156 protein-coding genes and 1 other RNA gene (1 of these 157 only partly in view) are annotated in these 192,776 nt (G+C 39.5%); 88 read left to right on the top strand and 69 right to left on the bottom strand.

Annotated features, from left to right (window positions below; genetic code table 11):
• From AWW67_RS14470 to AWW67_RS14440, 7 genes are all read right to left on the bottom strand, one after another.
• A partial coding sequence (locus AWW67_RS14470; RefSeq protein ID WP_141655467.1) for a PKD domain-containing protein occupies positions 1-3,073 on the bottom strand: 3,073 nt, incomplete at its 3' end.
• A 93-nt stretch (positions 3,074-3,166) separates the two neighbouring features.
• A complete protein-coding gene (locus AWW67_RS14465) occupies positions 3,167-6,229 on the bottom strand; it encodes a sensor histidine kinase (protein WP_062302609.1) in 3,063 nt (1,020 codons plus the stop codon).
• Positions 6,196-6,831, bottom strand: coding sequence for a response regulator transcription factor (locus AWW67_RS14460; RefSeq protein ID WP_053222087.1), 636 nt, complete (start codon positions 6,829-6,831; stop codon positions 6,196-6,198). The genes AWW67_RS14465 and AWW67_RS14460 overlap by 34 nt, the downstream gene beginning before the upstream one ends.
• Before the next feature lie 116 nt (positions 6,832-6,947).
• On the bottom strand, positions 6,948-9,587 hold the full coding sequence (locus AWW67_RS14455; protein WP_062302608.1) for an ABC transporter permease: 2,640 nt from the start codon (positions 9,585-9,587) through the stop codon (positions 6,948-6,950).
• Positions 9,574-9,921, bottom strand: coding sequence for a helix-turn-helix transcriptional regulator (locus AWW67_RS14450; protein WP_053222099.1), 348 nt, complete (start codon positions 9,919-9,921; stop codon positions 9,574-9,576). The genes AWW67_RS14455 and AWW67_RS14450 overlap by 14 nt, the downstream gene beginning before the upstream one ends.
• Before the next feature lie 184 nt (positions 9,922-10,105).
• A complete protein-coding gene (locus AWW67_RS14445; RefSeq protein WP_062302606.1) occupies positions 10,106-11,041 on the bottom strand; it encodes a 2-hydroxyacid dehydrogenase in 936 nt (311 codons plus the stop codon).
• Complete coding sequence (locus AWW67_RS14440; RefSeq protein WP_062302605.1) at positions 11,023-11,619, bottom strand: DNA-3-methyladenine glycosylase; 597 nt, start codon at positions 11,617-11,619, stop codon at positions 11,023-11,025. The genes AWW67_RS14445 and AWW67_RS14440 overlap by 19 nt, the downstream gene beginning before the upstream one ends.
• A gap of 136 nt (positions 11,620-11,755) precedes the next feature.
• On the opposite strand from AWW67_RS14440, the gene AWW67_RS14435 reads away from it, so the two are divergent.
• The 4 genes from AWW67_RS14435 to groL all read left to right on the top strand — a co-directional run bounded on the left by AWW67_RS14435 (position 11,756) and on the right by groL (position 15,526).
• Positions 11,756-12,295 (top strand): DUF2911 domain-containing protein, encoded by a 540-nt coding sequence (locus tag AWW67_RS14435; protein WP_062302603.1) that lies wholly within the window; start codon positions 11,756-11,758, stop codon positions 12,293-12,295.
• Between the two features lie 145 nt (positions 12,296-12,440).
• Complete coding sequence (locus AWW67_RS14430; protein WP_062302602.1) at positions 12,441-13,286, top strand: DUF2911 domain-containing protein; 846 nt, start codon at positions 12,441-12,443, stop codon at positions 13,284-13,286.
• Positions 13,287-13,585: 299 nt separating this feature from the next.
• Positions 13,586-13,864, top strand: coding sequence for a co-chaperone GroES (locus AWW67_RS14425; RefSeq protein ID WP_053222081.1), 279 nt, complete (start codon positions 13,586-13,588; stop codon positions 13,862-13,864).
• Between the two features lie 30 nt (positions 13,865-13,894).
• A complete protein-coding gene (groL, locus tag AWW67_RS14420) occupies positions 13,895-15,526 on the top strand; it encodes a chaperonin GroEL (RefSeq protein WP_053222080.1) in 1,632 nt (543 codons plus the stop codon).
• A gap of 468 nt (positions 15,527-15,994) precedes the next feature.
• Here groL and AWW67_RS14415 read toward each other — a convergent pair whose 3' ends face one another.
• Entirely contained in the window at positions 15,995-19,561 is a 3,567-nt protein-coding gene (locus AWW67_RS14415) for an ABC transporter permease/M1 family aminopeptidase (RefSeq protein ID WP_071387148.1), read from the bottom strand.
• Between the two features lie 7 nt (positions 19,562-19,568).
• On the bottom strand, positions 19,569-20,456 hold the full coding sequence (locus AWW67_RS14410; RefSeq protein ID WP_062302599.1) for an ABC transporter ATP-binding protein: 888 nt from the start codon (positions 20,454-20,456) through the stop codon (positions 19,569-19,571).
• Between the two features lie 211 nt (positions 20,457-20,667).
• Between AWW67_RS14410 and AWW67_RS14405 the strand changes: the two genes are divergently transcribed.
• The 4 genes from AWW67_RS14405 to mnmA all read left to right on the top strand — a co-directional run bounded on the left by AWW67_RS14405 (position 20,668) and on the right by mnmA (position 24,463).
• Positions 20,668-21,795 (top strand): sensor histidine kinase, encoded by a 1,128-nt coding sequence (locus AWW67_RS14405; RefSeq protein WP_062302598.1) that lies wholly within the window; start codon positions 20,668-20,670, stop codon positions 21,793-21,795.
• A complete protein-coding gene (locus AWW67_RS14400) occupies positions 21,792-22,484 on the top strand; it encodes a LytR/AlgR family response regulator transcription factor (protein ID WP_062302596.1) in 693 nt (230 codons plus the stop codon). The genes AWW67_RS14405 and AWW67_RS14400 overlap by 4 nt, the downstream gene beginning before the upstream one ends.
• Positions 22,485-22,636: 152 nt before the next feature.
• The gene (locus AWW67_RS14395) at positions 22,637-23,146 is read left to right on the top strand and encodes a hypothetical protein (protein ID WP_062302595.1); all 510 of its coding nucleotides are present in this window, start codon (positions 22,637-22,639) and stop codon (positions 23,144-23,146) included.
• Positions 23,147-23,260: 114 nt separating this feature from the next.
• Complete coding sequence (gene mnmA, locus AWW67_RS14390) at positions 23,261-24,463, top strand: tRNA 2-thiouridine(34) synthase MnmA (protein ID WP_062302593.1); 1,203 nt, start codon at positions 23,261-23,263, stop codon at positions 24,461-24,463.
• A 141-nt stretch (positions 24,464-24,604) separates the two neighbouring features.
• On the opposite strand, the gene gyrB is transcribed toward mnmA, so the two are convergent.
• Both gyrB and AWW67_RS14380 read right to left on the bottom strand, forming a co-directional pair.
• A complete protein-coding gene (gene gyrB / locus AWW67_RS14385) occupies positions 24,605-26,560 on the bottom strand; it encodes a DNA topoisomerase (ATP-hydrolyzing) subunit B (RefSeq protein ID WP_062302592.1) in 1,956 nt (651 codons plus the stop codon).
• A gap of 104 nt (positions 26,561-26,664) precedes the next feature.
• Entirely contained in the window at positions 26,665-27,030 is a 366-nt protein-coding gene (locus AWW67_RS14380) for a CoA-binding protein (protein ID WP_062302590.1), read from the bottom strand.
• 100 nt (positions 27,031-27,130) lie between these two features.
• Here AWW67_RS14380 and AWW67_RS14375 point away from each other — a divergent pair, with 100 nt between their 5' ends.
• Both AWW67_RS14375 and AWW67_RS14370 read left to right on the top strand, forming a co-directional pair.
• Complete coding sequence (locus tag AWW67_RS14375) at positions 27,131-28,339, top strand: thioredoxin fold domain-containing protein (RefSeq protein ID WP_062302589.1); 1,209 nt, start codon at positions 27,131-27,133, stop codon at positions 28,337-28,339.
• A 96-nt stretch (positions 28,340-28,435) separates the two neighbouring features.
• Positions 28,436-29,134, top strand: coding sequence for an aspartate/glutamate racemase family protein (locus AWW67_RS14370; RefSeq protein ID WP_062302588.1), 699 nt, complete (start codon positions 28,436-28,438; stop codon positions 29,132-29,134).
• A gap of 204 nt (positions 29,135-29,338) precedes the next feature.
• Here AWW67_RS14370 and AWW67_RS14365 read toward each other — a convergent pair whose 3' ends face one another.
• Positions 29,339-30,916, bottom strand: a complete 1,578-nt coding sequence (locus tag AWW67_RS14365; RefSeq protein WP_062302586.1) for an NAD(P)/FAD-dependent oxidoreductase — start codon at positions 30,914-30,916, stop codon at positions 29,339-29,341.
• A 146-nt stretch (positions 30,917-31,062) separates the two neighbouring features.
• Between AWW67_RS14365 and AWW67_RS14360 the strand changes: the two genes are divergently transcribed.
• Positions 31,063-32,259, top strand: coding sequence for a DUF4934 domain-containing protein (locus tag AWW67_RS14360; RefSeq protein ID WP_062302585.1), 1,197 nt, complete (start codon positions 31,063-31,065; stop codon positions 32,257-32,259).
• A gap of 3 nt (positions 32,260-32,262) precedes the next feature.
• On the opposite strand, the gene ppk2 (AWW67_RS14355) is transcribed toward AWW67_RS14360, so the two are convergent.
• Together ppk2 (AWW67_RS14355) and ppk2 (AWW67_RS14350) are read right to left on the bottom strand one after the other, a co-directional pair.
• Positions 32,263-33,045, bottom strand: coding sequence for a polyphosphate kinase 2 (ppk2, locus tag AWW67_RS14355; protein ID WP_053222063.1), 783 nt, complete (start codon positions 33,043-33,045; stop codon positions 32,263-32,265).
• Complete coding sequence (gene ppk2 / locus AWW67_RS14350) at positions 33,045-33,944, bottom strand: polyphosphate kinase 2 (protein ID WP_245620767.1); 900 nt, start codon at positions 33,942-33,944, stop codon at positions 33,045-33,047. The genes ppk2 (AWW67_RS14355) and ppk2 (AWW67_RS14350) overlap by 1 nt, the downstream gene beginning before the upstream one ends.
• A 121-nt stretch (positions 33,945-34,065) precedes the next feature.
• On the opposite strand from ppk2 (AWW67_RS14350), the gene AWW67_RS14345 reads away from it, so the two are divergent.
• The gene (locus AWW67_RS14345; protein WP_062302583.1) at positions 34,066-34,851 is read left to right on the top strand and encodes a hypothetical protein; all 786 of its coding nucleotides are present in this window, start codon (positions 34,066-34,068) and stop codon (positions 34,849-34,851) included.
• A gap of 5 nt (positions 34,852-34,856) precedes the next feature.
• On the opposite strand, the gene AWW67_RS14340 is transcribed toward AWW67_RS14345, so the two are convergent.
• Positions 34,857-35,891: a DUF1573 domain-containing protein gene (locus AWW67_RS14340; RefSeq protein ID WP_062302582.1), complete on the bottom strand. Its 1,035-nt coding sequence runs from the start codon at positions 35,889-35,891 to the stop codon at positions 34,857-34,859.
• A gap of 110 nt (positions 35,892-36,001) precedes the next feature.
• Between AWW67_RS14340 and trpS the strand changes: the two genes are divergently transcribed.
• On the top strand, positions 36,002-36,970 hold the full coding sequence (trpS, locus tag AWW67_RS14335; protein WP_062302580.1) for a tryptophan--tRNA ligase: 969 nt from the start codon (positions 36,002-36,004) through the stop codon (positions 36,968-36,970).
• 81 nt (positions 36,971-37,051) lie between these two features.
• A complete protein-coding gene (locus AWW67_RS14330; protein ID WP_062302579.1) occupies positions 37,052-37,594 on the top strand; it encodes a hypothetical protein in 543 nt (180 codons plus the stop codon).
• Positions 37,595-37,609: 15 nt separating this feature from the next.
• Here AWW67_RS14330 and AWW67_RS14325 read toward each other — a convergent pair whose 3' ends face one another.
• Together AWW67_RS14325 and AWW67_RS14320 are read right to left on the bottom strand one after the other, a co-directional pair.
• Positions 37,610-41,482: a T9SS type A sorting domain-containing protein gene (locus AWW67_RS14325; RefSeq protein WP_062302578.1), complete on the bottom strand. Its 3,873-nt coding sequence runs from the start codon at positions 41,480-41,482 to the stop codon at positions 37,610-37,612.
• Between the two features lie 207 nt (positions 41,483-41,689).
• Entirely contained in the window at positions 41,690-44,833 is a 3,144-nt protein-coding gene (locus tag AWW67_RS14320) for a T9SS type A sorting domain-containing protein (protein ID WP_062302576.1), read from the bottom strand.
• A gap of 403 nt (positions 44,834-45,236) precedes the next feature.
• On the opposite strand from AWW67_RS14320, the gene AWW67_RS14315 reads away from it, so the two are divergent.
• The 4 genes from AWW67_RS14315 (at position 45,237) to AWW67_RS14300 (ending at position 49,984) form a co-directional block, all read left to right on the top strand.
• Positions 45,237-47,270 carry a M3 family metallopeptidase gene (locus tag AWW67_RS14315; protein ID WP_062302624.1) on the top strand — a complete coding sequence of 678 codons (2,034 nt, stop codon included), beginning with the start codon at positions 45,237-45,239 and terminating at the stop codon, positions 47,268-47,270.
• Between the two features lie 123 nt (positions 47,271-47,393).
• A complete protein-coding gene (locus AWW67_RS14310) occupies positions 47,394-48,188 on the top strand; it encodes a TlpA family protein disulfide reductase (protein ID WP_141655466.1) in 795 nt (264 codons plus the stop codon).
• A gap of 61 nt (positions 48,189-48,249) precedes the next feature.
• On the top strand, positions 48,250-49,437 hold the full coding sequence (locus AWW67_RS14305; protein WP_062302573.1) for an MFS transporter: 1,188 nt from the start codon (positions 48,250-48,252) through the stop codon (positions 49,435-49,437).
• Between the two features lie 43 nt (positions 49,438-49,480).
• Positions 49,481-49,984 carry an SRPBCC family protein gene (locus AWW67_RS14300; RefSeq protein ID WP_062302572.1) on the top strand — a complete coding sequence of 168 codons (504 nt, stop codon included), beginning with the start codon at positions 49,481-49,483 and terminating at the stop codon, positions 49,982-49,984.
• 96 nt (positions 49,985-50,080) lie between these two features.
• Here AWW67_RS14300 and AWW67_RS14295 read toward each other — a convergent pair whose 3' ends face one another.
• On the bottom strand, positions 50,081-50,668 hold the full coding sequence (locus tag AWW67_RS14295; RefSeq protein WP_062302622.1) for a peptidylprolyl isomerase: 588 nt from the start codon (positions 50,666-50,668) through the stop codon (positions 50,081-50,083).
• Positions 50,669-50,818: 150 nt separating this feature from the next.
• On the opposite strand from AWW67_RS14295, the gene AWW67_RS14290 reads away from it, so the two are divergent.
• Positions 50,819-51,652, top strand: a complete 834-nt coding sequence (locus tag AWW67_RS14290) for a hypothetical protein (RefSeq protein WP_062302571.1) — start codon at positions 50,819-50,821, stop codon at positions 51,650-51,652.
• Position 51,653: 1 nt separating this feature from the next.
• Here AWW67_RS14290 and AWW67_RS14285 read toward each other — a convergent pair whose 3' ends face one another.
• Positions 51,654-52,766 (bottom strand): DEAD/DEAH box helicase, encoded by a 1,113-nt coding sequence (locus AWW67_RS14285; RefSeq protein ID WP_221404842.1) that lies wholly within the window; start codon positions 52,764-52,766, stop codon positions 51,654-51,656.
• A 102-nt stretch (positions 52,767-52,868) separates the two neighbouring features.
• Between AWW67_RS14285 and mog the strand changes: the two genes are divergently transcribed.
• The 11 genes from mog to hsdR all read left to right on the top strand — a co-directional run bounded on the left by mog (position 52,869) and on the right by hsdR (position 66,172).
• Positions 52,869-53,396, top strand: a complete 528-nt coding sequence (gene mog, locus AWW67_RS14280; protein ID WP_062302569.1) for a molybdopterin adenylyltransferase — start codon at positions 52,869-52,871, stop codon at positions 53,394-53,396.
• A 179-nt stretch (positions 53,397-53,575) separates the two neighbouring features.
• Entirely contained in the window at positions 53,576-54,268 is a 693-nt protein-coding gene (folE, locus tag AWW67_RS14275) for a GTP cyclohydrolase I FolE (protein ID WP_062302568.1), read from the top strand.
• Positions 54,265-55,776, top strand: coding sequence for a cysteine--tRNA ligase (gene cysS, locus AWW67_RS14270; protein ID WP_062302566.1), 1,512 nt, complete (start codon positions 54,265-54,267; stop codon positions 55,774-55,776). Before folE ends, cysS begins: the two co-directional genes overlap by 4 nt.
• Positions 55,777-55,780: 4 nt before the next feature.
• The gene (gene dcd, locus AWW67_RS14265) at positions 55,781-56,308 is read left to right on the top strand and encodes a dCTP deaminase (protein WP_053222049.1); all 528 of its coding nucleotides are present in this window, start codon (positions 55,781-55,783) and stop codon (positions 56,306-56,308) included.
• Positions 56,309-56,588: 280 nt separating this feature from the next.
• Complete coding sequence (locus AWW67_RS14260) at positions 56,589-57,638, top strand: sensor histidine kinase (protein WP_062302564.1); 1,050 nt, start codon at positions 56,589-56,591, stop codon at positions 57,636-57,638.
• A gap of 4 nt (positions 57,639-57,642) precedes the next feature.
• A complete protein-coding gene (locus AWW67_RS14255) occupies positions 57,643-58,050 on the top strand; it encodes a response regulator (RefSeq protein WP_053222047.1) in 408 nt (135 codons plus the stop codon).
• A gap of 188 nt (positions 58,051-58,238) precedes the next feature.
• Positions 58,239-58,973 (top strand): YoaK family protein, encoded by a 735-nt coding sequence (locus AWW67_RS14250; protein WP_062302563.1) that lies wholly within the window; start codon positions 58,239-58,241, stop codon positions 58,971-58,973.
• Between the two features lie 511 nt (positions 58,974-59,484).
• Entirely contained in the window at positions 59,485-60,936 is a 1,452-nt protein-coding gene (locus AWW67_RS14245) for a class I SAM-dependent DNA methyltransferase (protein WP_062302562.1), read from the top strand.
• Entirely contained in the window at positions 60,933-62,300 is a 1,368-nt protein-coding gene (locus AWW67_RS14240) for a restriction endonuclease subunit S (RefSeq protein WP_062302560.1), read from the top strand. Before AWW67_RS14245 ends, AWW67_RS14240 begins: the two co-directional genes overlap by 4 nt.
• The gene (locus tag AWW67_RS14235) at positions 62,297-63,742 is read left to right on the top strand and encodes an ATP-binding protein (RefSeq protein ID WP_062302559.1); all 1,446 of its coding nucleotides are present in this window, start codon (positions 62,297-62,299) and stop codon (positions 63,740-63,742) included. Before AWW67_RS14240 ends, AWW67_RS14235 begins: the two co-directional genes overlap by 4 nt.
• 102 nt (positions 63,743-63,844) lie before the next feature.
• Positions 63,845-66,172 carry an EcoAI/FtnUII family type I restriction enzme subunit R gene (gene hsdR, locus AWW67_RS14230; protein ID WP_062302557.1) on the top strand — a complete coding sequence of 776 codons (2,328 nt, stop codon included), beginning with the start codon at positions 63,845-63,847 and terminating at the stop codon, positions 66,170-66,172.
• A gap of 366 nt (positions 66,173-66,538) precedes the next feature.
• Here hsdR and AWW67_RS14225 read toward each other — a convergent pair whose 3' ends face one another.
• Positions 66,539-67,846, bottom strand: a complete 1,308-nt coding sequence (locus AWW67_RS14225) for a M28 family metallopeptidase (protein ID WP_062302621.1) — start codon at positions 67,844-67,846, stop codon at positions 66,539-66,541.
• Between the two features lie 158 nt (positions 67,847-68,004).
• Between AWW67_RS14225 and hrpB the strand changes: the two genes are divergently transcribed.
• From hrpB to AWW67_RS14200, 5 genes are all read left to right on the top strand, one after another.
• Complete coding sequence (gene hrpB / locus AWW67_RS14220) at positions 68,005-70,488, top strand: ATP-dependent helicase HrpB (protein ID WP_062302556.1); 2,484 nt, start codon at positions 68,005-68,007, stop codon at positions 70,486-70,488.
• Between the two features lie 136 nt (positions 70,489-70,624).
• Positions 70,625-71,914: an alginate export family protein gene (locus AWW67_RS14215; protein WP_062302555.1), complete on the top strand. Its 1,290-nt coding sequence runs from the start codon at positions 70,625-70,627 to the stop codon at positions 71,912-71,914.
• A 166-nt stretch (positions 71,915-72,080) separates the two neighbouring features.
• Positions 72,081-73,547 carry a copper-containing nitrite reductase gene (gene nirK, locus AWW67_RS14210; RefSeq protein ID WP_053222042.1) on the top strand — a complete coding sequence of 489 codons (1,467 nt, stop codon included), beginning with the start codon at positions 72,081-72,083 and terminating at the stop codon, positions 73,545-73,547.
• Positions 73,548-73,559: 12 nt separating this feature from the next.
• Positions 73,560-74,345 carry a formylglycine-generating enzyme family protein gene (locus AWW67_RS14205; protein ID WP_245620766.1) on the top strand — a complete coding sequence of 262 codons (786 nt, stop codon included), beginning with the start codon at positions 73,560-73,562 and terminating at the stop codon, positions 74,343-74,345.
• Positions 74,346-74,389: 44 nt separating this feature from the next.
• Positions 74,390-74,980: an SCO family protein gene (locus tag AWW67_RS14200; protein ID WP_062302553.1), complete on the top strand. Its 591-nt coding sequence runs from the start codon at positions 74,390-74,392 to the stop codon at positions 74,978-74,980.
• A gap of 21 nt (positions 74,981-75,001) precedes the next feature.
• Here the strand turns inward: AWW67_RS14200 and AWW67_RS14195 are convergent, their stop codons facing one another.
• Positions 75,002-76,054, bottom strand: a complete 1,053-nt coding sequence (locus AWW67_RS14195) for an AI-2E family transporter (protein WP_062302552.1) — start codon at positions 76,052-76,054, stop codon at positions 75,002-75,004.
• 303 nt (positions 76,055-76,357) lie between these two features.
• Between AWW67_RS14195 and typA the strand changes: the two genes are divergently transcribed.
• The 5 genes from typA (at position 76,358) to AWW67_RS14165 (ending at position 83,455) form a co-directional block, all read left to right on the top strand.
• Positions 76,358-78,160 (top strand): translational GTPase TypA, encoded by a 1,803-nt coding sequence (gene typA, locus AWW67_RS14190; protein WP_053222039.1) that lies wholly within the window; start codon positions 76,358-76,360, stop codon positions 78,158-78,160.
• Positions 78,161-78,365: 205 nt separating this feature from the next.
• Entirely contained in the window at positions 78,366-79,460 is a 1,095-nt protein-coding gene (locus tag AWW67_RS14180; RefSeq protein ID WP_062302551.1) for a 6-phosphofructokinase, read from the top strand.
• 117 nt (positions 79,461-79,577) lie between these two features.
• Positions 79,578-80,855, top strand: coding sequence for a serine hydrolase domain-containing protein (locus AWW67_RS14175; RefSeq protein WP_062302549.1), 1,278 nt, complete (start codon positions 79,578-79,580; stop codon positions 80,853-80,855).
• 100 nt (positions 80,856-80,955) lie between these two features.
• Complete coding sequence (kefF, locus tag AWW67_RS14170; protein WP_062302548.1) at positions 80,956-81,567, top strand: glutathione-regulated potassium-efflux system oxidoreductase KefF; 612 nt, start codon at positions 80,956-80,958, stop codon at positions 81,565-81,567.
• Positions 81,557-83,455: a monovalent cation:proton antiporter-2 (CPA2) family protein gene (locus AWW67_RS14165; protein WP_062302546.1), complete on the top strand. Its 1,899-nt coding sequence runs from the start codon at positions 81,557-81,559 to the stop codon at positions 83,453-83,455. Before kefF ends, AWW67_RS14165 begins: the two co-directional genes overlap by 11 nt.
• A 115-nt stretch (positions 83,456-83,570) precedes the next feature.
• On the opposite strand, the gene mdh is transcribed toward AWW67_RS14165, so the two are convergent.
• The 3 genes from mdh to tilS all read right to left on the bottom strand — a co-directional run bounded on the left by mdh (position 83,571) and on the right by tilS (position 86,438).
• Positions 83,571-84,500, bottom strand: coding sequence for a malate dehydrogenase (gene mdh, locus AWW67_RS14160; protein WP_053222033.1), 930 nt, complete (start codon positions 84,498-84,500; stop codon positions 83,571-83,573).
• Between the two features lie 69 nt (positions 84,501-84,569).
• Positions 84,570-85,118, bottom strand: a complete 549-nt coding sequence (locus tag AWW67_RS14155; RefSeq protein WP_053222032.1) for a Crp/Fnr family transcriptional regulator — start codon at positions 85,116-85,118, stop codon at positions 84,570-84,572.
• Between the two features lie 3 nt (positions 85,119-85,121).
• Positions 85,122-86,438 (bottom strand): tRNA lysidine(34) synthetase TilS, encoded by a 1,317-nt coding sequence (gene tilS, locus AWW67_RS14150; protein ID WP_062302545.1) that lies wholly within the window; start codon positions 86,436-86,438, stop codon positions 85,122-85,124.
• Positions 86,439-86,482: 44 nt separating this feature from the next.
• On the opposite strand from tilS, the gene AWW67_RS14145 reads away from it, so the two are divergent.
• From AWW67_RS14145 to recN, 6 genes are all read left to right on the top strand, one after another.
• Entirely contained in the window at positions 86,483-88,012 is a 1,530-nt protein-coding gene (locus AWW67_RS14145; RefSeq protein ID WP_062302544.1) for an OstA-like protein, read from the top strand.
• A gap of 107 nt (positions 88,013-88,119) precedes the next feature.
• Positions 88,120-88,950 (top strand): outer membrane protein assembly factor BamD, encoded by an 831-nt coding sequence (locus tag AWW67_RS14140; RefSeq protein ID WP_071387146.1) that lies wholly within the window; start codon positions 88,120-88,122, stop codon positions 88,948-88,950.
• A gap of 2 nt (positions 88,951-88,952) precedes the next feature.
• The gene (locus tag AWW67_RS14135) at positions 88,953-89,276 is read left to right on the top strand and encodes a DNA-directed RNA polymerase subunit omega (protein WP_053222029.1); all 324 of its coding nucleotides are present in this window, start codon (positions 88,953-88,955) and stop codon (positions 89,274-89,276) included.
• 7 nt (positions 89,277-89,283) lie between these two features.
• On the top strand, positions 89,284-90,489 hold the full coding sequence (gene coaBC / locus AWW67_RS14130) for a bifunctional phosphopantothenoylcysteine decarboxylase/phosphopantothenate--cysteine ligase CoaBC (RefSeq protein ID WP_062302620.1): 1,206 nt from the start codon (positions 89,284-89,286) through the stop codon (positions 90,487-90,489).
• On the top strand, positions 90,461-91,378 hold the full coding sequence (gene porD / locus AWW67_RS14125; RefSeq protein WP_082794060.1) for a type IX secretion system protein PorD: 918 nt from the start codon (positions 90,461-90,463) through the stop codon (positions 91,376-91,378). Before coaBC ends, porD begins: the two co-directional genes overlap by 29 nt.
• Positions 91,379-91,415: 37 nt before the next feature.
• Positions 91,416-93,065 carry a DNA repair protein RecN gene (gene recN, locus AWW67_RS14120; protein WP_062302541.1) on the top strand — a complete coding sequence of 550 codons (1,650 nt, stop codon included), beginning with the start codon at positions 91,416-91,418 and terminating at the stop codon, positions 93,063-93,065.
• A 76-nt stretch (positions 93,066-93,141) separates the two neighbouring features.
• Here recN and AWW67_RS14115 read toward each other — a convergent pair whose 3' ends face one another.
• From AWW67_RS14115 to holA, 8 genes are all read right to left on the bottom strand, one after another.
• Positions 93,142-94,563, bottom strand: coding sequence for an alanine/glycine:cation symporter family protein (locus AWW67_RS14115; protein WP_062302540.1), 1,422 nt, complete (start codon positions 94,561-94,563; stop codon positions 93,142-93,144).
• Positions 94,564-94,762: 199 nt separating this feature from the next.
• The gene (locus AWW67_RS14110; protein WP_062302538.1) at positions 94,763-95,737 is read right to left on the bottom strand and encodes a hypothetical protein; all 975 of its coding nucleotides are present in this window, start codon (positions 95,735-95,737) and stop codon (positions 94,763-94,765) included.
• 2 nt (positions 95,738-95,739) lie between these two features.
• The gene (locus AWW67_RS14105; protein ID WP_062302537.1) at positions 95,740-96,129 is read right to left on the bottom strand and encodes an ExbD/TolR family protein; all 390 of its coding nucleotides are present in this window, start codon (positions 96,127-96,129) and stop codon (positions 95,740-95,742) included.
• Positions 96,129-96,809: a MotA/TolQ/ExbB proton channel family protein gene (locus AWW67_RS14100; RefSeq protein WP_053222023.1), complete on the bottom strand. Its 681-nt coding sequence runs from the start codon at positions 96,807-96,809 to the stop codon at positions 96,129-96,131. The genes AWW67_RS14105 and AWW67_RS14100 overlap by 1 nt, the downstream gene beginning before the upstream one ends.
• Position 96,810: 1 nt before the next feature.
• Positions 96,811-97,626, bottom strand: a complete 816-nt coding sequence (locus AWW67_RS14095; protein WP_062302535.1) for an SPOR domain-containing protein — start codon at positions 97,624-97,626, stop codon at positions 96,811-96,813.
• An 85-nt stretch (positions 97,627-97,711) separates the two neighbouring features.
• The gene (locus tag AWW67_RS14090) at positions 97,712-99,400 is read right to left on the bottom strand and encodes a TonB-dependent receptor (RefSeq protein WP_062302534.1); all 1,689 of its coding nucleotides are present in this window, start codon (positions 99,398-99,400) and stop codon (positions 97,712-97,714) included.
• The gene (locus AWW67_RS14085; RefSeq protein ID WP_082794059.1) at positions 99,369-102,431 is read right to left on the bottom strand and encodes a tetratricopeptide repeat protein; all 3,063 of its coding nucleotides are present in this window, start codon (positions 102,429-102,431) and stop codon (positions 99,369-99,371) included. The genes AWW67_RS14090 and AWW67_RS14085 overlap by 32 nt, the downstream gene beginning before the upstream one ends.
• Positions 102,432-102,527: 96 nt before the next feature.
• Positions 102,528-103,550: a DNA polymerase III subunit delta gene (gene holA, locus AWW67_RS14080; RefSeq protein WP_053222019.1), complete on the bottom strand. Its 1,023-nt coding sequence runs from the start codon at positions 103,548-103,550 to the stop codon at positions 102,528-102,530.
• Between the two features lie 225 nt (positions 103,551-103,775).
• Between holA and AWW67_RS14075 the strand changes: the two genes are divergently transcribed.
• The 4 genes from AWW67_RS14075 to AWW67_RS14060 all read left to right on the top strand — a co-directional run bounded on the left by AWW67_RS14075 (position 103,776) and on the right by AWW67_RS14060 (position 105,759).
• A complete protein-coding gene (locus AWW67_RS14075) occupies positions 103,776-104,462 on the top strand; it encodes a tetratricopeptide repeat protein (RefSeq protein ID WP_062302531.1) in 687 nt (228 codons plus the stop codon).
• 236 nt (positions 104,463-104,698) lie between these two features.
• Positions 104,699-105,064 carry a DUF2200 domain-containing protein gene (locus AWW67_RS14070; RefSeq protein ID WP_062302530.1) on the top strand — a complete coding sequence of 122 codons (366 nt, stop codon included), beginning with the start codon at positions 104,699-104,701 and terminating at the stop codon, positions 105,062-105,064.
• A gap of 184 nt (positions 105,065-105,248) precedes the next feature.
• A complete protein-coding gene (locus AWW67_RS14065; protein WP_062302528.1) occupies positions 105,249-105,482 on the top strand; it encodes a hypothetical protein in 234 nt (77 codons plus the stop codon).
• Entirely contained in the window at positions 105,472-105,759 is a 288-nt protein-coding gene (locus AWW67_RS14060; RefSeq protein ID WP_071387145.1) for a type II toxin-antitoxin system RelE/ParE family toxin, read from the top strand. The genes AWW67_RS14065 and AWW67_RS14060 overlap by 11 nt, the downstream gene beginning before the upstream one ends.
• A gap of 163 nt (positions 105,760-105,922) precedes the next feature.
• Here the strand turns inward: AWW67_RS14060 and katG are convergent, their stop codons facing one another.
• Together katG and AWW67_RS14050 are read right to left on the bottom strand one after the other, a co-directional pair.
• A complete protein-coding gene (gene katG / locus AWW67_RS14055) occupies positions 105,923-108,136 on the bottom strand; it encodes a catalase/peroxidase HPI (protein WP_062302527.1) in 2,214 nt (737 codons plus the stop codon).
• 426 nt (positions 108,137-108,562) lie between these two features.
• On the bottom strand, positions 108,563-109,525 hold the full coding sequence (locus tag AWW67_RS14050) for a tryptophan 2,3-dioxygenase family protein (protein WP_062302525.1): 963 nt from the start codon (positions 109,523-109,525) through the stop codon (positions 108,563-108,565).
• A gap of 63 nt (positions 109,526-109,588) precedes the next feature.
• Here AWW67_RS14050 and AWW67_RS14045 point away from each other — a divergent pair, with 63 nt between their 5' ends.
• Entirely contained in the window at positions 109,589-110,803 is a 1,215-nt protein-coding gene (locus tag AWW67_RS14045) for an acyl-CoA dehydrogenase family protein (RefSeq protein WP_062302524.1), read from the top strand.
• A gap of 37 nt (positions 110,804-110,840) precedes the next feature.
• The gene (locus AWW67_RS14040; protein ID WP_062302522.1) at positions 110,841-111,149 is read left to right on the top strand and encodes a hypothetical protein; all 309 of its coding nucleotides are present in this window, start codon (positions 110,841-110,843) and stop codon (positions 111,147-111,149) included.
• Positions 111,150-111,238: 89 nt separating this feature from the next.
• Here AWW67_RS14040 and AWW67_RS14035 read toward each other — a convergent pair whose 3' ends face one another.
• The 7 genes from AWW67_RS14035 to AWW67_RS14005 all read right to left on the bottom strand — a co-directional run bounded on the left by AWW67_RS14035 (position 111,239) and on the right by AWW67_RS14005 (position 119,503).
• Positions 111,239-111,847 carry an RDD family protein gene (locus AWW67_RS14035; protein ID WP_082794058.1) on the bottom strand — a complete coding sequence of 203 codons (609 nt, stop codon included), beginning with the start codon at positions 111,845-111,847 and terminating at the stop codon, positions 111,239-111,241.
• Positions 111,848-112,124: 277 nt separating this feature from the next.
• Positions 112,125-113,201 carry a ketol-acid reductoisomerase gene (gene ilvC, locus AWW67_RS14030; RefSeq protein ID WP_062302519.1) on the bottom strand — a complete coding sequence of 359 codons (1,077 nt, stop codon included), beginning with the start codon at positions 113,199-113,201 and terminating at the stop codon, positions 112,125-112,127.
• A gap of 253 nt (positions 113,202-113,454) precedes the next feature.
• Positions 113,455-113,958 carry an acetolactate synthase small subunit gene (gene ilvN / locus AWW67_RS14025; RefSeq protein ID WP_062302518.1) on the bottom strand — a complete coding sequence of 168 codons (504 nt, stop codon included), beginning with the start codon at positions 113,956-113,958 and terminating at the stop codon, positions 113,455-113,457.
• A 1-nt stretch (position 113,959) separates the two neighbouring features.
• On the bottom strand, positions 113,960-115,687 hold the full coding sequence (gene ilvB / locus AWW67_RS14020; RefSeq protein WP_260311466.1) for a biosynthetic-type acetolactate synthase large subunit: 1,728 nt from the start codon (positions 115,685-115,687) through the stop codon (positions 113,960-113,962).
• Position 115,688: 1 nt separating this feature from the next.
• The gene (gene ilvD, locus AWW67_RS14015) at positions 115,689-117,362 is read right to left on the bottom strand and encodes a dihydroxy-acid dehydratase (RefSeq protein WP_062302516.1); all 1,674 of its coding nucleotides are present in this window, start codon (positions 117,360-117,362) and stop codon (positions 115,689-115,691) included.
• Positions 117,362-118,255, bottom strand: coding sequence for a branched-chain amino acid transaminase (locus AWW67_RS14010; RefSeq protein WP_260311465.1), 894 nt, complete (start codon positions 118,253-118,255; stop codon positions 117,362-117,364). Before AWW67_RS14010 ends, ilvD begins: the two co-directional genes overlap by 1 nt.
• A 534-nt stretch (positions 118,256-118,789) precedes the next feature.
• On the bottom strand, positions 118,790-119,503 hold the full coding sequence (locus AWW67_RS14005; RefSeq protein WP_176700060.1) for a YciI family protein: 714 nt from the start codon (positions 119,501-119,503) through the stop codon (positions 118,790-118,792).
• 734 nt (positions 119,504-120,237) lie between these two features.
• Here AWW67_RS14005 and AWW67_RS14000 point away from each other — a divergent pair.
• From AWW67_RS14000 to AWW67_RS13965, 8 genes are all read left to right on the top strand, one after another.
• On the top strand, positions 120,238-123,420 hold the full coding sequence (locus AWW67_RS14000) for a WD40/YVTN/BNR-like repeat-containing protein (protein WP_062302512.1): 3,183 nt from the start codon (positions 120,238-120,240) through the stop codon (positions 123,418-123,420).
• A gap of 55 nt (positions 123,421-123,475) precedes the next feature.
• A complete protein-coding gene (locus AWW67_RS13995) occupies positions 123,476-123,991 on the top strand; it encodes a hypothetical protein (protein ID WP_062302511.1) in 516 nt (171 codons plus the stop codon).
• Between the two features lie 19 nt (positions 123,992-124,010).
• Positions 124,011-124,478 (top strand): hypothetical protein, encoded by a 468-nt coding sequence (locus AWW67_RS13990; RefSeq protein ID WP_062302509.1) that lies wholly within the window; start codon positions 124,011-124,013, stop codon positions 124,476-124,478.
• A 129-nt stretch (positions 124,479-124,607) separates the two neighbouring features.
• Positions 124,608-125,147 (top strand): hypothetical protein, encoded by a 540-nt coding sequence (locus tag AWW67_RS13985; protein WP_062302508.1) that lies wholly within the window; start codon positions 124,608-124,610, stop codon positions 125,145-125,147.
• A 310-nt stretch (positions 125,148-125,457) separates the two neighbouring features.
• Positions 125,458-126,309: a DUF5694 domain-containing protein gene (locus AWW67_RS13980; protein ID WP_062302506.1), complete on the top strand. Its 852-nt coding sequence runs from the start codon at positions 125,458-125,460 to the stop codon at positions 126,307-126,309.
• A gap of 222 nt (positions 126,310-126,531) precedes the next feature.
• Positions 126,532-128,598: a M48 family metalloprotease gene (locus AWW67_RS13975; protein ID WP_062302505.1), complete on the top strand. Its 2,067-nt coding sequence runs from the start codon at positions 126,532-126,534 to the stop codon at positions 128,596-128,598.
• A 35-nt stretch (positions 128,599-128,633) separates the two neighbouring features.
• Entirely contained in the window at positions 128,634-129,731 is a 1,098-nt protein-coding gene (locus AWW67_RS13970) for an MBL fold metallo-hydrolase (RefSeq protein ID WP_062302504.1), read from the top strand.
• Positions 129,732-129,805: 74 nt separating this feature from the next.
• Entirely contained in the window at positions 129,806-130,681 is an 876-nt protein-coding gene (locus AWW67_RS13965) for a DUF2279 domain-containing protein (protein WP_062302502.1), read from the top strand.
• On the opposite strand, the gene AWW67_RS13960 is transcribed toward AWW67_RS13965, so the two are convergent.
• Genes AWW67_RS13960 through AWW67_RS13945 form a run of 4 tightly spaced genes read right to left on the bottom strand, consistent with a single transcriptional unit; the run spans position 130,641 to position 133,440 of the window.
• Positions 130,641-131,501 (bottom strand): hypothetical protein, encoded by an 861-nt coding sequence (locus tag AWW67_RS13960; RefSeq protein WP_062302501.1) that lies wholly within the window; start codon positions 131,499-131,501, stop codon positions 130,641-130,643. The genes AWW67_RS13965 and AWW67_RS13960 overlap by 41 nt on opposite strands.
• Positions 131,502-131,503: 2 nt before the next feature.
• The gene (locus AWW67_RS13955) at positions 131,504-131,863 is read right to left on the bottom strand and encodes a GntR family transcriptional regulator (RefSeq protein WP_062302499.1); all 360 of its coding nucleotides are present in this window, start codon (positions 131,861-131,863) and stop codon (positions 131,504-131,506) included.
• Position 131,864: 1 nt separating this feature from the next.
• Positions 131,865-132,611: a hypothetical protein gene (locus tag AWW67_RS13950; protein ID WP_141655465.1), complete on the bottom strand. Its 747-nt coding sequence runs from the start codon at positions 132,609-132,611 to the stop codon at positions 131,865-131,867.
• The gene (locus AWW67_RS13945; RefSeq protein ID WP_062302496.1) at positions 132,604-133,440 is read right to left on the bottom strand and encodes an ABC transporter ATP-binding protein; all 837 of its coding nucleotides are present in this window, start codon (positions 133,438-133,440) and stop codon (positions 132,604-132,606) included. Before AWW67_RS13945 ends, AWW67_RS13950 begins: the two co-directional genes overlap by 8 nt.
• Before the next feature lie 224 nt (positions 133,441-133,664).
• Here AWW67_RS13945 and AWW67_RS13940 point away from each other — a divergent pair, with 224 nt between their 5' ends.
• The 3 genes from AWW67_RS13940 to AWW67_RS13930 all read left to right on the top strand — a co-directional run bounded on the left by AWW67_RS13940 (position 133,665) and on the right by AWW67_RS13930 (position 136,186).
• Positions 133,665-134,531, top strand: a complete 867-nt coding sequence (locus AWW67_RS13940; RefSeq protein WP_062302495.1) for a hypothetical protein — start codon at positions 133,665-133,667, stop codon at positions 134,529-134,531.
• A 36-nt stretch (positions 134,532-134,567) separates the two neighbouring features.
• Positions 134,568-134,902: RNase P RNA component class A (gene rnpB / locus AWW67_RS13935), an RNA gene on the top strand.
• A 129-nt stretch (positions 134,903-135,031) separates the two neighbouring features.
• Positions 135,032-136,186, top strand: coding sequence for a sigma-54-dependent transcriptional regulator (locus AWW67_RS13930; protein WP_062302494.1), 1,155 nt, complete (start codon positions 135,032-135,034; stop codon positions 136,184-136,186).
• Between the two features lie 232 nt (positions 136,187-136,418).
• Here the strand turns inward: AWW67_RS13930 and AWW67_RS13925 are convergent, their stop codons facing one another.
• Positions 136,419-137,408 (bottom strand): LuxE/PaaK family acyltransferase, encoded by a 990-nt coding sequence (locus AWW67_RS13925; RefSeq protein WP_062302492.1) that lies wholly within the window; start codon positions 137,406-137,408, stop codon positions 136,419-136,421.
• A 71-nt stretch (positions 137,409-137,479) separates the two neighbouring features.
• On the opposite strand from AWW67_RS13925, the gene AWW67_RS13920 reads away from it, so the two are divergent.
• Positions 137,480-138,256 (top strand): hypothetical protein, encoded by a 777-nt coding sequence (locus AWW67_RS13920; protein ID WP_062302491.1) that lies wholly within the window; start codon positions 137,480-137,482, stop codon positions 138,254-138,256.
• A gap of 22 nt (positions 138,257-138,278) precedes the next feature.
• Here the strand turns inward: AWW67_RS13920 and AWW67_RS13915 are convergent, their stop codons facing one another.
• Together AWW67_RS13915 and AWW67_RS13910 are read right to left on the bottom strand one after the other, a co-directional pair.
• Complete coding sequence (locus AWW67_RS13915) at positions 138,279-139,361, bottom strand: Vgb family protein (protein ID WP_141655464.1); 1,083 nt, start codon at positions 139,359-139,361, stop codon at positions 138,279-138,281.
• A 150-nt stretch (positions 139,362-139,511) separates the two neighbouring features.
• Positions 139,512-140,384 carry a helix-turn-helix domain-containing protein gene (locus AWW67_RS13910; protein ID WP_062302488.1) on the bottom strand — a complete coding sequence of 291 codons (873 nt, stop codon included), beginning with the start codon at positions 140,382-140,384 and terminating at the stop codon, positions 139,512-139,514.
• 103 nt (positions 140,385-140,487) lie between these two features.
• Here AWW67_RS13910 and AWW67_RS13905 point away from each other — a divergent pair, with 103 nt between their 5' ends.
• A complete protein-coding gene (locus AWW67_RS13905) occupies positions 140,488-140,883 on the top strand; it encodes a DUF983 domain-containing protein (RefSeq protein ID WP_053221986.1) in 396 nt (131 codons plus the stop codon).
• Between the two features lie 74 nt (positions 140,884-140,957).
• Entirely contained in the window at positions 140,958-141,677 is a 720-nt protein-coding gene (locus AWW67_RS13900) for a pseudouridine synthase (RefSeq protein WP_062302487.1), read from the top strand.
• 367 nt (positions 141,678-142,044) lie between these two features.
• Here AWW67_RS13900 and AWW67_RS18900 read toward each other — a convergent pair whose 3' ends face one another.
• Positions 142,045-142,233 (bottom strand): hypothetical protein, encoded by a 189-nt coding sequence (locus tag AWW67_RS18900; RefSeq protein ID WP_141655463.1) that lies wholly within the window; start codon positions 142,231-142,233, stop codon positions 142,045-142,047.
• A gap of 6 nt (positions 142,234-142,239) precedes the next feature.
• A complete protein-coding gene (locus AWW67_RS13895; RefSeq protein ID WP_062302486.1) occupies positions 142,240-144,441 on the bottom strand; it encodes a B12-binding domain-containing radical SAM protein in 2,202 nt (733 codons plus the stop codon).
• Positions 144,442-144,676: 235 nt separating this feature from the next.
• Here AWW67_RS13895 and AWW67_RS13890 point away from each other — a divergent pair, with 235 nt between their 5' ends.
• From AWW67_RS13890 to arsB, 5 genes are all read left to right on the top strand, one after another.
• A complete protein-coding gene (locus AWW67_RS13890) occupies positions 144,677-145,684 on the top strand; it encodes an NAD-dependent epimerase/dehydratase family protein (protein WP_062302484.1) in 1,008 nt (335 codons plus the stop codon).
• A 93-nt stretch (positions 145,685-145,777) separates the two neighbouring features.
• Positions 145,778-146,110 (top strand): ArsR/SmtB family transcription factor, encoded by a 333-nt coding sequence (locus AWW67_RS13885; RefSeq protein ID WP_053221981.1) that lies wholly within the window; start codon positions 145,778-145,780, stop codon positions 146,108-146,110.
• Positions 146,111-146,152: 42 nt separating this feature from the next.
• Positions 146,153-146,620 carry a DUF6428 family protein gene (locus tag AWW67_RS13880; RefSeq protein ID WP_053221980.1) on the top strand — a complete coding sequence of 156 codons (468 nt, stop codon included), beginning with the start codon at positions 146,153-146,155 and terminating at the stop codon, positions 146,618-146,620.
• Between the two features lie 19 nt (positions 146,621-146,639).
• Positions 146,640-147,272, top strand: coding sequence for a low molecular weight phosphatase family protein (locus AWW67_RS13875; RefSeq protein ID WP_260311463.1), 633 nt, complete (start codon positions 146,640-146,642; stop codon positions 147,270-147,272).
• Positions 147,269-148,318 carry an ACR3 family arsenite efflux transporter gene (gene arsB / locus AWW67_RS13870; RefSeq protein ID WP_062302483.1) on the top strand — a complete coding sequence of 350 codons (1,050 nt, stop codon included), beginning with the start codon at positions 147,269-147,271 and terminating at the stop codon, positions 148,316-148,318. The genes AWW67_RS13875 and arsB overlap by 4 nt, the downstream gene beginning before the upstream one ends.
• A 95-nt stretch (positions 148,319-148,413) precedes the next feature.
• Here the strand turns inward: arsB and AWW67_RS13865 are convergent, their stop codons facing one another.
• The 17 genes from AWW67_RS13865 to AWW67_RS13785 form a co-directional block, all read right to left on the bottom strand.
• Positions 148,414-148,842 carry a hypothetical protein gene (locus tag AWW67_RS13865; protein ID WP_141655462.1) on the bottom strand — a complete coding sequence of 143 codons (429 nt, stop codon included), beginning with the start codon at positions 148,840-148,842 and terminating at the stop codon, positions 148,414-148,416.
• A 7-nt stretch (positions 148,843-148,849) separates the two neighbouring features.
• On the bottom strand, positions 148,850-155,749 hold the full coding sequence (locus tag AWW67_RS13860) for an Ig-like domain-containing protein (protein ID WP_062302480.1): 6,900 nt from the start codon (positions 155,747-155,749) through the stop codon (positions 148,850-148,852).
• A 244-nt stretch (positions 155,750-155,993) separates the two neighbouring features.
• Positions 155,994-156,770, bottom strand: coding sequence for a LytR/AlgR family response regulator transcription factor (locus tag AWW67_RS13855; RefSeq protein WP_062302479.1), 777 nt, complete (start codon positions 156,768-156,770; stop codon positions 155,994-155,996).
• Complete coding sequence (locus AWW67_RS13850; RefSeq protein ID WP_062302477.1) at positions 156,770-158,707, bottom strand: histidine kinase dimerization/phosphoacceptor domain -containing protein; 1,938 nt, start codon at positions 158,705-158,707, stop codon at positions 156,770-156,772. The genes AWW67_RS13855 and AWW67_RS13850 overlap by 1 nt, the downstream gene beginning before the upstream one ends.
• 372 nt (positions 158,708-159,079) lie before the next feature.
• Positions 159,080-159,556 (bottom strand): Dps family protein, encoded by a 477-nt coding sequence (locus AWW67_RS13845; protein ID WP_062302476.1) that lies wholly within the window; start codon positions 159,554-159,556, stop codon positions 159,080-159,082.
• An 18-nt stretch (positions 159,557-159,574) separates the two neighbouring features.
• Entirely contained in the window at positions 159,575-159,892 is a 318-nt protein-coding gene (locus tag AWW67_RS13840; RefSeq protein WP_053221977.1) for a rhodanese-like domain-containing protein, read from the bottom strand.
• A gap of 5 nt (positions 159,893-159,897) precedes the next feature.
• Positions 159,898-160,182: a rhodanese-like domain-containing protein gene (locus AWW67_RS13835; RefSeq protein ID WP_062302475.1), complete on the bottom strand. Its 285-nt coding sequence runs from the start codon at positions 160,180-160,182 to the stop codon at positions 159,898-159,900.
• A gap of 105 nt (positions 160,183-160,287) precedes the next feature.
• Positions 160,288-160,539: a hypothetical protein gene (locus AWW67_RS13830; RefSeq protein ID WP_062302473.1), complete on the bottom strand. Its 252-nt coding sequence runs from the start codon at positions 160,537-160,539 to the stop codon at positions 160,288-160,290.
• A 14-nt stretch (positions 160,540-160,553) separates the two neighbouring features.
• Positions 160,554-161,282, bottom strand: a complete 729-nt coding sequence (locus AWW67_RS13825; RefSeq protein WP_260311461.1) for a Crp/Fnr family transcriptional regulator — start codon at positions 161,280-161,282, stop codon at positions 160,554-160,556.
• 12 nt (positions 161,283-161,294) lie between these two features.
• Positions 161,295-161,498, bottom strand: a complete 204-nt coding sequence (locus AWW67_RS13820) for a YgaP family membrane protein (RefSeq protein WP_053221974.1) — start codon at positions 161,496-161,498, stop codon at positions 161,295-161,297.
• Between the two features lie 10 nt (positions 161,499-161,508).
• Entirely contained in the window at positions 161,509-161,820 is a 312-nt protein-coding gene (locus tag AWW67_RS13815; RefSeq protein WP_062302471.1) for a hypothetical protein, read from the bottom strand.
• A gap of 10 nt (positions 161,821-161,830) precedes the next feature.
• Positions 161,831-165,037, bottom strand: a complete 3,207-nt coding sequence (locus AWW67_RS13810; RefSeq protein ID WP_062302470.1) for an efflux RND transporter permease subunit — start codon at positions 165,035-165,037, stop codon at positions 161,831-161,833.
• A 40-nt stretch (positions 165,038-165,077) separates the two neighbouring features.
• Entirely contained in the window at positions 165,078-166,151 is a 1,074-nt protein-coding gene (locus AWW67_RS13805) for an efflux RND transporter periplasmic adaptor subunit (RefSeq protein ID WP_062302468.1), read from the bottom strand.
• 3 nt (positions 166,152-166,154) lie between these two features.
• Entirely contained in the window at positions 166,155-167,468 is a 1,314-nt protein-coding gene (locus tag AWW67_RS13800; protein WP_062302467.1) for a TolC family protein, read from the bottom strand.
• Positions 167,469-167,617: 149 nt separating this feature from the next.
• Positions 167,618-168,214 (bottom strand): hypothetical protein, encoded by a 597-nt coding sequence (locus tag AWW67_RS13795; protein ID WP_062302465.1) that lies wholly within the window; start codon positions 168,212-168,214, stop codon positions 167,618-167,620.
• Between the two features lie 2 nt (positions 168,215-168,216).
• Positions 168,217-169,326, bottom strand: a complete 1,110-nt coding sequence (locus AWW67_RS13790) for a serine hydrolase domain-containing protein (protein WP_082794057.1) — start codon at positions 169,324-169,326, stop codon at positions 168,217-168,219.
• A 3-nt stretch (positions 169,327-169,329) separates the two neighbouring features.
• Positions 169,330-170,904: an N-acyl-D-amino-acid deacylase family protein gene (locus AWW67_RS13785; protein WP_062302462.1), complete on the bottom strand. Its 1,575-nt coding sequence runs from the start codon at positions 170,902-170,904 to the stop codon at positions 169,330-169,332.
• A gap of 328 nt (positions 170,905-171,232) precedes the next feature.
• Here AWW67_RS13785 and AWW67_RS13780 point away from each other — a divergent pair, with 328 nt between their 5' ends.
• The 17 genes from AWW67_RS13780 to AWW67_RS13700 all read left to right on the top strand — a co-directional run bounded on the left by AWW67_RS13780 (position 171,233) and on the right by AWW67_RS13700 (position 190,745).
• Positions 171,233-171,634, top strand: coding sequence for a response regulator (locus tag AWW67_RS13780; protein ID WP_062302461.1), 402 nt, complete (start codon positions 171,233-171,235; stop codon positions 171,632-171,634).
• A 381-nt stretch (positions 171,635-172,015) separates the two neighbouring features.
• Positions 172,016-172,411 carry a response regulator gene (locus AWW67_RS13775; RefSeq protein ID WP_053221964.1) on the top strand — a complete coding sequence of 132 codons (396 nt, stop codon included), beginning with the start codon at positions 172,016-172,018 and terminating at the stop codon, positions 172,409-172,411.
• 11 nt (positions 172,412-172,422) lie between these two features.
• A complete protein-coding gene (locus AWW67_RS13770; protein ID WP_071387143.1) occupies positions 172,423-174,474 on the top strand; it encodes an LruC domain-containing protein in 2,052 nt (683 codons plus the stop codon).
• Positions 174,475-174,708: 234 nt separating this feature from the next.
• A complete protein-coding gene (locus AWW67_RS13765) occupies positions 174,709-175,599 on the top strand; it encodes a hypothetical protein (protein WP_062302458.1) in 891 nt (296 codons plus the stop codon).
• 37 nt (positions 175,600-175,636) lie between these two features.
• Positions 175,637-176,008: a VOC family protein gene (locus AWW67_RS13760; RefSeq protein ID WP_062302457.1), complete on the top strand. Its 372-nt coding sequence runs from the start codon at positions 175,637-175,639 to the stop codon at positions 176,006-176,008.
• 231 nt (positions 176,009-176,239) lie between these two features.
• On the top strand, positions 176,240-177,001 hold the full coding sequence (locus AWW67_RS13755) for a sugar transferase (protein ID WP_082338032.1): 762 nt from the start codon (positions 176,240-176,242) through the stop codon (positions 176,999-177,001).
• Between the two features lie 3 nt (positions 177,002-177,004).
• On the top strand, positions 177,005-178,174 hold the full coding sequence (locus AWW67_RS13750) for an acyltransferase family protein (protein WP_062302455.1): 1,170 nt from the start codon (positions 177,005-177,007) through the stop codon (positions 178,172-178,174).
• Between the two features lie 5 nt (positions 178,175-178,179).
• A complete protein-coding gene (locus tag AWW67_RS13745; RefSeq protein WP_062302454.1) occupies positions 178,180-178,881 on the top strand; it encodes a TolC family protein in 702 nt (233 codons plus the stop codon).
• A gap of 3 nt (positions 178,882-178,884) precedes the next feature.
• Complete coding sequence (locus AWW67_RS13740) at positions 178,885-180,921, top strand: GumC family protein (RefSeq protein WP_062302452.1); 2,037 nt, start codon at positions 178,885-178,887, stop codon at positions 180,919-180,921.
• A 69-nt stretch (positions 180,922-180,990) separates the two neighbouring features.
• Complete coding sequence (locus AWW67_RS13735) at positions 180,991-182,118, top strand: glycosyltransferase (RefSeq protein WP_082794056.1); 1,128 nt, start codon at positions 180,991-180,993, stop codon at positions 182,116-182,118.
• A 177-nt stretch (positions 182,119-182,295) separates the two neighbouring features.
• A complete protein-coding gene (locus tag AWW67_RS13730; RefSeq protein ID WP_062302449.1) occupies positions 182,296-183,738 on the top strand; it encodes an O-antigen ligase family protein in 1,443 nt (480 codons plus the stop codon).
• A 1-nt stretch (position 183,739) separates the two neighbouring features.
• Entirely contained in the window at positions 183,740-184,918 is a 1,179-nt protein-coding gene (locus AWW67_RS13725) for a glycosyltransferase family 2 protein (RefSeq protein WP_062302448.1), read from the top strand.
• Positions 184,919-185,057: 139 nt separating this feature from the next.
• Positions 185,058-186,224: a glycosyltransferase family 4 protein gene (locus AWW67_RS13720; protein WP_082794055.1), complete on the top strand. Its 1,167-nt coding sequence runs from the start codon at positions 185,058-185,060 to the stop codon at positions 186,222-186,224.
• The gene (locus AWW67_RS13715; RefSeq protein ID WP_062302445.1) at positions 186,224-187,525 is read left to right on the top strand and encodes an oligosaccharide flippase family protein; all 1,302 of its coding nucleotides are present in this window, start codon (positions 186,224-186,226) and stop codon (positions 187,523-187,525) included. Before AWW67_RS13720 ends, AWW67_RS13715 begins: the two co-directional genes overlap by 1 nt.
• A gap of 7 nt (positions 187,526-187,532) precedes the next feature.
• A complete protein-coding gene (locus AWW67_RS13710) occupies positions 187,533-188,333 on the top strand; it encodes an SAM-dependent methyltransferase (protein WP_062302444.1) in 801 nt (266 codons plus the stop codon).
• Between the two features lie 3 nt (positions 188,334-188,336).
• Positions 188,337-189,221: a glycosyltransferase family 2 protein gene (locus AWW67_RS13705; RefSeq protein WP_062302443.1), complete on the top strand. Its 885-nt coding sequence runs from the start codon at positions 188,337-188,339 to the stop codon at positions 189,219-189,221.
• A 324-nt stretch (positions 189,222-189,545) separates the two neighbouring features.
• Positions 189,546-190,745, top strand: a complete 1,200-nt coding sequence (locus AWW67_RS13700) for a glycosyltransferase family 2 protein (protein WP_062302441.1) — start codon at positions 189,546-189,548, stop codon at positions 190,743-190,745.
• A 48-nt stretch (positions 190,746-190,793) separates the two neighbouring features.
• On the opposite strand, the gene AWW67_RS13695 is transcribed toward AWW67_RS13700, so the two are convergent.
• Entirely contained in the window at positions 190,794-191,522 is a 729-nt protein-coding gene (locus AWW67_RS13695; RefSeq protein WP_053221948.1) for a LytR/AlgR family response regulator transcription factor, read from the bottom strand.
• Positions 191,523-191,580: 58 nt separating this feature from the next.
• Positions 191,581-192,776: the 3' end of a PAS domain S-box protein gene (locus tag AWW67_RS13690; RefSeq protein ID WP_141655461.1), read on the bottom strand. Its footprint extends 2,026 nt past the window's final position; 1,196 of the gene's 3,222 nt are visible here — the last part of the coding sequence; its start codon lies beyond the right edge, outside the window; its stop codon occupies positions 191,581-191,583.

Genomic DNA, 192,776 nt, shown 5'->3' with positions numbered 1-192,776 from the left:
CAGTGACTGCTTCGCTAAAGGCAAAGGCAGCAGTGAATGCTCCGTTGATCGGGTCAGCCGCAGTGCTTGAAATAAGTACTGTTGGAGCCGTTAAATCAGCAATAAGGCTAAACTGAGTGGCAGCGGTATTTCCATTCGTAGCGGCATCTTGGGCTACATTAGCAGCAACATCAATGGTTACAGCACCATCAGTTGTTGGGGTAATTAAAGCGGTATAAACAGAAGTACTTGTGGCTGTAAAGTTAGAAGCTGTCGCGTTTCCTAAAGTAATATCTCCCACTGCAAATCCAGTGACTGCTTCGCTAAAGGTAAGGGTAACCGTAAATGCTCCGTTGATCGGGTCAGCCGCAGTGCTTGAAATAAGTACTGTTGGAGCCGTTAGATCAGCAGTAATACTAAGCTGAGTGGCAGCGGTATTTCCATTCGTAGCGGCATCTTGGGCTACATTGGCAGCAACATCAATGGTCACTGTACCATCAGTAGTTGGGGTAATATCTGCGGTATAAACAGAAGTACTTGTGGCAGTGAAGTTAGAAGCTGTCGCGTTTCCTAAAGTAATATCGCCCACCGCAAAACCTGTAACATCCTCACTAAATGTGAAAGTAGCTGTAAAGGCTCCATTGGTTGGATTAGCTACAGCACTTGTAATGGTAATGATTGGAGCGGTTACGTCTGCAGTAATACTAAACTGAGTGGCAGCTGTATTGTCTACGCCTCCAGCATCTTGAGCACTTGCCACTGCTACATCAACGGTCACTGTGCCATCAGTTGTCGGAGTGATCAGGGCAGTATAAACAGAAGTACTTGTGGCATTGAAATTAGAGGCAGTTCCATTACCAACGGTGATATCTCCTATTGCAAAACCTGTAACTGCTTCGCTAAAAGTAATCGTTATATCAAAACCATTAGTTGGCGGTGTTTCCCCACTTGAAATAACTACTGTTGGTGCCACTGGACTTGAAATCACGGTAGTATTGGCGTCTATGTCATTTCGTTGTCCATCACTCACTTGAATAGTAAAAGTTGTTTTCTCAGTACTTCCTGAGGAAACCCTATTATCCGTAGGGTTAAAGACCAAAGCTCTTAAAGAAGCTTGCAAACTGGCAGCATCCGTGCTTGCTAAGGTATATGGCCCCGAACCCGTAAGACCTGTTCCTGACAAGACTCCTTTGGCATTGTCGTCTAAGGTTATGGTAGCTGAAACATTGTCCCCATTAGGGTCGGCTACGGTAATTGCAGAAAATGGACTAATTGTAGCATTATCGTTTACCGCTTGATTGGCCACGGCACCAGTAATGACTGGCGCTGCCAAAGAATAAACATTTATATCTGCACCAGTAAGTCCTGTTACAAACATGATAGTACCCTCATTATTAAATGCAAGTGAAAATGGCCTATTTTCCTGCGCAACCACCGAAAAACGCTCTGCATCACCCGCATAAACGGCTGTAGAAACATCAAAAGCCACAGCCAAATTATATTCATTGATATCATCCCCAGACTCTCCTATCACAAACATTCTAGTGCCATAAGGCTCAAACATCAAGGAGCGAGAGCTCATTTCTTGCCCAGCTATAGAAAAACGCTCTGCATTCCCGGCATAAACAGCCGTGGAAACATCAAAAGCTACAGCCAAGTTATATTCATTGATATCATTCCCAGAATTTCCTAACACAAACATTTTTGTACCATCATTATTAAAAGCAAGTGAAATGGGGGCATCTTCTTGCGCTGCTACTGAAAAACGTTCTGCGTCTCCTGCATACACAGCTGTAGAAACATCAAAGTTCGTAGTTAGCGTATATTCATTGATATCATCTCCAAACTCCCCTAAAACAAACATTTTACTCCCGTCAATATTAAAGGCAAGCGAGTTAGGATACACTTCTTGCGTATTTACTGCAAAACGCTCTGCATTCCCGGCATAAACAGCCGTAGAAACATCAAAACCGATAGTCAGGTTATATTCATTAATATCTCTTCCATTTCCTCCCATAATGAACATCTTGGTACCATCGCCATTAAAAGCGAGTGACTTAGGGTACAGTTCCTGCGCAGCCACAGAAAAACGTTCATGGTCTCCAGTAAAAACTGCTTTAGAAACATCAAAAGCACCTGAAATGGTATTTACATAATTCGTTTTTGTGAGTGTTCTGGAGCAACCGTCAAAATCACGAACAGTCAGGCTTACATTGAAAGTACCAGATGTAGTATAAGTATGTGTAGGGTTTTGTAAGTTAGAAGTTGAACCATCTCCGAAGTTCCAAGTCCACTTATCAATAGGAGCACTTGAAGTAGTTTGGCTTTGAAAAGTTACTGCGCCAGGGCCACCCAATAGTGTGGTACTAGTGGCACTAAATTTAACATCAGGCCCCAGAACCTGAACGTAATTGGTTCTGGTTTTTTCATGAGTACAGCCACCAGAATCTGTAATCCTTAGTTTTACGGTGTAGTTTCCAGGTTTATCATAAACATGTGTAGGGTTTTGGTCTGTGGAAGTCTGTCCATCGCCAAAATCCCAAGCCCAACCCACAATGGTATTAGTGCCTGAAATAGACGAAGCATCTGTGAAATTTACCGTCAAAGGGCCACAGCCAAAAAGGGATGAACCATTAAAATCCGCAGTAGGCACCGAAATGGAAATTGTTTGTGTGAAAGTATCGGTGTAACCGAAAATAGTATCTTGAACTGTCAGTGTAACGGTAAAGTCTCCTGTGGTAGTGAAGGTGCGAATTGGGTTCTTTGCGGTTGATGTGCCTCCATCACCAAAGTTCCACAGCCAAGTGTCTGGATTAACTGACTGGTCAGTAAAAAATACGGTGTGTGGAGTTGAACAACCTGAAGCCGGATTGGCATTGAACTTGGCATCGAAGGTTTGTGCTCCAGCATTAAAGATATAAGCAAAAAAGAGCAACGCGACTAACAGTTTTCCTTTTAACGAGCATGGAAAGCTTAGTTTAAACACTACAATATTTCTTAGGGAGTTATTTATCAAACACCATTGACGAAAGGTATTCATACGATGGTGTGAAGCTGTACTGAACGAAATTGATTTAGTTGATTTAGCTTTCATAATGGGTTAGGCGATACAAAGCTAAACCCGAGAAGCAAGCCAAAACATACGTAGCGATACGTATTTAATAAGCGCAAATGTGATAAACAGCTTTTATTTAGGGATTATCAGTGAGATGATTGTTCCGGTTTCACTAGAAACAATATTGACTTTTCCATTTAGCATAGCAATTCTTTCTTGTAGTGTTTTGAGTCCTAAAGAAGTACCTGATTGTTGTTCCTGTTCTACAACAAAACCTCGACCGTTGTCTTGAATATTGATCAGGATTTTACCTTTGGCGTGTTCAATGGAAAGTCTAGCTGATGCTGCATTGGCATGCTTCACTATGTTATTCAATGCCTCCTGAATGATTCTGTAAAGGTTGAGTTCTTCGTCTTCCTTAAAAATACCATCGATATTTTCCAGTTCGGTAGAAAAGAATACTTCGGTATTTTCATCGAGTTTGCGGATCAATTCTTCCAGTGCTGCAGTGAGTCCGAGCCTACTGAGCACAACGGGATGCAGGTTTTTGGTTATGCTACGCACCTCATCTAGTGTTGCACTTACGTTTTTAATTATTTCTTCATTTTTAGAAGCATTCGCCTGATTCTTCAGCAAAATCAACTGCTGCCCCACACTATCATGCAAATCACGAGAAATTCTCATGCGCTCCTCTTCCTGTACCTTTAAAAGTGTTCGAGAATAGTGTTGCTCAAGCCTTTTGGCCTTGTTGGCCTGAAAAACGAAATAGTAACTTATCACTCCAACCAAAAGCACACAAAGTATTATGAACCAAATAGTACGATAAAAAAACTCCTGGGCATGAATTCTCAGTTCAAGCTCTTCTCCAAAGGCTAGCCCTTCAGAGTCTACCATTCTAACAGCCAACCGATATTTCCCAGCCGCCAAGTTATCAAACTGAATTTCACCCGGTTGCTTAATTGGCAGCCATTCGCCATTGTTCAATTTAAACTCCATATTGACCTTTACTGGCTGGGTAAGCCCATTTGGTGCCAGCTGTATTTTCAAAAACTTGTTTTCAGCGGGTAACGATATATTTTTGACCTGAGCCAAATTTCCAAGAGCTGTAATATTCGTATTAGCATTTGTCTTAATATCAAAATAAGTAAGACTGGTAAGTACCACTCTCCCCCCTTTCTCGATCTTTCTTACTTCTGTTGGGTAGAAAAAATTCAGCCCTCTAATGGCTCCTAAAAAAACTCCTCCATCAGCAGTTTGCAACATGCTGTAACGGTTAAACTCATTATTGCTAAATCCATCGTCCTCTACATACCTTCCCGAGGTTTGTGTTTGTGGGTTATATTTTATTAAGCCTGAAAATGTAGCAAACCAAAAATTAGATTGTTCATCTTTAAAAACTGAAGCAATAGGACTGGCGGTTGGGTCGGTATAAAGCAAAACGGGTTCTTTGTTTTCATTACTCATCTGATAAACACGGCCATCGCTAGTGGTAATCATCAAGCCGTATTCATCAATAACATCCAACATCATCAGTTTATCGGGCTCCACTGGAATATCGATAAAAGCCTCATTCCCATCTTTAAAAGTAAAAAGCCCATTTTTTGTTGTTGCATAGAAGCTACCACCAAACTTTGCTAAGTCCATAATAACCAGCGAATCGTTTACCGATAAAGGTCTATTGACTTTATTTACTTTATCGAATTCCATTAGGGGAAAAGTAGCTGCACCGTATACAATCCTATCTCCATCATCAACCATTGCTGAAATAGGGTAATGCCTAAACCTTTCTACCTCGTGCGTTGCAAGGTCTATTAGTAAAACTCCTTCATTGTAGTTGGTCCAAATATTATTTTCACTAATAAACAATCCCCTAACTTCCGAAGCGGAGAAAGGTTGACCGTTCATAAATATAGGAAATGGTTCTTCTGTTTTATCGTCAACATCTATCAGGTATAAACCACCTACCTCGGTACCCACTAAGTATTTACTCTCTTTATAATGGGTAATACTTCTTACACTAAAACCCTCTAAAAAATTATGTACCCCCGTATTTTTAAAAACTATATGAACTAACCTACCCAATTGGGCTAAATACAATTCCTTTTTCAGGTTTTGGCTAGCCATATTGGTTATATTATTCACCTTTACTATGGTATTACTTTTTTGGTTTACTTGGTTTATAAATTCTCTTTTGATTAAAACCTGATCACCTGTGGCATCCAACAATGCGATATTTCCAAAGCTATCGTTTATGGCGTTTAGTTTTTGATAAAGATTATTTTTGATAACCCCAGTCTTGCCAGGTTTGGTAAGATTGCTCTTAGACCAAGTCATATTTTGATCATTGTATCGATAAATTTCTTTCTCGCTTTTTAAAACAAACTCGAATGCCTCCTCGAACCAAAAGCAATCAGCAAGAGCTAAAACTTCTTGATTGTCTGTTTTTTCAAGACTGAAGTCTTCATAATCAAACTCCTTTATTATTTCACCATTAAGTGCATAGGCTATAATCCCCGTTCTAGCTTCAGAAACGAGAAAATGATCCTCAAAAGAAATTACTTGGTACAAATAAGACTCCCCGCCTTCTGTTCTTAACCTGAATAACCTCTTGAGGGATAAATCTTCATTTAACAGATATAGATAAGTTTCTCCTGCGGTATCTAGTGCAATAAAGGTAGTGTTACCTTGAACAAACAGATTAGAAATTTTAACATCAATACCTTTATTTGAAATGGGTATTTGCTGGAACTCAAAACTAGACGGGTTGAACAAATAAAGGTAATCAGAGGTACGTGCTGAAGAAAATCGTAAATAAAAAAGGCCATCAGCCCTCTTTTTTAAGATAAAAATATTTGGTGAAATGTCTTCAGGAATGGGTAACGATACGGAATGAAAATTATAACCATCGAACCATTGCAGTTTGGGTATATTTTGAAGAAAGGCGCTTGCGCCCAAGTCAGATTCTAATCCGCTAATCCACAGCCAACCATTATTATCATAGACCAAAGAGTGAATATCACCAACTTCTAAACCATCCTTTGCATCATAAGAATTGAATGCTAAAATACCTTGATCTTGTTTATTTTGCCCCAGTAGGCTTGATGTAGCCAAAAGTAACCAAATACACAAAAATGGTTTAAAAGGGGTGCGCAAATACAACCCTAATGCAACAAATGTTTGTTGTGCAATACCCATGTTGTTAATCCATTAGGCTTCCCTTCTAAATCCAACTTCTGAATAATATTGCTGCGATGTTTTTCAACTGTTCGCTCAGATATAAAAAGCTTATCAGCTATTTCTCGAGTTGACTGGTTAGCGGCTATAAAATTAAGGATTTTCCGTTCTGATGGTGTAAGCGCCTCTATCATTTCCAGCGTTGTTTGTGCTGATGCAATATCTTTTAAATGAAAAGCCTTGCTAAAATATTTCCCTCCATTGGCCACTTCATTAATACAAGCTTCAATCTCTTCCAGTGCATCTTCTTTCAATAGATAACCTGAAACATTAAGACTTTTCGCTCGTGCAATAAACTCTGTTTCTTTATGATATGAGAGAATTATGAATTTGGTATCGTAGTTATGCTCCATGCAATGTTTGGCCACCGAAAGCCCATTCATTTCAGGCATTTCAATATCCAAAATGGCAATTTCTGGGTTGAACTCTGTAATTAGCTTTAATACAGCTCTTCCGTCACTAGCTGTGCCCAAAACATTAAAGCCTTTAGAGATTAGAGTAGACTCTAACCCCTGTAATAATAACGGATGATCATCAGCTAAAACAAGAGTTACTTTATTCATTTAAAAATTGAGTATTTGGAACGTGAAGATAACCCTAATGCATAACAACTAACAATACGTAGGGCTACGTATTGTTAGTTGTTACATACTTTCAAATTGATTTTATAGCGACTATATCACTCGCTCCTCAGTGCTTTAACAGGGTTACTTGTAGCGGTTTTTACCGATTGAAAACCTACGGTGAGCCAAGCAATAACGGTAACGAGAATAACGGGGATTAAAAACAGCAAGGGATTATTAATGTTAATTTGATAGGCAAATGTGGCCAACCAATCTTGCATAATCCAGTAGCCAGTTGGAATGGCAATTAAGGAGCCAATAGCTACTAGTTTAGTGAAATCTGATACCACAAGCATGGTTAAGCTTTTAACGGATGCTCCAATTACTTTTCTTACCGCTATCTCTTTTCTTCTTCTTTCTAAGGTAAATGCTGCCAAAGCGAAAAGTCCTAAACAGGCAATGGCAATGGCCAAGCCAGACGAAACAGTAAATAGCTTTCCAAATCTTCGTTCTTCTTCATAAAGTGAATTGAAAGAGTCATCAAGGAAAACAAAATCAAAGGGTTCATCTTGTACCATGGCATTCCATTCAGACTCCACTTGTTTCACGGTTTCCCCGAAATTACCTGTTACTTTAAGCGATAAGTAATTGCCTCCGTACCAGTCAGCTTCCATCCTTCCGTCTTCAAACATTCTTCTCAAGATTAAAGGCTCAATAGATCGTTTTAAACTCTCATAATTAAAATCTTTCACTACACCTATAATCGTATAATCTTCACCATCGCCCCTAGAAACCTTTTTGCCTATCACATTTTCAAAGCCCAACTCCTTTTTTGCACTTTCATTAATTACTGCCACAGCGGAATCGGATGCCAATTCATTGGAATAGAAACGGCCCTCTACCAGTTGTAAGCCCATGGTTTCCAAAAAATCATCGGTGGTAAACATATTCATCAGGTTGAAATGTCGAGGATTGTCTTCCATTGTTGAATACCCCCAGTCTGCTATACTGCTCGAAACATATTGATTGGTAAGTGTAAGCGATTCGATATTTGGTTTTTGAAGTAGCTGATTTTTAAAAGCAGATAGCTTTTCTCTTAAGAGGCCTGTATTTTTAACTACCATAATTTGCTCAGGCTGAAAACCTAGCTTCTGCTGCCCCATAAACCTAAGCTGAGAAAAAACAATCATAGTGCTAATGATTAAGAAAATAGAAATAGCAAACTGAAATGCTACCAATCCCTTTCTCAAAAACACATTACCACCACCTGCTTTGTTTTCTCCTTTTAATGCCCTAAGTGGGTTAAAGCCAGAAAGGTAAAATGCTGGATAACTGCCTGCTAAAAGTCCAACTACGAGTACTAAACTAAACAATAAAAGCAGCGTACTTGGTGCTAATAAATCCGTATAACTAAAATTTCGATTTGCCAATTCATTAAAACCACCTAGAACTATGCTAGCCAGCCCCATGGAGAGAATCATGGCTAAAACACTAATCATCATAGACTCTACCAAAAATTGATAGACCAACTGATTGCGCCTAGAACCCAATACCTTACGCATGCCAACCTCTTTGGAACGGGCAGCGGAGCGTGCTGTAGAAAGATTCATAAAATTGATGCTGGCAATTAACAGAATGAAAACGGCCACGGCAGAAAATATGTAGACATTGTTAATATTCCCTTGCGAACCTAAAGCCATATGCGGGTAATACAAGTGAAGGTCTTTCATGGGTTTTAAAGTGAAAGTTCCTTGTCTACCACCTTCAGCCAAATACTCTTCATAGTTTGTGTGCCCTGTGTATTTCACCAAATCCGGACCAACATATTTGGCAACGAAATCAGGATACTTGGCTTCTACGGATTCGGGTGTAGCACCCGCTACCAGTTTGGCATAGGTAAAGAAGTTATTTCCCGTCCAGTTGCCTACCGTAATCCAGCTTTCGTGCGGGAATGATTCAATAAAGTTATAATGGAAATGAGTGTTCTTTGGTGGATCGGCCACCACCCCTGTAACCTTAAGCGAATTACCGTTAACAGTAACCAACTGTCCATAGGCCTCTTGTTTAGGGAAAAGCTTGCTAGCTAAGCCTTCAGTCAATACTATTGAATTTGGCTCAGTCAATGCTTTATCGGGGTTTCCTTCTACAAATTTTACAGTGAAAATTTTATGAAAAGTAGAATCGGCTGAAAAGCCTTCTTGTTCTTTAAATATCTGATTATTGACTTTAAAAGTCTGATCGTATGGGCCTGACAAACGAACAACCTCTTCGATTTCAGGGAAATCCATTTTGGATTGAGCACCAAGTCGAGCTGGTGTGTACTGACCGCTCTGATTATTGGCAATTCGGTAAACACGGTCTACATCTTTATGAAAATTATCGTAGCTAAGCTCGTTAGTAATGTAGAGCATAATGAGCAAGCAGGCCGCTAAACCTAGTGAAAGCCCTGAAATGTTGATTATGGAAAAAAACTTTTGGCGGACCAAACTCCTGACCGAGATTTTAAAATAGTTTTTGAACATGGCAATGTTGTTTAATGAGTTAATATCTTCTAGACCTTTGATATATTTTGGACGGAAGAACCGAAGTACATCCCATCCGAATTTGCGTTTTGCTACCTTTAAACCGTCTGTTTCGACCCTTTTATAAAACAGTTCATAGGCATCCCCTTCAATGATTTCCCTCACACGTGGCTTACAATACAATTGAAGAAACCAAAGCGCCCAGCGTGGTGGATGGTGATCAAATTGAGGCATATTGATTCAGACCAAAATCTATATTTGGTATTTGTTCGTGCAGTCGGTTGCGCTGTTCGCGCACAAAATTGAGGGCCTTATTTCCTGCAACGGTCACTGTAAAAAATCGCTTTCTCCTACCTCCTCTTTCATTGGTGGCTCCTCCAACTTCAGACTTCAAAAAACCTTTACTTTCCAATCTATCTAAAGCCGAATGCACAGCACTGATATTGATCTTACGCTCAGTTTGCACCTCAATTTCTTCCATCACACTAATGCCATAGGCATTGTCGTTCAGAATGGCTACAATAAGTAAAACCAGTTCTTCGAACTCCCCTAGGTTAATTCTCTGCATCTGTTTTTTATTAGTTTCACAATAGTAAATGAAATACATATGTTTCACTATTGCAAATGAAATAAAAACAGAGTTTACTGAAACGGAATATTTGTGTAGTGAATTGGGCGTTTGATATCAGTCAACAGTCGATTGACTATTGACTATTGACTATTGACTATTGACTATTGACTAAATTTAAAATTCAGTATCCCCTATTCAGATCGACTTGGTGCAGTAATGGTGTTTCGTTAACTAACCTTTCGATGTTTTCTTTTAGAAGGTTTAAAGCCGATTCTGGTGAGGTTACGCTGGCCACATGAGGGGTAACCGTTATCTTATTGTGTGCCCAAAATGGATGGTCATTTGGAAGTGGTTCTTGGTGAAAAACATCTAACATAGCACCAGAAAGGCGATTTTCATCAATAAGTTTTATTAGGTCATTATCTACTAAATGATTACCTCGGGCTACATTAATCAAGTAACAACCTTTTGGCGTTTTGCTGAGCAGTTCATAGTTCAAAATACCAACCGTTTTGGGAGTGATGGGCAGTAAATTGACCAAAACATCTAGTTCAGAAAGGAATGTATCGAGCTGATTTTCATCATAACACTTCACTCCTTCAATCTGCTTTTGAGTTCTAGAATAGCCTGAAACCTCAAAACCAGCCGCATAAAGTTGTTTAGCCAAATGTCCACCAAGTTCTCCAAGCCCCATTACCCCTACTCGGAGTTTATTGTAGGTAATGCGTTCCCAGTGAGACTTTTGTTGGTTCTGCTGAAGCAATCTGAAATTTCTTTGATGCATGATTACGCTCATCATCACATAATTGGTCATGTCGGTAGTTAAGTTCGGATCTACAATTCGGGTGATGGGAATATTTCTTGGAATTTGAGGGTCCGTCATTAAATGATCTACCCCTGCCCCGAGCGAGCTGATCCATTTTAAGTTGGGCAGTTTTTCAATTACTCCTTCAGCCAAAGGCTTCCAAACAAAAAGTGCTTGTACATTACTCAAATCTTCTTCCGTAGGCCAAACATGAATTTTACCTACCAATTCCGACTGGCTTAATCCTTCAATCCACGCTTTTGGATCCCATACTGAAGTTGAAAGTAGAATGTCTATTTTTTGCTTACCCATTTTGAATCTTTAATGTAAAATCGCCAAGGTTTCAATGCGTCTTCTTCGGCATAATCCACCCCTATTCGTGTAGTTGAAATTATTTGCTCTTCGGAAACTTCGGCTTGGTCTTCAATCCATATTTCATTTTCCAAAAGGCTAAGTCCATTATGCGTTTTAGTATCTAAACCCAAAGCCTTACCTACATTTCCTGGGCCCGAAGTTAATGCTTTGGTCAACTTATCAAACCCTCTTCTTTCAAGCATTGTATCAATTCCTTCGATCGGTTCAAACGCCCTAATCAAAACTGCATCGCCCTGCCCTTCTACATTCGTTACAACATTAATCATATGATGAATTCCATAACAGAGATAGACATAAGCATGGCCTCCAGCTCCATACATCACTTCAGTTCGAGCAGTACGCAGTCCGTTATTTGCATGGCAGGCTTTATCGTTTCTGCCAGAGTACGCTTCAACTTCGGTGATAAAACCAGCAGTAATCACGCTATTAAAGTTGGTAACAAGCTTTTTGCCCAAAAGCTTCTTAGCTAAAACATCTACATTATTCCTTTCGTAAAAGCTCCGAGTTAATTGCATTAAATGAAATATTACTGACCAAACACTACCGAAATCCTTTGCATCGAACTTATTATACTGAACCTAAAACAAGAAATTCAGTTTAGAGTAATGAATCAAAATTCGATTTTAAAAATTTACCACTAAATTTATACCTATGAAAAGAACACTGACCTTAATTGTAATGCTTGGCCTTTTTGTTTTTACTCAAAATGCCTTTGCTCAAAGAGTTGCTGCTAGCCCATTGGTTACAGTAAAACAAATGATTGGAACTACCGAAATGGAATTGGTGTATAGCCGCCCTAGCCTTGATGGAAGAGATGTAAACGAATTGGTAAATAAATTAAACAATGGTGTGTGGCGTACTGGAGCCGACATGAATACTATTATTGGTTTTGATAAAGACGTAATGATTAACGGTAAACCGATTAAAGCTGGACGCTACTCATTATGGACTGTGCCTGGTGACACTACTTGGAAAATTATTATTAGCAGCATTACTGATAAATGGGGAACGGCTTATGACAACTCTGGTGATGTATTAAGCTTCTTTGTTCCGGTAACTAAAACTTCTAACAACGTTGAGACTTTTGTGATCAACCTTACTGATTTCGATAAAAACTCTAAAGACAAAGGAAATATCGAATTAGCTTGGGGAAATCTTTCTGTGAAATTCCCGATAAAAGTGAACAACTAATTCGCACAGAAAAAAGTATAAGATAAGGTCGACCAAAATGGTTCGACCTTTTTTTATACCCAATTGAACTTAATTAAGGGAAAACGGATTGCTGAACTGTTACAGAGTAATCCTTTATATTTGAACCGCACAAACACAAAACAACATGAGAAAATATTCATTTGTACTAACTGCACTATTAATTAGTGTAATGGCCATAGCCCAAATTAAAATGCCTCCTGCCAGCCCAACTTTTGAGCTGAAAGGCACCGTAGGTTTGGCAGAAGTAAAAGTAGTCTATTCTAGACCCAGCGCCCGTGGCCGACAAGTGGCAGGTGCATTGATTCCTTACAATGAAGTATGGAGAACAGGTGCTAATGCTTCAACAAAAATTACTTTTAGTGAAAACGTAAAATTAAATGGCAACCCTGTGCCTGCTGGCACCTATGCTCTTTATACAATATTTACAGAAGAAGTAGCTACTATTATTTTGAGCAAAAACCTTACTTGGTGGGGCGCTATTGGTTATGACAAAAAGGACGATCTTTTAAGATTTGATGTGCCCGTAAAACACCCAAGCAGCATGTACGAAACCTTTACTATTAGCTTTTCAGACTTTACGATGAACTCTGCCAACTTTAACATGAAGTGGGAACATACTAAAGCAATGTTCACGATCGAATCAGATGTGGACAGCAAAGTAATGGCAGATATAAAAGCCCAAGTAATCGACAAAAAACCTTCTGATGCTGGTGTATACTTTCAAGCTGCTGGTTATTATTATGACACAAATCGTGATCCTCAATTGGCTTTAGAGTGGGTAAACAAGGCCATAGCAGGTAGCGCAGATGAGCAATATTGGGTAATTCACCTCAAAGCCAAATTACAAGCCAGATTAGGAATGAATAAAGAAGCCATTGCTTCGGCTCAAAAATCAATGGCACTGGCCAAAACTGGTGGAAACCCTGATTATGTTAGGTTGAACGAGAAGTTGATTGCTTCGTTAAAGTAAGATTACTATAGCTGAAAAATACAGAAAGAGGTTGCCAAAACGGCACCCTCTTTTTTCTTTTTATGGGCTTGAATTGAAATAAGAAATCAGTCAAAATATTCTGCACCTGACAGTAAGGCTTACCTTTCAGTCCACTAAACAAAAAGTCTGACAAAAACATATCCTTGTCATTGCCTGAATACCTTATTCTAGATAAACAACTGACAAAAACCTGACAAAACTTCACGTTTAGCGATTGGCACATTTAATGCAAATGGGCTCCTCGACAAATTGTTTTAACACTTAACTATTTATAGAAAATGTCAAAAGTAAACATCACTCCATTAGCCGACAGAGTTCTAGTAGAACCTGCCGCTGCTGAAGAAAAAACTGCTTCTGGTTTAATCATTCCTGACACTGCGAAAGAAAAACCACAAAAAGGTATTGTAGTAGCAGCTGGAGCTGGAAAAAAAGATGAGCCTTTAACTGTAAAAGTTGGCGACACTGTATTGTACGGTAAATATGCTGGCACTGAGATTTCAGTAGAAGGTAAAGACTACTTAATCATGAGAGAGTCTGACATTTTTGCAATTGTTTAATCAAATCAGAAATTAAAAATCTAAAATAAAATGGCTAAAGAATTATTCTTTCGTAATGACGCTAGAGATCAGCTGAAAAAAGGTGTTGACACCTTGGCAGATGCTGTAAAAGTAACATTGGGTCCAAAAGGTAGAAACGTAATCATCGACAAAAAATTCGGTGCCCCTACTGTAACTAAGGATGGTGTTTCTGTAGCAAAAGAAATCGAGCTAAAAGAGCCAATCGAAAATATGGGTGCTCAGTTGGTTAAAGAAGTTGCTTCTAAAACTGCTGATAGCGCTGGTGACGGTACTACTACTGCCACTGTTCTTGCTCAATCAATCTTCAACATTGGTATTAAAAATGTTGCCGCTGGTGCAAACCCAATGGACTTGAAAAGAGGTATCGACAAAGCAGTTTCTGCAGTAGTTGCTAACCTTCAAAGTCAATCAAAATCAATCCAGAACTCTAACGAAATCAAGCAAGTAGCTACCATTTCTGCCAATAACGATGAGGAAATCGGGCAAATGATTGCTGATGCGATGGACAAAGTTGGTAAAGACGGTGTAATTACTGTTGAAGAAGCCAGAGGTACTGAAACTGAAGTAAAAACTGTAGAAGGTATGCAGTTTGACAGAGGTTACCTTTCTCCATACTTCGCAACCAACACAGAGAAAATGGAAGTAGAGATGGATAATCCATACATCTTGATCTACGACAAAAAAATCTCTTCAATGAAGGAGTTACTTCCAATCCTTGAGCCAGTAGCTCAGAGCGGAAAGCCTTTATTGATTATTTCTGAAGATGTAGATGGCGAAGCCCTTGCAACTTTAGTTGTAAACAAAATCAGAGGTTCTCTAAAAATTGCTGCGGTTAAAGCTCCTGGCTTTGGCGACAGAAGAAAAGCAATGTTGGAAGACCTTGCCATCTTAACTGGTGGAACTTTAATTTCTGAAGAAAGAGGTTATAAGTTAGAAAACGCTACCATGGAGTACCTAGGTACTGCTGAAAAAGTAAATATCGACAAAGACAACACTACCATTGTAAATGGTGCAGGTTCTGAAGCCGATATCAAAGCTAGAGTAGCGCAAATCCAACAGCAAATTGAAAACACTACTTCTGATTATGACAAAGAGAAATTGCAAGAAAGACTTGCGAAACTTTCTGGCGGTGTAGCCATCCTTTACATTGGAGCTGCTACTGAAGTAGAAATGAAAGAGAAAAAAGACAGAGTTGACGATGCATTGCACGCAACCAGAGCAGCCGTACAAGAAGGTGTAGTTGCTGGTGGTGGTGTAGCGCTTATCAGAGCAGCTGCTGCTTTAGATAGCGTAGAAACCGACAACGAAGACCAAGCTACTGGTGTTAACATCATCAGAATAGCAATTGAATCTCCGTTAAGAACAATTGTTGCCAACTGTGGTGGTGAAGGTTCTGTGGTAGTAAACGAAGTGAAAAACGGTAAAGCGGATTACGGTTACAACGCTCGTACTGAAAAGTATGAAAACCTAATTGCTGCGGGTGTAATTGACCCAACTAAAGTAACTCGTTTAGCACTTGAAAATGCTGCTTCTATTGCTGCACTTCTATTGACTACTGAATGCGTAATTGCAGAAGAAGTTGAAGAAGGTGGCGGAATGCCAATGCCTCCAATGGGCGGTGGAATGGGCGGCATGATGTAATCGCGAAGCGATTAGTATTAAGTCCTTAGTACCTAGTACTTAGAAATATGGAGAGCCTGATTCGAAAGAGTCAGGCTCTTTTGTGTTTAGGCCTACACTCATATGCTATTCTATTGCTTACAATGGATGGATTGATACCACTGTCGCAGGTTCTCCGAACCTGTGACCATCAATTGATAAAGGACTCTGTCCTTAAAGTGTATTGAAAGTAATATAGTTTTTTAGACCCTTCGTAACCTCAGGGAAAGAAAATCAGCTGCGCACGATTAATTACATTCCGCATAAGAGAATCACGACCTCTGTATTACTGAAAAAGATCCCTACGGGGATGACTGGAGAGCAAACGTAGCTGCTAAAGCTAAGTCAGTGGCACAAACTCTACTAATCTTCGTTTGCAACGAAGATTTAATGCAAAGCCCTTAAAGCAAAGCCACTGTCGTAGCTTTCTAAACCTGTGACTAACTATTACTACTTTAATAAGCGAATTGTATTATCAAATAAATTCTCATCTGATCGAGTGCCGAATGGATCGATAGAAACATGTGTTGGCAGTTGGTCGACAATCAACTTGAATTGCTTTTGCGTTTGATTGACCTGATGAGGTGCCAAATAAATAATCGACTCTTCATTACTAACATTTTCAGGTGATGCTGTAAAAAGGCCTATTGAAATAGGTTCGTCCATGGTTATTTGTTCTGAAGCACCATTTTCTTGAGTATGAAAACGTTTAGCGTTTATGGTTAACGAAACCTCATACTTACCAGATTCCAGTTGTTGATATTCCGCCTCTTCCACAGATAAATCGTAGGTGATTACTTTCTTGAACCAATCGTCAATCAGCGCATGATATTGATTAGGAGTTACTTTGTACAGTTCATCCAGCAAAACCAAGGTATTTACTGAATAATCATAATCAGCTCTTTGCCGATCAGTAATCGTTTTTAGCACCTGATTTACAGCCTCCTCTCCTATTAAATCTATCAAGGCCAACATCACCGTTAAATTCTTCCCGTAGCCAATATAACTCTCTCCCAATTGTTTATAAATAGGCGGTTCAGGCTCACTAGCAAAAGACCTTCCTTGAAAATAGCGTCTGTTAGCGTTTTCAGCCAAGTTCCAAACCGAACCTTTTCCGTAGCGTTTCTCCATTATTATAGCCTCGGTGTATTTGGCTAAGCCTTCTACGAAAAAACTTGCTCCCTCTCCTCTATTGGGCGATAATATATGTCCCCACCATTGATGCGCCACTTCGTGAATGGTTCGTTTTGCTACAATATCGAAGCCATTTGGATCACGAATATCAGCTAGGTAAAGCCTATCTTCCACCATACTGATAAGGCCAGGGTGAGCGTAGCCTCCAAAACTCCAATGGGCAGGCACTTCTGCAATGCGGATGTAGTCAAACGGATATGCACCAAAATTTTCGATGCAGTAATCTAGCGTTAACTCAGTGCTTTCAGTAATGCGATCAATATTATAGCTATGGCTAGGGTGATAGTATTGTTCGATGGAAACACCATTGTGTTCGTCCTTCTTTATGGCAAAGTCAGCAGAGAAATAACCTATAGCTGGCAAAATTGCTAAAGTGGCTTTATAGTGAAAATAGTTTCTATTGTCAGCAGTCCACTGATTGATTAAGTTGCCAGAAGAAACAGCGGTTTGGTTGGCTTCTGTTGAAATCACAGTTTCAAAAGTGGCCCTGTCTAATTTGTTGCCATAAACTTCTAAGTGATCTTCAATTGATGCCTCTCGCTCCTTTTTTGGTAAACCTCTCTTTTCACGCTCAAAATTATTAGCAATTTCACTACCAACATTATAACCAAAACTAGGGTAAAAGGCATTGAAGGAAAGGTATGTACCATTCTTTACTACCGAATTATTTACTTCATAGCCTTTTATTCGCTTATTAATTTCATAAGTCATCTCTACCTCTTCTTCAGGCTGAATTGGCTGTTTAAATTCAAAAAGATAAGTTCCAGTCAGGCTATCATACTCCACCAAATTTGCACCTTCAATTTGAATATTAGCCATTTGTTCTTTCTCTTGAACAAGCATTTCAGAAATAGATTTTGAGCTTTCATTCTTCAAAATCTCATTTGCTCTTAGGTCATAACTTTGTTCATTCGGATACAAGTCCAATTCCGTTTTCAGTGCTATCCGGTTTAATGTTGCTAAGCCGTGAAATTGCTTGAATTTACGCTCATAGCGTTCTTGTGTATTAAGGTAGTCGTCTATACTTCTGTACTCCGACAGCACATTAGTGTTATAATAAATAAGGCTTCCTGAACTCAAAAATAAAACGCCAAAGACACTTACCGCAGTAAGCTGACTTTTCCTCCAACTACTAGTAAATTTTTGAACTTGAGATCTAAAATCTAAATTCGCTCCTCTTTTCAGAATCTTGAACGAAATAAGAGCCAAAATTCCACCCAACGAAAACCAATACATGGTAAGGTGATAAAAAGCCTTTGTGTTCTGAGCAAAGCCATTCATCTCGGTATAACTGGGTAATGGAATAAAACCTAAACGCAACAACGGATGCTGAATACCAATGGAAGGGCCTGCAAAATTGAGCAGGGCAATAGCGAGCACCGTCAGCCCCATGCCCAAGTATTTATTAGGAATTATAGATTGGAGAAATAGTGCAAATAAGCTGTAAAGCACAAAGGGTGCTCCATTATAGTAATACAAAGAAGCATACAATGGCCAATTGAATTCATAGAATCCTGTTGAGATTTGAAAAACCACTGACATTAATATGGCCGAAGAAATCAGAATAATGGGCAGCAGTAGTAAGCTTACCCATTTGGACAAGAATAAGGCAATATTTGAAACCGGTGTAACATCTAGAATTCCTTCGAATTTGTAATCCCTGCTTCTATTGGCTAGTTCGCCACTATAAAAAACAATGAGAAGTAGAGCAAAAATTTCGAGCGGCTGTAAAAAATTGTTAATCAAAATGTTCGAGGTAGCATAAAGGCTATCGTGGTATTCACCGCCTCCTTGAATTCTTGAAACAAATTCTGAAATTACAATAAAAAGCCAAGCTAAAATGATGACCCAAAAAGGGAGACTTTTAAAAGTAGCCCTCATATCTGATTCTATTAATGAAGTAAATGCCAACCGTCTTCCCTTAGCATTAAGGTTAATATCAATAGGGCGATAAGTTGTTTTACACACCTTAGTCCTTACTGCCTTCTTTTCCTTCTTCAGCCTTTGATTGACCATTTTGAACGAGAAGAATTTATAGCTAAGCGCTAATATGCCAAAACCAAAAAGCACCCAAATCAATCTATTCTGTAATAAAAATCCTGAAAGCGATAGTAATTCGGTGTTCTTTTCAAAAGGAGTCCAAAACTGAGTTTGTTGAAAAAATGCAGCAATTCCGAATGGATCAAGCAAAGCAGCTATCATCATTCCACTTTCTGTGGGTGGAATAGATTGTGCAATCAAAGGTGAGTTGAGCACAATAGAACAGACAATATAGAGTACGTAAATGCTAGTGGCACCTAAATAGGTGGCTATGTTATTCTTGGTTAATAGTGCCACCGAAAAAAGGATTGCCGAAACGATAAAAGTATTCGGCAAAATAAAGATAACCCAAGGCCACAAATAGGCCATGAGATTGAAGTCTGATAAACGATCTGGATCAAGACCAGGAGACTGCGTACCAATTAAAAAGCCAATAAAGAATGGGGAAAATGTCAATAGTCCAAATAGAAAAACTCCAAAAAATCGACTTACAAAAAACTGAAATTTGGTGATGGAAGTAGTGAATATAATACTGTCCATTTTATACCTTAAATCACGTAATAGTCCGCTAATGGCGAAAAACATGATAATGAATACCGTGCCCAGCGACATAAATGAAGTATAGTAACTAATTTGATGTGCCGAGTTAAAGTTAACGTTGGCTGGAGCAAAATTCTGCTTGCCTATCATAAGGCCATACAACAAGAAAATAATAGAAAGGCCAATAAGTGCTCGTTGTTTTCGCTGATAAAAGACCTCGAATTTCAATAAATCAATAATCATAGCAATATCAGTTTGAGGCGTTTTTTGCTTTTTGGATAGATGCGAAATAGACATCTTCTAAATCAGGGATCTGTTGCTCAAAACCGACTGCAGGGCAAGAATCAGCCAAAACGCGTATCTGGGTTTGTCCAGAAACCAATTTAGTAGAGATCACATTGTACTGCGTTTTGTATTCAGAAAGCTCGGTTCTAGGAATAGATTTCGTCCAGATTTTATTGTTCAATTCAGCGACCAGTTTCATTGGGCTGCCTTCTTTTACAATTGCCCCTTCTGAAAGAATGGCCATTTTGGGGCAGAGGTCATATACATCTTCAACAATGTGGGTAGACAGAATAACGATTACGTTCTCTCCTATTTCGCTAAGCAAATTTAAGAAGCGATTTCGCTCTTCAGGGTCAAGACCAGCGGTAGGTTCATCCACAATAATCAACTGAGGATTTCCAAGTAATGCCTGTGCAATGCCAAATCGTTGACGCATTCCCCCAGAATAAGTATGTACCGATTTTTTTCTGTGCTGATATAAATTGGTTTGTTGTAAAAGCGCTGTTACCTGCTCCTTCCTTTCCGCCTTGTTTGATAGCCCTTTCAATACCGCAATATGATTGATCAATTGCTCGGCAGAGACTTTTGGGTACACTCCAAACTCTTGTGGTAAATAACCCAGCTTACTCCTCACCTCTTCAGGTTGAGCAATAATATCAACATCATTAAACTTAATAATGCCTGCCGAAGGCTCTTGCAACGAAGCGATGGTTCGCATTAAAGATGATTTACCTGCTCCGTTTGAGCCAAGCAAACCAAACATTCCGTTGGTGATAGTGAGCGATACATTGTTTAAGGCTTTAACACCGTTTGAGTAAGTTTTAGAAAGCTGTTGTATGCTAAGCGTGTTCATAGTCGGTACGAGTTAATTTTTCAATTTCTCGAACCTAATTGCAATGAAAAAACTGTACAATTAAAGATGACGATCGCATCTAATTCCATGTCAAACCCTTACCAGCTATGATCAATTACGGTTGGACATAAAAAACACAGCGTTCATATGGCTTTTGTTAGTGTATGTCCAAATTGCTTGTTGCATATTGAGGGAATGGTATTTTTGAACAATGATGGCTTTTCTTAAAAAATACAGCGGCTTTCTTATTGGCTTGGCAATCTTATTGGTGCTGACCCAAATACTTTCTAGTCTTAAGTTAATTTTGATTGATCCCGATGAATGGTTAACCAATACACTGTTCTTTGTTTTTTGGTGGCTAGTCTTTTCTTTCCCCATTTATAAATACAAATACATTCTTCAACATAAGTTGGTGGCCTATAAAGTACTAGGGCTTTCTGTTTGCCTTATTTTAATGGTAGTCATCGACAGCTATTTCAATATTCCAGATAACCCTGGAACCATCTTCTTGTTAGTTACTTTATGGCTTGGTTTGTTTTACCTGTTTATACCCAAGTTTTTTACTAAATATCAGCGTTATATTATTGGAGCGTACGCTATTATTTTGGTCTATTTCTTTTACGTGCGTCTGTCGGCAATCAGTTTTGAAGATTATGTGAGCAATGACAAAGAAACAGCCTTTGCTCTCTTCTTTTTGCCAATTCCTTTCTTGATTTTAGTATGGGTTTATGATCAGTGGAAATGGTTGAAAACACTCAAGGCCGATAAGTCAAAAGCGGAATTGGAGTTGCTCAAAACCCAAATCAACCCACATTTTTTCTTCAATACACTGAATAATCTCTATTCCCTTACGGTGAAACATTCGGATAAAGCACCTGAGGTAATTCTGAAGCTTTCGGATATGATGCGCTATACCATTTATGAAGGGAAAAAGGAATTTGTGCCGCTTCGCGAAGAAGTGACTTATTTGGAAAACTACATTGAACTACACAAAATCAGGTACCAGAAAAAGGTCAATATTGAGTTCAGTCATAGTATTGAGCAAGAAGTTAAGGTAGCTCCCCTTTTGTTTATTATTCTGTTAGAAAACGCTCTCAAACATGGTGTTGAATCCTTGGCTGATTCGGCTTATGTGAGAATGGATTTGAGCAGTTCCAACAACAATATCCATTTCAAAATCGAAAATAATTACGAACCGATGGAAATCAACGAAGCTGAAGGCATTGGATTAGAGAACCTAAAGCGTAGATTAGAATTGATTTATCCCAAAACCCACGAACTGAACATCCATAAAACAGCCAGCACCTTTGCTGTAGATTTAAAAATAAGCCTCCAATGATAAAATACATTATTGTTGACGATGAACCATTAGCGCACGAACTAATTGAAGAGTTTTGTGATATGCTACCCCATTTAAAACTGGAAAAGAACTGCTACAACGCCATGGAAGCCATTCAGTTTTTAAACAGCAAATCTGTAGACCTTATTTTTCTAGACTTGAACATGCCCAAACTAAAAGGCTTTGATTTTCTACGAACACTTAGCGACCCACCAGCCGTAATTGTCACTACAGCCTACAAAGAATTTGCCTTAGAAGGTTATGAGCTTAATATAGCCGATTACTTACTCAAGCCTTTCAGTTTCGACCGATTAGTAAAGGCGGTAAATAAGGCCATTGGCACAAAAACACCTTCTAAACAGTCAGAATCAACACCGACCAATCGCGGTCGTTTCTTTATCAAAGGAGACAAAAAGTATCATCAAATCTCGTCTGAGGATATCTTGTTTGTGGAAGCCTATGGCAATTACAGCAAACTGTATTTTGAAAAAGAAGTGATTATTAGTCACGAAAACATTTCGTATTACGAAGAGCTGCTTGACGAAAATGAATTTCTACGCGTACATAAATCCTTTATTGTGGCTTTAGACAAAATCAACCTGATTGAAGGCAACAGAATCAAGATTGGCCAGAAAGAAGTGCCTATTGGGCAAACGTATAAGAGTGCAGTTGGAAAACTTTATAAATAGTTTAAAAAATGGCAATACTCCTTTTTCGGTACAAGCCCTAAACCCTCTTTAGTAGTAGGCATTTGTGTAAGTATTGGCTCATATTTGAATAGACAAATCACTATCCGATTTTAAATTTTATTTAAATCACTTTTCACCAAATTTTTCAAACCATGTCATTAGTCATAAACACAATCGTAGCAATCCCAAATAACAAAACAGTTGCTATTCAATATATTGCCATTGGAGACAAAGTAGAAACCTTTAATTATTCTACACAAAGCGGTCTTTCTAAAGGCAATCCATTAATAGTCAAAATGTCTAATGGCACTGGTAACACTCCCATTTCTCAGAATATGATAAATATTAGATTCGGGAATAACTCAAGCCTTATTTGCTCTCCAGATCAGAAAATATTAACAGAAAATGGAAAGCTGAAAATGGCAAAACACTTCATGCCCAATGACAACATATTTTTAGCAGATGGATCAACCACAAAAATAGAGATGGTAGTGATGGGTAATTATCAAGAAGGCATTCATATGATTTCCACCTCATTGAATCCAACTACTTCACTGAAACATGGTAATCTATTCTGCGCCAATGGCATTATTGTAGCAGACTATGCTTTAAACCTAGGAGAACCAGATAATGATGAACTTACAGGCTTGAATCCCGAGTAGAGAATCACCCTATATAAAACCCTTTAACCAACCCCTCAAACCAACATTACTTTTTAATTTTCAAATCAACTATTTTTGCAGAATTGGTGTTAGCCTAATTCAGAATTCAAATTAATGGCGAAAAGAGTAGTGGTAGGCCTTTCGGGCGGTGTAGATTCAAGCGTTACAGCACATCTGTTGATAGAGCAAGGTTATGAGGTAATCGGCATGTTTATGCGCAATTGGGTAGACGATTCGGTGATTATTTCAGAAGAATGCCCTTGGGTAGAAGACAGTAATGATGCTTTGGCCGTAGCCGAAAAGCTCGGAATTCCTTTCCATGTAATCGATTTGAGTGAGCAATACAAAGAACGTATCGTAGATTATATGTTTGCTGAATACGAAAAAGGCCGCACTCCCAACCCAGACATTCTTTGCAACCGCGAAGTGAAATTCGACATTTTCTTAAAAGCTGCCATGAAGCTTAAGGCAGATTTTGTAGCTACCGGACATTACTGTCAAAAGGAAACTATTGTTGAAAATGGAAAAGAAATTCATCGCCTATTAGCTGGCGCAGATGCTAATAAAGATCAGTCGTATTTCTTATGTCAACTGAACCAAGATCAGTTGGCCAAGGCGCTCTTCCCTATTGGGCATTTACAAAAACCCCAAGTGAGGGCTATTGCCAAAGAGGCAGACTTAATTACAGCCGACAAAAAAGATTCACAAGGTCTTTGCTTTATTGGCAAGGTAAGATTACCTGATTTTCTACAGCAACAACTGGCTCCTAAAAAAGGGGAAATACGCGAATTAGAAGCAGATGCGGTTAATTTCAGTTCCTTTCTTGAAAAAGACGTGTTTCATTTTGACACAAAACTAGAAGAGCTCAAACACCACACAAAACCTTACGAATATACTCCAACAGACGGAAAAAAAATTGGCGAACACAATGGAGCGCATTATTTTACTATTGGTCAGCGTAAGGGTTTGGCTGTTGGCGGAACGCCAGAGCCACTCTTTGTAATTCATAAAGACACCAAGCAAAATGTTATCTATACTGGTCAAGGAGAAAACCATCCTGGATTATTAAGAAAGGGGTTATTTGTTCCAGCCAATGCAGTGCATTGGGTACGTCCAGACATGGCATTAAAAACAGGTGAATCGAAAGTTTACGATGCTAGAATTCGATATAGACAACCCTTAGAAAAGGCAGAGTTGTTTATGGAGGCTGATGGCCTTTATATCATTTTTGAGGAATATCAGAAAGGAATTGCATCAGGTCAGTTTGTAGCTTGGTATGACAAGAATGAGTTAATAGGCTCTGGCGAGATTCAGTAGTTTTATGTTAGATTCTAGACACTAGATATTAGATATTAAAAGATAAACACTAAACTGCTAAGGGTTAAGATATAATTGGCCAAAATAAAACCCCATTCAACTTTCGTTCAATGGGGTTTTGTATTTCTAGCTTAAGAAGCCTTAAACGTCAACCTTAGCGTATTTCGCATTCTTTTCAATAAAGTCTCTACGAGGTGGTACTTCATCGCCCATAAGCATTGAAAACAAGTGATCGGCCTCAACTGCCGATTCAACCGTTACACGTTTCATACTTCTAGTTTCTGGATCCATCGTAGTTTCCCAAAGTTGCTCTGGGTTCATCTCTCCCAAACCTTTATAACGCTGAATACTTACAGAATCTTCTTTTCCTGATTCTCCAGCCATTTCCTTGGTAATCTGAGCTCGCTGTTGCTCATCCCAGCAATAACGCTGATCTTTCCCTTTTTTGAGTAAGTACAAAGGAGGAAGCGCAATATACAAGTACCCAGCATCAATCAATGGTCTCATATATCTAAAGAAGAAAGTCAGAATCAAGGTACGAATGTGGCTACCATCAATATCCGCATCCGTCATGATTACGATTTTGTGGTAACGCAATTTCGATAAGTTTAACGCCTTATCATCTTCTTCTGTACCAAAAGAAACACCTAATGCCGTTATTATATTCTTAATCTCGTCATTATCATAAATCTTATGTTCTTGTGCTTTCTCTACATTAAGAATTTTACCTCTCAATGGAAGAATAGCCTGAAAGTTTCTATCTCTACCTTGTTTGGCCGAACCACCCGCAGAATCTCCCTCAACAAGGTATAATTCGCAAAGTGCAGGATCTTTCTCAGAGCAATCGGCAAGTTTACCAGGCAAACCAGTACCAGAAAGTACATTCTTTCTTTGTACCATTTCACGGGCTTTTCTGGCTGCATGACGTGCTTGCGCAGCCAGGATTACCTTTTGAACAATGGTTTTAGCCGCTTTAGGGTTTTCTTCTAAGTAATATTGAAGGGTTTCGCCCACAGCAGACTCAACAGCCCCCATTACATCATTATTACCAAGCTTAGTCTTAGTTTGGCCCTCAAACTGAGGTTCTGCCACTTTTACAGAAATAATTGCCGTAAGACCTTCTCTAAAGTCATCTCCGGTAATGTCTATTTTAATTTTATCAAGCAGACCAGATTTATCTGCGTAAGATTTCAATGTTCGTGTTAATGCTCTTCTAAATCCAGAAACGTGAGTTCCACCTTCAATGGTGTTAATATTGTTTACATAAGAAACTACATTTTCAGCATAAGATGAGTTATAACTCATGGCTACCTGAACAGGTACTTCACCCCTAATATTTTCGATATAAATTGGCTCTTCAATCAGTTTTTCACGGGTAGCGTCTAAATACTCCACAAACTCTTTCAAACCACCTTCTGAATGAAATACTTCGCCAAGGAAGTTACCATCATCATCTTTTTCTCTCTTATCGGTTAGAGTAATTGTAATGCCCGCATTTAGGAAAGAGAGTTCTCTCAACCTTCCTGCTACAGTTTCATACTTATATTCTAGAACTGTAAAAATATCACCATCTGGCTTAAAGTGAACAGTAGTACCGGTTCTATCCGATTTACCAATCTCTTTAACAGGGTACTTAGGAATCCCTATTGAATATTCTTGTTGAAATTTTGATCCACCGCGCTCAACCGTCACAAGCATCATAGATGAAAGTGCGTTTACGCAGGATACACCCACACCGTGAAGACCTCCAGACACTTTGTAAGTATCCTTATCGAACTTACCACCAGCGTGAAGTACCGTCATTACTACTTCTAGTGCCGACCTTCCTTCTTTTTCGTGCATATCGGTCGGAATTCCCCTACCGTTATCTGTTACAACTACTGAATTGTCTTCTTCGATGGTTACTGTAATGGTATCGCAATGGCCTGCTAAGGCTTCATCGATAGAGTTATCTACTACTTCCCAAATCATATGGTGAAGTCCTTTAACCCCAATATCTCCAATATACATGGCTGGCCGCTTTCTAACCGCCTCTAAACCCTCTAAAACCTGAATGTTAACCGCTGAATATTCTTGATTCTTTTTCTCTTCGCTCATTGTGAATAAAAACTGTTAAAAAAGGAGGTTACGGTCGGTTTCAGAATTAAATCCAAAGGACAATAGACCGCCCTCATACAACGTACGAAGATACGTAAAATAACTTAGAAATTGCCCACAGAAAGCATCACTAAAGTACAGGCTTCTTCACAAATTATACCTTGGGCTTCGGCCAGCTTTTTAAGTTCCTGATTTTCAGTTCCGGGATTGAAAATTATGCGTTTTGGCTTTAATGAAAGGATATAGTTGTACCACTCAATTTGGCGTTGCGGATTGATGTAGAGTGTAATGGTATCTACCTCATCTATTTGAGGTTGATCACGAATATTCAAAATTGATTTACCCAAAACTTGCCCTTCGCTAATACCTATAGGAATAAATTCATGGCCGTAGTTTTTAAGTCTTTCTGCTGCCATAAATGCGTAATTGTTCGTTTTTGGATTACTTCCAATGATTACTGTTTTTTTCACTTAACTATAATTAACGATTGACATGAAACTAAATGAATAACTTTGCGATTGCAATGTGAGTATAGCATACTCGTTTAGGCTTCGAACATCCAAAAGATTTATGAGAGTTCCATTAGTAGTAATATCAATATTTATTTCCACCCTCACTTTCGCTAGTGATTCACTTTTGTTCAACGAAATTAAGAATGAAAAAGATTGGCAAAAGGTAGTTGAATTGGCGAAAGCGCAGAACAAACTTTTGTTTGTAGATGCCTATGCCGACTGGTGTGCATACTGTCATCAATTAGATGAAGAAGTATACACTAATAATCAGGTAATCAAATACTTTAACAACAATTTTATTAATGTAAAATTTGATACGGAATCTGAATATGGTGCTCAATTAGCCAATATTTTTGGCGTATCAAGCTTGCCTACGTTATTCTTTATTACCGAAGATCAAGAAATCTTTGACACCATTTTAGGTTTTATTCCTGCCCCCGCCCTTATGGCCTATGGGCAAAGGGCTGTAGATGATTTCGCTCAACTTCCCATTCTAGAAAAGAAATATGACGACTTAATTGCTACCAATGAAGAAAAGCTTGAATTGATCCGAATTCTTGAAAATAAAGACTTTGAGCGTGCTGCCGAGATAGCAAAAGACTACATCAGTCAATTGAAGCTTGTAGACTACCTAGAGAATGTAGAAAACCTATGGTTGGTATCTAGATTTGAAAACCACTTAAGCTCTGCCCCCTATGGCTACATGACAACCCATAAGAGCGAGATTATTGAAGCGCATGGTATAGACGAATATGAAGACTACTTTAAAACAATCTACAACGACAACCTTCAGCTTGCTATAAAATATGGTGACGAAAACCTGCTGTATCAGTTGATTCGCGAAGTATTGCCTGAATTTCTTCCAGAAGTAGAAATTCCTGAAGCAGCCTTTATTACTAAAAAACTATACTTTGGACAGCGTAGAAATTATCAAAAATATCAGTTTGAAGTAAACAGCTATATGAATAATCATGTGGCTGCAGATTCAAAAGTTGATTTTCTATTTAGTAATGGGCTCGAAATTATCGAAGACCAAGAAGATGTTGCCATGCTTCAATTTGCGGCCAATTTACTTACCCAAGCCACAGCAATAAACCCAACTCACTTTGAAGCCGCTGCCCTATTGGGTTACGCTAAAGGTTTATTGGGCGATTATGATGTAGCCATTGCGCAAATTGAAAAAGCCAAAACCATTGCGCAAAATGATGAACAAAGAGAAATGGCAGATAGCCTAATTCTTGCCGTACAGCAGATGAAGGGAAGTTAGGATAACCCATTACCCTGCTACTTTAATCCGGTAGCCTCGCTTACAGAACGTCTCTATCGTGTATTTTTTCCACCATTGAATTCACCAATAATAAAAATGAAAACACTAGGCTTAATCGGGGGAACTTCTTGGCATTCCACAGTAGAGTATTATCGAGATATTAATCAGGCGGTGAACGAGCACTTTGGCGATAATACCAACCCTCCTTTAGTGCTTTACAATCTGAATCAATCTTTAATTCACCAATACCAACGAGAAGGTAATTGGGCAGCAATTGCTGATATGATTATTGATGCAGGTAAACGACTTCAACTTGCAGGAGCAGAAGCGCTTATGTGCTGCGCAAATACACCTCATAAAGTATTCGATACAGTAAACGAAACTCTTGAAGTCGCAATGCTGCATATTGCTGATGCCACAGCCCAAGCCATCAAAAGAAAAGGCATTAACAAAGTCTGTTTTATTGGAACGAAGTTCACCATGGAAGAGGATTTTATTACCGGTAGAATTGGACAGTCTGGTATTGAAGTACTCGTTCCTGAAATGCCAGAAGTGATTGAAGAACTGCATTGGATTATCCAGAAAGAACTGACTTTTGGTCGGATCGAAGAATCATCTAAGCAATATGTATTGGACACCATCAATAAAATGATTTCGCAGGGTGCTGAAGGTGTTATTCTAGGTTGTACAGAATTCCCTTTAATGATTTCTGAAAGTGATCTAAACGTTCCCATTTTTAATACTACCCATATCCATTCTCAGGCAGCAGTAGATTTTATTTTAGGAAAAGATTGATCATAGCTCTATTTAATTAGCCAACCCTCCAAAAGTTCTCATTCATAGTTCAGGGGGTAATTAATTACTGATGAAATAGAATCTTCAACTTTTGGAGGGTTATACCAACTAATATTCGTTTCAAACGAAGATTTAAGTAAACCCCTCTAATCCTCGATTACAACGAGGATTTTAGTCAATCTTACATTTACCCCTACTGATTCTTTACTTTCTTTTCAAACTAGCAATTAGGCTTTCAGCACATTTCTCACCATCCATGGCGGCTGAAACAATTCCACCAGCAAAACCTGCTCCTTCCCCACAAGGAAATAAGCCTTTGATTTCCACATGTTCTAAGCTGTCTTTATCTCTTGGAATTCTAACAGGTGAAGAAGTTCGGCTCTCTACTCCAACTATTTGCGCTTCGTTAGTATAATAGCCCTTCATTTTCTTGGAGTAGCCTTTGAAAGCGTCTCTCAATCTCAAATGAATCGACTCTGGCAATACTTCACGCATATCTACAGACAGTAAGCCCGGTTGATAGGAAGTGTCATTCAAAGAAGATGAAACTCTGCCGTTAACGAAATCCGTCATGCGCTGAGCAGGTGCAGCTTGAGTGCCTCCAGCAATCTGGCAAGCACGTTGTTCTATTTCTCTCTGAAACTCCATTCCAGCCAAAGCCCCAAATTTGGAATACGCGGTAAGGTCTTCCAATTCAACTGCCGAAACAATACCCGAATTAGCGAAGGCTGAATCCCTTCTTGAAGGGCTCATTCCGTTTACAACCACTTCGCCTGGAGCTGTAGCCGCAGGCACAATAAAACCTCCCGGACACATGCAGAAGCTAAATACACCTCTTTGTTTGCCTTCATGATAAGTCTGATGAACGAGTGCGTAAGAGGATGCTGGCAAAAACTCGCCCCTATCAGTATCGCAATGGTATTGAATCTTGTCGATCAGTGATTGCGGATGCTCAATTCTTACACCCAAAGCGAAAGGTTTCGCTTCAATCAATACCTCATTCTTCTGTAGTAAATGGAAAATATCTCTTGCTGAATGGCCAGTTGCTAAAATTACACCCAAGCCTTCTACTTTAGAGCCGTCTGCCAAAACCACTCCCGTCATTCTTTTTTCCTTGATAATGAAGTCAGCCACTTTGGTATCGAAATGAATTTCTCCACCTGCATTTAAAATACTCTGTCTGATTTCTTGTACCACTTTGGGTAATTTGTTGGTGCCAATGTGCGGATGTGCATCTACTAAAATATCTTCAGTAGCACCATGGGCAACTAAAATCTCTAAGGTTCTGAGAATGTCACCACGTTTTTTTGAACGGGTATAAAGCTTACCGTCAGAAAAAGTACCTGCTCCTCCTTCTCCAAAACAATAGTTGGATTCAGGATTCACAACATGATCTTTGTTGATGGCAGCAAGATCGCGTCTCCTTTTTTGCACATCACTGCCTCGTTCAATAACAATGGGTTTGTAACCCAATTCGATTAAACGCAATGCGGCAAACATTCCAGCAGGCCCAAAACCGACAATAATGACTGGTTCGCCATTGGTGACTACTGGATAATCTCTTTTGTAGGAAATTACAGGCGGAAGCTCTTCGTTAATGAAGACTTGCGCTTCAATATTCACCTTTACATTTCGAGAACGTGCATCGATGGAGCGTTTTAAAGCCCGCACCTGAACACTTTTAGGGTTGGTAATATTGGCCCTTTTCAGGATGATGGCCTCAAATAATTCTGGAGTGAAGGCTTCTTCGGGGCGAAGCGTAGTTTTTATAGTCTTTTGCATGGCGTAGAGTATTTATCTCTAAAGTGAATGTTCTTTTATTTCCTGCAAATTTAGATTCAAAACATCAACAAACCTATTGCCCCACAACATGGCTAGAGGTACGTATTTGGGTAGAACACAAAAATATATTTGCTAAGTTTATATTTATGAAATCAACCAAAGAAGCACTTCTAATTTCAGGATTAATCATTACAGTTATTTTTCTCACATCATCCTGTGGGTCTAATTCTGAAAACCAGAACTCTGATTCTAGTTTAGAAGACGTTGATGTGATTTCTATTGCAGAAATTACACCAAGCAAATTGTCGGATGTAGTTGATGACATTGGCTATACTGCGTTGAAATATCATCCAGAACATCGTGCCTACCGAATTGACAAGGTTTTAATTGAGGACGGATTGATTTATATCTTTGATTACTACTCCGGTCGATCGCTCTCTGTTTATGATTTAAAAGGTAACTTTCAATTTGCCATTACCAAACCCGGGCAAGGCCCCGACCAATACCTAGAAGTACAGGATTTTTTAATAGATAAGAGTAATATTGAAGTGCTAGATGCCAGAGGAAGATTAATAATTTATAATGAAAATGGTATTTTTGAAAGAAGTGAGAAGCTACCTTTTGTGGCTCAAGCATTTAGCAAAGTTGAGGGTAATTATTTATTCCAAACGGGTAAAATACCAAACGAACTAGGTGAGAATGGAAAGTCTTGCGAAGTGGTTCAATATAATTTGGAAACCAAAAAGGCAGACTGTCAGCTAGAAATTCATAATGGCAAAAACCCGCACTCTTTCAAGGAAAGAAATATTTTGAAAAACATAGGAGGCATAACTTATTATAGCACATATTTTAATGACACCATCTATAGAAAACAAGGGGACAAATTCACTCCACGGTTTATAATGAACTTCTCTTCCAACGCTTTACCTGATGATACTTTTGACCCCAAAAAATCTAATCGAGACCTTATTGGAACTCCTAACGATAATAAAGACAAAGCTTATCACACCCCAAACTTACAAGGAAACACGGACTTACTCCTTACTGAATTTCGTAATAATGGAATTTACCGTTTGATTTATGACACTAAAAATGAACTTAAAACTGTATTAAAAACCACTTCAGAAAATAATGTTGATGGAGGTTTACCACTTTACTGGTCTCATACAGTTAGTAATCGCGATATCATTATGATCATTGACTCCGATTATGCCCTGGAAAGGGCCAGCAAATTGAAGGAAGAGAAAAGCCAGTTCAATGAAAAAGAACAGGCCTTTTTGGATTTCGCTAGTAGCCTAAGTATTGAAGCCCCTTTGGTGATGATTGCATACCACCTCAAGTAAGGGCTATTTATATGGCACTTTCTCTAAAATATGTCTAATAACCTGAATTCTTGCTGAAGTCTTTTTATTCGCTTTCAACACAATCCAAGGGTTATTTTTCGTGTTTGTTTCTGCAAACATTCTCACTCTATACTCTGTATAAGAATCCCATAGTTCTTGCGCCATTTCATCTACTGGCGACATCTTCCAGCGCTTTAGTGGGTTTTCCAGAATAGCCTTAAACCTAGCTGCTTGCTCTTTCTTTGTAATCGAGAAATAGAACTTCAACAGAATGATACCATCGTTGGTCAACATAGTTTCAAAGTTATTGACCTCGCGCATAAATCGTTCATATTCTTCATTAGTGCAGAAACCATTTACAGGTTCTACCACGGCCCTGTTATACCAACTTCTGTCAAAAAACACGATTTCTCCTGGATTTGGTAAACGGGAAATATAACGTTGGAAATACCACTGTCCACGCTCTTCTTCAGTAGGCTTTGGCAAGGCTACTACACGGTAATTTCTTGGGTTCAAATGGTGAGTTACCCTTCTAATCGCTCCACCCTTTCCTGCTGAATCTCTTCCTTCAAACAGCAAACAAATTCGCTTTCCTTCATTAATGGCCCATTGCTGAAGTTTGATAAGTTCTACCTGAAACTCCTCAAGGCGCTTTTCATATTTCACATAGCGCAAAACCTTTTCGGGATTGATGTTATTCTTGTCTTTTAGCAATAGCTTAATCGCCTTATTGCTATTCAAGAGCTTCAGTTCCTTATCTGTAAAGTTGTATTTTAATTCAGACATTATATCAAATGATAAATTGATCGGTGGAAACGCATTACAATGTTCGGGTCGGGCAATACCACAACATCTGCCTCTTTTTTACCAGGGTACTCAAACTTAGAAAGTACATGGCGGATGCTTTCTAAACGGGCTTGTTTTTTAGTGTTAGTTTTTATGATAACCCAAGGGCTGAAACTGTTATGCGTTTGGGCAAACATTTGCTCTTTGTAATAGGTATATCTTTCCCACATTTCTTGTCCCTTTTCATCCACAGGACTTAGTTTCCATTGTTTCAAGGGATTGGCTCGTCTATCATTAAAGCGTTTGACTTGCTCATCTTTACCTATTGAAAACCAAAATTTTATTATATGAACACCATCTTCAAAAAGCATATGCTCAAACTCTGGAACCTGACGCATAAAACGCTGATACTGATCTTCGTCACAAAACCCCATAACAGGCTCTACCACAGCCCTGTTATACCAACTACGATCGAAAAAAACCATTTCACCAGCATAAGGAAGTTCCTTAATGTATCTTCTAAAATACCATTGCCCCTTTTCTAAATCTGTAGGCTTATTCAGCGCTACTACGCGCATAGATCGCGGGTTTAGGTGCTCGGTAAATCGCTTAATGGTTCCACCCTTTCCTGCTGCATCGCGCCCTTCAAAAATTACAGCGACTCTTTGTTTAGTTTCAGCAATCCAGTGCTGAAGTTTAACCAATTCTATCTGGAGCTTTTCAAGCTGTCTTTCATATTCGAGGTTATACAAAGCTTTCGAGTAATCTCTACCCTTTTCTTGAAGTAAACGCTCTAAATCGGCTCCATTCTTAATATTCGAGAAATCTCGATTATCAAGCATTTGGTCTTTGGTTAACTTATTTTGAACAGAATCATCTGTTATTAAAAATTCGCTCATAATTCGAATTGATTTCTGGCGTTAAAATAATCAAAATGGTTACACCCTTTGCATTAAGCAGCATCAATTCTGTGGAATTAAAAAAAAATATGCCCTACCTTCGCAAACACAATAAATCTATATGAAACGCTACTTATCAATTTTCACACTGTTACTTCTTTCATTTTCAGTTGTTGGCCAAGACATTCTTACAAAACATACAGGCGAAACCTTAACTGGCGATGTTCAATTATTATCTAATTCTGATGGAATGCCTTACGCTGTTGTAAAAAATGGTAAGGACAAGGAGACCATTAAGCTTTTCGACATCCAGAACATTTCAATGGAAGAGTTTGGGCTAATTAAACCTATGAAAATTGGTGAGCAATATCATTTCGGATTACTTGTTTCTGAAGACTACTTAAGCGTTTACAAATATTCTAATTCTAATAGAATGGATGATTTTGGTATGGTGGCTTTACAGAAATTTGGCGCACCAGCATTTGCACTACCCGGCATAATGGGTTTCAGAAAGCTAATGGCAGATTACCTTTCAGACTGTGAAGAAGTATCTGATAAAATTGAGGAAAAAGAATTTACCAGAAAGGATATAGATCAAATTGTTGCAGATTATAATGGCTGTATTGCGCTAAAAAACTCAATCAAAGAACAACCCGCTTCTTACTACCAGTCTGCTGCTCCTAAAATAGCCCCCTCTATACAAAGCATGTTAAAAGACTTTGAAACACTGCTTAAGTATTCTGAAAAAGTGGAAAATAAAGAAAGTGCCACAGAGATGTTTTCGGATTTGAGCTCTAAACTCAAAAAAGGAGAAAAAGTACCTGATTACCTGATTAATGCATTAAAAGGTGCCATCAAAAATGACAACAAACTTGTTGAGCTGCTAAACAAAATTATTGAGGAATAGCAGTATTATTTCACATGTGCTCTAAAAGTAATGACCGCAGTAGGTTTTCTGGGGTCGTTACTAAAAATAGCTAGTGTTTTTCTTTCGAAGCCTAATCTGTCAGTCGCATCAAAGGTAACCTGCATTTCTACAGATTCGCCAGGTGCTATAGCAGCCCTTTTCACATCATACAACAAGCATGAGCAATTGCTTTCTATCTTTATAAGCTCCAATGGCTCATTTCCTCGATTTGAAAGTGTAATATTTACCGACTTTTTAGTGTTTGGCGCCATTACTTTAAAGTCATGGTCTAAATCACTTATTGCCAAATATGGCGAGTCGGCAGTATAGTCCGAAGGTTTCTGTTCAAGGGTAAACTGCACTGGAATTGAAAATACCAGCGAATCATTTTTATCCTTTACTTGAACAATCTCTTTTGTAAAGCCTGGTACTAATAAAGAATCTGTTTTTAAAACAATATTCATCTTAGTGAAGCTATTGTGAGGCACTTCATTAGGTTGAAAACTTACATCGTAATAAGATGAAATGCTGGTTGCTCTCAAATCCAATGGTTCACCTCCGAAATTGTACAGGATCATTTCCGCGCTTAAATCATCTCCAATAAAGCCCGACCTGAAATTAACTACCTGATATTTAGACCGAAATGGCCAAAATACATTACGATAAGCTTTAAATACATCTATAACTGGAGTTAAAATTCGTCCTTGAAAAACATATTCTTTTATAATAATTTCTGATGAGTCTAAAACTCTCACCCCTATTTCGAAACCTCCTACATAGCCTTCTGTAAGGATGGTATAAGGAATATCTACGGCTTCTCTTGGATGCACTTTAAAGTTCTCCTTTTCTAGTTTTAACCTTTCCGCGCCAGACCAAAACCCGATCATTACTGTATCTTCAGAGGTGTTTTCCCAAGAAAAATTTCCATAAAAAGTCCCTACTTCTCCATCAATCACTCCTACATTAATCACTTCAGGGTTTTGAGCAAAACCGTAAGAAGTAATACAAATCAAAAAAAGAAAGCATAAGAATTTGGTCATAAGGTATTGACGACAGGAATGTGTTTTTAATATGTTCACAAGCAAAAATAACAAGGCAATGCTTGAATCGACCAGTCAATAATCATTTATTTGTGACAAATATTAAATCCATGGCAAGAATCTTAACTGGAATACAAAGTTCAGGCAAACCACACTTGGGAAATTTATTAGGCGCAATTATTCCAGCAATCGAATTATCAAAGGATCCTAAAAACGATTCGTTCTTCTTTATTGCTGATTTACATTCACTTACCACCATTAAAGACCCACAAACAAGAATAGACAACACCAATGCTGTGGCAGCCGCGTGGTTGGCTTTTGGTTTCGATACTGACAAAAACACCTTTTACCGTCAATCAAGAGTGCCAGAAGTTTGCGAACTCACATGGTACTTAAGCTGCATGACGCCCTACCCTATGCTGGCCAATGCACATTCATTTAAAGATAAATCCGACAGACTTTCAGATGTAAACGCTGGGCTTTTCACTTATCCTGTATTAATGGCCTGCGATATTTTACTTTACGATGCGGCCTATGTTCCTGTAGGAAAAGACCAAAGACAGCACTTGGAAATGGCACGTGATATGGCCAATACTTTCAATAATCAATACGGAGAAATATTTAAAATTCCGGAAGCCAAGATTAACGAAAAAGTAATGACTATTCCTGGTACGGATGGCCAAAAAATGAGTAAATCTTATGGAAACACCATTGATATTTTTCAGCCCGACAAGGCCCTTAAGAAGAATATTATGCAAATCGTTACCGATAGTGCTCCGCTTGAGGCTCCTAAAAACCCCGACACTGACAACACATTTGCCATCTATTCATTAATAGCTTCTGAAGCTCAAACCCAAGAAATGAGAGCAAATTATGAAGGCGGAAATTATGGCTATGGACATGCTAAAATTGCGCTTTATGAGCTAATTTTAGAAAAATACGCCAAGGAAAGAGAAATCTTCAATTACTACATGAATAACCTTGACGAACTGAACAAGAAATTAGAAGCCGGTGAAGAAAAAGCCAGAGTAGTAGCTAGAGAAGTTCTTGCTAGGGCCAAGAAAGCCATTGGTTTTTGAACCAAATGATAAAATTCTTGCTTAATTAAAGACCAAAGTCAGTCACATGTCGTTTAGTTAATTGGTTAAAAAATAAGGATTATGAAAAAGGCATTTCTAAGTAGTTTGATTTTATCCACTCTTCTATTCGTTAGCTCGTGTAACGATTCTGGAAATGAGCTTTCTGAATTTACGGGTAACCAAATGGAAATGGCCTTAATCCCTGGTTCCGTTGAAGGAAATACAACTTCAGGTACTTTATCAATAAGAGAACGGAATGATGGAAAAGCTCAAATAGAGATTACTCTGAACGATGTGATTTCAGGTGCTGAACATCCAGTTCATCTCCATTTTGGGAGCTTAAGTGATAATGGAGATGTAGCCACTTATCTTACCACTTTAAAAGAGGTGAACGGAATTGGTAAAAGTGTTACCATTTTGGAGTCGTTGGATAACAACACTACCATTGACTATAATGACCTTTTGGACTTCAATGGCAGTATTAAAATCCACTTTGAAGCTTCAGGACCGTTGGAAAACGAAATTTTGGGCTCAACGAACATTGGACTGAATGTAGATCAAAATCAGGCCTATTTAAACGGAACTAAAAGTATAACCGTTTGTAATTCTAACTTCGGAAACTAACCCACCGCGATTCGTTTATCGAACAATAAACTTCTTTGTTTCTACCCTGCCTAAATGGCTAACTGTTAAGAAATAAATTCCAGCCGATAGTAAACTAGTCTCTTCTACTTCTCCCTGTTCTGGTGAAAGTGTTTTGTTTAAAAGCATTTCTCCTTTAATATCTCTAATCATTAGTTTAGGAAGCTCTAAGGCATTCTGAGACCAAACTCTAAGTTTTTCACCTGTAGTAATTACGTTTCCTTTCAGGCCAAAACTGAAAGTATTAACTCCTTCATAAACCACACTGATTACTTCTGAATACTCAAATTGTCCGTTAAAATCAGTTTGCCTAAGCCTATAGTATGACCTGCCCAAAACCGGATTCATATCTGATATGCTGTATGACCTTGTAGCGGTGGTTGTACCTGCTCCTTCTACAAATAAAACTGGCGTAAATTCTTTAGCGTCTGCAGATCGCTCAATGGTGAAAAGTTGATTGTTTTCTTCAATGGCGGTTACCCATTTCAAATTGACAAAGCCCTTTGCTGGAAACGCATTGAAAGAAAGCAATACAATTGGCAAACGTTCGGTGGTATTATCCATAGCATATAAATCGCCAAAGCCCTGTACATCGCTCACCGTTACCGTATTGTTGGTTGGGTTTACAGTTCCGCCTACAAACCAATCTAAAGTACCTCCTGCAATTGTTCGGTAGGCTACCCCAACCATATTACTCTCTGTGGATTGGGTAAAGTCTGATGCATCGTAAATAAAACTAGCATTGTATACCGGGTTGGTAATGTTATTGCCTAAAACTGTCCAATACAATTCTATATAGTCTGTTGCCGCAGTACCATCATCATCACCTGCTGGTGAATCGCCAGTATTATCTCTATCACGGTTAGGGTGCGCTGAATCTGTTATACTAAAATCAATTGAAGCACTACCACCTATTGTAGCAGATGTTAGTACAAGGGTTATCGGAGAATACTGATCGCCTCCAATTGGAACGAAAAATGTCCCCAAAGCTGAAAGGCCATACCTAAGCACTCCTCCTGCATTATCTTGAATATAACTGATTGAATTTCCTCCAGTAATTGTTGCTCCTGGAGACATAATTATATTTTGACCTCCCATAATAATATCTCCTGCTGTCATGGTCAATTGATTATCTATAGTGATGTCTGCAGTAGTTGTAACATCCTGTCCATCAGCCTTATTTATAACCAAATTGTAATAATTATTTCCTGCGTCTGTGGTTTGTTGAATTTCCTGATTGCTCACAGTACGATTGTAGGTAACCGTATTGCCCACAGCCGAAGCAGTAAAAGAGCTTATGGTAAAGTTTGCATTTGAACCACCATAAAGCATCGATCCATTCGCTCCATTGATAAATGCCCCAGTTCCACCTAGTGCATCAGATATATCTACTCCGCCAGAGTTTGTGTTGGTATAGCTTGCAGCTGCGTCAATTAAAAAGTCAGACATAGTATTCATTGCTCCTGTTCCGGAAATAGTTCCTGTAGCACTGGTCAGTGTATATACACAACCTGCTCCGTTACAGCCTGTAAAAGTGCCGTCATTAGATAAATTACCCGAGATAGTTGGTGAATAAGGGGCTGTAACCAACCAAGATCCATTTGAGTTTACATCAATATTATTGAAGTTGTAAGATCCTGCCGCTCCATCAATAGTAAAACTACCATTGTCAACAGTAATTGTGCCCGTAGAAGTAATAGAAGTATTGGCCAAAGTCATTGCTCCACCTGTAGCAATATCCATATTTACGAAAGTCAAAGTACCTGTATTGGAGTCAACAGTCCCTCCATTAACCTCAAAGTCTCCAGCAATACTGACGGTTGTGCCAAGTTGATTAAATGCACCACTATTTACAGTTAATCCTCCAGCAGCATTTGTAAGTGTTAAGGTTCCTGCTCTTAAGTCAACAGTGCCTGTAGCTAAGGTCATATCGGTAGCATCTATGGTTGAAGCTGTTGTTTCATTCAAATCCATAGCTCCACCTGTAATCGTTATATCACCAGAAATATTCATATCCCCATCGTTATGGTCATATTCACCTGATGACATAAGTAAATCGCCTGAAATATTAATTGTAGCTGTGTTATCATTAAATAACAATTCACCACCAGCAATAGTCAAGTCATTGGTTACATTCAACGTATTAGCTCCGTTCATTACAAGCCTTCCTGAATTGACACTTATTCCACCCGTAGCATTTGTAACATTCATTGTACCAGCCCTTAACTGAACATCTCCTGTAGCGATAGCCATGTCTGTGGCATCCAAAGTCCCTCCATCTAAAAAAGCCGAACCATTGGTTAAATTGAAATCTCCTGACACGTTTACGTCACCATCATTTTGATCATAAATACCAGTTGCTGAAGTGGTTATATTACCAGTAACATCTAATACAACGGTCGCATCATTTGGTCTAAAAATCCCTCCAGAAATCGCTATTGAACCAGCCGAAACATCGGCTCCAGAATTAAGAATTGTAGTACCACTTTGTACGTCAATTTGACCTGCAACATCTAATGTGCTCAATATAGCCACGTTGTTCACATCACTATCTATGGTCAATCCGCCAGCAGCGTTAGAAATAGTCATTGTACCACTGCTAAGTGTTACTGCAGCATCAGTAATGGTCATATCTGTGGCATCTAATGTAGAAGTTCCAGATTCAGAAATAATCATTGCTCCACCCGTCAGAATAATGTCTCCTGTTACATTTACATCCCCTTCATTTTGGTCGTAGTTACCATCTGACATCAAGAGGTTTCCTCCAATATTTACAGTATTATTGGTTGAGAAAGGCGAGAATTCAGCATTAGCACCAGCAATACTTAAATTACCTGTAACGGCCAAGGTTCTATTATCTCGCACCCTCATTTCTCCGGAATTTATGGTCAGGTTATTCTCAACCGACACATCGTTATTTAGTACTTGAAGCAAAACGCCATTATCCATGTTGACTACTAAATCATAAAATGGAAAAGTAATATCAAGTGTTTCATTGGTGGTTCCTTGGTAGGTGAAAGAGCTTCCTGGATTATTTAGATCCCAGTTATCCAATGTGAAATTTGCACCACCGGCATGGGTATTTACTGTAATAGAGCCGTCATTATTCAAAGTACCTGAGCCTACTATGTCGTCAGTCATCACCAAAGTACCATCGTTTGTTATGGTTACTGGATCATTAATTACAAGTCTAGTCAATGTATTTGTGCCCGTACCACCAATACTCTCTCCATCTCCATTAAGAATATAATTACAACCATCCACGGTTGAGCATGGTGTCATAGCATTTCCGCTATTATTTAAAATAGAACCGGTAAATGTAAAGTTTTGGGTAGAGTTATTGGTCCAAGTACCGCTTCCGTTAATAGTTAAATCAGTATAAACATTATTTGAAGCTTGGGCCGTGGTGAACTCGAGTAAGCCGCTGAGTACCGTTGGGCCATTTGCTGTAATTCTGACGGCAATTACTTCGAGGTGACTAGAAGCATTTACTGTAGAACTGCCAGTTATTACGATACGATGATTATTGGAAGAACCAGACAATCTAGCACGAGTGCCAACCGTTGAATTGGCCACAAAATCACCTCGTACATTTAACCTTCCTGTACCTGCCGTATATGCTAACGTACCTCTATCAATAGTGAGATTGTTACAGTTTTGGGGGGTGGTGGTAGCAATGTTTATGGTGTGCCCAGTTTGAATGGTAACATTGTCGTTACTATCAGGAATACCATCAGCGTCTGATCCACTGACTAAAAGCCAACTTCCAGGGGCAGTCCAGTTGCCTGAAGCAACATTGCTCTGAAAATTCGCTTGAGCACTACAAATAACAGTACACACAAAAAATGTGAATGTAAAAATAAACTTCACAGCAGTTTCGGTATTTAATCTAAATGGTTAATTCAGCACTAGTGCTAGGAAATAATAGTCGTCTAATAAGCTCAAAAGTGAGTAGTGCGGTGAAAGACGCATTGAGTTTACTAAGACAATCGAGGTTCTCAGCGTAAAAGAACAAAAAATATTCGGACTTTCTAAACAGAGAATTACCAAAAAAGTTAGTCTAGAGGTCTTTGTTAACTACTTAATTAACACCTTCAGCGACTCTGTAAAGCTTCCGTTTACCACTTTCAAAATATAGACGCCTGATTTTAAAGTATTTGGAGTTTGAAACTTTATATACCCATCTTCTCCCTTTTTAGTAATCTCTAGAATTTCAGAAGAGTTAAGAGATATCAAGGTCAAAATAACAATCTCATTGCCAATTTGTGCATGTTGAATATTAAGGTCATTTCCTCGATAAACAGCATTAGGGTACACTCTTAATTCAGAACTTTTTTCAAAGACAGTGGCATTCATTACACTAACCACCTCTGAATATTCAAAAGCCCCATTAAAATCTGTCTGTTTTAATCGATAGTAATTTCTACCAGTAATAGGTAAATCATCAAATGCGGTATAAGTGTTGGTTTTTTCACTTGTTCCTTTACCCGAAATAAATAGGATAGGCTCAAAATCAAGTCCATTTTGAGAACGCTCTATGGTAAAGAAATCATTGTTCAATTCTGACGCGGTAGACCATGACAATTGAACCTTAGCTTTTTTAACTTCGGCAGTAAATGATAACAATACAATTGGCAAACGACTATCGGTATTGTCCATCGCATACATATCGCCAAATCCATCGCCACTGTTTAACGATACCGTATTAGTTGTAGGATTAACTGTTCCGGCTTCTGTCCAATCTAAAACTGGCCCCATTCCACCAGTTCTAGTTCGTCTGAGTGCAGCCACCATATCCGATTCTGTACCTGTTACGTCTGCATCTACATATTGATAGGTAGCGCTAAAGGATGGGTTTGCAATGTCATTGCCAGTCACAGTCCAGTATCTACTCAAATAGGCTACTGCTGTGGTTCCGTCATCGTCTCCTCCAGAAGCAGTATTGTCTGTGTTTCTATTTGGATGGTTGGCATCTGTGACGCTAAAATTTACATAAGGGTTAGCACCAAGAGTACCTCCATTTAAGGTGAAATTAGTAATAGGTGAGAAATCGTTATCGTCTCCCATTGGAAGATATACCGATTGACCCGTTGCCGAAAAATACTTTCGAATTACGCCCGAGCTATTTTGTCTAATATATTCTGTGGCATTTCCTCCAGTAACGCTTGCTCCAGCAGCTAATTCTAGGTTGTAAGTATTCAACACCGGATCGCCCGCAATGATATTTAAAGTGCCATTTACACGTACATTATTTACCAACTGAAGTCGCTGATAGTCTCCCGTTCCAGTAAAATCTAAAGTCACATTATAGTAATCATTATTAGCGCTGCTTGTTGCCCTCCATCTCTGACTCGATGAAGCAGCACCATATACTACTGTATTTCCAGTAGCTGAGGCCGTAAAATTTGAAATAGTGAAATTTGAACCAGCACTATTATCACCCTGATACCTTAAAGTGGCTCCTGCCCCATTAATAAATGTTCCAGAACCGTTTAAAGTACCCCCTACCGTTAAATCCGTATTGTTTGTATAACTGGCCGGACTGTTAATAAGAATATCTCGAAGTGAAAGGTTTCCAGAACCGTTCAAACTACCCGAAGTACTTGACAATGTGTAAATACTACTTCCATAACTAGGACTAGTGAAAGACCCATTGTTGGTTATATTTCCTGAAACTGTAAAGTTATTGGGTTGAGTAACCGCCCAAGAACCACCAGAATTCACCAAAATTGAATTAAAACTCTTAGAGCTACCAGATGAATTAAAAGTTATTGTGCCGTTTATCGTGGTTGTTCCTGTTACAGTAGTTGTAATATTTCCTAGTACAAGCTCTTTGCCTGCTGCTACGTTAATTGACCCTGCTGAAAAATTACCTCGGCTAAGGTTTGTTGTGCCACTCACCAAAGAAAACTCACCTCCAACAGATAGTGTAGCTGCTGCATTATTGACAATTAAGTTACTTGTTCCGTTCAGGGTGTAATTTCCTGTTGTAGTAATAGTACCACTACTAAAAGTAATGGCTGCATTATTCATGGTGAAAGAGCCTGCATCTAAGGTAGAAGAGGCACCACTAAACAAAAACTCTGTACCAGAAATATCTACGTTACCCGTAACATTCACATCTCCATTGTTGTGATCGTATTGACCACCAGTGCCAACAAAGTCTCCTCCAATATTCACAATTGCAGATGCATTGTCTGGTGTAAATTCCCCATCTTCAATTATTAAATCATTCCCTATGGTTAGTGTAACCGCATTTACTTGAAGAATACCATCTTGAATAGTAAGGTCATTCAAAACAGACAAGCTACTACCAAAGCTTAAGCTACCACTAGACTTATTAAGAACGAGGTTATAATAGTTACCAGAGAACGATGTGGGACTTCCATAACCTGTATACGTTATAGTATTGCCAGTGGCAGAAGCGTTGAATGTGCTTACTGTAAAAGGCCCTCCGTTCTGTAACTCAAGGTTTCCGCCAGCTCCGTTGGTAAAGCTACCCGTGCCCGACATGTCATTCCTAACCACCAAATTTCCATTATTTGTATAATTGGCTGGAGAGTTAAAAACCACCTTATACATACTCATTGGGTTTGCTCCTCCAATCGTGCCTGTGGCACTTACAAATCGAAACTCGGTTTGATCGTTGGCGGTAAAGGTTCCATTATTTGTCACATTACCGCTAAAAGTATAGAGGTCTTGACCACTTACTGTCATCGTAGCACCACTATTAATAATAAGGTTTCCAAAGTTTCGCGGTTTAGCGCTATAACCAGTAATAGCTAAGGTTCCGTTAACCGTAGTTGTGCCTTGAATCTCAAATTTAACGGCTCCAACTGAAAGCGTATTACCACTACTTACAGTTAAGTTACCCAAAACATTAAATACATGTGAGTTACTATAGCCTGTAATAGACGAACTGGCCGTCATAGTTACATTTCCATTAAGCGTAAGTGTTCTATTACTATTAAAGGCAATGGTTCCTCCATTAAAAACGAGATTATTTCCAGCTTCATTACCGGAAATAGTAATAGTATGCCCAGATTGAATAATAACATTATCATCATCATCAGGTACTTCATTAGCATCAGAACCACTGACTAAAGTCCATGTAGATTTGGATTTCCACTCTCCAGAACTATTGGAAACAAAGTTTCCTTGTGCGGCCAGATAAAAAGGGAATAAGAAAAGAAGGTAAAAGGCGAAAGTAAAAAACCTCATTAAAGATTATTGGTTAGCGTTTTCAAGATTACACATACGGCTTAATCAGTAAGACTGGATTCAGTTTAATTGAAAATAATTTTTCCGTGTGAAACGCATTTTTTTGTGTTTGAAAAACTGAATTACTCCCATATTAGTTCGCACCCTACCTGTTATTAATTATTTATTTTTATTTTGTTTTTCAACATGAAAACACCTTCAAAAAAACACACTCACAATAGCACGATATAATTCAACTCAGCAGTAAAATACAGACAGTATTCATTATAAAAACACTCAACCACTTGTTAAAATACAACTCCTCAACTAAGTCGATTCTCTTAAAACTTTTTAGAGAATAAGAAACCGCTTCTATTTTGAGTTGGTTAATATTGCAGTGTTCAAACAGATAAAAAGAATTCAGATGAATCCCCTTATTGAAAATAATAACAACCCATTTCAGACACCATATTTTTCGCGAATCAAAAACGAACATTATCAGCCAGCAATTGAAGCCTTGATTAATCAAGCAAAGATTGAAGTTGAGAATATCAATAAGCTCGGTGAAACGCCTAATTTTAAAAATACGGTAGAAACCCTAGAGTTTTCGGGAAAGCAGCTGGATAGAGCTTCTTCTATCTTTTTCAACTTGAATTCAGCTGAAACCAATGAAGAAATGCAGGCAATTGCCAGAGAAATCTCTCCGCTGCTTACTGAGTTCTCTAACGACATCCTTTTAAATGAGGAGCTCTTCAATAAAGTAAAGTTTGTTTATGAGAATGAAGACAGAACAAAACTTACTGCGGAACAAAACACCTTGCTTGATAAAACTTATAAAGGGTTTGTAAGAAACGGAGCCTTATTGAATGATGATCAAAAACAAAAACTCCGCAATATTGATGTTGAACTTTCTAAACTTTCCTTACAGTTTGGCGACCATGTATTGGCCGAAACCAATAAATATGCATTGGTAATTGATAACGAGGACGACCTTAAAGGTTTACCAGATTACGCCATTGAGCAAGCCGCTCAAGATGCGATTGACAAGGGGCATGAAGGCAAATGGGTGATTACGCTTGATTACCCAAGTTATGTTCCTTTTATGACTTACGCTGCAAACCGAGCACTGCGAAAAGAGTTAAGCATAGCTTTTTCATCAAAAGCCTTTAAAGGCGATGAGCTAGATAACCAAGAAACCGTAAAGGCAATTGTAAAACTCAGAAACGAACGCGCTAAACTACTTGGTTATAAAACTCATGCCGATTTTGTTTTGGAAGAGCGCATGGCTGAGTCGCCTAAAAAAGTGCTCGATTTCTTAGATGAAATTCAGAAACATGGAATTGAAGCAGCTAAAAATGATGTGAAAGAAGTAGAAGACTTTGCCAAGAAACTAGATGGCATAGATAAATTAGAACGATGGGATTTCGGTTACTATTCCGAAAAGCTCAAAATGGAAAAATACAGCATTGATGATGAAATGCTAAAACCGTACTTTAAGCTTGAAAACGTAGTTGATGGAGTTTTCCAAACTGCGCAAAAGCTCTATGGCTTGACATTCAAGAAGAATGATGAAATTGAAGTATACCACCCTGATGTTACAGCCTATGAAGTAAAAAACGAAAAAGGTGAGCACATGGCAATTTTCTATGCCGATTTCTTTCCACGACCAGGCAAACGCGCTGGCGCTTGGATGACACTTTTCGCTGGGCAATACAAAGATGAAAAAGGCGATCACCGCCCCTTGGTTTCAAACGTTTGCAACTTTACTAAGCCAGGAAAAAGTAAACCTTCCCTCCTCACTTTTAACGAAGTAACTACGCTTTTTCATGAATTTGGTCATGCGTTGCATGGAATGCTTTCCAATGTTCAATATGAAAGCCTGTCGGGGCCAAGTGTTTACTGGGACTTCGTTGAACTTCCTTCTCAAATTCTAGAAAACTGGTGTTATGAAAAGGAATGCTTAGACCTTTTCGCGAAGCATTACGAAACAGGAGAAACCATTCCTGAGTCACTAGTTGAAAAAATTAAGGAAAGCGCCAATTTCTTGGAAGGATACCAAACCATGCGTCAGTTAGGTTTTGGTAAACTAGATATGGCTTGGCACGGGCAAGACAATTCAAGCGTTACTAGCGTATCTGATTTTGAAAGAGATATTTTAAAAAATACCGAGGTGCTCGCTCCCATTGACGGAACTAATATGAGCTGCTCGTTCTCTCATATTTTCCAAGGCGGGTATTCGGCTGGCTATTACAGTTATAAATGGGCCGAAGTATTAGACGCAGATGCTTTTGAGTATTTCAAAGAGAATGGAATTTTCAATAAAGAAATAGCCAACAAGTTTAAGGACAACATTTTATCTAAGGGAGGTTCGGAGCACCCAATGACTCTGTACAAAAGATTCAGAGGCCAAGAGCCAGATGTTAAGGCCCTATTAAGAAGAGCTGGTTTACTTAAATAAGACACTTTTCTCACTTATTGATGAAGAAAAATAGGCATCTGAAAATACAGATGCTTATTTTTTTATAGCCACTTTGAATTAGGTAATCGATTTTCTATAAATTAGTTGTTTAAATCACCAATTATGAAACGCCTAATCACAACACTACTTTTCCTAACACTGACATATACTTATGTAGATGCTCAAGTCAATTTTACAATGAGAAGAGCCGATAATGACGAAACAGTAGAGCTTGTCAGCCTGATATCAGACGGAGAAGGTGGTGCAAATCCAACCTTTCTAATCACTTGGAGCGGTAAATGGTGTACACCATGTATGGATGTGATAAAATCTTTAGGCGCAGCAGCAAAATCGGGTAAAGTTCAGGTTTTGGCACTCAATGTTGATGAGGATTGGAAAGCCATGAAAGCCAATAATTACCATAACAACTACTGGAGTAATGTTACTAACCTTTACCTAGACACTGATTTAAACAATTCATTCGATACGTACTTCACTACTTCTTCAGCTCCGGTAATTCTATTTTTTGATGAGCTAGGCCATATTCAATACATGGATGCGAGTTATAGCTTGAGGTCATACATGTTCGTAGATTTTTTTGGAAAAGAGTTTATTTGGGAAGATTCGGAAGGCCTTAATTCTTACGCTTGGAACTACTATTTAGAACACGAAGATGAAAGTAATGTAATTCCAGAAACAGATGAAGAAATGGCCAAGGCCTTAGAATTTGTGAAACGATCTATCAGCTTAAACGCCAACTACAATAATACCGACACATACGCTGCCCTTCTATATCTATCGGGTCAATATACCGAAGCACTAAAAAAAGCCAAAGAAGCAATTGATCTTGCCAAAGAAAGTGAAACGGATTACGAAACTACAAATGAGTTAATTCAGAAGATTATCGAGAAGATGTAACCTGTATTTTAGTAACCCAATGTTTACTAAGTAACTTTACACCAACCGAACTCCATTTATTTTGACTTTAAGCGTTCCTAAAAGGGTATTACCCAGTATTGTGTTTGCTCAATTTGCGGGAACCTCTCTTTGGTTTGCAGGAAATGCCATTCTAAAAGAGCTTCAATTAGAATGGAATTTGCCTGAAGATGCCTTGGCCGCTGTAACTTCATCGGTGCAACTGGGCTTTATCTTCGGTACATTTATTTTCGCCCTGCTATCCATTGCTGATAGGTTTAAACCCTCAAGGGTTTTTCTGCTCTGCGCACTTGCAGGTAGTGCTCTAAATGTTTCATTGATTTTCTTGCCTTCTAGCTACTTTGTATTGCTTTCTGCACGCTTTTTAACAGGGGTTTTTATTGCTGGAATTTATCCTGTCGGAATGAAAATAGCCTCTGATTGGTTTGAGGGCAAACTGGGTAAAGCATTAGGCTATTTAGTGGCTGCTTTGGTTTTAGGTTCTGCTTTCCCTCATTTATTGAACTATACCGGCAGCAGTCTTTCTTGGAAATTCGTTTTGATTGGCACTTCCATTTTAGCAGTTCTAGGTGGCTTAGCCATGATTCTCTTTGTCGGAGAAGGTCCACACCGCAAAAAGGGTTCTAAATTCAACCCTGCTAAGGTTTTTGAAGTGTTTAAAGTTAAAGAGTTCAGGTCTGCGGCCTTTGGCTATTTTGGGCATATGTGGGAGTTATACACCTTTTGGGCTTTTCTGCCCGTAGTGCTAGTGTATTATAATGAAACACATGGAACAGCGCTTCACCCAAGCCTTTACACCTTTATTATCATGGCAATTGGTGCTATTGGTTGTGTTTTGGGGGGCTTTATCTCAGTAAAAAAAGGCAGTGCAAAAGTGGCGTATACCTTCCTGATGATTTCTGGAATACTCTGTTTGATTTCACCTCTTATTTTCAATCTAAACGAAACATTTTTCATTGCCTCGCTCCTAGTTTGGGGCTTTGCTGTTATTGGAGATTCAGCTCAGTTTTCTTCACTAACTGCAAAAACAGCACCCAAAGAATCGGTTGGTACGGCCATTACAATTGTAGTAAGTATCGGCTTTTTATTGACCATTCCAAGCATTCAGCTTTTAGGATACTTAGCCACAGTAATCGATACCAAATGGCTAATGTTTAGCTTGTTTATAGGACCTTTATTTGGTTTAGTGCATACCAAAAAGTTGATCAAAGAAAATATTACGAAAGCTTAAAACACTTCACTCACAAAAACAGTTGATAACCAAATTTGAAACAATGGTATCACTGAAAAGTCATTCTGGTATTTACACCCTCAAAACTGTACAAGAGCTTCCAATAGACATTAAAACAGCTTGGGCTTTCTTTTCTTCTCCTAAGAATTTAGAGAAAATAACACCGAAGCATATGGGTTTTAAAATCACTTCTGAAGAAGCCAAAACCATGTATGCAGGCCAAATCATCACTTATAAGGTTTCGCCCTTCCCCGGTATAAAATCTAACTGGGTAACGGAAATAACTCATGTAAATCACCTCAATTCATTCGTAGATGAGCAACGGTTTGGCCCCTATGCCATGTGGCACCACGAACACATTTTCGAAACTTCTTTGACTGGAGTTAGAATGATCGACAAGGTATCATATAAACTTCCTTTTGGCATTTTAGGACGTATGGTTCACCCAATTTTAGTAAGAGGAAAGCTGTTGCAAATTTTCACTCACCGTTACAAAGTGTTAGAAGATATGTTTCCAGCTAAACTGAAAAATCCTTCTAAAAGTTGATGCAATAATATCAGCTGTGTTAAATCACTCTATTTAAAATCAGAATGAAAAACTTTGAAGGTTCTACCTACTCAAAAAGTCAAGCCTAAGTAAGTATTACAAGCCTTTGGCTGGCATTGTATACCCTTCTGCTTCAATTTGAGCGGCCGTCATTTGTATAACACTGACATCTAACTTAATAGGAACCAAAGGCGCATTAGTTGAATCCGTTTCTACCTTAACAATTTGATCAACTACATCCATGCCTTTGAACACCTGTCCATAAATCGTATAATCCCCATCTAAACGCGGTAAACCCTTTTTATTCTGAACAATATAGAATTGACAGGCGGCCGAAATTTTACCTGGGTTATCATCTCGTCCAGCACCAAAAGCACCATACACATGTTTGGCAATGGGGTCAAATTCAGGCTCTAAAAGGTGGGTTGAGTAAGCAAAACCTTCGGGCGTATCTGGGCAACCGCCTTGGGCTACAAAATTTTCAATCACTCGGTTAAATGTATAGTCGTTCCAATATCCCTCTTCGGCCAATTCAATAAAGGCCTCTTTATGTTTTGGAGTTTCATCATAAAGCCAAATCAGAATATCGCCCTTATCGGTTTTAATTTGCCCTACAGGGTAAGTAGTTTCTGGTTTGCAACTTGAAATCAGACCAATTACAAGTAACAGAAATAGATTTTTCATACTCTCTTTTTTTCTTGAAAGTATAAAAAATGAACGTGTGATCATAATGGTATATTAGTAGTTATCTCGACAAAATAGGGCTCACAATTTTTCAATTATTTTTCGTAGTTTGTAAAGACCAACTGTCAATCATATTTAACTTTCTGAACCATGATTATCAATAAATTCCCTGGAACACACATCACGGCAGAATTACTCAACCCAAAGCATTCTAATTTCTGTGAAGTGTTTTATGAAAGCCCACCGCTTCAGCCCGAAGTAGTAATGGGATCAGTAAACGCTGGCACTTCTTACACAGGATCTTTATTTGAAATGGGTCAAGAAGGTATGACAGGCGCTTTTTATGGCATTCTCAGTGTACAGCAAAACTTTGTAGGAAAACATCCTTATCAGAAAATTCATAAAACACTTCATCGCCTAGCAGAAAACAAAGAAACCGCCCATATCGATAATTTTGACAGTGATTTTGGAGTGCAGTTTGCGCTGGTACAAAAACCTCCATTAGATACGGCTTGTATTGATTTTGACGGAACTGTTTTCGTTGATATTTTCAAAGATCATTTGCGTCCTTACCAAATTGACGCCAATTATGCCATGATTTACGTAGTGCCTCCCCTAGCGGATTTATACAGCACACCAAACGATTTTCTGAACGCGATTGAAGACACTGCCGAAAACATTATCAGGGCCGTAATGTACTACAACAAAAATTTCACCTTAGAGAAAAGCCCCAACAGCCTAAACCTAAAACCTATCAATACCATTCGGGTGTGTTTATTTAGCACTGGTTATTTCAACACTTTCCAGATGTCGCACGACCAAATTGCATCATACATTTACCACGGAATAGCCAGTCAACTGCATAGCGCAGAAACATATATCACCAATGTTCAATTCGAAAACAATTACCATGAGGTAATGGCTACCGGTTTGAAATCAGAAACTCAGGACTTCAATATTTTAAGGAAATTGATGGCAGAATAAACTAGCTCAATACCTTAATTTTAATTTTCAGCTCCTTTTCCATTTCGAAAATCTTAGATTTTTCTTTTTCAGAGATGAATAAGATCGAAGTTCCTTTTAAGCCCGCACGGCCTGTTCTGCCACTTCGGTGAGTATAGTACTCAATTTGCTGCGGAAGTTGATAATGCAACACAAAGCTCAAACCTTTTACATCGATACCACGGGCTGCAATATCGGTAGCTACCAAAAGATCAATTTTCTCGCTCTTAAACATTCGCATTACCTTATCGCGGTCGCGTTGGCCCATATCGCCTTCAATTACATCTACAGCAATATTCTTAGCCAATAGCTGTTTGGTTAGAATACGAGCCGCATTTTTGGTTTGGCAGAAAATCATTCCGCGCTCGTCTTTATGATACGACAAGAAATGATTGATTTCCTGCACTTTATCTTTTGATTGACAGACTACATATTCGTGGCTAATATTGGCATTTACGCCCGCACTTCTACCTACTTCTATTTTCTGAGCATTATTTCTCAAGAATTTCGAAATGATCTCTCTAATTCCATCAGGCATGGTAGCCGAAAACAACCAAATGGTACGTTCAGCAGGAACAAAGTCCAGAATACTGTGCATATCCTGTTTAAAGCCCATGCTTAACATTTCGTCCGCTTCATCTAAAACCACATACTTCACTTGAGAAATATCAATCACTTCTCTTTTAATCAAATCCATTAAACGGCCAGGAGTAGCCACTACAATATGAGTAGGCCGCTGTAAACGCTGAATTTGAACTTGCATATCAGCACCACCATATACCGCTTCAATAAAAATCTTATCGGTGTATTTGGTGAATTTAAATAGCTGCTTCGCGATTTGCTGGCATAATTCGCGTGTAGGTGCCAAAATCAAACCTTGAATCGCCTGTTTCTTTGCATCAATTTTCTGAAGCAAAGGCAAGCCAAAAGCTGCGGTTTTACCAGTTCCTGTTTGCGCCTGACCGATAAAATCGGTGTTTTGTTGAAGAAGAATTGGAATGGAAAGCGATTGAACCTCAGAAGGTTCTAGAATATTCATTTCGCTTAAGCCTTTGATTAAATCTTTGGATATGCCGAGTTCGGAAAATGTAGTCACTGTTTGTTTTATTTTATTCAGCTACAAAGGTAGAACGAATACTTCGCATTAAAGCATTGGATTCTTCTTTCAACCTGACTTATTTGCATCAAAATAAGGAACATGGAAGTTAAAATAGGAATAATTACAGTATCAGATCGAGCCAGTAAAGGAACCTACGAAGATCTTTCTGGCCCTGCCATTATCGACACCCTTAACGAGTACCTCGTTTCTAAGTGGGAAACTGTGTATCATGTTATTCCAGATGAACAACATTTAATAGAGAGTACAATTAAACAAATGGCAGATAAAGAACGCTGTTGTTTAATCGTTACCACAGGCGGAACAGGCCCTGCTCCACGCGATGTAACCCCTGAAGCCACTGAATCAGTTTGCCAGAAAATGCTACCTGGTTTTGGCGAGCTAATGCGTCAAGAAAGTTTAAAATACGTACCTACCGCCATACTATCAAGACAAACAGCAGGAATTAGAGGAAAGTCACTCATAGTGAATTTACCAGGCAAACCTAAGTCGATAAGAGAATGCCTAGATGCCGTATTCCCTGCCATCCCCTATTGTATCGATTTAATTGGTGGGCCATTTATCGAAACCAAGCCCGAAATCATGAAGGTTTTCAGGCCAAAACAGTAGTTAGTAAGGGGTAGTGAACGGTTTTTGAACTACCTAGGGCAATGCCGTGTTTAAGGGCTGCATTGGGCATTAATCATTTTTGAAATCACGTTTCAAAAGCCAGCCAATTAATTGTACTTTTGCACAACTTTTCTGCTTATGGGCAGTATAAACGATTCATTGTTTTAGGTAACCAATAAATGAAAAACAAAAACGGTAAAAGTTCAGAGGATTTGTTGAAGCAAATTGAAGAGATGGGTGACGATCACGTGATGTCCTCTATTGAGACACCGATGCGCGAAGGTGCTTTTGACTTATCAGACGAAGAGAAAATTGCTATTATTCAAGGCCACTTCGAAAAAATCATGCACACCTTAGGCTTAGACTTGACTGATGATAGTTTGAGCGGAACACCAAAAAGAGTAGCCAAGCTATATGTAAAAGAGCTTTTTAAAGGCCTAAAGCCAGAAAACAAACCTTCGCTTTCTACCTTCCAAAACAAGTATGAATACAGCGAAATGCTTGTTGAAAAGAACATTACACTTTACTCCAACTGTGAGCATCACTTCCTACCTATCGTGGGTAAAGCGCACGTGGCTTACATTCCTAACGGAAACGTAATTGGCCTTTCTAAAATCAATAGAATTGTAGATTATTACTCAAGAAGACCGCAAGTGCAAGAGCGCTTGGCTTTACAGATTCTTGATGAAATGAAACGTGCTTTGAACACCGAAGATGTAGCGGTATATATTGATGCTGAACACATGTGTGTAAGCTCTAGAGGTGTATCAGACCAATCTTCTTCTACGGTTACGGTAGAATACAGTGGTAAATTCAAAGAAGAAGAAACCAAAAGAGAATTTTTAACCTACGTGAACGACAAGCTTAAATGAGCCTGATTGAACAATACCCAATTTCAGTATACAACTCTCTCACAAAACAAAAAGAGGTTTTTAAGCCCCTTGTAAAAGACCGAGTGGGCATGTATGTCTGTGGACCTACCGTGTATAGCGATATCCATTTGGGTAATGTTCGTACCTTTCTTTCTTTCGATATTGTTTTTAGGTACCTCAAGTTTTTGGGCTATAAAGTACGCTATGTGCGCAACATCACTGATGTAGGTCACCTTGTAGGCGATGCTGATGAAGGAGAAGATAAAATTGCTAAAAAGGCTCGTTTAGAAGAAATCGAACCTATGGAAGTGGTGCAGAAATACACCAATGGTTTCCATGATGTAATGCAAATTTTTAATATTCAAGCGCCTTCTATTGAACCTACCGCTACTGGCCATTTAATAGAACAAATTGAATTTATTAAGAAGATCATTGAAAATGGTTTTGCCTATGAAAAGGATGGCTCTGTCTATTTCAATGTAAGAAAATACAACGAAGCGTACGAATACGGAGAGCTTTCGGGCAGAAACGTAGACGATATGCTTTCGAACACTCGTGCTTTGGCCGGCCAAGACCAAAAAGCCGATCCATTGGATTTCGCTTTATGGAAAAAAGCCGAAGCAGGACACTTAATGCACTGGCCATCGCCTTGGAGCGAAGGTTTCCCTGGTTGGCATTTGGAATGCTCTGCCATGAGCACAAAATACTTGGGCCAGTCTTTCGATATTCACGGAGGAGGAATGGATTTAAAATTCCCTCACCACGAAGCCGAGATTGCCCAAAATAAAGGCTGCCACCACACCGGAGGCGCCAATTATTGGATTCATGCCAACATGCTTACCGTAAACGGTCGCAAAATGGCAAAAAGTGAAGGCAATGGTTTTACACCAGAAGAACTGATTACGGGAAATCATAAGCTTTTGGAGCGTGGTTATAGCCCTATGACGGTGCGCTTTTTCATGCTTCAAAGCCATTATGCAAGTACGCTAGACTTCAGCAACGAAGCCTTGCAGGCCGCAGAAAAAGGCTTTAAGCGTTTAATAGCCAGCGTTCAATTGATCGATAAATTGCCTGCTGCAGGAACTGGAAAGGTTTCTAAAGAGAAATCTGAAGAGCTGAAAGGTTTTATAGACCAAGCCATGCAAAACTTGAGCGATGACTTTAATACAGCAAAAGCGATTGCTTCTTTGTTTCAAGTCAGTTCTAAAGTTAACACCTACTATCAAAACCATTCGGAACTGGCGGAAATTAATGCAGAAGCTTTTCACTTTGTTACAACTAAGTTCAAGGCCATTATTAACGATGTGTTAGGCCTAGTTTCTGAAACCGAAAATGCCGCTCAAAACAATGTTTTAGAGGGGGCAATGGAGGTTTTGATCAACCTAAGAAAAGAAGCCAAGTTTTCTAAAAACTATGCGCTATCCGATAAAATTAGGGATGACCTCAAAAATGTAGGCATTCAATTAAAAGACGAAAAAGGAGGCGAAACCTCTTTTACCATAGACTAATCATATGATTCTTTCAGGAAGGGAAATTCAAAGAGAAATGGGCAAAGGCATCAATATAGAGCCTTTTAATCCATCTCAACTTAACCCAAATAGCTATAACCTAAAGTTACATCACGAGCTGCTCACCTATTCCAACAACGAGTTGGACATGAAGCAACCCAACCCAACAGAAAAACTGATTATTCCTGAAGAAGGATTGCTTTTAGAAACCAACAAGCTTTACTTGGGCCGTACTGTGGAGCACACCGAAACTTCTAAGTTTGTACCTATGTTGGAAGGTCGCTCCTCTATCGGACGATTAGGCTTATTTATACATGTTACTGCTGGTTTTGGCGATGTGGGTTTCAATGGTTTCTGGACCTTAGAAATATTCTGCGTACAGCCCATCCGAATTTATGCGGGTGTTGAAATTTGTCAGATTTTCTATCATACCATTGAAGGCGATTACGACACGTACAAAGAAGGCAAATACCAGAACAACCAAGGCATTCAGCCGAGTTTACTCTATAAGGATTTCGAAAGAAAACAATAAATTATTTTTTAAGTCAGCATCTGAAATCCTGAGACCGTTCAAGGTATCACATAACTACTATTGTTTCACGTAGCTGAGACGATCCCCCCAATTATGTCAATTCGCTAGTATCGGCAAGCCATACTTTCGATTGAAAATCTAGAAATAAGATTTATTCCCGTTTTTCACCAATTCGGGATGCTTCACCGTGGTTCTCCACTCAAAAAGTATATTGCAAATACTTTCTAATTTCAATATTATATATTTATATTTAAATACAAGTCAATCTAAATAGTAACTAATGACAGATGTAAGTCTTGAGGTATTAGAGTTACTTCCCGATGGAATTATAGTAGCCGATCGCAGTGGATTGATTCAGTTCGTAAATCCACCTGCGCTTAGCATGTTTGGTTATGAGAAAGATGAGTTACTTAATCAAAAAATTGAGGTATTAATTCCCAGTAAATACCGAAAAAACCACGCCTTACACCGAAAGGAGTATGCCGAAAACCCTAGCCCAAGATTAATGAGTAATAGGGAGGAATTATTTGGAATCCATAAAGATGGAACAAAAATTCCTGTGGAAATTAGCCTTGGCCCCATATCCACGCAAAACGGCATGCTTATTATTGCTATTATTAGAGACACCCGCCCTAGAAAATATGTAGAAATATTAGAGCGGAAAAATAAAGAGCTTGAACAGTTTACTTATGTAGCCTCTCACGATTTGCAAGAGCCATTACGTACCATCAATGGTTTTTCTGAAATGCTTAATCAAAAATATAAAGGTGGAGAAGATAAGGAAACTGAGAAATATACACGATTCATTCTGGAGGCGTCTTCTAGAATGGGCATACTTGTCAAAAGCTTGTTAGACCACAGCCTTATTGGAAGAAAAAAAGAACTAGGGTCAATCGATTGCAACGAGGTGCTAAAATCAACATTGGAGGACTTAGACGCAAGTATAAAGGAATCAAATGCTTACATTAAAATTGATAAACTTCCAAAAATTAGAGGCTATGAAGTTGAGTTTAGAGTACTGTGTCAGAATCTAATCGCGAATGCCATCAAATTCAAACAAAAAGACATCGACCCTTTGATTGAAGTTTCCGCAAAAGAAGAACAGAACCAGTGGTTGTTTTCATTCAAAGACAACGGCATAGGCATTAATGAAAGCTACAAAGATAGAGTCTTTGTTATTTTTCAACGATTAAACCGTAAAACGGACTACGCAGGCACAGGAATTGGGTTAGCTCATTGTAAAAAAATCATTGAATTACATGGCGGAAGAATTTGGGTAGAATCCACCCTAGGAAAAGGAAGTACTTTTTATTTCACTATACCTTTTTAAACTTATGAAAAAACTCAATTGTATTTTATTGATAGATGATGATGAAGCGACTAATTATTACAATCAGATCATTATAGGGAAATTAAACTGCACTAATAAAATTGTAGTGAAAGAAAGTGGTTTTGAAGCCCTCGAATATCTTAAGTCGAAAGAAGATGACGGAAACTATCCTTGTCCTGACCTTATTTTTTTAGATATAAATATGCCCGCAATGAATGGCTGGGAGTTTTTAGAACAATACAAAAAACTTGAAGCAACGCAACGAGGCCGTATCGTAGTAGTAATGCTCACCACCTCCTTAAACCCTGCCGATCAGGAAATGGCTTCTCGACTAAACGAAATTCAAGATTTTGTAAATAAGCCACTGGGAATAGAACTAGTTCAGAATATTTTGTCTAAACATTTCAAATGAGAAATCGTCATTGCTCTTCCATTAAGCTTACTACCTACCCTACTTCTCACTAAAATATTAACTCCTTAGTCACCACTAAAGAGTTAATATTTTCATCAATTTTGTAATAAATATTGAGGCTACTCATAATTCACCCACAATTAAAAAAAGTATAGAATTTATTAACCTAGCGACTGGCGCCAAAGCAAATGTTCAGACATCAGGGTAAAAGAAGAACGTTTAAAAACAACTTACGAATCGCCATCGTGCTTTCTTTTGTGGCCGGAATTGTAAACCTAGCTGGTTTTTTGGCTATACATCAGCTTACCACTAACGTTACTGGGCATTTTGCCTTATTTATTAACGACATTTTAGAATTCGAATTCTCAAATGGCTTGGCCTACTTTCTCTATATCCTTTCTTTTCTTTTAGGGTCTTTCACCTCAAGTTTGCTTATAGAATGGACGATGAGGACTAAAAAACTCAATATTTTTATTTTACCCACATTACTTGAATCTGCCATTCTACTGCTGGTTGTTATACTAACAGATTTATCTACCCTTCAATCGCCAAATACAATTGCCTGCCTGCTGCTTTTTGCTATGGGCGTGCAAAACTCATTCGTGACTAAAATATCGAATGCGGTGGTAAGAACAACCCACCTCACAGGGCTTTTTACTGATTTAGGCATCGAACTGTCACAGCTATTTTTTCTTAAAAAAGAAACCAATGGCAAAAGCATCATTTCAACTATTAAGTTGAGAATCTATATCATTACCTTTTTCTTTTTAGGGGGAATATTTGGAGGCTTTCTTTACATGAAAATCCAGTTGAATGTACTGATTATAGCAGCCTTGATTCTATTAACGGGGCTGATTTACGATGATATGAGACACAGATTCTTATTGGCCAAACGGAAGTACCGCCACAAAAAAATGGCCTGATACAGACTTGATTCTAATTCGTATTAAGTGCATAAGAAAATAGGTGCTCGCCTCAGGCCTGCTTACCGCTAGGCAGGCAAGCATCTGTTACCACAGTGGGTAAGTGAGCGCCAAGGTGGAGCAAATAAGTTTATAACAGAGAAGCGTTAAGGTATAATCATAACAGCCATAAATTTCAATTTCTTTAAAATTATATTTTGAAAAGACATTAGGTGAAAATAGAATTAGTATTTTGTTGAGCGTTTGAGGGAAGCCCAAACACTTCTCTCGCTGCCAAGGGATTTAATCAAATCGTTAGTCCCTTAGACAAGTTAGATACATAAAAAATATACGCAACTAGTTGCGAATACAGACACGCTGTGTTTCATGCGAAAAAAGAGCCAACGCACAAATAGCACATTTGGTCTTTGCCAACACACAGGCAAACGCTGATAAACCAAAAGAGCTATTTTTTGCCAACCCTCGACCGATAATGAATGAGAAAACGAAAGAATTGAAATAAAGAAAACGAATGTTTGAACAGACTTTTAAAAATATAGATGACATACTCCACAAAGACGCAGGTTGTGGTAGTGAATTGGATTATGTCGAACAGACCTCTTGGGTTTTGTTCTTGAAATACTTGGACGACTTGGAGCGTGACCGAACTACTTCTGCCGAACTCACAGGAAAAACCTACACGCCCATTATTGACCAAGACTACCAATGGAGCGTTTGGGCGGCTCCAAAATTAGCGGACGGTAAAATTGACCACAACGCCCTGACAGGTGACGACCTCTTGGATTTTGTAAATGGCAAGCTTTTCCCCTACCTCAAAAAATTCAAACTGTCTGCCGATAATGCCGACACCATTGAATACAAGATTGGCGAGATTTTTAGCGAATTGAAAAACCGCATCCAAAGCGGCTACAATTTGCGGGAAGTGATTAACCGCATTGACGAGTTGCGTTTCCGTACCCATGCAGAGAAGCACGAAATGAGCCATCTGTATGAAGACAAAATCAAAAACATGGGCAATGCAGGGCGAAACGGTGGCGAATACTATACGCCCCGACCGCTCATTACCACCATTGTAAAAGTTGTTGACCCAAAAATTGGTGACACAATTTATGACGGTGCTTGTGGTTCTGCGGGCTTCTTGTGTGAAGCATTTGACTACCTGAAATCAGGAAAAGAACTCAGCACCAGGGAATGGGAAACCTTGCAAAAGCGAACCTTTTACGGCAAGGAGAAAAAATCATTGGCCTACATCATTGGGATTATGAACATGATCTTGCACGGTGTGGAAGCCCCCAACATTATACACACCAATACACTTGCCGAAAACTTAGCAGACATACAGGAAAAAGACCGTTATGATGTTGTACTTGCCAATCCGCCTTTTGGCGGCAAGGAACGTGCCGAAGTGCAACAGAACTTCCCTATTAAAACAGGCGAAACGGCTTCCCTCTTTTTGCAGCACTTCATTAAAATTTTGAAAGCAGGCGGTAAGGCAGGTGTGGTCATTAAAAACACCTTTTTGAGTAATACTGACAACGCGAATACTGCGCTTCGCAAAGAATTACTTCAAAACTGCAACCTGCACACCGTTTTGGATTTGCCAGGCGGAACATTCACAGGCGCAGGCGTAAAAACCGTAGTGTTGTTTTTTGAAAAAGGCAAAGCCACTCAAAAGGTTTGGTTTTACTCATTGAATCTTGACCGCAACTTGGGCAAGACCAATCCATTAAATGAGAAAGACCTTGCGGACTTTGTCCGCCTTAGTGAAACGAAGGCGGATAGCGAAAACTCTTGGACAGTTAATATCAAAGATGTTGATCAGAGTACTTTTGACCTGAGCGTAAAAAACCCCAACACACCAGAAGCTGCCCCATTGCGCCAACCGCAGGAGATTTTAGAAGAAATAAAGACTTTAGATGATGATAGTGCTGAAATTTTAAATTCAATTTCAGACTTGTTATGAAAAAAGAATATTCCGATACACAGTCTTCTAGTTTCACCTTATTTGAAAAACTAAAATCAGCAAAAAAGGATCTGATATCCAATAAATTGATATTGGACAAAAAGGATAGTCATAGTTATCCTATCAAAGCAATTCCTTTCAATATCCCAAACCATTGGAAATGGTGTTTTCTGTCTGATATTTCTATAATTCAAGAAGGCCCAGGTATAAGGAAACACCAATATCAAGATAACGGAATTCAGTTTTTAACTGTTACCAATATCTTAGAAGGGTCAGTTGATTTAGAAAAGTCACAGAAATACATTTCTTCAGATGAGTACAACGAAAAATACAAGCACTATAAAATTAATAGTGGTGACATTGTAACGGCATGTTCAGGTGCTTCTTGGGGTAAATCAGCTATTTATGAAGGTGACGAAATCCTAATGCTTAATACAAGCACATTAAGACTTAGATTTTTTAATGATTTAGGTGACAATCGTTATCTATACTATTTAACCAAGTCTGACTATTTCAAAGCTAATCTAGCTTCTCACTCAACGGGGCAGCAACCAAACTATGGTTACTCACATTATTCAAAGATTCCAATCCCACTACCTCCACTTAATGAACAACAACGTATTGTTTCCATTTTAGACCAAGCCTTTGCCGCCATAGACAAGGCCAAAGCCAATGCCGCACAAAACCTCCAAAACGCCAAAGAACTTTTTGAGAGCTATTTGCAGGGGGTGTTTGAGAAAAAGGGAGATGGTTGGGAAGAGAAGAAGTTGGGGGAAATAGCTAAAATCAATTATGGCTACACCGAAAAAGCTTCAACTGAAGAGGTCGGGCCTAAATTCCTTAGAATTACTGACATTCAGGAATACGGAGTTGATTGGGACACTGTTCCTTATTGTAAGTGTAATGACAAGGATTTACCAAAATACAAACTTGAAACAGGTGATATTGTATTTGCAAGAACAGGAGCAACAACAGGCAAAAGTTACTTAGTAAAAAGTCCTCCTAATGCAGTCTTTGCCTCTTACTTGATAAGGTTGCAAATGAATTCAATTGATGAGTTCATTCCAGAGTTCATTTCATACTTCTTTCAGACAAAAACTTATTGGAATAAAATCAATGCGGGGATTTCGGGCTCTGCGCAAGGTGGTTTTAATGCAACTAAGCTTGGTGAATTAGAATTTGATTTTCCAAAATCTAAGGATAAACAACTAGTAATCGTCCACCAATTAGATGCCCTGCGAGCCGAAACGCAAAAGTTGGAAGCTGTGTATCAAAAGAAAATGGATGATTTGGAAGAACTGAAAAAATCCATTTTGCAAAAGGCATTTACAGGGGAATTGACTGAGAAGGAGGTCGCAGTATGAATGAAAAGCAACTTATAGACCTGGTAAACGAGCTTGTAAAACAGCCACATGAAAGTGAATGGGTTGAGTTCAAGCTCAATTTTCATTCACCCGAAGAAATTGGAGAGCGCATTTCTGCTTTAGCCAATGGTGCCGCGATTCAAAATCAAGATTTTGGTTATTTGGTTTTTGGCGTTGAAGACAAAACACACCTCATTAAGGGAACCATCTTTAAACCAAAAACACATAAAAAAGGTAATGAGGAGTTAGAACATTGGCTAGCCCAGCGCCTTGATCCAAGAATTGACTTTCGTATTTATGAATTTGCATACGATGACAGTCGTCATATGGCAGTTTTCGTAATACCTGCTGCTCAAAATCGTCCTGTAGATTTCTTGCACAATGCTTACATCAGGGTGGGAAGTATTACAAGGAAACTTTCAGAATTTCCAGAAAAGGAAGCTAAAATTTGGCGTAAAAAAGTTAAACCTTATGAGCAAGAGATTGCCAGAGATAATCTTAACGCCAGCGATGTAATCCGATTACTGAGTACTGAGACTTATTTTGATTTAATGAAGCTTCCTTATCCTTCGAATCAAGAAGGAGTTATTCAGAAATTCATTGACGAAAAGTTGATAGTTAAATCTCGTAGGTATGCTGTTACTAATCTTGGGGCAATATTATTTGCTAAAAGTTTATCCGAATTTGAATCAGTAGAACGAAAATCGGTTCGGGTAATCGTTTATAAGGGTAATAACAAAGTAGAAACCGTTCGTGAACAGATTGGAGCAAAGGGCTATGCATTAGGCTTTCTCGGTTTGGTAGATTGGGTTAATAGTCAACTACCAGCCAATGAAGAAATAGGGAAAGCACTTAGAAAAGAGTCTCGAATGTATCCGGAAATAGCCATCAGAGAATTGGTTGCAAATGCTTTAATTCATCAAGATTTATCGGTGAAAGGATTTCCAATGATTGAAGTTTTTTCAGACAGAATTGAAATTTCCAATCCAGGCAATCCATTGATTACTCCTGAACGTTTCATCGATTCATACATTTCGAGAAACGAAAAATTGGCCGATTTAATGAGAAGAATGGGTTTTTGTGAAGAAAAAGGTAGCGGATTAGATAAGGTTATTTTCTACAATGAGCTTTACCAACTCCCACCCATAAATGTAATAACTGATGAAAACAGAACCCGAGTAACTATTTTCAGTTACAAGAAACTTAATGATTTGGATAAAAGAGAGAAAATACGAGCATGCTATCAACACTCGTGTTTGAAATGGGTGTCTAATGAGAAAATGACCAATCAAAGTTTAAGAGAACGGTTTTCGATTGATGATAAGAATGCAGCGATAGCATCACGTATTATTAAAGACACGTTTGAAGCAGATATGATTAAAGAAGATGACCCTAATAACAAATCACGTAAACACAGAAGCTATGTACCGTTTTGGGCTTGAATTCTTATTTGATGGTTATTTGACAAATCTTGTTGAAAACTACCCTAAATTGTTGAAAACCAAGGGGAGCTTATTTGATAGTCATTTGATAAAACATACAAGATGAACGAAGCAGAAACAAGAGCAGAACTAATTGACCCCAAACTAAAGGCTTGCGGTTGGGGCGTGGTAGAAGGCTCTAAGGTGCTGCGTGAATACCGCATTACTGAAGGCAAAATCCAATCAGGTGGCGGTCGTGGCAGGAAGATTATTGCGGATTATATTTTAGTGCATAAAGGCATCAAGTTGGCCGTGATAGAAGCCAAAAGTGATGAATTGGAAGTAGGTGAAGGCGTGATGCAAGCCAAGCAATATGCCGAGAAGCTTCAATTAGAAACCACCTACAGCAGCAACGGCAAAGCCATTTACCAAATCTGCATGAAAACAGGCGAAGAAGGTTTGGTAGCGAACTTTCTAAGCCCAGAAGAACTTTGGAACAAGACCTTTGCAGAACAAAACGAATGGAGAGAGAAATTTGCCAATGTTCCATTTGAAGATAAGAGCGGGACCTGGCAATTGCGTTATTATCAAGAAATAGCTGTTCAACGTGCTCTTGAAGTCATAGCAAGCGGCAAAGACAAATTATTACTCACTCTTGCGACAGGAACAGGAAAAACGGCCATTGCTTTTCAAATCACTTGGAAGTTGTTTCAAACACGTTGGACTTTGCAACGAGACGGCAGCCGCAGACCGAGAATTTTGTTTTTAGCAGACAGAAATATTTTAGCCAATCAGGCTTTCAATTCCTTTTCAGCATTTCCCGAAGATGCATTGGTTCGGATAAAGCCCAGCGAGATCAAAAAGAAAGGAAGAGTACCAACCAACGGCAGCATTTTCTTTACCATTTTCCAAACCTTCATGAGCGGAACAGACGAAGAAGGAAAACCTGCTCCCTATTTTGGAGAATATCCCAAAGACTATTTTGATTTCATCATCATTGACGAGTGCCACCGTGGTGGAGCAAATAATGAAAGCAATTGGCGTGGCATTTTAGAGTATTTCAGTCCAGCCGTTCAATTGGGTTTAACCGCTACACCCAAACGAGACGATAATGTGGACACCTACAAATACTTTGGTGAGCCTGTTTACATCTATTCGCTGAAAGAAGGTATCAATGATGGTTTCTTAACGCCTTTCAAAGTAAAACGCATCAAAACCACTTTAGACGATTACCGCTACACTTCGGACGATACCATTGTGGAAGGCGAAATTGAAGAAGGCAAACTCTATGAAGAAAAAGACTTTAACCGAAGCATTGAAATTGTAGAGCGTGAAGCCAAGCGGGTAAACATCTTTTTGGAAGAAGCCAACCAAAATGAAAAGGCCATCATCTTTGGAGCCAATCAAGCTCATGCAGCGTTGCTTAGAGATTTGGTAAACCAATATGCCAAGAGTAAAGACCCATTCTATTGCGTTCGCGTAACTGCCAATGATGGAGAAGAAGGCGAAAGACTGTTACGGGAATTTCAGGACAATGAAAAGACTTTGCCAACCATTCTAACCACTTCACAAAAGCTTTCAACAGGAGTAGATGCAAGAAATATTCGGAATATCGTTTTGCTTCGCCCTGTTAACTCCATGATTGAGTTTAAACAAATTGTTGGTCGTGGCACACGCTTATTTGACGACAAAGAGTTTTTTACCATTTACGACTTTGTAGATGCCTACAAACATTTCAGCGACCCTGAATGGGATGGCGAACCATTAGAACCTGAACCGAGAGAACCAAAACCCTATCCAACACCTGATCCTAAAGACAAGCCAGATGTCGAAGATCCTGACGAGCCAAGACCCAAAAAGAAAAGAGTTAAGGTCAAACTTCGAGACGGTAAAGAAAGAACCATTCAGCATACCGTTCAAACCTCCTTTTGGAGTGCAGATGGCAAACCGATTTCGGCAGAAGAATTTTTGAATAATCTGTTTGGTGAATTACCCAAACTTTTCAAAGATGAAGAAGAACTGCAGAAACTATGGAGCAATCCACTGACCCGAAAAACTTTACTCGAAAACTTAGATGCAGCAGGTTTTCCAAAAGAAGACTTACTGACTTTACAAAAGTTGGTAAATATGGAAAAAAGTGACTTGTATGACGTATTGGAATATGTTTTCAATGGAGACTATATCGCCATGACCAGAGAAGCGAGAGCCAAAGCAGCCGAAGCAACAATCTTTGCCTTACTGAATGACAAACAAAGAGAATTTATCGCCTTCGTATTGAGCAAATACGTTGATACAGGCGTTGATGAACTCGACCAGGAGAAATTGCCAATCCTACTGACAAACAAGTATCAATCATTGGAAGATGCAAAAGAAATATTGGGAGACGTAGCAAACATCAGCCGACTGTTTATTGAATTTCAGGAACATCTATATAATCAGAAAGTGGCGTAATGACAGGAACAATACAACATAAAGCCCACGCTTCACAGCCACATACATTGCTAAGCCGCGCAAGCCACCGCTCAATCCAAAGCTTGTCAAAGAGTGTGTCTGTCCAACCGCACGACCAAAACGACCGACAAACAGACGGACGAAAAAGAACACCGAAGCGATAATCGAGTAGACGGCCTCAACAGTTGTAACTGACGAGGTGCGCCTCTCGATACTTCGGAACACCACCTACCAACTCCTACCCGATAGTATCACAAAGGAACTACAAATCGGTTTCCAACCGATAGTTCCTCACCTATATGCATAGAACCAAAAAAGGCTCATCCGCAAATGCGAATGAGCCTTTTTAATAAATTTTCTTTCGGTTTATCTTAAACCAGTTGGGTCAACCCTTGTTGGTGTTTGTTCACCAGAGATCATTCCTTCTGCAGCTTTCGCAATGGCCTTGATGGTATTGGTCATATGCGCCATATCCAAAGTACTTACTTCATCAGAAGCTTTGTGGTAATCCTGATCAATGTCGATTTGCGTAGTACTGATAGAGTGTGCAGGAACGCCCAATCTCGCCAATGTAGCATTGTCAGATCTGTAGAATAAGTTCTGAGTTGGATAAGGATCTGGATAGAAAGTATATTCCGTTCCTTCCACCGCATCTTGTAATAATTTACCAAAGCTAGACTTTTCAAAACCTGTAATCCAAGCCGTGTTTGGCCCTTCTTTCGCTCCTTTTCCAATCATTTCAATATTAAACATGGCTACAATTTCGTCTGGATTCAATTGTTCAGAGAAATGTCTTGAGCCATATCCCCCACTTTCTTCAGCCGTAAAGGCTACAAAAACAATTGTTCTTTCTGGCTTCTTGCCCGATGCGGCAAAGTATTTCGCCAATTCAATTACTGCTGTAGTACCAGAAGCATCGTCATTAGCCCCGTTGAAAAGGTTATCGCCTTCCATACCTTCACGAATACCCAAGTGATCGTAATGCGCTCCAAAAAGAACAATTTCGTTGGCTCTGTTACCTGAAATTTTTCCTGTTACGTTAGAAAGGCTTTGTGTGGTTACCGTGTTTTGCACTTCAATATCAACAGACGATACTGCGGTCAAATCAGAAATTACCATCACAGTAGCATTGTCAGGGTCTAAAGCAACCACTCTGCTTCCACGTGATGAAAAGCCTTTGTAACGATTGAATATATCTTTGTGCGCAGGATTTACCAATACCAAATTCTTGCCTGTTCCTCTTCTAATTTCATTGTAAGTGCTCTGAAAATTATCATCAGCACCAATCGTTCTTACGTTTAAGTCGGCAACATTCGTCCAATCAAAACCTTCAGAATTCGACATGGCCATCATATCTGCCGCGTCAATCGCTTTTCCATTCAATGTAGCTGCCATGCTTTCTGGAGCAATCGAATAAATATTAAACTGCTGATTGTAGCTGTCCATTCCTTCCAAATACTCTAAACCTGCCTTTTTAAACTCTTCCTGAATAAACTGAGAGGCCTTTTCAATTCCTGGAGTAAAAATCATTCGACCTTCCATTTCATCGGAAGCCAAGGTGGAAACAACTCTTGTCACTTCATCCTGAGTGATCTCATAAGGCGTTTGGCAACTCGTAAAGCTTAGCGAGGAAACGATAAAAAATGTAATAAGCGATAAAATGGGCTTTTTCATGGTGTAATAATCAATTTGTGTACGGGGTGAATTTAGGATAATTTTCATCAATCCTTGCTACCGCTAGTGTCATTCAAAGCTTTTGCCCCAAAGGGTTTTTAAGCTAAATAAAAGCAGCTTAATTTTGCTTACTCATCTAATCTAAATTTAATCAAGCTTTGTCATTCGATCCGCATTCCGTTCAGCTTCCCGTTACCGAAATTATTGACGATGTGCGCCAGCACCTTAGCCAAGGAAATACGCTGATCGTAAATGCACCTCCAGGAGCTGGTAAAAGCACGCTTCTTCCTCTTGCTTTGCTGAGCGAGCCGTGGTTAGAAGGAAAGAAGATATTGATGCTAGAACCACGAAGATTGGCCGCCAGAACCATTGCCGAACGCCTCTCCTACTTTTTGGAAGAACCTGTGGGCCAAACAGTCGGTTTTCGGATTCGGTTTGAAAACAGAACTTCTGAACACACTAAAATAGAAGTACTTACCGAAGGAATTCTGACTCGAATGATCCAAAACGATAATGCTTTGGAGAATGTGGGTTTGGTTATTTTTGATGAATTCCACGAACGCAGTATCCATGCCGATGTGGCCTTGGCGCTCTGCCGCGAAGCCCAACAAGTTTTACGCAGCGATTTGCGCATTATGGTTATGTCGGCCACACTGAACATGCCGCAATTAACTTCACTGTTGAAGGCGCCTGCCATAGTCAGTAAAGGCAAGCAATATCCAGTTGAAGTGCGTTACGAAAACGATATTGATGAATTTTCAATGGCCGAGCTTTGTGCCAGAACCGTGATGAAAGCCGCAAAAGCCCATGAAGGTGACATTCTGGTTTTCTTGCCTGGACAGCGGGAAATCCATACCGCCAACGAAATTTTAAGGAGAGAACTACGTGGGTTTTCCATCCATATGCTCTACGGTTCGCTGCCCCAAAGGCAACAAGCTGCAGCCATTTTACCAGATAGAAATGGAAATCGAAAAGTAGTTTTAGCCACTTCCATTGCCGAAACCAGTTTAACCATTGAAGGCATTAAAGTAGTGGTGGATAGTGGTTTTGGACGCACCTCTAAATTCGATCCCAACTCTGGTTTGTCTCGACTAGAAACGGTTCGTATTTCAAGAGATTCAGCCGACCAACGGGCAGGAAGGGCTGGCCGATTAAGTTCAGGCGTTTGTTATCGCATGTGGTCTGCAGTAACCCAACAACGATTAACAGAACACATTACCCCAGAAATTCTTGAAGCAGATTTGGCTTCACTAGTCCTCGACATGTCGCAATGGGGCATAACGGATGTGCAACAAATGACTTGGCTTACGCCTCCTCCGAAAGGCCCTTTAGCGCAAGCCACTGATTTATTGCATCAGTTAGAAGCATTAGAAAACGGTAGAATCACAGCACATGGTAAGAAGATGCTTCGTTTGCCTTGTCATCCACGAATTGCGCATATGCTGCTGATGGCTAAAGAAGATGATCAATTGGAATTGGCCACTGATATTGCCGCTTTATTAGAAGAAAGAGATCCGCTGGGCCGAGAAGCAGGCATTGACATCAACGCCCGAATTGAGGCGCTCAGAGTCCATAGGCGAGAAAACCGCGACAACCGCAAAATGGGCCGTATCGAGAAAATTGCAGAGCAGTATCGTAGTCTTTTCAATATCGAACCCGACAATAACAGTGTTGATCCTTTTGAAACAGGCGTGCTAATTACCCGTGCTTACCCCGAAAGAATTGCCTTTGCGCGTCCCGGCAACAATGCCCAATTCCAACTTTCTAACGGTCGATACGCTATGGCAGGCCACCGAGAAGACTTGGCCGATGAGCCTTGGTTGGCCATTTGCCATATTGACGCCCGTGAAGGAATGGGCAAAATTTTTATGGCTTCGCCTTTGAACCCTCGCGATTTAGCACCTTTGGTAAAAGAAACGGAAGTCATTACTTGGGATACCAGTGAAGGTGGATTGATTGCCACAAAGGATTTACGCATTGGTAGCATCGTATTGCAAAGCAAGCCCCTGCCCTCGCCAGATGAAAGTCATAAGGTGGCTGCCATTTCTGAAGCATTAAAAAAGGAAGGTGAACAACTTCTAGATTTTAACGAAGAGGTTCAGCAATGGCAAAATAGAATTCTCAGTTTGAGAAAGTGGAACCCGCAAGAACAATGGCCAGAAGTAAGCACCTCTAGCCTTTTACAAACCAATGCTGAATGGCTGAGTCCGTATTTAGCCAACGTCAAACGGCCTGAAGATTTAAAGAAAATCAACCTAAAAGAAGTGCTGCAACACAGCCTCACTTTTGAGCAGCAACAACAATTAGACAAACAGGCTCCAACGCATTTGACCGTACCGAGTGGGTCCAAAATTAAGCTGATGTACCGCGACAATGCCGAACCGCCTGTATTGGCCGTTCGCATTCAGGAAGTATTTGGTTTGGCCGAAACGCCAAAGGTGAATGAAGGCAAGCAATCCGTTTTGCTGCACCTGCTCTCCCCTGGTTTTAAACCAGTACAAATCACTTCGGATCTAAAGAGCTTTTGGTCAGATGCTTATTTTGAAGTGAAGAAAGAACTGAAAAGACGCTACCCTAAACACGTTTGGCCCGATGATCCTTGGAACGAACCTGCGATTAAGGGAGTAAAGAAAAAGTATTAGCTTAAGGACGCTTTGATTCAATAAATTCAAAACCTTTTTATTTCTACCAATCTATATCATCTAATTGGGTGATTAAAATCATAGACTAGCCTAGCATTTCATACAACTTTTGTATTCGACATAAAACCAATGTGTTATGGGAATACAAAAGGGAATATTCGTAGTGCTGTTTTTAACCATTTTTTCAAACCTCCATGCGCAGATCAGTGTAGATGCTCAGCTGAGAAGTCGCTTTGAATACCGGCATGGCTACAAAACCTTATTTCCAGACAATACCGATCCAGCAGCATTCATTGGACAGAGAACTCGCCTAAATATTGATTACAAGACCGAAAATCTTGATGTATTGCTGAGTTTTCAAAATATCAGTGTTTGGGGCGATGTCCCCCAATTAAATACAGCCGATAGAAACGGCCTCATGATTTATCAGGCTTGGGCAAAGGTTTATTTGTCTGAATCATTCGCAATTAAGGCTGGCCGTCAAGAAATCATTTATGACGACAGTCGAATTTTTGGAAATGTGGATTGGGCCACCCAAGGGAGAAGTCATGACGCCTTGCAATTGAAATGGCAAAATGAGGGCTTCAAACTAGATGTTGGTTTGGCTTACAATCAGACGAACGAGCAACTCACAGGAAACGACTATAACATTTTAGGTACCTATAAAACCTTTCAATACATGTGGCTTCACAAGGATTGGACTAATTTTTCAGGTAGTTTTCTATTTTTGAACAATGGTTTGCAGCACATTGACAATACCAACAATCAGAACAATGAAGTAAGGTATAGCCAAACTGTTGGAATCCACTCCAACTACAAAAAGGACAAGCTTGGGTTATCCTCTAACATTTATTACCAAGGTGGGAAAGACATCATCAACAGTAGCCTAAACGCCTACCTCCTCGCTTTCTCTGCTGACTATCAAGTTTCGGAAAAATCGAAAGTTGTATTTGGTGCAGAAATAATCAGTGGAAACGATAATGGAGCGCCTAATAACCAAAAGAATAAAGCCTTTAACCCATTGTATGGCACCAATCATAAGTTCAATGGTTTGATGGACTATTTCTATGTGGGCAACCATTACCCCAACGTAGGCTTGACCGATATTTACCTTACCAACACCACTAAGTTAAATGCTAAAAGCAGCTTATCTGTAACCTTACACAACTTCTCAGCAGCTTCAGATTTAGCAGGTAGCAGCAAAAAGCGATTGGGTAACGAAGTAGACTTGGTGTTTTCTCACGCAGTACGAAAGAGTATCTCCTTAAAGGTAGGCTATTCACAGCTTTTCGCATCTGAAGGCATGGCGATTTTAAAAGGAAACTCCGACAATAATACGAACAATTGGGTTTGGATAATGCTTGATATTACTCCTAACCTGTTCAAAAGTACCAAAACCGAAAAACAGTTACTAAGCCGCAATTAGTAGCCTCATCAAAACAACACATACATAACCATTAATCAGTTGATTACACCGATAATACATAGTTTAAATCATGCTAAAACATGACCTAGATCATATAGTCCAGCATGTTTATAATTTACTTTTATATAGACAAATAAGTCGATTCCACACAGCTAAATTCAGCACTATGAAAAACACTGCCAACCACTCATTTTGGGACATTAAAAAAGCCATGGTTTTGGCGCTTTTTATAGCCATTCTACCTTCCTGTTCGAATGACAAGCCCACGATTAGAAACCCAAAAGACATGCCTATAACAGGCCAAGTCATTGCAGACCTAACTTCTCCACCAAACGTTCCAGTTCCCATTGGCGATAGAAAAGCCAAAAAGGTGATTGTAAACATGGAAATCCTTGAACAAGAAGGAACCATGACCGATGGAGTAAAGTACATCTATTGGACTTTCGGGGGTTCAGTACCAGGAAGTTTCATCAGAACTCGTGTAGGTGACGAAGTAGAATTTACATTATCAAATCACCCAGACAACAAGTTACCTCACAATATTGATTTACATGCTGTAACTGGTCCTGGAGGAGGAGCTGAATCATCATTTGTTGCTCCAGGTCATGAAAAAACATTCTCTTTTAAAACCTTAAACCCAGGGCTTTATGTATACCACTGTGCTACTGCCCCGGTGGGAATGCACATTGCTAACGGAATGTACGGCTTAATCTTAGTAGAGCCAGAAGGTGGTTTACCTCCGGTTGACAAAGAATATTATGTAATGCAAGGCGACTTCTATACAAAAGGCGCCAACGGTGAGCGTGGTTTGCAGGCCTTCGATATGCAAAAGGCTGTAAATGAAGATGCTGATTATGTAGTTTTCAACGGTCAAGTTAATGGACTTACTGGCGATAATGCCTTGACTGCAAATGTTGGTGAAACCATTAGACTCTTTGTTGGAAATGGAGGCCCTAACCTTGTATCTTCTTTCCACGTGATTGGTGAAATTTTCGATAAAGTATCAGTTGAAGGTGGTTCTATGGTCAACAAGAACGTACAGACTACGCTAATTCCTGCAGGTGGGGCTGCTATGGTTGAATTCAAAGTAGATGTACCGGGAACTCTCGTATTGGTTGATCACTCTATCTTCAGAGCTTTTAATAAAGGAGCTTTGGGTATGTTAAAAGTTTCAGGCGAAGAAGATGAACAAGTTTACTCTGGAACGCAAATGGAAGGCATTTACCTACCAGAAGGTAGCGGTATCCAAACAATGCCATCTACAGCTACCGCCAAAGAAGAGGCACCTCAAGAGTTATCGCTTGCAGAAAAATTGAATTTGGGTAAAACGGTCTACCAACAAACCTGTTTTGCTTGTCACCAACCAGAAGGTCAAGGTATTCCAACCATCTTCCCTCCTTTGGCAAAGGCTGACTATTTAAACGCAGACGTAAACAGAGCAATAGACATTGTACTGCATGGCAAATCTGGTGAGATTACTGTTAACGGCACGAAATACAACAGTGTAATGACCAAGCAAACACTAACCGACAATGAAATAGCCAGTGTATTGACCTATGTTTATAACAACTGGGGCAATAACAAGTCAGAGGTTACTGGTGCAATGGTGAAAAGCAGAAGAAATATTAAGTAAAAACTGATCGAAATGAATTCCTTTTACGGAAAGATAGTGACCACTTGGCTCTGCCTAATTATACCGCTAACTACATTGGCGCAACAAAAGAATATGGTATTGGTTAAAGGGGGTGAATTCATCCCCTTATATGGGGTCGATTCTGCTACCGTAAAAGTCAATTCATTTTTCATGGATGTTTACCCTGTTACAAATGCGGAATACCAACAGTTTGTAATTGACCATCCTAAATGGAGAAAAAGTAAAGTCCTTAAGTTGTATGCAGATGCCAGCTATTTAGCCAACTGGGAAAATGATACAACATTCAGTAAAGACTTTCTCCCCGATGCTCCTATTACAAGTGTTTCTTGGTTTGCCGCCAAATCCTATTGTGAATACCAAGGAAAAAGGCTTCCAACTGTAGACGAATGGGAATATGCGGCAATGGCCGATGCTGTTTCGCCTGATGCCCGAAAGAAAGAGGACTACAATAAGTATATTTTAAGTTGGTATGAAACTTCCAACACCATCAAAAACCCTATTGGCTCCACATTCAAAAATTATTGGGGAATCTACGATTTACACGGTGCTGCTTGGGAATGGACTTTAGATTTTAATTCTGTACTCATTTCAGGTGAATCCAGAAAAGATGTGGATAAAGACAGCGACCTGTTTTGCGGTAGCGCGGCAGTTGGTGCTTCAGACCTAATGAATTACGCGGCCTTTATGCGTTATGCTTTTAGAGGCAGCATTAAGGCGCAGTACTCAATTAAAAACCTTGGGTTTAGATGTATTCAAGATGTGAATACTAATCAATAAGCCATTTAAAAATTGGTAAAACTCACAGCAAACAAACCCTCAAGATGAAAAATCTCTCCGTATTTATCATAATCATCACCCTCCTGTTCTCTTCATGCGGAAACAAGAAGAAACAAGAAGTAGCAGAAACTAATAAAGAGCTTTCTGAACTCTCTATCTACAACCTGCCTTCGGTTTGGACGTCTCAGAACAATAAAGAAACTGAACTAAAAGACTTAAGAGGAGACGTTTTGGTAATGGTAATGATTTATACTTCATGTCAGGTAGCCTGTCCACGCCTAGTAGCAGACATGAGGGATATAGAATCAAAACTACCTAATGAAAAAAAGCAAAACGTCAAATTCGTACTAGTCAGTATAGACCCAGAAACCGACACACCTGAAAGGCTGAAAGAGTTCGCTATTGAAAACGAAATGGATTCAGACCAATGGCTTTTCTTAAGAGGTTCAGAAAGTGACACTCGTGAGTTTGCTGCTGTATTGGCCGTGAACTATAAGAAAATTTCTCCAATGGATTTTTCTCACTCTAACATCATCAGTGTTTTCAATCAAGAAGGTGAATTGGTTCACCAAAAAGAAGGACTAGGTGTTAATAATGGAGAAACTATACAGGCCATTATAGACTTAGCAAAATAAGCGGCCATCAATCATAAAGAATCATTCGGTATTAGTGATTTTTTCACCCGACAACTCAGCCAGTGGCTTCAAAGGTTCTATTTCCTTAATAACAATACGCGCCATGGCGGCCAAAGGCAAGAACAAAATCATTCCTGCTAAACCCCAAATGTAATTCCCGATTACTAAGGCCATAAGCGAAGCCAATGGGTTTAACTTCATGCTTCCTCCAACAATTTTAGGTGTCAGGAAATTACCCTCTAAACTCTGAATAAGGATTATACAACCTATAAGACCTAAAGCGATATAGTGATTATCGTAAGTAATATAGGCGTAAATTACTGGTAGTGAGGCGCCAAGCGTAGTACCGATATAAGGAATGATAGCCAGAGTAGCCGCTACAAAAGCAAACACAAGTGAATATTTGAGCCCAAAGGCATAAAAAGCAATTGTATATAGAGTAGTTAGAATTACGATCAATAACCCAAGCCCCGACATATATTGCTGCCCTGTTTTGGTCAGCCTCAAAAGCAATTCGGTATGCTCTTTAGCATTGGCTTTATTCCCTAAATGGGTTACTATATCGGCTATACCTTTTCGGTACAATAAAATAAGAAATGTAAATACAAGAGCTAAAGTACCATTACTTACTACCCAACCGGTAGCCTTAAAAGTTCCTCCGATTAACGGCATGCCCAAATTACCCAGCATATTCTTCATACTTTCAGAAACTTCCTCCTTATCTACCGACATCATTCCATCTGGAACTTTATCATTGAAGAACTCAGCAATTTTGCCAGATGCATTCTCAATGTTCACATCAGAATCCATTGATTTAGCCACACCTACAATTTGTGAAACCATAAAGTAGCCAGCAAAAAAAATAATGATACTACCTGTAACCAAAGGGGTGAAAATAGACCAAAAGGAGTTGAACCCCTTTGATTCTAACCACTGTACGGGCTTTAGATAAAAAGACACGCCAATAAAGGCAAAAGCTAATGGAATAAACAAAAAGCCACCTTGCTTTAAAACTAGTACACCAAGTACAATGATAATAAGGGCATATGCTGTTTTTGAGAGAGAGAGTTTCATGAGTAATATATTTCTAAAATCTTGCCATGATCAAAAGCTGTAAAAAACACTCTAGAACCTACTTTTGTTAAAGTAACATAGCGTAATTTCTCCACACATGGGTATTTTTATCAACCTAAAACAAAGTTATTTGTATAACCTCTAACAACACCCAAGTAACCTTTATTTCAACAAGATAGACCTTTTTACTTGCTCTGTGAACATATAATGATCAGTTCGGTTGCTTGCTAATATTCATTTAATAAAGAAATCACAATTATTAAATCGGAATCCTTACCTTTGCGCCTTCAATTTTAAGCTGTCATGCAAAGCATAAGAAACATCGCGATTATCGCACACGTTGACCACGGTAAAACAACCTTGGTAGATAAAATCATCCACGCTTCTCAGATTTTCAGAGAGAATCAAGAAACAGGTGACTTAATACTGGATAACAACGACTTAGAGCGTGAAAGAGGAATTACCATTCTTTCTAAAAACGTATCAGTTGTTTATAAAGGAGTTAAGATTAATATTATTGACACTCCTGGTCACGCAGATTTTGGCGGTGAGGTAGAGCGTGTTTTAAGAATGGCCGATGGTGTTCTTTTGCTTGTTGATGCTTTTGAAGGTGCAATGCCTCAAACACGATTTGTATTGGGTAAAGCACTTGAGCTTGGCCTTACACCAATCGTAGTAGTAAATAAAGTTGATAAAGAAAACTGTAGACCTGACGAGGTTCATGAGCAAGTTTTTGACTTAATGTTCAATCTTGACGCTACAGAAGAACAATTAGATTTTCATACCATTTATGGTTCTTCTAAACAAGGATGGATGAGTACCGATTGGCAAAAACCAACTGATAACATTTTCCCTCTTTTAGATAAAATATTGGAAGTAATTCCAGAAGCACCTTCTCCTGATGGCATTCCTCAGTTTCAAGTTACTTCTCTCGACTACTCTTCTTTTGTAGGTAGAATTGCAATTGGTAGAGTGTACCAAGGTAAATTGGAAGAAGGAAAAGCAATGGGCTTAACCAAAGCTGACGGCTCTGTTAAAAGAGTTAGAATTAAAGAATTACAGGTTTTTGAAGGCTTAGGCCGCGCTAAAGTAACCGAAGTAAAAGCAGGTGATCTTTGTGCTATTGTGGGCTTAGAAGGTTTTGAAATTGGTGATACCCTTACCGATTTTGATAATCCACAGCCATTAAAAAGGCTAAAAATTGATGAGCCAACAATGAACATGTTGTTTACCATCAACAACTCTCCTGGCTTTGGTAGTGAAGGTAAATTTGTAACCTCAAGACACTTAAGAGAAAGACTATACAAAGAAATCGAAAAGAACCTTGCTCTTAAAATTCAGGATACTGATTCTGAAGATAAGTTCTTGGTTTTTGGCCGTGGTATCCTTCACCTTTCTGTTTTGATCGAAACCATGCGTAGAGAAGGTTACGAGCTTATGGTAGGTCAGCCACAAGTTATTTACAAAGAAATTGATGGTAAGAAATGCGAACCAATCGAAACATTGGTCGTTGATGTGCCAGATAACGTTGCAGGTAAAGTAATTGAATTGGCTACCCAAAGAAAAGGTGAGCTTAAAATTATGGAGCCGAAAGGCGACCAACAACATTTAGAGTTCGAAATTCCTTCAAGAGGATTAATTGGTTTAAGAAACAACGTACTTACCGCCACTGCTGGTGAGGCCGTTATGAACCACAGGTTTAAAGAGTATCAGCCAATGAAAGGTGAAATTAAAGGCCGTGCAAATGGCTCTCTAATTTCAATGGAAAACGGACCAGGTACTGCCTACTCTATTGATAAACTTCAAGACAGAGGTGTATTCTTCGTTGCTCCTGGAGAAGAACTTTACACAGGTCAAGTTATTGGCGAACATAGCCGTGAAAATGACTTGGTGGTAAACATTCAAAAAGGAAAAAAACTGACCAACATGCGTGCGTCAGGCTCTGACGACAACTCTAAAATTGTTCCTCCGCGCAGATTCTCTTTAGAAGAAGCCATGGAATACATCCAAAAGGATGAATACTTAGAAATCACTCCTCAATCAATAAGAATGAGAAAAATATGGTTAGACGAGAGCACTCGTTTAAGAATGGCCAAAAAGGACTAATTCCTTTTTAACCACTAAAATTCAAAACTCCTGAAATCAAATTCAGGAGTTTTTTTGTTTATAACTTTAGCACTCAAATAAGCATAAGGAAACCCTCCAAAAGTTAAGCTTAAACAAACATCTAAATCGAGATGAATTTGCATAGCTTTATAATAACAACTTTTGGAGGGTTCTCTCATCTTGAAATGATTCATAAAGAAATAGCATGAAAAAGATACTAGTACTTACTGGAGGTGGCGACTGCCCTGGCTTAAATGCCGTAATCAGAGCTATTGTGAAAAGAGCCGATCATGAAGGCGATGTAGAAGTATATGGTAGTATCGAAGCTTATAATGGTGTACTTCGTGCTCCGCAAGAAATTATTAGGCTTACCAATAAAACCGTTGCGGGTATTCATGTAAAAGGCGGTACCATTCTGGGTACTACTACTAAATCAGACCCTTTCAACTTCACCATTACTAAAGAAAATGGAGAAGTTGAAACCATAGATCGTTCAGACGAAATGGTGCACATGATAAAAGAAATGGATTTTGATTGTGTAATCAGTATTGGCGGAGACGGTTCTCAGCGTATCAGTAAAGCCTTGTTCGATAAAGGGATGCCCGTAGTGGGTGTTCCGAAAACCATAGACAACGACCTTTCTGCCACCGATTACACTTTCGGGTTTCAAACCGCAGTGCAAGAAGCGACAGACGCTGTAGACAAACTGGTTTCAACCGCTGAAAGTCATCACCGAGTAATTATTCTTGAAGTGATGGGACGCTCTGCAGGTTGGATTGCACTCCATTCAGCCATAGCTGGTGGAGCTGAAATCTGCCTAATTCCAGAAATTCCTTATGATATTGAAGCCGTAAAAGAAAGAATTGAATCGCGATACAATAACGGTAGAGGGTTTGTAAACATTGTAATAGCAGAAGGAGCAAAACCAAAAGACGGGAGTATTACGGCCAGAAAAAGCGATGAAGCAGGCTACCAAAACTTACGTTTGGGAGGTGTAGCTTATCAGCTTACCCAACAACTGAAAAATGTCGGCTGTAAGGCAGATATCCGTGAAATGGTGCTTGGCCATTTACAAAGGGGTGGCAGTCCAAATGCCTTCGATAGAGTTTTAGCAACCCAATATGGGGTAAAGGCCATGGAATTGGCTTTAACGGGTGATTTCGGAAAAATGGTCACCTTCAAAAACAATGAGATCAGTTCAGTATCATTAGAAGCCGCTACCGAAGCCTACAATAATGTAGATCCACTCTCCTATTTGGTGCATGCTGCCAAAGGCATCGGTATTTCATTTGGTGACTAGCAAACATTACATTTTTTGAGTATTACTAGAGGTTGACGGCTTTACCTTTCTTATAAACTTATAAGTGGTAAAAATCTTTTGGTCTATTGTGCTTATCTTCTCATCAAAATCGACCTAATGAAAAAGCTAGCCTTACTCCTCTTACTCTGTGTTTCAATTTATTCATGCAATGAAAACACAGCGCTTAAAACCAATTTAAAACCTGAAAGTGTTAGTGTTTCTGCTGATAAATTATCAGAAATAGATAATCTCATCATGAAAGCCATTGATGAAAAAAGGCTTCCGGGGGGAACATTCTTATTGGCCAAAAATGGTCAAATAGTTTACAATAAAAGCTTTGGTTACAGAACTTCTAAAAAAGAAAAAGCTTACCAGAACGATGATATTTACCGAATTGCTTCCATGACCAAAGCCATTACTTCAGTTGGTATTATGCAGCTGTATGAACAAGGAAAAATTGACTTGGATGATCCCGTTTATAAATATATCCCATCATTTAAAGACCAAGTAGTACTTGATACGTTCGAGCCTTCCGACTCAAGTTTTACAACAGTACCTGTAGAAAAACCTGTGACCATCCGCAACCTCCTAACCCACACTTCGGGCATTGTTTACGGAAGTTTTAACCCTGGAAAGTTGATGGCGGTTTACGAGAAATATAATATGAACGTAGGTTTTTCTCACCCTACTTGGAGTACAGAAGAGTGGATTGACAAACTGGCCAAAGTACCCTTAGCTCATCAGCCAGGTGCAAAATTTTCTTATGGACTCAGCATGGATGTTTTGGGCAGAGTGATTGAAGTGGTTTCAAATCAGGCTTTAGACGAATACTTCAAGCAACACATTTTCGATAAGGCTGGAATGACAGACACTTATTTCTATTTACCCAAAGAAAAGTTCGATCGTTTAGTGCCTGTTTACACCAAAGCGCAAGGCCAACTCATTACTTTAGATGAAATGGGAATGGCTGCTCAAGCCAGTTATCCAATGGAAGGCCCTAGAAATATTTTTGCAGGAGGCGGTGGCCTTACGTCTACCGCTATGGATTACGCCAAATTCATTAATACGTTGGCATTAGGCGGTGGCGATATTTTAGGCGCAGAAGCCTTGAAAGAAATGTCGAGCGACCAAATGCCGAATGTAATTACAGACTATAAAGAGAATAACTCAGGCCAATCCTTCGGGTTGGGTTTCACTGTCTATTTAGATAGCGAAAACAAAAAAAGCCCCAAATCAGCTGGCACTTACGAATGGAGTGGATACTTCAACACCAAGTTCTTTATTGATCCTAAAGAAGAAATGGTGTTCGTAGGTATGACTCAAATTGTACCTTTTAATGACAATGCCTTTTGGAACGATATGTACAAACTAATTTATGAAGCCATAGAAGAGTAAAAGAACTTCTGCTCAATCAGCTGAATTCAAAATCAAAGTGAAATACAACATTGAAGGAACTATTTATAGCGTCAAATTCTTTGTCACCTAAATCATAAGAATGAAAAACGTATTGGTCTTATTTGCTCATCCTAAATTCGAACATTCAAAAACGAATAAGGCTCTTGTGGATAAAATACAGAATCGTGAGGGTATCACCTTTCATGATCTTTATGAGCGATACCCAGATTTCAATATTGATTTACCTAAGGAGAAAGAGCTTCTGAATACGCACGATGTGATTATATGGCACCACCCATTTTACTGGTACAATTGCCCTCCGCTTATGAAACAGTGGATAGATGTTGTATTAGAATTTAATTGGGCTTATGGTCCGAAGGGAAATGCACTTCAAGATAAGAAATGCTTAAATGTAATTACCACGGGCGGTACTCGAGAAGTATATTGTTCGAGCGGAAACAACCATTATTCTGTGAATGAGTTTTTGAGACCTTTTGAACAAACCGCACGCCTGTGTGGCATGGAATACCTGCCTCCATTTACAGTGATGGGCACACATAATCTATCGAAAGAAGATCTAGAGATTCATGTTAATCAATACGATCAGCTCATTAGTGCACTGCAAGAAGACAAAGCATTTAAAATCACCAAGGATTGTGATTTTTTAAATGATACACCTTTACTCAAAAAAATAAAGACGAATGAGCGGTAGTATTCTCTTTAATGCAATTGTTCTTTTGGCGGGTGCGGTCATTTGTGTACCTATTGCTAAAAGGCTTGGATTAAGTTCTGTACTTGGCTATCTGTTAGCAGGCATCCTTATTGGGCCTTACGTTTTGGGCTTTATTGGCAACGAAGGTGAAGACATAATGCATTTTGCAGAATTTGGCGTTGTAATGATGCTCTTTTTGATTGGCCTAGAAATAGAGCCCAAAAATTTTTGGCAGATGCGGAAAACCATTGTAGGCATGGGAGGTGCTCAAGTTATATTGACGATGCTTCTCTCCTACTTTATCTTGATTTTACTTGGCTTAAACTGGCAAGTGGCACTTACCATCTCCATGGCCATAGCTTTGTCTTCTACAGCCATAGCGCTTCAAACACTAAAAGAAAAGGGCTTAATGGACACTACTTATGGTGTTTCCTCCTTTTCTATTTTGCTCTTTCAAGATATTATTGTCATCGTTATGTTGGCGGTTATTCCTCTACTCGCCAAAACTGACGACATTCCTCCTGCTGCAACGTCAGTTACAACTGAAGCTCACAGATCGTTACTCGACAGTTTACCCATTGGTTTGCAAGCACTTGCTGTTTTCTCTTCAGTTATTCTAGTGGTAATTCTAGGGCGTTATGTAATAGTGCCAATGCTCAGATTAGTAGCTAAAGCAAGAGTAAGAGAGCTACTTACAGCATCCTCTCTATTTATTGTTGTGAGTATTTCTTTCCTAATGGAATTAGTTGGACTAAGCCCAGCTTTAGGCGCCTTCTTAGCCGGTGTGGTCTTGGCTACCAGTGAGTTCAAACATGAATTGGAAAGCACTCTAGAGCCCTTTAAAGGATTATTACTAGGTTTATTTTTCATGGCAGTTGGTGCGTCCATTAACTTTGTAGTTTTAAGCACTTACCCACTTACTATTACAGGTCTGCTTCTTGGTACTATTCTCTTAAAAGCTATTGTCCTGTTTATTGTCGGCTCCATTTTTAATCTCAAACTTGACCAAAAATTATTACTCACTGTTGGCTTGGCGCAAGTTGGGGAATTCGCTTTTGTGCTGCTCTCCTTTGCCTTCGACTTAAATATTTTAAATACTGAACAGCTTGATATGATGCTGGTAGTTACCGCATTAAGTATGACCATAGCCCCAATTTTAGGCATTATAAACGAGCGATTGATTTTACCTAAGGTAGGTACTAAGGAAGCAGAAAAAAGACCTATTGATCATATTGCCAAGACCCATAAAGTGATTCTGGTTGGTTTTGGACATTTCGGAAGCACTGTTGGCCGTTTTCTAAGGGCTTCAGGAGTTGAAGCTACTATTCTAGATCATGACTCAAACCGGGTAGATTTATTGAGAAAAATGGGGTTTGAGGTTTATTATGGCGATGCCACTCGAATAGACCTGCTTGAATCGGCTGGAATTACAGAAGCTAAGATTTTAATTTGCTCAATTGATAACCCCGATGTTGCTATTCCTTTTGCTAAAACGTTAATTAAGAAATACCCACATTTGAAACTGATGTTTAGAGCGAAGAATCGTTACGATGCTTATGAACTTTTGGAGCTTGGAATTCAAAATGTATATCGCGAATCGCTTGATACTTCCGTGAAAATGGCTGCTGACGTATTGGCTAATATGGGGCATAGGAAATATACCGTACATCGTCAATCTCAAAAATTTATTCAGTACGATGAAGAAATGCTTAGAAAACTAACCGAAAAACCTAAGGACACAAAGGAATATATTTTCAAAGTGCGTGAGGAAATTAAAAAGCAAGAGGAACAATTAGAAGAAGATTTAAAGCGCGGTATTATTGATGATAGCCGCCAGTGGAATAGCGAAGAAATGCGACTGGCAGCCAAGAAAAACGGAGAGGCCTAGATTAAGAGAAACATTACTTTGGATTCAGCGCTATTTAAGTACATGAATATATGCCCACAAAAAAATCCCGACTCTTGTGAATCGGGATTTATATTTTATCAGAAATCGGTATGGGTTAAGCCAAGTTATCCAATACGTTCATTACTTCTTTTACGTGACCTTCTGAAACTTTCAATAGCTCCATCTCTTCAGCGTTCAAATCAAGCTCGATTACTTTTTCAATACCATTTTTACCCAAAATTACAGGCACACCTAAATAGCAATCTTTAATTCCGTATTCACCTTCTAACTTAACGCAAACTGGGAATACTCTTCTTTGATCTCTTGCAATCGCCTCAACCATTTGAGCAGCTGCCGAACCTGGCGCATACCAAGCTGAAGTACCCATAAGTTTTACCAATTCGCCACCACCAGTTTTAGTTCTTTCGATAATTGCGTCTAGCTCTTCCTTACCGATCAACTCAGTTACAGGAATACCACCAACAGTAGTGTAGCGCGGAAGTGGCACCATGGTGTCACCATGACCACCCATCAATACTGCTTGGATGTCTTTTGGCGATACGTTTAAGGCCTCAGCTAAAAACGCTCTGTATCTTGCGGTATCTAAAATACCAGCCATACCCATTACTCTAGTTCTTGGAAATTTAGAAGTAATGTGTGCTTGGTAAGTCATTACGTCCAAAGGATTTGAAACGATAATAATGATTGCGTTTGGAGAATGTTTTACAACATTTTCAGTTACACTTTTAACAATACCAGCGTTGGTTTGAATTAAATCATCTCTGGTCATACCCGGTTTTCTTGGTAAACCCGAAGTGATAACTACAACATCAGAATCTGCTGTTTTAGCATAATCGTTGGTAGAACCAACTGTTCTTGTGTCGTAAAGATTGATAGGAGCTTTCTGCCAAATATCTAGTGCTTTTCCTTCTGCAACACCTTCTTTAATGTCTAAAAGCACTACTTCGTTGGCAATTTCTCTATAGGCCAAAACGTCTGCGCAGGTTGCGCCTACATTTCCGGCACCGACTACTGTAACTTTCATAGGGTATACTGGATTTGATTTAAATTAATTAGATGAACAAAGATAACAAGCGAAACGTCTAAATAAAACTTAGAGGCTACGGTTTCTTTCTGAATTGTGATGATCGGAATAGGCCTGTTTTAATTCGAAAAATCCGAAGGACTCTTTGTAGGCCTTAAATAAGCTTTCCGTATAGTGATTGTAACGTTCCATCAAGCACTCTAATATTGAAGCTTTAATTTCTGGATAGGATTCAAAAATATCCATAATATTACCTTGAGGTAGAACAAAAATCTCTGCATCCTCGCTCACCACAATAGCACTGTAAAGTCTATGATTATCTAAAACAAAGGCATTATCGCCAAAACACTCCTTTTTCCCAGCTTGGTCTAACTCTTCAAAAGAACCATTGCGCTCTAAACTCAAAGAAACTACACCGTGGTTTACAATATATACTGCCTGACTCGGGTCTTTAGCGAAGAAAACCGCCTCGTTCTTTCTGTATTTTCTGGTGTATAAATAAGGCACAAAAACAAAAAGCTGATCATCCGTAAGTTTTCTAAAAGGCCCTACTCCTTTCAAAAAGTTGATTTGTTCCTTTTCGGACTGGCTGTATGTTTTCTTAAATGGATTATACATTATCTAATTTGGGCTAATGCTTAAAACTTCCTTTGTGTGTTCGGTGATTTTATATCGGTTGTCAATTCTGTAACCAATCACCCAAACAATATTTCCTTCAGAAGTTAATACTCTTATCTGGTCTTTTAAGTTTAGAGGAATTTTCTGGTCAATCATAAAGTCACTCAACTTTTTTTTGCCTTTCATACCTAAAGGAAAAAAGTGGTCACCCTCTTTCCAAGTCCTCACCTCTAAAGGAAAAATCAGTTTACTAAAGTCTAAAAAAGCTTTTGCTGAATTTCTATCCAATTTAATATTACCATTCAATCGTTCCACTTTATAAGTTTGACCTGAAAGGCTAAACTGCCTCTGCCCTTCTTCTATTAAGAAAGACTCCAATTTATTAGGTTGATTAAGGGTAATAAAAACATACGATCTATCCACGGTAAACTGATGCGATTTGGTGGTGAAAATCTTTCCAGAAATTCCTTCTAAAGCCAATAAAAGCTCTTTGCTTTGCTCGTAATTTAATCCAAAAGGTTTTAACAATTCAGAAAGCTGAAAAGCACCAATACCACTCTGTATAATTTGGTCTTTGGAAAATCGGTAACCACCCTCTGTTTTTTCGATATAAGGTTTTAAGGCATTAATTTTCTCTTGAAAAACCTTCTCAACTTCTAGGTTCTTTTCGAGCGTATTTTCAAAAGTAGAATAGAAACCTTTGTTGAGTTGAGTGAACAAAGGAATTACCTGATGACGCAAATAATTACGCTTGTAATTTTCCGAAGCATTCGAACTATCTTCTCGCCATTGAATATTTTCTTGCTTCGCGAAGTTTTCGATTTCGTCTCTTTCAAAGCCTAAAAGCGGACGAACTATATTTCCTGATTTCGGTAGCATTCCCCTCAAACCAGAAATAGATGTGCCTCTGGCTAGGTTCAGTAATATCGTTTCTAAATTATCTTGAGCGTGATGTGCCACCGCCAATTGATCCAAATTCTGCTCCTTCAAAAGTTCATTGAACCAAGCATACCGTAAATCACGAGCTGCCATTTGGGTAGAAATACCATGCTCTGACGAATATTCTTTAGTACCGAAGTGTTTTTCAAAATAGGGTATTTTAAGCCTAAAACAGGTGTCTTTCACAAATTGAGCGTCTGCATCAGACTCTTCTCCCCTCAAATTAAAATTGCAATGCGCAACCGAAATATTAAAACCAGCCTGATGACAAAGATTTAAAAGCACCATGGAATCCATGCCACCACTCACCGCCAACAACCACTTTTCTCCCTCCGAATTGAGGGCATGCTTTTTGATAAAACTCAAAAACCTATTCAACATGAATCAAAATTAGCATAAATCGATAATTTTGCACTTTCGAAAACATGATCAGACCCTTATTTTTATTTTTATTTCTAGTTACTACCACTTGGGTTTCAGCCCAAAAGAGGGTGCGAGTCGATACTGCTGTATACCTACATTATGGAACCCAGAATGGAGAGCCACTTCAGAGGCTGATTAGCTCAGTAAAATTGGTACAAGGCAGTACTGTAATTTATTGCGATTCGGCCTACTTATACTCAAGTACAAACAAAGCCATTGCCTATGGTCATGTAAGAATTATCGACACAGAAGACAATTTAGACCTTTCTGGAGATTACATGGAGTATTCAGGAAGTACGGGCATAGCTAAAATGCGAAAAAATGTAGTGCTAAAAGACGACAGCACAAATCTCTATACCAATTTTCTGGATTATGATAGAAACACACAAACAGGCTATTACTATAATGGTGGAAGATTGGTGGACAGTACAAACGTGTTGAAGAGTAAACGAGGTTACTATTATTCAGAAACCAAATCGGCACTTTTTCTAGATTCTGTTAACCTCACCAACCCAGACTTTACACTCGACACCGATTCGCTAGAGTATACCACAGTAGAAAAAGTATCTATTACCAAAGGGAAAACCCTAGCGGTTTCAGCGGATGGGGACTCGCTTTCAACCAAGGTTGGTTTTCTTTATAAATCCCTTGAAAAATACAGTGAAGTTTACTTTGGATGGATCAAAACAGCTGACTACCGCATTTACGGAGACAAACTTATTGCTGATGATAGCACCAAGTATTATCAAGGAGACATGAATGTGAAAATGGAATCCTTTGCCGATTCAATTACTGCTTTCGGTGATCACGTTCGGTACAACAAAATAGAAAGCACTGCTATTGTTTATGATAATGCCTATCTGCGTAAAATCATGAAAGGTGATAGCCTTTTTATTAAAGGTGACACCTTGAAGTCTGTACAAAATGAAGAGCTCGGAAAGAAATACCTCACCGCTTTTAATAATGTTCAACTGTATAAATCTGATTTTCAGGGTGCGGCCGATTCACTTTCATACAATATGATGGATTCGACTATTTATATGTATAGCTCGCCCCTAATCTGGAATGCTGATAGCCAAATTTCTGCCGATTCCATTAAAATTCAGTTGGCAAATAATCGAATCTCGAAAATGTTTTTGAACCAAAATTCTTTCGTGATTTCTCAAGACTCAGCCCAGAACTTTAATCAGGTAAAAGGAAGAGAAATGGTTGTCGACTTTAAAGAAGGCATAATTAGTAAAACAGATGTTTTCGGAAACGGAGAAAGCATATATTTTGCTTTCGATAAAAATGGCGCTGTAACCATGAATAAATTGAGCTGTTCAAACATGGTACTCTATTTCGATCAAAATGTAGTAACCGAATTAAGAACATATCGCGAAGTAGACGGTAGACTTATCCCCGAACCTCAGATAGTCCAGCCCGACCGAAGGCTTAGAGGCTTTAAATGGCTAATTGATCAAAAGCCCACCCTTGAGGGCATCACTGGAAATCAGAAACAGATAGAAAGGGAGGAAATTAAACAGCGTTAAAAAAGGTTAATCGCTCAATAGAAGCCAAAAAACTCGTTTTATTTGTTCCAGTAAGAGAGTTCAATAAGATTGGAATTATCGGACTTTACTAATAACTTTGCAGGCTTATGAAAAAAACGGTATTTCTAACCCTTTTAACAGTGATCATTTCACTATCAAGTTGTGCTAACAGTTTAGCCAAGCTTGAAAAAAGCGATGATTACGAAGAATTATACAAAGGGGCTATTGCTTTTTATGAACAAGGTAAATACAGCAAAGCGCAAATACTTTTCGAAAAAATATCTCCTTATTATCGTGGAAACATTGAGGCAGAGAAAGTTCAGTTCTACTGGGCCTACAGTTTATATTACCAAAGACTTTATCAGTTAGCATCTTTCCGTTTCAAAAATTTCTATCAAACTTACGGAAGAAGCCAATATGCAGAAGAATCGGAGTACATGGCTGCCTATTCACTTTATAAGGACGCCCCGGATGCGAACCTAGACCAAACAAGTTCTGAAGAAGCTGTAGTAGCAATGCAGAACTTTTTGAACAGATGGCCGGCCTCTCGATACTATGATGATGCTAACAGAATTATTGACGAACTACAAGTAAGGTTCGAAACCAAGGCTTATTTGAAGGCCAAACTTTACCACAAACTCACTACCGGATTATCATACAGAAACTATTTAGAGGCCGCTATCGTTACGATTGAAGCTTTTAAAAATGACTATCCAGATTCAAAGTATAATGAAGAGTTGCTTTATCTAGCCGTTGAAACAGAGTTTAAACTGGCGGACAACAGTATTCAGTCTAAGAAAAAAGAGCGATTCAATAAAACCGTTGCTTTCTATAAAGAATTTTCAGAGAAATACCCTGATAGCAAGTATATGGACAAAGTATCTGACTGGTATAACCAGTCGTTAGAAGAATTAAAAGAACTTAATAAAACGCAATAATTATGGCCGCAAGCGCATCAATCATCACTAGAGACACAGATAAAATCGGTGAATCAACTGGTAACATTTACAAATCAATTGCTGTAATCTCTAAAAGAGCAAAGCAGATTGCTACTGATATGAAAGAAGAGCTAAACGGAAAACTTTCAGAGTTCGCTTCTACAGTAGATAATCTTGAGGAGATTTTCGAAAACAGAGAGCAAATCGAAATCTCTAAATTCTATGAAAGAATGCCAAAGCCAACTGCCTTGGCTATAGAAGAATTCACCAATGATGAAATCTATTGGAGAATGAATGAGGCTGAAAAAGCTACAGAATCAAAATAAAACCCCAATGTTATTAAAGGGTAAGAAAATTATTCTGGGAGTATCCGGAAGTATAGCAGCTTACAAGGCTGCTATTTTCGTTAGGTTACTAGTGAAAGAAGAGGCGGAAGTTAAAGTTATAATGACAAAAGCAGCCACTGATTTTATTACACCCCTTACCCTTGCTACCCTTTCCAAAAACCCTGTTTTGATTGATTTTCAAAAAGACAAAACAGGCGAATGGAATAATCATGTTGATTTAGGACTTTGGGCAGACGCCATGATTATGGCACCTGCCAGCGCTAACACTATTGGCAAAATGGCCAATGGACTTTGTGACAACCTGCTTTTGGCAACTTACCTGTCGGCAAGATGCCCAGTGTTTTTCGCTCCGGCCATGGACTTAGACATGTACCAACACCCATCGGTATTGGCCAACATTCAAAAGCTAATTTCTTTCGGGAATCATTTGATTGAAGCTGAACATGGTGAATTGGCCAGTGGGCTTATTGGGCAAGGCCGAATGGCTGAACCAGAAAATCTAGTCACTTTTCTTTCAGATTTCTTCTCAAAAAAATCTGCACTGAAAGGTAAAAAAATAATGATTACCGCAGGCCCAACTTACGAGGCTATCGATCCTGTGCGTTTCATTGGTAACCATTCTACTGGTAAAATGGGCTATGCCTTGGCGGAAGAAGCTGCCAATCAAGGTGCTGAAGTAACTCTAATTTCAGGACCAACACATTTGACGATTGAACATGCGAATGTTAAACTTATTCGAGTGAAATCGGGCAATCAGATGTATGAAGCATGTTCCATTGCTAATGAAACTTCCGACATAAATATAATGGCTGCTGCCGTAGCTGATTACACGCCAAAAACTGTAGCCGATCAAAAGATTAAGAAAAAAGGCAGTGAAATGACTGTGGAATTAGTGAAGACCACGGATATAGCTAAATCACTGGGGGCTATTAAAAGGGAAAACCAGCTGAATATCGGCTTTGCACTCGAAACAGAAGCAGAAATAGAACACGCTCAACAAAAAATAAAAAGTAAAAATTTCGACCTCATTGTACTTAACTCTCTTAACGACAAAGGAGCAGGGTTTGGGCACGATACGAATAAGGTTACCATCATTGACAATCAAAATAATATTCAGCATTTTGAGTTAAAGTCAAAAAGGGAAGTTGCCAAAGACATCATCAATGCTATCGTTCAAAAACTGGAAGCTTAGTTTTTTCGGCCTATTTATAGCCACCCTCCCACTCCAAATGGTCGCTCAAGAGCTAGACTTTACGGTGAGTGTTAATGCATCGAATGTACAAACTACCGAAAGGGCTATTTTTTCTGAAATGGAAACAGCAATGCAGCGTTTCTTCAATGATAGAGTTTGGACAAACGATAACTTTCAGGCCAACGAAAAGATTAAAGGCAACCTAATTCTCAATATTCAAGATCAGCCTTCCATAGGTCAGTTTAAGGCCAATGCTCAAATTCAGATTATTCGACCAGTTTATGGCGCTTCTTATGAAACCCTACTATTGAATTTTGCCGACCGAGATTGGGAATTTCAATTTACTCAAGGTCAGAACATGGATTTTAGTGAAAATAGATTCCTCAATAACATTACTTCCCTTCTGGGTTTTTACGCATACATCGCCATAGGCTTAGATTACGATTCTTTCAGTCCTTTAGGCGGCACACCTTATTATAGAGCTGCCTTAAATGTAGTGAACAATGCACAGACTAGTGGAGGCATAGGTTGGGGACAATTTCAAAGCAGAAGAAATCGCTACTGGTTAGTTGAAAACCTAGCCATTAACAGTCAATATGAGGCTGTCAGAAAAGGGCTTTACGATTACCACATTAATGGTTTGGATAAATTCAAAGATGATCCGAAGGCGAGTAGAGAAACAATCAGTCAGGTGATTAAAAACATCCAAGCCGTAAATGAGATACTTCCCAACGCAATTTTGATTACTGCATTTCTAGATGCCAAAAATGATGAAATCACCAGTGTTTTTTCAGAAGGACAAACCAACATCAGAAAAGAGGTTTACAATGAGTTATTGAAACTCGATCCCACACGCAGAAACAAATACCAGAAAATCGTGCAAAACTAGTATTGTCACAAGCCCATCTAATTGATACATTTGTGATATGCTTCAACGCCTGAGTATAGAAAATTACGCACTGATTCAGCAGCTGGAAATCAATCCAGATGCGCAATTGAATATCATTACGGGTGAAACCGGTGCAGGAAAATCTATTATTCTAGGAGCTTTAGGTTTACTTCTTGGCAATCGTGCCGATAGCAAATCACTACTCGATCAAGAGAAGAAATGCGTAATCGAAGGTGTTTTCGATATTTCTGCTTACCAGCTCACTGCTCTTTTCGAAGAAAACGACATGGACTATGATGTTGAGTGTATTATTCGAAGAGAAATAAGTCCAAACGGAAAATCTAGAGCATTTATTAATGATGGAGTCACCAACCTTGACTTTCTGAAACTGCTCGGAAAACGGTTAATGGACATTCATTCTCAGCATGATAATTTGTTATTAGGTTCAAATGGCTATCAGCTAAGTTTGGTTGACGCTTTTGCTCAGAATAATGCTCTTTTACAAAAATACAGCAAAGCCTTTTCTGACTATCGCGAAAAGTATGAGATTCTGGAACAGCTCAAATCAGAGTCTGCCGAATTAAGGAAAGAAGCCGACTATCATCAGTTTTTATTTGATGAATTAGATAAAGCTCAACTTCAAGCAGACGAGCAAGAAATCTTAGAGGCTGAACTCAATAAACTTGAAAACGCTGAAGAAATTAAGCTCAAGCTGAATGAGGCTTTGAGTGCTTTAGACCAGTCAGAGTTTAATGCTAACCAAATGCTACAAGGGGCTAAAACAGCTTTAAGTCAAATCAATAAGTTCGCGAAAGAATACGATAGTCTTTTTGAACGATTGAACAGCAGCTGGATTGAACTAAAAGATATTATTGCCGAGCTAGAAACAGAGGAAGAGCAAGTTGAGTACGAGCCACAAAGAGCAGAAGAAGTACAAGAAAGATTGAGTCTGATTTATAAACTCCAACAAAAACATCAAGTATCGGATATTGCTTCCCTCCTTTCCATTTATGAAGAACTTGGAAATAAAGTGCTGAAAGTTGGTAATTTAGACGATGCTATTGAGGCAGCAGAAAAACAAATGAATCAAGCATTTGAGTTGGTTGAAACTTCTGGCGAAGCCTTAAGCCAATCGAGAACCAAAGTATTCACTGCTTTTGAAAATCAAATTGGTGCATTGCTCGATGACCTTGGAATGCCACACGCCAAACTGGCTATTCAGCATGAAAAACAGGCACCTTCAGAATCAGGCGTTGACAAAATCAATTTATTGTTTTCGGCCAACAAAGGAATTGCGCCACAGCCGCTAAAGCAAGTGGCCTCTGGTGGTGAATTTTCAAGACTGATGTTTGCTGTGAAATACATTTTGGCAGACAAAACCGCTCTACCTACAATTGTATTCGATGAAATTGACGCTGGTATTTCTGGAGAAATCTCCATTCAAATGGCAGAAATGATGAATAAGATGGCGCAAAACCATCAGGTGATTACCATTACGCATTTGCCGCAAATTGCCGCCCGAGGAAAATCGCATTACTATGTGTATAAGGACAATGCGCAAGATGTGACGGCAAGTAACATCAGGAAGCTAAATCATGAGGAACGCTTATCTGAATTGGCGCAGATGATTGGTGGTAAGCAATTCTCTGAAAGTTCGTTAGAGAGCGCGAGAGAGCTTATGAAGTAAGCCTTTCTTTATCACTTAAAACAAAAAAGTCGGTCTGGAAACCAAACCGACTTTCTCATATCTCTATCTCATATTTTTAATTCTTCTTAAACTCTCCTGCTTTGTGGCGGGCAAAGTAAGACTTTGTAGCCTGCATTACTTTAGGCGCCAATATTAATGCCGACACCATGGTTGGAATCGCCATCAAAGCGAAACTTCCATCAATCAAGTTCACTACAAACCCCAAAGAAGCTACGGCTCCAAGAATAATTGTACCGATGTATACATAATTATAAAGCTCTCCTTTTTTGGCTCCGAATAAGTAGGAAACACTCTTCACTCCATAATAAGAATAAGAAAGCAAGCTAGACACAGCGAATACCAAAATACAAAGTCCTAACAAATAACCACCAACGCCTGGAATAGCAGCGTTAAAAGCCTTCAATGTTAATGTTACACCAAGCAAGCCAGTATCAGCGGCACCAATAAACTCATGATGAACGCCAGTGCCTAAAATCACCAATGCAGTAAGTGTACAGACTAAAAGAGTATCAATTGCTGGGCCGAGCATAGCCACAAGCCCTTCACGTACTGGCTCTTCTGTTTTGGTATCGCCATGTACCATTGGCGCAGTTCCAATACCTGCTTCGTTAGAAAAAGCAGCTCTTTTTGCCCCTACAATAATTACAGCACCAATTCCACCACCTAAAATAGCACTACCCGAAAATGCTTCTTCGAAAATAGAAGCGAAAATATCGGGAATACCCCCTATGTTCTGAAGTAGAATATAAATTACCAAACCAAAATAAAGCACTACCATAGAAGGCACCAACTTAGCAGCTACACTACTAATTCTTTTAATTCCGCCAAAAATAACCATGGATACCAAAGCCATTAAAATAAGCCCAGTAATAAATGAGGCAATTCCAACAGGTGCTCCAAATAGACTAAATGTTGCTTCGGTATTGTAACCAACGGTAGGCCCTAAAACAGCATTCATTGCTGCAGTAAGCTGATTTGCTTGAAAAATAGGTAAAGCGCCAATCAGTGTAAAAACACAAAAGAATACGGCCATTGGTTTCCATTTCTTACCTAAACCTTCGGTAATCACATACATAGGCCCTCCTCTTACTTCTCCTTCACTATCTTTTCCTCGGTACATCACCGAAAGTGTACAAGTGAAAAACTTGGTAGCCATGCCTACAAATGCAGAAACCCACATCCAAAAAATAGCACCTGGACCACCCATGGTAATAGCCACTGCCACACCACTGATATTGCCCATACCTACTGTGGCGGCCAAAGCAGTAGAAAGAGCTTCATAATGCGTTATTTGCCCTTCCTCTTCATGAGTATCATATTTCCCCCTTAAAACATTGATGGCATGGCCAAGGTATTTAAATGGTAAAAATCGAGAATAGAGCATAAATATTAAGCCTCCACCCATTACCAATATTAAGAGGGGAACTCCCCAAATCCAGCCACTAAAACTAGATACAGCGTCTTCTATATAACCCAAGTCAGTAATTTTTTAGTTAAGCTACTATATTAGTTCAATCCACGTAACCGTACAAGAAGTATAGTGATTTTGTAGACTAACGGTAGATTGGCCGACATACATGGCCATAAACAATGAAGAGGAAATAATAATTATTCCCTCTTCATGAATTTAATTTTATAATCGTCTTATTTAGGCAGAGGCCAAAAACGCATTTACATTAACTCGTTTTGATAACAAAAGTAATTTCACCTCTAGAGATATTCGCAGCCATTTTTGAAGGATCTGTTTGAATAAAGGCCAGCTTCTCCACTTGCTTTTTATAGAACTCGATAATGGTGTTATCGCTAATGGTAGTACCCGGGATTTTGGTGACGTTAATCACCGTTCCTCGGTCATCCACTTCTATTCTAAACTTAATCACTCCTTCTATTTGCGAATCGTCTTTTTCTGCAGGTGGTCTCTCCCATTTCCAGCCATCAAGGCTCAAGCTAACGCCTAAATCGGCACCGCCAGGCTTGGTACCATTGGCAGTTGTCTTCCCTTTAGGGTCGCCCATATTGCCTCTTTTGTCGACTTCCTTACCTTGATTGTTCGAAGCGGCTTCCTTGCTGTCAGATTCGGCTTTCTTACCGCCCCCCATAATAGCACGCTGGTCTACTACTGGTTTTGGTTTAGGCTTTACCTCTTCTTTCTTTTCCTCAACAGGTTTGGTTACTTCTTTTTTAACCTCAACTGGAGGCTTCTCTTCCTCCTTCTTCTCAACAACCTCTTCTAGTTTCTTTTCTTCCGCTTTAACTTCGCTCTCCTTTTCTTGAACCACTTCGGCCTTCACTTCTTCCTTCGGCTTAGGAGTTTCTTTGGCTACTTCCTTGACCACCTCTTGCTTGGGTGGTACCACTTCTTGAACTTCCTGCTCAACAGGAGTTTCCTCTACAGGATCCTCTTCTGATTCTTGCTCAGATTCAGGTGGAGTGTCGTTTTCAGTTTCTTCAATTTCGGCTTCATTTTCTCTTTCGATATCGCCAGAACCTACCTCTTCGAAACCAAAATTCAATTCAATACCATATTCTGGAATTGGCGGATCGGGTTGACGCCAAGCGACTAGAAATAAAAGAAAAGTCAGTATTGTTCCATGTACGATTACCGACATGATCATACTGAACTTCTTATCTTTTTTTTCTTGATCTGACATTCTTACTCTGGTTTTGTAACGATTGTCACTTTTTGCTTTAATAGCGCTGCTATGCCCGCCACTTTCATAAAGTATTCGGCATCTACAGTTTTATCTACATGTAAAGTAACCGAGCCGTCTGGCCCGCTTATTACATTACGCAATTCTTGTTCCAAGTTTGAAAGTATAACTTCCTTATCATTCACATAATAGCGTAGATTTTCAGTAATAGTAACGCTATTTTTCTGCATTACTATATTTGAAGCCGCTGAGGAAGGTAAGTTTACTGGCAAGCCAGAAGGAGTAATAAAAGAAGCCGTCAACATGAAGAAGATCAACAACAAGAACACAATGTCTGTCATTGATGACATACTGAAGTTGGCGTCTACCTTAAGTTTCGATTTTATATCCATTATTGAGGCTCTTGAAGTAAATCAATAAAGTCTACCGAAGTGTACTCCATGTAATGAATGGCCTTTTGAACCCTAGAAACTAGGTAATTATATCCAAGGTAGGCTATAATTCCCACCACCAAACCTAAGGCGGTTGTAATCATAGCTTCATAAATACCAGTAGATAAAAGCTTAGGGCTCACCGAACCTTCTTCTTGTGCAATGGCAATAAAGGCTTGAATCATACCCGTTACCGTACCTAAGAAACCGACCATTGGTGCAGCTCCCGCTATAGTAGCAAGCATTGACAGGTTTTTTTCAAGCTTATACACTTCAATTTTACCAACATTTTCGATAGAAGCCTCAATGGTTTTTAGTGGGCTTCCGATTCTATGAATTCCCTTTTCTATCATTTTGGCAATTGGTGATTCGGTTTGAGAACAAAGGAGTTTCGCTCCATTGATATCGCCAGCTAAAACCAAGTTTTTGATCTTGTCCATAAACTCAAAAGGAGTTTTAGACGCTCTGTTGATATTCCTATATCGTTCAAAAAATATATAAATCGCGGTGACCCATAGTGCCAGTAAGGGAACCAGCCAAATTCCACCTTTTAACAATAAATCGAACCAAAATAAGGCTCCTCCATCGCCACCTGAAACGTTCAATGAATCAGATGCTGCGAGTTCTTGAATAAATGTCATTTTAATATTTAAGTGCCCAGACTTCTTTTCCGTATTTTTCTCTGTAAGACGCTAAAGCGGCTTCTGCTTCTTTTATCGAACTCACATTCGGAATCAAGATTCCTACCCTATGGAAACTTACATCGCCAATAGGTTTCATAATGTAAGCGGTGATTCCTGAAGCAACCAATTCGTTTCCTTTATCTTCTGCCAAGTCGCCATCGAAGAAACTACCGACTACGGCAAAATAACGTCCTTCAAGTGCAGAAATTGTAATTAATTCAGCTTTTGGCGCCTCAACTTTTACTGGTTCTGGCTCAGGCTGTGGTTCTACTTTAGGTTGCTCCGTTTTAGGTTTTTCTACAGGAGCTGGCTTAGCTTCTTCTTTATTATAGAAACCAAAATAGTAAATGGCAGCAGCCACAATCAATAATACTATGAGGACTATCCAAAAACCACCACCCTTTTTTTCTTCCTCTTTCTTTTCTTCCATAACTACCTTTTTTTCAGGAGCCGGAGCTTGAGTTTCTTCTTCTACGATAACCGGAGCTACTACTACTGGAACTGGCTCTTCTTTTTCCTCTTCTACCAACGGCTCTTCCGCGGTAACTTCTTCCTCTTTAGGAGTATCAATCGGAGTTTCGTTTTCTTCAATAAGATCTAATTCTTCAGTACCATCGTCAATGGTGTTCAAATCATCAATATCATCTAAACCAAAGTCATCGTCAGACACCTTTGGTTCTTCTTTTTTAGGAGCTCTTTTTTTACCTGCGTTAGCTGATGCTCGGCCTCCTTTTTTATTGTTGTCTGAAGAACTGTTCTTCTTTTTAGCAGCCATAAGAAATAGTTATTGGTTGATATTTGTTCAAATTAACAAAATATAGCCGCCATATTAAAGGCGTGGCTCATGCGAATCTACAAAATTAGAAGGATACTGTAATCCCACCTAGCACTTGAATACCTCTGCTTGGGTAATTCAAGTATCGCTCATACTCTTTTCCAAAAACATTTTTGAACTCCAAAAACACAGAAACTCTTTCATTTAGATCATAATCGCCACCCAAGTTCATATCGACAATATCATCCATTTCTACCCTAGTACTGCTTTCTCTGTTTAAGCCTACAAGTCCTCCCATATAATAGACGTCCGCAGTTACTTTTAAATTTTGCACTGGGTAAAAGATGTTATTAAAAACGGCTTGATACTGTGGCTTATGGTAAGGGTCGGCTAAAGTGCTCAGAGTGTAATCGAAGTAATCAAACCTCAAACCGCTTCTTACATTTCCAGTCTTCTCAAAAACCACTTCACCATATACATTGGTACGATCTACTGCATCAGTATCATACAATACTTCAAAACGAGTAGAATCAGTTATGCTATTTGTAAAGAATGGGATACGCTGAATAGAGGCCATTGAAAGCCCTGCATTCAACCTAAGTTCATTGGTCAGGTCTAAATTTATTCCTGCAAAAATATCGCTCTCCTTATCCGTATTTAATAGAATAAAATCTCTCTGTAAAAAGGCATTCTCCATAGCAAAGCCCTGAAACGAATTGTATTCCAAATCTCCTTGATAACCTCCATATATATTGATGGTATTGGTGGGGTTAACATCCAATCGAGCATAAGGATAAACTTTAAAGCCATCTTCAGCAGTGGTAGTAATTTGCGTTAAATCATCGTTATCACCTGCCAAATTTGCTCCCACACTCACTTTAAAGCTTTTCGTTGCATACTCTAAACGTGGCTTGGCATTGAAAAAATTTCTTCCAATTTTCTCAGTGTCTTCGCGGCTTGAAAAGGTGGCTTGTCCGCCTACTTTAAAGCGAAGTTCTTCTGAAAACTTGTAACCTAAGCCCAAATCGAAATTGAATCGGCTTTCTTTTGCCTCGAAGTTATCTCTGAAGAAATCCCAGTTGGTTCTAAAATGGTATGTAGTTACTTCATCTAGAGCGGTTTTTTCCACACCGGCCCTGGCGGTAAAGCTATTAAACTTTCTTTCCACCATATCAGGACTAAGGTCTAAAGCAGGGTTATAGCCATAGAAATGGACTTTTCTTTCGCCATACTGAATGTCGCCAGAAATAGTATTCTTTCCATTAAAGAACTTTCCGCCCAATACAACATCTGTTTTAGCGTCTCCTGAATTTTTATCAAATACAGGGCCTCTGGCAGAAGAACGATGTCTTACATACAGATTATACAGGTAATTGGGGTTTCTGGTTGATCCTAAATAAGCTTCGCCTAACAAAGTGCCATAGTTACCATAACCAAGCTTGAAGTAGTTGCCTGTTATGGCCTTTTCGGTTTGATTGATGGTCAGGTTAACAGCTCTAAAATTGGGCTGAATTGGTGTTAAGCTCAATACATATTCATGAAAAGTATAAGTTTGCTGCGACTGTGCTTTTTGCACAGGAAGCTGCGGTATTTTCTCGAAATTTCTAGTAGCAGGCGGAAGGGTTATCTTCCTGTCCTTTCTAATTACAATCTCTGATTCTTCCAATTCACCTTGTTGGCCATAAGCAGTAATAGCGAACAGTCCAAAAACAAGAGTTATGATATATCTGAAATTTTTCATCTTAATTCCCTCCTTTTCTTGTGGTGTCTGCATTTACTTCTTCTTGCGATGGCGCCTCTGCTTCCAACTTCTCTATCTGTTTCAGCTTGGCTCTTGCATCTTCTTTAATATTGTCTAATTGAGAATATTGAATGATTGAATTCACCGTAGCTTTTGCTTGGAAAATCTCATTCAAAGCAATATAGTTATCGGCAATCAACAAGAAAGCCTTACCCAGCCATTCATCATAGGCCGAGAAGTTCTCGTTCATCTCAAAAAGCGTATTCAACGACTGTTGATATTGCTTTTGTTGATAGAAAATTTTACCCACCATAAATTGTGCTTCGGCTCCATATTGGTTTTTAGCTGTATTCAGGGTGGTCAAAAACTGATCAATGGCTTCATCAAAATTACCTTCTGCATAGGCCGCTTTACCTAAATAAAGCTGTGCTTTATCGGTGGCTTCTTGCGTAACAGCCCCTTTAGTAATGATATTCTTAGCATAAATTCGCATTTGAGCATATTCACTCAATTGATAGTGGGCTTCTAACAAACCTAACCAAGCATCGTTTTCTTGCCTTTTGCTTTTGGCTACCTTTTCTAGCTGACCATAAAAGTTGGTTGCTTCCTTAAAGTCACCTGCCTTCAATTGCAATTCGCCAATGCGTTCGAATACACGATCCATTCCAGTGATTTTACTGTCACGATTAATTTCATAGAACATCTCCAAAGCTTTTTCAGTATCGCTCAAACGGTAATAGCTTTCGGCCTGGTAATATTTGGCTTCGTGCACTAAACCACTGTTAGGGTAATTCTTTCTGTAATCTTCTAAAGCACCAATGGCAGCACTGTATTCTTGCCCAAAGAATAAGTTTTTGGCCGATTCAAATTCTATGTTCTCCAAGGCCTGATTTTCAGGGTGAGCACTTTTATAACGTGCCAAATATTGATCGAACTGAATAGTTTTATTCTGAAGCTTTAGAGTATTCTGCAAACCAAGCAAGGCCGAATTAGAAACCGAACTGGTGATATAATTGTCCAAAATGGTTTTGTAGTCACGCTCTGCCTGATCGTAATCTTCTAAATTAAAGTAGGCCAAAGCTCGGCTTTCATAAGCATAAGGAATAAATGGGCTTTGACTTAATCTGTCAATAATTCGATTAAAACCCTGAATCGAATTTCTGAACTGACGGTCTTCCAACTGAATTTGCGCTTTTTTATAAATGGCATCGTCGTAATAACGCGAATCAGCAAAACGATTGATTACCACATCTAAGCTAGCAATGGCCTCTGATGGCTTTCCTTCAAAGTCATATACTACTCCTTTCTGGAAATAAGCATAATCGATATTGGGGTTATTTGTGCCAATAGCTTTATCATAATATGTAATCGCACTGGCATATTCCTTATCTACATAATAGCAGTCGGCAAGCCTAATCAACGCATCGTTATAATTTTGTTTATCTCGTGCATTTTCAAGGGCATCTACATAACGCTTAAAGTAAGTTCTGGCCTCAGTATATGATTTACCATTATAGTAAGCGTAGCCCAAACCATAATTAGCCTTCACCAAATATTCTGAATTTCTACTTCCTGAAGTAATTACCTTCTTATAAGAAGCAATCGCTTGAGGATAATTACGAGCAGTGGCAAAGGCCTCTCCTTTCCAGAAGTAAGTGGCAGTGGCCAAATCCTTATCAATTGGATATTGTAATGACTTATCGAACAACTGCACTGCATTGTCATACTTTCTGGCATTGTAAAACTCGGTTCCTTTAAAGAAGGTCACTTTTTGATAGGCTTCTTTTAATCGGTCAGATTTATTTTCAATTCTTTCAATAAAAGTAATCGCCCTCGAGTAATCATTCGTATTCAAAAAGGCTTCGCTCAACAAATTGTTCGCCTCAGGAATGTAATCACTGGTCGGATAATTTCTCATAAACTTGTCCAAGGCAATAATAGACTGAGAGTATTTGCCAGCTTGAAAATTCACTTTGGCCGAATTGAAAGCAGCCTCTTCCTGAATTTCTTTATTGAAACCTAAACTTGCCGCTTTATCGAAAGCAGCGATGGCAAAAAGGAAATTTTCTTGTTCTACATAAAGCCTTCCTAAATAATAAGAAGCGTTTTGGGCAAGCGTATCGCTATTGAGCGCCACTTTCTTAAACTGCTCAATGGATTCTTCAGCCTGACCTGTGCTGTAATAAGCAAAGCCCATTCTGTACAATGTCTCTTGTGTTACGTTTTGCTGCGCCAACTGGCTGTACAAATCATAATACTCTAAACTCTCTTTATACTGTCCTTGATTATAGTAAGACTCAGCGGTTATCTGATAAATCTGATACAGATAATCTAGCTTTCTATTTTCGGCTATTGCTGTTTTAAACTGTGAAGCATATTGCACCAATTCTCCATAGCGCTTCTGCTGATAATAAGCACTGGCCACCATAATTGGCACCCTGTTTTTATACTTTTCAGTTGTTCCAGCATTTTTCAGATCCACTAAAGCCTTATCGTACTCTTTATAAGCATAAGCCAAATAACCAGCATAGTAATTAGCATCTGCAAAGTAAGGCCCTTTACTCCGTTTGGCTTTATCGAAATAAGGAACAGATTCCTCGTATCGCCTTAAGGCATACAGCGAATAGGCAATTTTAAAATTGGTTTCTACCCTTTCTTCCCCGTTTAGGGCGGAAGGATTTACCAGTTTAAAATATCTTTCGGCAGTAGTAAAATCACCATTTTTAAAACTCACTACCCCTAAATTATAATAGGCTTTTGCCGCCTTTGGGTGATTAGGTCTGTTTCTTACAAATTGTGATATCAATTGTGCCCCATCGCCATTATCGAGGTTGAGGGCGCAAAATGCCATATAGTATTCGGCATCTGCCTTTTTAATTTCGTCATCGCCTTCGGCCAAGTATCGCTCAAACTGATCACGGGCTGCGCTATACTTCTCCATCTCCAAAAGTTCTAGTCCCGAAGAAAAATAAATATTCGGGTTAGATGGATGTAGTGTATTTTGTGCGTTTAATGACCCGTGAAGACAGAACAGTGTGGCGATCAAAAGAATTTTGTGCTTCATTTATCTCTGTTTGTTCACTCTTTATCTAAACTCTAATCTCTTATGAATATTGCTGTTGAACAATTACCACCATGAATAATTTCTTCAACCTATTTATTAATGCATCAACCGATACACCAATTCCTTAAAAATATCTCCGTCCGACATACTGCCGGCTCCTACTCCCTTACTCCTTAAATCTGCTTCGCGAAGAATGCTCATATTTTGCATTACCTTACCTACGGGGTAATTTCGTGCAGCAAGCTTATACTCTTTTACAAAGAAAGGGTTTGTACCCATAGCAGACGCCAAGCCTTTATCCGACTGGTCTTTACTTCCATGAAGAATCAACAATTTTGCATAATACGAATACAAAGCCGCTATCATTGGTATAATAGGATTGGCTTTTGAATTAGCCGCAAAATAATTCACCATCTTATTGGCCTTTAATATATCGCGCTGCGAAATGGCCTTTTGCAATTCAAAAACATTGTACTCTTTACTAATCCCAACGTACTTCTGAATCAGGTCTTCGTTAATGGCTTTTCCTTCACCGAGGTTCACTATCACTTTGCTAATTTCATTGGAAAGCCTTTCCAGGTTCGTTCCAATATATTCAGCCAGCATTTGCACCGAATTTTGATTGATGCTGTAGCCCTGAGACTTCACATACTTATCAATCCAAGCAGGTAACTCGTAATCTCTTAAGGGTGTAGTGGTTACCAACACCGATTTATCTTTCAAGGCTTTGGCCAAAGGCCGTCTGCCGTCTACTTTCTTATGCTTATGTCCAAAAACCAATACTGTACTGGGCACAGGTTTTTCTAAATATTGAATCAATAACTTTTGGCCGTCTTCTTTATTCAAATCCTGAATATCCTTGGCCTCTTTTACAATCACCACTTGCCTTTCGGCCATCATAGGAAACCTACGGGCGTGGGTCAGCACCTCGGCCATACTCACATCCTTACCGTAAAGAATGGTTTGATTAAAGCCTTTTTCAGCTTCTTGAAGACAGTTGTCCTCGATATAATCTAAGATTTGATCGATGTAAAAAGGTTCTTCGCCCTGCAAAAAATAGACGGGTTTGAAGTCACCGGATTTTAATGATTGTAAGACCTGATCAGGATGCAAACTCATGGAATCAATTTGTCACGAATATACAATTCGCATTCCGTTTTAGCATATACAAAAGCAAGTATCTGTTCACTGGTTTTAGAAATAAATGGCAAGCCATGGCCACAAATCTAAATATTCCAATCATCTCTAAGAAAGAGTATGAAAAGCAGGCTGAAAAAGGAAAAACTAGTGAACAATGGAATCAATTTGGGGAATGCTTGGGTTGACTGATTATATTTGCACAAAATGAGAGAAATGGTTGAAAAGTGGATTGAAGAAGGAGTTAAACACTGCGAGAATGCAAAGTTTGAAGAAGGCGTAAAGTGCTTTAATAAAGCACTGGAAAAAGAACCGAACCATACCACAGGTTTGCACAACCGCGCCAGAGCCCTTTCTAGAATTGGCCAATTAGAGGCTGCTTTAGCCGACTTCGAAAAACTGACCGTACTCTTCCCTACCCATGCTTCTTTTATTGGCGACTATGCCGTTGCCCTCCACCTCAATGACAAAAATGAATTGGCCTTATTTCATTTTGAGAAAGCACTCCAACTTGAGCCTACCAATCCTTATCGTTACTCTAGCCGTGCCTTTTTTAAAGACAGAACGGGTGACTTAGAAGGCGCCATTGCCGATTATGAAAAGGCCATTGAACTAGACCCAGAAGATGCCATTGCTTTGAACAACAAAGGTTTGGTAGAAGAAAAATTAGGCTATAAAGACCAAGCAAAACAAAGTTTTGATCGGTCAAACGATCTTGTGGGCTACGACCCAACCAAGACCAATCCGCTGCCTAAAGCAGAAAACAAAGCACCAAAACCTACTCCCGCAAATCCCATCACCCGCTGGGAAGTAATCAAATCTGTGTTCACCAAAGAGGGCTTTAAAGACTTCGCCAAATTTACCAAGGGTTTGGTGAGTGGAAAGAAGGGGTAGCTTTTAGCCTCTGCTGTTTTATGGTAAAAGCAAACGGATCCTGAGTCAGACTCAGGATGACTGTCCAAAAAGACCTAATCGGAGCGTCATTCTCTCCGAAGCTATGGAGAAGAGGGACGGGTAATTGTAACCACTTCAGAAATCAATTCATTTTAGGTTATTATTGAAGTTTTAGTCAGATTCATTTTATATAAAGAGTTTGATTAACTTGAGATACAAACCCTAAAGTACAACACATGACCGACACAAGCCACCACGATGAGCGTATTGCGAAAATGTCATTCGCCTCGGTTTACCCACATTATGTTACAAAAGTTGAGAAGAAAGGACGAACAATAGAGGAGTTGCACGAAGTAATAGAGTGGTTAACCGGCTATGACAAAAAGCAACTACAAGCACTCATTGACAAAAAAGCAACTTTCGAAGAGTTCTTTCAAAAGGCTGCGTTAAACCCTAATGCTCCACTTATTACTGGTGTAATCTGTGGTTATCGAATCGAAGACATTGAAAACCGATTGACACAACAAGTTAGGTATTTAGATAAACTGGTAGATGAATTAGCCAAAGGCCGCAAGATGGAGAAGATATTGAGGGTTGCCTAAGTGGTTCATCCGTAGTGTCATTCACTCAAAATAAATCAAGCTAACACCATCTTCTCCATGTTTATCAAAAAGATCCATTCAGGTCAACCTAGCGAGTACTCGTTTAACAAAAACTTACTAACTCTCTTCTATAATCATACAGGAGTCAATTAAAAAAGAAACACAAATACCTTATCTTTGGTTTATGGCAACATTAAAACTCAAAGTCAGCGACAAAATTCTTGACAAAGTTCTTTGGCTACTCAGTCAATTTAAGAAGGAAGATCTTCAGATCCTTGACGCTGAAGGCACGTTTGAGACTGACAAACGCTATGTCCAAAACGAGCTTAAAAGGCTTGAATCTGGAGAATCCAAGGCTTACTCTATCGAAGAAGTAGACAACTTATTAGAAAATTCTATTCGCAAATATGAAAATTGAATTTCGCGACTCCTTCGTCAAAAAACTCAATAAGCAAGTAGACTACATTGCAGCAGACAAGCCAAAAGCAGCCCGCAAATTTAAAACAGACATTCTTGATAGATGTAAACAACTAACGAATCAGCCATTTAAGTATAAAAAATCAATCTACTTTGATAGAGACGAAATAAGGGATATGACTTTTAAAGGTTATACAATCGTTTATAAAGTCGATATAAATGCCAACTTAACTTCTGTGTTTGCCCTCGTAAAACTTGAAGACGGGATAAAGAACTAACTCCCTGTCGCAGGTTCTCCGTACCTGTGACGATTTATAATCAAGAACTCTGACCTATCTACACAGCATAAATTCATCACCTAATTTCCTTCAAAAAACAAAAAAGGTGGTTCCTTTGCAGAACCACCTTTCAGTATTTACTCTGGGTATTTCACCCTTTAAATCAAGCCAAATCGAAGCGATCTAGGTTCATTACTTTGTCCCAAGCAGCGACAAAGTCCTTCACAAACTTTGCTTCTGAATCTGAAGAACCATACACTTCTGCCAAAGCTCTTAATTCAGAGTTAGAACCAAAAATAAGGTCGGCACGAGTGCCTGTCCATTTTACTTGGCCAGTTTTACGGTCGCGTCCTTCGAATACATTTTGTTCGTCAGAAGTAGCGCTCCATGTAGTACTCAAATCCAGCAAGTTCACAAAGAAATCATTGGTCAATGTACCTGAACGCTTGGTGAATACTCCATGATTAGACTGATCGTAATTGGTGTTCAACACACGCATACCACCTACTAAGGCCGTCATTTCAGGAGCAGTAAGTGTTAACAATTGTGCTTTATCAATAAGCATTTCTTCTGCCGTTACTTTATGTCTTGGCTTGAAGTAATTGCGGAAACCATCTGCAGCTGGCTCAAGCGCACCAAACGACTCTACATCGGTTTGTTCCAGTGAAGCATCTGCCCTGCCCGGTGTGAATGGTACGGTAATATGATGCCCAGCTTCTTTAGCCGCCTTTTCAATTCCAGCGCATCCACCGAGAACAATCAAATCAGCCATAGAAACGGGTTTAGCAAAGCTTTTCTGAATTCCCTCAAGGGTTTTCAACACTTTAGCCAATTGACTTGGGTTATTCACTTCCCAATCTTTTTGCGGAGCAAGACGAATTCGTCCACCATTGGCACCACCGCGCATATCTGAACCACGGAAAGTCGAAGCAGAGGCCCAAGCAGTTGACACCAATTCTGAAACAGAAAGTCCTGAATTTAGGATTTCGTTCTTTAAATCTGTTACGTCTTTATCATTGATCAATTTGTGGGTAACCGCAGGAATTGGGTCTTGCCAAATCAGCTCTTCTTTAGGTACTTCAGCACCCAAATAGCGAGATATTGGCCCCATATCTCTGTGCGTTAGCTTATACCAAGCACGTGCAAAGGCATCGGCAAACTCTTCATGATTTCCATGAAAACGTTTTGAAATTGGCCCATAAATCGGATCCATCTTCAAAGCCATATCGGCTGTAGTCATCATTAGCGCTTGAGTATTGGCAGGGTTTCCAGCAGCCGGAGCTTGACGTGCATGAGATGCAGCCGTTGGTGTCCATTGGTGTGCTCCTGCCGGACTTTTTGTTAACTCCCAATCGTAATTGAGCAACACATCGAAATACTCGTTATCCCATCGGGTTGGATTTGGCGTCCACGCTCCTTCGATTCCACTCGTTATAGTATCATCGCCATGGCCAGTACCGTAAGTGTTCTTCCAGCCTAAACTCATTTCTTCAATACCGGCTGCAGCTGGCTCTCTACCTACATATTTATTCGGATCGGCAGCACCATGTGCTTTACCAAATGTGTGTCCGCCTGCAATTAAAGCTACTGTTTCCTCATCATTCATGGCCATACGACCAAAAGTTTCACGAATATCAATAGCAGATTTCAACGGATCGGGGTTACCATTCGGACCTTCTGGATTTACATAAATAAGCCCCATTTGCACAGCACCAAGTGGATTCTCTAATTCACGATCTCCGGTATACCTTTTATCGCCTAACCATTCGGTTTCCGCACCCCAATAAATATCTTGCTCTGGTTCCCAAACATCTTCTCGTCCACCTGCAAAACCAAAGGTTTCTAAGCCCATTGATTCTAGCGCGCAATTTCCAGCTAAAACCATTAAATCCGCCCAAGAGATTTTATTGCCATATTTCTGCTTAACAGGCCAAAGCAGTAAACGAGCTTTATCTAAGTTGCCGTTATCGGGCCAGCTATTCAATGGAGCAAAACGCTGAGAGCCTGACCCCGCTCCACCTCGGCCATCTTGAATTCGGTAAGTACCCGCGCTATGCCAAGCCATACGAATAAAGAATGGCCCATAATGACCATAATCGGCTGGCCACCAATCTTGAGAGTCGGTCATTAAATCATAGAGATCTTGCTTAATGGCTTTTAAATCAAGTTTTTTGAACTCTTCAGCATAATTAAAATCTTCACCCAAAGGATTTGAGAGTGAAGAATGTTGACGAAGGATGTTAAGGTTTAATTGATTAGGCCACCAATCTCGGTTTGAAGTGCCGCCACCTGCTGTTCTTTTCATTGTACCGCCATGAAAAGGGCACTTGCCGCCACTGTTCATGTCATATACTTTTGCGTGTTCGTTGTTTTCCATTTTCGATAGGTTTTATTGTTAACGAATACAATTTAAGAAAACCCTTTAGATAATTTTTATTTATAGTTTTTATGAAGATATAGACAAAGACTATATCGAGCTAAGATTGTGCTTTAGTTCCTTCGCTGCCACTCAGGATGAAAAGCAGTGTGCACACAATTGGTTTATAGGATAAAATATAACTCTCTTTAAAATGTATAGTAAACATCTGAAGTATACTTACCGATTTCTTTTCCTGAGTGAAACGAAGGATCTAAATCCATTTTCGCAAACAATTCTTAGTTCCTTCCCCCGAAACGCTCGGGGTCAGGATGAAAAGCATTGTGCATACAACTACTTCACATGGTTATAGCATTTATAGCCTATAAAACAAAAAACCTCCAGATTTCTCTAGAGGTCAATAATATCTTTTGTTATAAAGTCGGATTAGTTCAGAACATTCTGATCTACCCAATGCTTGCCCCACTCATTCTGTTCTTCTTCATTCCATAATTCAGGAAAGAACATCACTTTCTGGAATCTTGGCGGTAAATACTTCTGCCAATTAGTCCCCCCCGTAGCTTTAATATCTTCTGGATTACGCTGCAAATAACGAACGGCCGACTTATAATGCACCAAAGGCCAATCAACATTGGCGAGCAAATCGTAACGTTTCAGTTCGGCAACAAGCTCTTCCGTTCCTTCTAATTCTTTATAAAAACGGCTATAGAGTTGGTTTAAATTAGTAGACTTTACCTCATTGGCCAACTGAACAAAATCTTTAGAATATTTAGCTTCAAACTGATCCAAGGTCAAAGTTTTTTTGCCTGTTTTTAGTTCGGTTGCTCCTGTCTTCCAGTAAATAGAATCATAAAGCTCTTCGATTGAAGCATAAGGATCGAAGTCATCGCGCTTTTCATGATTTACCAGGTTAATCATGTCTGTAGATGCAATTTCAATCATGCGGTATTGAGCCGATTGAAAACCCGAGGCTGGCAAAAGCGACATTCTGAACTGTAAAAATTGCTCCTTTTCCATGCCTTGAATCATGATGGAAAAAGAATGACAAAGGTGTTCGAAGTAGTTATTAATACGCTTTACTCGGGCCGTGAAAAATTCAAGGTTTGGATGTTCAGCCGATTGCATTTGTTTCATTTCCCACAGAATCAGTTTGAAATACAGCTCTGTAGACTGATGATAAACAATGAAAATCATTTCATCAGGAAAATGTGTTTTGGGATGTTGAAGCGCCAAAAGCGACTCTAAATTAATGTATTCCCAATATTTGAGGTAATCAGCGTGTAGCAAACCATCAAGGTATGAAGCCATATCTTGCCCCATTGCTTCGTATTTGGCTTCAAGTTTTTTAATTCTATCTAATATCCCTTGGTCGATTTCCTTGTTGTTCATACGTTTGTATTGTACTGAAATACGTGCAAATTTGAAAGATAATATTTAGAAACCAAAGAAGATATGAACACCGATAACCACGCTAAAATCCAGAAATCGTCTAAGCAAGATACTTTTGAACACCCTGATTTCTACGGAATGGATTCCCTGCTTACCGAAGAGCACATCATGGTGCGTGGCGCTGTACGTGATTTTGTTAAACAAGAAATTTCTCCTTACATAGAAAGCTGGGCGCAAAACGCTCATTTCCCGCTCGAAATGGTGAAGAAATTTGGAGATATCGGAGCTTTTGGGCCTCAGTTACCAACCGAATATGGTTGCGGTGGTATGGACTACATTTCCTACGGTTTGATTATGCAAGAAATTGAGCGTGGTGACTCAGGCATGCGTTCTACGGCTTCGGTGCAAGGCTCTTTGGTAATGTACCCTATTTACAAGTTTGGAAACGAGGAACAACGCCATAAATACTTACCGAAACTCGCTTCTGGCGAATGGTTGGGCTGCTTTGGTTTGACAGAGCCCGATCACGGCTCTAACCCTTCTGGCATGACCACCAATTTTAAAGACATGGGCGACCATTACCTTCTAAATGGTGCTAAAATGTGGATCTCAAATGCTCCTCATGCCGATGTGGCTGTGGTGTGGGCAAAAAATGAAGAAGGAAGAATTCACGGACTGATTGTAGAACGTGGGATGGAAGGTTTCTCTACCCCTACTACTCATGGAAAATGGTCTTTACGAGCCAGTGCTACTGGTGAATTGGTATTCGACAATGTGAAAGTGCCGAAGGAAAATCTGTTACCAAATAAAAGTGGTTTGGGCGCACCAATGATGTGCTTGGATTCAGCCCGTTATGGCATTGCTTGGGGTGCAATTGGTGCCGCAATGGACTGTTATGAGTCTGCTAGAAAGTATTGTGCAGAGCGAATTCAATTCGATAAGCCCATCGGGTCTTTCCAATTACAGCAAAAGAAGTTGGCTGAAATGCTGACAGAAATTACCAAAGCGCAATTATTGAACTTCCGCTTAGGTCAACTTTTTAACGAAGGAAAAGCCACTACCTCTCAAATTTCTATGGCCAAGCGCAATGCGGTTGAAACGGCATTAAACATTGCCCGCGAAGCAAGACAAATGCATGGTGGAATGGGCATTACAGGCGAATACCCAATGATGCGCCATATGGCCAACTTAGAATCTGTAGTTACTTATGAAGGAACACATGATATTCACTTGCTAATTCTCGGTGCCGAAATTACAGGGATTCCTGCTTTTAAGTAGGAAAACTCCTACATTAGGTGAGTTTAACAAAAAAAATATGGCCAGTCAATTTAAAACACTTAAAACAGAAATTGATTTAAGGAAAATCAAGAATCAAACCCCGAAAGCACCTGAGTTAATTGTAGGGGATCAATATTTCGTTAGCTTCAGTGGCAAAACAGTTCACCCATGTAAGCTTATTAAAATCAATACCGAGTTTGAAAGGGTTTCTATTGATGTAGAAATAGAACTGAAAGACAAACTCAAGTCGACAGAAAAAACTAGTTTAACTTACACGTTGTTCACAACAGAAATAGGAAAAACACCTGTGGAAGCCATAATTAATCAATCGGTAAAGGGTATGTAAAAAACACTGGTATACCCCTGTCGCAAGCTCTCTGAGCTGTAGGTACTACTTTTTCATTGCGCTTTGTGCTGGTATTTGGATCATGCTTTTTACGCTAACAAAACTAAAAGAGCATAAGGCTTAAAAATGATAACTGGAATAATTAATGCCCACCAAGACTCAGAATCAAGTTGGTAATTTCCCATTTCATCAAAAAGCAAAGCAGGATCACTTTTCTCAACTTGGACTAATTTAGTCCCTGCAATGTAATCGCCTAACCTTTTTTCCTTGTTAATGAGAAGAAAAAACATCTCAATAGGGAGAATCAGAGTTGTGATATTTCTGATCATACATTTAAGTTGGCCGGCTGGCTTCAGCGTCTTAGCACTCACAACTTGATAACCCCAATACCTTTTGACCAAAGACTGACTGCTAAAAAAATCTTTGTTTAGCGCTAGTACGAATAAAAACAATAACAGCATTACATCAATCAAGCTTAACAACACATCATATTTGGAAACTGTATTTGGAAATACCTTTTCTAAAAAAAGCGTGAAAACCGGTAGTATCATAAAAATCGTCATCATGCAAATGGCAAAACACACGAACTCCCTGGCAAACAATTTCTGCCTATATGGAGTCCGGTTTTCAGGACTATATTCTTCTGCGATAATTCGCCTTGATAGCCTGTTGAAAAGTAAAAACCTTATTATTTTCATTACTCTGCATTACCCGTTTATCAATTAAAGAAAGTACTATTTACCCGAATAGCAATTTTATGAATGCTTATTTTGAACTCCCTGTCGCAGGTTCTCCGAACCTGTGACCAACTATTCATCAAGGACTCTGTCCGTTAAAATGGTTTAAACCATTACTCAAAGACATTTATACTAATAGCCCACGGTTTAAACCGTGGGCTATGGACTTAGCTAACCAGCATTAACCGTTTTAACGGTTTCACCTGATTGATTAATACTTACCGAAGTGTAGATAGACCTAAACCAATTCCTCTTCTGGTTTTGCTACAGGTACATTTTCAGGTCTTAAACCTCTTACCGCCCTGCCAGCTTGCCACATTTCAGAATTGCGAATAGCTTCCAATTCTACCTCAAGCTTCTCACGATAATCTGACTGAGAGTTAGAGTCAATGGAGTTTTTGGCTTCTACGCCATCCGTAACGGACTTGTATAACTGCTCAAAAACAGGTTTTGTAGCAGCATAGAATTTATCTTTCCAGTCTAAAGCGCCACGTTGTGCGGTAGTAGAGCAATTGGCATACATCCAATCCATGCCATTATCAGCAATAAGCGGATAGAGGGATTGCGTTGCTTCTTCTACCGTTTCGTTGAAGGCCTCAGAGGGTGAATGTCCATTCGCTCGAAGTACTTCATATTGAGCTTGGAATAAACCTTGAATGGCGCCCATCAAAGTACCTCTTTCGCCCGTAAGGTCAGAGGTTACTTCTTTGTAAAAAGTGGTTTCGAAAAGGTAACCCGAACCCACTGCAATACCCAAAGCAATGACGCGATCTCTGGCTTTACCGGTAGCGTCTTGGTGAATAGCGAAGGAAGAATTCAATCCTTTTCCTTCTACAAAAAGTGAGCGCAATGAAGTACCAGAACCCTTTGGTGCTACCAAAGCTACATCAACATCTGACGGAGGAACAATGCCCGTTTTTTCGCTATAGGCCACTCCAAAACCATGAGAGAAATAAAGCATTTTACCAGCAGTGAGGTGCTTTTTCACGGTAGGCCAAACTGCAATTTGAGCAGCATCAGAAAGCAAATAGCAAATAATTGTCCCTCGTTCTAGCGCTTCCTCAATTGGAAAAAGTGTTTCTCCCGGCACCCAACCATCAGCCACGGCTTTATCCCATGTTTTGGATTCCTTCCTTTGCCCAACAATTACATTAATGCCATTATCTTTCAAATTGAGCGATTGCCCAGGGCCTTGAACGCCATAACCAATTACCGCAACCGTTTCGTTCGATAATACTTCTTGTGCTTTTGCTAGCGGAAATTCATTACGGGTCACTACGTTTTCTTCTACCCCGCCAAAGTTGATCTTTGCCATTATTATTGTTTTTAGTGTTTCTAATTTTGTTTAAATCTTTCTCCTACTTCTATGCCCGTCATTGCGAGGAAGTAGACTTGTCGATAGACAAGGTTACGACTGGGGCAATCTGTCGAGACTGCCGCGCTCTTTATCTCCCTTTGGTCGAAAAAGAACTCGCAGTGATGGTTCAGTACACAGTCCCTTCGAACCGTCATTGCGAGAAATTAAGCTTTGATAAAAGCTTGATGACGAAGCAATCCCATCGCTCAATCTAAATCCCTTCCAACTCCCCCATCGGCTTAGTTACTGAAACTCGCCCTGAACGGACAAACTCCAGCACACCATAAGGACTTAGAAAATCAAGCAATTCCTGCGTTTCTTCTTTATGCCCTGTTTTCTCAATTATCATGAAATCCGATTCCACAGAAAGTATCCGAGCATTGTTATCCCGAATGAGCTTTTCCACCAGATTTCCTTCTGAAATCGACCTTGTGGATATTTTATACAAAGCGATTTCTTGAAATACCGTATCACTATCGGTATGGTACACCGCCTTCATTACCTCCACTTGCTTTTCAAGTTGAAGCACGAGTTTCTTCACCTGAGCCTCGGTGGTTTTTACTACAATGGTAAACCGATAAATCCCTGAACTCTCTGATTCAGAGCTATTAATACTATCAATATTTAAATGCCGTCTGGTCAGTATAGAAGTGATGCGGTTCAATAACCCAACACTGTTTTCTGAGAAAATTGAAAGTGTATATGCTTGTTTCATATTATTCTAATCTGATTTCTGACACCGAAGCGCCCGTGGGCACCATCGGAAATACATTGTCTTCTTTGCCCACATGTACCTCTAACAAATAACTTCCATTATGTGATAGCATTTCCATGACCGCAGTTTTCAAGTCATCTCTTTCAGAAATGGACTTTCCATCAATCCCATAACCTTTGGCTATGGCCACAAAATCAGGGTTTTCCATTTCGGTAGAAGAATATCGTTTGTCGAAGAAGAGCTGTTGCCATTGGCGCACCATGCCCAAGAAAGAGTTATTTAGAATGATAATTTTAACAGCCGCTTTGGTCTGAAAGATGGTTCCCAATTCTTGAATGGTCATTTGAAAACCACCATCGCCAATAACCGCAATAACCTCACGTTCTGGCACACCCAGTTTAGCACCCAAAGCCGCTGGTAAACAGAAACCCATTGTTCCTAAACCACCAGAAGTGATATTGCTTTTACTCTGTTTGAAATGGGTATACCTGGTGGCTACCATTTGATGTTGCCCCACATCTGTCACCAAAACCGCATTGCCATCGGTTTGTAAGTTCACCTGATGAATTACTTCTCCCATAGAAATTGGGCCAGAAGTAGGTCTTAAATCATGTTCGATGACTTTGGTTTGCTCCACTCCTGTCAATGCTTCGAATTCTTTCAACCAACCTTGATGAGAGCGCTCATATACCAGAGGAATTAGCGCTTGTAAACTTTCCTTGCAATCGCCCAGTACAGCTATATCGGCCTGCACATTCTTATTGATTTCGGCTGGATCTATATCAAAATGAATCACCTTGGCTTGCTTGGCATAACGGTTTAGGTCACCAGTAACGCGGTCGTCAAAGCGCATTCCTATGGCAATCAAAACATCACATTCATTAGTCAGCACATTCGGAGCATAATTGCCGTGCATTCCCAACATTCCTACATGCAAAGGATGGTCTGACGGAAGCGCGGAAAGTCCTAAAAGTGTAGATGCAGCAGGTAAATTGGCTTTTTCAATCAGTTGTTTAAATTCATTTTCAGCATTGCCCAAAATCACCCCCTGTCCAAAAACCACTAATGGCTTCTTGGCTGAATTAATCAAGTCAGCAGCATCTTCTACTTGTTTTAAGTTCAAAGCTGGAACAGGTGTATAGCTCCTAATCTGCTTGCATTTACGATACGCGAAATCAAACATTTCGAATTGCGCATCCTTGGTAATGTCAATCAAAACTGGGCCAGATCGACCAGAGCGAGCAATGTAAAAGGCACGTGAAAGTGCTTCTGGCAATTGTTCGGCTTTAGTTACTTGATAGTTCCATTTGGTGGCTGGCATGGAAATACTGATGATGTCAATTTCTTGAAAAGCATCTGTGCCCAATAAATGCGACCCAACTTGCCCGGTAATACATACCAAGGGAGTAGAATCAATCATCGCATCTGCAATTCCAGTAATCAAATTGGTAGCGCCAGGACCAGAGGTGGCGAGCACCACACCTACTTTTCCTGTTACGCGGGCATAACCTTGAGCTGCATGAATGGCACCTTGCTCATGCCTAGTTAAGACATGTCTAACTTGTTCTTGATAATGATAAAGGGCATCATAAACGGGCATAATTGCACCGCCAGGATAGCCAAAAATCAAATCAACTTCTTCTGCAATAAATGACCTGAGCACTGCATCTGCGCCCGAAGTACGCATTGTTTCCTTAACTGGTGGAGTAAGTGTAGCTTCTAAATACATATCATTGATCGGTTATGCAGCCTTCTGATGCAGAGGCTACGGCTTTGGCATATTTATACAAGGCTCCCCGGCTCACTTTTAAGGCCGGGGCTTTCCATTCCGCTTTCCTTTGGGTAATTTCTTCGGAAGGAATGTCCAATGAAATTCTATTCTGAATGGCATCGATAGTAATTGGGTCGCCATCTCGAACCACGGCAATGGTACCGCCTTCTTGAGCTTCTGGGGTAACGTGCCCTACCACAAAACCATGACTTCCTCCGGAAAATCGGCCATCGGTAATCAATGCCACAGAATTACCCAAGCCAGCGCCCATAATGGCTGCAGTTGGCTTAAGCATTTCAGGCATTCCCGGGCCGCCTTTTGGTCCTTCGTACCGAATAACCACTACATGCCCCGCTTTTACTTTTCCTCGCCTAATTCCTTGAATCGCCAAAAATTCGTTATCGAAAACAATGGCTTTACCTTCAAATCTTTCACCCTCTTTCCCTGTGATTTTCGCTACAGCACCTTCTTCAGCCAGATTCCCGAAAAGCATCTGTAAGTGGCCTTGGGGCTTTATTGGATTTTCAGTTGGACGGATTACTTGCTGACCTGAACTCAATGAGTGAACATCGGCCAAGTTCTCTGCTACGGTTTTGCCCGTTACTGTCATGCAATCTCCATGAAGCATACCTTTTTCAAGCATATATTTCATGACTGCAGGTACTCCACCTACTTGGAAAAGGTCTTCCATCAGATATTTACCACTAGGTTTTAAGTCACCCAAAAGCGGAGTAGAATCAGATAGTCTTTGGAAATCAGCCAGTGTCAAATCAACATCAATGCTCTTAGCTATGGCCAATAAATGCATTACGGCATTGGTTGATCCGCCCAAAACAATCACCACCCGAATGGCATTTTCAAATGATTTTTTGGTCATGATGTCTTTAGGTTTCAAATCCAGTTCGAGAAGGTTCTTAATGGCTTTGCCAATGGCCTCGCATTCCTGATTTTTTACATCACTTACCGCAGGGTTTGAAGAGCTGAAAGGTAATGACATTCCTAAAGCTTCTATGGCAGACGACATGGTGTTGGCCGTATACATTCCACCACAAGCACCTGCTCCGGGACATGAATTTTTGATTACGCCTTTGTAGTCTTCGTCTGATATATTCCCTGAAAAACGTTCTCCCAATGCTTCAAATGAAGAAACAATATTCAGCTTCTTGTCTTTGTAGCAGCCCGAAGCAATGGTGCCTCCATAAAGCATAATCGAGGGGCGGTTCAATCTGGCCATGGCAATCACCGAGCCCGGCATGTTTTTGTCACAGCCAGCTACTGCAATTATGGCATCGTAATAATGCGCACCAGCCACTGCTTCGATGGAATCGGCAATTATTTCTCTGGAAACCAGCGAATAGCGCATGCCTTCGGTGCCGTTTGCAATGCCGTCACTCACTCCAATGGTATGATAAATGAGGCCTACCAAATCATTGTCCCAAACGCTTACTTTCACTTGTTGAGCCAGTTGATTCAAGTGCATATTGCAAGTGTTGCCATCATAACCCATGCTCACAATTCCCACTTGCGCTTTTTTCATGTCCGCTTCCGACAAACCCACACCGTAAAGCATGGCTTGCGAAGCTGGTTGAGTTTCATCTTGCGTAAGTCGCTTACTATATTTATTCAGTTCCATCAGGTATTTACTAATTGTGTTTTTGAAGACTGACGTACTAAGTTTTGATAAACTTTGGCCACTTGATAACCAATGGTTTCTTCCCAAGGCAAGCGAAAAGGGTTCCCATCCAATAGACCAATTCCAGCAACTTCTACTGCAGTTCCTGTAAAGAAAGCGCCATCGGTTCCTTTTACTTTCTCTGGGGGGAAATAGGCTTCAACCACCTCATAGCCTAAATCTCTAGCTATGTCCATGGCTGTTTCTCTTGTTATTCCTGGAAGAATATTCCCCAATGGCGGTGTGTAGAGCACTTTATCTTGTTCAAAGAAGAAATTCGCTCCACTACCCTCTGCTACAGATCCATTCTCATCCAGAAGTAAAGCCTCATCAAAACCTTTGCGTTTGGCTTCGGTAGTGGCTAAAATGGAATTGGTATAATGCCCTGTAACTTTGGCGGCAACTGGCACCGAACGAGGGTTTGGTCTTTCGTAAGAAGAGACCATTACATTTAGGCTCTTATCACCTAAATATTTACCCCATTCCCAAGCACAAAGAAACAGATGAGATTCCTCAACGGTGCCCAGTGTCATGTTCTCACCCAAATAAATTAAGGGACGGATATAGGCATCTGTCAGGTGATTTCTCTCTAATAATTCATAAGTCAGCTCCGTTAATTCCTCAACCGAATAATTACAAGGAATATGCATTGAAGCTGCTGAGGTCAATAGCCTTTCATAGTGTGCTTCCGCTTTGAATACAGCAGGCGATCCGTGTACATCATAAGCACGAATACCTTCAAAGACACCACTTCCGTAGTGCATACTTTGACTATATAAACTAGCGCTGGCCTCTGAGGCTTTCAGCCATTGGCCATCTAAAAAAACTGTGGTATTTGATCCGTAATACATCATTTTATGGTTTAAAATTATCTTGGCTATTTTTTACTTTGATTATGAATTTCTCTGCTTCTACAATCTCAATGCACTCTCTTTGTTTTTGATAAATACTGTAAATCAATACTTTACATTAATTCAGCTTACAACTTCAACATCCTTCTTTCTGACCGTTTTTAGCAACTGATTTTGACATTTGGACATTAAAAAAGCCTTTCTCACTGGGTGAAAAAGGCTTCTAATGCATTGACAATAGTATCCTATTTCACCCCGTCTGGGTGGTAATAATGACTACTGTAATAATGGCTGTGTACTTTAACATCTAATCTTAATTCTTTAAATTCTAACATATCCTGAAACAAGTTCAGGAAGACACTTGAGGACATAAAAAAAGCCTTTCCGGTTGGGAAAGGCTCTCGATATTTTAAACTACACCATCCCCTCCCATCATGTTTTCACGACAGTAATAATTTGGGTGATAATAATAGTGTTTGTTCTCATTGTTGACCCAAAGGAAAGTAGATTGTTTTTCTAATCAAAGAATTTTTAAATTCAATTTTCACAAAACACACCTTTAGGGAAATAAATCTGACTGTGCTCATAAGTCATTAAACCCTTTTTCACCAGCTCATGGGCGGCAAAATCAGCTTCCATTCCTCCTTCAATATCAGACTGATAAAAAATCAATTGGCCTTCATTATCATTGAGATTTAAAGCGCCTATGATGGTATTCTGCCCATTTTTCTTGGAAACGGATTTGATTAAATTTTCAGTGAAACGGTTGGTTTTAACAGCAGCAATGTCTTCATTTTCCTTATTAGGTTTGTACCGAACAAAATAATAGTTCATTGCCATTTCTACATCGGCTTCATTTTTATCCCAAAGTGTACAGAGTGTTTTATTTACAGCATTGTGCGGAATTGGGTCAACAGCGAAAACCTCCAAAATATAGCGATCGGCAGCAATGGCAGGGTCTGAATTGAGAATGGCTTTTGTTTCTTCCACATTAGTATCAAATAAGAAAACACCCCCGCCCGTAAAAAAAGGTCCAGCCGCAATCATCTTCCTCTCCTTAACCAAGCGGTTGATATTATTCATATGCCCAGTTTGTAAAGAGTCTACAGCAGCCTTAGATATTTCAGCTTTGTTCGGGTTAGTATTCAGAAAAACGAAAGTGTATCGCCCATTTCCATATTGCGCTGAGAGCAAGAATGACAAGGAAAAAAGAAAGGCTGAAAATAAAATACGTGTCATAGTGTGTTTCATAAATACCTTCTAATATAAGTGCTTATTTATAGCTGTTCATACTGTTCAAGATATCAAAGGTAATTTTTTTTAAAAAACTATGATGCGAAAAGTAGGCCGATAGATCGCTTCGCTCTTGCAGTCTCTAGCAAGCAGCTTACTTAATTTGAAATTAAGATTGCTTCACGTAAAATATACCTCAAATAGCATCAGCAGGTTCGCAACGCTTGCGCTGAAGCTACAGCGAAGGAGCAATGACGGGTAACGCAGGTATGTTCGGTTAATAACAGTCTCAATCACACTTTATTCCTGAATCAAAACCACCGCAAACGCCCAATCGGAGTGTCACTGCGAGGCACAGCCCATGCAATAGCAATGGACTGTAACGAAGCAGTCTCTAGCAAGCAGCTTACTTAATTTGAAATTGAGATTGCTTCACGTATATACCTCAACTCCGAATAGCATCAGCAGGTTCGCAATGACGTACCCCCATTCCTTCGCGCTTCTTTGTGTGCTTTGCGGTAAAATCAAACCATCTTGGGTTGCTGAAAAAGACCTCTACGAGGTGACTTAAATAGTAAACTTCTGCGCTTATTATTTAAAACTAATTATTACAATAATTTCATTTATACATATTTACACATGTTGATTATTTAATATTAAAGAGTTTCAAGTACCAAATCTCCCACCAGTAAACTTTAAGCAGTTCATCCTAATAATATTTTCTATCTTTTGCTGAAGAAACAACCACAACTATGCGTACCAACAAATTCATTCTCTTAGCCTTACTTTTTATCGCTCCGCTATTTATTTCAGCTCAAGCCAGCCTAGATGACCAATTCGGATCACAACGCTTTCGCTTTATTGGCCCAGAAGGCAACCGAGCAATCGCCATCGCGGGCGAACCGGGCAATCCAATGGTCAATTACATTGGTGCCGCTTCTGGCGGACTATGGAAAACCGAGAATGGCGGGCTTAACTGGAGACCAATCTTCGATGACCAAGACATTTCATCCATCGGTTCTGTAGCCTTAGCCCCTACCGACCCCAAGCAAGTTTGGGTAGGAACAGGTGAGACTTTCATCATTCGCCCAGCTCATGCTATGGGCAATGGTATTTACTTTTCACCAGATGCTGGGAAAACTTGGGAGCATAAAGGCTTAGAAAAAACTGGCCGTATCGGTCGAGTGATTGTTCACCCCACCAATGCCAACGTCATTTATGCCGCATCTTTAGGGCATACCTACGGCCCACAACAAGAGCGTGGCATTTACCGCAGTAAAAACGGTGGCAACACTTGGGAACGTATTCTTTTCATTGATGAAAACACAGGCGCATCTGACTTAGCCATCGACCCCAAGAATCCAAATATTCTGTATGCCGCCATGTGGTCGGTGCATATTAACTCATGGGGTTTGAACAGTGGTGGCCAAGGCGGTGGAATTTACCGCTCAATGGATGGTGGTGACACCTGGGAGCCGATGAACTTAAAAGGTCTTCCTGAAGGAGAAAAAAGACCTGTGGGGAAAACCGCAGTTGCCGTTTCTTATAGCAATCCAAATGTGGTTTACGCCCTATTTGAAATCAACAGCCCAGAGCTTTGGAGATCGGATAACAAAGGCGAAACATGGGCTTTGATGAGTCAAGACCATGACTGGAACGAGCGAGCGCCTTATTATACCCGTATTGCAGTGGGCACTGGAAATCCAGATGAAGTTTACTCGCTGAGTGTGCGTTTTGTGCAATCACTAGATGGTGGAAAGACAAGAGAAAGAAGACCTCCGAGCGGTGGTGGTGACAATCACGACATGTGGATTGACCCAACCAACCCAGATAGAATGATGGTGGCTCACGATGGTGGTGCAAGTATCACTTTAGACCATGGCCGCTCATTCCAACGTGTGGTATTACCGATTGCACAGATGTATCACGTTTCTGTAGATGAACAAATTCCTTACAATGTATTCGGAAACAGACAAGATGGCTGGTCCTACATGGGGCCGAGCAATTCACTACAAGGCTACATTCCTTTGGGATTATGGAAAGGTGTGGGAGGTTGCGAAAGTGGCTTCGCTAAGCCAGATCCGAATGATAATAATATTGTTTGGTCGGGTTGTTATGACGGTGGTTTGGAAAGGCATGATTTACGCACTGGCTACTCCAGAGAAGTGCGGGTTTGGCCAGAAGCAGGTTATGGCTGGGCACCAAAAGACATGAAATACCGCTGGCATTGGAATTTCCCTTTGAGTTTTTCAACCCACGTAAAGCACAGGGTTTATGTGGGAAGTCAGTTTGTACACCAATCTGACGATGGTGGTCAGAGCTGGCAAATCATCAGTCCGGATTTGACATTGAATGATAAAAGCCATCAAGAGAGTTCTGGTGGAGTGGCCATTGACAACCTCATGACTTTTGACGGTTCCACCCTATTTGCAATTGAAGAATCGCCTTTAGAGGCAGGTTTAATTTGGGTAGGAACGAATGACGGCCAAGTGCAATTGACCCGTGATGCCGGTAAGAACTGGACGAACCTTACCGCCAATATCAAAGGCTTGCCCGCTTGGGGCACCATTGCCAATATTCATCCATCCAAATATAAGGCTGGTACAGCTTACATTTCGGTTGATCTTCACCAAATGGGCGATTTCGACCCCTACATTTATAAAACAGCCGATTATGGAAAGACTTGGACGAAAATATCGGATGGAATTCCAAAGTCAGAATCGAGCTTTGTGCATGTAGTGAAGGAAGACCCTAAAAAAGAAGGAATGCTTTACGCGGGCATCGACAAGGGGATTTACATCAGCCATAACGATGGAAAAACATGGGCCAGATTAAGAAACAACCTACCTCCTGCACCGGTGTATTGGATGGAAGTACAAGAACGTTTTGACGATTTGGTAGTGGGTACTTATGGCCGTGGTTATTACATTTTAGATGATTTAGGGGCTATCCGCAATGCAGACAAATTGGGCAATGAACCACAGATTTTTGAAATGCGCGATACTTACCGTTTCAACTCAAGAGAAAGCATTAAAACTGATGGACCAAGCAATAACTCGGGGCAAAATCCTCCTGATGGAGCAATCATCAATTACTATTTACCAGAGAAACATCAAGGAAAGTTAACGGTAGAAATTCAGTCGATGGATGGTGATGTGATACGCACTTTGCCCGCTTCGACTAATGCTGGTGTAAACCGCATGGTTTGGAACCTCAGGTACGAATCTACTTACCGTCCACGGCTGAGAACACAGCCTCCTGGTCGCCCTTGGGTGCAATTAAATGGTGAAGGCTGGCGTCCGCTCACCACTTGGGATTTGGACTTGAATGCTGGTCAGTTAGGCCCAAGAGTAGTGCCCGGTAAATACAAAGCGGTGCTTAAATTGATGGACAATAATGATAACCTACAGAAAGAAATCACGCAAGAATTCAACGTATTGAAAGACCCTCACTCGGAAGGCACTATTGCCGATATTCAAGCTCAAGTGGACTTTTCTTTACAACTGCGTGATGCCATGAACATAGCAGTCAGCAGTATCAATGCAGTGGAGATTTTGCGTAGCGAACTAGAGGCCATTATTGCTGAAGAAAGCGATAAGAAAATTCAGAAAGAGGCCATTCGCTTAAAAGCCATTGCGGAAGAGATTGCCAGCAAGCTATACGACATCCATTTAACAGGAGCACGTGAAGATGCCTTCCGTTCTCCGATGAAACTTTATGGCCGTTTAAGTGCCTTAGCCAGCGACATTAATGGCAGCGGCATCGACTTCCGACCTACCAACCAACAAGGAGAAGTTTCTGAAATTTTGAATGAACGCTTGCAAAATGCTGTAAAGCAGTTCGAGCAAATCAAGGAAAACGATATCGAGAAATTCAATAAAGCCCTTGAGAAGAAGAATAGAACTTTGACGATTGAGAAGACTGGGGGGAGGTAGTTATTGGTTAAGAGAGATTAGTTATCAGTTATCAGTTATTAGGTCGAACTAGTTTATGAGGAAGAAGTTCTTTACCCATTATGATTTAAAGGAATTGAAATCGCAACTCCGTTTGATGATTGAAGTTGAAGCCGAAGATAACTTTCTTACACATTTTAGACAGACAATGTTGTTCAAAAATGAAGAGATGGTTTCCGGAAATATAAAAAATGATTCTTTCAAGTTGTGGATACATGAACAAGGCAGACTAGGTTTAACAGGTGTTTTCTACCCAGTAGTTAGAGGAAAATTAAATCCTTTAAGTCAAGGGACTGAAATAAAGATCAATTCAAAAATGAATTCAATTGGAAGAGCTATTTTTCTTTCAATAACCGCAGCAATGGCATATGGGGTTTTGCAAAGTATTGTCATCCAAGAAAATAATGAATTACAATACCTTATTCCAAGAGCCTTAATGGGGATGCTCCTACTTGGATTAATGTGTACTGTTCCATTGGTTATTAATTTAAAGACTTCTGGCCTAATCAAGAAATATTTAGTTGATGAGTTAAAGCCTAGCCATCAGCGTTAAATTTAAATAAACACTAAACTTGAACCACCACTTTTTAGATAGAACGAATAACTTTTCAAAACCAAGTGTTTGGTTTGGTAGAGCATTCATTGCATTAATTCTGATCATTCAATTGTTCATATGGGAGTTTGAAGCGCCATATGAATACATTCGGTACATCTTGACAATCATTATTTTACTAGCCACTGTATTAGCACGAAAAGCAGATATTGCTGTGGATCGAGAATATTTCTATTTTCTAAACACCTCAATCCTACCCCAACTATCCAAAACCAGAAAATTCAAAATTAGCGAACTTACTTCAATCAGAGGTAGATCATATGACTCCTCGTTTCTGGCATTCTATTATAGAAAATCGTTACAAGGATTAGACTACGGAATAGAGATGACCTTTAAAGATGAAGCATCTGATAGTCTTGATGTGAACATTTATAAAATAGAATTAGAAAGAATATTAAGCAAGGTTCGTGAATTGATGACCGCTTAAGAAACTAACCGATTCCATGTTTCTTCATCCTCTTCTATATCACTCGCTAATACGAGCTCCAAATAATTCTGTCTTGTATATTCATCAATAATTATGGAATTTTCGATTTCATAATACAATCTAAAATTCATGAAATTAATCAGTCTTATTTCGTTTTTAGTTCTTTTACAAAACTTAGGGATTAGCCAAAACGCAGTGGATAGCATTTCATTTAATTCTATCAAGCTCGGTCAGCACATTTCTGAATACGAAAACAATTTTTACTATATATCTGGTAATGAAGCTATTTATCAAAGAGATTCATCTCTAAGAAATAGCATACTTAACAACATTAAAAACGAAATACGCGAAGGCATTTATAGAGGCAATACTCTTAACACGATAAATCAGATACCTGCTTCAAAAACTACATTTTTCTTTTATCAGGGAAAACTCTTTAAGATAAGATGGGATTTCAGAAAAAGTGATTTCGATGAATTCGAAGCAGTTAGCAAAAGCTTGAATTCATATCTACTAAAGACTCTTGGGGAAATCACGGGAAAAGATTTTGGCTTAATGCTATTTTGGGAGGGAAGAAATAACTATTTACAGAGTTTCGCAGATACAGATTTATTTCAAATAGAATTCAGAAACAAGGACACCCATTCAATTGTAACCCAGCTCAATTAACTTGCAAGAGCTTTCACCTCTTTCCAATCCAAACCCATAAAGCCTAGAGACATAGTGTTTCGATAAAAGCCATATTTTGCTAATCATTCGCCCTGAAAGGGCGCAATAATATAACGAAGGGTGAAGCCCTTCGGAAAGCATAACCCAATCGTTTTTAAAGTCCTGAAGGGACGAGATAAATCATCCTTCAACTTCTTTGGTGTTTTGTTTTGTTACGCTTCCCAACTTTAATACCCCATATGATTGATTCATAAATCACTTTTCTTCATCTTCCGCGCAAAATTCAGATAAGATCAAATTCCCGAATTTTATGCACAAAACAACTACCCTATTATTGTCTTTGCTATTTATAGCACTGATGGGCTGCGACCAAAAGAAAACTATTGAAAAACAGCCCGAAGGAACACATGAAACCTCAGATAAAATCAAAGTGCTGAATGTGGCCACCTTCCATTTTGGTTATACCACAGATGCCAACAAAGTGGATTTTGACGAAGAGGACCGTAAAACACAGGAAGAAATTCGTGCCCTTTCTAAAATGTTGGCAGAGTTTAAACCCACCATTATTTGCATAGAAAACCATCCTCAATATGATGCAGAAATCAATCGGGTATATCAGGAATACTTAAATGATCCATCTCAATTGAACACCAATTATGGAGAGAGAAGTATGGTGGCTTTTGATGTAGCTAGACTCAATAATGTAGCTCAGTTGTATGGAATCGATAGTTATATGGATTACAATTACCTGATCGGAGAGCAGATGGTCAATACCATCGACTCAGCCACTTATAGAGACTATATGAACAACCCGTTCAAAGATTCTCCGGAATTGGCTGAGCTTGACAAAAATTTTGACAACCTACCACTGTTAGAAAAATTGAGGTTTTATAACCATCCAAAAGTTCTTGATTTCAATATCAACATCAATGCAGATAATCTGCTCTATGTAGGTACTGAAGATGGTTTTGAAGGTGCAGACGAAGCCGCTAAATTCTATCAAAGAAATCTGAGAATTTACTCAAACCTCAACCGAATCCCGATGACTAAAAATGACAGGGTTTTTATTCTTATGGGAGCGGCTCATGCTTCGTTTTTAAGGGAATTACTTGAGAGAAGCCCTAAATTCGAAATGGTAAATACACTTGATTATTTAAAATGATTAAGAGCTTATACATAGTAAACCATTCTGATCGACTTTTCAGTTTTCCTTGATAAATACCCAATAGAGGATAGTTAAACAGCCTATACTAAGCTTAGATGATTTTTATACTTTTTCATATGCATTTTTCAATCTGCAATATTTGCTGATTAAGTAGGATAGCACCCTTCTTTTTAGCAAATTTCATTCGTAATCAAATCATACCTTGCTAATACATTATCTATGTCTATAAGTCAAATTCAACCATCCTTGGAATTTAAATCTCAAGCCAAAAAAGCTATTTTTTCAATAGTGTTTTTTGCTATTGCTTATGCACTTCTACTGACATTCGCGGTGGGTTTAACCGTTCTGTGTATTTACGCTGGTATATATCTAGTAACTGCACTACCCGGACTTGTAACTCTAGCCTTAGGTATTGGAGTAGCTAGCTCAGGGCTATTTATCTTAATGTTTTTGTTAAAGTTTATTTTTAAGTCACACACAATAGATCGCTCGCATCTGGTGGAAATAAACCGAAAAGATGAACCCGAGCTATTTAGTATGATTGAAGAAATTGTAACAGAAGTAGGAACAGATTTCCCAAAGAAGGTCTATCTCTCTGGAGATGTGAACGCTTCTGTTTTCTATGACTCCAGTTTTTGGAGTATGTTTTTCCCCATTAGAAAAAATCTTCAAATCGGCTTGGGCTTAATCAATACCATATCTAAAATAGAATTGAAAGCCATATTGGCTCACGAATTCGGACATTTTTCACAAAAAACAATGAAACTAGGAAGTTATGTGTATAATGTTAACCATGTAATTTATAACCTACTCTACGATAATGATTCTTACGATAACCTCATCCAAAAATGGGCTAACATTAGTAGCTATTTCTCAATTTTTGTTGTAGTAGCAGTCAAAATTATTGCTGCTATTCAATGGTGTTTAAGAAAGCTATATGATGTGGTAAACCGAAATTATTTAGGTTTATCCAGAGAAATGGAGTTCCAAGCTGACGAAATTGCTGCTTACATTACGGGATATAAACCCTTGGCTAATGCCCTGCTGAGAATGTCATTATCTGAACATGCATTTAACTCCGTACTTAGTTTTTATGATGAGCGAGTTGAACAAAATGTAAAAACCAATAACATTTACAGAGAACACCTTTATGTTGTCCAGCTCTTGGCTAATCGAAGCAATATCCCTCAGACTAATGGACTCCCACTAGTCCCTTTGGAAGAGTTGAACAGGTATAATAAATCAAAATTAGTAATAGAGGATCAATGGTCGTCCCACCCTAGTACAGAAGACAGAGTTGAAAAACTCAAACTGACTGGAATCGAATTCAATAATGAAGAGTTCATCCCTGCTATGAATATATTTAAAAACAGCTCATTCATAGAAGAGACGATGACTAATAAGATATTCAGCAATGTAAAATACCCTTCCGAGCCATCTTTAATAGATATTAACGAGTTTAAAACTCAATTTCAAAATGATTTTTATTCTAATTCCTTTCCTGAAATATTTAACGGTTACTACGATAGTAAGAGTCCAAAAAGGTATAATTCCATACCTCTAGATTCATTAGAAAACACTGTACCAATTGAATCTCTATTTTCAGATTATAATGTAGGTTTGATTTATAAAGAAATTGCTATTCGCAATGATATTGAGGTACTAAAACAAATTAATGACAAGAGCTTAAAAATTAAGACTTTTGATTATGACGGTAAAAAGTACAGCCGAAAAGAGGTGAAATCGTTATTACCAAAAATTCAAAATGATTTAAAATCATTGAATGATAAAATAGAATTAAATGACAAGGCTATTTATCTATTTTTCAATAAATTAAGTAAGGAGCAGAACACTACTTCACACTTGATTTCTCTTTATGAAGAGTTCGAAATTTTTGACAAAGAATTTGATACTAAATATGAACTATACACACAACTAAGTGGGCTACTTAACTTCACCTATGAAACACTACCTTTTGAAAAAATATTAGAAAACTTCCAACACATTAAACCAATTGAAGAAAAACTCAAAAATGCAATTAAAGATTTATTGACTAGTAAGCATTACAAAGAAGAAATAACACCTGAATTAAAAGAAAAACTGGAGTTATACCTCTCTAAAAACTGGGAATACTTTGGTCGTGAAAAATACTTGGATTACAATTTAACTGTGTTGTTTACAGCATTAAATAATTATGCTTACCTGCTATCTCGGGGCTACTTTTTAATAAAGAAAAATTTACTAACATATCAGTTGGATCTAGTTACAAGGTCGATGATTACATAACAAGCCTAACTTAGAAATTAAACGATCGTTACCCTATGCTCTTTCTTATTGTTCTTGCTGCCTTAATTATTGCCTTTCTGCTCTTTCTCAATTTCAATCCACAATTTGGAGGCAAGATTACACAAGCTCACAAAGTTCGTTATGCTCAATCCAAACAATGGGATGGCAAGAAGTTCGTGAATGCTACACTTACCGAAATGGATATGAGTTTAGCTTCATTACCAGGCTTGCTCAAAGAACAATTTACCGATAGGTACTTACGAAGCCCCAAACACCCCATTCCTGTACTTCCTTTTAATAATAAAGTGTGGCATAGTGACTTGGCTAAGCCCAAATTTGTATGGTATGGGCATTCGGTAGTATTGCTGCAATTAGACGGAAAGAACATCCTTATCGACCCGATGTTTGGCCCAGACACTTCCCCTATTGCGCCTTTCAAAACCAAACGGTTTAGCGAAAACACTTTAGCCATCATCGATCAATTACCACAGCTTGACGCTATACTGCTTACGCATGACCATTACGACCACCTTGATTTGGCGAGCATTAAAAAATTGAAATCAAAAGTGAGTACTTGGTTTGTGGCTTTGGGTGTAGCGCGGCATTTAGAAGCTTGGGGTGTTCCAAGCAATAAAATCACTGAATTCGATTGGTGGGATGATATTGAATTCGAAGGAATTTCCATAACCTTTACTCCTTCTCGTCACTTCTCTGGCCGTGGCTTAACCGACAGGGCCAAATCGTTTTGGGGGGGCTGGGTTTTTAAAACGCCAACACATTCCATATACTGGACAGGCGATAGCGGTGAAAGCGATCACTTTAAAATGGTAGGCGAAAAATTTGGCCCCTTTGATTGGGCTTTTGTGGAATGCGGCCAATACAACAAGCGATGGCATGCCATTCACATGTTCCCTGAAGAAGCGGTTCAAGCGGCATTAGATTCTAAATCAAATATCATGATACCTGTACACTGGGCTGGTTTTCCGTTGTCTTTGCACACATGGAAAGACCCTATTGAACGCTGTATGGCAGAAGCTAAAATCAAAGCACAGAAAACATGTACACCTCAAATCGGGCAAATCGTTACAATGGGCGAAGAAGCGACAGGAGAATGGTGGAAAACACTTGAGTAGGCTAGCCACCAAATCCCTTTAAGCTTTCTTACAAAAAAACACCCCTGAAACTCAATTCGTTTTACCTTTGCCTCATGCGCTTGACTGCCCTTTTCCTACTTTCATTTCTGCTCACGGCAAAAGTGCGTGCCTACCAAAATGATAGCATCCCAAATAAACGGCTAAACACTGTTCTGACGGTGAGTGGCGCTACATATGGAGCAACATTAATCGGGCTCAGTCAGGTGTGGTATAAAGAGCAAGGCTTGGAAAGGTTCAAGTTTTTCAATGACAATGCCGAATGGCATCAGGTAGATAAATTTGGACATTTCTATTCTACCTATCAGTTTTCGCGCATTGGTGATGGCCTTTTGCAATGGGCTGGTGTTGAAGAGAAAAAAGCTGCTTTTTGGGCAAGTGTGGCTGGAACTGGTTTACTTCTCCCTATCGAAATACTGGACGGATTTTCACCTGATTTCGGTTTTTCTTATGGCGACATGATCGCCAATACGGCTGGTTCTGCCTTCTTCCTAGGGCAAGATTTACTATGGAACGAGCAACGTATAAAACCCAAGTTCTCCTTTCACCGAACCGACTTAGCTCAGCAAAGCCGACACCTTTTAGGCAATGGGCTGGCAGAAGAACTTATTAAGGATTACAATGGCCAAACCTATTGGTTCAGTATAGATATTCATGCTTTTGCAAAGCAGTCTAATTTTCCAAAATGGCTGAACTTGGGTCTTGGTTTTGGAGCAGAGGACATGATCCGCGCCAGAGTTGTCCAAAACGATCAAGCTGGTTTTTCCAGCTACCGTCAGCTTTACTTGGGTTTAGATTTAGACCTTTCTTACATTAAAACCGATAAGAAATGGCTCAAAACACTGCTCTTTATCTTAGATGGAATTCACATACCTGCCCCAGCATTCGAGTTTAATTCGAAGAAGTCGAAGATGCATTGGTTTTTTTATTGAAGTCGGTGTAATAGCGTGAGAATTTCTTGCCGTAAACTGTTTCAATAGACATTTGAGGGTAACTGAGCGCAGCTTCATCCTCGATCTCATAATCCGTCAGTCTGACCTCACTTTCAAAGATTCTCAGCATGGCGTTTCCAGAAAGCCTGACGTCAGAATTAAGTGATACTTCTTTTACATCTTTAACTAATTCACGGTACATCCATTGCAAAGTCACACTTGAAAAATCTTCAGATTTCACAATTAACTTTTCAAAACTCAACCAATTGGTTCTTGCACTTGCTTCATCGCTCGTTTTCATGGTAAAGTGCCCCAAGTTAAAAGAAGAATCTGTAGAATAGTCCTTCTTAGAATTCAGTGAAATCGTGCTTTTTCCAGAAATATCGACACTGCTTAATCCGATTAAGTTAATTCTAATCGGCCGAATAGATGACTCTATTCTTTTTACTTCCCTAAAGAACAAGGTGTCATTTTTAATTTCAATTCTACTCAAAAGCTCCTTATCATCATAAACAGGATAATATTGTGTCATCAGCATCTCATTAGGTGCTAATTTGGCCTTTATCTCTTCGGTCTTTATTTCATCGGCAGAGAACCACAGCATATCACCAGCCAATTCAGGATCATCACCAATATAGGCAGACAGGTGCCAGCCATCTTCAACTACTAAATGCTTAAATGGAGCTTCAAAAGGAACATAATGAACTTCATCTTTCATTCCTCTATTATGATTTGAGGAAAGCATGTAAAAACACAAATACGCAACTACAGTGAAGATAAACCCAAAGAAAAGTGTGAGCACCAATTTAGAAGCTTTCATAATTATGATTTTCGGTTGTTAAACAATTCAACTATTTCGTCAATGGACATGTCCAGTACATCCATTTTATCAAAGATTTGAGGTAAGTCTTGGGTCAAAAATTCAGCTTTCTTAAGACCTTTGGCCTTCGCACAGCCATTCTTCTCTACAAAATACCCCACTCCTCTTTTGTTATAAATAATCTCAGATTCTTGAAGGTGGGTATAAGCGCGCATTACAGTATTCGGGTTTACCTCTAACTCCACAGCCAAGTCACGTACAGAAGGAATTCTTTCGTCTTCTTTCCATTGCTTCCTGATAATCATAGAAAGCATGATATCAGCGATTTGAAGGAATATGGATTTGTTAACTTCGAATTCCATCTTAAGCCTCTTTTTCCTTTAATTTCAAAAATGCCAACAGCCAGAAAACTAGGCCAACTGGAATTGTTAAAAAGTGCCAGTTATAGACCAGTGAACTATAGAAGATTTTATTCATTGCCAGTTCATCAGTTCCTTTTGAGTAATCAAAATTTAACCAAGCAACGTAGAATATTAGAGCTATCACGGCCGCAATCAATAACGCCCACAATATTAGTTTCATTAAAGGAGCCCTTTGAAAACTGGCTGCACCAAAGAGAAATATGGCTTGTATGAAAAAGTAAACCATATAGTCTAAACCATAGGGTGCTATATTGAAACTAAAAGGCATAAAAAAGGCTTGAGAAATATTATTCAAAACACCATTCACGATAACTGAAAACAGCCAATAGCTTAGTAAAAAGAACGATGGATAAACCAAAGTGGTAAGTAAAACCTCGCTACTAAACTTCTCTGAATTACTGGCTGGAATCATTAAGTAATCAATAGTTCCTTGCTTAGAGCGAAATCGAATAAAGCTACTACCAGTGAAAATAAAACCTGAAATATAGAGTGACAGAACAAACAAGTATTCATGTAGACTGAAGACCATATCATTGTAGTAAACATCCATATTCCAGTATATCACTATAAATAATATGGCAAAGCACAAACCAATGCAGGCAGTATAGAGCATTCGTTTTAGGTTGAGGTGAAGTGTAAGCTTTACTAAGCTGCTTAACCTTTGTAGACTAATCGTTGAATTATTCATGAGCTGTTGTTTTGAATTTTTCAGGATGAGCAACAATTCCAGAAAAGAGTAACTCTAAATCAATTTTGGATTCCAGATGTTCTTGTGACCGAACAATGGCTCTTCCGTTACCTAAACCCCTTTCATGGTATAGCCATTGGGTAGAATCTGGAACGTTATCGGTGGACACAAAATCATATTGGTTAGAAATGTCTTCCGTGCTCTTATTGAAAATAATAGCGCCATTATTAAGCACCAAAACCCTGTCAATCAGATTTCCCAAATCCCGCACCTGATGGGTAGAAATAAGAATAAGTTTGTCATCAGTCATACTGGAGGCCACCAATTTTCGAAATACGCTTTTCGAAGGAATATCCAGACCATTTGTCGGTTCGTCAAATACCAATAGCGAACAACCAGAAGCCAGACCGAATGAAATGTAGAATTGCTTCTTCTGACCGTAGGATAAGTTTTTAAGGTTCTCAGATGAATCGATACCGAAACTGGTCATGTTTGAAGCAAATGCCTCATGATCGAATTTGGGATAGAATGGTGCATAAAGCGCCACATGCTTGTCCATTCGAAGGTTAGACTCTTCAATTTCTTCGGGCAGAAAATAAACATTGCTTAAAAACTGAGGACTACGTTTTGAAGGAGTCTCCCCTAGCATTTGGCATTCACCAGCTTTGGGATAAAGCAAACCTGTGAGTATTTTAATGAGACTGGTTTTGCCCGCTCCATTCTTCCCCAATAAGCCAACAATATTCCCTTGACCCAACTCAAGATTGAGTTCATGAAATAGCTCCTTTTTCTTGGCGTAATGAAATGATAAGTTCTTAACTGAGATCATATTTTAGTGTATTATACAACTAGTACACTGCAACAATAATAGAAATAATTATTCTTTGCAACAGGAACTCCAAAAATTTTCAAAATAATTAAACCCATAAAGTCTACTATGAACTTCTATAAAATCAATTCCATCCACTTACGCATTGATATAAATAATTTAAGCGTAGCGTAATATATTCGATGAAATATGAGTTACTTAAACATCAGCCTTCATAAACCATCATGAAAACTCTGAAATACGGCTTGCTTTTACTCTCTATGGCCTGCATATCATGTCGCCAAGATCCAGGAGAACTCCCCTCTCCAAAATATGATTTGGAAGTAGCCACAGAAATTATTGCCGAGTTTATTGATGATGACATTGAGAAAATAGTACTTTCACAACTCTTCAACTTTACGCTTACACGTGGCGTGGCCGCAGGCTCCCAAACCCATGAATTAAACAACCCTTATGAGTTCCGAACCCGTTGCGCAGTGAAAACAACAACCAACAACAACACCCAAGTGATTATCGATTTTGGGGCGGGCTGTAGAGATGAAATGGGGAGGTTCAGGGCTGGAATAGTAACCGCCAACCTCTTCGAACGAAAAGAGAATGTTTTTGGAAGAGTAGAAATTACATTAGAAAACTACCAATACGAAAGTGTACTCGTGTCAGGCAATAGAACAATAATAAACAATAGAGATACGCACAGACAATATGCTGAAATTCAATCAACAGTTAATAATGGTATTTTAACCTTTGATGATCTCAGCACTTATTCTTACAATTCTGAAAGAAACACCACATGGGACTTTACAGACATCACTGAAACCGAATTTTACTTTGTTACGGAATTTCAAAAAACGGGTTTGAATAGAAATAATGTGAGCTTTGAGAGCAACTCGTTTACTCATATCACCTACAACTCCAATTGCTTTAAAACAGGAATTGGCCAAATGACGGGTGGGCAATTCAGAATAAGTAGTGAAGGGGTAAACAAAACCATTGAGTTTAAACCTCAACACTGTAGTCCACAAGCCTTTGTTGCAGTAGGCGATGCAGCACCTTACACCATGGACTTAAGCGAATTGTTTATTAACCATTAAAAGGTCAATTCGCAATACTTCCCTACCTTTGCTGCCGATACAAGCCACCTTATCGCTGCGATTAGAGTAATCGAAATCGGAGAGGAAAGTCCGGGCACCATAGGGAAGCATAGCGGCTAACGGCCGTCATCCACCATAGCTTTAGCGAAGGTGGAGAGGACAAGTGCAACAGAAAGTATGTACAGGTAATGCTGTAGTGAAACCAGGTAAACTCTATGCGGTGAAATGTCACATATACCTGCTTTTGAGGGTTCCCGCCCAATGCAGGAGGGTAGGCAGATGGACCCCGCCAGTAATGACGGGGCTAGATAAATGATAAGGGCCTTGACCTAGTTGAGGAACAGAACCCGGCTTATCGGCTTGTATCTTTTTTTATTCTTTGGTTTATATAGGCAATCCGCGTATAATTCCATTTGAGTTCTAAGCAGAAACATTAATTTCGCTTATTGTTGGCACGAAGAGTGTCAATCTATTTTTCCAAAACACTAATCCACCAGAAAATGGCAAAGATTCTAATCATCGATGACGAACAAAGTATCCGCAGCACCCTGCGCGAAATTCTTGAATATGAAAACTACACCATCGATGAAGCCAAAGACGGCCAGGAAGGTTTAGAAAAACTGATTGCCGACAAATACGACATTGCACTTTGCGATGTTAAAATGCCTAAAATGGACGGAATCGAACTTTTGGAGCGTGTTCAGATGGCAGGCATCGACACCCAGTTCATTATGATTTCGGCACATGGCACTATTGAAACGGCCGTGGACGCTACCAAAATGGGGGCTTTTGATTTTGTTCCGAAGCCCCCAGATTTGAACCGCCTTTTACTTACGGTAAAGAATGCGCTAGAGAAATCATCTTTAGTAACAGAAACCAAAACTCTCAAAAAGCGACTTTCCAAAAAGTATGAGATGGTGGGCGAATCCACTGCTTTGAAAGACATCATTGAAATGATGGACAAGGTAGGCCCAACCGATGCCCGCGTTTTGATTACCGGCCCTAACGGAACAGGAAAGGAGTTGGTAGCTCACGGAATTCATGAAAGAAGTAATCGCGCAAAAGCACCATTTGTAGAAGTCAACTGTGCTGCCATACCTTCTGAATTGATTGAAAGTGAATTGTTTGGGCATGAAAAAGGATCATTTACTTCTGCTATCAAACAGCGCATTGGCAAATTTGAACAGGCCAATGACGGCACGCTTTTCTTGGATGAAATTGGCGATATGAGTCTTTCGGCACAAGCCAAAGTATTACGTGCTTTGCAAGAGCACAGAATTAACCGTGTAGGCGGTGATAAGGACATCAATGTGAATGTTCGTGTATTGGCGGCCACCAACAAAGACTTAAAAAAGGAAATTGCTGAAGGCCGTTTTAGGGAAGATTTGTATCACAGGCTTGGGGTAATCTTGATTCAAGTACCTGCCTTGAAAGACAGAAAAGAAGACATTCCGCTTTTAGTAGATAAATTCCTACAAGACATTGCTAACGAATATGGCAACAAAAAGAAGGCAATTGAAGATAAAGCAATCGAGGAACTTCAAAAATACGACTGGTCAGGAAACATTCGAGAGTTACGCAATGTAACCGAGCGTTTAATCATTATGGCTGGTGATGTGATTGGTGCTGAAGATGTGAAAAAGTATCTGATTTAATCAGAAACGCGCTTTCTTCACGTCTTTATTATACTCCATGTCGGCTTTAGTATAGGCTGGGCATGGACGCTGCGCACAAGACGAGATGCCTAAGATTACAACAGCTAACAAAAGGGCTACTAATTTAAAGTTCTTCATCACACAATTTTGAAATAACAAATTTAGAAAAAATCGAAGTTTTCAATAGTAAATTCTCAATTTTCAATCAAAACGGATTGAAGTAGATTATATTTTAGCCCACCATTAGGTTACAACCGCGAACATCGGAATTATCGAGCCTTCCAAGCACCTCAAATGTGCCGTCAGGATGAACCCTGCCCAAGTCTTTGGTTTCAATAAAAGAACAACTGTGAAGATTGGCCAAGTCGATGATGTTAATGCCACCACTTCGCACTTGATTTGTTACGGTAAGCGGATCGTTGATGTCCCTCGTAAGCAGCTTCATCGTATAGCCGCAGCGAAAAATTCCATTTCCTTGAGAATAGCCTTGCGATAACAACTCTGTCATTCCATACTCAGAATGAATATGTTGTACACCAAAGCCCGGCTTCAATATTTCATGCACTTCATCTCTTACCAATTCCTCTCTCCTGCCCTTCATTCCACCAGTTTCCATCACAATTAGTTCAGGAAAATCAATTTGAAACTGCTCAACAAAATCAAGCAAGCCAAAAGTGACTCCTAATAAAATCGTCTTTCTACCTTCATTTTTACATCTCAAAAGCGTGTCGTATAGTTCTTTTGAATTATTAAGGAAGAAGCCAGAAGATGGGTCTGTCGAAATTTGAATAAACCTGTTGGCCATAGCCACCAAGCTAGAATTACTCCTTTCTAAATAAGAAGGAAGCAAAGCCAAAACCGTATAATCCTTTACTTCACCATAGGTTTTAGCAAAAATCTGTTCGGCTATTTTCAAATAGAATTGTTCATCGGCCACCCAATGTTTACTAGTTATTTGGCCAGTGGTGCCGCTGCTTTCATAACAAATACCCGACTGCCAATTGCCAGTTTTAATAGTATGGATTTTGAAGAATTCAATAGGTAAAAAAGGGATTTGTTCAAGCTTTGTCACCAACTCAGGAGATACACCTAGGCAATTAACAAAAGCAGAATAAACAGGATTCATTTCGTATTGAGCCTTAAAAATATCTAAGGCCAGTGCATCAAATGAGTTTTCATTGACAGAAAAAACTCGCTCATATAAACTTTTCAGAGAATCCATTCGTTAATCAGTCGGCTCTTGATAGAGCTTTAGGGCAAATATGCCTATAATTGTATTGAGTTATAAAGCTGATGAAGTTAAGTTTTCAAAAACATCATAAAATCATTCTTTCGGTTGCACTTTTGGGCTTGGTAATGGCCTGTAATCGACCACCAGATTTACCAGTAGAACCAAAAATTAGTTTCAATAAGGTAGAGTTTAAAGAAATAGTTGAAGTGATTGGCTCCACTGGTGTTGAAATTAGAACTGGTCAACTGAGTTTGTCTTTTAATATTTCAGATGGAGATGGTGACATCGGCATTGACGGTGGAGATATTGGACCCGATTATGACTTCATTACCTACCCTAACGGAGAGATTGTTAAGTTCGGAGAAAGACCTGAAGACCCTCCTTTTACCTGCGTAGATTACATTAGAGAGGCTGCCGAAGGAGACAATGGCCTTGACTTAAATGGAAATGGAACCGCTACAGATACATTAAGAATTCAACTAAATGAAGATCGATTCAATTTCTTTATCGATTTTTTTGTAAAAAAGAACGGTACCTATCAAGAATTAGACTTTAGAAGAATTCCTGAGTCAGCCAATGGCATTACCTTATGCGGTGAAATTCCTTTTGACAGTCGAATCCCCTGCCTTTCTAATGATGCAAACCCGTGTTCGGCCATAACAAATAACCCAGGCCCTATTGAAGGTGTAATTAAATACGATATGCAATCGGGGCTTTTTCTTCCTGTTTTTAGAACTGATACTATTAAAGTTGTTTTCCAAATTCAAGACAGGGCCTTGAACCGTAGTAATGTGGTAGAAAGTCCAGAATTCACCTTACAAAGCGCAAGTATAGATTAAGTTCTAATTGAACTTTTCAGTCTTATTTCACCGTCTCAATTGCTGTAGCAATTGTTACTTTACCCAATTTATCTTGCTTTAATTCAGTGAAGTAAATATTACCATCCTTGCCCTCTTTTATTCTGTGCATAACGGTTTTACTTGTGGGTACTTTATAATAAGTAATTTCTACATTGGTTAAGTCACCCGCTGGAGCTCTAAGAATAGACCGATCGAACTTGATGATATAATCATTACCTTCTGGATTTGGGTTGTTCTGATCAACATAACTTTGTACCCATAAATTGCCTTGACTGTCGAAAGTAAGACCTGCCAATATCTGATTTTTCTGAGTAGAAGGGACTGAAAATTCGTCAATATTTCCGTTCATATCTATTCGGCCTACTTTATTGCCAGCTTCTTCGGTAAACCACATATAATCACCTAAAGGGTCTGGTTTAATGGCGATTGGTCTACTATTACCCGTTGGAATCGAATACTCTGTTACCTCACCTTTAGGGGTTACTTGCAAAATTTTGCTCGTAAGAAGTTCAGTTCCCCATACATTTCCATCAGGGCCGGCATGAAGATAAATTGGCACAGCACCGAGGGCTGGTAATTCGAAATGTTCAACCGAACGATCAGGGTTAATTTTACCTACAGTGCTGGTACGTTTTCCTGTAAACCAAATCGTTTCTCCGTCTGCATCTAAGCCAATCCCATGCGGACTTGTGTTTATAGGGGTGGAAATTCCGTCTCCAGAAACATGACAATCAATTTCTTCAACAATCTCCCCCTTCTCATCTAACCTTACCACAACTCCTTTGAACTCTAACGACACCCAAAGTTGATCGTGTTTATCAAATAGAATTCCATGTGGCCCGCTTCCATCAGGCATCTTAAAGTATTCAATCGTGCCGTCATAGTCCATCTTCGCAACATGATCCATATTTTGCCCCGTGATATATATATAATCACCGTTCATGGCCAATTCGTGGGTAGAACCTTTAATGGAGCTCGGCCAATTTAAACTCATATCGCTAATGGTATTTTGGGCCATTAGCTTTATAGATAAGGAGAATATTAAACAGATTACGATGCGTGTGATATTTAATGCTTTGGTCATGAGAGTTGTTGTTTAAGACTAACACATCCTTATTAGTCATTTCAAATTATTAACACTAAATATATTACTTAAAATGGATTAAATATATTTTAAATCTCAATTTAAAAATAAAACATCGATAGCATTAAAACGCTTGCCTTACTTAACGCTCTATATCATATAGCTCTTCCTAAACTCTTGAGGGGTCTGTCCGGTATTCTTTTTGAAAAGCCTTGAAAAATAAGAATAGTCTGTATACCCCAGTTTATTTGCAATTTCTGCAATACTCAAATCTTTGAACATCAGTAATCGCTTGGCCTCAAGTAATACTCGTCCAGTAATTATTTGACTAACCGACATGCCAAGCACTTGATTGCATATGCGGTTCAAATGCTTGAGCGAAATATTCAGCAATTCTGCATATTCAGCAGGCGATTTTCGATTCAAAAACTGCGTTTCAACCAACTGCTCGAAGGTCTTTATTGTGCTGCCATATCGCGAAATGCCTTCCACTTTATTACTCGAGGGATGATAAGCCCGAGCTAAAGCCACATAAACTAAAGTAATCAACGCATGAATTCTGAGCGCTTTGTGCTCTCTTTGATGATTGTATTCATCAAGCATGTTTTCACAAATTTCTGTGAATGAACTAAGCTCTTTCGTATCTAAAAGTACCTCGGGCGTGTTCTGATTTGAGTAAAAAAAGGGAAATCTGTCCAACTCAAATTGGTTGTCGCGGAGCAAGTAAAATTCTTTCGAATGTGAAAAAACATAGCCTTGTACATCATCAGAAAGTTTCCAATGATGCATTTGACCTGGCGCCAAAACGAAAAAACTTCCCGAACCAACTTTATAGCTGTCAAAGTCTATTTCGTGAATCCCAGTCCCTTTAGTAAACAATACATTTAAATAAAAATCGTGTTTGTGAGGAAGAGAAATCATATTATGATGATCAAGAAGGTGTTTCTTCAAATCATTTACATACACGCCATTCCCTTGGCTTAATAAAAACTGATCGAGATGCAGCACAGGAATATTCTCCATACTGCAATTTGATAAAAATGTCTTGATTGTCCTATCATTAGCGTGCTTTGTAACAGTACATTTAAACCGTACATTTTACCTTTGTATAATAATTGATGAACCTATGAGCAGATTCAACTCACTATTAAAAGGGAAATGCCCAAAATGCGAAACGGGGAAAATATTTGAGTCAAACGGAAATATTTTAAAGCTAAAAGGCCCCATTATGCACGACAACTGCCCACATTGCAACTATAAATTTGAGCGTGAACCAGGCTATTTTTATGGCGCTATGTTTATGAGTTACGGAATCACCATGGCTGAAGCAATTGCTACTTATGTAGCTATTAAAGTTCTAAACATAGATCTTTCAATAGATGCCATGATGGCCACTATTACTGCCGTAATGCTGATTTTCCTTTTTCCAAACTTTAAATTTTCCAGAATACTTTGGCTCTACACCTTTACTAAAAAAGATGAAGTTGGCTCGGCAGACAAAATTGAAAGGCTCAAAATTTGAAATTAAATAGGCTTTAGAATACCTTTCCATAATTCAGTTTGAAACCAAATTACTTTCTGGTTCGGGCTCTTTATATGGAAGATATTATTCAAGTTCCCCACGATTCAATTCCCTTAGAAATTCTTTATCAAGATGATATGATGGTGGCCATTAATAAACCCAATGGCTTATTGGTACACCGGTCGCCCATTGCTACAAACACCAACACATTTGCAGTGCAGGAACTTCGAAACCAAATTGGGCTGAAGGTTTCACCTGCTCATAGACTCGATAGAAAAACTTCGGGCATTCTCTTATTTGCGCTGAACACTGAAAGTCTCACCCATTTACAATCTCAGTTTGAAAACAGAGCGGTTGACAAAACGTACCATGCCATTGTTCGCGGTTATACCGAAGATGAAGGACTTATTGACTACCCACTGACCAACGACAAAGGTAAAACGCAAGAAGCCATTACGCGGTACAAAACCCTAAAACGAACTGAAATTTCAGTACCTTTTGGAAAACATGCTACTTCGCGCTACTCTTTAGTAGAGGTATATCCAGAAACAGGCCGAATGCACCAAATCAGAAAGCATTTTGCCCACATCCTTCACCCTATTATTGGCGACCGTCCTCATGGCTGCAACAAGCAGAACAAGCTCTTTCTAGAAAAATGGAATTTAACCGAAATGCTTCTCCATGCCATTGAAATAGAGTTTGAACATCCCGTTTCTGGTGAAAAAATTAAACTTAAAGCTGATTACCAAAGTGAGTTTAAAAGGATGTTGGGGAGTTTAGGGTTTAGGGGTTAATTTCGTATTTCTTCTAAAAATGATAGCCTCATTAGACCTTTCGTTCCTCAAGGAAAGAAAAGAGGCAGTTAAAACAATTTTGTAAAAAATTATACAAATAGCCCACGATTTAGACCGTGGGCTATAGAACTACTTTGCGGTTGAAGAATGTATTACACAAACCAATGCCCACTGTGTTACTGAAAAAAAACCTCACTTTTCGAAGCCTACCAAGCTGACTGAGAAGCAAGTTATTGTCACTCTCCTTTTCATCATTTTAGAGTTATTACGCCCCTTCAGGGCTTTATTATTTATATATTCAACTAGGAATGGGTAGTACCCATTCCTGTGATATTCCGCCCCGTTGGGGCTTATTGTGCAATCTGTTCTAAAATGGGCAAGAGAATATTAACTCTCTTGGATCCTTAACTGTAAAGCATTCTACTTCTCTCAGCCCTGAAAGGGCGGGATATCGTAACGAAGGGTTCAGCCCTTCGGAACAGAATACTCCATCTTCCCAATAGTCCTGTAGGGACGTATTATTAAAAGCATTGCGCTGCTTACCGTCCTTTGCCATTCAACTTTACAACACTAACAAACCCTGTTCTCTTAGCGTATTGATAGGTTTTGAAACCCAAAAGAGTTCAAAATCTTCGAAATGGGTTTCGTAATCGGCTTTGATTTGTGCGTAAGTAAGTACAGGTTCTGCACCAATTTTGAGTTGGTCTAGGATGTTGATTAACCATTCTGCTTTTTCACGCTCAGTGGTAATATCAAAACTTTCTCGCTTGGTATAAAAGGTGAGTTGTGCCCTTTCTCGAGTTACTCCTTTTTTGGTTTTGGCTTGAAAGGACACTAAAGGCACTCCTCCTAACCACACAATTTTGGCGGTTGGGCGGGTCACTATCATGGGTTCGTTTTCTAAACTATTGATGATAAAGTCTCGCTTGATTTTCGTTTTTGGAATTTTAAATTCGAACCATTCTTGTAGCGGCATATCGAAACCAATACCATGCATAAAGTTGAAAAGTGACTTCTTTAAACCAAAGCTAAATTGCTCATGATCAATTCCTGTTTTGTCCTCGAACATCACATCATTATTCGCAAATGAAATCGACTTGTAATTGGGTGTAATTCCGTATTCCGAAGGATTGAGCCCAACCGGACTGTGGGCGGTCAACGCAAATTGATGCCAAAAACCAGATTGAATAATTCCCAACTCAAACATCTGACGCACCATTTCAAGACTGTCAATCGTTTCTTGAACGGTTTGGCTTGGATAACCATACATTAAATAGGAATGAACCATTATACCCGATTCCGTGAAATTTCGGGTAACGGTCGCTACTTGTTCCACCGTTACTCCTTTATCAATTAGCGCCAAAAGTCGGTCAGATGCGACTTCTAAACCACCAGAAACCGCAATGCATCCCGAAGCTTTCAATAATGCACAAAGGTCCGCTGTAAAGCTCTTTTCAAAGCGAATGTTTGTCCACCAAGTAATGGTAAGCTTGCGTCTGATGATCTCAATCGCCATTTCGCGCATCAAGGCTGGCGGTGCAGCTTCATCTACAAAATGAAATCCCCTCTCTCCTGTTTGCGCAATTAATTCTTCCACCCTGTCCACCAAAAGCTTAGCGGTGAGTGGCTCGTAACGCTTGATATAGTCGAGGGAAATATCACAGAAAGTGCATTTCCCCCAATAGCAACCATGCGCCATGGTGAGTTTATTCCATCGGCCATCGCTCCACAAGCTGTGCATTGGGTTGGCAATTTCAATTACCGAAATGTACTGATCGAGCAACAGGTCTGAATAATCAGGTGTACCCAATTGGCTCTGCGGAAAATCGTTTTGAAGTGAGTTGTTAACATAAACTACTTCCTCATTTTCCTTCAGAAAAGTTCTTTTAAAGATATTTAAATCAGGGTTTTCAGGCTTCGGATTTAATACATTCGATGCCAAAAGCAAAATCGGTAGTTCGCCATCGTCTAGCGTAATGTAATCGAAGAAGTCAAAAACGCGCACGTCCTTCACCGTTCTTAATTCGGTATTGGGAAAACCACCGCCCATCGACACTTTGATGCCTGGGTAATTGGCTTTGATGAACTGCGCACAGCGGAAAGCGCTGTACAGGTTACCAGGAAAAGGCACAGAAATACAAACCAATTTAGGTTGATGTTTCTTAAGTCTTTCCTCCAGAATTCTAATGGTAATTTCATCGATATAAGTGAGCGGAGCCTGCAATTGCGCATAAAGTTCATCAAAGGCATTTGCGCTTTGCCCCAGCCTTTCTGCATAGCGACTGAAGCCAAAGTTCTCGTCAATACATTCAATAATGAAATCAGATAAATCTTCGAGGTACAAGGTTGCTAAATGCTTAGCGCGATCTTGCATTCCCATGGCGCCAAAGGCCCAATCCAGATCGTCTACTTGTTCGAACCTAGCCGCCTCTGGCAAAAAGGATTCAGAGCAAATCTGGCGAGCAAATGTTTGATTTTTGCCTTGTAGAAAGGATATTACGCCTTCTATCGTATTCAGGTACTCTTCACGCAAAGCATAAATTCGTTCTGAATTTTCAGTATTGATTCGGTCGTTCTCTTCCGCAAAAGAGAATAAATATTGAAGGCTTTCCTTCGAGAATAACTCCAAAATCACTTCAATTCCTAAGTCCATTTGAAAGGAAGAAATCGACTTGGTATTTAGAAAACCCTTGAGGTAAGCCGTTGCTGGATAAGGCGTATTCAGTTGGGTAAAAGGAGGCGTAAGAAGTAGAAGATCTTTCAAGCAATTGACTTAATACATGCCTTCAACCTGAAAGCACTTCACAAAACTCGATAAAAATAACGAAACTCGAAGGTCTTTATATCACAGAAAGCACAACTCCGTAATTTAAATCCCTAGTTTTGCAGCCAGTTGGAAAACAGTTTTTCGACCTAAACAATTGATCTATTTTTTCGCTTTAGGTGGCTATGGTTGAAGAACAGCTAATATCATTTCTAACTTTTCCAGACAGTAATTCATGAATAACGAACTTTCTCTCGTTACGGGAGCCAACGGTCATTTAGGTTACAACCTAACTCGTCTTCTACTTTCCAAAGGACATACAGTTCGCGCTACGTTGAGAAATCTCAAAAATGCTGAAGCTTTAAATCAATTGGGCTGCCAAGTGGAATATGCAGACTTAATGGACAAAGCTTCTCTCGTGAAAGCGTTTAAAGGCGTCACTCATCTTTATGCTGTGGGCGCTACTTTCCAAATGTGGTCGAAAAGCCCGCAAAAGGAAGTATATGAGAACAACGTCACTGGTACCAGAAACCTGTTTGAAGCAGCCGCTGAAGCAGGTGTAAAGAACATTCTGTACATCAGTTCGATTGCGGCATTGAACTATTCCATTCTTCCAGCACAAGAGAAGAACGGTTATAATGATGACCGCAACAGCTGGTATTACAAATCAAAAAACGACTCTGACCAACTGGCACTTTCGCTGGGAAAAGAGTTTGGAATCAGAACTGTATTGGTGCTTCCTTCTGCCATGATTGGTAGTGTGGCGCATCGCCTGAATTACAGCAACCGTTTGGTATGGCAAATTCTTCAAGGTGATGTTCCGGTAGAAACCAATATTTCGCTCAATTGGATTGATGTGAAAGATGTGGCGCTCGGCAGCTACAATGCCATGCAAAAAGGCAGAGATGGCGAGCGATATACGCTGGCCAATGAAAAGCATACTACCGTGAAAGAATCGGTTCAGATTGCAGCAAATCTATATCCTGAATTGAAACTTAGTATCCCTAAAAAAGTACCGAAATTCTTACTCTACATGGTCGCGGGCGGAATGGAGTTGGTGAGTAAAATCACTGGAAAAGAACCACTATTACAGCGTCATTATCTAGACATGTTCTATGGCCTAAAGCTAGATTACGATATCAGCAAAGCCAGAAATGAATTGGGTTTTGAGCCTACCCCAGCCAAAGAAGCTTTGGAAAATGCCTTTAGGTATTTGAAAGAGGAATGGACCGGTGGTCAATAGTCATTGGTCATTAGACCTTGGTGAAAATAAAAACAATTCATCATTGCTAAACCAAAACTCTATCGTAATATTGCAATGAATAAATAATTAAGCATGGGCGTTACTAAGTCTGAAATATTTACGGAAGAGCAAAACAAGATTTCCATGATTGCGAAAGCCTTTGGTCATCCGGCCAGGGTGGCTATTCTTCAACACCTTTTTAAAATGAACACTTGCGTTTGTGGCGATTTGGTGGAAGAAATTGGTTTGGCGCAACCTACCATTTCCCAACATTTGAAAGAGCTTAAAAACTTGGGTTTGATTAAAGGAAATGTAGAAGGAACTAGCGTTTGCTATTGTATCGATCAGGAAGCTTGGGCAAACATGCAAGAATTATTCAGTCAGTTTTTAAACCCTAATTTCAATACCCAAGGTGGGTGTTGTTAAAAAAATATCTTTCATTCATCGCAACATTGCAATAATAAAATTATGAAAATCTCAGAAATCAAAAACCACCTCAGCGGATTAAATCAAATCGCTTTTGAATTGCCTGATGGCAGCCTGGTTCCAAGTCACTTTCACGTAACAGAAGTTGGCCAAATCAACAAACACTTTATTGATTGTGGTGGCACTGTAAGAAATGAAGAAGTTGCCAATTTCCAGTTATGGGAAGCCAACGACTATGATCACCGACTTCACCCTGAAAAATTGGTTCACATTATTGAACTGTCAGAGAAAATTTTGGGCTTGAAGGATTTAGAAATTGAAGTAGAGTACCAAGGCTCAACGATTGGCAAATATGGCTTAGACTTTAATGGCACTAACTTCCTTTTAACCACAAAGCAAACTGCTTGCCTTGCAAGCGACAAATGTGGTATCCCTGCGGAAAAACCAAAAATCAAACTAAGTGAAGTTCAAACTGCAGGCGCTTGCACACCAGGTGGAGGATGCTGCTAAACCTTAATTCAACCTAATCATGACAAAGAATCCCATCACACAACTTCTACCGAATATTGAAGAATTTGTTTCTTCAATTTCGGTAGAATCAATTTCTAAGGAGCGTAAAACCGTACTTCAACCCCTGATTGATTACATACAAAGTAGGCAAGACCAAAAAGAAGACATAAAGCTCAACTTCATTTGCACTCATAACTCACGCAGAAGTCAACTGACGCAAGCTTGGGCGAAGGTTCTCGCGGTTCACTTTGGAATTCAAATCGAAAGTTTCTCTGGTGGCGTAGAAGTAACCGCTTTTAATCAAAGTGCTATTAATGCACTGATTAATAATGGCTTTAAAGCCGAACTAGAAGGAGAAACCAACCCTAAAGTGAGTCTTACTTTTTCAGAAAACCATGCCCCATTAGTCATGTTCTCTAAAAGATTTGATGATGCTATTAATCCAACCGAAGGCTTTGCAGCCATTATGACTTGCTCAGATGCGGATGCTAACTGCCCCTTTATTGCTGGAGCCGAAAAGCGTATTCCTGTAAAATATGACGATCCGAAATTATTTGATGGCACTCCGGAAGAAGCCGCCAAATACGCAGAACGCAGTCTACAAATCGCTACTGAAATGTTCTATGTTTTCTCACAAATTATCAAATCATGAGTCAACCAAAAAAACTAGGGTTTCTGGATAGTTACCTCACCCTCTGGATTTTTATTGCGATGGGAATAGGCGTAGCACTGGGCTATTTTATCCCTTCAATTCCAGAAGTCATCAATTCCTACAGCAGTGGGTCAACCAATATCCCAATTGCTATTGGATTGATTTTGATGATGTATCCGCCATTGGCTAAGGTGAATTACGGATTACTACCGAAGGTTTTTAAGAATGTAAAAATCCTTTCTATTTCCTTGATCTTGAACTGGATTATCGGGCCAGTTTTGATGTTCATTTTGGCCATTACCTTCCTTCAGGATTACCCTGAATACATGGTTGGTTTGATTTTGATTGGCTTGGCTAGGTGTATCGCCATGGTGTTGGTTTGGAACGATTTGGCCGAAGGCAGCAGTGAATACGGTGCTGGGTTGGTAGCTTTGAATAGCATCTTCCAAGTATTTGCTTATAGCTTTTACGCATGGCTATTCATTACTGTACTTCCACCCTATTTCGGTTTTCAAGGCGCCATTGTCGATATTTCGATAGTTACTATTGCTGAAAGTGTTGCCATTTATTTGGGCATTCCCTTTTTAGCTGGAATGTTGAGCCGATTTATCTTGGTGAAATTAAAAGGTGAGCATTGGTACAGCACCAAGTTCATCCCCACCATTTCACCAATGACCTTAATTGCCTTGCTCTTTACCATCGTGGTAATGTTTTCGCTCAAAGGTGAATTGATCGTTGAGATTCCGATGGATGTTTTGGTGATTGCCGTTCCGCTATTGATTTACTTTGCGCTGATGTTCATCATAGGCTTCTTTTTCAGTAAAGCCATGGGGGCAGAATATGATAAAAATGCAGCCATTTCGTTTACGGCAGCTGGAAACAATTTCGAGTTGGCCATTGCAGTAGCTATTGCCGTTTTCGGACTTAATTCAGGACAAGCATTTGCAGGAGTTGTGGGGCCATTGGTAGAAGTACCTGCACTGATTCTATTGGTTCGGGTTTCTTTTTGGTTGAAGAAGAAATACTATCCCATTCAACCTAAATAGCATAAAAAAAGAGAGCCCCGTTTGGGCTCTCTTAAATTAAGGTGTGTCAAAACGTCCTCTCCCACTACAAATAAGCATTTACCACTCACCTCAAATTATTTTTCTACGCTCACTACGTAATTACCCGAAGTACCCGCTGCAACTCCTCCACCTGTATGGGTGAAGCTAAACTTAAAACTTCCTGGGCCAAGCTCTAGAATATTCACTTCTTCGCCAGTGTCTAGGGTTATGCTTCCTGCATTTTGATTGGCCCAAGTCCATGTTCCCGTAGCCCTAAAAAGGTCGCCACCATTGGTAGTAGTGTATGTGCCATCGGTAAAGGAAAGAGCAAATCCCGGGTAATTCTGACTGACATCTTGGTTATCTAACATTATGCCTCCATTTGTTCCGAAGGTCCAATCGCCCGCCAAAAGTTCAAAGGCTTCTTCTTGTGCTGTTGGGCCCGAAGGGTCATCGGACTTGCACCCGATGACCAACATCACAAACATTATCAATACTCCTATTTTTATCTTATTGCTATTCATCACTCCGTTATTTTTTGATCATTACTTTTTTCCTTACTACTGAAATTCCATCTGTAAACTGAACTATGTAGAGGCCATTGGTATAGTCCGAAACATTCAGTCTTAGGGATTTTTCTGTAACCTTAGTCTTAGTGAAAACTGAAGTACCAGAAGCATTTATGATACTGATATTTAGCGTTCTATTTCCCAGTTCTGAAAGGTCGATATTGAGTATATCCTGGGCTGGATTAGGGAAAAGGTTGATTTCTTCGTCATCAATAAATCCGTCATCTACCCCAGTAATAATGGCTCCTTTCCCACTTACAGTCATTGAAGCCGTTCCTGCATTGGTTATGAATGAGATAGTTCCAGTATAGACTTTTGCTTCTGTTGGCATAAAGCCAAGTGTCACCACTTTACTTTCGCCAGGGTTGATAAATAAACCTGTTACCAAGCCCACAAACCCATCAGGATAAAGTACACTGTTCACCATCAGGAGTGCATCACCGTCATTATGGATTGTTATGTCAAAATTAGAAGTAAGGCCAAGCGCAGTGGCTGGAATTTCATAATCTGATTCAATACGAACTTCTGGCTCTTCAATGTTGGTGATAGAAATCGTGAATTGTTTTTCAGAAGTCCCTCCTCTTCCATCGTCTGTTTTTATACGAATGCTATAGGTCGTCTTTATTTCGAAGTCGAAAACCTCAGCTGCCTGAAGTTTATTTCCAACAACAGTAAAGCTAGAATTATCATCAGCTCCTATTCCAGAAACCAGACTATAAGTGTGTGTGTCGGACACATCTGCATCGGTGGTTGAAAGGTTACCGATCAATTGACCGATGCTATTGTTCTCGCTAATCGAAGTATTACTCAGTGCCAAACTGATTGGTGCTAAATTAAATACTAGGCTTAAGCTATTTGAGGCCGTGTTATAATTACCAACCACGTCAATTGCCACACCTTCCTCAATATTTACGGTTGCAGAGCTGTTTGGCGAAGTAACTGAGAAAGTATAAGTATCTGCGTCAACAACCACAAAACTAGAAGCTGTTCCTCCCGTAACAATGATATCAGTCAAGCTAAAGCCCATCACCGCTTCGCTGAACTGAGCTGTAATTGAATATGAACCTGCAACTGGATTTGAACTCCCTGCTGTTAGGCTTACACTTGGTTTGGTTTGGTCATTAATAATACTGAACTGTATCGCTGCAAGGTTCAAATTATTGGCGAAATCTTGCGCAACTCCTGCGGCAACATTAACTGTTACAGCACCATCAGCAGATGGGGTAATTGTAGCAGTGTAAGTAGTTCCTGAACCAGCAAAATTAGAAGCTGTTCCGTTGACTACAGTCAAGTCCCCAATCACGAAGCCAGTAACGGACTCACTAAAAGTAATCGTCACATTTAAGTCTCCGCTTGTTGGACTGGTTGAAGAACTTGTAACTGTTACCGTTGGCTTCGTTTCATCATTGGTAATGCTGAATTGCGTAGCTGCAGTATTGGTATTGGTAGCCGCATCCTGCGCAACGCCTGCAGCAACATCTACTGTTACAACTCCGTCCGCAGATGGCGTAATTGTAGCCGTATAAGTAGTTCCTGAACCAGCAAAGTTAGAAGCCGTTCCGTTGGCTACTGTCAAGTCCCCAATCACGAAGCCAGTAACGGACTCACTAAAAGTAATCGTCACATTAAAGGCTCCGCTTGTTGGACTGGTTGAAGAACTTGCAATCGTTACCGTTGGCTTCGTTTCATCATTGGTAATACTGAATTGAGTAGCTGCAGTATTTGTATTGGTAGCTGCATCCTGCGCAACGCCTGCGGCAACATCAACAGTTACGACTCCATCAGCAGATGGCGTAATTGTAGCAGTATAAGTTGCTCCTGAACCAGCAAAGTTAGAAGCTGTTCCGTTGGCTACTATCAAGTCGCCAATCACGAAGCCAGTAACGGACTCATTAAAAGTTACCGTGATATCAAAAGCGCCTGAGTTAGGACTGGTTGAAGAACTTGTAACTGTTACCGTTGGCTTGGTTTCATCATTGGTAATACTAAATTGAGTAGTTGCTGTATTGGTATTCAAAGCTACATCTTGCGCAACTCCTGCTGCAACATCTACTGTTACAACTCCGTCCGCAGATGGCGTAATTGTAGCCGTATAAGTAGTTCCTGAGCCAGCAAAGTTAGAAGCTGTTCCGTTTATCACTGTCAAGTCGCCAATCACGAAACCAGTAACGGACTCATTAAAAGTTACTGTGATATCAAATACACCTGAGTTAGGGGTTGTTGATGCACTTGCAATCGTTACCGTTGGTTTGGTTTCATCGTTGGTGATACTGAATTGAGTAGCTGCAGTATTTGTATTCGTAGCTGCATCCTGCGCAACGCCTGCGGCAACATCAACAGTTACGACTCCATCAGCAGATGGCGTAATTGTAGCAGTATAAGTAGTTCCTGAACCAGCAAAGTTAGAAGCCGTTCCGTTGGCTACTGTCAGGTCGCCAATCACGAAACCAGTAACGGACTCATTAAAAGTAATAGTCACATTAAAAGCTCCGCTTGTTGGACTGGTTGAAGAACTTGTAACTGTTACCGTTGGCTTCGTTTCATCATTGGTAATACTGAATTGAGTTGCTGCAGTGTTTGTATTGGTAGCTGCATCCTGCGCAACTCCCGCGGCAACATTTACTGTTACATCTCCGTCCGCAGATGGCGTAACAGTAGCAGTGTAAGTAGTTCCAGAACCAGCAAAGTTAGAAGCTGTTCCATTCGCTACTGCCAAGTCGCCAACTACAAAACCTGTTACTGATTCGCTGAAAGTTACTGTAATATCAAATGCGCCTGAGTTAGGAGTTATTGATGCACTTGTAACTGTTACTGTTGGTTTAGTTTCATCATTGGTAATACTGAATTGAGTACCTACGGTATTTGTGTTTGAAGCTGCATCTTGTGCAACTCCTGCGGCAACATCAACAGTTACCACTCCATCAGCAGATGGGGTAATTGTAGCAGTGTATGTTATTCCTGAACCAGCAAAGTTAGAAGCTGTTCCGTTGACTACTGTCAAGTCCCCAATCACGAAGCCAGTAACGGACTCACTAAAAGTAATCGCCACATTAAAGGCTCCGCTTATTGGACTGGTTGAAGAACTTACAATCGTTACCGTTGGCTTGGTTTCATCATTGGTAATACTGAATTGAGTTGCTGCAGTGTTTGTATTGTTGGCAACATCTTGTGCAACTCCTGCAGCAACATCGACTGTGACAGCACCATCAGCAGATGGGGTAATTGTAGCAGTGTAAGTAGTTCCTGAACCAGCAAAATTAGAAGCTACTCCGTTTGCCACTGTTAAGTCGCCAACTACAAAACCTGTTACTGATTCACTGAAAGTTACCGTGATATCAAATGCACCTGAATTAGGACTGGTTGATGCACTTGTTACCGTAACGGTTGGCTTGGTTTCATCGTTGGTGATGCTGAATTGAGTTGCTGCTGTATTGGTGTTTGCTGCCGCATCTTGTGCAACTCCTGCAGCAACATCGACTGTTACAGCACCATCAGCAGATGGCGTAATTGTAGCAGTATAAGTAGTTCCTGAACCAGCAAAGTTAGAAGCCGTTCCGTTGGCTACTGTCAAGTCGCCAATCACGAAACCAGTAACGGACTCATTAAAAGTTACCGTGATATCAAAAGCACCTGAGTTAGGGGTTGTTGATGCACTTGTAATTGTTACCGTTGGCTTAATCTCATCAATATCTGTTACAGTTATCGTCACATCTTGATTGACTGAATTGGTTCCGTCATTGGCAATCACATTGATGACATAAGCATTGTCGGTATTGCCATCTGCTGGGTTTTCATAGTCTGGGGAATTTTTGAAAGTGACTATGCCTGTTGCCCCAACAATATTGAATAAGGCTTCATCTTTTGTATTGCCTAAACTATAGGTAATGGTGTTAGCATCTGTAGCGGTAACAGTATAAGCGGTTCCTGTTCCGTTTTCTGCAAAGTTGGCTGTAGTAGCTGATGTTAAGACTGGATTAATTTCATCAATATCTGTGACTGTAATGGTCACATCTTGGTTGACGGAATTGGTTCCGTCATTGGCGATCACGTTGATGACATAGGCATTGTCGGTATTGCCATCTGCTGGGTTTTCATAGTCTGGGGAATTTTTGAAAGTGACCAATCCGGTTGATCCGACTATGTCGAAAAGAGCTTCATCATTGCCTGCGCCTAAGCTATAAGTGATGGTGTTAACATCTGTAGCGGTAACAGTATAAGCGGTTCCTGTTCCGTTTTCTGCAAAGTTGGCCGTAGTGGCCGATGTAAAGACTGGATTAACTTCATCAATATCTGTTACAGTTATCGTCACATCTTGGTTGACCGAATTGGTGCCATCACTGGCGATCACGTTGATGACATAGGCATTGTCGGTATTGCCATCTGCTGGGTTTTCATAGTCAGGTGAATTTTTGAAAGTAACCACTCCCGTTGCCCCAACAATATTGAATAAGGCTTCATCTTTTGCATTGCCTAAACTGTAGGTGATAGTGTTGGCATCTGTAGCAGCTACGGTATAAGCGGTTCCTGTTCCATTTTCTGCAAAGTTGGCCGTGGTAGCTGATGTTAAGACTGGATTAATTTCATCAATATCTGTGACTGTAATGGTCACATCTTGGTTGACTGAATTGGTGCCGTCATTGGCAATCACGTTGATTACGTAAGCATTGTCGGTATTGCCATCTGCTGGGTTCTCATAGTCTGGGGCATTTTTGAAAGTAACTATGCCTGTTGCCCCAACAATATTGAATAAGGCTTCATCTTTTGCATTGCCTAAACTGTAAGTAATGGTGTTGGCGTCTGTAGCAGCTACGGTATAAGCGGTTCCTGTTCCATTTTCTGCAAAGTTGGCTGTAGTAGCCGATGTAAAGACTGGATTAATTTCATCAATATCTGTGACTGTAATGGTCACATCTTGATTGACGGAATTTGTTCCGTCATTGGCAATAACATTGATTACATAAGCATTGTCGGTATTGCCATCTGCTGGATTTTCATAGTCAGGGGCGTTTTTGAAAGTAACCACTCCCGTTGCCCCAACAATATTGAATAAGGCTTCATCTTTTGCATTGCCTAAACTGTAAGTAATGGTGTTGGCGTCTGTAGCAGCTACGGTATAAACAGTTCCTGTTCCGTTTTCTGCAAAGTTGGCCGTGGTAGCTGATGTTAAGACTGGATTAATTTCATCAATATCTGTGACTGTAATGGTCACATCTTGGTCGACCGAATTGGTGCCATCACTGGCGATCACGTTGATGACATAGGCATTGTCGGTATTGCCATCTGCTGGGTTTTCATAGTCTGGGGCATTTTTGAAAGTAACCACTCCCGTTGCCCCAACAATATTGAATAAGGCTTCATCTTTTGCATTGCCTAAACTGTAAGTAATGGTGTTGGCGTCTGTAGCAGCTACAGTGTAAGCGGTTCCTGTTCCATTTTCTGCAAAGTTGGCCGTAGTAGCTGATGTTAAGACTGGATTAATTTCATCAATATCTGTGACTGTAATCGTCACATCTTGATTGACGGAATTTGTTCCGTCATTAGCAATCACATTGATTACATAGGCATTGTCGGTATTGCCATCTGCTGGGTTTTCATAGTCTGGGGCATTTTTGAAAGTAACCACTCCCGTTGCTCCAACAATATTGAATAAGGCTTCATCTTTTGCATTCCCTAAACTGTAGGTAATGGTGTTGGCATCTGTAGCAGCTACGGTATAAGCGGTTCCTGTTCCGTTTTCTGTAAAGTTAGCCGTAGTGGCCGAAGTGAAGACTGGATTATTGAAATCTACTGCATGAATAACTCCATCGGTGTAGGCTTGTACATATCCATTGTTATTATTCCCGTTTCCGAGGTCATCTGTAATATTGGTATTACTTTTTACGTCTAACCTTAATGTACCTTCTCCTGAAATTGAACTAACCGTTACATTTACTGACGTTCCTGATGAAGCACTTATTGCACTAATAGTACCCTCAGCAGTTCCCGTTTTTGTCAACTGAAAATCATCTGTACTCAGATTGTTGGCATTTTCATAAAAGCTTACAGTATAATCAATAGATGTAGCTCTACCGGAAGGAGAGCCTGCAACCAAAATCTTCTTCACATCTGGGGGAGCCAGATCAGTTGGTGGAGCGAAGTTAAATGAATCATAACCTCCACCTAAACCCTCTGCCGTATTGCTCACTACCACACTATCCACATTTACAAAGCGTCCATCCAAAGTGCTCGGAGAAATCCTAGTACCAGCTATGCTGGTTGATACTGAAGTAGTTACTACCGCCTTTGTATTTCTGTAACCTGCAATACTAATTGTCTGATTATTATCTCCGACCACATACATGCTCTGAAAATCAAACTCACTTCCATCAGTTTTTTTGATAACTAAATAGTTATAAGCAATATACAAACCTTTTGACCTCCCCTCACCAAAAACATCCGCCATCATGGAAACTGGGTTTAAAGCAGAATTATATTGACTGAAGACAAAGTCTGATCTGGTCAGGGATTCACCTATCCTATCAAGATAAGACCACCCTTCTCCATTAAAATCAATCACTGTGACAGGCACTGGTACAGCGTATGATGCAAAATTAGATATGTAGCCTTTATAGTTGATATTATCATTAACCTTTGGTTCATTATCATCCATTCCTGAATAGAAAAACGGAGTAATTGAAGCTTCTGAATTGCTAGCACCCTTAATAATATGAGCACCATCATTATCGGAAGCGGAAAGGCTGTTCGTAACAGCGATTTGTGCCTCTGCTTTGCTAAAAAAAACTGACAGAAAAAGTATAATAAGAATTTTAAGCCCTCTTTGAGGAAGTCTAAAACTTATTAATGCATTACTTGAGGTGTTCATAATCTAGTGGGTTGGTTCTCAATACTTCTTTACTTGACCCATTTATCAGAAAGAGTCTATCGAATGTATTGCGAGATTATGGGTACATAAAAAATGATTGACCAAGCCACAGAGTTGGTGGTTGAAAGCAGGAAAAGTGGGGATGAAAATTTTAAGGAATTAGGGAGCAGGAAGTCAGTTGATCAGGGAATCAGGAATCAGAGGCTAGGAAATAGGTTTAGAAATGGAGGTTATGGCTTAAGATTTACCCTGGCAAATAGGCCAAAAGGGCATCTCTTCTTTCTTTCACAATTGGTAGCTCTTCATTATTGATTTTAATACTATTCCCTCCTATACTTTCAATCTTTTCTACATTAACCAAGTACGACCTATGGATTTGAAAGAAAACATCCGCGGGTAATTTAGCCTCCATATTCTTAAGGGTTTCTTTTAGTACTTTCTTCCTCCCTTGGCTATGAATTTCGATGTAATTACCATCTGACTTTATGTAGTCAATTTCGGAAAGGATGATTTTCACATATTGATATTCATCTTTGATAAAGAGAGCATCTTTAATCAGCAGCGATGGTTTTGTTTCTTCCTCTTTTTCATCAAGTGACTTACTAACAGAAAGTGTGACTTCCTTTTGGGCTGGCTTTCTGTTCTCTTCACTGAACCTGGCCAAGGCAGTTTCTATTGCGGCATAAACGCCTTGCTGAGCCACAGGCTTTAATAAATAGCCATAGGGCATGGTTGATGTCGCTTCTTCAATGGTTTTCTTATCGCCCAAAGAGGTTAAGAATACATAGGGAATATTCAGTTCCTTTTTTAACTCACCTGCCAGCCAAATGCCTGTTTCTTCTCCTTTCAGATTGATATCAAGCAATGCAATATCGGGCTTAAGTGCCTTGGCTAACTCTAGTCCTTTGGTGGCGCGAATAGCCGTTCCTACACATTCATAACCCATCTTTTCAATCATGCTAATGATAGATTGGGCAATGATTACTTCGTCTTCAACAACCAATACTTTTACTTTCTCCATTATACAGCAAACTTAAGGTCAAAGGTAGTACCATTGGTATTACTAAAATTGTATTCTCCCTCCAACTGGTCACTAAGCATTTTGGTCAGTTTCAAACCTAGAGAAGTAGACTGAGTGGCATTCAATACTTCATCAGGAATTCCAGAGCCATTGTCCGAGACCGTAAGGTGGTACGCTCCTCCTTTTTTGTGAAGCTTCACTTTGAATACCCCGCCACCTACTCTTTTGGCATAGGCATATTTAAAAGCATTGGTGCTCAATTCATTGATTATTAGCCCTAGAGGTACAGCAGTATCTACATCGAAAAATACATCTTTTGCCTCTACTTCTAGCTCAACATTTTTGGCCATATCACCAAAAGAAAGTTTGATTTCACCAATCAATTCCTTCAAATAATCATCGAAGGGGATATGCTTTAAATCTTCATTTTCGTAGAGCTTTTGATGGATCAGGGCCATAGATCGAACCCTGCCTTGCCCCTCTTCTAGTAGTCTTCTAACATCCTGATTTTCTGACTCATCGGATTGTAAATAGAGTAAACTTGCTATGATTTGAAGATTGTTTTTTACCCGGTGGTGAATCTCCTTCAGCAACGCTTCTCTTTCCGATAGAGATTTACTCAAAAGTTCGTTTTTGGCCGAAATAGCTTCGTTACTTTTTGTTTTGATTCTATAAATTAGAAAAGCAACCATACCTAAGAGCATAGCCCCGGCTACAGCCACATTTCGTATCAAATGCTGTTGTTCTAACTCTAATTGCTGTTCTGTTAATTGTGCAGACTGAAGTGCGATATCTTGATCCTTCTTTTCTGTTTCATACTTGGTCTGCATCTCACTTATTGCACGAGTGCTTTCTTCAGTAAATAGAGAATCATCTAGCGTTTTGTGTCGTCTCAGGTAAGCGTATGCTTCAGGAAATCTCCCTAAATGCTCAAGTGCTAATGCGATATCATTAGCCCTTTCAGAAATGTCATTCTTATAACCAAGCTCTTCAAATAAGGGCAAAGCCTTAAGGGACATGTCTAAAGATTTTTGATATTTTTTTTCGACAAAATTAATAGTGGACAAATTCGTATACGATCTTGCCATACCATCTTTATCGCCTATTTCATTCGCAATAGCCAAACTCTTGTTTAGATACACCGAGGCCGAGTCGTATGAAAAGTGTGCATCTCGAGTGTAGAATGCTCCTACGTTCAAAAGTGTGGCAGCCATTACAATCTTATCGTCTAGCTCTTCTGCTATTCTAAAAGACCTTTTGGTATAATACAGCGCAGAATCCACGTCATCTAACTTAGTAAATGCAGCACCTAAGTTTTGATATGATATCATAATACCATTGATATCTTGAGCTTCCATTTTAAGTTTAAGCGACTTGTGATGGTAAAGAATAGCTTGAGCGTAGTTTTCCATCCTATCATAGGTGCTGGCAATGTTGTTATAGGCTGTTTGCTCAGCTGCAGGGTTAGGGTATTTTTTTAACATTTCCAGCCTTGCGAAGAGAGCTTCCAAGGCCATTTCATAGTTACCAAGTAGGATATTCAAAGCCCCAACACTTCCCAATGATTGATTGGCTTGTATTGAATCTTGTGCAGCCAAGGCATCCTCATAGGATTTTTGAAAGTAATACAGTGCCGAATCTTGTAAGTTCTTTCTAAAAAAGGAAACCCCTTTTGAATAGTAGGCTGCATATTCTCCTTCTACATAGTTGATTTTTTTGGAAAGCTTGATTTGTTTATCAGCAAAATAAAGAGATGAATCCTGATTGACTCTATCGTATTTAATGGTCAATTCTCTATATATCTGTGCCTTCTCAATATCATCCTTATGACCTATTAGTAAATGTTTAAGACTATCTATTTGGCTTTGCTGAGCGTTTAGCGATGCAGAATACACAAACAGGAAAATCAAGAGATTACGAGGGAGCATCCATTTCATGTAGTTTTGCTATTTAGGTTGAAGCATTTTGCACTAATGCTGATTCTCTCACGAAAAGCAGTCAAAAGTATCGCTTGAAGTAAACACCTTTCGCCTCTCTTTCCTAATTCACTTTTCTTTTTATTAATGCTAAGCTATGCGCATTAATTGAGAGATAATAAATTTCATATAGCCCCATGAAATAAACCAAAGTAGAGTTAGCATTTTCCTTTTTGAAAGACAGCCCTTCTTCATTTTTTGATTCAAACCCGTTTTCTAAACCATCATTCTATTTGTCAATCAACCCTGCTTTATTTTTCTGTTAAAGCATAAAAAAACTCCCTAAAAGCTTATGCCTTCAGGGAGTTTTTCAACACCAATTCTATGCTATTCTTACCTGTTCAAAAACGAAGAATACATCCAAACCATTTTTTCTTGCTCCCTGATGTAATCGCTCATCAAAGCGTTTGTTCCTTCGTCATTGGCATCAGCAGCTAAATCTAAAATTTCACGTTGTAGCGTTATCACCATTTTAAACGAGTTCAAGATGTTTTCTACAGCTCTAACTCCGTTGGTTACTTCGCTACTTTCTTTAATGGAAGAACTGGCAGCATACTTTGAGTAATTGTGCTCTGGAGTGTGTCCTAATGTCAAAATTCGTTCTGCTAACTCATCAATTTTAAGTACTAAGTCATTGTACAACTCTTCGAATTTCAAATGAAGTTCGAAAAACTTCTCACCCTTGATATTCCAGTGTGCACCGCGTGTGTTTTGATAAAAAATTGAATAATTGGCCAAAAGCTCATTTAACTTTTCAGCTAATTTTTCGGCTTTGTTGTTTTCTAACCCAATTGCGTTTGTGTTGTCCATAATTTCTAGGTTTAATGTCTATCTAATTTTATGCTGAAGACTCGACCAACCACCACCATTATACACTTGTGTATATCCGTTGGCTTTTAAAATATTCTTGGCCGAAGCGCTTCTCATACCCGAAGCACAGCAGGTAATTATAGGCTTATCTTTATTCTTCAACCTACTTAAATTCGAACCCAAAGTATCTACTGAAATATTCATTGAGCCTTTGATATGTCCGCCTGCAAATTCGCCCTTCGAGCGTACATCTAGAACAACAGCTCCCTGCTGAACTAGTTCCTTAAAATCTACTTTTGGCCCTAAACCGAACAATCTTTTTAATCCTTCTAACATTGCTCTTAAACGTTTTTAGACTGAACATAATTTACATCTAACCAGCTGCCTCCATTGTAGCACTCGATGCCGTAGCTCGAAAGAAATTGTTCTGCTTGGCCACTGCGATTTCCTGATGCGCAACACAGTACCAGTGGTGCCTTCATGGCTTTAAGTTCTTCAATCCGCTGAGGAACCTCAGGCAACGGAATGTTTACCGAATTGGCTACATGTCCTCCCCTAAATTCTTCTGGCGAACGTACATCCACTATACTGGCCTTACCCTGATTTATTTGTTCTTCAATATTCATTTCTTCTTGTTTTATCTAATGCTTATTTTCTACTAGACAAAAGTACAACCTTGGGGCGTTAGGCTTAGTTACATTTGTTACAGAATGGAAAATCAATCATGAAATTTATGGAGTTCTTCTATTGAAATACTTGACCAGTTCATAGATCAAATACACCCAAGGGGCACCATGCAAAACCAAATCAAAGTAGTCCATCATTTGCATTCCGTTGGCGCCCCCCATTACCCATTTTATTTTACCCCAAACATGAGGCTCGGGCGTAAAAGGTGCCAAACCAAGGGTAAGCACTAAAACAATGGCCAACTTTAAATTCCCTTTTCCTTTTTCATCTGTTTCGCTCTGCTTACCCTTTTTCATCAGTAAATCTTGGTTTACAAAATTTCTATGCAGTTTCTATGCAGTTCAATCTTACCATCTGCTTCCAAGCCCTTCAATAACCGAGACACGACCACCCTAGAGGTATTTAACTCATTGGCAATTTGTTGGTGCGTTTTCTGAATTTTAAAAGTGCCCGTGGCCTGCTGTGTATCTAATAAATATTTCAAAAGCCTTTCATCCATGTTATGAAAAACCACGCTATCAATAGTGGTAAGTAATTCATCAAAACGAGTTTGATAAGAACTAAAAACAAACTTTCTAAAACTCAAATATTTCACCATCCAAGCGTCTAAATAGCTATTCGGAATCATCCAAACGATGGAGTCTTCTTCGGCCATTACATGAAAGCCCGTATTTCTCCCTTCCAAGCAACAGGCAATTGACATTGCGCAAGTCTCACCGCCTTCTAAATAGTAAAGAAACACCTCATTTCGTTGTTCGTCTTGACGCATTACCTTAAGCAATCCTTGCAAAACGATGGGCATTTCGCCTCCTCCTTGGTCTGATCCAAAAACCAGCTCTCCAGCCTTTACTTTTTTGAGCCTTCCCGCAGTTCTAATTTCGTCTGCAAGCCTCTCTTCAAGACCAGAATTGGTCAACATTTTATCTAAAAGTTCATTCATATCGTCAATTTCATAATCGGCTAATCGCTGATTTAAAGATAAGCTGAAAACCCCAAAATCTTGAGAAATAAGACAAATGAATCCACTCGTTTTCGGCAAAAATCTATGCTTTTAACAACAAGTTTTTGCCGAATCTCTCAAGCCAAATTTCTTCAAAATAATATCCATCAAACACCAATTCGTAAATGATGATTGAAGCAAATTAGCACCCACAAAAGCGGTAAACCACAACCAATTTTGATTTACATAAATTGATAATAGTATGCTGGCTAAAATGAAAGTACCGGCTATTGCATGTTTTACTCTTGTTACCATTATATTCTTTTTAAATGTTATTCATTCTTTTAATGTCCATTACTGCCACGTGAATTTTCGACTCTGATTCTTGGCTTTCATTTAGGTTTCTGATCTTTAACATGACCTCGTCTACAATAAGCGTAGGTACAAAGGCATAGAATAAAACAGACTGACGTTCGCCAATGCTCGAGGCAAACCAATTGGCAGAGATGGGTTCACCTTCTGGATCTTTATAACCCGTTACATCCATATAGGAGAAGGTTTTGACTCCTGCTTTTTTTAGTAGGCTTTTGATGTCCTTTTCAAAAGCCCTTGCCGCTGTGATTATTAATAATTCCATGATCTTATGATTACTGGTTTGATGATTTATTCTCCCACTTTTTGCGTTCGGTCATATAGTAAATGAGCGGAACAACAATTAGGGTGAGCAAAGTGGAAACAATAGCCCCCGCCACTAATGAAATGGCCAGTCCCTGAAATATAGGGTCGAACAGGATGATGGATGCACCAATCACTACCGCACCCGTGGTGAGTAGAATGGGCTTAGTACGTACCGCACCGGCATCCACGATGGCTTGTTTTATAGAAGCTCCTTCGTTTAGTCTGATCTCTATAAAATCGATCAGCAGCACCGAATTTCTTACCATAATTCCAGCCAAAGCAATCATGCCTATAAAGGATGTGGCTGTGAAAAATGCTCCTAACATCCAGTGGCCTAACACTATACCCACCAACGAAAGCGGTATAGCAATCATCATTACAATTGGTGTTTTGAAGTTCTGGAACCAGCCAACAATCAGCATATAAATGATCACTATCACTACCAAAAAGGCAGTTCCTAAGTCTCTAAAAACCTCCATGGTAATTTGCCATTCTCCGTCCCATTTCACAGTATAATCCGACTCATCTTCAGGTTGACCCATGTACATTTCGTTAACCGAGTAGCCTTTCGGCACAGTAAGGTTTTGAATCTGCTCGGTCATGCCCAAAATGGCATAAGCAGGACTTTCCAAATCTCCAGCCATATCGGCCAAAACATACACCACGCGCTTCTGGTCTTTGTGATAAATTGTAGGTTGGAGCGTGTCTTTTGTTACTTTGACCAAATCGCTCACAGTAACTAAATTACCTTGCTGTCCTTTGATTTTAAGCCCCTCAATATCTTGCAGACTGGACTTGTCTTTATCGTCTAAAGCCAATACAATACCCACAGGGTTATTGGCATCTTGGTCGTAAAAATTCGACACAGGATATTCTTGCATAAGGTAAGTAATGCTTCCCACCACTTGCTGAGGAACAATTCCGTGCATCATGGCTTTTTCGCTATCTACCTCGAACCTGTATTCTGTCTGTCCATCCTCTACATTCCAGTCAACATCAACCACATCTTGTGTATTCAGCAAAAGCTCTTTTACTTGGGCAGCCAGCTTGATTTGTTCATTATAATCAGGACCATAAATCTCCGTCACTAAGGTTGAAAGTACGGGCGGGCCAGGTGGCACTTCTACGAGTTTTACATTTGCATTATGCTTAGCACCTATGGCCTGAATATCGGCACGTAGCATTTTGGTAATGTCATGGCTTGACAAGTCACGATCAGCTTTATGCAACAGATTTACTTGTATATCGGCCTGATTGCTTCCTCCGCGTAAATCGTAATGCCTTACCAAACCATTAAACGTGATGGGTGCCGAACTGCCTACATAATTCTGATAACTTACTACTTCGGACACATTGGATAAATACTGAGCGATTTCTTGAGTCACAGCCGCAGTACGCTCTAAGGTGGTTCCTTCAGGCATGTCAATTACCACTTGAAACTCATTCTTATTATCGAAAGGCAGCATTTTAACCACCACCGACTGGTTGTAAAACATGAACATTGAACCCAAGAGCAATACCACCGTAGCACCCAATAGCGCCCATCTTTTTATTTTACTTTCTAAGAAAGGAAATTCTATGGCTTTATAGGCCTTATAAATAAAGGTAGTTTCGTATGCTTTTTCCTCCTTCTCTTCTCCACTTTCTTTTTCACGAAGAAAATGGTAGCCTAAATATGGAGTGATGGTTAAGGCAATAAACAATGAAAGAATCATGGCAATAGATGCTCCAATTGGCATTGGACTCATATACGGACCCATCATGCCCGACACAAAAGCCATTGGTAAAATGGCAGCAATTACAGTGAATGTGGCCAAAATAGTTGGGTTACCTACTTCATTGATGGCATAAATAGCCGCTTGCTTGAAAGGCAGTTTCTTCGACTTAAAATGCCTGTGCATGTTTTCAGCAATGATAATACTATCATCTACCACAATACCCACCACAAAAACCAAGGCGAAAAGCGTGATTCGGTTAAGCGTATAGCCCAGCATGTAATAGCTAAAAAGCGTCAGAGCAAAAGTGAGTGGAACAGACAAGAATACCACTAACCCGCCTCTCCAGCCCATGGAAAGCATTACCAAAACCGTTACGGCTATAATGGCCACACCCAAATGCAAGAGCAACTCTCCTACTTTATGCGAAGCGGTTTCACCGTAATTTCTAGTAATCGCTACCTCAACATCGTTCGGAATCAAGTTCCTTTTCAAACCCTCTACTTGTGTAAGGATTTTATCTGCCACTTTCATGGCATCAGCACCTTTTACTTTGGCTACAGAAATGGTTACCGCAGGGTATTCTGAAGGAAATGAAGCATATTCTTCGTTTGCCTTGCCATAACCAAACGACACATAATTTCTAGAAGCCGATGGCCCATCTACGATTTTGGCCACTTGGCTTAAATAAACGGGTAAGTTTTTATTCACCCCTACTACCAACCGCTCTACCTCTTCTACAGAAGAAAGGAACTTACCCGTTGTAATCAGAAATTCTTGATCGTTTTGAACAAACTTGTCCGACTGGGAACTGCTGTTGCTGGCCTGAATAATCTGCATAATCCCCATCGGATCTACGCCATTTTCAGCCATCTTATCTTTGTCCAGCACAATCTTTAATTGCCTAGTTCTTCCACCAATTACTTTGGTAATGGCTACATCACTTACTTTTTCAATCTCAGTGGTTAACTCCTCAGCCATTTGTCTAAGTTGAAAATCACTATAGTTTTCACTCCAGAGTGTGATTCCCAACATTGGCACATCGTCAATGGACCTTGTTTTCACCAAAGGCTGATAAACGCCTTCGGGGAACATGCCTTTGTTTTTTTCGAGTTCATCGTAGAGTTTCACATAGGAACGCTCAACATCTTCGCCCACAAAGAATTGAATGATGAGCACCGCTTGGCCATTCATCGACATACTGTGAACATGCTCCACTCCTTTGATATTGGAGATGATTTTCTCTAAAGGCCTCACCACACGGTTTTCAATTTCCGTAGGATTTGCCCCAGGATAGCCAATCATAATATCGGCCATGGGTACGATTATTTGCGGTTCTTCTTCGCGCGGAATAAGAAACGAACTGTATACACCAATGATCATCAACGCCACCATAAGCAGTACAGTCAGCTTAGAGTTGATAAATAGATTGGCTATTTTTCCTGAAATTCCTTCTTGCATTTCTGTCTCGTTAAATTGTTTTCAATCGGACTTACAAGTCTTAAAATGTAACTTTTGCTCCGTTGTACAGCTTGCCTTCATGGCTTAGAATAAAGTGCTCGTTTTCTCCAAGTCCAGAAATCACCTCTACTTTTTCGTTATAGGTTCTTCCCAATCTTAACCACCTTAGAATAGCGATTTTGTCATCCGTCACTACATAAACTCCAGTCAATTGCCCTTTCTGAATCAATGCGCTAGTGGGTATCATAATTTGAGAAGTCTCAGTTTCCGTTGAATTTGCAGCGAATTTTACGTTCACGAACATGCCCGAACGTAATGCTTCGTCAGTCGCTTTGATGGCAACTTTCACCAAGTATTGACCACCCGTATTTTGTGCCGAAGGGCTCAACTCAATGATATTGCCTTCAAATTCTTTTTCAATCGACTTTACATAGACCATTGCTTTTGTGTCTTCGGTAATGCCCGAGATATCAGATTCTGAAATCGAAGCCACCACCTGATAGTTTTTGGCATCTTCCAAAGCAATAAGCGGCATACCCGGATTGGCCATCATACCTTCCTTGATAAATGAATTCACCACCACACCAGAGAAAGGTGCTTTGATATCGGAGTAAGCAAATTGTGCCTCCACTCCTTTTTTCATTTGTTCAGCAGCCTCCACATTAGCTTTTGCCACTTCGAATCGAGTAGTCATGTCGTCCAATTCCTTCTGTGAAGCACTTCCTTTTTCAAACAATGATTTAAACCGTTGAAAGTCTGTTTCTGCATTCTTTAAACCACTTTTAGCCTGAATAATAGAAGCATCTACTTGTGCCTTTTGGGCGATCAAATCGGCATTACTAATGTTAATGAGCGTTTGTCCTTTGCTTACTTTATCACCCACTTTTACATGAACCTTAGTAACATTGCCCATCATTCGGGTACTTAAATTTGCATTTTGACCTGCTTCAATTTTTCCGCTGGCAGCTATATAGCCTGCCGATTCAGAAGCATTTACTTGGGCAACTTTTACAGGCACTGAAGGAAGTTTAGTGATTTCCTTTTGTTCTGTTGTGCCACAACCTACCGTTAGGAATGCAGCAAATGTTAGAAGTATATATTGGTATGTTTTCATCGTTTATCTAGTTAAAAACCTTAAGTATTCTTTCGTTAAGTTGTATTCAAAAAGGGCTTGTACGTGTTCCAGTTCTTTCTGAAACATTTGAGTTTCGGCCATCAACAAATCGGCTGTTTTTTCCAAGCCTTCCATAAATCGGTCTTTTCTGATGCGATAGGCTTCGGCTTTCTGCTCAAAAGCTTTTTGTGATAGCGCCACCTTGTTTTCAGCATCAGCCAATTGACGGTTGGCTTTGTTTAATTCGAACTGGGCTTGCTGTGTATAATTTTCCTTTTCGATCGTGGCTTTTTCCACCATAGCTTGGGCTTTCTGAATTTTGCCCACATTCTTGTTTCCATCGAAAATGTTCCATGAAATCTGTAGCCCTACCAAATAACCATCGGCACCAAAGCCAAAAGCATTATTGTCGTACACTTGGTAATTGCCAAAAGCATTAATTCTAGGTAAAGCACTCATTTTATCGGATTTGAGCATTTTCTCATGCCCTAAAAGCGCCTTGTTCATGGCTACTAAATCCTTTCTGTCTTGCGATAAAAGGTTGGAAAAGTCTTCGGTTTGTAGACGGCTAGAAATAGTAGATTGCGGCTTGTATACCGTTCCGTCAATGTCAGTTCCTAGCAGAGTTGCCAGTCCATCGGAAGCATTTTTAATGTTGCTTTTGGCGTATCTTAACTGGTTTTCTACCTCAATTTGTCTGACCGCCACATCCAATACATCGGCCCTCTTTGCCAAACCTTGGTCGAAGTAATCGTTTATAAGCTTAAGCCCTTGGTCGGCAGTATATTTGGCGCGTTCTAAAACCGACACTGCCTCATAAGCCAACTGCAATTGCATATAAGCTTTGATGGCCTCCATTTCCATGTGTTCTTGAATGCGCGCGGCTTGTAATTCATAAGCTTCAACTTGAATTTGCGCTGCTTGACGCTGATAAACGCCATCCAAATTGAGGAGCGGTTGCAATACCTGCACCTCTACCGAATAGTTCTCAATCCTGTCGGGATCATTCAATCGGTTAGGATCGAAATCCGCAGGGGTCAGTCTTTCTTGGTTCAGTTTAGAACCGAAAGCCATGAGCGGATTGTTGGTCATCATGGAGGTTTGTGTAGCAGAAACGGAAGGTAGAAACAGTGCTTTCGACTGATTCAGATCTCCCTGCGCCATGGCCGTTTGTTGCTCGGCAATTTTTGATTGAAGATTATTCTGAAGTACACGCTGTACCAGATCATCTTTCGATATGAGTAGCGTGTCTTGACTTTTGGCCGTAAAAGCCAGCAGTTGACCCGCTATGAGAAGTATTAAAACCTTTTTATTCATTACGCTTTGTCCTTATTTGGATCAAAGGTAGGCGGACGCTGAATGGCAGTTGGTAACGATTGTTACACACCAATCGACCTATCGGTTTTAATGTTTTAGATAAGAATTTCGGGTTCGATGGTATTCTAAGGAAGTAGTTTGGGTACTAATCATCGTTTAGTAACTAGAACCCCACCATAGCTGTATATTCCTATGGGAAGAGAATCTATAAATTGATCAAAAAGATAATTAAGATCAATTTTCATTTTTATGATTTTTAAAAGACCACGGATTTGAGCTATTTCTTTTAAGTCTGGATTTTGATAATAATCATTCTCCGGTTCCCAGTAAGAGAATTCACGATCCACATCAGTAGTTTTAATATGAAAGGAAATGCTCGTTCCATCAAAACCCGTAATACAACCTTCCACCTCACTGCAAGAAGGGATCGATTCAACCCCTTGCTTGAAAACCTCATTCATTATCTTCTCAACATCATCGCCTGGAATAGCTAATCGTTGTCTAATGTATTTAATGGGTTCTCCTTTTCTATTAATCTTTAAAACTGAATTGATCAACACACCCTCATAGCTGTGATCCATACTTTTAACCAACTCCAGTAATTGTCTGTCATTTATCTCTATTGTATAGATTCTTTCATGTATTAACTTATCAAAATTAGTGTGCTGAACTGAATCATTCGATTGCCCAAATACGGAATTATGAAAAATAATCAATGAAGCTACTATGCTAAAAAAATGCTTCATCTCTACCTCCCCTCCACAAACATTTCCATCAGTTCAAACTGTAATCCGTTGTAGTTGAGCGGGTCCATATTGCCAGTAATGGCCAATACGGTTTGAGTTTCTTTGTGGATAAGGAAATAAGTAATTCCACCTACTGAACCTCCACTGTGCCCATAAAATGTATTGCCGCTTTTACGCGCATAAGTAGACCAACCTATTCCGTAATTGGTTGCCTTTCCATCGTCAGTCTTCTGCGAAGTCATAAACTCGTCAAGCACTTCTTGTTTCAGGAAACCAGCCGTCATATGGGCTTGACCGAAAATACAGAGGTCTTCCGTTGTGCCCACAAAACCTCCTCCAGCCCATTTGTAGCTGTTGTCTACATAAGGCGCGGCCACAACCTTTCCATCTTTGAATTGATAAAACTTGGTGAGGTTGGCTGTTTTGCGATCGGCATATTCTGCAACCGTATTGTCCATTCCCAATTTATCAAACACCTGTTGCTGCATAAATTGTAGAAAATCAGAAGTTTGAAACGAGAATTCACCCGCATTGGCGGTCTCCATGGCAGCGGAAATCAGGTTCCAACCATAACTTGAATAAGAATAGGTGGTACCGGGTTTATTAATCAACGGATCATTCATGAAAATAGCCAAGCCATCGGTAACAGTCGGGTAGTTTTTTGCACTCAAAAATTCATTACCTTGATAGTGACGAATTCCTGCCATATGCCCTCCCAATTGCCTTAAGGTAATGTCATACTTTTTTTCTGGCCAAACGGGAACGTATTTCTGAATGGGTACATCCAAATCTACTTTTCCCTCCTGATAAAGCAGCGCCAAACCAGCAGCCGTGAGCGTTTTGGAAACACTCCCAATCCGGAACTTGGTTTTGGAAGGGTCGACAGGTGTTTTATTCTCTAGGTCGGAATAGCCATAGCCTTTCGAAAAGACCAATTGCCCTTTTTGAGAAATGGAAATGCTCAAGCCGGGAACTTGAGTGGCTTCCACAAAAGCCTTGATTTTTTGGTCGGCTTGTTCTTGAAGTGTTTGGGCGGAAACACTTACCCAGAGAAAGAGCGTTAAGAGCATCCAAGTTGATTTACGCCATAGGGAAATTTGAAGTCGTTTCATAGGTTATTGGTTTTTTCTGAGTACTCGGCCTGCTCTTTCGCTGGTCAGTTCGCCTTGGTCAATAGTAAGTTTTCCGTTCACAATCACATAGTCAATCCCCTCTGGATAATGATGTGGATCTTCGAAAGTGCCTTTGTCGATTACTGTTTTGGGATTGAAAACAGTGATATCTGCTTTCATGCCTTCTTTGATATAACCGCGGTCTGTTAGGCCTAGCCTATCGGCAGGCATTGAAGTCATTTTACGTAACGCGGTTTGCAAGTCAATCACCCCTTCTTCCCTAACATAATAGCCTAAAACTCTCGGAAATGTTCCGTAACCTCTTGGATGTGGATGTCCAACTCCGGGCTCTAACAAGGCCCCATCCGAAGCCACCATCACCATTGGATGCTGCATAATACGTTTCACATCTTCTTCATTAATGGCATGGAAAACACAAGAAGCTCCACCGTTCAATTGTGCTTCAATCACCAATTCGGCACCATTTCTAAAAGTGGGTTCTAACCCTCGTTCAATGGCCCAATCCTTTAAAGTCTTTCCGTTTAATTCTGGTTTGTATTTAAAAGAAGCAAACTGCACCACATCCAATTGAGCACCTCCTCTATCAAACTCTAAATTAAACATGATTTCTTCAATGATTTTCTCTTTCGTTTTAGGGTCTTCTAGCCTTTTCTTCAAGGCCGAAGTTCCTCCCGCCATTGCCCAAGTGGGAATAAGCACCGAAATACCAGTAGAACTTGCTGTATAAGGATATTGATCTGCCATAATATCCAAACCAATACTTCTGGCCGAATCAATCATTGCCAAGGTTTTTATACTTGCACCCCACATCGGTCGGCCAATGGCTTTATGGTGAGTAAGAATCACGGGAATATCAGCCTCACGACTAATCATAATTGCTTCTTGCACTGCATCGAGCAAACCCAAACCTTCTTCCCTTAAATGAGATGTGTAAATACCACCAGCTTTACCCGCTACTTTAGAGAGCGCAATTACTTCATCTACTTTAGAGAAAGAACCAGGCACATACTTAAGCCCTGTGGAAATTCCAAAAGCTCCATTGTCCATTGCCTCTTGTACTTTAGCTTTCATTTCTTCTAATTCTTTAACCGTTGGCTCGCGGTTTTCAGTTTGCATTACCGCTCTTCGGATGGAGTTATGTCCCACCAAATAAGCAGCATTCACTCCCAACTCATATCTATCTAAACTGTCTAGGTAATCCTTCATGGGTGAAGGACCACGACCATCGGGACCACCCAAAACAGTGGTTACTCCTTGTTTGATGGCGCTCTCTGCTGCGGGCAACCGCATAATGGATTCCACATGCGCGTGCATATCGATAAAACCAGGCGACACGGCCAAACCCATTGCGTCAATGCGTTTGGTGGCTTTGGCTTTGCTTAAATCACCAATCTTCACGATTTGATCTCCAATAATTCCGATATCGGTGACTTGCTCTGCGTTAATAGTGCCATCGTAGACAGTTCCATTTTCAATAATGATGTCGTAAGAGGCTGATGAACCGCAGGATACGGCAAAACAAAAAATGAGCGCTGCAAAAAGTAGTTTCTTGATCATAGACTTAAAGTTGAAGAAGGAAGATAGTCAACTTATATGATAAATGCCCAGCTAGAATGTGTTGGGAGGTAGTAGAGCCAAGCAGTTAAAAACACTCCGTTCGCTATGTGAATATTTAATTTAGAACGAGAAAAACATAAAAAAAGAAGGGTTAGAAGCTTTAAAAACGTATCATTGCTAGGTACGAAGTGCTGCTTTTACATAAATTGGCCACAATTTCGAGGCTTACCCACTGTGAAACAAACACTTACCACAAGCTACCAAAACAATTGCGCTGTACTTCAAATCTGGGGTTATTCCCTTCTTTAAATTTGAAAATCACGAACAGATGCAGAGCAGCAATATATTTATTACGGTGGATGACGATCCCATCAACCAATTCCTTTCAAAAGTAATCATCACAAAAAATGTAGAGAATGCTGAAGTAATCTCTTTTAGCAATGTACAGGATGCAATGGGTTTTATAAACGATGAAAAATCCAGTTTTCATAAAATCATATTGCTTCTCGATATTAATATGCCTCAGTATGATGGTTGGGACTTTCTAGATCAATTCGATCACTTTGATATTGGGCTCAAGAAAAAGTTTGACATTTATTTACTCTCCTCATCCACTGATAAATCCGATTTTAACAAAGCCAAGTTTTATCCTTCGGTTGTTGATTTTATATCAAAACCGCTAACAAGCACTTCACTCGATATTGTTTTCAAGCGATTAAAAGCCGCGTAGGCTGCAAAAGTGTATTCGGCAAGCAGCCTAAATTCCGTAGAACAGTCATTATTAATTATTTGGTAGATGTAAACGTGTGTGTTTGTGTGGCATTCTACCTTCTGACCTCGTCATAAAAATGACGGGGTTATTTTTTTGTTCAAAGTTTAAATAAGCAGTAAAACTCTAAGCTGGGTTTGAGCGATTCTGTATATAAATGACCAAAAAATCACCTTCAACCAACTTTTTCGAGCTTCAAACACATCATTAAGTATTTCACCTATTTCTTTATCGTCAGTTTATCTCCCATTATCGAAGAAAAGAGTCCGTTCGTCTTTTCTGCCGCAAAAGCGCGTTTTCACCCCCTACTTTTGACTCAAGAAAACGAAAACAATACGCAAAATGGAAACTATATTAATCGTAGAGAGCAACACAATGATGAGATTATTCTTGGCAAATTACCTAGAGAATGATCATAGTGTTAAAGCTGTTAAATCTCCAGCAGAAGCTCTAGAGTGGTTAGAAGTTAACGAGGCAGCATTAATATTAGCGGATTATCAAATCAAAAATTCAAACGAGTATCAGGAGCTAAGTCAATTAAAAAAGCAAGCCGATTTGAATTCAACTCCAATGATTATTCTTACTGATAACGACAAGAGTGAGCAAAGAATACACGCGTTAGAACTTGGCGTTAGCGATTCAATCAGCAAGCCATTTAGCCCTATAGAATTAAGCCTGAGAGTAAATGTAGCCTTAAAGGCTGGCCAAGCAAGAACTCGATTCCAAAAAGTAGCCTAAAGAAAAGAATCATGAAAAAATTAACTGCATTACTTAGCCTGCTTCTCATAATGGGTTGCGTTAAAGAACCAGATTTTGAAAAGTTAAATGAAGAGTCGGTTGAAGTATCAGAGTTTGCTGACTTCGATTTTCAAAGTGTAACATCAACACAAATCAACCTGACTTTTAGAGATGCCCAAGGCACTCCATTAAAAGGCATTAAAATTCAATTGATAGATCCATTAACAGATCAAATATTGGTTACTGGAGTAACAAATACCAACGGAATTTTAAGTCAGAAAATAGCTTTAGCGAACCATTTAACTGAGTTGGTTATGGAAGCCCAATACATTGGTATTCCGAATAGCATTTCTATTCCAATTGTTTCAAATACGCTTACGCTAACCTATAATGGTTCAATTGACCCATCACAAGTCATCGATAACACTTTGTCTGTAGCCAATACAAGTAAAACAGGGTATGCAAGCGCAGGAACCACATTCAGCAACAGCACGCCTACCATTGTATATATGGGAGGTTATAATTCTGCTGGGGTGCCCAATTATTTAGAATCGGAGCGCGACATTGTTTCCGCATCTATTTTAGAATACATCAACGCATCATTACCAGAAAGTCTGCCCGTGCCAGATTATCACCCAACCTATTTGGCCAACGGAAAGAAAACAACTTTAGACATTGTAGAAACCGCAGACGTTTGGTTGACTTTTGTACATGAAGGAGCAGGATGGAGAAACGCAATCGGTTTCTACACCTATCCTACCAACACACCTCCGCAATCATTAAACGATGTACAACAAATTAATGTAGCCTTTCCTAATCTATCATTCGCTGGCAGTGGTGGTGGATTAATTACTGGCGACAAAGTAAATATTGGTCGTTTCGAGCCAGGGATTTCAATTGGATTGGTATTATTGGCCGATGGCTGGAATGGTAGTAACTCTGAAGATTATAACCACGTAGTGTTTGCCGACAAAAACCTAAACCCAGAAACAGACGACAACTTAAAGCAACACAATGTATTGCTTTGGGACGAAGAAAACGAACTCTTTCTACTTGGTTTTGAAGATGTTAGACGAGACGACATTCCTTTTAAATGTGATCAAGATTTTAACGATGCCATACTATTTGTAACCTCAAACCCAGTAAAGGCCATTAGCACTACCAATGTCAGTCCTATTGATAAACCTGGCGTTTTAGATACTGATGGTGATGGCATAAATGATGCGCTTGATGAATATCCTAACGATGGCACTAAAGCTTACGACAGCTACTACCCTTCTTCTACTACCTACGGCACCTTTGCTTTTGAAGACAATTGGCCAAATATGGGCGACTATGACTTTAACGATTTGGTGGTAGACTACCAGTTTAAACACATCATGAATGCTGATAACAACGTAGTAGAAATGGCACCCAAGTTTGTGGTAAGAGCAGCAGGTGCAGGTTACAGAAACGGTTTTGGCTTCTCTACAGATCTTATTCCTAGTGATATTTTAAGCACAGAGGGTAATGTTTTGAATACAGGACTGATTAATACGAATACCAATGGAACAGAAGCCAATCAAGGTAAAGCAGTATTTATTGTTTCAGACAATGTGCACGACCTGTTTGCTACAAGCGGTTTTATCAATACACGAAATGAAGAAAGTTATGCTGAGCCATCAATAGTGAGTATGACAATTAAACTGAACAGTCCAAAAGCAATCGAAAACTTGGGTTCTGTGCCTTATAACCCTTTTATCATTATTTCTCAGAATAGAGGTAGAGAGGCGCACTTACCAGGCTATGCCCCTACAGATTTAGTAGATAATAGCTTTTTTGGAACAGCTGATGATAACTCTGATCCATCAAGAGGCGACTATTATAAGTCGAAAACAAGCTTGCCTTGGGGAATTAACTTACCTGAAAGTTTTGTTTACCCCGAGGAAAGTGTTGACATTAGAAAAGGTCATTTAAGATTTAATGATTGGGCTAAAAGCAGTGGCTACAGCTACATGGATTGGTACAGAAGTGTAGACGGATACAGAGAAGTTGGAAAACTGTACACAAAGGGTATGGACTAAGTGTGTGTGAAGTGTTAAGTCCACTACCCAAGCCCCGGCATGAAAATGTCGGGGTTCATTTTTTACAACCTAATGAGCTGAAAACCAATTTCACTAAGCTATCTTCAACTGAGAGACCATAGACCAACCATTTTATTCCTCAATTTATCATAAATTAATACCCAAATGTGTTAAGTTTGATTTGTATCAATTGTGATAACACAATCATTTTTTTATTTACCAAAGCCAACCATCATGAAACCATGTTTAAAATTTTTAGCGTTAAGCATTCCTTTCTTCTTTGCATATTCAATAACAAAAGCCCAAAACACTGAGCTCGAAAAAACTACAGGCTATGTAAACTTTAGCTTGGGCGAAACCACCCTTCCACATGAAAAAACTCAAAGTCTGTCCCTCTTTGGTTGCAATACAAATATTACCATCGACAGTAAATTATGGAACGGGCCAAAAGGTTTTAGTTGGAACAAGGCAAATCAAGTACTCTCGGGCATACCTGTTGGGCATCAAATAGACCCAAAAACAAATAAGCCTTATTATGTTGCTAAATATTATATTGCTTCGCCCCCAGTTTTTAAAGCAGGCGGCCAGAATGACCCAAATACCTTATATGATATTGGCATAGTCACCCCTGATAATTTTGTTTTCGATGGAAAAAAGCCCGTTCAGATGGTTTACCTTGATTACAATGTACTTAAACCTATGTTCATCAAATACATTGAAGTAAAGTTCGATAGTTCATTCGATAATTTAGGCGTTGATTTCATCCCATTTATGGTAGAATGCAATGACTTTCCGTGGCGAGAAGCTAACGGTATTAGCGGTGCTCAAGGCGCCTCAGGCATTGGCTCTTTAACTAAAGATTCAACAAATGTAGCGAGACTATTTCTCCCCTATTATTATCCCTACGATACTGAAGGCAGTGCACCTACTAACTCAATGGAAGAATACTTGGACTGTGAGGTGACACTGCTAAATGATATCCTTTTTCATTATGAAGTATTCTTTATCGTGAATGGAGAAAAACGTACTTCGATCAATTTGAAAACCTTGCAAAACGAAAAAATTAGCTTTCATGCTGAATATCGTGAAGAGCTGTCGGCAGGCTGCGTTGAGTCTAAGCAATAAAATCCCTATCTTCCTTTTTTAAACAAAACCCACCACTATGAAACTTGGCGCATTTTCCGTTAGCCTTAGTGTAAAAGACTTAAAGGCCTCTAAAGATTTTTACAAAGCCCTTGGCTTTACAGCTTTTGCCGGAGATATGGAAAAAAATTACTTGATCATGAAAAATGGTAATGCCCTAGTAGGGCTTTTTCAAGGTATGTTTCCTAATAACATTCTAACTTTTAACCCTGGTTGGGACGAAAACGCACAAAAACTTGAGTCTTTTGATGATGTGCGCGCCATACAAAAGGAATTAAAAAGCAAAGGCATTGAACTTCAAAGTGCGGCAGACGAAAACAGTTCTGGTCCAGCCAGTTTAGTAGTTACAGATCCGGACGGCAATGCAATACTTATCGATCAGCATGTTTAAGGTCTTACCCTTTAACTTAATAACTCTTCTCAGCATTTTGTCAACATTCCATTACTGAGTGGCTATTAAAATAGACTGAGCAGAATAAATAAACCAGAGAAAACCACCCAAAACCAAGTAAAACCAACAACCTCTAATTCATTTCATTCAACTGCCAAAACCCTGCAGTCGTCTAAATTATAAAAGCCGAGGCCTCATTCAGAATAGCTTTGTATCAAAGAAAATAGAGCTATGAGACCTTCATTAAAAGTACCCTTTGTAAAAAGAGCCTTCGACATCACCGTAACCAGCATTCTTATCTTATGCTTGGCTCCCCTATTCCTATTGGTCATGATACTGATCAGGCTGGAATCAAAAGGCCCAATCTTCTACTACTCTTACCGTGTAGGAATGGGCTATAAAATTTTCAAGTTCTATAAGTTCAGGTCAATGCGTACCGATGCCGACCAAATGGTAGAGCAACTAAAGCATTTGAACCAATACGCCAATAATGAAGAACAAACCATTAAGGCCAAGCCTCTTACGCGATCAATTATAGCTTACGCTAACCACGACCATATTTTAGTGAAGGACGATGAATTATTTGAAGAGTCGGAATATGAGCAATTCAAAGCGTTAGAAGACAAAAAGGCTTTTGTGAAAATTAACAACGACCCGAGAATTACGAGAGTGGGTAAGTTTATCAGAAACACGAGTATCGATGAATTACCTCAGCTCTTTAATATCCTTATTGGCGATATGTCATTGGTAGGCAATCGCCCTTTGCCGCTGTACGAAGCTGAAAAATTAACAACAGATAAAACAGTAGGAAGATTTTTAGCACCTGCCGGACTCACGGGCTTATGGCAAGTTACCGAACGAGGGAAATCAGGAATGAGTACCGAAAGCCGATGCGATTTAGACATTGAGTATGCGCTGAAACATAACTTTTGGATGGACATGAAGATTCTCTTTAAAACTCCATTAGCAGCTCTACAACATGAAAACGTATAAATCATGAGGCGATTCATAGACTTCTGGAACTCCTTATTGCGCAGCCCTAATTCAGGAAATTACATTCCTTTTATTGACGGTTTTAGATTTCTGGCCATAGCTCCAGTAATTTTCCAACATGCCAATGAAAGACTTCTGAAGTATAGTGCTAGTGCTTCAAATCAATCGGGTTGGGAACAAATGTTATCATTCTTGATTAGTCGAGGTACCATTGGAGTGTTTATCTTCTTCGCAATTAGTGGTTTTGTGCTTACCATGCCCTATGCTAAAGGCAATAGAACGCTCAATTACAAAACCTATATATCTAGAAGGCTCACCAGAATTGAACCTCCGTTTATATTTTGGATTAGCTTTTTTGCGCTTATACTCTTGTTTCAAAGCAACCTTGGTATTGGAAAAGTATTGGCACATTATTTTGCTACGTTAACCTACACTCACAGTATTGTCTATGGTGAGTATTCCATTATCAATCCCGTAGCCTGGTCGTTAGAAGTAGAAATTCAATTTTATCTTATTGCCCCTTTTATTGCATTGCTCTATTTCAATCAGAAAGATGGTTTTGTAAGGAGAACCTTTCTGATCATCTTCTTAATTGCTTACATCACATTTCAGTACGTGTTGGGTTGGAATGTTCATCCACTCAAAGCCACTTTATTAGGCCACTTGCAGCATTTTCTGATTGGCATGTTAGCGGCAGATTTATATGTCAACCGTAAAACGATTGGCCGTATTAAACCTTGGGTTTGGGATGCCCTCGCTCCTGTGCTTTTGTTGGTTATGGCCTTTACCTGGACGGAAGAATATTACAAAACATTAATCTTCAATTCGGCACTTATTCTTTTGCTTATGGCAGGCTTTAATGGCCACTATTTCAACAAGTTTTTATCTGTAAAATGGATCACCATCATAGGAGGAATGTGCTATACCATTTACCTTATTCACTTGCCATTGCTCGAATTGCTCTATTCAGTTATCGGCTCGTTTGGTTACTCATCCCCTTATTGGTTACAGTTATCGATAAGTCTGATTATCGCCATTCCTATCGTGTTATTTAGCAGCATGATATTCTTCAAAACAATTGAAAAGCCCTTTATGAAGCCTGCCGGATTTAAAAATCTACTAAGCAGCATCAAGGGTATTGTTTCGGAGAAAACGGTTCAAATTCAAAAATAGAAACCATGAAAAAATTCTTAATCGTCATATTATTGATCAGTGCTACGGAACTAAATGCTCAGGAAACTCCCACTGGAATGGACAAGATCAAACCATTGGATTCTCTGATCAGTATGGCACTTAGAAATGCGCCTTCGGTACATCGCCTTACAACAGGCCAATTGCAGAAAGAGGAAGAAATGGCTATGTCGAAAAAAGACTGGTTACAGCATGTAGCATTAACTGCTGGTTATAACTACGGCAATGGAGTTATCTCCGATCAACTGTTGACTTCAAGCGATAATCAAAACACCTTTGTTACCCGCCAAAACGCTACTTATAGTTTAGGACTTAGCATTAGGCTACCATTTTCGGAACTGGTATCAAGAAAAAATAAAATCAAGTTGAATAAGTATGCTATTGAAGAAATTGAATACCAAAAATCTGACATCAAAAAAATAATTGCCGAAGAAGTAACCAAGCGTTACAATCAGCTTAGCCTTTCATTCAAAATTATAGAATTACAAACCGAGAAGATGCAAGCCAACGAATCGGCATTAATGCTGACCGAAGGCTATTTTAAAGCCGGAAAAGCAGAAATGGACGCTTACCGAATGGCTTTAGACATTGCTACTACTTCTAAAATAGAACTTGAAAAAACCAAAAGCGATGCTTGGTATACACTTAAGACATTAGAGCAATTGGTTGGATCTTCTATAATTCGATAAGCCATGAGTTTCGTTCAAATCGTTCGTTTATTAGTTCGCTTTTCGGCCTACATTGGCCTTACCGCACTGTGCCTGGCCTTTCTTGTATTCTGGTTTACCAAAGATGCAAAGCAAGAATACCAAAGCCATACCTTACTCAATACTGGACTTATTTCTGGGTATAATATTGAAAGTAATAATGGCGAGAGAATCGATTACGCCTACACCAATAACGAAATGGAGAACCTTATTAATTTGGCCACTTCATTCGAAACCCAAAAGGAGCTATCTGCCAGATTATTGGCCCATATGCTTTTAGAGAGATCGAAAGGCGAAAACCCAATTTTAAAAGAAAATCAGGAAGTTCTCGAAACCAGTTTAGAAAATATTGAAGTAAAAATAAATGGAAGAGACTCTTTGAAATCAGTTCAACAAAAAATAATTGAACTAAGAGAAGCCGATAAGCAGAATGCCATTTATGAACTCACTTATTCCAAAAACTTATTTTTTGGTCTAGATCAATTAGAGAACATTAAAGTAGTTAGAGAAGGCAATAGCGATATGATCCGTATGGAATACGCTTCCATTGATCCTTACATGAGCCAAATCACCTTGTCATTCCTCACTGATATTTTCATGGAAAGTCAGTTAGATACTAAAGAAGGCCAAACCGAATCGGTAATTCTATTCTTTGAAGAAGCAACTGCTAATACTTTGGCCAAGCTAAAGCAAGCAGAAGACGATTTATTGAATTTCAGAGTGAAAAATCAAATCATCAACTACTACGAACAAACCCGCTTTATTTCTGGAAACAAAGAAGAGTTAGACAAACAATTTCAAGATCAGTTGAAAATCAAAGCAGGAGCAGAATCGGCTATTAAACGTATTGAGTTAGAAATTGACGACAAAAGTGTATTGCCTGTAATTCAAGAAAGAATTGCCGACAACCAGAAGAAAATAGCAGCATTCACCAATGAGCTTACCGAAATTACCATCACCAACGATAGTCTTTTAGATAGACAAACGCTTGCTAAGAAAAGAGACCTTGAAGCGAAAATCAAAAACCTCAAGGCCGAAATGATTGAATCAACTAAATCGGTAATTGCTGTAACCCAAACTTCTGACGGTGTGCCTACTTCTAATCTTTTGACCCAATGGTTGAACTCGGTGATTAGTAGAGAAGAATCATCGGCCAAATTGGAAGTAATGAAAATACGTCAAAAAGAATACGAAGCTATTTATGATCGTTTTGCGCCTTTAGGTTCTACCCTTACCCGTTTGGAAAGAGAAATTGATGTGGCTGAAAGAGAGTATTTAGAGAATTTACGCAGCTACAACCAAGCTAGACTAGACCAATACAATATGCTAATGTCGAGCAACTTAAAGGTAATTGATAAGCCCTTTTACCCTGCTCAGCCAGAAAAATCAAAAACTTCAATGATGGTTATTCTAGCCTTCATGGTAGGGTTGGTCGTTCCATCAAGTGCGGTTATCGGTATGGAATTTATGGATAGCAGCTTGAAGAGTCCTAAAAATACTGCAGAGAAAACTGGGCTAAGAATAGCAGGCCTCATGCCTAAACTACCCAAAGATGTAGAAAAATCTAATATAGATTTCTCTACCATTACCGACCAAGCCATGAACTTATTTGTTCAAGAATTGAGAATAGCTGGCAAAAAGGCCACAGGCAAAAAGAATGTAGTAGTCTTCAGTATTCAAAACCAAGAAGGTAAAACTACATTGATTGAGAATGCTCAAAAATTTATTGAAAAGCATTTCGATGAAAATGAATTCAACTGGATTGAATTGCCTTCAATTCTAAACAATCCTTATGGTCATGACAAAGTGAAAAATGGCGACATCCATATTCTTGTTACTAAAGCAGACAGAAAATGGACCGAAGCCGATCAACACGCATTGAAAGTGTACAAAAAATATGTAGGTCAAAAGCCAGTGGTATTCCTTAATGGCGTTAGAACAGACATTATGGAAGATGTAATTGGCGAGGTACCAAAGAAACGTAGCTGGCTAAGAAGAAAAGTGAAAGCGGTTTTGAGCTAAGGCTTAAAATGCACGTGCGAAGAAAGAATTAGAGAAGTTGAATAGCATTCACCTAAAAAGAAATCAGTGATGAAAACAATTATATGCCATAGTTTCCCTGCTTGGGACACCCCCTACATAAAATCCACCATGGAGATTATGACCAGGTTGGCCAAAGAGCACAGGGTGATTATGCTCGATTATCACTACACCTGGAAAGACGTGTTGAAGAATAAGTTCACACCCAAAAGTCAGGTATTGGGTAAAAAAAGCCGTACCAGAAAAATAAAAACTGAAAATGGTTTGGTGGAAGTGTACAATGCCATGCCTGTACTTCCAGTAAACTGGATTAATAATGCTGCTATCTTCCGTTTGGCAATGTTCATTAACGCTTGGTTTATCAGCCTGAGCATCAAGAAAATCTTAAAAACAGTTAATAGAGATAATACAGTATTGGTAAATGCCTTCAATCCTATTTATGGCTACTTTACAAGAAAATATTGGGGCGAGATAGAGCGTACATACTACTGCTACGATGAAATTTCCGGAACCGAATGGGCCAGCAAGTGGGGCGCTGAATACGAATCAAAATATATCGATCACTGTGACAGAATTATCACTACTTCGGAACAGTTAAAACAAAAGTTTATTGGCAAACACGCCAATGTATCATGTGTAAAGAATGGTGTTAACCTTTCCATATTTAGGTCGGAAAGCTCTGAACTCACCAAAAATTACAAAGTAGGCTATGTTGGCGCCATTGACCAGCGTGTTGATTTAGACTTACTAGCCCAAACTGCTAAGGCTTTAACCAGCCTTACCTTTGAAATGCTTGGGCCAGTAAAGGTTGAGCTACCAGAGAATTTACCTGAAAACATTATTTTCCGTGGGTCAGTACCTCAAAAAGAACTACCAGAAAGTATTCAACTTTGGGATGCTTGTATTATTCCATTTGTAAAAACCGAGCTTACAAAAGCTATTTATCCGCTAAAAATTAATGAGTACATGGCCATGGGTAAGCCAGTCGTTACTACTGATTTCAGTGATTTATCTGATTTCGACCCATTGATTTACATTGCAGAAAACACCGAAGACTTCGTTCACGGTTTAAAAAAGGAAATCCAAGCCAATAACCGTCTCAAAGTGCAAATGAGAAAGCACTTCGCGCAGCAAAACAGCTGGGAAGCTCGGGCAAACGAATTTGAAAAACAGATTTAGAATGTCAGTTTTTGATTTCCACAATCAGTTTTCATTAGCCACATCACTTATTCGCTCACCTAATCAATTAATTCCCTTCATCTCCCCTTTCTGTCAATTATCGAAGCAAAGCTTCCAGTTATCGTAATCTAAAAAATAGCCGAGGGGCAGGCAGTACTTTTATGTTAAGAAAAAAGCATGAAAAGTTACGCCACCATACCTACCAAATACGGAGTCGAGAAATTAAGATCGGGCTTTGGCCTTATCAGTTTACTCGGGCTTATCGTAGTGGGCACTGGGTTAATCCTAGTTTCAGGTATGGTGGGCGCACTTATTTTGCTTGGACTCCCTTTCATCGTAACCCTACTAGCTGTACTGTGGAGCAAGCCAAAACTTGCGCTATGGGGCAGTCTAGTGATGGGTTTTATGATTTCTGGCATTAGCCGCTACATCAATGCACCTTGGGGGTTAACCCTCGATATCCTAATGGTTTTGGCTTGGTTAATCATAATCCTCAACAAGGAAGTAAAAGTGAACTGGAAGTTCCTTAAAAACGACATTGTAATCTTCTCTACCGTTTGGATGCTTTACTTGATTTTCGAAATCGTAAATCCAGCTGGAAACGGAATCGTAGCATGGTTCTATGCCATGAGAGGCCTTGGTTTCTACCAAGCATTAAGCATTCCTCTAATTTTCTTGCTCTTCAGAGATCGAAAAGACTTCATGATCTTTCTTAACATCCTTATTGTGCTTTCCCTTATTGGAGTGGCCTGGGGTTTTAAGCAGCAAATCATTGGGGTTGATGCCGCAGAATATCGTTGGTTATGGGAGGAAGATCACCACGAAGAACATGTTTTACATGGTGTTTTAAGGGTATTCTCATTTTACAGCGATGCAGGTCAGTTTGGTGCTTCACAAGCCATGATGGCGCTATTTACCGGAATTTTAGCAACAGGCCCTTTTAAATTCAGAACTAGAGTATGGTATGCCATCTGTGCTGTATTGTTCTTCTTAGGTTTTGCTATTTCTGGTACAAGAGGCGCCCTGGCTGTGCCATTATTTGGTGGAATAGCTTACCTCATCGTGAACAAAAACTTTAAAGTATTATTGGCAGGTCTTTCGGCAATCGTGCTGGTATTCTGTATTCTAAAATACACCTTCATGTTTCAAGGTGTAGAGCAAGTGCGTAGAATGCGCACCGCCTTAGACCCCAACAACAAATCTCTTTCTGTTAGACTCGACAACCAAAAAATCTTTGGTGCCTACTTGGCTAATAAACCATTTGGGGCCGGAATTGGTACCGCAGGTTTTTGGGGCGCTAGGTTCAATCCAGAATCACTAATGGCCAACACCGCAACTGATAGCTGGTATGTAAAAGTTTGGGCCGAAACAGGGATTGTAGGCCTTATGATTCACCTTTCCTTTTTAGGCTTTGTATTGGGGAAAGGAGGCCACTTGGTCATGAATCTAAAAGACAAACAAGGTAAAACCTACGGACTAGGGCTATACGCCTGTATAATTGGAGTACTCTTTTCCAGCTATGGAAACCAAGTATTTGGCCAAATGCCAACAGGCATGGTAATGAACATGGCCATCCCTTTTCTTTTTTTAATCAAAGAATGGAAACCACTAAAAAACTGATATGGAAACGTTAATCATCATTTTACTCGCTGTATTGATCGCCTACTTTGGTGGGTCTGCCCTTTACCTTTTCGTGTTGGCCTTGGCCTCGAAGGTAAAACAACGCTCTAGTTTTCAATCAGTTGAAAAAAGAAACAAATTTTTGGTGATGGTACCTGCTTATAAAGAAGATGCCGTGATTATTGAAAGTACGAAGCGCAATATGGCTTTGCGTTACCAATACCCTAAAAGGGCTTTTGATTATGTTGTGATTGCTGATGGTTTGAAACTGGAGACAGTAAAAACCCTCAGAAACCTTGGTGCTGATGTGTTGGAAGTGAAGTTTGAAAAAAGCACCAAGGTGAAATCACTTCAAGAAGCCATGAAGGTGTATGGTGAAAATAGAACCTATCATGCCACAGTAATCTTAGATGCTGACAACGTAATGGACATGCACTTTTTGACCAAAGCAAATCAGTACATCAACCGTGGAATGAAAGCCATACAAGGCAATCGAGCAGCAGCCAACGGACAAAACACCATTGCTTTGTTAGATGGCCTTTCAGAATTCGCCAACCAAGAAATGATTTGCAAAGGCGCCAATGTTTTGGGCTTGTCTTCAAAGCTTTCTGGTTCGGCCATGGTATTTGATTTCGAATTATTCAAAAGTGTGGTTTTTGACTTAACAGCCATTGGTGGTTTTGATAAAGAACTAGAGTTGGCTTTTACAGCAAAAAAGGTCTTCATACACTTTTCAGAAGACTTAGTAATCAAAGATGAGAAAGTGGGTTCATTTCAGCACTTCTCTAAGCAGAGAGGTCGCTGGTTGGAGTCACAGTACACTTTCCTAAAAAAATCGATTAAACCGGCTTTCAGAGCACTTTTAAAAGGTAACTTCGATTACTTCCACAAAACAATGCAATTGGCCTTACCGCCACGCGCCTTGGCTCCTTTCGTAATGCTAATGCTAGTTCTGCTTTCATTGCTTACAGGGAATGTGGTTTTGATTACGCTAGCAACCATCGGAACTGTAGCCAACTTTGGAGCCTATGTAGTTTGTCTTCCTTTCAAAGTGCTACTAAAAAATGGCTTAAAGCTAATTGTAGCCCTACCAAAATTAGTGCTGTCAACACTAATTGCCTTCACTTGGATGAAGAAGTCACGCACTGAATTTATTCACACACCACATAACGCTGTTTAGTCATGTTTGAAGGAATGCCTTGGTCACTCCTGCTTCCTATAGCAACACTATTTCTAGTTTGGGGAGTCATGAGATCTAAATTAGAATTGGCTGCTGAAGCCAAAAAAGAAAAGAAGAAAAGCGCTAAAAGAAAGAAAAAATGAAGCCCACTAAAATGAACATATTATTGATCTGTAAATCTCTTCCGTGGAGATTTAAGGGCGGAATTCAAACACACACTTGGAACCTCGCTTTGGCCTTAACCGAGAAAGGACATTCAGTGTCTGTACTCACTGGTGGCGCTTACCGCGAAGCCGAAAAGCAATATGAAATTGACGGTGTAAGCATCATCGAAATTCCATTTTTCCCAGGCAGATACCTAAAGCCAATCTCTAATTTAGCCGAAGAATTTAGCTTTAACTGGCAGGCAAAAAACTGGGTAAAGAAAAACCACAGTTGTTTCAATGTGATACACACCCAAGGACGCAGCGGATACTTATTATATATGATTCCTGCGCTTAAAGGCAGATTAGCCAATACAATCCATGGAATTATAAGCAGAGAGAGTAGTAGCGAAAAAGGTTGGAGTTTCAATTCAAAACTACACGCTTGGCTTACTCAAAAGATAGAATACAAACTTTTAAAAGCCGCCCATCTTAAGATTGCAGTAAGCGAAGATGTGTGCAAAGAAATTAGCCTATCAAACCACTTAGAAGGGGTAGAAGTAATTCCAAACGGAGTAAAACTTTCTACAGTAGAAGCGATCACAAACCAACAAGTTTTGGTAGGTGATAAAACTAAGTTTCTTTTCGTAGGAAGACTTCACCCAGTAAAAGGATTGGTACCAGTGATTACCGCAATAGCAAAGACCAAATCAAAAATTCAGTTGGATATTGTTGGAAACGGCCCGCAGTACAAAACGCTTAAAGATTTGATCAAGAAGCATAAGCTAGAAAGTCAAATCACATTATTGGGAGAATTTTCCAACGCTCAAATTCATGAAGCAATTCCTTCATATCGCGCTTTATTACTCCCGTCATCTTACGAAACACAAGGCATCGTTTTACTAGAAGCCAATGCGCATGGAGTGCCTGTTGTAGCCACCGATTTAGCTGCCATTCGTGAGTCGGTGAGCCATGGTGAAAATGGGCTGCTTTGCAACATTGAACAGCCAGAATCTTATGTATATGCCATGGAATACCTTTTAGAAAACCCAGCCGAAGCTGAAAGAATGGGTGCAATTGGCAAAGAAAGAATCTCATCAGTTTTTACTTGGGACAAAGTAGCAGAACGCACAATTGAGTCTTATCAAAAACTTGCAATATAATGATCAAATCACTGAAAAATAGCGCCATGTTCTCGAACAGCCTCTATTCTATTGCAGGCCAAGCCTCATTCCTAGTGAGCAATTTCCTGCTCTTTATTGTGCTGTTAAAGGAATTCCCTCAAGAAGCCGTGGGGGTTTGGGCACTGTTCATTACTGTAATATCCATTGTAGACAGCATGCGTCAGGGCTTAATTCAGAATGGGTTGACGCGCTTGCTAATTCAAAAAGCGGACGAAGAAGCACAACAAGCAGGATCCGGTTTAACCATCAATTTCTCTGTAATCATTCTAAGTGCTATCCTACTCTACTTTGGTGCTGGGCTTCTGGCCAACTTATGGGAGGCGCCAGCCCTAATTGAATTGTTCAAACAAAGCTGGAAGCCATTGGTGAGTTTAGGCACAATTCAGATGATGAACATTCTATGTTTCGCTAAAAACAAGTTCAAACTTTATGCTAGGCTAAACCTCATTTACATGGTTACCTTTTTAACCATAATGGTGACGGTTTGGTACACCGGAAACTTAAGTTTTAATGCCATTTTAAATGGTCAATTATTGGCTGTAATTTCACCAGTGTTGTACATGTTATTCAAGCATCCAATTGCTATTGCCATGCCACAATTGGCCATCATAAAAGAGCTACTTGGATTTGGAAAATACATTGCTGGAACCAACCTCTTATCCTTGCTTTTTAACAAAGCCGATGTGCTGATGATCGCCTATTTTCTTGATCCAATTTCACTCGCACTTTTCCATTTCGCATCAAGAATTATTCAGTACATAGAGCTTCCATTAACGGCACTTAGCCAAGTCATTTATCCGCGATTAGCAGCAAGTTATCATGCAAACGGTGTCAGTCAGCTAAAGAAAGAATATGGCCGGTCAATACTCACGTTATTAGCACTCATAATTCCAGGAGTAATGGTTATAGATATTTTCAATACCAGTATTATAAATATTTTATCATCAGAAGATTACCTAGCGTCATCTCAATTGATAATTATACTATCTATTGGATGTTTGTTCAAGCCTTGGGGTCGTGTATTCGGGCTTACATTGGACGCTATAGGTAAGCCCAAAGTAAACTTTCAGATGCTGGCTTTCAGCCTATTAGTAAATATTGCAATGAATGCCTGGCTAATTCCTCAATATGGTGTTACAGGTGCGGCTATAGCAACTACTAGCAGTATCATTATTACCATCTTATTAGGTCAAATAAGAATCAAGAAATATGTAGACATTTCTCCTTTATCAGAAGTGTTTAATTCATTCAAGATCAAAACATTAATAGCCACAAAATAAACTCATTATGGAACTTACTTTTGGCAACGCACAAATTTATACTAGTGAGCGAATGAAGGGCAATCCCCTACTCGCAAAACTGTTTAATAAAGTGTTCGGGTACACCAATGTGGGCAATTATGCGCGCTTTACCATATTCAAAAAACTGATTAAAAATATTCCTTTCAAAGGAGATGAAAACATCCTTGATTTAGGCACTGGATTTGGCGAGTACGCCATCAGTTTGGCTACCGCTTTCCCTAACTCAAAGGTGCACGCTTTAGACATAGATCAGAACAGAATCAATAGCCTAAACGAAGCGCTTTACAAGTCTGAAATTAAGAACATAAAAACCTATTCCGACTACCTAGATCGCACCAAAATTAAGGAGCTTGACTTCGCCTTTTCGATTGATGTTTTCGAGCACATTGCTCCCGAAAATATGCCTTTCAATACGGTGCACGATCGACTGAAAAAAGGTGGTTATTTTATGGTGAAAATTCCGAACGTAGAACAAAAAACAATTTTGCCAGATCGCTACTTTGCCGATCATGATGAATGGCTAGAAGAAGAACATATAGGACAAGTGTACGACCTCGATGGATTGAAGAAGAAGTTTGAGCAAGAGGGTTTCGAGGTGGTACATGCATCCTATTCTGATGGGTATTTATCCAGATTGGCTTGGGAACTTGCTTACCTAGGAAAGAAAGCAGGCGTAGTAACTCAATTGTTAAGCTTGCCTTTGGCCAAAGGCTTGATCCATATGGACCGTTGGTTTCATCATGGAAAATGGGGCAACGCAATACAGGTAATTGGTAAAAAAAAGTAAATCATGGAAAGCCCACTAGTCAGTATTATTACGGTAAACTACAAGCAAGCGCAAGTTACTTGTGAGTTATTGGATTCAATTGCAAAACTGAGCTACCCTAATTTAGAAGTCATTGTGGTAGACAATGCTCAGCCGAATGACGACACGCAGCTTTACCGCCAGCATTTCGAAAAAGTAGTGGTGATCAACAAAAAGGAAAACCTAGGCTTTGCAGGAGGAAATAACGAAGGCGTTAAGGCCGCTCAGGGCGATTACATTTTTCTTCTAAACAATGATACAGAAATTAAGAACGGAACTATTGATACACTCTTAAATTGCTTTACCAGCCCATCTGTGGGTGCAGTGAGTCCGGTGATTAAATACTTTGACACGCCAGATACAATTCAGTTTGCCGGTTTCACAGAAATCAACAAACTGACAGGTCGTAATGAACTGATAAAATCACGCCCTCAACCCACAGGAGCTGTGTCTACCCCCTATTTCCACGGGGCTGCAGTCATGATTCCTCGGTTTGTGATAAATCAATGTGGCTTAATGCCCGAAGACTATTTTTTGTATTACGAAGAATTAGATTGGTCCAGAATGTTTCGCGAAGCAGGTTTTGAACTGAAGGTGTGTATGGACGCGGAAATTCTTCACAAAGAATCTATTTCTACAGGAAAAAACAGTCCGCTAAAAGTCTACTATCAAACCCGAAATAGAATCTATTTCATGAAGCGCCAGAAAGGAAATCAAAGTGTAGTCTTCTTGTTATTCTTCTTATTGTTAAGTTCACCTAAAAACCTTTTGAGTCACTTATTCAAATCTGAATTCAAACATTTAAGCGCTTTCACCAAAGGGGTTTGGGATGCATTAATTTTAAGGAAAGTGGGGTTTGTGAGGGTTTAAACTTAAACTCAGGCTCTTAGTCAATTCGAATACCGTCAATGAAATCTTTAAAAATAAAGTGATAATCATTGTTCATCAAAGTAGACCCTACAATATCACCCGTTATTACTGCATATACCTTTTTTACATTCCTACTTTAGTACCTTTTTTGGTACTAAACATATCTTAGTACCTTTTTTAGTACTAGCCTACTTCTCTCAATCTCACTTAAAACTGAGCCACCTAACCTGATAAACTGCTCATCGCCTAAAGCCTACAACTCATCGAAACTATCTAATTCCAATTCTGGATTCAGCTACTTTTATCCTACTAAACAAACAGCATATGGAAACGCTATTCTGGATTTCGACCTTTATTATTCTGTACTCTTTTGCTGGGTACGGTATACTGATAACCTTGCTTAATAAGTGGAAGAAAAAGAAAAACACTTACACGCCCTTCTCTGAAGAAGACTGGCCTGAGGTTACTCTACTGATTGCAGCTTATAATGAAGCTGACATCATCAGGCAAAAAATCGCCAATTGCGAAAAGATTGACTACCCTAAAGACAGACTAAAAGTACTTTTTGTAACAGATGGATCAACGGATCAGACCAACGACATCATCAATCAGTACGCCTCCGTTTCGCTTAGCTTTAGCCCAGAAAGGAAAGGTAAAATAGCCGCAGTAAACCGCATAATGCGATACATTACTTCGCCAATTACCGTGTTTAGTGACGCCAATGTAATGATGAACCCAGGAGCCATTAAAGCTTTGGTACAACCATTTGAGTCTAATTTAATGGGTGCCGTTTCGGGTGAAAAAATAGTACTGAGTGAAACTGAAGATAATGCCAGTGCTTCTGGTGAAGGTTTTTACTGGAAGTATGAGTCATTCCTAAAAAAGCAAGATGCCGAATGGAATACATTAGTGGGCTCAGCTGGTGAGTTATTTGCCATCAGAACTCGTTTATTCGTTCCTACAGAAGAAAACACCCTTATTGAAGATTTTGTGATGACCATGCGCGTTGCTGCCGATGGTTACAAAGTGGGCTACGAACCTAGCGCCATGGCAACAGAAACTGCCTCAGCAAACATTGCAGAAGAAACTAAAAGAAAAGTGAGAATAAGCGCTGGAGGAATTCAGGCGGTGATCAAACTGGTAAAGCTGTTGAATGTTTTTAAGTACGGAAAACTCACCTTTCAGTACGTGTCGCACCGTGCCTTGCGTTGGACACTTATGCCTTTGGCTTTGATTGGTACTTTTGCCAGTACATTGTGGCTTGCCGACACACATTGGTTTTACAATTTAGCTTTTAGAGCTCAATCCATTTTCTACCTGCTTGCCTTCTTTGGCTATGTAATTAGAGACCAAAAAACCTCATACAAACTACTCCACATCCCTTACTACTTTACTTATATGCACATTTGCGTAGTAAAAGGCTGGATCAAATACTTTAGAGGAAATCAAAAAGTAACCTGGGAAAAATCTGAAAGAGTAGTCTTAAAAAGTTCAGAACATCAACTTTCGGTGGTCAGAAACTAAAAGAGGAACCAATGGCTCCTCTAATTCAATATTTTATTCTTAAATCGATTAAAGCAAGTTCAATCGCTTCATTAAAGCTTCTTTATTGGCCCTAGAAATAGGAATTACCTTGTCTTCAATCAGTAAGTTCGACTCTTCAATATCTACGATTTTCGATAGGTTGACTACGAAAGACCGATGTACTTTCTGGAAGTTAAATTCTTCCAATCGGTCTTGAACCTTTTTCATGGTACTGTGTACTATATAGCCCTTATTAGCAGTTTTGAACAGTGCATAATCTCCTTTGGCTTCTATATAAAGTATATCTTCTATTTTTACTTTAATCAGCTTAGCGTCTACTTTCAGGAAAATGCTATTGTCTATAATCTTCGACATTCCACTGCTCTTTTCAGCAGATTTAAGCCTTTCGTAAGAGCCCATCGCCACTTCAATAGCTGCATTAATATCTTTTACGCCATAAGGTTTTACGAGGTAACCAAACGGCCCTCTTTCTCTGGCCCTTGAAACAGTGGTATTATCGGCAAAAGCAGTGGTGAAAATGAAAGGAATGTCAAATTGGTCGTTGATAATTTCGGCCAAATCTACACCGTCAATATCTCCTCCAATTTGAATATCGAGCAGTGCCAATTCTGGCGAATGTTGATTACAAAGTTCAATGGCATCATCGGCATTGGCAGCAACACCCACTACTTTATGATCTAACATTTCTAGAATATCCTTAAGACTATCCGAAATCATTATATCATCTTCTACAATTAATATCTTTAACTGGCTCATTCCTTAAATAAGATTTGAGTTAAAGATAATAATTATATAGTCTTAAAAAAGACTTGACTTATCGAGTTGGAATAATAACTATAAATTCAGAGCCCATATCTTGTTCACTATTAACGGAAATGGTACCTCCGTGCATCTCTACAAATTCTTTCACAATAGAAAGCCCAAGGCCTGTACCTTGAATGTTTTTAACATTCGTAGCCCTATAAAAAGAGGCAAACAATCCTTTTTGATCCTTCTTTGGAATTCCTATACCATAATCTTTAAAGGTGATTTTCACCTCATTCGTTTTTTCATAAGATAAGATAACCTTGGGGTCATCTTTGCCTTCTGAATATTTAAAAGCATTTGAAATAAGATTGGCCACGACATGATCAAATAAATTGACATCGATATTGACGGGTTGTGCTACTCCGATAACAGAAAAGTCAATATATCTACCGTCCTTTCTATTTTCAGTTAATTGAGTTACGGCTTTTTTAATTAGCTCATGAAGGTCGGTTGGTTTTTTATTTATTTCCACACGCCCTGCCTCTATTTTACCCAACATCAAAATATCGTTCATCAAGAAAGTTACCCTACCTATTTCTGACTCAATTCTATTGAGGTATTTATTATAACCCTCGACATGCTCTGGGAATTGGTTTTCGAGCTTGAATGCTATTAAGTCTGCATTTTGCTTTATCGTAGTCAGCGGGGTTCTAAACTCGTGAGAAGTCATAGAAACAAATCTAGACTTAAGTTCATTCAACTCACGCTCTTTATTGAGTGCTTTCTCCATTTCATTTTGCACCTCTTTTTGAATGGTAATATCTCTTACAAAAGCAGTAAATGAATGAATTCCATTTCTAACAATGGGTAGAATAGCCAGCTCAATCGGGAATTCCTCGCCACTTTTACGCATAGCTGTAATTTCAATGCGCTGGTTTAGAACAGGCCCCTGTTTTGTTTTAAAGTAATTTTTCATTCCCGCATCATGGGCTGAATGATGTTTAGAAGGAATGATATTATTTGTTAGTGGTTCACCAATTACCTCTTCAGCTTTCCAGCCGAAAATCACTTCCGCTTGAGGGTTCCACTCTGTGATTAAGCCTTTTTGGTCAATTGTGATAATTCCGTCAAGTGCTGAGTTAATAATTGTTCGAAGCTTATTTTCATTTTCTTTTAATTCTCGCTCGGCTATCAGTTGTCTTCGCTTTGCCTTAGCATTCTTCAGTCTATTAGATGCTAAATTAGCAAGAGTAGTAAGTGTAG

Source organism: Roseivirga seohaensis, assembly GCF_001592945.1.
Lineage (GTDB): Bacteria > Bacteroidota > Bacteroidia > Cytophagales > Cyclobacteriaceae > Roseivirga > Roseivirga seohaensis.
Note: the sequence above shows the minus strand (reverse complement) of the source record. Positions and strands in the feature narration are given on the sequence as shown.

Bases quoted from the DNA above. Each gene is read 5' to 3' on its own strand.
- AWW67_RS14465 (WP_062302609.1), bottom strand. From the start codon at position 6,229: ATGGGTATTGCACAACAAACATTTGTTGCATTAGGGTTGTATTTGCGC.
- AWW67_RS14460 (WP_053222087.1), bottom strand. From the start codon at position 6,831: ATGAATAAAGTAACTCTTGTTTTAGCTGATGATCATCCGTTATTATTA.
- AWW67_RS14455 (WP_062302608.1), bottom strand. From the start codon at position 9,587: ATGCCTCAATTTGATCACCATCCACCACGCTGGGCGCTTTGGTTTCTT.
- AWW67_RS14450 (WP_053222099.1), bottom strand. From the start codon at position 9,921: ATGCAGAGAATTAACCTAGGGGAGTTCGAAGAACTGGTTTTACTTATT.
- AWW67_RS14445 (WP_062302606.1), bottom strand. From the start codon at position 11,041: ATGGGTAAGCAAAAAATAGACATTCTACTTTCAACTTCAGTATGGGAT.
- AWW67_RS14440 (WP_062302605.1), bottom strand. From the start codon at position 11,619: ATGCAATTAACTCGGAGCTTTTACGAAAGGAATAATGTAGATGTTTTA.
- AWW67_RS14435 (WP_062302603.1), top strand. From the start codon at position 11,756: ATGAAAAGAACACTGACCTTAATTGTAATGCTTGGCCTTTTTGTTTTT.
- AWW67_RS14430 (WP_062302602.1), top strand. From the start codon at position 12,441: ATGAGAAAATATTCATTTGTACTAACTGCACTATTAATTAGTGTAATG.
- AWW67_RS14425 (WP_053222081.1), top strand. From the start codon at position 13,586: ATGTCAAAAGTAAACATCACTCCATTAGCCGACAGAGTTCTAGTAGAA.
- groL (WP_053222080.1), top strand. From the start codon at position 13,895: ATGGCTAAAGAATTATTCTTTCGTAATGACGCTAGAGATCAGCTGAAA.
- AWW67_RS14415 (WP_071387148.1), bottom strand. From the start codon at position 19,561: ATGATTATTGATTTATTGAAATTCGAGGTCTTTTATCAGCGAAAACAA.
- AWW67_RS14410 (WP_062302599.1), bottom strand. From the start codon at position 20,456: ATGAACACGCTTAGCATACAACAGCTTTCTAAAACTTACTCAAACGGT.
- AWW67_RS14405 (WP_062302598.1), top strand. From the start codon at position 20,668: ATGATGGCTTTTCTTAAAAAATACAGCGGCTTTCTTATTGGCTTGGCA.
- AWW67_RS14400 (WP_062302596.1), top strand. From the start codon at position 21,792: ATGATAAAATACATTATTGTTGACGATGAACCATTAGCGCACGAACTA.
- AWW67_RS14395 (WP_062302595.1), top strand. From the start codon at position 22,637: ATGTCATTAGTCATAAACACAATCGTAGCAATCCCAAATAACAAAACA.
- mnmA (WP_062302593.1), top strand. From the start codon at position 23,261: ATGGCGAAAAGAGTAGTGGTAGGCCTTTCGGGCGGTGTAGATTCAAGC.
- gyrB (WP_062302592.1), bottom strand. From the start codon at position 26,560: ATGAGCGAAGAGAAAAAGAATCAAGAATATTCAGCGGTTAACATTCAG.
- AWW67_RS14375 (WP_062302589.1), top strand. From the start codon at position 27,131: ATGAGAGTTCCATTAGTAGTAATATCAATATTTATTTCCACCCTCACT.
- AWW67_RS14370 (WP_062302588.1), top strand. From the start codon at position 28,436: ATGAAAACACTAGGCTTAATCGGGGGAACTTCTTGGCATTCCACAGTA.
- AWW67_RS14365 (WP_062302586.1), bottom strand. From the start codon at position 30,916: ATGCAAAAGACTATAAAAACTACGCTTCGCCCCGAAGAAGCCTTCACT.
- AWW67_RS14360 (WP_062302585.1), top strand. From the start codon at position 31,063: ATGAAATCAACCAAAGAAGCACTTCTAATTTCAGGATTAATCATTACA.
- ppk2 (WP_053222063.1), bottom strand. From the start codon at position 33,045: ATGTCTGAATTAAAATACAACTTTACAGATAAGGAACTGAAGCTCTTG.
- ppk2 (WP_245620767.1), bottom strand. From the start codon at position 33,944: ATGAGCGAATTTTTAATAACAGATGATTCTGTTCAAAATAAGTTAACC.
- AWW67_RS14345 (WP_062302583.1), top strand. From the start codon at position 34,066: ATGAAACGCTACTTATCAATTTTCACACTGTTACTTCTTTCATTTTCA.
- AWW67_RS14340 (WP_062302582.1), bottom strand. From the start codon at position 35,891: ATGACCAAATTCTTATGCTTTCTTTTTTTGATTTGTATTACTTCTTAC.
- trpS (WP_062302580.1), top strand. From the start codon at position 36,002: ATGGCAAGAATCTTAACTGGAATACAAAGTTCAGGCAAACCACACTTG.
- AWW67_RS14330 (WP_062302579.1), top strand. From the start codon at position 37,052: ATGAAAAAGGCATTTCTAAGTAGTTTGATTTTATCCACTCTTCTATTC.
- AWW67_RS14320 (WP_062302576.1), bottom strand. From the start codon at position 44,833: ATGAGGTTTTTTACTTTCGCCTTTTACCTTCTTTTCTTATTCCCTTTT.
- AWW67_RS14315 (WP_062302624.1), top strand. From the start codon at position 45,237: ATGAATCCCCTTATTGAAAATAATAACAACCCATTTCAGACACCATAT.
- AWW67_RS14310 (WP_141655466.1), top strand. From the start codon at position 47,394: ATGAAACGCCTAATCACAACACTACTTTTCCTAACACTGACATATACT.
- AWW67_RS14300 (WP_062302572.1), top strand. From the start codon at position 49,481: ATGGTATCACTGAAAAGTCATTCTGGTATTTACACCCTCAAAACTGTA.
- AWW67_RS14295 (WP_062302622.1), bottom strand. From the start codon at position 50,668: ATGAAAAATCTATTTCTGTTACTTGTAATTGGTCTGATTTCAAGTTGC.
- AWW67_RS14290 (WP_062302571.1), top strand. From the start codon at position 50,819: ATGATTATCAATAAATTCCCTGGAACACACATCACGGCAGAATTACTC.
- mog (WP_062302569.1), top strand. From the start codon at position 52,869: ATGGAAGTTAAAATAGGAATAATTACAGTATCAGATCGAGCCAGTAAA.
- folE (WP_062302568.1), top strand. From the start codon at position 53,576: ATGAAAAACAAAAACGGTAAAAGTTCAGAGGATTTGTTGAAGCAAATT.
- cysS (WP_062302566.1), top strand. From the start codon at position 54,265: ATGAGCCTGATTGAACAATACCCAATTTCAGTATACAACTCTCTCACA.
- dcd (WP_053222049.1), top strand. From the start codon at position 55,781: ATGATTCTTTCAGGAAGGGAAATTCAAAGAGAAATGGGCAAAGGCATC.
- AWW67_RS14260 (WP_062302564.1), top strand. From the start codon at position 56,589: ATGACAGATGTAAGTCTTGAGGTATTAGAGTTACTTCCCGATGGAATT.
- AWW67_RS14255 (WP_053222047.1), top strand. From the start codon at position 57,643: ATGAAAAAACTCAATTGTATTTTATTGATAGATGATGATGAAGCGACT.
- AWW67_RS14250 (WP_062302563.1), top strand. From the start codon at position 58,239: ATGTTCAGACATCAGGGTAAAAGAAGAACGTTTAAAAACAACTTACGA.
- AWW67_RS14245 (WP_062302562.1), top strand. From the start codon at position 59,485: ATGTTTGAACAGACTTTTAAAAATATAGATGACATACTCCACAAAGAC.
- AWW67_RS14240 (WP_062302560.1), top strand. From the start codon at position 60,933: ATGAAAAAAGAATATTCCGATACACAGTCTTCTAGTTTCACCTTATTT.
- AWW67_RS14235 (WP_062302559.1), top strand. From the start codon at position 62,297: ATGAATGAAAAGCAACTTATAGACCTGGTAAACGAGCTTGTAAAACAG.
- hsdR (WP_062302557.1), top strand. From the start codon at position 63,845: ATGAACGAAGCAGAAACAAGAGCAGAACTAATTGACCCCAAACTAAAG.
- AWW67_RS14225 (WP_062302621.1), bottom strand. From the start codon at position 67,846: ATGAAAAAGCCCATTTTATCGCTTATTACATTTTTTATCGTTTCCTCG.
- AWW67_RS14215 (WP_062302555.1), top strand. From the start codon at position 70,625: ATGGGAATACAAAAGGGAATATTCGTAGTGCTGTTTTTAACCATTTTT.
- nirK (WP_053222042.1), top strand. From the start codon at position 72,081: ATGAAAAACACTGCCAACCACTCATTTTGGGACATTAAAAAAGCCATG.
- AWW67_RS14205 (WP_245620766.1), top strand. From the start codon at position 73,560: ATGAATTCCTTTTACGGAAAGATAGTGACCACTTGGCTCTGCCTAATT.
- AWW67_RS14200 (WP_062302553.1), top strand. From the start codon at position 74,390: ATGAAAAATCTCTCCGTATTTATCATAATCATCACCCTCCTGTTCTCT.
- AWW67_RS14195 (WP_062302552.1), bottom strand. From the start codon at position 76,054: ATGAAACTCTCTCTCTCAAAAACAGCATATGCCCTTATTATCATTGTA.
- typA (WP_053222039.1), top strand. From the start codon at position 76,358: ATGCAAAGCATAAGAAACATCGCGATTATCGCACACGTTGACCACGGT.
- AWW67_RS14180 (WP_062302551.1), top strand. From the start codon at position 78,366: ATGAAAAAGATACTAGTACTTACTGGAGGTGGCGACTGCCCTGGCTTA.
- AWW67_RS14175 (WP_062302549.1), top strand. From the start codon at position 79,578: ATGAAAAAGCTAGCCTTACTCCTCTTACTCTGTGTTTCAATTTATTCA.
- kefF (WP_062302548.1), top strand. From the start codon at position 80,956: ATGAAAAACGTATTGGTCTTATTTGCTCATCCTAAATTCGAACATTCA.
- AWW67_RS14165 (WP_062302546.1), top strand. From the start codon at position 81,557: ATGAGCGGTAGTATTCTCTTTAATGCAATTGTTCTTTTGGCGGGTGCG.
- mdh (WP_053222033.1), bottom strand. From the start codon at position 84,500: ATGAAAGTTACAGTAGTCGGTGCCGGAAATGTAGGCGCAACCTGCGCA.
- AWW67_RS14155 (WP_053222032.1), bottom strand. From the start codon at position 85,118: ATGTATAATCCATTTAAGAAAACATACAGCCAGTCCGAAAAGGAACAA.
- tilS (WP_062302545.1), bottom strand. From the start codon at position 86,438: ATGTTGAATAGGTTTTTGAGTTTTATCAAAAAGCATGCCCTCAATTCG.
- AWW67_RS14145 (WP_062302544.1), top strand. From the start codon at position 86,483: ATGATCAGACCCTTATTTTTATTTTTATTTCTAGTTACTACCACTTGG.
- AWW67_RS14140 (WP_071387146.1), top strand. From the start codon at position 88,120: ATGAAAAAAACGGTATTTCTAACCCTTTTAACAGTGATCATTTCACTA.
- AWW67_RS14135 (WP_053222029.1), top strand. From the start codon at position 88,953: ATGGCCGCAAGCGCATCAATCATCACTAGAGACACAGATAAAATCGGT.
- coaBC (WP_062302620.1), top strand. From the start codon at position 89,284: ATGTTATTAAAGGGTAAGAAAATTATTCTGGGAGTATCCGGAAGTATA.
- porD (WP_082794060.1), top strand. From the start codon at position 90,461: ATGCTATCGTTCAAAAACTGGAAGCTTAGTTTTTTCGGCCTATTTATA.
- recN (WP_062302541.1), top strand. From the start codon at position 91,416: ATGCTTCAACGCCTGAGTATAGAAAATTACGCACTGATTCAGCAGCTG.
- AWW67_RS14110 (WP_062302538.1), bottom strand. From the start codon at position 95,737: ATGTCAGATCAAGAAAAAAAAGATAAGAAGTTCAGTATGATCATGTCG.
- AWW67_RS14105 (WP_062302537.1), bottom strand. From the start codon at position 96,129: ATGGATATAAAATCGAAACTTAAGGTAGACGCCAACTTCAGTATGTCA.
- AWW67_RS14100 (WP_053222023.1), bottom strand. From the start codon at position 96,809: ATGACATTTATTCAAGAACTCGCAGCATCTGATTCATTGAACGTTTCA.
- AWW67_RS14095 (WP_062302535.1), bottom strand. From the start codon at position 97,626: ATGGCTGCTAAAAAGAAGAACAGTTCTTCAGACAACAATAAAAAAGGA.
- AWW67_RS14090 (WP_062302534.1), bottom strand. From the start codon at position 99,400: ATGCAGACACCACAAGAAAAGGAGGGAATTAAGATGAAAAATTTCAGA.
- AWW67_RS14085 (WP_082794059.1), bottom strand. From the start codon at position 102,431: ATGAAGCACAAAATTCTTTTGATCGCCACACTGTTCTGTCTTCACGGG.
- holA (WP_053222019.1), bottom strand. From the start codon at position 103,550: ATGAGTTTGCATCCTGATCAGGTCTTACAATCATTAAAATCCGGTGAC.
- AWW67_RS14075 (WP_062302531.1), top strand. From the start codon at position 103,776: ATGAGAGAAATGGTTGAAAAGTGGATTGAAGAAGGAGTTAAACACTGC.
- AWW67_RS14070 (WP_062302530.1), top strand. From the start codon at position 104,699: ATGACCGACACAAGCCACCACGATGAGCGTATTGCGAAAATGTCATTC.
- AWW67_RS14065 (WP_062302528.1), top strand. From the start codon at position 105,249: ATGGCAACATTAAAACTCAAAGTCAGCGACAAAATTCTTGACAAAGTT.
- AWW67_RS14060 (WP_071387145.1), top strand. From the start codon at position 105,472: ATGAAAATTGAATTTCGCGACTCCTTCGTCAAAAAACTCAATAAGCAA.
- katG (WP_062302527.1), bottom strand. From the start codon at position 108,136: ATGGAAAACAACGAACACGCAAAAGTATATGACATGAACAGTGGCGGC.
- AWW67_RS14050 (WP_062302525.1), bottom strand. From the start codon at position 109,525: ATGAACAACAAGGAAATCGACCAAGGGATATTAGATAGAATTAAAAAA.
- AWW67_RS14045 (WP_062302524.1), top strand. From the start codon at position 109,589: ATGAACACCGATAACCACGCTAAAATCCAGAAATCGTCTAAGCAAGAT.
- AWW67_RS14040 (WP_062302522.1), top strand. From the start codon at position 110,841: ATGGCCAGTCAATTTAAAACACTTAAAACAGAAATTGATTTAAGGAAA.
- AWW67_RS14035 (WP_082794058.1), bottom strand. From the start codon at position 111,847: ATGAAAATAATAAGGTTTTTACTTTTCAACAGGCTATCAAGGCGAATT.
- ilvC (WP_062302519.1), bottom strand. From the start codon at position 113,201: ATGGCAAAGATCAACTTTGGCGGGGTAGAAGAAAACGTAGTGACCCGT.
- ilvN (WP_062302518.1), bottom strand. From the start codon at position 113,958: ATGAAACAAGCATATACACTTTCAATTTTCTCAGAAAACAGTGTTGGG.
- ilvB (WP_260311466.1), bottom strand. From the start codon at position 115,687: ATGTATTTAGAAGCTACACTTACTCCACCAGTTAAGGAAACAATGCGT.
- ilvD (WP_062302516.1), bottom strand. From the start codon at position 117,362: ATGGAACTGAATAAATATAGTAAGCGACTTACGCAAGATGAAACTCAA.
- AWW67_RS14010 (WP_260311465.1), bottom strand. From the start codon at position 118,255: ATGATGTATTACGGATCAAATACCACAGTTTTTTTAGATGGCCAATGG.
- AWW67_RS14005 (WP_176700060.1), bottom strand. From the start codon at position 119,503: ATGAAACACACTATGACACGTATTTTATTTTCAGCCTTTCTTTTTTCC.
- AWW67_RS14000 (WP_062302512.1), top strand. From the start codon at position 120,238: ATGCGTACCAACAAATTCATTCTCTTAGCCTTACTTTTTATCGCTCCG.
- AWW67_RS13995 (WP_062302511.1), top strand. From the start codon at position 123,476: ATGAGGAAGAAGTTCTTTACCCATTATGATTTAAAGGAATTGAAATCG.
- AWW67_RS13985 (WP_062302508.1), top strand. From the start codon at position 124,608: ATGAAATTAATCAGTCTTATTTCGTTTTTAGTTCTTTTACAAAACTTA.
- AWW67_RS13980 (WP_062302506.1), top strand. From the start codon at position 125,458: ATGCACAAAACAACTACCCTATTATTGTCTTTGCTATTTATAGCACTG.
- AWW67_RS13975 (WP_062302505.1), top strand. From the start codon at position 126,532: ATGTCTATAAGTCAAATTCAACCATCCTTGGAATTTAAATCTCAAGCC.
- AWW67_RS13970 (WP_062302504.1), top strand. From the start codon at position 128,634: ATGCTCTTTCTTATTGTTCTTGCTGCCTTAATTATTGCCTTTCTGCTC.
- AWW67_RS13965 (WP_062302502.1), top strand. From the start codon at position 129,806: ATGCGCTTGACTGCCCTTTTCCTACTTTCATTTCTGCTCACGGCAAAA.
- AWW67_RS13960 (WP_062302501.1), bottom strand. From the start codon at position 131,501: ATGAAAGCTTCTAAATTGGTGCTCACACTTTTCTTTGGGTTTATCTTC.
- AWW67_RS13955 (WP_062302499.1), bottom strand. From the start codon at position 131,863: ATGGAATTCGAAGTTAACAAATCCATATTCCTTCAAATCGCTGATATC.
- AWW67_RS13950 (WP_141655465.1), bottom strand. From the start codon at position 132,611: ATGAATAATTCAACGATTAGTCTACAAAGGTTAAGCAGCTTAGTAAAG.
- AWW67_RS13945 (WP_062302496.1), bottom strand. From the start codon at position 133,440: ATGATCTCAGTTAAGAACTTATCATTTCATTACGCCAAGAAAAAGGAG.
- AWW67_RS13940 (WP_062302495.1), top strand. From the start codon at position 133,665: ATGAAAACTCTGAAATACGGCTTGCTTTTACTCTCTATGGCCTGCATA.
- AWW67_RS13930 (WP_062302494.1), top strand. From the start codon at position 135,032: ATGGCAAAGATTCTAATCATCGATGACGAACAAAGTATCCGCAGCACC.
- AWW67_RS13925 (WP_062302492.1), bottom strand. From the start codon at position 137,408: ATGGATTCTCTGAAAAGTTTATATGAGCGAGTTTTTTCTGTCAATGAA.
- AWW67_RS13920 (WP_062302491.1), top strand. From the start codon at position 137,480: ATGAAGTTAAGTTTTCAAAAACATCATAAAATCATTCTTTCGGTTGCA.
- AWW67_RS13915 (WP_141655464.1), bottom strand. From the start codon at position 139,361: ATGACCAAAGCATTAAATATCACACGCATCGTAATCTGTTTAATATTC.
- AWW67_RS13910 (WP_062302488.1), bottom strand. From the start codon at position 140,384: ATGGAGAATATTCCTGTGCTGCATCTCGATCAGTTTTTATTAAGCCAA.
- AWW67_RS13905 (WP_053221986.1), top strand. From the start codon at position 140,488: ATGAGCAGATTCAACTCACTATTAAAAGGGAAATGCCCAAAATGCGAA.
- AWW67_RS13900 (WP_062302487.1), top strand. From the start codon at position 140,958: ATGGAAGATATTATTCAAGTTCCCCACGATTCAATTCCCTTAGAAATT.
- AWW67_RS18900 (WP_141655463.1), bottom strand. From the start codon at position 142,233: ATGGCAAAGGACGGTAAGCAGCGCAATGCTTTTAATAATACGTCCCTA.
- AWW67_RS13890 (WP_062302484.1), top strand. From the start codon at position 144,677: ATGAATAACGAACTTTCTCTCGTTACGGGAGCCAACGGTCATTTAGGT.
- AWW67_RS13885 (WP_053221981.1), top strand. From the start codon at position 145,778: ATGGGCGTTACTAAGTCTGAAATATTTACGGAAGAGCAAAACAAGATT.
- AWW67_RS13880 (WP_053221980.1), top strand. From the start codon at position 146,153: ATGAAAATCTCAGAAATCAAAAACCACCTCAGCGGATTAAATCAAATC.
- AWW67_RS13875 (WP_260311463.1), top strand. From the start codon at position 146,640: ATGACAAAGAATCCCATCACACAACTTCTACCGAATATTGAAGAATTT.
- arsB (WP_062302483.1), top strand. From the start codon at position 147,269: ATGAGTCAACCAAAAAAACTAGGGTTTCTGGATAGTTACCTCACCCTC.
- AWW67_RS13865 (WP_141655462.1), bottom strand. From the start codon at position 148,842: ATGAATAGCAATAAGATAAAAATAGGAGTATTGATAATGTTTGTGATG.
- AWW67_RS13860 (WP_062302480.1), bottom strand. From the start codon at position 155,749: ATGAACACCTCAAGTAATGCATTAATAAGTTTTAGACTTCCTCAAAGA.
- AWW67_RS13855 (WP_062302479.1), bottom strand. From the start codon at position 156,770: ATGGAGAAAGTAAAAGTATTGGTTGTTGAAGACGAAGTAATCATTGCC.
- AWW67_RS13850 (WP_062302477.1), bottom strand. From the start codon at position 158,707: ATGAAATGGATGCTCCCTCGTAATCTCTTGATTTTCCTGTTTGTGTAT.
- AWW67_RS13845 (WP_062302476.1), bottom strand. From the start codon at position 159,556: ATGGACAACACAAACGCAATTGGGTTAGAAAACAACAAAGCCGAAAAA.
- AWW67_RS13840 (WP_053221977.1), bottom strand. From the start codon at position 159,892: ATGTTAGAAGGATTAAAAAGATTGTTCGGTTTAGGGCCAAAAGTAGAT.
- AWW67_RS13835 (WP_062302475.1), bottom strand. From the start codon at position 160,182: ATGAATATTGAAGAACAAATAAATCAGGGTAAGGCCAGTATAGTGGAT.
- AWW67_RS13830 (WP_062302473.1), bottom strand. From the start codon at position 160,539: ATGAAAAAGGGTAAGCAGAGCGAAACAGATGAAAAAGGAAAAGGGAAT.
- AWW67_RS13820 (WP_053221974.1), bottom strand. From the start codon at position 161,498: ATGGTAACAAGAGTAAAACATGCAATAGCCGGTACTTTCATTTTAGCC.
- AWW67_RS13815 (WP_062302471.1), bottom strand. From the start codon at position 161,820: ATGGAATTATTAATAATCACAGCGGCAAGGGCTTTTGAAAAGGACATC.
- AWW67_RS13810 (WP_062302470.1), bottom strand. From the start codon at position 165,037: ATGCAAGAAGGAATTTCAGGAAAAATAGCCAATCTATTTATCAACTCT.
- AWW67_RS13805 (WP_062302468.1), bottom strand. From the start codon at position 166,151: ATGAAAACATACCAATATATACTTCTAACATTTGCTGCATTCCTAACG.
- AWW67_RS13800 (WP_062302467.1), bottom strand. From the start codon at position 167,468: ATGAATAAAAAGGTTTTAATACTTCTCATAGCGGGTCAACTGCTGGCT.
- AWW67_RS13795 (WP_062302465.1), bottom strand. From the start codon at position 168,214: ATGAAGCATTTTTTTAGCATAGTAGCTTCATTGATTATTTTTCATAAT.
- AWW67_RS13790 (WP_082794057.1), bottom strand. From the start codon at position 169,326: ATGAAACGACTTCAAATTTCCCTATGGCGTAAATCAACTTGGATGCTC.
- AWW67_RS13785 (WP_062302462.1), bottom strand. From the start codon at position 170,904: ATGATCAAGAAACTACTTTTTGCAGCGCTCATTTTTTGTTTTGCCGTA.
- AWW67_RS13780 (WP_062302461.1), top strand. From the start codon at position 171,233: ATGCAGAGCAGCAATATATTTATTACGGTGGATGACGATCCCATCAAC.
- AWW67_RS13775 (WP_053221964.1), top strand. From the start codon at position 172,016: ATGGAAACTATATTAATCGTAGAGAGCAACACAATGATGAGATTATTC.
- AWW67_RS13770 (WP_071387143.1), top strand. From the start codon at position 172,423: ATGAAAAAATTAACTGCATTACTTAGCCTGCTTCTCATAATGGGTTGC.
- AWW67_RS13765 (WP_062302458.1), top strand. From the start codon at position 174,709: ATGAAACCATGTTTAAAATTTTTAGCGTTAAGCATTCCTTTCTTCTTT.
- AWW67_RS13760 (WP_062302457.1), top strand. From the start codon at position 175,637: ATGAAACTTGGCGCATTTTCCGTTAGCCTTAGTGTAAAAGACTTAAAG.
- AWW67_RS13755 (WP_082338032.1), top strand. From the start codon at position 176,240: ATGAGACCTTCATTAAAAGTACCCTTTGTAAAAAGAGCCTTCGACATC.
- AWW67_RS13750 (WP_062302455.1), top strand. From the start codon at position 177,005: ATGAGGCGATTCATAGACTTCTGGAACTCCTTATTGCGCAGCCCTAAT.
- AWW67_RS13745 (WP_062302454.1), top strand. From the start codon at position 178,180: ATGAAAAAATTCTTAATCGTCATATTATTGATCAGTGCTACGGAACTA.
- AWW67_RS13740 (WP_062302452.1), top strand. From the start codon at position 178,885: ATGAGTTTCGTTCAAATCGTTCGTTTATTAGTTCGCTTTTCGGCCTAC.
- AWW67_RS13735 (WP_082794056.1), top strand. From the start codon at position 180,991: ATGAAAACAATTATATGCCATAGTTTCCCTGCTTGGGACACCCCCTAC.
- AWW67_RS13730 (WP_062302449.1), top strand. From the start codon at position 182,296: ATGAAAAGTTACGCCACCATACCTACCAAATACGGAGTCGAGAAATTA.
- AWW67_RS13725 (WP_062302448.1), top strand. From the start codon at position 183,740: ATGGAAACGTTAATCATCATTTTACTCGCTGTATTGATCGCCTACTTT.
- AWW67_RS13720 (WP_082794055.1), top strand. From the start codon at position 185,058: ATGAAGCCCACTAAAATGAACATATTATTGATCTGTAAATCTCTTCCG.
- AWW67_RS13715 (WP_062302445.1), top strand. From the start codon at position 186,224: ATGATCAAATCACTGAAAAATAGCGCCATGTTCTCGAACAGCCTCTAT.
- AWW67_RS13710 (WP_062302444.1), top strand. From the start codon at position 187,533: ATGGAACTTACTTTTGGCAACGCACAAATTTATACTAGTGAGCGAATG.
- AWW67_RS13705 (WP_062302443.1), top strand. From the start codon at position 188,337: ATGGAAAGCCCACTAGTCAGTATTATTACGGTAAACTACAAGCAAGCG.
- AWW67_RS13700 (WP_062302441.1), top strand. From the start codon at position 189,546: ATGGAAACGCTATTCTGGATTTCGACCTTTATTATTCTGTACTCTTTT.
- AWW67_RS13695 (WP_053221948.1), bottom strand. From the start codon at position 191,522: ATGAGCCAGTTAAAGATATTAATTGTAGAAGATGATATAATGATTTCG.